The sequence below is a fragment of the Sphingobacterium sp. UBA5639 genome, from assembly GCF_002421245.1.
GTDB lineage: Bacteria > Bacteroidota > Bacteroidia > Sphingobacteriales > Sphingobacteriaceae > Sphingobacterium > Sphingobacterium multivorum.
In genome coordinates this window covers 1-230,686 of record NZ_DIJR01000019.1, presented here as the reverse complement: position 1 = coordinate 230,686, position 230,686 = coordinate 1, and the positions used below count along the sequence as shown (strand labels likewise).

The 230,686-nt window shown below is 40.1% G+C and carries 200 protein-coding genes and 2 pseudogenes (1 of these 202 cut by a window edge); 59 read left to right on the top strand and 143 right to left on the bottom strand.

Annotated features, from left to right (window positions below; all coding sequences use genetic code 11):
- Positions 1–294: the 3' portion of a HipA N-terminal domain-containing protein gene (locus tag B4Z90_RS12005; protein ID WP_286736611.1), read on the top strand. The gene continues 42 nt to the left of window position 1, outside the view; 294 of the gene's 336 nt are visible here — the last part of the coding sequence; its start codon lies beyond the left edge, outside the window; the stop codon is at positions 292–294.
- Positions 287–1,213 (top strand): HipA domain-containing protein, encoded by a 927-nt coding sequence (locus tag B4Z90_RS12000; RefSeq protein ID WP_286802305.1) that lies wholly within the window; start codon positions 287–289, stop codon positions 1,211–1,213. The genes B4Z90_RS12005 and B4Z90_RS12000 overlap by 8 nt, the downstream gene beginning before the upstream one ends.
- Positions 1,214–1,319: 106 nt before the next feature.
- On the opposite strand, the gene B4Z90_RS11995 is transcribed toward B4Z90_RS12000, so the two are convergent.
- Complete coding sequence (locus B4Z90_RS11995; RefSeq protein WP_286802302.1) at positions 1,320–1,847, bottom strand: hypothetical protein; 528 nt, start codon at positions 1,845–1,847, stop codon at positions 1,320–1,322.
- Between the two features lie 36 nt (positions 1,848–1,883).
- On the bottom strand, positions 1,884–2,426 hold the full coding sequence (locus B4Z90_RS11990) for a hypothetical protein (RefSeq protein ID WP_201639568.1): 543 nt from the start codon (positions 2,424–2,426) through the stop codon (positions 1,884–1,886).
- Positions 2,427–2,794: 368 nt separating this feature from the next.
- On the opposite strand from B4Z90_RS11990, the gene B4Z90_RS11985 reads away from it, so the two are divergent.
- Positions 2,795–3,511: a hypothetical protein gene (locus tag B4Z90_RS11985; protein ID WP_286802298.1), complete on the top strand. Its 717-nt coding sequence runs from the start codon at positions 2,795–2,797 to the stop codon at positions 3,509–3,511.
- Positions 3,512–3,571: 60 nt separating this feature from the next.
- Positions 3,572–4,195 carry an outer membrane beta-barrel protein gene (locus B4Z90_RS11980; protein ID WP_286802296.1) on the top strand — a complete coding sequence of 208 codons (624 nt, stop codon included), beginning with the start codon at positions 3,572–3,574 and terminating at the stop codon, positions 4,193–4,195.
- Here the strand turns inward: B4Z90_RS11980 and B4Z90_RS11975 are convergent.
- Positions 4,177–4,485 (bottom strand): hypothetical protein, encoded by a 309-nt coding sequence (locus B4Z90_RS11975; RefSeq protein WP_201639571.1) that lies wholly within the window; start codon positions 4,483–4,485, stop codon positions 4,177–4,179. The two genes, B4Z90_RS11980 and B4Z90_RS11975, sit on opposite strands and share 19 nt — an antisense overlap.
- A gap of 10 nt (positions 4,486–4,495) precedes the next feature.
- Complete coding sequence (locus B4Z90_RS11970; protein WP_286802294.1) at positions 4,496–5,551, bottom strand: hypothetical protein; 1,056 nt, start codon at positions 5,549–5,551, stop codon at positions 4,496–4,498.
- Positions 5,552–5,916: 365 nt separating this feature from the next.
- Here B4Z90_RS11970 and B4Z90_RS11965 point away from each other — a divergent pair, with 365 nt between their 5' ends.
- From B4Z90_RS11965 to B4Z90_RS11950, 4 genes are all read left to right on the top strand, one after another.
- On the top strand, positions 5,917–6,612 hold the full coding sequence (locus B4Z90_RS11965; RefSeq protein WP_201639573.1) for a hypothetical protein: 696 nt from the start codon (positions 5,917–5,919) through the stop codon (positions 6,610–6,612).
- The gene (locus tag B4Z90_RS11960) at positions 6,609–7,694 is read left to right on the top strand and encodes a hypothetical protein (protein WP_286802292.1); all 1,086 of its coding nucleotides are present in this window, start codon (positions 6,609–6,611) and stop codon (positions 7,692–7,694) included. The genes B4Z90_RS11965 and B4Z90_RS11960 overlap by 4 nt, the downstream gene beginning before the upstream one ends.
- A 385-nt stretch (positions 7,695–8,079) precedes the next feature.
- Positions 8,080–8,823 carry a MauE/DoxX family redox-associated membrane protein gene (locus B4Z90_RS11955; protein ID WP_286802291.1) on the top strand — a complete coding sequence of 248 codons (744 nt, stop codon included), beginning with the start codon at positions 8,080–8,082 and terminating at the stop codon, positions 8,821–8,823.
- A 26-nt stretch (positions 8,824–8,849) separates the two neighbouring features.
- Complete coding sequence (locus tag B4Z90_RS11950; RefSeq protein WP_286778416.1) at positions 8,850–9,194, top strand: hypothetical protein; 345 nt, start codon at positions 8,850–8,852, stop codon at positions 9,192–9,194.
- A gap of 146 nt (positions 9,195–9,340) precedes the next feature.
- On the opposite strand, the gene B4Z90_RS11945 is transcribed toward B4Z90_RS11950, so the two are convergent.
- The 4 genes from B4Z90_RS11945 to B4Z90_RS11930 all read right to left on the bottom strand — a co-directional run bounded on the left by B4Z90_RS11945 (position 9,341) and on the right by B4Z90_RS11930 (position 16,625).
- The gene (locus B4Z90_RS11945) at positions 9,341–10,717 is read right to left on the bottom strand and encodes a RagB/SusD family nutrient uptake outer membrane protein (RefSeq protein WP_286802288.1); all 1,377 of its coding nucleotides are present in this window, start codon (positions 10,715–10,717) and stop codon (positions 9,341–9,343) included.
- A gap of 18 nt (positions 10,718–10,735) precedes the next feature.
- Positions 10,736–13,921, bottom strand: coding sequence for a SusC/RagA family TonB-linked outer membrane protein (locus B4Z90_RS11940; protein WP_286802286.1), 3,186 nt, complete (start codon positions 13,919–13,921; stop codon positions 10,736–10,738).
- A 47-nt stretch (positions 13,922–13,968) separates the two neighbouring features.
- Complete coding sequence (locus B4Z90_RS11935; RefSeq protein ID WP_286802284.1) at positions 13,969–16,095, bottom strand: TlpA family protein disulfide reductase; 2,127 nt, start codon at positions 16,093–16,095, stop codon at positions 13,969–13,971.
- A 146-nt stretch (positions 16,096–16,241) separates the two neighbouring features.
- Positions 16,242–16,625: a hypothetical protein gene (locus B4Z90_RS11930; RefSeq protein WP_286802282.1), complete on the bottom strand. Its 384-nt coding sequence runs from the start codon at positions 16,623–16,625 to the stop codon at positions 16,242–16,244.
- Positions 16,626–17,584: 959 nt separating this feature from the next.
- Here B4Z90_RS11930 and B4Z90_RS11925 point away from each other — a divergent pair.
- Complete coding sequence (locus tag B4Z90_RS11925; protein ID WP_286802280.1) at positions 17,585–18,100, top strand: hypothetical protein; 516 nt, start codon at positions 17,585–17,587, stop codon at positions 18,098–18,100.
- An 82-nt stretch (positions 18,101–18,182) separates the two neighbouring features.
- Here B4Z90_RS11925 and B4Z90_RS11920 read toward each other — a convergent pair whose 3' ends face one another.
- The 3 genes from B4Z90_RS11920 to B4Z90_RS11910 form a co-directional block, all read right to left on the bottom strand.
- Complete coding sequence (locus B4Z90_RS11920) at positions 18,183–18,989, bottom strand: TIGR02391 family protein (RefSeq protein WP_286802279.1); 807 nt, start codon at positions 18,987–18,989, stop codon at positions 18,183–18,185.
- A gap of 210 nt (positions 18,990–19,199) precedes the next feature.
- Positions 19,200–21,542 (bottom strand): AAA family ATPase, encoded by a 2,343-nt coding sequence (locus tag B4Z90_RS11915; RefSeq protein ID WP_286802277.1) that lies wholly within the window; start codon positions 21,540–21,542, stop codon positions 19,200–19,202.
- A complete protein-coding gene (locus B4Z90_RS11910; RefSeq protein ID WP_286802276.1) occupies positions 21,517–21,714 on the bottom strand; it encodes a hypothetical protein in 198 nt (65 codons plus the stop codon). The genes B4Z90_RS11915 and B4Z90_RS11910 overlap by 26 nt, the downstream gene beginning before the upstream one ends.
- 302 nt (positions 21,715–22,016) lie before the next feature.
- Between B4Z90_RS11910 and B4Z90_RS11905 the strand changes: the two genes are divergently transcribed.
- Positions 22,017–22,454, top strand: a complete 438-nt coding sequence (locus tag B4Z90_RS11905; protein WP_286802274.1) for a hypothetical protein — start codon at positions 22,017–22,019, stop codon at positions 22,452–22,454.
- Positions 22,455–22,574: 120 nt separating this feature from the next.
- Here B4Z90_RS11905 and B4Z90_RS11900 read toward each other — a convergent pair whose 3' ends face one another.
- The 21 genes from B4Z90_RS11900 to B4Z90_RS11800 all read right to left on the bottom strand — a co-directional run bounded on the left by B4Z90_RS11900 (position 22,575) and on the right by B4Z90_RS11800 (position 46,989).
- Entirely contained in the window at positions 22,575–23,435 is an 861-nt protein-coding gene (locus tag B4Z90_RS11900; protein ID WP_286802272.1) for an AbiJ-NTD4 domain-containing protein, read from the bottom strand.
- A gap of 125 nt (positions 23,436–23,560) precedes the next feature.
- Positions 23,561–26,575, bottom strand: a complete 3,015-nt coding sequence (locus tag B4Z90_RS11895; RefSeq protein WP_286802269.1) for a type I restriction endonuclease subunit R — start codon at positions 26,573–26,575, stop codon at positions 23,561–23,563.
- A 236-nt stretch (positions 26,576–26,811) separates the two neighbouring features.
- Complete coding sequence (locus B4Z90_RS11890) at positions 26,812–28,437, bottom strand: DUF262 domain-containing protein (RefSeq protein ID WP_286802266.1); 1,626 nt, start codon at positions 28,435–28,437, stop codon at positions 26,812–26,814.
- 30 nt (positions 28,438–28,467) lie between these two features.
- Complete coding sequence (locus tag B4Z90_RS11885) at positions 28,468–28,929, bottom strand: hypothetical protein (protein WP_286802264.1); 462 nt, start codon at positions 28,927–28,929, stop codon at positions 28,468–28,470.
- Between the two features lie 30 nt (positions 28,930–28,959).
- A complete protein-coding gene (locus B4Z90_RS11880; protein WP_286802262.1) occupies positions 28,960–30,258 on the bottom strand; it encodes a restriction endonuclease subunit S in 1,299 nt (432 codons plus the stop codon).
- Position 30,259: 1 nt separating this feature from the next.
- On the bottom strand, positions 30,260–31,258 hold the full coding sequence (locus tag B4Z90_RS11875) for a virulence RhuM family protein (protein WP_286802261.1): 999 nt from the start codon (positions 31,256–31,258) through the stop codon (positions 30,260–30,262).
- A gap of 3 nt (positions 31,259–31,261) precedes the next feature.
- The gene (locus B4Z90_RS11870; RefSeq protein WP_286802260.1) at positions 31,262–33,601 is read right to left on the bottom strand and encodes an N-6 DNA methylase; all 2,340 of its coding nucleotides are present in this window, start codon (positions 33,599–33,601) and stop codon (positions 31,262–31,264) included.
- Positions 33,602–33,932: 331 nt separating this feature from the next.
- Positions 33,933–34,802: a hypothetical protein gene (locus B4Z90_RS11865; protein ID WP_112373494.1), complete on the bottom strand. Its 870-nt coding sequence runs from the start codon at positions 34,800–34,802 to the stop codon at positions 33,933–33,935.
- Positions 34,803–35,234: 432 nt separating this feature from the next.
- Positions 35,235–35,420, bottom strand: a complete 186-nt coding sequence (locus tag B4Z90_RS11860; RefSeq protein WP_286802259.1) for a hypothetical protein — start codon at positions 35,418–35,420, stop codon at positions 35,235–35,237.
- Between the two features lie 1,209 nt (positions 35,421–36,629).
- Positions 36,630–37,076 (bottom strand): nuclear transport factor 2 family protein, encoded by a 447-nt coding sequence (locus B4Z90_RS11855; protein WP_112373496.1) that lies wholly within the window; start codon positions 37,074–37,076, stop codon positions 36,630–36,632.
- Positions 37,077–37,227: 151 nt separating this feature from the next.
- Positions 37,228–37,557 (bottom strand): metal-sulfur cluster assembly factor, encoded by a 330-nt coding sequence (locus tag B4Z90_RS11850; protein WP_070565732.1) that lies wholly within the window; start codon positions 37,555–37,557, stop codon positions 37,228–37,230.
- Positions 37,558–37,594: 37 nt separating this feature from the next.
- Positions 37,595–38,857, bottom strand: a complete 1,263-nt coding sequence (locus B4Z90_RS11845) for a hypothetical protein (protein ID WP_286802258.1) — start codon at positions 38,855–38,857, stop codon at positions 37,595–37,597.
- A 1-nt stretch (position 38,858) separates the two neighbouring features.
- Positions 38,859–39,686: a DUF2249 domain-containing protein gene (locus B4Z90_RS11840; RefSeq protein WP_075991506.1), complete on the bottom strand. Its 828-nt coding sequence runs from the start codon at positions 39,684–39,686 to the stop codon at positions 38,859–38,861.
- 14 nt (positions 39,687–39,700) lie between these two features.
- The gene (gene ric, locus B4Z90_RS11835) at positions 39,701–40,627 is read right to left on the bottom strand and encodes an iron-sulfur cluster repair di-iron protein (RefSeq protein ID WP_070565738.1); all 927 of its coding nucleotides are present in this window, start codon (positions 40,625–40,627) and stop codon (positions 39,701–39,703) included.
- Between the two features lie 29 nt (positions 40,628–40,656).
- The gene (locus B4Z90_RS11830; RefSeq protein ID WP_070565740.1) at positions 40,657–41,424 is read right to left on the bottom strand and encodes an ABC transporter permease subunit; all 768 of its coding nucleotides are present in this window, start codon (positions 41,422–41,424) and stop codon (positions 40,657–40,659) included.
- A 7-nt stretch (positions 41,425–41,431) separates the two neighbouring features.
- Positions 41,432–42,145 carry an ABC transporter ATP-binding protein gene (locus tag B4Z90_RS11825; protein ID WP_070565742.1) on the bottom strand — a complete coding sequence of 238 codons (714 nt, stop codon included), beginning with the start codon at positions 42,143–42,145 and terminating at the stop codon, positions 41,432–41,434.
- Complete coding sequence (locus B4Z90_RS11820; RefSeq protein ID WP_070565743.1) at positions 42,142–43,392, bottom strand: nitrous oxide reductase family maturation protein NosD; 1,251 nt, start codon at positions 43,390–43,392, stop codon at positions 42,142–42,144. The genes B4Z90_RS11825 and B4Z90_RS11820 overlap by 4 nt, the downstream gene beginning before the upstream one ends.
- A gap of 10 nt (positions 43,393–43,402) precedes the next feature.
- Positions 43,403–43,852, bottom strand: coding sequence for a nitrous oxide reductase accessory protein NosL (locus tag B4Z90_RS11815; RefSeq protein ID WP_083295915.1), 450 nt, complete (start codon positions 43,850–43,852; stop codon positions 43,403–43,405).
- The gene (locus B4Z90_RS11810) at positions 43,839–44,453 is read right to left on the bottom strand and encodes a hypothetical protein (RefSeq protein ID WP_198386050.1); all 615 of its coding nucleotides are present in this window, start codon (positions 44,451–44,453) and stop codon (positions 43,839–43,841) included. Before B4Z90_RS11810 ends, B4Z90_RS11815 begins: the two co-directional genes overlap by 14 nt.
- Positions 44,454–44,464: 11 nt before the next feature.
- Positions 44,465–46,453 (bottom strand): Sec-dependent nitrous-oxide reductase, encoded by a 1,989-nt coding sequence (gene nosZ, locus B4Z90_RS11805; protein WP_083295916.1) that lies wholly within the window; start codon positions 46,451–46,453, stop codon positions 44,465–44,467.
- A 59-nt stretch (positions 46,454–46,512) separates the two neighbouring features.
- The gene (locus tag B4Z90_RS11800; RefSeq protein WP_070565751.1) at positions 46,513–46,989 is read right to left on the bottom strand and encodes a c-type cytochrome; all 477 of its coding nucleotides are present in this window, start codon (positions 46,987–46,989) and stop codon (positions 46,513–46,515) included.
- A gap of 262 nt (positions 46,990–47,251) precedes the next feature.
- Between B4Z90_RS11800 and B4Z90_RS11795 the strand changes: the two genes are divergently transcribed.
- Entirely contained in the window at positions 47,252–47,866 is a 615-nt protein-coding gene (locus B4Z90_RS11795; protein ID WP_070565754.1) for a Crp/Fnr family transcriptional regulator, read from the top strand.
- Positions 47,867–47,910: 44 nt separating this feature from the next.
- The gene (locus B4Z90_RS11790; RefSeq protein ID WP_286710173.1) at positions 47,911–49,146 is read left to right on the top strand and encodes a hypothetical protein; all 1,236 of its coding nucleotides are present in this window, start codon (positions 47,911–47,913) and stop codon (positions 49,144–49,146) included.
- A gap of 108 nt (positions 49,147–49,254) precedes the next feature.
- Here the strand turns inward: B4Z90_RS11790 and B4Z90_RS11785 are convergent, their stop codons facing one another.
- Positions 49,255–49,701, bottom strand: coding sequence for a nuclear transport factor 2 family protein (locus B4Z90_RS11785; RefSeq protein WP_083295917.1), 447 nt, complete (start codon positions 49,699–49,701; stop codon positions 49,255–49,257).
- Between the two features lie 1,046 nt (positions 49,702–50,747).
- Between B4Z90_RS11785 and B4Z90_RS11780 the strand changes: the two genes are divergently transcribed.
- Positions 50,748–50,975: a hypothetical protein gene (locus B4Z90_RS11780; protein WP_139144978.1), complete on the top strand. Its 228-nt coding sequence runs from the start codon at positions 50,748–50,750 to the stop codon at positions 50,973–50,975.
- Positions 50,976–51,071: 96 nt separating this feature from the next.
- Here the strand turns inward: B4Z90_RS11780 and B4Z90_RS11775 are convergent, their stop codons facing one another.
- From B4Z90_RS11775 to B4Z90_RS11760, 4 genes are all read right to left on the bottom strand, one after another.
- Positions 51,072–51,911, bottom strand: coding sequence for a hypothetical protein (locus tag B4Z90_RS11775; protein WP_070565761.1), 840 nt, complete (start codon positions 51,909–51,911; stop codon positions 51,072–51,074).
- Complete coding sequence (locus tag B4Z90_RS11770) at positions 51,912–52,733, bottom strand: HipA family kinase (RefSeq protein WP_070565763.1); 822 nt, start codon at positions 52,731–52,733, stop codon at positions 51,912–51,914. It lies immediately after the preceding gene.
- Positions 52,734–52,799: 66 nt separating this feature from the next.
- Positions 52,800–52,949 (bottom strand): hypothetical protein, encoded by a 150-nt coding sequence (locus tag B4Z90_RS11765; RefSeq protein ID WP_175441986.1) that lies wholly within the window; start codon positions 52,947–52,949, stop codon positions 52,800–52,802.
- Positions 52,950–53,361: 412 nt separating this feature from the next.
- Positions 53,362–53,805 (bottom strand): nuclear transport factor 2 family protein, encoded by a 444-nt coding sequence (locus B4Z90_RS11760; RefSeq protein ID WP_286710172.1) that lies wholly within the window; start codon positions 53,803–53,805, stop codon positions 53,362–53,364.
- A gap of 285 nt (positions 53,806–54,090) precedes the next feature.
- Here B4Z90_RS11760 and B4Z90_RS11755 point away from each other — a divergent pair, with 285 nt between their 5' ends.
- On the top strand, positions 54,091–54,486 hold the full coding sequence (locus tag B4Z90_RS11755) for a hypothetical protein (RefSeq protein ID WP_286710171.1): 396 nt from the start codon (positions 54,091–54,093) through the stop codon (positions 54,484–54,486).
- Between the two features lie 29 nt (positions 54,487–54,515).
- Positions 54,516–54,749 (top strand): hypothetical protein, encoded by a 234-nt coding sequence (locus B4Z90_RS11750; RefSeq protein ID WP_217493531.1) that lies wholly within the window; start codon positions 54,516–54,518, stop codon positions 54,747–54,749.
- Between the two features lie 136 nt (positions 54,750–54,885).
- Here B4Z90_RS11750 and B4Z90_RS11745 read toward each other — a convergent pair whose 3' ends face one another.
- From B4Z90_RS11745 to B4Z90_RS11690, 12 genes are all read right to left on the bottom strand, one after another.
- Positions 54,886–56,367 (bottom strand): calcineurin-like phosphoesterase C-terminal domain-containing protein, encoded by a 1,482-nt coding sequence (locus B4Z90_RS11745; RefSeq protein ID WP_175441987.1) that lies wholly within the window; start codon positions 56,365–56,367, stop codon positions 54,886–54,888.
- 68 nt (positions 56,368–56,435) lie between these two features.
- On the bottom strand, positions 56,436–58,208 hold the full coding sequence (locus B4Z90_RS11740; RefSeq protein ID WP_070565775.1) for a hypothetical protein: 1,773 nt from the start codon (positions 58,206–58,208) through the stop codon (positions 56,436–56,438).
- 84 nt (positions 58,209–58,292) lie between these two features.
- On the bottom strand, positions 58,293–61,100 hold the full coding sequence (locus B4Z90_RS11735; RefSeq protein WP_070565767.1) for a M16 family metallopeptidase: 2,808 nt from the start codon (positions 61,098–61,100) through the stop codon (positions 58,293–58,295).
- A 5-nt stretch (positions 61,101–61,105) separates the two neighbouring features.
- Positions 61,106–61,561 carry a hypothetical protein gene (locus tag B4Z90_RS11730; protein ID WP_070565769.1) on the bottom strand — a complete coding sequence of 152 codons (456 nt, stop codon included), beginning with the start codon at positions 61,559–61,561 and terminating at the stop codon, positions 61,106–61,108.
- 2 nt (positions 61,562–61,563) lie between these two features.
- Complete coding sequence (locus tag B4Z90_RS11725; protein WP_070565771.1) at positions 61,564–63,018, bottom strand: RagB/SusD family nutrient uptake outer membrane protein; 1,455 nt, start codon at positions 63,016–63,018, stop codon at positions 61,564–61,566.
- 12 nt (positions 63,019–63,030) lie between these two features.
- Positions 63,031–66,354 (bottom strand): SusC/RagA family TonB-linked outer membrane protein, encoded by a 3,324-nt coding sequence (locus tag B4Z90_RS11720; protein ID WP_070565773.1) that lies wholly within the window; start codon positions 66,352–66,354, stop codon positions 63,031–63,033.
- Between the two features lie 10 nt (positions 66,355–66,364).
- Positions 66,365–67,423 (bottom strand): FecR family protein, encoded by a 1,059-nt coding sequence (locus tag B4Z90_RS11715; RefSeq protein WP_286710169.1) that lies wholly within the window; start codon positions 67,421–67,423, stop codon positions 66,365–66,367.
- Between the two features lie 62 nt (positions 67,424–67,485).
- Complete coding sequence (locus tag B4Z90_RS11710) at positions 67,486–68,058, bottom strand: RNA polymerase sigma factor (RefSeq protein WP_070570504.1); 573 nt, start codon at positions 68,056–68,058, stop codon at positions 67,486–67,488.
- A 372-nt stretch (positions 68,059–68,430) separates the two neighbouring features.
- Complete coding sequence (locus B4Z90_RS11705) at positions 68,431–69,186, bottom strand: nucleotidyl transferase AbiEii/AbiGii toxin family protein (RefSeq protein WP_254667774.1); 756 nt, start codon at positions 69,184–69,186, stop codon at positions 68,431–68,433.
- 23 nt (positions 69,187–69,209) lie between these two features.
- Entirely contained in the window at positions 69,210–69,353 is a 144-nt protein-coding gene (locus B4Z90_RS11700; protein WP_217493582.1) for a nucleotidyl transferase AbiEii/AbiGii toxin family protein, read from the bottom strand.
- Positions 69,346–70,140 (bottom strand): type IV toxin-antitoxin system AbiEi family antitoxin, encoded by a 795-nt coding sequence (locus tag B4Z90_RS11695; protein ID WP_070570506.1) that lies wholly within the window; start codon positions 70,138–70,140, stop codon positions 69,346–69,348. Before B4Z90_RS11695 ends, B4Z90_RS11700 begins: the two co-directional genes overlap by 8 nt.
- Positions 70,141–70,337: 197 nt before the next feature.
- On the bottom strand, positions 70,338–70,688 hold the full coding sequence (locus tag B4Z90_RS11690) for a hypothetical protein (RefSeq protein WP_070570508.1): 351 nt from the start codon (positions 70,686–70,688) through the stop codon (positions 70,338–70,340).
- A 154-nt stretch (positions 70,689–70,842) separates the two neighbouring features.
- On the opposite strand from B4Z90_RS11690, the gene B4Z90_RS11685 reads away from it, so the two are divergent.
- Together B4Z90_RS11685 and yidD are read left to right on the top strand one after the other, a co-directional pair.
- A complete protein-coding gene (locus B4Z90_RS11685) occupies positions 70,843–71,070 on the top strand; it encodes a hypothetical protein (RefSeq protein WP_070570510.1) in 228 nt (75 codons plus the stop codon).
- Positions 71,067–71,345: a membrane protein insertion efficiency factor YidD gene (yidD, locus tag B4Z90_RS11680; protein ID WP_070570512.1), complete on the top strand. Its 279-nt coding sequence runs from the start codon at positions 71,067–71,069 to the stop codon at positions 71,343–71,345. The genes B4Z90_RS11685 and yidD overlap by 4 nt, the downstream gene beginning before the upstream one ends.
- Before the next feature lie 93 nt (positions 71,346–71,438).
- On the opposite strand, the gene B4Z90_RS11675 is transcribed toward yidD, so the two are convergent.
- From B4Z90_RS11675 to B4Z90_RS11620, 13 genes are all read right to left on the bottom strand, one after another.
- Positions 71,439–71,909 (bottom strand): GIY-YIG nuclease family protein, encoded by a 471-nt coding sequence (locus B4Z90_RS11675; RefSeq protein WP_286710094.1) that lies wholly within the window; start codon positions 71,907–71,909, stop codon positions 71,439–71,441.
- Positions 71,910–71,919: 10 nt separating this feature from the next.
- Complete coding sequence (locus B4Z90_RS11670) at positions 71,920–72,249, bottom strand: nucleotide pyrophosphohydrolase (protein ID WP_286710095.1); 330 nt, start codon at positions 72,247–72,249, stop codon at positions 71,920–71,922.
- A gap of 124 nt (positions 72,250–72,373) precedes the next feature.
- Positions 72,374–72,820, bottom strand: coding sequence for a nuclear transport factor 2 family protein (locus B4Z90_RS11665; protein WP_286710096.1), 447 nt, complete (start codon positions 72,818–72,820; stop codon positions 72,374–72,376).
- 61 nt (positions 72,821–72,881) lie between these two features.
- The gene (locus B4Z90_RS11660; protein WP_083295920.1) at positions 72,882–73,478 is read right to left on the bottom strand and encodes an IS3 family transposase; all 597 of its coding nucleotides are present in this window, start codon (positions 73,476–73,478) and stop codon (positions 72,882–72,884) included.
- Positions 73,457–73,714: an IS3 family transposase gene (locus B4Z90_RS25195; protein WP_083295921.1), complete on the bottom strand. Its 258-nt coding sequence runs from the start codon at positions 73,712–73,714 to the stop codon at positions 73,457–73,459. Before B4Z90_RS25195 ends, B4Z90_RS11660 begins: the two co-directional genes overlap by 22 nt.
- A 50-nt stretch (positions 73,715–73,764) precedes the next feature.
- Positions 73,765–74,046, bottom strand: a complete 282-nt coding sequence (locus B4Z90_RS11655; protein WP_070565777.1) for a transposase — start codon at positions 74,044–74,046, stop codon at positions 73,765–73,767.
- Between the two features lie 25 nt (positions 74,047–74,071).
- Positions 74,072–75,271 (bottom strand): IS21 family transposase, encoded by a 1,200-nt coding sequence (gene istA / locus B4Z90_RS11650; RefSeq protein ID WP_286710097.1) that lies wholly within the window; start codon positions 75,269–75,271, stop codon positions 74,072–74,074.
- Positions 75,272–75,317: 46 nt separating this feature from the next.
- Entirely contained in the window at positions 75,318–75,611 is a 294-nt protein-coding gene (locus tag B4Z90_RS11645; RefSeq protein WP_286710098.1) for an RNA polymerase sigma factor, read from the bottom strand.
- 1,054 nt (positions 75,612–76,665) lie between these two features.
- On the bottom strand, positions 76,666–77,052 hold the full coding sequence (locus B4Z90_RS11640) for a nuclear transport factor 2 family protein (protein ID WP_286710099.1): 387 nt from the start codon (positions 77,050–77,052) through the stop codon (positions 76,666–76,668).
- 474 nt (positions 77,053–77,526) lie between these two features.
- Entirely contained in the window at positions 77,527–78,054 is a 528-nt protein-coding gene (locus tag B4Z90_RS11635) for a hypothetical protein (RefSeq protein WP_070562058.1), read from the bottom strand.
- A gap of 120 nt (positions 78,055–78,174) precedes the next feature.
- On the bottom strand, positions 78,175–79,179 hold the full coding sequence (locus B4Z90_RS11630) for a nucleotidyl transferase AbiEii/AbiGii toxin family protein (RefSeq protein ID WP_070562056.1): 1,005 nt from the start codon (positions 79,177–79,179) through the stop codon (positions 78,175–78,177).
- A 4-nt stretch (positions 79,180–79,183) separates the two neighbouring features.
- Positions 79,184–79,786 (bottom strand): DUF6088 family protein, encoded by a 603-nt coding sequence (locus B4Z90_RS11625; protein ID WP_070562054.1) that lies wholly within the window; start codon positions 79,784–79,786, stop codon positions 79,184–79,186.
- A gap of 786 nt (positions 79,787–80,572) precedes the next feature.
- On the bottom strand, positions 80,573–81,019 hold the full coding sequence (locus B4Z90_RS11620; RefSeq protein ID WP_286727978.1) for a hypothetical protein: 447 nt from the start codon (positions 81,017–81,019) through the stop codon (positions 80,573–80,575).
- 359 nt (positions 81,020–81,378) lie between these two features.
- Between B4Z90_RS11620 and B4Z90_RS11615 the strand changes: the two genes are divergently transcribed.
- Both B4Z90_RS11615 and B4Z90_RS11610 read left to right on the top strand, forming a co-directional pair.
- Positions 81,379–82,239, top strand: coding sequence for a hypothetical protein (locus B4Z90_RS11615; RefSeq protein WP_286710166.1), 861 nt, complete (start codon positions 81,379–81,381; stop codon positions 82,237–82,239).
- Between the two features lie 103 nt (positions 82,240–82,342).
- Positions 82,343–83,293 (top strand): hypothetical protein, encoded by a 951-nt coding sequence (locus tag B4Z90_RS11610; protein WP_286710165.1) that lies wholly within the window; start codon positions 82,343–82,345, stop codon positions 83,291–83,293.
- A 142-nt stretch (positions 83,294–83,435) separates the two neighbouring features.
- Here the strand turns inward: B4Z90_RS11610 and B4Z90_RS11605 are convergent, their stop codons facing one another.
- Entirely contained in the window at positions 83,436–83,882 is a 447-nt protein-coding gene (locus tag B4Z90_RS11605) for a nuclear transport factor 2 family protein (protein WP_139144870.1), read from the bottom strand.
- A 199-nt stretch (positions 83,883–84,081) separates the two neighbouring features.
- Here B4Z90_RS11605 and B4Z90_RS11600 point away from each other — a divergent pair, with 199 nt between their 5' ends.
- On the top strand, positions 84,082–84,528 hold the full coding sequence (locus tag B4Z90_RS11600) for a hypothetical protein (protein ID WP_286727980.1): 447 nt from the start codon (positions 84,082–84,084) through the stop codon (positions 84,526–84,528).
- Between the two features lie 18 nt (positions 84,529–84,546).
- Here B4Z90_RS11600 and B4Z90_RS11595 read toward each other — a convergent pair whose 3' ends face one another.
- Positions 84,547–84,891 (bottom strand): winged helix-turn-helix transcriptional regulator, encoded by a 345-nt coding sequence (locus B4Z90_RS11595; protein ID WP_217493502.1) that lies wholly within the window; start codon positions 84,889–84,891, stop codon positions 84,547–84,549.
- 205 nt (positions 84,892–85,096) lie between these two features.
- On the opposite strand from B4Z90_RS11595, the gene B4Z90_RS11590 reads away from it, so the two are divergent.
- The 5 genes from B4Z90_RS11590 (at position 85,097) to B4Z90_RS11570 (ending at position 88,778) form a co-directional block, all read left to right on the top strand.
- On the top strand, positions 85,097–85,957 hold the full coding sequence (locus B4Z90_RS11590; protein WP_070561049.1) for an SDR family oxidoreductase: 861 nt from the start codon (positions 85,097–85,099) through the stop codon (positions 85,955–85,957).
- A 177-nt stretch (positions 85,958–86,134) separates the two neighbouring features.
- Positions 86,135–86,701, top strand: a complete 567-nt coding sequence (locus tag B4Z90_RS11585) for a hypothetical protein (RefSeq protein ID WP_070561050.1) — start codon at positions 86,135–86,137, stop codon at positions 86,699–86,701.
- A 21-nt stretch (positions 86,702–86,722) separates the two neighbouring features.
- On the top strand, positions 86,723–87,583 hold the full coding sequence (locus tag B4Z90_RS11580; RefSeq protein ID WP_070561051.1) for a helix-turn-helix domain-containing protein: 861 nt from the start codon (positions 86,723–86,725) through the stop codon (positions 87,581–87,583).
- A 100-nt stretch (positions 87,584–87,683) separates the two neighbouring features.
- On the top strand, positions 87,684–87,977 hold the full coding sequence (locus B4Z90_RS11575; protein ID WP_047096321.1) for a putative quinol monooxygenase: 294 nt from the start codon (positions 87,684–87,686) through the stop codon (positions 87,975–87,977).
- Positions 87,978–88,166: 189 nt separating this feature from the next.
- Positions 88,167–88,778, top strand: a complete 612-nt coding sequence (locus B4Z90_RS11570) for a hypothetical protein (protein WP_333802797.1) — start codon at positions 88,167–88,169, stop codon at positions 88,776–88,778.
- Positions 88,779–88,893: 115 nt separating this feature from the next.
- Here B4Z90_RS11570 and B4Z90_RS25190 read toward each other — a convergent pair whose 3' ends face one another.
- The 6 genes from B4Z90_RS25190 to B4Z90_RS11545 are packed head-to-tail and all read right to left on the bottom strand — an operon-like array spanning position 88,894 to position 93,682.
- The gene (locus tag B4Z90_RS25190) at positions 88,894–88,965 is read right to left on the bottom strand and encodes an AraC family transcriptional regulator (RefSeq protein ID WP_376746119.1); all 72 of its coding nucleotides are present in this window, start codon (positions 88,963–88,965) and stop codon (positions 88,894–88,896) included.
- A gap of 49 nt (positions 88,966–89,014) precedes the next feature.
- Positions 89,015–89,356 carry an AraC family transcriptional regulator gene (locus B4Z90_RS11565; RefSeq protein WP_070561053.1) on the bottom strand — a complete coding sequence of 114 codons (342 nt, stop codon included), beginning with the start codon at positions 89,354–89,356 and terminating at the stop codon, positions 89,015–89,017.
- Complete coding sequence (locus tag B4Z90_RS11560) at positions 89,344–89,796, bottom strand: AraC family transcriptional regulator N-terminal domain-containing protein (RefSeq protein ID WP_070561054.1); 453 nt, start codon at positions 89,794–89,796, stop codon at positions 89,344–89,346. The genes B4Z90_RS11565 and B4Z90_RS11560 overlap by 13 nt, the downstream gene beginning before the upstream one ends.
- Positions 89,797–89,835: 39 nt before the next feature.
- Positions 89,836–90,165 carry a SemiSWEET transporter gene (locus tag B4Z90_RS11555; protein ID WP_070561055.1) on the bottom strand — a complete coding sequence of 110 codons (330 nt, stop codon included), beginning with the start codon at positions 90,163–90,165 and terminating at the stop codon, positions 89,836–89,838.
- 53 nt (positions 90,166–90,218) lie between these two features.
- Complete coding sequence (uvrA, locus tag B4Z90_RS11550) at positions 90,219–92,783, bottom strand: excinuclease ABC subunit UvrA (protein ID WP_070561056.1); 2,565 nt, start codon at positions 92,781–92,783, stop codon at positions 90,219–90,221.
- A 17-nt stretch (positions 92,784–92,800) separates the two neighbouring features.
- On the bottom strand, positions 92,801–93,682 hold the full coding sequence (locus tag B4Z90_RS11545; protein ID WP_070561057.1) for a bestrophin family protein: 882 nt from the start codon (positions 93,680–93,682) through the stop codon (positions 92,801–92,803).
- 129 nt (positions 93,683–93,811) lie between these two features.
- Here B4Z90_RS11545 and B4Z90_RS11540 point away from each other — a divergent pair, with 129 nt between their 5' ends.
- Positions 93,812–94,375 carry a DUF4372 domain-containing protein gene (locus B4Z90_RS11540; RefSeq protein ID WP_286802256.1) on the top strand — a complete coding sequence of 188 codons (564 nt, stop codon included), beginning with the start codon at positions 93,812–93,814 and terminating at the stop codon, positions 94,373–94,375.
- Between the two features lie 201 nt (positions 94,376–94,576).
- On the opposite strand, the gene B4Z90_RS11535 is transcribed toward B4Z90_RS11540, so the two are convergent.
- From B4Z90_RS11535 to hxlB, 8 genes and pseudogenes are all read right to left on the bottom strand, one after another.
- Positions 94,577–95,728, bottom strand: a complete 1,152-nt coding sequence (locus tag B4Z90_RS11535) for an iron-containing alcohol dehydrogenase (protein ID WP_070564616.1) — start codon at positions 95,726–95,728, stop codon at positions 94,577–94,579.
- Between the two features lie 290 nt (positions 95,729–96,018).
- Positions 96,019–97,664, bottom strand: a pseudogene (gene pgi / locus B4Z90_RS11530) (glucose-6-phosphate isomerase).
- A 63-nt stretch (positions 97,665–97,727) separates the two neighbouring features.
- Positions 97,728–98,603 (bottom strand): AraC family transcriptional regulator, encoded by an 876-nt coding sequence (locus B4Z90_RS11525; protein ID WP_034722848.1) that lies wholly within the window; start codon positions 98,601–98,603, stop codon positions 97,728–97,730.
- Positions 98,604–98,617: 14 nt separating this feature from the next.
- Complete coding sequence (gene pgl / locus B4Z90_RS11520; protein ID WP_286709538.1) at positions 98,618–99,346, bottom strand: 6-phosphogluconolactonase; 729 nt, start codon at positions 99,344–99,346, stop codon at positions 98,618–98,620.
- Positions 99,339–100,859 carry a glucose-6-phosphate dehydrogenase gene (gene zwf / locus B4Z90_RS11515; RefSeq protein WP_070564624.1) on the bottom strand — a complete coding sequence of 507 codons (1,521 nt, stop codon included), beginning with the start codon at positions 100,857–100,859 and terminating at the stop codon, positions 99,339–99,341. Before zwf ends, pgl begins: the two co-directional genes overlap by 8 nt.
- Before the next feature lie 11 nt (positions 100,860–100,870).
- The gene (gndA, locus tag B4Z90_RS11510; protein WP_286709536.1) at positions 100,871–102,268 is read right to left on the bottom strand and encodes an NADP-dependent phosphogluconate dehydrogenase; all 1,398 of its coding nucleotides are present in this window, start codon (positions 102,266–102,268) and stop codon (positions 100,871–100,873) included.
- A gap of 131 nt (positions 102,269–102,399) precedes the next feature.
- Entirely contained in the window at positions 102,400–103,029 is a 630-nt protein-coding gene (hxlA, locus tag B4Z90_RS11505; protein WP_027374807.1) for a 3-hexulose-6-phosphate synthase, read from the bottom strand.
- 38 nt (positions 103,030–103,067) lie between these two features.
- Positions 103,068–103,631 (bottom strand): 6-phospho-3-hexuloisomerase, encoded by a 564-nt coding sequence (gene hxlB, locus B4Z90_RS11500; protein ID WP_070564632.1) that lies wholly within the window; start codon positions 103,629–103,631, stop codon positions 103,068–103,070.
- 426 nt (positions 103,632–104,057) lie between these two features.
- On the opposite strand from hxlB, the pseudogene B4Z90_RS11495 reads away from it, so the two are divergent.
- Together B4Z90_RS11495 and B4Z90_RS11490 are read left to right on the top strand one after the other, a co-directional pair.
- A pseudogene (locus B4Z90_RS11495) lies at positions 104,058–104,471 on the top strand (DEAD/DEAH box helicase family protein); the annotation flags it as partial.
- 206 nt (positions 104,472–104,677) lie between these two features.
- On the top strand, positions 104,678–105,166 hold the full coding sequence (locus tag B4Z90_RS11490; RefSeq protein ID WP_070564638.1) for a tetratricopeptide repeat protein: 489 nt from the start codon (positions 104,678–104,680) through the stop codon (positions 105,164–105,166).
- A gap of 252 nt (positions 105,167–105,418) precedes the next feature.
- Here the strand turns inward: B4Z90_RS11490 and B4Z90_RS11485 are convergent, their stop codons facing one another.
- The 3 genes from B4Z90_RS11485 to B4Z90_RS11475 all read right to left on the bottom strand — a co-directional run bounded on the left by B4Z90_RS11485 (position 105,419) and on the right by B4Z90_RS11475 (position 108,050).
- Positions 105,419–106,084, bottom strand: a complete 666-nt coding sequence (locus B4Z90_RS11485; RefSeq protein WP_070564641.1) for a response regulator — start codon at positions 106,082–106,084, stop codon at positions 105,419–105,421.
- Positions 106,085–106,098: 14 nt separating this feature from the next.
- Positions 106,099–107,781, bottom strand: coding sequence for a tetratricopeptide repeat-containing sensor histidine kinase (locus tag B4Z90_RS11480; RefSeq protein ID WP_083295881.1), 1,683 nt, complete (start codon positions 107,779–107,781; stop codon positions 106,099–106,101).
- A 101-nt stretch (positions 107,782–107,882) separates the two neighbouring features.
- Complete coding sequence (locus B4Z90_RS11475; RefSeq protein ID WP_175441972.1) at positions 107,883–108,050, bottom strand: hypothetical protein; 168 nt, start codon at positions 108,048–108,050, stop codon at positions 107,883–107,885.
- Between the two features lie 28 nt (positions 108,051–108,078).
- Here B4Z90_RS11475 and B4Z90_RS11470 point away from each other — a divergent pair, with 28 nt between their 5' ends.
- Together B4Z90_RS11470 and B4Z90_RS11465 are read left to right on the top strand one after the other, a co-directional pair.
- Entirely contained in the window at positions 108,079–108,228 is a 150-nt protein-coding gene (locus tag B4Z90_RS11470) for a hypothetical protein (protein WP_159332799.1), read from the top strand.
- A gap of 215 nt (positions 108,229–108,443) precedes the next feature.
- Positions 108,444–109,508, top strand: coding sequence for a hypothetical protein (locus tag B4Z90_RS11465; protein WP_070564644.1), 1,065 nt, complete (start codon positions 108,444–108,446; stop codon positions 109,506–109,508).
- Between the two features lie 134 nt (positions 109,509–109,642).
- On the opposite strand, the gene B4Z90_RS11460 is transcribed toward B4Z90_RS11465, so the two are convergent.
- Complete coding sequence (locus B4Z90_RS11460) at positions 109,643–110,089, bottom strand: nuclear transport factor 2 family protein (protein WP_201639618.1); 447 nt, start codon at positions 110,087–110,089, stop codon at positions 109,643–109,645.
- Between the two features lie 217 nt (positions 110,090–110,306).
- On the opposite strand from B4Z90_RS11460, the gene B4Z90_RS11455 reads away from it, so the two are divergent.
- Entirely contained in the window at positions 110,307–110,642 is a 336-nt protein-coding gene (locus B4Z90_RS11455; protein ID WP_070564650.1) for a hypothetical protein, read from the top strand.
- Between the two features lie 129 nt (positions 110,643–110,771).
- Here the strand turns inward: B4Z90_RS11455 and B4Z90_RS11450 are convergent, their stop codons facing one another.
- Positions 110,772–110,957, bottom strand: a complete 186-nt coding sequence (locus B4Z90_RS11450) for a hypothetical protein (RefSeq protein ID WP_286802255.1) — start codon at positions 110,955–110,957, stop codon at positions 110,772–110,774.
- 547 nt (positions 110,958–111,504) lie between these two features.
- Here B4Z90_RS11450 and B4Z90_RS11445 point away from each other — a divergent pair.
- Both B4Z90_RS11445 and B4Z90_RS11440 read left to right on the top strand, forming a co-directional pair.
- Positions 111,505–111,963 (top strand): hypothetical protein, encoded by a 459-nt coding sequence (locus B4Z90_RS11445; protein ID WP_070566342.1) that lies wholly within the window; start codon positions 111,505–111,507, stop codon positions 111,961–111,963.
- Positions 111,964–113,654: 1,691 nt separating this feature from the next.
- A complete protein-coding gene (locus tag B4Z90_RS11440) occupies positions 113,655–114,413 on the top strand; it encodes a type 1 glutamine amidotransferase domain-containing protein (protein WP_286709359.1) in 759 nt (252 codons plus the stop codon).
- Between the two features lie 232 nt (positions 114,414–114,645).
- Here B4Z90_RS11440 and B4Z90_RS11435 read toward each other — a convergent pair whose 3' ends face one another.
- From B4Z90_RS11435 to B4Z90_RS11395, 9 genes are all read right to left on the bottom strand, one after another.
- The gene (locus B4Z90_RS11435; RefSeq protein WP_070566347.1) at positions 114,646–115,725 is read right to left on the bottom strand and encodes an SGNH/GDSL hydrolase family protein; all 1,080 of its coding nucleotides are present in this window, start codon (positions 115,723–115,725) and stop codon (positions 114,646–114,648) included.
- Positions 115,726–115,821: 96 nt separating this feature from the next.
- The gene (locus tag B4Z90_RS11430) at positions 115,822–116,694 is read right to left on the bottom strand and encodes a phosphodiester glycosidase family protein (protein WP_070566350.1); all 873 of its coding nucleotides are present in this window, start codon (positions 116,692–116,694) and stop codon (positions 115,822–115,824) included.
- A gap of 5 nt (positions 116,695–116,699) precedes the next feature.
- Positions 116,700–117,848, bottom strand: a complete 1,149-nt coding sequence (locus B4Z90_RS11425) for a YdcF family protein (RefSeq protein ID WP_070566352.1) — start codon at positions 117,846–117,848, stop codon at positions 116,700–116,702.
- 1 nt (position 117,849) lies between these two features.
- Entirely contained in the window at positions 117,850–119,547 is a 1,698-nt protein-coding gene (locus B4Z90_RS11420; protein WP_070566355.1) for a right-handed parallel beta-helix repeat-containing protein, read from the bottom strand.
- Between the two features lie 25 nt (positions 119,548–119,572).
- Positions 119,573–120,499 (bottom strand): sugar phosphate isomerase/epimerase family protein, encoded by a 927-nt coding sequence (locus B4Z90_RS11415; RefSeq protein WP_070566357.1) that lies wholly within the window; start codon positions 120,497–120,499, stop codon positions 119,573–119,575.
- A gap of 1 nt (position 120,500) precedes the next feature.
- Entirely contained in the window at positions 120,501–122,282 is a 1,782-nt protein-coding gene (locus B4Z90_RS11410; protein ID WP_070566359.1) for a RagB/SusD family nutrient uptake outer membrane protein, read from the bottom strand.
- Positions 122,283–122,302: 20 nt separating this feature from the next.
- Entirely contained in the window at positions 122,303–125,845 is a 3,543-nt protein-coding gene (locus B4Z90_RS11405) for a TonB-dependent receptor (protein ID WP_139144995.1), read from the bottom strand.
- 190 nt (positions 125,846–126,035) lie between these two features.
- Entirely contained in the window at positions 126,036–127,247 is a 1,212-nt protein-coding gene (locus B4Z90_RS11400; RefSeq protein WP_070566361.1) for a FecR family protein, read from the bottom strand.
- Positions 127,248–127,400: 153 nt separating this feature from the next.
- The gene (locus B4Z90_RS11395; protein WP_070566363.1) at positions 127,401–127,976 is read right to left on the bottom strand and encodes an RNA polymerase sigma factor; all 576 of its coding nucleotides are present in this window, start codon (positions 127,974–127,976) and stop codon (positions 127,401–127,403) included.
- 349 nt (positions 127,977–128,325) lie between these two features.
- Here B4Z90_RS11395 and B4Z90_RS11390 point away from each other — a divergent pair, with 349 nt between their 5' ends.
- Positions 128,326–128,667, top strand: a complete 342-nt coding sequence (locus B4Z90_RS11390) for a hypothetical protein (protein ID WP_070566365.1) — start codon at positions 128,326–128,328, stop codon at positions 128,665–128,667.
- 227 nt (positions 128,668–128,894) lie between these two features.
- Here the strand turns inward: B4Z90_RS11390 and B4Z90_RS11385 are convergent, their stop codons facing one another.
- From B4Z90_RS11385 to B4Z90_RS11335, 11 genes are all read right to left on the bottom strand, one after another.
- Positions 128,895–130,457, bottom strand: a complete 1,563-nt coding sequence (locus tag B4Z90_RS11385; RefSeq protein ID WP_254667712.1) for a DUF4832 domain-containing protein — start codon at positions 130,455–130,457, stop codon at positions 128,895–128,897.
- Between the two features lie 44 nt (positions 130,458–130,501).
- A complete protein-coding gene (locus B4Z90_RS11380; protein WP_070566367.1) occupies positions 130,502–131,716 on the bottom strand; it encodes a SusE domain-containing protein in 1,215 nt (404 codons plus the stop codon).
- 122 nt (positions 131,717–131,838) lie between these two features.
- A complete protein-coding gene (locus tag B4Z90_RS11375; protein WP_286802253.1) occupies positions 131,839–133,479 on the bottom strand; it encodes a RagB/SusD family nutrient uptake outer membrane protein in 1,641 nt (546 codons plus the stop codon).
- Between the two features lie 17 nt (positions 133,480–133,496).
- Positions 133,497–136,493 carry a SusC/RagA family TonB-linked outer membrane protein gene (locus tag B4Z90_RS11370; protein WP_070566370.1) on the bottom strand — a complete coding sequence of 999 codons (2,997 nt, stop codon included), beginning with the start codon at positions 136,491–136,493 and terminating at the stop codon, positions 133,497–133,499.
- 283 nt (positions 136,494–136,776) lie between these two features.
- The gene (locus B4Z90_RS11365; protein ID WP_070566372.1) at positions 136,777–137,943 is read right to left on the bottom strand and encodes a glycosyl hydrolase family 28 protein; all 1,167 of its coding nucleotides are present in this window, start codon (positions 137,941–137,943) and stop codon (positions 136,777–136,779) included.
- 141 nt (positions 137,944–138,084) lie between these two features.
- Positions 138,085–142,149: a hybrid sensor histidine kinase/response regulator transcription factor gene (locus B4Z90_RS11360; RefSeq protein ID WP_286709357.1), complete on the bottom strand. Its 4,065-nt coding sequence runs from the start codon at positions 142,147–142,149 to the stop codon at positions 138,085–138,087.
- Between the two features lie 199 nt (positions 142,150–142,348).
- Positions 142,349–143,119: a hypothetical protein gene (locus B4Z90_RS11355; RefSeq protein ID WP_115049816.1), complete on the bottom strand. Its 771-nt coding sequence runs from the start codon at positions 143,117–143,119 to the stop codon at positions 142,349–142,351.
- A 13-nt stretch (positions 143,120–143,132) separates the two neighbouring features.
- Positions 143,133–145,868: a sugar-binding domain-containing protein gene (locus B4Z90_RS11350; protein ID WP_286802252.1), complete on the bottom strand. Its 2,736-nt coding sequence runs from the start codon at positions 145,866–145,868 to the stop codon at positions 143,133–143,135.
- A gap of 128 nt (positions 145,869–145,996) precedes the next feature.
- Entirely contained in the window at positions 145,997–147,784 is a 1,788-nt protein-coding gene (locus tag B4Z90_RS11345; protein ID WP_070566383.1) for a glycoside hydrolase family 2 protein, read from the bottom strand.
- 28 nt (positions 147,785–147,812) lie between these two features.
- Positions 147,813–149,201, bottom strand: coding sequence for a DUF4832 domain-containing protein (locus tag B4Z90_RS11340; protein WP_201639625.1), 1,389 nt, complete (start codon positions 149,199–149,201; stop codon positions 147,813–147,815).
- Between the two features lie 873 nt (positions 149,202–150,074).
- Entirely contained in the window at positions 150,075–150,521 is a 447-nt protein-coding gene (locus B4Z90_RS11335; protein WP_201639626.1) for a hypothetical protein, read from the bottom strand.
- Positions 150,522–150,687: 166 nt separating this feature from the next.
- Here B4Z90_RS11335 and B4Z90_RS11330 point away from each other — a divergent pair, with 166 nt between their 5' ends.
- The 3 genes from B4Z90_RS11330 (at position 150,688) to B4Z90_RS11320 (ending at position 152,531) form a co-directional block, all read left to right on the top strand.
- Positions 150,688–151,248 (top strand): hypothetical protein, encoded by a 561-nt coding sequence (locus B4Z90_RS11330; RefSeq protein WP_286802249.1) that lies wholly within the window; start codon positions 150,688–150,690, stop codon positions 151,246–151,248.
- 181 nt (positions 151,249–151,429) lie between these two features.
- Complete coding sequence (locus tag B4Z90_RS11325) at positions 151,430–151,993, top strand: hypothetical protein (protein ID WP_286802247.1); 564 nt, start codon at positions 151,430–151,432, stop codon at positions 151,991–151,993.
- A 4-nt stretch (positions 151,994–151,997) separates the two neighbouring features.
- Complete coding sequence (locus B4Z90_RS11320; RefSeq protein ID WP_286802246.1) at positions 151,998–152,531, top strand: STM3941 family protein; 534 nt, start codon at positions 151,998–152,000, stop codon at positions 152,529–152,531.
- A gap of 120 nt (positions 152,532–152,651) precedes the next feature.
- Here the strand turns inward: B4Z90_RS11320 and B4Z90_RS11315 are convergent, their stop codons facing one another.
- The 13 genes from B4Z90_RS11315 to B4Z90_RS11255 all read right to left on the bottom strand — a co-directional run bounded on the left by B4Z90_RS11315 (position 152,652) and on the right by B4Z90_RS11255 (position 163,254).
- On the bottom strand, positions 152,652–152,894 hold the full coding sequence (locus tag B4Z90_RS11315; RefSeq protein ID WP_286802244.1) for a DUF7683 domain-containing protein: 243 nt from the start codon (positions 152,892–152,894) through the stop codon (positions 152,652–152,654).
- A gap of 160 nt (positions 152,895–153,054) precedes the next feature.
- The gene (locus B4Z90_RS11310) at positions 153,055–153,465 is read right to left on the bottom strand and encodes a hypothetical protein (protein WP_286802242.1); all 411 of its coding nucleotides are present in this window, start codon (positions 153,463–153,465) and stop codon (positions 153,055–153,057) included.
- A gap of 188 nt (positions 153,466–153,653) precedes the next feature.
- Entirely contained in the window at positions 153,654–153,923 is a 270-nt protein-coding gene (locus B4Z90_RS11305; protein ID WP_286802239.1) for a hypothetical protein, read from the bottom strand.
- Positions 153,924–154,335: 412 nt separating this feature from the next.
- The gene (locus B4Z90_RS11300) at positions 154,336–155,094 is read right to left on the bottom strand and encodes an NADAR family protein (protein WP_286802238.1); all 759 of its coding nucleotides are present in this window, start codon (positions 155,092–155,094) and stop codon (positions 154,336–154,338) included.
- Positions 155,095–155,712: 618 nt separating this feature from the next.
- Positions 155,713–156,186: a hypothetical protein gene (locus B4Z90_RS11295; protein WP_236586113.1), complete on the bottom strand. Its 474-nt coding sequence runs from the start codon at positions 156,184–156,186 to the stop codon at positions 155,713–155,715.
- A 43-nt stretch (positions 156,187–156,229) separates the two neighbouring features.
- Positions 156,230–156,640 carry a Dabb family protein gene (locus tag B4Z90_RS11290; RefSeq protein WP_070565284.1) on the bottom strand — a complete coding sequence of 137 codons (411 nt, stop codon included), beginning with the start codon at positions 156,638–156,640 and terminating at the stop codon, positions 156,230–156,232.
- 11 nt (positions 156,641–156,651) lie between these two features.
- On the bottom strand, positions 156,652–157,977 hold the full coding sequence (locus B4Z90_RS11285; RefSeq protein ID WP_286802236.1) for a hypothetical protein: 1,326 nt from the start codon (positions 157,975–157,977) through the stop codon (positions 156,652–156,654).
- 87 nt (positions 157,978–158,064) lie between these two features.
- A complete protein-coding gene (locus B4Z90_RS11280; protein WP_201639632.1) occupies positions 158,065–159,444 on the bottom strand; it encodes a sensor histidine kinase in 1,380 nt (459 codons plus the stop codon).
- On the bottom strand, positions 159,441–160,130 hold the full coding sequence (locus tag B4Z90_RS11275; RefSeq protein ID WP_286802235.1) for a response regulator transcription factor: 690 nt from the start codon (positions 160,128–160,130) through the stop codon (positions 159,441–159,443). The genes B4Z90_RS11280 and B4Z90_RS11275 overlap by 4 nt, the downstream gene beginning before the upstream one ends.
- Before the next feature lie 199 nt (positions 160,131–160,329).
- Positions 160,330–161,040, bottom strand: coding sequence for a hypothetical protein (locus tag B4Z90_RS11270; RefSeq protein ID WP_070565276.1), 711 nt, complete (start codon positions 161,038–161,040; stop codon positions 160,330–160,332).
- A gap of 352 nt (positions 161,041–161,392) precedes the next feature.
- Positions 161,393–161,815, bottom strand: coding sequence for a hypothetical protein (locus B4Z90_RS11265; RefSeq protein WP_070565274.1), 423 nt, complete (start codon positions 161,813–161,815; stop codon positions 161,393–161,395).
- Between the two features lie 62 nt (positions 161,816–161,877).
- Positions 161,878–162,441, bottom strand: coding sequence for a suppressor of fused domain protein (locus B4Z90_RS11260; RefSeq protein WP_286752570.1), 564 nt, complete (start codon positions 162,439–162,441; stop codon positions 161,878–161,880).
- Between the two features lie 519 nt (positions 162,442–162,960).
- The gene (locus B4Z90_RS11255) at positions 162,961–163,254 is read right to left on the bottom strand and encodes a hypothetical protein (RefSeq protein ID WP_286802234.1); all 294 of its coding nucleotides are present in this window, start codon (positions 163,252–163,254) and stop codon (positions 162,961–162,963) included.
- 341 nt (positions 163,255–163,595) lie between these two features.
- On the opposite strand from B4Z90_RS11255, the gene B4Z90_RS11250 reads away from it, so the two are divergent.
- On the top strand, positions 163,596–163,937 hold the full coding sequence (locus B4Z90_RS11250) for a hypothetical protein (protein ID WP_286709354.1): 342 nt from the start codon (positions 163,596–163,598) through the stop codon (positions 163,935–163,937).
- 628 nt (positions 163,938–164,565) lie between these two features.
- On the top strand, positions 164,566–165,147 hold the full coding sequence (locus B4Z90_RS11245; protein ID WP_139144965.1) for a hypothetical protein: 582 nt from the start codon (positions 164,566–164,568) through the stop codon (positions 165,145–165,147).
- An 80-nt stretch (positions 165,148–165,227) separates the two neighbouring features.
- Here the strand turns inward: B4Z90_RS11245 and B4Z90_RS11240 are convergent, their stop codons facing one another.
- The 3 genes from B4Z90_RS11240 to B4Z90_RS11230 form a co-directional block, all read right to left on the bottom strand.
- Positions 165,228–165,674, bottom strand: a complete 447-nt coding sequence (locus tag B4Z90_RS11240) for a nuclear transport factor 2 family protein (protein WP_139144964.1) — start codon at positions 165,672–165,674, stop codon at positions 165,228–165,230.
- Between the two features lie 534 nt (positions 165,675–166,208).
- Positions 166,209–168,755: a tetratricopeptide repeat protein gene (locus B4Z90_RS11235; RefSeq protein WP_286802233.1), complete on the bottom strand. Its 2,547-nt coding sequence runs from the start codon at positions 168,753–168,755 to the stop codon at positions 166,209–166,211.
- 665 nt (positions 168,756–169,420) lie between these two features.
- Positions 169,421–169,867, bottom strand: a complete 447-nt coding sequence (locus B4Z90_RS11230) for a nuclear transport factor 2 family protein (protein WP_286752552.1) — start codon at positions 169,865–169,867, stop codon at positions 169,421–169,423.
- A gap of 422 nt (positions 169,868–170,289) precedes the next feature.
- On the opposite strand from B4Z90_RS11230, the gene B4Z90_RS11225 reads away from it, so the two are divergent.
- Positions 170,290–170,643 carry an ABC transporter permease gene (locus B4Z90_RS11225; protein WP_312208612.1) on the top strand — a complete coding sequence of 118 codons (354 nt, stop codon included), beginning with the start codon at positions 170,290–170,292 and terminating at the stop codon, positions 170,641–170,643.
- A gap of 22 nt (positions 170,644–170,665) precedes the next feature.
- Here B4Z90_RS11225 and B4Z90_RS11220 read toward each other — a convergent pair whose 3' ends face one another.
- From B4Z90_RS11220 to B4Z90_RS11210, 3 genes are all read right to left on the bottom strand, one after another.
- Positions 170,666–171,988 (bottom strand): BNR repeat-containing protein, encoded by a 1,323-nt coding sequence (locus tag B4Z90_RS11220; protein ID WP_070565254.1) that lies wholly within the window; start codon positions 171,986–171,988, stop codon positions 170,666–170,668.
- A 69-nt stretch (positions 171,989–172,057) separates the two neighbouring features.
- On the bottom strand, positions 172,058–173,299 hold the full coding sequence (locus tag B4Z90_RS11215) for a DUF2264 domain-containing protein (RefSeq protein WP_286802232.1): 1,242 nt from the start codon (positions 173,297–173,299) through the stop codon (positions 172,058–172,060).
- Between the two features lie 13 nt (positions 173,300–173,312).
- Positions 173,313–174,428 carry a glycoside hydrolase family 88 protein gene (locus B4Z90_RS11210; RefSeq protein WP_286802231.1) on the bottom strand — a complete coding sequence of 372 codons (1,116 nt, stop codon included), beginning with the start codon at positions 174,426–174,428 and terminating at the stop codon, positions 173,313–173,315.
- Between the two features lie 331 nt (positions 174,429–174,759).
- On the opposite strand from B4Z90_RS11210, the gene B4Z90_RS11205 reads away from it, so the two are divergent.
- The gene (locus B4Z90_RS11205; protein WP_286802229.1) at positions 174,760–178,812 is read left to right on the top strand and encodes a hybrid sensor histidine kinase/response regulator transcription factor; all 4,053 of its coding nucleotides are present in this window, start codon (positions 174,760–174,762) and stop codon (positions 178,810–178,812) included.
- 73 nt (positions 178,813–178,885) lie between these two features.
- Here B4Z90_RS11205 and B4Z90_RS11200 read toward each other — a convergent pair whose 3' ends face one another.
- The 6 genes from B4Z90_RS11200 to B4Z90_RS11175 all read right to left on the bottom strand — a co-directional run bounded on the left by B4Z90_RS11200 (position 178,886) and on the right by B4Z90_RS11175 (position 191,792).
- Positions 178,886–182,068 carry a glycoside hydrolase family 2 TIM barrel-domain containing protein gene (locus B4Z90_RS11200; RefSeq protein ID WP_286802227.1) on the bottom strand — a complete coding sequence of 1,061 codons (3,183 nt, stop codon included), beginning with the start codon at positions 182,066–182,068 and terminating at the stop codon, positions 178,886–178,888.
- Positions 182,069–182,155: 87 nt separating this feature from the next.
- On the bottom strand, positions 182,156–183,910 hold the full coding sequence (locus B4Z90_RS11195; protein ID WP_286802225.1) for a family 43 glycosylhydrolase: 1,755 nt from the start codon (positions 183,908–183,910) through the stop codon (positions 182,156–182,158).
- A gap of 156 nt (positions 183,911–184,066) precedes the next feature.
- Positions 184,067–186,064, bottom strand: coding sequence for a RagB/SusD family nutrient uptake outer membrane protein (locus tag B4Z90_RS11190; RefSeq protein WP_070565245.1), 1,998 nt, complete (start codon positions 186,062–186,064; stop codon positions 184,067–184,069).
- Positions 186,065–186,075: 11 nt separating this feature from the next.
- Complete coding sequence (locus B4Z90_RS11185) at positions 186,076–189,276, bottom strand: SusC/RagA family TonB-linked outer membrane protein (protein ID WP_286802223.1); 3,201 nt, start codon at positions 189,274–189,276, stop codon at positions 186,076–186,078.
- Between the two features lie 726 nt (positions 189,277–190,002).
- Positions 190,003–191,217: a hypothetical protein gene (locus B4Z90_RS11180; protein WP_286802221.1), complete on the bottom strand. Its 1,215-nt coding sequence runs from the start codon at positions 191,215–191,217 to the stop codon at positions 190,003–190,005.
- A complete protein-coding gene (locus B4Z90_RS11175) occupies positions 191,214–191,792 on the bottom strand; it encodes an RNA polymerase sigma factor (protein ID WP_286802220.1) in 579 nt (192 codons plus the stop codon). The genes B4Z90_RS11180 and B4Z90_RS11175 overlap by 4 nt, the downstream gene beginning before the upstream one ends.
- 162 nt (positions 191,793–191,954) lie before the next feature.
- Here B4Z90_RS11175 and B4Z90_RS11170 point away from each other — a divergent pair, with 162 nt between their 5' ends.
- The 9 genes from B4Z90_RS11170 to B4Z90_RS11130 all read left to right on the top strand — a co-directional run bounded on the left by B4Z90_RS11170 (position 191,955) and on the right by B4Z90_RS11130 (position 203,570).
- Positions 191,955–192,812 carry a hypothetical protein gene (locus B4Z90_RS11170; RefSeq protein ID WP_286752542.1) on the top strand — a complete coding sequence of 286 codons (858 nt, stop codon included), beginning with the start codon at positions 191,955–191,957 and terminating at the stop codon, positions 192,810–192,812.
- A 23-nt stretch (positions 192,813–192,835) separates the two neighbouring features.
- Positions 192,836–193,243 carry a c-type cytochrome gene (locus B4Z90_RS11165; protein ID WP_286802219.1) on the top strand — a complete coding sequence of 136 codons (408 nt, stop codon included), beginning with the start codon at positions 192,836–192,838 and terminating at the stop codon, positions 193,241–193,243.
- A gap of 132 nt (positions 193,244–193,375) precedes the next feature.
- On the top strand, positions 193,376–193,804 hold the full coding sequence (locus tag B4Z90_RS11160) for a YceI family protein (RefSeq protein ID WP_286802216.1): 429 nt from the start codon (positions 193,376–193,378) through the stop codon (positions 193,802–193,804).
- A 19-nt stretch (positions 193,805–193,823) separates the two neighbouring features.
- Positions 193,824–194,765, top strand: coding sequence for a DUF5777 family beta-barrel protein (locus B4Z90_RS11155; RefSeq protein ID WP_286802214.1), 942 nt, complete (start codon positions 193,824–193,826; stop codon positions 194,763–194,765).
- Positions 194,766–195,132: 367 nt separating this feature from the next.
- Positions 195,133–196,287, top strand: a complete 1,155-nt coding sequence (locus B4Z90_RS11150) for a FecR family protein (RefSeq protein WP_286802212.1) — start codon at positions 195,133–195,135, stop codon at positions 196,285–196,287.
- Between the two features lie 123 nt (positions 196,288–196,410).
- The gene (locus B4Z90_RS11145; RefSeq protein ID WP_286802209.1) at positions 196,411–199,782 is read left to right on the top strand and encodes a SusC/RagA family TonB-linked outer membrane protein; all 3,372 of its coding nucleotides are present in this window, start codon (positions 196,411–196,413) and stop codon (positions 199,780–199,782) included.
- Positions 199,783–199,793: 11 nt separating this feature from the next.
- On the top strand, positions 199,794–201,662 hold the full coding sequence (locus B4Z90_RS11140) for a RagB/SusD family nutrient uptake outer membrane protein (protein ID WP_286802208.1): 1,869 nt from the start codon (positions 199,794–199,796) through the stop codon (positions 201,660–201,662).
- Between the two features lie 125 nt (positions 201,663–201,787).
- Positions 201,788–202,687, top strand: coding sequence for a BT_3987 domain-containing protein (locus B4Z90_RS11135; RefSeq protein ID WP_286802207.1), 900 nt, complete (start codon positions 201,788–201,790; stop codon positions 202,685–202,687).
- 67 nt (positions 202,688–202,754) lie between these two features.
- Positions 202,755–203,570 (top strand): endonuclease/exonuclease/phosphatase family protein, encoded by an 816-nt coding sequence (locus B4Z90_RS11130; protein WP_286802206.1) that lies wholly within the window; start codon positions 202,755–202,757, stop codon positions 203,568–203,570.
- 116 nt (positions 203,571–203,686) lie between these two features.
- On the opposite strand, the gene B4Z90_RS11125 is transcribed toward B4Z90_RS11130, so the two are convergent.
- The 3 genes from B4Z90_RS11125 to B4Z90_RS11115 form a co-directional block, all read right to left on the bottom strand.
- Positions 203,687–204,283, bottom strand: a complete 597-nt coding sequence (locus B4Z90_RS11125) for an RNA polymerase sigma factor (RefSeq protein WP_286802205.1) — start codon at positions 204,281–204,283, stop codon at positions 203,687–203,689.
- Between the two features lie 299 nt (positions 204,284–204,582).
- Positions 204,583–204,768 (bottom strand): CsbD family protein, encoded by a 186-nt coding sequence (locus B4Z90_RS11120; RefSeq protein WP_046672091.1) that lies wholly within the window; start codon positions 204,766–204,768, stop codon positions 204,583–204,585.
- 125 nt (positions 204,769–204,893) lie between these two features.
- Entirely contained in the window at positions 204,894–205,289 is a 396-nt protein-coding gene (locus B4Z90_RS11115) for a hypothetical protein (RefSeq protein WP_286802204.1), read from the bottom strand.
- 326 nt (positions 205,290–205,615) lie between these two features.
- On the opposite strand from B4Z90_RS11115, the gene B4Z90_RS11110 reads away from it, so the two are divergent.
- The 5 genes from B4Z90_RS11110 to B4Z90_RS11090 all read left to right on the top strand — a co-directional run bounded on the left by B4Z90_RS11110 (position 205,616) and on the right by B4Z90_RS11090 (position 212,551).
- Complete coding sequence (locus B4Z90_RS11110) at positions 205,616–205,981, top strand: hypothetical protein (RefSeq protein WP_286752539.1); 366 nt, start codon at positions 205,616–205,618, stop codon at positions 205,979–205,981.
- Between the two features lie 79 nt (positions 205,982–206,060).
- Positions 206,061–206,591, top strand: coding sequence for a sigma-70 family RNA polymerase sigma factor (locus B4Z90_RS11105; protein WP_286802203.1), 531 nt, complete (start codon positions 206,061–206,063; stop codon positions 206,589–206,591).
- Between the two features lie 42 nt (positions 206,592–206,633).
- On the top strand, positions 206,634–207,659 hold the full coding sequence (locus B4Z90_RS11100) for a FecR family protein (RefSeq protein ID WP_286802202.1): 1,026 nt from the start codon (positions 206,634–206,636) through the stop codon (positions 207,657–207,659).
- 25 nt (positions 207,660–207,684) lie between these two features.
- Positions 207,685–211,041, top strand: coding sequence for a SusC/RagA family TonB-linked outer membrane protein (locus B4Z90_RS11095; RefSeq protein WP_286802201.1), 3,357 nt, complete (start codon positions 207,685–207,687; stop codon positions 211,039–211,041).
- Positions 211,042–211,051: 10 nt separating this feature from the next.
- Positions 211,052–212,551, top strand: a complete 1,500-nt coding sequence (locus B4Z90_RS11090) for a SusD/RagB family nutrient-binding outer membrane lipoprotein (RefSeq protein ID WP_286802200.1) — start codon at positions 211,052–211,054, stop codon at positions 212,549–212,551.
- A 225-nt stretch (positions 212,552–212,776) separates the two neighbouring features.
- On the opposite strand, the gene B4Z90_RS11085 is transcribed toward B4Z90_RS11090, so the two are convergent.
- Together B4Z90_RS11085 and B4Z90_RS11080 are read right to left on the bottom strand one after the other, a co-directional pair.
- Entirely contained in the window at positions 212,777–213,667 is an 891-nt protein-coding gene (locus B4Z90_RS11085; RefSeq protein ID WP_286802199.1) for a DUF6694 family lipoprotein, read from the bottom strand.
- Positions 213,668–213,756: 89 nt separating this feature from the next.
- Positions 213,757–214,311: a hypothetical protein gene (locus B4Z90_RS11080; protein WP_286752533.1), complete on the bottom strand. Its 555-nt coding sequence runs from the start codon at positions 214,309–214,311 to the stop codon at positions 213,757–213,759.
- A 302-nt stretch (positions 214,312–214,613) separates the two neighbouring features.
- Between B4Z90_RS11080 and B4Z90_RS11075 the strand changes: the two genes are divergently transcribed.
- Complete coding sequence (locus B4Z90_RS11075) at positions 214,614–216,380, top strand: hypothetical protein (RefSeq protein WP_286802198.1); 1,767 nt, start codon at positions 214,614–214,616, stop codon at positions 216,378–216,380.
- Positions 216,381–216,503: 123 nt separating this feature from the next.
- Here the strand turns inward: B4Z90_RS11075 and B4Z90_RS11070 are convergent, their stop codons facing one another.
- Positions 216,504–217,439 carry a hypothetical protein gene (locus B4Z90_RS11070; RefSeq protein ID WP_286802197.1) on the bottom strand — a complete coding sequence of 312 codons (936 nt, stop codon included), beginning with the start codon at positions 217,437–217,439 and terminating at the stop codon, positions 216,504–216,506.
- A 249-nt stretch (positions 217,440–217,688) separates the two neighbouring features.
- Here B4Z90_RS11070 and B4Z90_RS11065 point away from each other — a divergent pair, with 249 nt between their 5' ends.
- The 3 genes from B4Z90_RS11065 (at position 217,689) to B4Z90_RS11055 (ending at position 220,134) form a co-directional block, all read left to right on the top strand.
- On the top strand, positions 217,689–218,285 hold the full coding sequence (locus tag B4Z90_RS11065; protein ID WP_286802196.1) for a porin family protein: 597 nt from the start codon (positions 217,689–217,691) through the stop codon (positions 218,283–218,285).
- 72 nt (positions 218,286–218,357) lie between these two features.
- Entirely contained in the window at positions 218,358–219,320 is a 963-nt protein-coding gene (locus tag B4Z90_RS11060; RefSeq protein WP_286802194.1) for a sensor histidine kinase, read from the top strand.
- A gap of 85 nt (positions 219,321–219,405) precedes the next feature.
- Positions 219,406–220,134, top strand: a complete 729-nt coding sequence (locus B4Z90_RS11055; RefSeq protein WP_286768442.1) for a LytR/AlgR family response regulator transcription factor — start codon at positions 219,406–219,408, stop codon at positions 220,132–220,134.
- Here the strand turns inward: B4Z90_RS11055 and B4Z90_RS11050 are convergent, their stop codons facing one another.
- The 9 genes from B4Z90_RS11050 to B4Z90_RS11010 form a co-directional block, all read right to left on the bottom strand.
- On the bottom strand, positions 220,135–221,043 hold the full coding sequence (locus B4Z90_RS11050; RefSeq protein ID WP_286802192.1) for a DUF6268 family outer membrane beta-barrel protein: 909 nt from the start codon (positions 221,041–221,043) through the stop codon (positions 220,135–220,137).
- A 138-nt stretch (positions 221,044–221,181) separates the two neighbouring features.
- A complete protein-coding gene (locus B4Z90_RS11045; protein ID WP_286802191.1) occupies positions 221,182–221,943 on the bottom strand; it encodes an SDR family NAD(P)-dependent oxidoreductase in 762 nt (253 codons plus the stop codon).
- Between the two features lie 36 nt (positions 221,944–221,979).
- Positions 221,980–222,828, bottom strand: a complete 849-nt coding sequence (locus B4Z90_RS11040) for a TraB/GumN family protein (protein WP_286752518.1) — start codon at positions 222,826–222,828, stop codon at positions 221,980–221,982.
- A gap of 876 nt (positions 222,829–223,704) precedes the next feature.
- Positions 223,705–224,148, bottom strand: a complete 444-nt coding sequence (locus B4Z90_RS11035; RefSeq protein WP_286752517.1) for an SRPBCC family protein — start codon at positions 224,146–224,148, stop codon at positions 223,705–223,707.
- Between the two features lie 277 nt (positions 224,149–224,425).
- The gene (locus B4Z90_RS11030; RefSeq protein WP_070565230.1) at positions 224,426–225,331 is read right to left on the bottom strand and encodes an AraC family transcriptional regulator; all 906 of its coding nucleotides are present in this window, start codon (positions 225,329–225,331) and stop codon (positions 224,426–224,428) included.
- A 201-nt stretch (positions 225,332–225,532) separates the two neighbouring features.
- Entirely contained in the window at positions 225,533–226,522 is a 990-nt protein-coding gene (locus B4Z90_RS11025) for a DUF5007 domain-containing protein (RefSeq protein WP_286802190.1), read from the bottom strand.
- An 8-nt stretch (positions 226,523–226,530) separates the two neighbouring features.
- Positions 226,531–227,214 (bottom strand): hypothetical protein, encoded by a 684-nt coding sequence (locus B4Z90_RS11020; protein ID WP_070565225.1) that lies wholly within the window; start codon positions 227,212–227,214, stop codon positions 226,531–226,533.
- A gap of 17 nt (positions 227,215–227,231) precedes the next feature.
- Positions 227,232–228,845 (bottom strand): RagB/SusD family nutrient uptake outer membrane protein, encoded by a 1,614-nt coding sequence (locus B4Z90_RS11015; RefSeq protein ID WP_286802188.1) that lies wholly within the window; start codon positions 228,843–228,845, stop codon positions 227,232–227,234.
- A gap of 4 nt (positions 228,846–228,849) precedes the next feature.
- Positions 228,850–230,686, bottom strand: a 1,837-nt coding sequence (locus B4Z90_RS11010; protein ID WP_286802186.1) for a SusC/RagA family TonB-linked outer membrane protein, incomplete at its 5' end; no start/stop codon positions are given.

Below are 230,686 nucleotides of genomic sequence, written 5' to 3'. Positions count from 1 at the left end.
GGATTTCTAATTGAGACAGATCATGGTTATTCATTTAGTTATGATAAGAATTATCTAAAAAAAACTGATCCACAACCTATCAGTCTAACTTTACCGATTTCCGAAAACACGTATTATAGCAATATATTATTTCCGTTCTTTGATGGATTAATTCCTGAAGGATGGTTATTGGAAATCGGTGAAAAGCATTGGAAACTCAATCCCAGAGATCGTTTTGCGCTGTTGATAAACCTATGTCGAGACACTATAGGAGCAGTTTCTGTTTATCCGATGGAGGCGGAAAACGATGGCTAATTGTTTGTTTTGCTATAAACCAGTTGAAACAGGAGGCTATCATACAGCATGTTCAAGAGTGTTTTTTGGAACAACTCAAGTTCCCTATTTGGAGTTGGACCAGGAAAAATTGAAAAAATTAGGCGAAGTTACTGTAGCTGAGCGATTGGCAATAACTGGCGTACAGCCAAAAATATCACTCAGTCTAAATGGAGAAAAGGGCAGTAAGCGACTTACCTTAGTTGGTCTTTGGGGAGATTATATCCTGAAACCTCAATCAAAAGAATATCTACTCATGCCAGAAGTAGAAGATCTAACGATGCACCTCGCAGCGTTATTTAAGATAGAAACAGCAAAACACGCATTAATACGAACTTCCACAGGAGAACTGGCCTACATTACAAAACGATTTGACCGTAAGAAGGGCAAAAAAATCCACGTTGAAGATTTATGTCAATTATCGCAGCTTATGACCGAGCAAAAATACAATAGCTCTTATGAACGCGTAGGAAAAATCATCAAGCAATTTGCTTCCAACACCGGATTAGATGCAATCAAATATTTTAGGCTCGTACTGTTTAGCTTTTTAACTGGAAATAACGACATGCATCTCAAGAATTTTTCACTCATGCATACGAATCATGGTGTTTTATTATCACCAGCATATGATCTCATCAATGTTAACTTAATCTATCCAAAAGATAAGGAAGATATGGCTCTCACATTGGGTGGTCGTAAACGAAAAATAAAACGGTCAGATTTTAACCAGCTTGCGCAAAGCTTGGGAATTCCTGAACTGGTCAGAGACAATATATATAAAGACTTCAGGAGAAATGCTGATAGAGTTAAAGAAATAATTGATCACAGCTTTCTAACAGATGATTTCAAAGAAAAATATGTTCAAATTGTCCACACTAAATTAAAACAGATCGAACTATAGAAAAGAATTTAGTGATCATGAGTGAACTACTATTTACCATCCTCTTTATTATGGCTTCTACTTTAGGTGTTTCACAATCCTTGACTAAGGAAGCCACTGCTAGCTGTTAGCCAGCCCCGAGCTCTTCAGCCAGCGTTTGTAAGCCTTGATTAGCTTCTTCAAATCGTTTGAGTTCGACCGCATAAGATTCAGTAACGGTTTCGAGCAAGACACTTCCCGCGGTAAAGTCAACATAAGCCATCACCGTATCACCCCCCCACATCCAATCAAAAATCAGGGCATAACCCTCCAAAACAAAGCGTTCCAATTGTTTTAAAAGAGCCAGTATCGGCAATATTTCAAGATAGTTTTCACTGAAGTTCAGTACGGCGAATGTCCAGTGTTGCTTTTCCTCATCGTAATACTCCTTCGCGCCATAAAATTGATCCTTGAGCAGATTATCGAAGACTTCACGAATGCGCGCCTGTGAATAACTTGGAATAATTTCCAACGTTGTTTTGCTGTACATCTGCCGACTCTCCCACCACTGCGACCAATTATCATCTTTGTTCGGGGAAATCGGTTTAGAAGAAAAATACTCGTTTAATCTCGATTTTTCTATTTTAATACTTATGTAAAGGCTATCCAGTTCCATACGATTATTCTAAGCTATTCTTAACTTTTTTAAACGTTACCAGCTCGACAGTTTGATTTTACCATCGCTATCAAAATCCGTATTGTCCGTCACTCTTTTTAGATTCAACTGCTTTAATGATAAACCTTCCTTCAAGATCAAATCTGATGCTCTCATCCGAAATAAGGGATATGATAGTGGCTTCTCGCTCCATTCCAACACAAAATGATAGCCATCTACGATCTTTTGCTGGTCGTCGGTTTTGATGATCAAGATATTGTGAAAGGTTTGCTCCGGCTTGGCCGGATCACCATCTGGAGAGATACCCCTTGCTTTATAGGTGGAGACAAACTTATAATAATGGTATTTGCCATTTATGGGATTGAATACTAATTCGCGGCTGTTGTTTTCTTTGATCAAAGCTGAAAAAGACTGCTCAAAATCATCCAGTAACTTGTAATTAAAATCGGTATTGATCTTATTGGCGACCAATATATAGGTCTTTTCATCTTTACCGGCACTATTTCCCTTCGCCTGATTTTGTGCAGCGACCGAATAACAAGTGAACCAGCCTAACAATAGGACTATTAAATATCTCATCCAACTAATTTATTAAAATTCAAAGAATATTCCTTAGCTGGCCAGCAATCATTTCATTTTTCGATTTTTAGGTGACACAAGCGGAAAACTTTTACACTACTCCAATAAATTTTCCAATAGCCTATCATGTATTGGTCAATCGGGAGCCATTATTCTCGCAAATGCCCAATCATTTGTGATCAAAATGCAGCTTTTAGTATCCGGGGTTAGCTATTAACTTATATTTATTAAATTTGTAGCATTACGCATATTATTTCCGTTTGCAATAGTATAGTATCAAAATAAATTATGAAAAGACCTATTTTAACGAAATGCGCAGTTTTATTGATTTTCCTTTAATACTTCTTACTGACCTATTCTATATTATTATGCTGAACATATTTGAAAAAGTAAATAAAGGGCAATGGTTGCTCTTTATCCTACCATTATTTCTATTTGGTTGCGAAAAAGATGAGCGCGATGGCACAACCTGTGCGCAGAATTGTATTGTACTATCGGGCGTTGTTGTGGATACTCCTGCGAACAAATTATTATCTGATGTAGAACTAGGAATTTCTTTCCAATATTACAGTTCGTTCCTTAAACCATCTATAAGTTTGGGGAAAACAAAGACAGATACCAAAGGCAAATATAGTTTTCGATTTGATGCCAGCAAATACCTATCCGAAGATGGCTTTTTTATAGTTAGCGTCAAAAAGAATGGTTATTATCTTAATGCATACCATCCAGATTCCTATCAAAGCGTAGCTTCTTATGACTTGGACGAGCTCAAGTATGATACGCCAACCGATGAACAAATAATGCTTTTTAAAAGGGGTGAAATGGAGTTGCATCTCAAAAATGTCAAGAAGCTCGATTTGAAGATGCTTTCGGTTAGCTATGGTCCAAAGAAATCCAATACTGGTTTTTCTATCGCTCCTGTCCCTCATGATTTGGATACCATCGTTAGGATAACGATTCCTGCCGATATGGAATCTGTATTAAAATGGCAAGGCTATAATGGACCGAACCCCTTACAATTCGACAAGGCCGCCACTGTTAATTCAGAAAAAGGAAGCTTTACACGTTATCAGTTAGATTTCTAGTGAGAATTAGCGCCAATTAAAAAGAGAAAACAATTATAAAATCTATCATCATACATTCATATGCTTAAAAAATTACTTTCCAGGATATTTCTTTCCGTTTTAACTTTATCAGCAACCGCCCTCTATGCGCAGCAAAACAATAGTGGCAGTTATGACATCGAACTTTCTATTACTCCCCTAGCTGAGAGTACTATTGGACCTCGGAAAAGCCTTATGGGAGCCGGTAGCGACGACAGTAAGAATTATATCGCTGGATTGCTCCGCGTAAGCTATCTCTATAATGAAACATGGTCGTTTGGTGCAGGTGTGGGCTATTCCCACCAGAACATCACGACAACATCGGCAATAGTCGATCCATCGGTGGAGCAGATGCAATATTCCTCGGAACTTTCTATTTGGGAATTCCCTTTAGATGCCAGGGTAAAATTTTTGAAATATCTCTACGCAAATGCGGGACCGATGTTACACTTCCAGCAGAACGCAAATAGTTATGTAGACAAACAGCATGGCTTAGGTTTCCATGTTGGACTAGGCGCAAAGGTTCCATTATCCCAACAGTTTGCTGTTACGCTGTCCCCACACTACAAAATGTACTCGCTCATTCCTTTCCATTCCGAGAGAAACTATGATCGTGTGCAGGTTTTAGGAATTGGTATTGGCGTGAATTATAGGATTGTCAAATAATAATCGCTTATGCTGGACGAAACATGCCAGGTCATGACCGTTTTTTTATAACGCTCAAAATCATCCCTTTTCCATTTGGTGATATGGTACCCTTCACAGAGCCTGCAATAGTAGGCTCTGCAGCAAGCCGGTTTACCCATGCGGTGTTTGATGCGTTTACCATTGGTGACATTTTTGACACGCGAGCGTAATTTGAACCGGAACATCGCATATTGGGCATCGAACCGGGATGGAAATGCTACCTTTCCTGTGGCCCGGCATTTCCAAGTGTTGCTTTTCATGCTTTCCATAATCAATCTATTAAAGGTTATTATTTATTGTATTCTCTTTTTCAATAGGTACCTGCAGCATGACCCAATCTTTTATCCTGCGGGAAATAGTCGACGAAACCACAAAACTGTCGATATCTCCAAAAGGTACATGCAAAATGATGCGAAGCCGCCCGCCCTTCATTTGATAGCAGGCCTTGATCATGTCCAATGGAATCGCGTGATGCCGGTCTATTTTCTGCACAAAGCCGTGGGTATCGCGCACAATTTCGTTCAGGCTACGCTGCTCGCAGCCTTTACTATCTTCCATATCTTCTTTTAGATATAGCTTAACGATAGGCGTATTATTGGTCTTCTCAAATAGAAATATACCCAGCTCCGTGTACATAATCTTTTTTGTAAGGTATTTGTTGTTGATCACAAACTCCTCCTCTGCCGGATTTATCGATTTGAGCAGCGTCAGATCAATTTCCTCCACAGCATCCGTTTCCTTAACGGTCTCATCGGGCGCTGCCGGATCTATAGTATCATACAAATCAAAAGATTGTGCGTCAATTTGCGCATCCGCGTTGACTGCTACGTTGTTCTGCCTTTCTAAAGTCCGTTCCAGCTTGATGACGTACAATTCCCTTTTCTGATTAAAACTCCAATAAAAAAAAGTGGCATAAATCATGTTAAAAAGCAGGATACAGAGAAATATGACCAATAAAGGCAGCCATATCCATTCACTTTTTGGAGGAAAGACAGGTTTGATAATACCAAAAAGAAATACGGTCGGTAGTAGTACACAGAAAAAGAACTGCGTTCCGATACGATCGCTCATATGCATTCGCCAGCTTTTCTTTTTATCCAACAGCTTAATCCCCCATCTTATATAAAAGAGTGTCAATGCAGCGATAACTACATTAAATAGATAACTTATGATCAGTGGCTTGCTATCAAACCAGCCTGACAGCGCTGTTACCGCTCCAATATACCAACAGATGCCGCCAAAAAGAAACGAAGCGATCCACACCCAGATGAAATCTGGATAATGTACGTGCATCTCCGTATCGTTAGCATACTTGACCTTTTGGTTACTTTCCATAATGTACTGTTAATTTCAACGATTAACCTTGAACTGATCGATAGATAAATGCAGGCGAGGCTAATGCTTTCCAAAAATCTCCTATTAAAAAAATTTCTGTATACTAAATTTAGCCATTATTTCTTTTAAACAGTACCATCAGATCGGTAAACCACCCTTTTGTGTCCTTTCAAATGCGCAGAAACACACCTTATTAGCTTATAAACAACTTCTTTATTGTATAAAATGGATGCTTCGTTACAGAAAAAGGGAGTTCGATGCGAAAAACATACGCTTATTGAAATAAAGATATTATTCATATCAAATAGCATGCGTTATAGGTAATTTTAACTTGATATCAAATCAATGATTTAACAGCCCTGCGTATGAGACCTCCCATGCATCTTTTCAGACGGATCAGTCGAAATCACATCCTGATTTTTATCGCGATCGTAGTGACTGTATATGGATCCTTTTTAGCGTCGGCATTTTACCTAAAGGTTTATAGTATCGGTGTCCTAGTCCTGCTGATCCCTTTTTTGGAAATCCGCAGCCACCATGTGGTGCTCCAGCTTTTTGCTCTATTTTTTATTTGCATTCAGATCTGCAGCATAGCGGTGTATGACCGCTTACCCTATGAACTGCTGCTCAGTTCGCAGCCGTTAAAGCCAGCATTTAAACACGCCTTACCTATTGCTCTTGGCAGCTGTGCGGTAGCCCATTTAATTTTCTTGAAACGTGCCAACCTGATTACGCTGTACGCCATTCAATTTCCACTGATGCTCCTAGCCTGTACCTGGTATATCCGCATGAACCTCATTATGAATAATTGCCAAAAGGTCGATAGCCCCAAAGCTATCTATATCCAAGCTAAAGTCATCCAGAAATGCCCAGTCTGCTGCGATATACATGAATTATTGGTGTCATTTACGTATGAAGATGAGAAATACCAATTTCCGGTCGAGGTACATCCAAAGACTTTTGAGCAGGCCAAAGAGGGCGGTAAGCTGAACATGACGCTGCATCCGGGTGTGTATGGCTGGCCATGGTATCACAAAGAAATGAAAAGGAGGTACAAATGATCACAAGTTTATATCCCCTGATGCTTTTAATAGAGACTTTTTCCCATATTAGCCCTTCCAGCCGCACCAAACAACTGGAAGCGATAGCTTCTGCCTGTACCGAACATTTGAACGATGCCCTGGCTATCCATCGGCAATATACCCATGCCGATCAGGCGATCCGAGGCGTACAGCTCTACCATACGCAGTTGCTTCGCCTGCATGAAGTGTTATACACCTGCTGCGATCTGTCCATTTCCGAGGAACTTAATGCGCTCCATCGTCTGGAGGAAATACTGGAAAGTGTAGAATTTTTATTTAAGAAAGATATCAATCCCCTGACACCGCTACCGCAGCATCATGAAAAACGTATCAGGCACTATCTAGATCTTCACCTCGAAGACAGTTTAGAGAGGTTAAGGCTTAAACAGATTCCTCAAGCCTATCTGGATGAAGTGCATTCCGCCATTGAAAGCCTTTTCCAGCGGGGCAAAATACCCTACCTGCAATATCATCATCAGCAATACCTTGTTCAGCTGATTGAAGCACTCAGGCAACTGGCCCAGGATGAACGTCAGCATAAAAACTGGCCTTCCCGCTTTTTGATCTTGATGATCAATTTTAATTTTAACCATATCGGCTTTTTAAATCGCTGGAAGGAGTTCTACGAAGCTGACCCGGCCGCTACCGACAATCTATTGCGTTATCCGCAGCATTTCTCCGCCATCCCGGGCTTTGCCTATGATCCCAACCGCAGCACACTGCTCATGCTGATGTGCCAGTATATTGAAACGGAATCGGCAGATGATAAGTCATCCAGTGCTGTTCCCTATCGGTTTATCCATAGCAATCTGAATGGCAAGGAGCTCAAACTCTGGCTACATTTATGTGTGAAGGCCAAAGTCATGCGCTCGTCCGAGAAAAAGGAAGCTGCGGAAGAATTTTCAAAACTTGTTAAAACCAAGGAAGGCATACTGCTTTCGATACACAGCCTCACAAAGATGGACAGAGGCAGCGAATTTCCCGCTGCTGTACACCTACGCAAAGTATTGAAGACGATGCTGAATGAATTGCACGAAAAGTTCCCCGAATTAAATGGGTAAAAATCCATCCAAATTTTAAAAAGCAGGGGTATTCCCCCGTTACCCCTGCGCAAATAGGATTGACCAGGATTTAAATCTTGTTTGAAATCATTTCTGTAGGTATTTTGCTACGCCATGCCCATAGCGACCGTTTCGTTTCCAATACCCCTTCCCCTTCTATATAGCTATTTTAAACAGCATCCGTGGGCTCCACAAGCCCTACCTGCTGCCCCTACGGTCGGCTGTTATCCGATCTATCTTTGTTTTGAAGCGTACGAAAGGTAGAAGTTGACGCTGAATCAGGCCGCTGTACCCGAGCAGGGCGCACAGGTATGGCGCCCTGTTTTTGAAACGAAAAAAACAGCGGAGAAAAATAATAAGTACCACTGTACAAATAATTAAAGCTATGGAAGCGAACAAAACCAATACAACAATTTACAAAATCCTCCGGGCGGCGATGATCCTCTTTTGGGTTTATGTGGGTATTGAAAAACTCTGGCAGCTCAGTGCATTTCATATTGCACTACAGCAACAACCGGTCATTAGCATCCTTGCGCCAATACTTTTTTGGCTGCTTCCGCTGCTGGAAATTAGCATCGGAGCTTTGCTTGGGTTGCCTGCACGCCGTTTACAGCATTGGGGCTGGATAGCATCGACTATCATGATCACCTTATTTTCGATTTATATTGCCCTTGGCGTCCTCGATGTGTATGACAAGAAACCGTGTATGTGTACCAGCTTTCTCAGTCATATCTCCTGGACAGCGCATCTGATCTTTAATCTCGTTATTCTTGGTCTATCGCTAGCAGGATTAGTACTCAACCGTAAGGTCTTGCTACACGAGCAAAGCAACTTAAGTAACAAGAACGCTGTCGCCCTATTTCTAGTGGGTTTTCTAGCAACAGGAATTCTAAGCTATCAAAAAGCAGCAATTAAACCAACACATGAAATCTGGTTTATGCCAGACAGCATAGACCATGCTCCAGTATATGACACCGTCAGTAGGCCTATAGTAGGCAGCCTGGCATACAGATACGATCGGTACACAGAACCGTACCGACAACAATTATTTACCAAAAGTTTGCAGGCCAAAAACTTTACTCTTCAATTATTGGCTTGCAGTACAGAAAGGAGGGTAGCATTATGCTAACCAAATTTTTAAACAATTATGGCTACATGATATTAGGCGGAGCCATGATTATCGGATTCTCAGCATTTAAAGGTGCTGAAGTTTATACAGGAAAAAGTTTAGCTCCTGTAACTGTTTATTTCAAGGGAAACCCGCTATTGAGCGGAGAAGTTTCAAACGAGTCGAATTGGACAACGACACCAAATGGTCAATCCTGTTCAGGCGACAATAAAGCCTGTTCTATGCAAGTGGAGACCTCAGACCTAAATTCGGCAGGGGAACTAGATCCCGGTCAAATTGAGTTAGCGGAAATCTCTACTGGTTCGGGTTTTATCCCTGAACGAAGTGGTGGAGATAGTGAAACTGAAATTAACATTCACAACAGAAGCTAATTTTTAGTACTCGCCAAAGATTTGTTTGAAGATTTTCGTTTCCAATTAATCTATTGGCTGTCCTGTAACAAGAGACCAGTTTCAAATAATGCTGGTCTCTCGTTTAAGGTATATAATTCAAAAAAAGACTATTATAAAGATTTTTCTTAAATAGGATTTTGAAGCATTCCAGTCGCCATAATCACATCTTCAGGCAATGGTAGTGCATATTTATTATCTCTGGGTTTGAGCATATATTCTTTCCCGTTCACGTTTCTTTTGAGCTGAATTTCCCGTCCCTCTTCGTTTAAACGTTTCAGGTCCATCCACCTCAAACCTCTAAAGAGCAGCTCTTTCCGTCTTTCCTGAAGAACAAAATCAAGTGCTTCATCCTGAACCTCAAAATAAGCCGGTATATAACTTCCTATTTTATAACGCCGGGATAATAGATAATCCATATCATCCATTCCTTCCCGAATGCTTCCTTTTCTTACAGCGCATTCCGCACGGATTAAAAACATTTCATCAACAGCAGGCCCACCAAATAGATTTGCACTGCCCGCGTAACTGCCTTTAAACGAAACATAACCATCTGCATTCATTTTAAAAAAGGCCTGCTTTCTTAGGTCATTAACATGATAAGACTGGTATAGAGTTGAATCAATATTAGCGTTATTAACTCCTATTTGTGCATTAATGGTCACAAGTTCAAAATATCCGAGTGTTTCCTTGTTAAATCTTGTAAAAGGATATGAAGCTAAAATTTTTACTTCAGCCGCGTTGTTATAATCCATCAGCTCTTTATTTACCGATAAGACCTTGTCCGCATAATAGTAAGCTGAATCGTATTTCGCCATCGAGTGGTAAGCTCTCGCCAATCCCGCATATGCTGCTATTTTTGATGGTCTCATGACGTGAATTGCTTTATCAGGCAGTATGTCGGCAGCAGCTAAAAGATCATCCACTATAACACGATAAGTCTTTAAAACAGTTGCTCTTTCAGACTTTACATTAAAATCTGAGGTACTGCGCAGTACAATACCCAAATCCTTCGCAGATGTATCGTCTTGATATGCTTTACTATAGGTCCACACCAAACTAAGATATTGGCTGGCACGATAGTAAAGGGCACTGCCCTTTACATTATCCCAATCATTTTTATTTGCCTCCGCTCTCTTAATTTCTTTCATTTTATCTAACACTAAATTGCAGTTATAGACAGTGATATAGGCTTTTGCCCAATCATTATTAAAATTATAAACGGGGTTTTCCCAGGTATAAAATTTTCTACCCACTTCATTCAGGCCATCAAATACCTTTTGCTTCAAAAAGTAATTGTCAGCCGAAACCTCACCTATGGAACAAAAATTAAAATTAATGTTTTGCGAACCATCCAGTATCTGCTGAAGATCTGTCAGATCCTCTGGTACTACCTGATTTTTGTTTGATTGTATATCCAAATACTTGTTGCAGGATGTATGGAATGTTACGAATAATGCGAGATAGATCGTAAGAAAGCAAAAGTGTTTTTTCGTCTTTTTCATTTCAAGATTCATTTATGATCAATAATTTAACTGGCATCCAAAAGATAAGGTCGTTGGGGGCGAAATCCGATAAGGAAATTCAGGATCAATATTTTGTTTATTCGCAGTCCATAGTAAGCCCAGATTGCTTACATTTCCATAAAATTTCACACGTAAATCGCGCTGTTGAAGCCTCAGGGTTTTATCCCATGAAATGTTTATATACTCTAACCTCAAATGATCAGCTTTCAATACATTTACTTCAGATTGCACATATAGCGCGTCCCTAAAATCTTCCAATGGATATTGCACCGAAGGCACTGAAGTCTTCAATTCATCCCCTGCTTGCTGCCAGCGCATCTCAAAATCTGGAAAAGCAGTCCCTCGGTTGAAAAGGTTATAATAGGAAGTTGCAGGTTTTCTAAAATAATAGTCTCCTTTATAGCTCACATTTAGCGAAAGCGTCCAAGATTTCCATCCGAAAGTATTTATAAGTGATCCATAAACCTGCGGCTTGGCAGAACCATAAAAAACGATGCTGCCGCCTTCCAGTCCGTCGTTAAATGCAGCGTTGTTGATACCGATATAATCTTTACTGACTTCACCACGGAGGATACCCTGTGGATTTCCCTCACTATCGAGCCCCATCCATTTAAAGGCTGAGAGTGCATTCAATGGCATCCCCGGTATTGGCGTGATGGTATTTCCATCGCCCAAAAAAGATGACACGCCACCGTTCAAAGCCCTATAATATGCCGTAGTCCTGTTCTTATTCAAATTCAAAAGCAGCCTGGAATTCCATTTCACCGCTTTATCCAGATTATTCGTTGAAAGTGTGATATCCCAGCCTTTTCCTCTCATGGATGCAACATTTTTGGTTACTGTATTGGATTTACCCCAAGCGGTATAATCAAAATCAGTGAGCCCATACAGATCTTTTCCTGTTTTAATGTAATGATCCACCGTACCAGATAGACGACCTTTAAACAGAGAGAAATCCAGTCCCAGGTTGAATGTGGACACTTTCTCCCATCTCAAAGATGGATCATTCAATTTTGAGATCGTCAGTGCAGGTAATCTTGTATAAGTACCTGCAGTTACACTGGCGATAGGCTGCGGCGTTTTACGCAGGTCAACATTCCCGCTATAACCATAGGTAGCCCTTAACTTTAATCGATCTACATCCTTAAGGGCAATAAACGATTCCTTCCCGATATCCCAAGAAAGACCTGTAGACCATAGCGGAGACCATTTATCGTTGGTTTTTGCTCCGAATATATTGCCTCCATCTTTTCGAAAGCTTCCCGACCAGGCATATCGATCCTTAAAAATATAACTCCAATTTGAATAGAGTGATACAAACCTGTTCACGCGATCAGTGAAAGATGGACTTCCCGTAATACCCATTGGCACCATTGAAGGCGCTATAGTGAAATATGTCGTAAAGTCTACCGGAACTGCCTGTAAGGGCTTCTCTTTATAACCATATACCCAATAATTTTCACCCTTGCTTGCTGTTTCGCGAATTTCTCCACCAGCCATGCCGATCAACCGGTGCAGGCCCCATGACTTATTCATATTTAACTGCGTTCTTGCGGTGTAAGACCGTCCTGAGGAGAAGTCTTTGCTCTTGATCCCACCTCTGGGAATATGATACGTAATGCTACTTCCCCCATTTGAAACCTCCATAAATTGATTGATGTTCTTTCGGGCATAATAGCTTTCTTCATTATATAGTCCTTGCAGATCGGTTTGTTGAATCTGATATTGGAACCCGACACTTACATCTAGAAAAGGTAAAATTTTATATTTTCCACTTATGGTTGAATACCACTCATTCAATCTTGTCGTTGAAACAGCCTGCTTATAATCAGTCAATGGATAATACCCCCAGTCTAAGTAAGGTGTGCCATAATTTTCGGTCATATAAATACCCCTAAATTCTGGATAAAAGGCGCGTTGAGAGCCATCATTATTGTAAAAATCCATGTAAGGCACCTGCTTACCGTTGTAATGAAGTGATTCAAACTTCGGCTTTCCTGATTCAGAAATACTGTTTGTAAACAAAAGGTTGATCGCAATGTCCAGTTTTTCTGTAGGCTGGAAGCTATTTGTAAGCTGTAAATTCAACTTTCGGAACCGTCCTGCATACTCGTCTATTTCTCGGGTATAGCCTCCGGAAAAACCATAATTATACTGTCTGCTACCGCCCGAAAGATTTAAGGAATACTGTTGCGAAAAGGGCGATTCGAGAAACAGGTCACGGTATGATTTTCTCCCATCTTTTGTCATAAGCTCATTGATCAGATCTGCTGAATCTGCAGGAGTCAGCAATCCACGTTTTGTCCTGTCAAATATGTCTATAGCCGGCGTGACCGAGATATACTGAAAACCATTCGCAAGCCAATCGTAAAATCCTTTATTGAACAACATGGACTCTGCATCGATAAAATCCTTATTGGACAATTGATACACCTGATCAAGGTTGGGCTTCGCTTTTGTAATCAATGTGCTGCTAAATGTGGTATTCATTATTTTGCCAGCACCCTGACCTCCTTTTTTAGAAGTGATGACCACAACCCCGTTTCCTGCCCTTGCACCCCATATCGAACTTGCCGCCGCATCTTTCAAAACGGTAACAGATTCGATGCTATTCGGATCTATATTAGCCACATTGCCCTCATAAATAAAACCATCCAATACTATTAATGGATCAAGATTACCATCTATGGTACTGAGACCCCGAACAGAAAAATTCAGCTTTTGTCTATCACTGACAGTACTGGGCTGATTTTCAAATCTCAGCCCAGAGGCCACATTATTGAGCCTGTTTAAAATGTTTGTACCAGTTTGCTGGTTCAGCATATCATTGGAAATCACACTGGCAGAACCTGTTGTTTCATTCGGTTTCAAAATCTGATAGCCCGTATTGATCTGCACCTCTTCCAAGTAATTATCCTTTACAGCCATCAAAACCCTACCTTTAGCCAACACATCCTTTACCAATACCCTTAATTCCTGATAACCCATAGCCGAAAACCGAAGTGTATCGCGCAAATCTCCCCTTATTCCGAAACTTCCATCGGCTTCACTTTTTAAACGCATATTTGTAACCATATTTTGCACAGTGACGCCCTGCATTGGGCGCAAGTCTTCGCTTGATACAATTACTCCCCGAACTATGTTTCTTTCTTTTACCTGACTATAGGACGTAAGCCAACACATCCAAACACTTAGGATGCATAACATTCTCATATACATACCCTACCCTCCTATCTATCTGTTAATGAAAATGATGCACAGGCAATGGTCTCCTGCGCAGAATTAAGCTCTAAACCCATTGCCCGGAGAAATGCCTTTCGCGTATCCTCTTCCCAGCCTTCAAAATCTTTAGGAATGGTCATGTCTACAAGTACCTCTTTGGAAGCTCCAATTACCAATGGACGATGAAAATATAGGCTGAGGTTATCCACCAACAATTCTAATGGAATATTGCGGAATTTCATTTCCGTCTCCGAATCTCCTAGGAAAACTTCTGGGATACCACCTTTGCTCCTGATCTTTTCGGCAGCTGAATTGAAACTGACGCGCCATACATCCGTTGGCTTGTTTTCTACTGATAGTTTTATCCCAAAGAACTTTTTAAAATCTTCCGTAAAAAATTGTTTCGCTCTGCTCTTAGGCAAAGAATCCAGCACCACCATTTCATAACAGAAGCTATTTTCATAACGATTTGGGGTCAGGAGCCGCTGTTTAGGGTTTACTCCGCTGCTTGTAGCAAACTGCCAATGTCTCCAGGGTATTCCTTTCAATTCTTTTTGAAATGCTAAGGCCACGAGCTGAGAGAATCTGAGGTTCAATAGCTGATACCTGGTCCGTTTTCCGTCGAACGCATAATTTCCAGAACTAGCATCTAACCCTTCTTGATAAGTCTGGAAAACAGAACCCGCATAAAATCCGTTATTCAGCATTTCATTGGTTATCAAAGCCACTTCTTTATTGGTCCTCATTTTTTTTTGATGGAAATCTGCATTTCCAGTATGAAGCACTGCTGTTATATTTTCTTTTGACAATGCATTGGGATAAGTATTGGCAACCAGAATACCATCTTTATTTATCCAAACGACATGTGGAACCGCGTTATGAGGAAATAATTGCTGGAAAATGGTGTCGCCAAATAGATAAGGAAGGGAAGTCTGAAAGCCATATGCCGCTTGATATTTTTTCTTTAGATCTTGTACACGTTTTTGTGTATCCTTTGTCTGTGTGCTATTGACAAGCAGCACGGCAATCTCATTTTTATTAATCGCCAACACATCTTCTAGATGTGGAAATCCCTCAATACACGAGGGGCACCAAGTCGCCCAAAAATCCAACAGGATCAGTTTCCCTTTCAAATCAGCGAACTTGATTGTTTTCTTTTTCCCATTAAAATAGTTCAGTTCGAGCGGCTGGTCCCATACCGCATCCGGGATCTTATCGCCTGGTTTTAGCGCAACGAGACTGGATAGCCCATCGGCCCCGCTGTCCTTGCGGGGCGTCTGAGCTGGTAAACTAAACATAGAAACTAAACATAAAAACAAGCATGTCAAAATCATGCGATAGGCACGCTTATAATCTGCGACGAATAAAAAGCATTTTAAAGCCCGCTGAACAACTGGACCTAGTAATCCAAGCAAAGTATTGACTCGAAACACAAAAGCCTTAGAGATCGACTTAAAGAACCTTAAAACAGATCGTTCAGATTTTACTCCATACGTCAATTTAAAATCTCCCACCTTTTGGAAAGCTCGCTTTTGTTGTGTGGGCCTTGTGCAATCGTTTAGTTGTCCTTGTGTATAACAAGGGCTTAGCAAGGGTGAACCTAGGGTCGCGCTATAGTCAAGCTTGTGTGTTTCTTGTGCCAAGCTATAGTCGACCATTACCAGATTAATTCCTGCCGAATTTTTACATTTCATCGGATTTTCATCGAGTCTGCATCGGGTTTTGATCGGTGTGGCCCGATGAAATCCCGATGAAAACTCAAGTCCTACTGCATGAAAGGCAGAAGCTGGAGCGAAGTTGGTCAGGCAAAAGTCCGAAGAAGGTGATGCCTTTCCCCCTCGTCGACTGGCCTTCGGCTCTGCTTCGAGACTTCTTCGGGACATGGTCGAGACAGGCTCGGGAGCGTTTCGACTCGGCTTCGGCAGGGCTTCGAGTACGCTTCGACTCGTACCCGAAGCGCAGTCGAACAACAGTCGAAGCCTTCCCGAAGAAGAGGCGACGCTGGTACGACGCAGTGTCGAACGATCCTCAAACAAAACCCGAAGGCTGCCCGAAGAATTTACATTTTTTATTAGGTTCTGAGCGCTAATCTTACAGCGCTTTTTTAACAGGATCGAAGTATCTTTAAAGTACATTTTTCCTTGTCTAATTTTCTTACGCAAATTTTGCGTAATTAGTACTATATCTGTGCTTAAGTAGTGCTTCACAGGTACTTGAAATATATAGGTTATATAACCCTTTAATAAGGCTAAAAATTTCAGGATATTCATAATTTAGTTTGTTAGTGGTTTTGAGAAAGCTGATAAAAAAAATCGTAGATTTCCTTGCTACTTTCGAGTTCACAAGCGATGAATCTGTTGCTTCGAAGAAATGAAATTTCTACCTCTGACAGATTAATCTTTTTGTAGTGAATCAGAAAGTAGGCCATTAGCATCCGGAATAATGCGACGGAGAAGTTTTGTACGTCCGCCGTACTGATAGTAGGACTAACTCCCCTTTCTCGATCGAAATAAATCGTAAGCAATTCTACTAGATGATTGCGACAACTGTCCATATCGTATCTAGTCCAAAAATCTTTAATACATGCTACTGGATCATACTCCAGATGATGGATCTCGTACATCGCCAGGTCAAAGGCGACCAGTTTCTTTAAAAGCTCTTTCATTTTTTTGGCTTTTGAGGGCGTGTGAATGTATAAGGCCATTTGAAAAAAGGATCAAAAAAATCTCTTATCGAGTCAAAAGACCCAATACATCACACTGTTAAAAAATTTATTAACTAAACCTCAGAATGCCGTTTTACTCTTTTTGTTACTGGTTATATATATGTTCGTCACGGACATCCACAATGATAGGAAGAACCGACCCTTTGTTGTGTTACGACAATAATTTGGATAGAAAGTTGCCAGCATTAAAAAGTTTGCCTAAATTTATGGTACGAACAATTATTTAGTACAAGCCATCTTCATTGCCTTTCAGTCTCTATTATATATTGATGTAAGGGTCGGTGGCAGATACGCTTAAGGGGAATTTGGCTATTCGTGTGAATAAGCCATACTAAGCTATTTTTATTGACCCCTCTCCTTTTGCGTACTGTGTATTATAATTGTGTCTAATCCGGCGCTCGGATTAAATTTTTGAAATACTGTTTGGCGGAACACCGACTGAGTCGATCCTTGATCTGGCACTGGTGAGCTAGAATTTTAACTGGTGTCGTTCTCATAATTCTTATTTAGTTATGATGAACGATGAACTTAAGCTAAGAGATAAGTTACCTCGCTACCTTAATCGGTAAGCAAGGAACGGCCCCACACTTTGAACCCCAGGAGAGCTAATCCTGTCGTCTTCTTACAATCTACAAGAGATTTTCAGAAGACTACCAAAGTTGACGTGAAGCCGCTCACATGCCACCTCATATGTCAAAAGTATAAAACTTTTATCGCATATCAGTGCACGGAGCGATCAACACGGTTCTCTCGGTAAAAATTTAGCTCTTTTTTGGGTTCGAGAAGAACATCGTTAGTCAAGGCAAAATGCCATGATTTTCAAATCGCTAAACAAATATAAGAACATAATTCCATTTAACAAAATGATTTTAAATGGAAATATAAAATATATATTATATATGGAGGAAAATGAATTACTAGCAATTGAAGTAGATAATTTTGGAGATTACGTTTTATCGAGAAAAATCATTCTAGGTTTATCAAATGAAGCTTTTGCTAAATTAACCGACGTATCAGGGGGCGATATCAGCAAGATAATTAATAAAAAAAAGAAAAGTGTTTCCCTCCACTCTTTCTATAAAATTGCTGTACTATCAGGTGACACGGTAGAAAATGTCCGTGACACCGTTTATACAAAAAGAAACCTTGAATTAGTAACCGATTATAAGCTCGAAGAAAGAACCAACTTTGGCACATTCATGCGAGACGAAGTTGAAGGTGATTATACCTTTGATATTATTATGTGCAAAACAGGCATAGAAAAACAAAGGCTAATCGACCTATATTACAATACCAGTGCACCTGAACCATATGAATTTTTACTCATTGAAAAAGCTACAGGGAAACAACCAGGTGAGTTAATGAAAAAATATATAGCTAAGTATCCAATTAAGAAGAAGGGGGAATTGATTTAGTAAAAAATACAATATTAGATTTATAATGTGACACATTACTCCCCAACCTATTTAAAACAAACACTAATTGAAATTTCTTGTACTATTTATATCCTGTTACATACGAAGCATCAAGTTTACGATGAATAATACTAGAAATAACCAAGACTTCCATCATCTCTGAAAGTTGGATTTCTTCATTGATTTTGGGATTATGGGTTTTAGGATTTCGATACATAGAGAAAAAACCCTTCATTAAATTAGCGAATCCTTTATGTTCACTTTCTTCGCTGGGGGTATTTAGCAAATTAAAAGCCAACATGGGTTTCTTTTCCTTTCCGAGAGCAAAGCATTCATCTACCAAATCACTGCCATCACTCACATAATTAGTTTTTTGTCTCATCTTGTCAGCAACGCTTTTTGTTATTTCGAGAATTGCATGAAAATAATTTTCTTGCAAATATTCCACTTCGCAGAATTTTAATGCGTCAGGATGAACCCCAATACCATGTATCTTTTGTTTTATTTTCTGTGATCGTTCCCTTGCTTCAGTAATAGTCCTTGCTTTGTCAACAGTTGCAAATTCACCGTATTTATTCATCTCTATTCCTTCAAATAGGAGTTTTGAATTAAGGTTACATCGGTGCTGTTCAAATTCTATTTCGTTATTGATATACCTTCGAGGATCTATAACTTTTTTTACAAAGGCTAGGATGTTGTTTCCACAGGCGTCTTGCTGCTGACGATCCTTCATTGCGTAAAATAACCTATCCTTCTTATTTGTTCCCTGATTAGATTCCTTAATTCCTGCAAGTTGTAATTCTTGAGTTATTTCAGTATGAGAAAGTATAACAGATACTACTTCTGCTATATTTTTTAGGGTTGTGTGATCAAAACTTTTAACTGCCATCTATAATTTAAAGTATGATTAATCTAAGGTTCCTAATAGTAGGACTGTGTACTCATCGGTTCTTTTTAACAGCTAGTATTAATTTGTTCCACTGTTAGTCCCATAACAAAATCTGACTTTATTCGGCATATTTCGCGTTTTGGTACTTGTCTATTTTCCAGTTCTGTTGAGTTCATAGTGTTTGCTGTATTATTAATATTTTCCTTTTTATTATTGTGGTTGAGTAAAAGGTAGCATTCTAATTCTACCGGACCTTGTAGCGTGATACATTCCAGATGTTGATTTTATTGGAAATCCACCTTCCATGGGACAAGTTAGTAACTCTCCAAATTCGAGTGTAAGTTCTGCAAACTGACAAACCTCGGCATCAGAAATATTGAACCCATCAGGATTAAAATGTGCTCCAACCCAATTTCTGATAATCGCCAAGCCTTTAAGATTTTGAATTATCGGTTGGAGTTGCGTTTCTTTTTCTATTTGATTATCAATTATTTTTCCAGTTTCATCCACGGCAATTTGTTGTACGACCAATGCTTTTTGCAACTTCGAGTCGAGACAGTCTGTTAGTTCACGAAGAACGTATTCGTTCTTGGGTTTACGTGCCATCTTGCATTGGTATTTCACGGCAAGGAAATCAAAAATGCTTTCAAGGATCACACCGGAAAGACTACAGAGCTTTTGTCTATCTATTTGTTCTGAATTTAGATGCTGCCTAAGTTCTTCCAGGTTAACTTTACCATTGTAAAACCTAATTCCACGTTCTATAGTCCACGGCATCAATTCAACAAATTGTATTCTGCTGGCCGGAGCGCGACCGTGACGATATAGTTCTCTCCATGGGCGATAGTGTGTCGTTATAAATATATGCGCAAACTCACCTAAATCCTCGTGAAGCACTTCGATTACCCTTTCCAGGTGACTATGATCCACAGACATCATGACGTCATCCAATATTAAAATTGTATTTGGTTCATGATATTTTTTTGCTAAAGCCAGAAATATGCAGAGTCCCAGCGTATCAAGGTGGGATTCACTGTATAGAGATTGTGGTGTAATTTTATCCAAATCCTGAAAACGTGCGTGTATATCAATAGAATGTTTGAAATTGAGGTTCAATGACATTTCGACTCTACCGATTGATTCAGCCGGGTGAATCTTCATATAGAGAGCTTCTACTGTACCGGATATCGAATTCAACTCTTCATTAATAAATTCCTTTCTTGTTGATTCAATAAGAGCAAGAGCCTTTTGTGTAGTTTCTAATTTTGTTTGGATTATTTCTACCGAATTTCTTGCTTTTATAAGACTATTGTACTGCGTTGAAATGCTGTTATGTTGCTTAACCTGCCCATCAATTTCTTTTTGATCAATACCCAAAGTGGTGTTCGTAACCTGAAACGCGGGCAAATGCTCTTTAAGATAAGCCGTCTGATCCATTTGGTCTGTTAGTGGAATAAAACCTGAAAACAACTCTGTGGATTCAGGAATATATTTTTTTACTGTTTCCAGTTGTCCTATACAGAAAGTATTGAAAAGACCAAAGCACATAATCTCGGCCTCATTCAGATTTGTTTTGGCTGATTGATGAATGTGTCGAGCATTGATTAACGCTTGATTGAGTTCATTCAACCGCTTCATGTTTTTCACTTGCTCATCAATCCGCTGAACCAATTCTTCTCTGACGGCATCTTTTCCACAAACAGGACAATGCTTAAGATCCAGGACAGGCTTAATATATTTCTGTGCTTCAGTAAGTAGCTGCATCAGGGAAATATTATTGTCAGGGTTATCGTTAACAAATTTTTCTAAGTTTTCCTGAGCCGTGATGAGTGATTTAGATGTGGCTCGCTCTCTTGATATGGCAGCCCTATACATCTCTATGCCGTTGTAAGCACTCCTCCAATTTTCAAGAAACCCGTTAAGAGCTGTCAGTTTCAGATTTAGTTCATTAATATCCCTTGACGTTTCTTTCTCAGACCATTGCTCCCAACCTACCCCAGGTTTACTTTCTTTCTCCCAAACTGTAGACAGCACTCTTTCAGATTCATTTGCTACAGCACTCTGGCTTTTAAGAGTGCCCTTTAATTCTTTTTCAAGTGCCCGAAGTGCCGTTTCACATTTTAGAATTTCGCCAACATCAATATATTCTTGCAACTCTGTGTATCTTTCGCTTGGTTCAGCATCCAGCAGTTTAGTTACCTGCTTGCGTCTCATTTGTCTTACTTGGGGCAATCCATCAGCAGGAGTTTTTGTAAATGTTGTTCCGTTTTGATTAAGCTGTGCTGTGAAGTTGCCAGTGGTCGTTTGTAAGGAAATTGAAACGTCTTCCGTTGCACTGTTCAATGCACGTAGAAATTTCTTGTCTACAGAAGATTTATCTGCTAATGAACCAATGGAATCAGTACAAAGGCATATCAATGCGTCAGAAATACTGCTTTTCCCATTTCCATTCTCTCCAAAAACCATTGTAATAGGCTTCTGACTATCGAACTCAATAGTCAAGGGTTTTGTTGCACCCCGAAAAGCATTAATCTGTAGCGTCTGCAGTTTCATTGGAATTTTGTTTGTCAGGTGCTACCAAAGAATTATCCCAGTCTTTTAACTGGATTTTACCAGTTTTAAGTAAAGTCGTGAAAGTCGCTTCTTCTATATCAGAAGATAATAAACCTCCCTCGGAAAGCTTATCAAATATTTTCTTTGCAAGAATGCTATTCGGATCTGCCATGGCTAAAATAAATAAGTCCTACCAAGATACATAAAATTTATGTTGATCTGAATTAAGAATAACTTTGCGACTATTAGTTTATAAGCAGCAGAGAAGTTTGGACAAAAATCACTAAATTCAAAAATAAATTTTGAATTACGCTCATTTACAGGGACACATTTATTACATGGAGTGAGCACTATATGTAAAGTACGATCACCAATTACGATTTACAAATAATGAATGACGAAAAAAACCAACAATTTTTAAGCGATTCAAACTTCCGATATCTTTGAAAAGGATTAACGCTAGACATTAAGGATATGGAGGTCATTGACCAACTGCTAATAAAGTTAAATGACCAAAATAACCTAATCAACTCTATCGTAAACCAGAACCAACATGAAGGCTTTGAATCCACTTTGAAAACATTTGGGCCTCAAATCATTGTTAGTTTTGACAAATATGATGTGTCTGGAAACCCCTTAACAACTGCTGCTGTTATGAAGTCCAGAGACAACGATAATCTGCCACCGGCATTGCATATTAATTTGCATTCCCCTACGTTAAACATTCCACAAAGAATTGAAATTCCTTTAAGATATGTACTGAAAGGCGCCGCGACATTACAAGGCACTTATATGGTTTATCTTCATGCTCTGCAAATCAATTATGATAAAACATTTGTCTATTATGGAATAACAAAGAGGGGGTGGATGAAGCGGTTCAATGAACTCTTAATACCTGCATCAGAAAAATGATCAATACATACATTTTTATCAGGTCCGGAATTGAGCCCATAACTATAAAGCTCTTCCTCGTATTCCATTATCCCGCTCATGATAACTATTTATTAAATTTTACAAATACCAATTAGGCCGTTAGTTTTTAATCGTTAAATTCTTTAGATAATTAACAAAAGCACAACAAACAACCAACATAAATTTTGCTTCTTCAAAAGAAATTTCTTTTGCTTGGTCTATTAGGGCATGACGGATACCTGAAGCATCGCTTGTATAGCCATACAATGTGCTAAATGAAGATTTTAATGAAACATGTAATGAATATTGTTTTTCGATTTTTGCTAATGCTTTTCCTACTGTTGCTTTATCATCCCCGGTAATTTTTTGACAGATAGATTCAACCGCAGAAATCGACTCCTTTATAGAATTTCTATAATCTGGTTTATCTCTATTTGATAGATATTCAAGTGCTGTCGTTAAATGAACATTTATAGGATCATTCTCGTTACCAAGAGCGCTTTCTATTTCCGAAATTTCAATCTCAGAAGTTATTTCGACAATACTATTATCAACAACTCGATAAGCAGACATCTCGTTTTCCAAGGCAATATTTATTTTCTCTCCCAATCCAGAACACTGAATTGCTTGTTCTAATATAAATTCAATAAAATCGAATTTCTCATACCATTCACAATTAAAGAACCAAACTTCTACGTAATCATATACTGGCTTAAAATAAAACTTTCCCTCTTCAAATATGTGAATTTTTGTTCCTCCGTAATTTGTTACTCTGTCAACACGTTGGTGAAAAAAATCAGTCCAGATTAACTGAGAAAAATAAGTTCTAGCGGAACCCAAATTAGCATTTGAATACGGTGACAAGCTATTGTAGTATTGCGTCAAAATATTCCATAACTTATTCGTCAATATTTCGTCTATTGCCTCAATTTGAATAGCACTTCTTACCTTTGTTTTGCCTATCTTTTGTGAAAATTTCATATTTTTAATAGTTAAAACACTCTAAATCTATCGTTTAATAGAAGATATATTCCTAATAAACCACTGACAACTTTATTTTTAATATTTATTAAAGATGATAGAATTAAACATTCATTAAAAGGAAATTACCTCTCCAAATAACGTTGTGTACTATTTCTAAACTCCTGTTTAAACTGATCATCCATTAGACGTTTAGCAAATTCCATTTGAAACTTACGCATAGACAAAGCTACATCATCAAATATCTTCTTGTAGGCAAGTTCTCGCGTATAAGGATCAAGATTATCGACATACTTCTGTTGATAATCTGGGTGGTCTGCAATACGTTGCGTAAATGTCTCATATACCTGACGCTTATCCTCTGGCGTTGCTTCCCAATCAGCAAACCAGCGATCATTGAAATCTCGAATTATTTTATCCAACGCATCAGTCTCATCATCGCCATGCGCACCTCGCGGATTAGCATTAGCAGGATCTAACGTGCTTTCATCCTTGTCAAGTAGTAGCGATTCATTGAGGCGTACACGCTCAATACCATATGTTGACAAATCTACTGCATCCAATAACTCATCCAACAGTTCATCTTCTTTGCGCTTTACAATCATCTTAGGAATAAGGAATTTTAGGAACCAGAATAGCTTTTCCCAAAACATATTTTCAAAACTGATCACCGCAGCCACTTGCCCATACACTTTGACAAAATGCTTAGCCTTGATTTTGAGATCCGCCTTTTGCTCTTCATTTAAATCCAGAGTATTATTAAATCGTAATGCAGCTTGGTCAATAATAGGGCTCAATTGATCTGCTGGTACGCTTTGAAAAAATTTAGTATTAAAAACCTCAACTTCGTGCCACTCGTATATACCGGAATCATCAAGGCTATCTTTAAGATCATGCAATACATTTACATCGGTAGCACCACTTAGGGATGTAGCGGTATAAAATGGATCAAATGCGGCTTTGATGTCAGCGCTCTCATTGAAAAAATCTAATACAAAAAGATTTTCTGTTTTCTTTCCGTATTTATTGGCCGAACGATTAAGTCTGGACAGAGCTTGCACACATAATACTCCTTGCAATTTCTTATCCACATACATTGTGGTCAGCTTAGGCTGATCAAATCCCGTCAGGTATTTATTGGCGACCACAAGGATACGATTTTCATCTAAATCAAATTGGTCTTTGGTCTCCGAATCTGGAAATCCATTCAAAGATGCTTCGGTATATTCAATACCATCCACAAGCTTTTTACCTGAAAATGCAATAACAATTTTAAAGGGATTGTCGTATTCAGTTAGTATAAGCTTTAATGCCTGATAGTAGCGTATAGCCGATTCGATACTCTGCGTGACCACCATTGCTTTGGCTTTTCCTTTGAGCAACTTTTTATAATAAACCTGCTGCAAAAAATGCTGTAGCATAATGCGTGCTTTGGCCTGTATGGTACGAGGATCACGCTCTACAAAAGCTTTCAAGCGTTTCTGCGCCTTGCTGGTATTGAATTCAGGATTTTCCTCAACAGATTTTTGTAATTGGTAGTAGCTACGAAAAGTAGTATAGTTCGTCAATACATCTAAAATAAACCCTTCCTCGATCGCCTGCTTCATTGAATACAGATGAAACGGTTTAAAAGATCCGTCGGCTTGCTTGGTACCAAAACGCTCTAGCGTAGCATTCTTTGGTGTTGCAGTAAAAGCAAAATAAGAAGCATTTTGACGCATCTTACGAGCTTCCATTGCACGCAAGATTAAATCCTGTGCATCGACCTCTCCCTCTTCGTTCGTATCCAGCTTACCCAACACCTGGTTCATCTTGTCCGCTGCTGAGCCACCTTGGCTACTATGCGCTTCATCGATGATAATGGCAAAGCGTTTATCGCTCATGTCATCGATGTCCTCTAGGATATGTGGGAATTTTTGAATGGTGGTAATGACGATACGCTTTGCGCTTTCGAGAGCTAATCTTAGATCACTGGAAGAAAATGCTGCACCAATAATATTTTTCACCTCGGAGAAGCTCTTAATGTTATCACGCAATTGCCTATCCAGTACTCGCCGATCGGTAACAACAATAACAGAATCAAAAAGTGGCATTCCATGCTCATCTTCTACTTCGATAAGCTGAAAAGCTGTCCAGGTAATGGAATTAGATTTACCCGACCCCGCAGAATGTTGCACCAAATAGGTACTTCCAACTCCTTGCTTACGTACTTCAGCTATAAGTCGCTGCACCACATCCAATTGATGGTACCTTGGTAAGATGTAAAACTTCTTATTAAGCGGATCACCATCTTTACCTTCTAACAGCATAAAATGCTGGATAATACTAGCCCAACTTTCTTTGCTAAATGTTTCTTCCCAAAGATAGGCTGTACGGTGTCCATTAGGATTGACAGGATTTCCCTTGCCCATATTATCCCCTTTGTTGAATGGTAGGAAGAAGGTATCTTTTCCTTGGAGTTTAGTGGTCATATACACCTCGTCCGTATCAACAGCAAAATGTACGAGACAACGTCCAAATTGCAATAAGGGTTGGTTACTATCACGTGTATGTTTATACTGATGTATTCCTTGTACCGCAGCAGTCTGGCCCGTCCAAGTATTTTTTAGCTCAATCGTACAGAATGGTATGCCGTTGACTGTAATGACCATGTCTATCTCCTCTCCCGGATTGAGATTAGAGTAACGTACTTGTCTGGTTACCGCAAATTGATTATGCTCAAAATTATCCCACACAGTCTGTGCACCGCTGGCACTAGGGGCTTCATAAAAAAGAGTAAAATGTGCATTATCCACATCCAGTCCTTTCTTGAGCACACGCAATACGCCATACTTCTTGACCATCCGATCATAACGTTCCAAGATCTTTAGTTTCCAATCCCCATAAACTTGCAGCTTGGCAAGTTCTTTTGCTTGCGTAGCCTGAAGAAAATTCCAGAAACGGTGTGTATCCAAAGCGTAGGTCTTGTCAAAATCAAGTGCATCGCCTAGATAGTACCCTTTTCCGGAGAGATATTGCCCATATTTATCATTGGCATCGGCAATGGTTGCCCCCTGCTCTTTCAGATCTTCCAAGGATGATCCTGTAAGCGCCATTTCAATAAGGGACTCTAAAGCTTGTTCATTATATTTTGAGGTCATTCGGTAAGTTTTTAGATTTCTTTAGCAATAAAAAGGTTTCAAATGTTAAATCAGTGAATCAATATTTTTCCCATTTAACTTCCAAGTTTCAAAAACTAAACTTAAAAAGATATTTTGTCTCTTTTCAATGCTCTCCTTGTCCCAGTTTGTAAATCCAAAATTATAGTCTGCTTTAAAACGGTTTAAGGCTGTATGAAGACCAATTGTGAAGGAATCATCAAGAAGTTTAGTCGATATTAAGTCCGAATTTTATATTCAATTTTTTTCTTTTCAAACCAGTCACCTTGTAAATCATTATAGTTATTTACAGCTTGATTAATCATTCCCTCAAGTAATGTGGTATTACCCAATCTATATACATAATTGTTGTAATCATGTATATCAACAAATTCTATCGGAAAAATTTGATTTTTAGGTGTCTGTGGCAATATATGCTCTATCTGTAATCCGTTAATATAATTGTAACCTTGTAAGGGCAAATTACATTTTCTTCTTACAGTATTTTCTATTCTTCCCAATATGTAACGCTCCCTATATAATGGTCCATAATGATAATGAGGAATAGTTTTAAATCTATTTTTAAATTCAGCTACCTTTTCTTTTATATATGGAATCAAATCTGACTCAATAATTTCGGACACTTGATTTATGTCTTTTTTACCACGTAATTTTACAGCCCATTTAGTGAAAAGCCCTTCGTTATTTTTTGCTTGAATACCTAAAGTATTGGAATAGAAAAAAAAGCTTTCCAATTGCTCGGCTAAATACTCTATCACTTGTGAGTCAGCCTGTAAATCTAAGGCCAATAAAAGGATTAAATGTTGTCTGGATTTATACTTATTGATATAGCCAATGCTGGTTACTTTCGGATATTGCCCTCCATCTTTAACGAGTTCAGTTGCGATTACTAAATCGGAATATCGCTTTGACATCGCTTTCAGTTCGGTAGCTAACCGTAGTGGATCTATTTCGTAACCAAGAGCTTCAACTCCTTCTTTTGAAATAAACCATCTATAAAGATCGTCTTCTCTTATGACACCATTGTGATATCTAGATATAATGAAATAACGTAAAAAACGTAGAGGTGAGGAATCTTCCTTACAAATTTGGAGATTCAGCATAATCTCCTTCCATATGCCTTTAATTTTCTGGAAGTCTGCCTCTTTTGCTTTAGCGAATAAAAGATTCTTTACCAAGTCCATCGCATTCAACCCAGCACCACGTTGATTAATTGTTTCAAAAATCTTTAAAGCACTGCTAAGATTTTCAGATTCAATGATAACAAGCTCAACTTTTGTTAAAAAATATTTCAAAAAATCTAAAAGGCTATCTTTGTTTTCCGCCAAAAGCAGTTCAAAACTTGTTTTTAACTTTTGGTAAGCTTCTTCCATACGTACTACAGATGATGTTTTAATATCTGTATATGGTTTTTTATGGATCAGCTTTTCTAAATATCCGCTACTTTCCTCATATTGGAGTTCGAGACGCATATGATCGACATCAGACTCAATATCAAAGTCTGTCAATAGTTCCTCAACGGTTTTAAGATATTTTGATTGTTTGCTATCCAACTCTTGTTCTTGCAAAATGTCCCGAAAAGCACATAACGACAACATAATCGTCGTCAATCTCTGTTGTCCGTCAATCACATCATATTTAAGTTTATTCTCGACAACAATAATAGATCCTATGAAATAGCTCTTGGGGCTAGATGAGAAGGCCTCATATTCATTCTGTATATCAAGCAAAAATTGTTCAACTTGATTATCAGATTTCCACACATATTCACGTTGATAATCAGGTACAATAAAAAAATAATCTTTTAGTTTAGTAATACTTTTTACTTCGGCTTTAACTTCCATTATAGTTATTTTTTATATTGGCGTGGGTAGTTAAATAATGATACAGTCTCTCAAAATGTCTTTTAATTTAGACTCTCGTAATAATTCTTCCTTAGTTCTAATGCTAGATATAATTATAGAACCTTTGAATATGAAGTTATCTAAAAAATATTGAACTTTTCGAGGTTTATTCGAATCAGGCGAACTACATATAGCTCCTGATAATACATCAATATATTCTATTCTACCGTTTAAAATTTCATCCTCAAAAATGATGAGGTCTTTATTATGTCGTTGTAAAAACTCGAATAACGCTTTCGGCGAATCTGGCTTGGGAGCAACAACAAGATTTCCTAATTTCGCTTTAAAACGTTCATATAACATGAATTTCTCCTCTTGAAGAAAAGATGAAATAATATAAGATGTATACCGGCGCCTTGGTGAAAGTATATTTTCATACATCGAATCAAAGCGATCTTGTAATGTAATATCTAGCTGTATTTTACCCCTCATAATTTATGATTTATAATTGGCCTATAAAATCTAAGCGATAATTTTTATTTTCCCCGTTACTGCTTCGTTAATTAGACTTTGCTTGTATTCTTTGAGTTTAACAATCTGTTCTTGCCTTTGACCAATCGCTTTATCTATTTTTGAGGTTTGCTCTTCTAGATAAGATATTATTTCTTCTTGTTCACTTACTGGAGGAACTGGCATATACAACTCTGAGTATTTGGCTGCACCAATATTTTCTATTGTCGCTTTATTAAAAATTGAATCTTTCCAATTCATAAATGCTCCTGATTGTGTGTACAAATAAAGAAAATCACTTAAAACCTGTTTAATATTGGGCTCCGCTTTGATTAGATAACCTGCAAAACAATAATGTTTATCATCACTTAATCCCAATTTGAATTGATAAGCTTTACCTACTGTAGCCCCACTTCTAGCAAAAAGAAGATCTCCATCTTTTAAATAATAATCTGCCGCAACATTAACCGGTAGTGAGAGCTTTTTAGATTCACGTAAATTTCCTCCGTAATCAAAATCTGAAATTCTGATATATCTTGGTAAATTCTTGTCATACTCAATCCCGCTTTCATTTGCCCCATATTTCAATTTATTATTTAAAACGTTTTTCAATCTTTTCACCTCCCAATGTTTTGGTATCTCTCCAATCCAATCTATTCCAGAATATTTCGTCGGCACAATCTCTCCTTTAAAATGTGAAATCCCTTTGGTGACAGCGTCATGAATAATTATTTGCCTTAATTCCTTCAGCTTTTCGATTTGTAGTTCTTTCAGGTTGATTGCTGCATCAATTTTCTCACATTTCTCATTTAGGAAATTGGCTATAACTTCTTGTTCATCCAAATTTGGATAGGGTAGTTCACTATTGGCAATATTATTAAAACTGATAGTCTGTCGAACTCCCGATCCCAATAATTTCATATATGAAACATCATATTGATGCAAAAGCCATTTATAATAATTCTTATTTAATTGGATTACATCTTGTATCACAATATAACCGGAACTCACAACCACATCAATAGCTGACAAGGCAATTCTTAAACTTATTAAATCATAATTTAGATTTAATGGATTGATGAGATAATCTCCTTTCAAAACTTCCTGATACGTTGCTTTAGTAGATTCAGGAATCTTTTCGTCGTCCTTGAAAACAACCTCTCCAAAACTTATTGAACCTGCTGGTAGGGAAAAATTTAATACTTTCTTTTTTTCTTTAAAAAGATGTTTAAGTCTACTTAACTCCCAGTGCTCCGGAATCTCACCCAACCATTCTATCCCACTATCTTTATATTTTTCGTATCGCTGCATGTTACTTCTTCTTTTTACGTTCTAGACTTTTGGCGGTTGTATCAATAAAGGCGACAAAATCCTTTTCTACTTTGGATAGTTCGTTCTTAGTCTTCTCCTCGTACTTGGCATATTCAAGCTCCGCCTTTTTCACTGCTTGATCATGACTTACTGCTCCGGCATGCTGCAGAACTTCATTTCCTACCATGCGTAGAAAATCATCTAGTCGTGTTATCCAGTCCTGCATATACATCGGCTTACGATTGAGTGCCTGCAATTCGGCTAACTCCAAATAGGCTGTTACCGTACGATTGAGAATATTAAGTTCCTCCTCTGTCAAATAATTTTTAGCAACCTGTATTTCTTGTTTGCTTGGTTGTTCGCCTTTGAAGTTCGTTAGTCCAAGATTCGGTTTATCGGCATCAATGCGTTTGTAAATAATCTCAGCGGCTGTATTTCCATGCGTAGCAAAATGCATCTTGTTCTGTACAGTTTTGAAAAAGTGCTGTGAGACCTCCGTCTTAGGGTCGTAATCAATACTCGTCGCATAGATATCCAACACTTTGCGCCAAAAGATTTTTTCGGATGAGCGTATATCACGGATACGAACCAATAACTCGTCAAAGTAATTGCCCCCTCCAGCTTGCTTCAGCAACTCATCATTCATCGTAAAGCCTTTGACGATATACTCCCGTAAGCGTGCCGTTGCCCACTGACGGAACTTGGTGCCCTGATGACTCTTGACACGGTAACCTACGGAGATAATGACATCGAGATTGTAATAATTAGTAGGCTTGGTAGAAAAATCGGAAATTCCGATTTTCCTCTTTACCTCATCCTCAAACAGTTCCTCTTCCTTGAAGATATTAAGCACGTGCTCATTGATTGTGGACTTAGATTTTTGGAACAGCTCGCTCATCTGTTCCAATGTCAACCATACCGTTTCGCCCTCTAATCGTGTCTCGATACGTGTAACGCCATCTTCACTCTGATAAATAAGTAGATTACTTTGTGGCTCCATAACCTAAAAATTTAAAATATCTTGCAACAAACCATCTGCCTGCTCTTCTAAAGCCAAGAGGTCTGCCTTGACTTCTTCGATAGAGCGTAATGGTGTATGCTTATAAAAATATTTATTGAAAGAGATCTCATAACCGATTTTGACAGAATCCAGATTGATCCAAGCCTCCTCAACATGCGGAAGGACCTCACGCTCAAAATAGCTGATGATGGTTTCATCCAATGGAATCTGCTCACTGTCGCGCAAATCACTCTCCGTCTCGTATACGGTAAACTCTCCAGCTTTAGCTGTTGGATAATACCCAAACAATGGCAACTGCTCCTCGGAGCAACCTAAGTGATTAAGCAATTGCGCTTTTTTATCGCCCGTGATCTTCTCGATCTTTTTGATTACTTTCTCTGCTTTGGCATCATAAATGCTTATCGCCGATAAGATTGCTTTCTTCTCTGTAGCAGCAAGAGTAATCTTATGCTTTTTGCAGGTATCTTCCACCAAAGTTGAAAAAGCATTGAAATCCTTAAACTCATCATCGCCAATATGCGACCACAGCCCAAGCGCGGCGTCATATAGCGCTTTTGGTTTATTCCATGTAGCTGATTCGATCAGCTTAGCTAACTGCTTTTTGTTGAGTCCCCAGTCTTCTTTCTCAGCACGATGGTTAATCTCTTCGCTTTTGCTAGTAAGGTCTGTATAGACAAGGTCGCCATAAGTTTCGTACAAGGCCTGCATCGGAACTTTGAGGGCTTTATCAAATCGTAATTCGTTCAAAGCAATTGCTGTAAACTGCGACTTGAGTCTTTTTGGACGTTCGATATTGACTTTGTAGTAGCCGAAGTCTGCATTCTTAAAGCGTTTGACTTGCAGCAGATCATTCTCCACGCTGTCGGATTGGTTCTCAAGGTAATTTTTAACGATCTCACCTATCTGTGCTGGAGAAAATTCGGAGTTCTTACTCCCAAGGTTTTTACGTAATTTTTGAAACAGCTTATTTGCATCAAGCAATTGTACATGACCTTTTCGTGCAGCTGGCTTATTATTGTTCAATAACCATATATAAGTGGTTATACCAGTGTTATAGAACAAGTTATTAGGCATTTGAACAATCGCATCCAATAGATCGTTCTCGATAATATACCGACGGATGTTGCTTTCACCAGAACCTGCATCACCTGTAAAAAGTGATGAGCCATTGTGCACAGATGCAATACGGCTACCTATCTTATTGGAAGTAGGTGCTTTCATCTTGTCCACCATTTCCATCAGGAACAGGAGCTGTCCATCGGAACTACGTGGCGTGGCATCTACCGTTTCCCAGTTGCCCCAATAGTCTTTAAGTTTGATCTGAAAACGGGTATCGATAACATCCTTACCATCTTTGATGTACTTCTGCTCTGAAGCCCAAGATTTACCATAAGGTGGATTGGACAACATGAAGTCGAACTTCATATCTGAAAACTCATTGGTCGATAATGTAGAACCGACACGAATATTCTCTGGATCCTTGCCCTTAATCATCATATCGGACTTACAGATGGCATAAGTCTCATCATTAATCTCCTTACCATACAAGTAGACATCCCCTTTGTATTTAAAGGCGTCATCTTCGACAAGATAGTTTTCACTTTCGGTAAGCATCCCCCCACTTCCACAGGCAGGGTCATAGATGGTAATAATATTGGGTAGATGATCTTTTAAAGGTTCGAAGACCAAGTGGGTCATTAACTGAATGACTTCACGTGGTGTAAAGTGCTCTCCGGCCTCTTCGTTATTCTCTTCGTTGAATTTGCGGATCAGCTCTTCGAATACATAACCCATTCCCAGGTTGGACAACGCCGGCAACAGACGTCCCTCGGGATCGTTCTTTGTTAGCGGTGTCAGGTTGATATAAGGAGAAGTAAACTTTTCCAGGACATCCAACAATACATCTTTGGCTGCCATATGACGTATTTGCGCACGAAGATTAAACTTCTCGATAATCTCTTGCACATTGGCAGAAAAACCAAGCAGATACTCTTCAAAATTAGCCACCAATTTTTGTTGCGAATTGGTCGCTGTGCCTTTGAGTTTCTCCATTGTCCACGGTGATGTGTTATAAAACACATACTTGGATGCATGTCTAAGACCATCGGGATCGAGTTCGATCTGGCCTGCATCCTCGCGCTGATACCGTACTTCTTCAAGTACCGCATCTTTTGTCGTTTCGAGCAAAGAATCGATACGACGTAATACGACAAAAGGCAAAATAATATCACGATACTTACCCCGGACATATACGTCGCGAAGACAGTCATCGGCAATGGACCAAATAAAACTAACTAATTTATTATGAGCAGTATGAGTCATCTATCTATTTATCTAAAATCTCTATGGCTTAACCTACAAATTAACATTTTTTTTAACTGATTAGCAATAAATGTTATTAACATTGTAAAATAGCATTCTTTTTAAGCTGTCACAAGGATAAAATGGTAAGATCAAGGTCAAGGCTGTTCAGTTTATTAATGCTTGATCTTTCTGCTAATGTGCGCTGATGGATATTCTTAAACACCAAAATCAAGCTCCTGCGAAAGACTGATCGTGAAACGAACAACTGTAATCTTTTTTGAACAGTTAAATATCAAACAGGTCCAAAACCAAACAGTACCACAAACTTTCTGCGGACGTACTATTGGACTTAGTTACCAGTCCAGTTTCTAAGCACTGTCGGAGTTTTTATTGTTATTTGTCCATTTTGGCTTCTTTTAACATAAATTTTTAAAATTGAATTCAAAGGCCTACTGACATTACCCCGAATCGCAGCTTTCCATTTTGAGGTACCGTCGCCAAAATAGTTCGTATTTTTTTCAGACAATTTCTTTTGAAGCGCTTTAGAATACGAAGATTTATTACCATATACTGGCTCTACTTCCTCTAAGTCGCCTTCTTTTGATATTTTTACTTTAAATAGAAAAACACTATCTACATCATTTTTTGACAGCTCAGGACGACTAATTGAACTTAGATTTTTTTCAAGTTCTTTCGTTCCTCCAACATACCTGGCAGCAAACGCCCATACGTTTTCTGTAAGATAATCTCTTGTACCCGAAGAAATGGTAGCACTAAATAATGATAGATGAAGTTTTTTTCTTTCTATAGTAATGGATTTTATCCTCTGAATCTTTTCTATTCTTAAACTGGCATTGCTATTAAACTCGTCCGATTGTAAATCCAATACTTCAATCGAAGGGTATGCTTTTTTTAGAAGCCATAAATCTCCTTCAAATGTCAGGTCAAAGTGCTCAGTCTTGGTGCCTAACGAATCATTCTTAAAATTTAATAAAATGTAATAAGGTTTTAAATCCTTATATCCTATAACAATTGAATTTATTGAATCATAGGATTTAAAAAATGTCTGGTTGGTGGCAATATCAAACTGTATATCATCAGTCCAAAAGGCTGGATCATTGTTACGACTAGTTTGAGCTATACTCGTGGAAGTACAATAGAAACATATTATAATTCCTAATAAGAATGAAGAGAATATTCGTGATGTTTCTTTTATCATAACTGATTATTTAAAATATTTAATTGAATAGCCTGGTCCCTAATAATAGGGATCTTCATACAGTTTAAATAAGCCAAGCCAATTTATAAAAAAAAATCACTCCGATAAAACTATTTCAAATTGGCTATTGTTCTAACAATACAAAACGGCTACAAGCTGCCTTTCGAAAGAAAGGTTCAACATAAAAATTGGCGTCGCACAGTGAAAATCCAATAGTCTTTAAAAACATTGGATGACGAAACAAAAAAGAGGAAACGATAGGAAACATAAAAATTGCTGTACAAATAAACGCTAAGAGAAAGGGTCTGATGAGAATCAGGCCCTTTTGACGTAAAAAGCCACATCTCACGATATGGCTTCTAAACTAAACTTAAACATATGATTCACTAGTGGTTTGTCTTTTATTACTGACAAACCACTAGTTATTGGATATTACTTATACGAATTGATCGATTTGGATACTTTCCAGTCATTGCCCACACGCTCCAAGGTAACGAGGTCAGTCTTGATGAAGTTTTCAAATTTCAAAGTCACTTTAGCGACCATATAGTCTGTCGATTCCTCGATGATATCTGTGCTTAATGTACAGTTTAGCCTCTCTCCTTTTTGTTTTTTCAAGGATTTAACCACTTCGCTACCGCTGTTAGATAACGCATTGGTAGTTTGGATCTTTTGATTGAAATCAGCTGAGAATAACTGCTCTACTCCTGCTGATTCTCCCTCTGTCGTTACCGCAACGTAGTGCTCTAAAGCAAAGTCTGCTGTGGAAAGGTTAACGTTAGCTTTTGTTGCTTTTGCTCCTGGTCCTTCAGCTGCAATAGCGAATGTTGATATGGCGATTAAGGCTGCTGCTGCAAATGTTTTTATTAGCGTTTTTTATCGAAATTATTTGTTTTTTATTTGATGATAAAGCTATCATGAGTGTCCTTTGAATACACTCATGATGGTTCATAATATCTTTATTTTATAATGTTAGTTCTGTTGTTCTTATTTGTTGACTCAAAACTACAACACATTAGGCCCCTAGCCTACGGGCTTTAGACCAACGATCGGGAAAACTCGGTGAGTGGCGGGAAGAGGGAGGTAAGTCTGCCTCATATCACATTCGTACCACGTTCGGATCATCAATAGATATTGTACAGACACCCAGCAGACCTTGTCCAGTCTCTGTACAGGGAAAAACTGGTCAGATACTGGTCAACAATCGAACCCTAGATGTCCTGATCCGAAGGCTATACGAAGCAGGTACGAACACAACCCCTATTGAAGTTATTTAAACTTATCCCTAATTAGCAGTTTTTAGCAAATAATGCCTAGTGCAGCGACGAAATCCGTGGGTTTGTGTTGGACGATCACCGAGATACCACGTTTTTGGTCATAACCATGCAGGTTATGGTAAGAGGAAAACTAAGGCTATCCAGTTTATCAACGCTTCGTTGTATGAGCTGTTGTAGGGAAAGGTGTGATTAAACTACACGATCAACTCAAGTGCATTCAAGATCTATAAACGAGGCGATACTACTATCTTTCTACTAATTCTTCTACTTTCTTTCTACTTCTTCTTCTCCTAATCTTTCCCTAAAATATTTACATTTTTCCTTCTGAAATAGCTCACAGCCCATTGTACGAGCGTTATAACAACTCTATTCCTTTAATCTCTTCTCCTAATTCTTCTCCTAGATTCATCTATTCTTTCTACTTAATTATTCTAATTGAGCTCCACTAGCTGGCTATCCCCGAGGCAACTCGCTATTTTAAATAGATCATGAAAAAGCCACATCTCCCGACATGGCTCTACAACATATATATATTTATTTGAGATGGCTCTTATTTATACGAATTGATTGATTTAGATACTTTCCAATCATTACCTACACGCTCCAAGGTAACCAGGTCAGTCTTGGTGAAGTTTTCAAATTTCAACGTTACTTTAGCCACCATATAGTCTGCCGATTCCTCGATGATATCTGTGCTTACTGTACAGTTCAGCTTTTCGCCCTTTTGTTTTTTCAAGGATTTAACCACTTCGCTACGGCTGTTAGACTGCGCATTGGAAGCTTGAATCTTTTGATTAAAATCAGCTGCAAATAACTGCTCTACGCCTGCTGATTCTCCCTCCGTAGTGACCGCAACATAGTGCTCTAAAGCGAAGTCAGCTGTGGAAAGGTTAACGTTTTCTTTTGTTGCTTTTGCTCCAGGTCCTTCAGCTGCCATAGCAAATGTAGATACGGCGATTAAAGCTGCTGCTGCGAATGTTTTTACTAGCGTTTTCATAATGTTTTTTTTTATTGTGTTAGTACTTTTGTTCTTATTTGTTGACTCAAAACTACAACACAATAGGCCCTTAGCCTAAAGGCTTTAGACTAACGATCGGGAAAACTCGGCGAATAGCGGAAATAGGGAGGTGAATTTATTCTTCAAGAAATCATTCTCGTTCCAATAGGCTCTTTCCCTCTTCGCTGATCCGATCGGGAGTCCAAATAGGATCCCAAACGAGCTCGATAATTATTGCCCGCTGTGGAAATTGCTGTTGCAATGTTTTTTCAACGCCATGAACGATAGAGTCGCCCATCGGGCAATAGGATGAAGATAACGTCATGGTAACAACAATACGACTGGGATCGGTTAAATTAATATCATAAATTAAGCCCATATCTACGATGTTGATCCCCAATTCGGGATCCATCACAAGCATCAATACCTGAACAGCTTTTAACTGATCGGAAGCCTCCGGTTTTGTTAGATCAATTTTCATGGTATCTTTCATTAAATATATAGGCGAGGTGCGTAGTTTATTTACTTTTTCTTTGATGAAAAACTACTTTTCCGACATTGACAACATAAACAGCAGCAAGTGCTGCCCAAAGCCAGGCTGCACAGTATAATGCCCACCTGAATTGACCGGCTACAGCAACCGCCATGACGACAAGCGCCACTAGGTAAAGATAATATTGTATAGAAAGTAATCGCTGACTATAAAGTTCCTTGGGCAAAGGTATTTTTTTGATGCCATTGAGATCTTTATAGCGCCAATTCCAGATCATAAGAGGCAGGGTCTTATAGGTCATCCCTAAAATAATACCCGTTATCCATCCAAAAAACACCCATACGGCATATAAATTCACCCAATTACCAGACTCCTGCCGGACAACCATAGGTAAGGTGAGAAACGCGAACAATAAACTCAAAAAGGAAATGAAACTATGTTTCATCGGAATATCCAGTACCTTACGAGCCCGGTGCACAAAACAATCCACGACAAAAACGGCCCAGCAAACTACTCCCAATAGCACTATTGCTCCAAAGGTAAGAGATCTTAATCCCACAGGATGGCTGTATCCGTCCAATAAAAAAAGTACCAATCCAAGGTTTATCAAAATGACCGAAACATAAAGCCACTTTGTTTTGGTGGATTGTCCCAAGAGAAACATCGGCAGCATCTTCGCTCCCGCTCCCAGGATCAACTGCAAAAACCAACCAACAATACCGACGTGGGCGTGTAGCTTTAGGATATCGAGGTGACTTTTTGTTAGAAAACCATGGGCTAAATTAATGGCAAGCAAAAGGCCTAAGGTGGTTGTAAAACAAAGCCAGAAGGCCGAGAACGTAAAATAAAGGCGTAGTTCAAATAGATGCTCCACATCTTTAGTCGTCATCCACAGCAAGTAGAAGTACAGGTAGGAGCTGAGCGTAATCAATAGCCCTCCAACGCACATGAGTAAACCGATCTTGAAATACCAGAAACTATAAATCAACACACAGGTTCCCGATGTCAATAGGATATAACTGAAAAATGCCAATTTGGAAGAGCGAAGTGAACGTTCAAAAATAACCGGCACCAGCTGATACGCCGCTCCATAAATCACCATCGTGCCCCAACCTAGTGCTAGGCTATGGACGATTGCCAGCACTTTTGGTTGAAAATGGTGCCCAAAGAGCTGCCCCCCGCTAAAAACCAAGAGGAAGCTGAACAGTAGAAAAAAAATGCCCGCAGTGATAAAAAACGGCAATACAGCATACGCTCCTGGGCTCTTATGAATAGCAATATGTGCCATTTTATTTAACGGGGTAAATTAACAGATGGACATCTCCAGGATGTTGTTCATGGATGAAAATCCGATAAGAAAAATGATCCAGTTCTTCTAGTAAATGGAGCGGAACCTTCCGATGTTTTACATAGACAACCTCATCGGCTTTCAGTTGAGCAAGGGCCTCAAGAATTGATTCCATGGGCTGCGGCATAGGCAATGTCCTGACATCCAATGTAACAAGTTGAAGCGCGGAAAGTCGCGCTAATTTCTGCTCAAAAAGTCGTTTCGGCACAAATGAAATATGATCGCCCTCAGCAGGCTGAACGGACAGCACTGTATCTTTTTTATAAAAGTAACTTCTGAATTCGCCCTCCGCCCATTCGTGGCTATAGCTTGGCACTCCACGCTCCTCCATACGCCTAATTAATGGAATGGGGACAAATGAATTGCTGATGCAAAGAATCCCTCCTGCGACGAGTGAGCGATACAACTGAAAAATATCTTTTAATGGATCTTGCCCCATTTCCAATAGGGGTCTCACATCGAATACAACCGTCACTGCTGCATCATCCATCCAACTTGGCCGCTCTGCTGCATCGAATGGATCATTGACTTTCTCAGCTCCATCTGACATCCAAATAAAGCCGAGCGGTACCAGCGCAGCACGAAAATCTGCAACCGAACATCCGCCAATTTTTGCTGCTTCGCCTATGGAGACCCGAGGGGCCAGTATCCGACGCAACACCGGGATCCGGATCTTACGCAAGGGTTTGGCAATAGCTGCAATGGCTTCAATGCTTAAGTCATTATAGCTGATCAGTTCTGAAATCTTGGTATGCTGGTTTATCCGCATGACTTTTCTAGTTTTTAATTCATTTGAACACCGTAGCTCGCGAGCAACTTTGGAAATAAAATATTATTCTCCAGGTGGATATGCTGCAAAAGATCGGATTCGAAAGATTCGATCTGTGAAAATAATGACGTGTAGGAATTGCAGGCATTGGCTGGCAATGTGTAATTTTGGGTAATTTTGCGCAACTGCTGAAGTTCCTTTCCTGAATCTTCGTGTTCGGAAATCAAAAATTGAATGAGCTGATCTACCTGTTTGCTGGTCAATTCTTGTTCATTCTTGGTTGCCGGAAAGAGCTGCTTCTCCTCTTTATCCAAATGATGGTAAAGGTCATCAAGAAAGGCATCGAGTTCTTGGGACAAGTTGACCAGCTCGGGATGCTGCTGTGCATGCACATCGGCCACTTTATGTGCAAGTTCCTGAATAATCGGTCCTTTTTCCCGGACATACCGATGATGAACATTCTTAATATAATCACTTAAAAAATCGATATCCCAATCTTTAAAATTTAGCGGTGGGCCGGCTATAGGAAGCTCTTCGGATTGGTTTAACCGTCTGCGCAATTCAATTTCATCGAGACCAACACTATGAGCGGCCTCCTTAAGCGTCTGCTTACCACCGCAACAAAAATCTACCCCAAGCTGTTTTAAAACTTCGGCCTTGCGGATATCCTTGGCAGCAATATGGCCAACGGTTTCCAGTGTTTCGCTTTCGAGCGGTTTGCCAAGGCGAACCTGCCAGTATTCGGGCCCCGATTCAAGATAATTCCAAATGAGATCCTTTCCACGTTCACCCAGCAACTGATAATAGAGCGGTTTAGGATCATGATCGTTTTTGATAATAAATGACTCGCCCGAATCCAGGGCATCGAAGTGATCAAATATGGTCGGGTGTTTAAGTCGAGGTTCTATATTGAAAACCTCCAATAACGGTGATTTAATCATGATAATAGTATTAAATGGTCAATAAATTATTATAAATCCTTTTTCTTAAAATAGCGAATAGATAGCCCTAGAGGAATGAGGCACCAGAGCAACATGACCAACAGGGTGATCGCAATGCCGAATGTATTACCGAAGAAATCCCGAAATATCGCCCCTGTATAGCCCATCATCGCGGATAGATCGACCTGTAATAAAATAAGGATGCGACAGATATCGATGGGATTGAGCATGGACAGTGCAACCATTCCATGTTCGATGGGATAATCCGCAAACTGAAATAGGATGAAAAGCACCAGTGCGTCAAAAAGCAGCGTGAAATAAAGCCAAAGCAAAATTGCCAATCCTATCCCCTTCGACTTATCTCTGATCAATACAGATGTCCACATCGCGATCGAAACGAAAATCAAAGAAAGTAACAGTCCGCAACCGACCAAAGTAATTCCCGAAGAGCTAAATGCATAGATAAAAGTTGGTATGCCAACGCCAATAAAAAAAGCTAAACTAAGTGCACCTGCCAGACCCACATACAGGCTGCCCCAAATGCTTTGCCGTTGCAAAGGCTGACTGACAAGGCAATTGATAAACTCGGAACTCTGGTAGATATAGATGCCTGAAAAAATGATACTCATCAGCGGAACTACAAACAACACAATATTCAGTAGACTGAGTAATCCCTTTTCATAGTTGTCCTCCATGCTATAGACCGTCATGGAAAGTACAAAGAGTAATATGGTGTAGCATAAAATGGTCTTGTTGCGCAAGAGATCCACAAAAACGTAGCGTATAATTTTATTCATCTTTTCTCTAATTAGACAGGTCGCGGTTCTGCATCAAATAAGCGATTGCTTTAGATAGCTTTTCAGTACATGTATCTTCTTTCAATTGCTGCAAACTCTTATGAAACTTCAGCTCTCCTTCCTGCAGAAAGACAATCTGCGATACAAATTCATCGAGATCACTAAGCACATGGGAACTGATGATGATCAGTTTACCGCGTCCGATTTCTTTTTTGATTTTATCCTTGAGAATTTCGGTAGACAGAGGATCCAGTCCTGCTGTAGGTTCATCCAGGATGAGTACTTTGGGGTCAAACATAAATGCGATACAGGCACTTACTTTTTGTCTTGTGCCACCGGAAAGCGTTGCCATCCGTTTTTCCAACAGCTTGTCCACGCCAAAAGCCTGATAAAGATCCGAATCCGTCTGGGGCTGTTTACGGATATCTTTGATCATATCCAGGACCTGTTTGATGGACATATTCTCAGGATATTGACCGATCTGCGGCATATAGCCGATATGGTTCCGATAAGCCCATTGCTGTCCAATGTCCTGTCCTTCAAAAGTGATCCGTCCGGCACTCGGCATGACCATACCTAGGACAGACTTGATCAAAGTAGTCTTACCACTGCCATTGGGGCCAATTAAGGCAACGCATTCGCCGCCATTCAAGGTCAGATCAATGCCCTTTAATGCATTGAATTTTCCAAAGCTTTTCGTTAACTGCTGGATACTAATCATACTTTTATTGATTTCATGCGAGGCTTATCGTCTTTAAGCCCCTCGGGTGTCAGACTTGGTAATAGCTTTTCAGTCCGGTCGAACAACATGGCCATAAAACTTCGAAAAAGTAACATCGCCGAAGGATAGCGCTCAACCATCATCGAGAATAGGCTTACGGGACGAAAAGGGATATCCCCAAATCCGTCTTTGTCCAGATCGTATCCCTCGTATTTGTCCCAATAGTTATGCACAAAGCTGTTGAGTGTAAGGGTACCATTGGTGGCAACATCAAAGGTATTCTGAAGAAAATTATTGTCTTTAAGCACATTGTCCATACAGCTCGACTGAATCTTGAGCCCCCATCCGTTGCTCTTAAAATTGTTATGTTCAATATGGATACGATTCGATCCTTCCATAAAAATACCCGTGGTATTGCGGCTAAACTGATTGTTGATGATCTGACTATCGGAAATATCTTTGAGCAACAATCCATAGGCGGCATCGCCCCAATTCTCTTCGAAATTATTGTTTTCCATATGGACATGCTTGGTATACATAACAGCTACACCTGCACCATTGCTGCGAAAGGTGTTTGAGATGTAACTGTTCTCATGGGAAAACATAAAATGGAGACCATAGCGCAGATTTTTTTCAGAAAGATTGCCCTGTACTCGAGTATGGGTCACAAACTCAAGATAAATACCGTCCCTATGTCCAGACACTTCATTATTTTCAACACTTAAACTATCTGATTTCCAAGCATGAATACCATTACCAATCAGCTGCTCCGCTGTACCAAAAGCTTTGAGGATATTGCCCCGTATTTCAACGTTTGTAGCATTCTGCGCATAAATCCCGAAAAAATTGTCCACGAGCTCATTGTCAAAAATTTTGATATGCGCTGTATTGTAAATTTTAATACCGGCAATATCATTCATGGAAGAATGTCCCGAATGCTGTATTAAAAAGCCTTGAACAGTAACCTGCGGTGATTTGATCGAGAGCGGTTCATATTTTTTCTCGCCGTCCAGCACAGGTTTTCCCAGGCCTTTCAGGAAAATTGCCTTATCAATAACAATATTCCCCTCCTTATACACACCCGCCGCTACTAAAACGGTATCACCTGATTTCGCTTGTGCTAAGCCAGCCTTTATTGTTCTGACCGACTGCCCCTTTCCTACCTGGATGGTTGTCGCCGATACAGGCACGTTTACGAGCCAAAGACAAGCCATTGCACAGTACAACGCTAAAGCTAGATTCTTCATTGTTATTCATTTATTTCCACAGATCATTCCAGGTCATCACCGTGCCACCGATCTCTGCTTTGACCTTATCCAGTTCCACCCGTTTTTCAAATACAGCAACATTGCCTCGCATTGGGCTTTTCAAGGCTTCACTTTTGAGATAATATGCACCTTCAGCCGGTACGAGCTTATGGCTAACATAATCCGGCAGGTAATAAACGGCAATCTCTTCTTTTTTGACCGAGTTCCCTTTGACAAAGGCGATCATACATTGTACGTCATCAAAATTAAAGACCCGTCCCTTTTTTGTCTGCAGCTGCGTACCAAAACGCGCGTCCGTTATTGTCATCTTACAGTGGGCACATTGCTCGCTACCGTATTTAATAGGCTTGGGTTTATTGTTGCCCTGACAGGCCTGCAAACTACATAGAACCAGCAATATACTACTACAGATCAACGCAAATAATTTATAGTTTCTCATATGATTTTAGTTTTAGGGTTTTATTATTTTGCCACTCCCGCACTGTACAAAAGGCCAAGATAATTCCACAGAGTATAAAGATCCATCCCCCGATATCAGGTATAGAATAGGCGCCAAAATTTAAAAGCTGTTTGTATCCGATCAGTGGTGGCTGATAAGACATTCCGGGAACTTTTATCGGTGCAGATGGATCGAGCTGATGCCCATAGTTGTATTCCCAGATATAAAAGTCAACCAGGGCTGCGACTCCAAAAAGCAGAAAACAAAAGAATAAGCCATATAGCAGTTTTCTATTCTGCACGAAACCGGTAAGCAAAAAAGCAAGCGCAAAAAATAAGATGATATAGGGCAAGACCTTAAATTCTATGAAATCTTCCGCATGTAGCGTTTTCATCCCGATATAGTGGTTCAGTCCATTGATAATATCAACTTGTCCGGCCAACTTGTTGCTATAGATCTGTAGTTCTAGCCCTTCTGGGTATTGTGCTGCGTCGAGCTCAATACGCCAGATGGGTAGGAAGATGACCGCTACCAGGGCCAGGCCACTCAGGATCAAAAGAATCCGATGTACTGCTGACAGGTGACTTGTAGTTTTCATCATTGTAGGTTATATTAATTGGTCTTCTCTTGCGGTTGATTGGTTCCCAGACTATAAATCAACGGAACATTGTTTCCTTTTTTTGAGATACGGATATACCCCTGCATCTCTTGGTGTAACGCGCTACAAAAATCCGTACAGTAGAACGGGAATACACCTACTCTATCTGGAACCCATTTCAATGTCTGTGTCTCTCCCGGCATAATGAGCAATTCTCCATTCTTTGCGCCTTTGACAGCAAAGCCATGCGGCATATCCCAGTCCTGCTCAATATTGGTCACATGGAAATAGACTTCATCGCCTAGTTGTACACCCTCGATATTGTCCGGAGTGAAGTGTGAACGGATGGATGTCAGGTATACATGTACCTGGTTACCTTTACGTTCAACGCGTGCATCTTTGTCTCCTTTGGCAACAAATGGGCTGGTATTTTCTTCAATTTTAAAAATCTTCACACTTTTGTCTTTCACTTTCTCCGCTTTGATAGCTTGCGCATAATGTGGTTCACCAATGGTCGGAAAGTCTAACAACAATTGCATTTTGTCTCCCGAGATATCAAACAATTGGGCACTCTGAGCCAACTCCGGTCCTGTAGGGAGAAAGCGGTCTTTCGTAATCTTATTATAGGCGATGACATATTTGCCTTCTGGATTTTTGGTATCTCCACCAGGTATCATTAAATGGCCTGTTGAGTAAAATGTTGGTGTACGGTCGAGCACCTTTAAATCCTTAATATTCCATTTCACCAATTCGGAAGACACAAAGAATGACGTGATTGCATTTCCTCTGCCATCAAATTCTGTATGCAGTGGGCCCAAGCCAGGTTTTTGGACTTCGCCGTACAGCGCAGATTCGTATTTGATAATTGGGATACCACCGAATTTTCCTTCGAATTGTTTTTCCTGGATTGCTTTCTGCATCTTAGCGAACGAGAATACAGGTATGACCGCAGCCAGTTTACCCGACCCTACAATATATTCGCCTGTAGGATCAACGTCGACACCGTGCGGAGATTTTGGGCAAGGGATATAGTAGCATAGCCCCTCCAGCTCCTCTGCCTTCAATACGATCGTTTCTGTATTAAAAGATGTTTTTGCGGTATGTGATTTCTCGTCGTAAGTGTTATGGGCATACTTCAACCCGGTAACCTTTTTCCCTTTTCCGGCTTTCAAATACTCTTCGGCTTTTTTCCAGTTGACGGCCAATATAAAGTCTTTGTCATTTTTGGATGCATTGACCTCCAGCAATGTATTTGCCTGTTCGGTATTGTAGGTGGAGAAGAAGAACCAACCATGAGAAGTCCCTTTACCGGCTCGGCTCAGGTCATAGTTTACACCGGGTGTCTCAATCTGAAAAGCTAATTCCATGTTGCCATTATCCTTATTGACGCTGACAAAGCTCAATGTTCCGCGAAAATTCTTTTTAAAGGTATTGATAGGTACATCGCCCGACTCACCGTCCAGCGGAACCGAAAATCGCGTTCCTGCAACAACATATTCGGTATTTTCAGTAATGTACGGCGAAGAGTGGTTTCCACCGCTGTTGGGGAGTTCGAGTACTTCAGCCGTACGAAAAGTTGTCAGATCCACCCGGGCAATACGGGGGGTATTGTTGGCATTGACAAATACCCAGCGGCCGTCGTAGTTTCCATCGGTTTTCGAAAGCTGCACGTGGTGTAAATCATCCCAAGGTACATTGCCATGGGACGTTTCGAGCATCGGTTTAGTTTCTTCACTAAAACCCCAGCCCTTTTCGGGATCTAGTGAAAAAACGGGTATTACACGCAATAATCTGCCGGATGGAAGTCCATAAACGGAGAGCTGCCCACTAAATCCCCCGGATACGAAATTGTAGAATTCATCGTATTTCCCTGGGGCAACATATACCTTCTCAGCGGCATCACCACTCACGGCGGCTCCCGCTCCTTTGGGTTTACAGGCATGGAAAGTCGATAACATCGCGCTCGCCATTAGGCTCGTCAATATGTATTTTGTTAAAGTCATTCTATTCTTATTTTAAGGTTAATACCTATGCAGCTTTGTTGATTCTTATTCAGCTTTTATTATTTTACACCATCATTTTGTCGCATAAACTCCAATACCTTTCGGGCTTCCTCGTCCGTTAGATTTTGGTTAGGCATCCGGACCATGCATAGTTCAAGTTGCGCCTGTAATTCCGGATCCTTATCGATCATCGGATCAGGATTAGTGATAAAATTCATGATCCACTGTGGTTTTCTCCGTTGTGTCACACCTTTCCATCCTGGCCCGACTAGTTTCTCGTCGGTTAGCTTGTGGCAGGAAGCACATTTCAGGTCAACAATCAATTTTCCGGCTGCGGCCATTGGTGCATCCAAATGGTCAGCGATTTCCACTTTGTCAAATTTTCCCTCACCGCGGTGAGGATCATATCCACTGGCGTCATTTGCCGAAGCCCCAGATTCATTAACACTGTTGGCAACGGTCTTTTTCTCGCCATTGTTTGAGGAACAGGAATAGATAAATAATCCCATCAAACAACATACAATTAGCTTTCTCATCTTATTTTGGTTTTGTGTTCAAACTTGATTGTGTTTTACTTAATCCAAAGGTATTATCGAAGCGTGTAGCCATTTTATGAGGCAAATCATAAAATGATTCCGGTGAGAACAAACCATCAATCAAAAACAATAAAACACTATATATAAGCACATTAACACCATATTGATTTTCATCACTCATTCCCGTGATCAACATCAAGATCTATTTTGTGACACTACTATATCTTTACGCTGTGTAGTAAAAACTAACTTATATAGAACGATGATTCCAACCGCAATACTTCTCGAAAAGGGAGCGAGCAGCCTACATGCCGATATTGGCGAAATACTTTTTCATGAGGATAGCATGGCCACATTTTATTATCAGTTGTTAAGTGGGCGAGTTCGTCTTTCTAATTTCTTATCAGACGGTAGGGAGGTCCTCCACAATGTTATCTGTGCCAATGAGGGCTTTGGAGAAGTAGCGATATTGGACAATGGCGTTTATACAGTGACGGCAATTACCGACAGTTCATGTACATTACTGAAGATCAGTTCGAAAAAATTCATCGAAATCATACATGAATATGGCAACCTACATCGTTTGGTATCACAAAAGATGGCGCGCGAACTACACTTTAAACTCTTTATGATCAAATTAATTTACAATCGTTCACCGGAGGAGATCCTCTCCAATCTGATCCAAAAGTTAAATGAAAGCAAGAGACTCGTTTGTCAGGAATGCAACCGACTTATGCTTACGCGCCAACAATTGGCTAATATGACCGGGTTAAGAGTAGAAACAATCATCCGGACAATGAAGCAAATGGACAAGGAAGATAAATTGAACATTATCCGCGGAAAAGTTTTTGTTCCGGCCGATGGTATTATTGATTGAAGCTTGAAACAACGATGTTTCAGCTATCGGAAAGAAATCAATGTATGAATAAAATCAGTAGCTATTTAAGTATCAGGAAATGGATCGTCATCACCCTATTCAATTTACTTATTGTAGGTATTTTCGGGTTGATTATGCGCTTAAAATTTTTATTTCCCATTCCTTGGATCGACCAGAAAAACCTCATGCATGCGCATTCGCATTTTGCTTTTTCCGCCTGGGTATCCCAAGCTCTTATGATTTTTCTCATAATGACCGTTCTGGGAATAAAAACCAATCAGATTTTGTGCAGGAAATATCAGCATATCCTATGGGCTAATTGGACGGTTTCGATAGGCATGCTTATTTCCTTTTCAGTTGCTGGCTATAGCCTATGTTCGATTATATTATCCTTTTTATCGATACTTGTCTCTTATTGGTTCTGCTTTCAATTAGTGCGGGATCTTAAATCATCGACGCTTCCTCCGGCCATTTCGATCTTAATTAAGTCGGCACTATTTTTCAATATATTTAGTTCACTAGGGACCTATTTTCTGGCATATCTCAAAGTGAGCCACCAACTGGATCCATTAAAACAGCTTGCATCAGTCTATTTTTATCTTCATTTTCAGTATAATGGCTGGTTTTTCTTTGGCTGTATTGCTCTGTTTGCCAGTTGGCTGTATAAACGTACTGGTAAAATACCAATAAGTCCGCGTTTTTCGCTCGTGTATGTCATGACTGTTATACCAACCTATTTCTTATCTGTTCTATGGTGGAAGGGTTTACCCCTGTGGCTATATATTATTATAGTCATTACAGTCGGATTTCAATTTGTCCTGTGGGGAACATTAGCACAACGAGTCGTCCGACTGGTCCGAAGCAATATTTCACTCCGCTTAAGCCCCGATACATCTAAAATTTGGTTATGTGTCCTGTTTGCCATTTTTCTCAAACTGATATTGCAAGGCATATCGGTCATACCTGCTCTGAGCCAACAAGCTTATGGATTTCGACCAATTGTTATTGCTTATCTTCACCTCGTCCTTTTGGTGGTAATATCACTCTTTTTAATTGGGTATGCTTTTCAGATTTGTATGTTAAAAATCGAAAAAGGCATTCACTATGGCGTTTATGGCTTACTTGTTGGAATCTTTTTGAATGAATTTGTGTTAATGTTGCAGGGGCTCGGTGGATTTATACATTATTCTATCAGGGGAACACATCATGTGCTGACGGTCGCTGCAGCTATTATTGTTGTCAGCCTCTACAGGATAACGCAAACCCAATTACGCAAATGATGCTATTAGCATAAGCCATGAGAGATGATCGATCATGAAATAGCTAGAAAATAAGCCACATCTCTCGACATGGCTCTACAACATTTATATATTTATTTGAGATGGCTCTTATTTATACGAATTGATCGATTTAGATACTTTCCAGTCATTACCTTCACGTACAAGAGTCACTAGGTCTGTTTTGGTAAAGTTTTCAAACGTCAACGTCACTTTGGCTACCATATAATCCGCCGACTCCTCAAGGATTTCGGTGCTTACCGTACAGTTTAGCTTTTCACCTTTTTGTTTTTTCAAGGATTTAACAATAGCGTTACGGCTGTGATTCTGTGCATTGGAAGCTTGGATTTTTTGGTTAAAATCTTCGGCGAACAATTGCTCTACACCTGCTGATTCTCCCTCTGTCATTACCGCCACATAGTGATCGAGTGCCAAGTCTGCTGTGGAAAGATTAACGTTTGCTTTTGCTGCTTTTGCGCCAGGTCCTTCAGCTGCCATAGCAAATGTTGATACGGCGATTAAAGCTGCTGCTGTGAATGTTTTTACTAGAGTTCTCATAATTTCTTTATTTTATTGTGTTAGTTTTTTTATCTGTTCTTATTTGTTGACTCAAAACTACAACACAATACGCCCCTAGCCTACGGGCTTTAGACTAACGCTCTGGAAAACTCGGTGAATGGCAGGAATAGGGAGGTAAGTCTCCTTCGTATCAGATTCGTACCACGTTCGGATCATCAATAGATATTGTACAGACACCCAACAGACCTTGTCCAGTCTCTGTACAGGGAAAAACTGTTCAGATACTGGTCAACAATCGAACCCTACATGTCCTGATTCGAAGGCTATACGAAGCAGGTACGAACACAACCCCTGTAAAAGTTATTTAAACTCATCCCTAATTAGCAGTTTTTAGCAAATAATGCCTAGTGCAGCGACGAAATCCGTGAGTTCGTGTTGGAGCGACCACCGAGATAACATGTCTTTGGTCATAACCATGCAGGCTATGGTAAGAGGAAAACTAAGGCGATCCAGTTTATCAACGCTTCGTTGTATGAGCTGTTGTAGGGAAAGGTGTGATTGAACTAAACGATCAACTCAAGTGCATTCAAGATCTATAAACAAGGCGATACTACTATCTTTCTACTAATTTTTCTACTTTCTTTCTACTTCTTCTTCTCCAATCTTTCCCTAGTTCTTTCCCTAAAATATTTACATTTTTCCTTGTAAAACATCTCACAGCCTATTGTACGAGCATTATAGCAACTCTATTCCTTTAATCTCTTCTCCTAATTCTTCTCCTAAAATTGCATAAACTTTCTACTTATATGCTCTGATGGATATTATTAAAGTTAAAGGCACTGTTCAGCGAAACACTATGCGTAAAATAGAGAACCAAAACCAAACATAAAAATCTAAAATACAAAATATTATACCTTTAAAAAACAGCTACAATTGTCACAAATTTTGTAAATATTTGTGACAAGGATCAGATAAATTATCACCAAAAAACTCCTCTTTTTAATGAACTTATTACCATTCTTTCTACTTATCTTACTCCTAACATTTCGATTAAAAATGACGTTAACGTATTTAAAAAAGCGTTCATGCTTGATCTTTCTCCTAATTCTTCTCCTAAATTCATCTATTCTTTCTACTTAATTATTCTAATTGAGCTCCACTCACTACGTTATCCTCCACTTCGTAAAGAAGTTCTTTCTCTTCGTGCTGACGGAAGGCCTAGCGTCCTAAAGTTCAAAGAAATTGGCGATCGGATCTTAAATAAGATTGTTGGCTTTGTGGATACTTTCGCTAATGGGATAACGGGATCCTAAATAATTAAAAGTTGTAAATCTTATGATTTCAATATTTCTCGAAATTGAAAACGAGCTCCTGAAATCATAAGATTTAAATAAACAGAAATTCGAATATTATTTTTTAAAATAGGGGCGCACATCATGCGACTCCATGTATTCTTCGACAATACCGGTTTCATCTGCATCAACAAATTCCAAAATATCGGAATCACGAATCTGTTCCCATAGCTGATGGTTTTTCACATCACTATTTTCAGGTTCGCGGCCTAGAATATAAAACTGTCCTCTTTTGTTTTCTGCTAACTCAATCACCTTAGTCAATGCAACAAATCGAGTAACGTCATTTTCAAGAAAATAATGCTTCTTGGAGAAGTCTATAGTCTGCCCCGCTACTGGCATACCATTTATACCAAGAAAATTCACTTCAATAGGTGCAAACAAATTTTCAAAATTACTCGAGTCCAACGTGATATCTAAATTAACGCGAGTATTTATTTTTGGATAAAGATTCTCCTTCACTTGTTCAACTATCATTTGAGATGTAGAATACTCAGCATCTTGTGCATAAGTGAAAATATACTTTTCAAATAGTCGTTTAAAGTTATTTTGTGTAAATTCTATATCGATAATTTTAGGCTCTGAAAATTGGACTAGATTGCTCGCATAATTTGACAAGTAACTAAGATAACCAAACTGAGTCCATTCAACATTCTTTTGAGAAATAGTGTTTATCTTCTCCAGACTAATATGGTGAATATCGTTCTCTAAGGATTTCAAATAGTTTTTAACCAAATTATACTTCTCAGAACTAAGCAAACTCTTAATGGCCAATAATTTTTCAGAAGAAAACTTAAACATACTTTCTGTACCATTAGACATTAACGTACCGATACTTATCCTTTCTTCCAAGGCCGTATTCAGTGTAATGGATAATATTGAATATATTGTTTTCATTTAATTGACGATAAAAGATTGAATAAACATTCTAAAATAATTGACGCAAGTTTCGTTCCAATCCTCTGTAAATACATTCTTACGAATCCTCTTTCTTAGGTCTTCCGTATTTAAATTCCAAGAATCCGGCACTAAAGCTATTATCTCATCCAACCTCTCTTTACATTCTGAGGTACAAAGGTAAAAATTTTGCACAAGATTTTCTACGATCGCTGGTAACTTGCGTTTTCCTCCAAAAAGAATTTTAGCCAACTCGGTCTTTATGATGGAATCATCCTCTGTTAATTCAGCTATTCCATAATCGAGAAAACTACTATTAAAAATATTGACATGGTCAATGGCGTACAGAAAGTTAAGTTTTTCAGATGACGCATGCAACAATAAATTAAAATTATTATGATTTCTATCCTCATTGGCTAGCCAAATATCGAATAATGCTATTTTTAAAAAATCTTCTTTATTGCCAAGTTTATCCATAAAACCTTTTTGTTTAAAGAGCGAGACTGTAGTAAGGTCAATCTCTTTGGAATCTTCTAGATATAATGAACCAAAACATTCCTTATTAAAAAAGTCATATTGTAATTGAGGAAATTTTTGAAGTGGGACATGATCTTGTTTCACTTGAATAAAGCATACTTCGGGGGTCATTAATTCCCAAATTTGGGCAAACTTTGCTGCTATAAGTTCATTGAAAAGATTAAGTGGTGACCTGTCATATTTACATACCCAATCACGAAAATCATCGCAGGTCACTAAAGCCGGACTGCTCCCCATAGTAGGAAATAATCTATGAATTTCTTCAATTGTTTGCAATGTTACCATGTTCTTTATTGATAGACCTATTTGAGATAAAGTTTTATATTATTTTAGGTTATCACACTTAATTAATCAATCTTTCAGATCAACATTAAAGTAATAATTGGCTCCCATAAATAGTGCCGCAAGATAACGTTTTAACTTTAACTTACCAAGATTCAACGTATTTTTCATTAACGGTTGGAAAAACTCTGTGAATAGCGAAAATATATGATCTTCCATAAGATATAGCCCTAAACAGACATACTTTTAATTGTTAGGCAGGCAATACCGTTTCCCCCTCTAATCTTATTGATCATACAATAACAATCAATTTGCACTATTACACCACCAATGTAACAGTGCAAGTTGATTGTTAATAAATTAAACGCTAACAGCAAATGTAGTGTTACTAAAGTATGGAATGTTGCAAAAGAAGTAAAACGATACTATCGTGGTGCTATAAAAAAAGATAGGAGAAAATAGTTCTTTACAGAGCTTATCTTCCAAAAAAAACTGGATAATTGCATCAAAATTGGCGAAGAACCATTCTGATTTACCGATTACACCTGGCCTTTAAACTAAACTTAAACATATGATTCACTAGTGGTTTGTAGTCTGCCTGAACTGACAAACCACTAGTTATTAGATACTATTAATACGAATTGATTGATTTGGATACTTTCCAGTCATTGCCCACACGCTCCAAGGTAACTAAATCTGTTTTTGTGAAGGTCTCAAATTTCAAAGTCACTTTAGCGACCATATAGTCTGCCGATTCCTCGATGATGTCTGTGCTTACTGCACAGTTTAGCTTTTCGCCTTTTTGTTTTTTCAATAGTTTAACCACTTCGCTACGGCTGTTAGACTGCGCATTTGTAGCTTGGATCTTTTGATTAAAATCATCAGCGAATAACTGCTCTACGCCTGCTGATTCGCCTGCAGTCATTACCGCAACATAGTGCTCTAAAGCGAAGTCTGCTGTAGAAAGGTTAATGTTAGCTTTTGTTGCTTTTGCTCCAGATCCTTCAGCTGCCATAGCGAAAGTAGATACTGCGATTAAAGCTGCTGCTGCGAATGTTTTTACTAGCGTTTTCATAATGTCTTTTTTTTATTGTGTTAGTTCTGTTGTTCTTATTTGTTGACTCAAAACTACAACACATTAGGCCCCCAGCCTATTGACTTTAGACCAACAATCGGGAAAACTCGGTGAATGGCGGGAATAGGGAGGTCAAAATCAAGAAATTTGTTCCAACAAGAAGAAAATCAAATCGATATGAAAGCAAAACGACTCTTTAGGCAAATAGGAATATTTTCCGCTTTATTAATCCTAATAGTAACGCATTGCTATGCAACAAACCAAAAACCAAAAATTCTATTTGTAGTGACTAGTCACGATACAAAAGGCAATACAGGCGAAAAAACAGGTTATTATCTCGGGGAAGTCTCGCATCCATGGGAGGTTTTAACAGCTGCCGGATATGAGATTGATTTCGTTAGCCCACAGGGTGAAAATCCACCTGTGGTTGGATTTGACCTAAATGATCCCGTTAACAAAAAATTCTGGGAGGATAAATACTATCACAGTAAAATCACCCATTCACTCAAACCTTCTCAGGTAAAACCTGAAGAATATAAAGCTATCTTTTATGCCGGAGGAAATGGTGCGATGTGGGATCTTCCTTTCGATTCATCAATCGCAAAGATTGCCAGCAAGATATACAGATATACGAGGCAAATGGGCTTGTCGCAGCTGTATGTCATGGACCTGCAGGCTTAACCAACATCAAACTGAGCACCGGCGAATATTTGATAAAAGGGAAAAAAGTCAATGGCTTTAGCAATGAGGAGGAAGAGCTTGTAAAGCTCAGCAATGTCGTCCCCTTTTTACTAGAGGATAAGCTAAAGGCAATAGGTGGGATTTATGAAAAATCCGAACCATGGCAGTCGCATGTTACTATTGACGGCAGATTGATCACCGGCCAGAAACCTCAATCAGCCAAGGCCGTGGGCGTGGCTATCGTCAAGGCATTAGGTAAATAAGCTATCCAAAAAAAGCCACATCTCACGACGTGGCTTCTAAACTAAACTTAAAACATATGAAAACTATAGTGTCTTCTACGGTCAAACCTACCCTTTTAGATAAGCTATGGACATATAGCAAGAATAATTTGTATAACTACTGCGAAAAAAACTCGGTAAATTCATTTTGAACTAAAAAGCCATAGTTATCCTCCGCTTTAATCCGGATCACTTTTATGCTATCACCATTTACGTTTTGCAACGGAAATTCCCAAAGATGACCAGAGGCCCGCTTTCGTAAAGGATTCGCCGTGCTACCTAAAGTGGGATAGATTTTTTGATTATTTTTTTCGATGATATCGGATACAAAGGGATCTACACTTTTACTTTTCCGCATCCTGACCCATTCTCCATCATTTATCTGTACCATGACATTCGTACTGTCTGCCGCTCCAAAAACATTTGCTAGCAATACGCCCGCTCTAACAGCAATATGCATTTGTTTTTTAGCATCCTGATCTACGGCTTTGAACTGAAACGAATAGCTATTGTTTTTAATATTGATCACAAAATACCCCCTTGGGCTACCGCACAGCATCCTGGCATCCGGAACTCCTTTGGCATCCTTCTCACCACGCCACCAGTTACCACAGGTTGCACCAGCACCCAATTCCTGTATCGCTTTATTTTTAAAGAAATAACGATCCACCTGATGGGTATGTCCAGACAAAATCAATACATTTTTATAATCAGCCAACAGTTGAAGTACCTCCGTCCTATTTCGTGTAAAAGCCATAGGAATATGCTGACTAAGCACTACTAAAGCATCTTTTGGAATATAGGAAAGATCATTTTTCAAAAATGTCAACTGCTCATCAGCTAATCTTCCTTCATAAGAATTTTTGCCTGTAGCAAACACATTGTTTAACACGATAAAATGTACATTACCATAATTGAAAGCATAATTATCAGCTCCAAAAACAGCATTGAAACGGTCGTTCATATAATCCGGATTGACAACGTTCCGATCATGGTTGCCGACCATTGTGTAGGATGACATCGGCAGCGCATCGATCATTTTCCCCACCTCAGGCAAAATCTCCATATTATTGTTGACTAAATCTCCCAGAACAAGATTAAAATCAATATCCTTCCTTTCTATAAGTTCGGAAAATATACTTTTGGCCGCAAATTCCAATTCCTCCTGATCGCTCACCTGCACATCTCCAATGGCGGCAATATTGAATTCGAGAGGGATATTTTTCCTCTTTCTTAATGGTATATCAAACACCAAAGTATCGGGAATAGTATGATTAGGATTGAGGTAATATGCATTTGCATTTCCTATTTTATTTTCCTTTGCCCATACATATTCAGATGGAGTGATAGAAAAAATGGATTGACCAATCTTAGCTTCAAAGCTATATGCTCCGGTTTTATCGGTGCTTATCACATCAATACCATTTGATACCCGAATTTTAGAAAGCCTTTTCTCTCCTTTATCCAAAAGGCCATTGTTATTTTTGTCTTCAAAAGCATGTCCTTCAATCAAGACTTTCTTAGCTACTGCTACTTGGGCTGTGACCTTTATTACAAAAAGTAATCCCAAGATCCAGATAATGCTTATTTTTTTAATCATATTGTTCATTGCTGATAGCTAAGTCACGGTCAGATAATTTTATACATCCGACCGTGACCTGAACTATGTTATAATCCGGGAATATCGTATTTGAAAAGGGCAGCTTTGCTGTTTATCACTGTGATCAAATAAGGTATTCCTTGATCACTTATCTGCATCACAAATTTATTTCCATTTTCTGGTGAAACCTGCACTGCAGTATTCCAGTTTCCTGTAGCTTCATTGTAGGTGCAGACCTTTATTCCATTGATTGCGTCTCCGTATGCCAAGAAAATCCGACCGTCGGGGTGTATACGGATCGCCACATTGTCGCGGTTTGCGGAGCTACTGGTCGTTTGGCTGATACCGTCACCCAACTGTTTCCAACTGCTCCCATTCCAATGCATAACAAATGTTTTATAAGCCGGTGAATTGGACTGGTAAACCATATAAATTTGACCGTCTTCTTTTACGTCAAGATCAATATTGATACCTCCTGAATTTGACTCTGCAGGTCCTACATTAACATTCCCGACCAAATTCCATGCACCATTTTCAAACCTATATACAGAAGGTTTACGGCTTGCTGTACCGTTTGTTAAATCCATGACGGCATAATACAATTTATTATCCCGTCCTTTAAACATTTTTGAAAACCAGCCTGTAGTTGACTGTGCAAAGGACTGCCCCGTCCACTTTCCATTACGTAACGATTCAACATATGTACCACGGCTAGGGTAAGGAGAAGACGCACGTGAGAACACATATCCTAGATAAGGCACATTATTGTCATCCAACTTTAACGTTAAATAATTCACCCTGTTGAAAGATCCCTGCTGCTCGCCTACAAATGACCAGGTATTATTCTCATACTTCATTAATGATGCATATTGTGCATTAGCTCCTGCCGTATAATCTCTAAATGCAACATATGGAATCCCTTGTTTCGAAAAATCTAACGAAATGTAATCGGCTCTTGTTGGCGTAAAGCCAGATTCATTCCCTAAAGTCTCCCACTGTTTGCTTTCACTATTGAACGCGGTAATAAGCCCTTTTCGTAAATCATCTGTACTGCCGGAAAATTGAACGGATACATACGGCTGATTATTTATTGGATTAATTTCAAGCCCTGCCTCCGCAACATTGTTGATTTGTAAAAAGTCTGGAAGCTGCATCGCTGTCCACACAGGTGCTGTCAGCCTGCCTACCTGAACAACAAAATTTTCAGATGTCCCGCTTTCCAAATCCTGCAATGTCAGGGTTTGGGGATTGGAATAATCTAAAATGGTTTCCTTGCTTTTGAAATCTGCACCATTGGACTTCAGTACTGTGCCTTCGTTGACAGTATATCGGGCAACCAACTTGGTGATATTGGCATCTACAGGTAGATCTACTTTGATATCAAGTTTGCTTATTGTAGCGGGATAATCGCGAAACAAATAATCTGGATTATCAGCTGCATAGAAACCAAAGGAAAGAATAGATCCCGACTTTTGTGCCGAAACGCTATATTCCGACATTCCGTTTGGTGTCACAAAACGGTAGACCGTTGCTTTGGAAAGATCGACGGCCGTAACCCCAGATTCTTGAATATTTTTCCCAACGTATGCAACCATTTTCTCCGACGTACCTTTAAAGGAAGGTACTGCTTTTGTAATATCGACAGAGTTGGGCACACGAATAGAAATATGCTGTCCTTCGATGGTACCATATACTGCATCTTTAAGGCCCGGATTGCTTGCTGGGTCAAAAGAAAAGGATTGCAACTGTACATTATCTGCAAGTAATGCATCCTGTTTGCATCCGAGAAGAAACTGACTAAAGATCATTGTGATCAATATTAAACAATAGTGTTTTTTCATCCCTATATTTTTATGATGATGAAGCTTAGGTCTTATCTTTATCAGACTTGTCTGATATGTCGCTGACCATTTCATCTGTATGAATTATTTCTTTAAATTTTCGGGTAATAATACCGCTTTTACTTTGTAGGCTTTATTGAGCTTCTGTTTAGCATAATCTGCAATGTCTGCAGCTTTTATCTGATCAAGCATTTGCTTATAACTGGTAAAAAATGACCAGGTTCCAAAGCCATAATAAATATGGTTGCGCAGTTCTGCACTCCAAAATGTATCTTTTCCAAATTGTTTGTCGTATACCTGGTGCATTTGCACTTTAGCATTATTGAGTTCTTCAACAAAGTAAGACGGATCTTTTATGATTTTATCAAGCTCAATCTGAACTTGTCCGATCAAAAACTCTGCTCTTGAAGGTTCGCAGGTAAAATTAATACGTGTACGCATCAAATCGGTCGGTTCAGAAGTTGCACTGACACTAACGCCTACGCCATATACGCCTGACTGCTCTTCTCTCAAATTCTTTCGGAGTTTAACCTTGAGCACATTTTCCAAAAGTTCATTTTTTAGTATCTCAGGGTAATCATAATGTGTAGAAGTGGTCTGATAGAACAAGTTAACCGTGGCCTTTTCGGCCTGACCTGCATATTGGACAATTTCTTGATCTTGGCGTTGTTTATAAGCTGGGATCCGCTGCTCACTGCGGTAATATCCTGTGGGAAGTGCCGCTATATACTGTTCTACAAAAGCTTGAATACTATCTATATCAAAATCACCGACTAGCACAAAATCAAAATCTTTAGCTGAATGGAAACGTTCTTTGAATACTGGTACAATACGATCGATCTGTAGATCCTTTTCAATGCGTTCGACCGAAAGTGTATTTTCATCCAAATCGTCCGCCCCTATAGCTTTATTGATCGCTTGATTATAGGCATCCATCACATTGAATTTTTTATTCCTGGCGGCATCTAACCCTTGCTTTTTGATGCTTCCAAAAATTTTCTCATCGACACGAGGCTGAGTCCATTTGAGGTAAATCAGCTCAAACATAGACTTGATATCCTTTTGATTAGCTGAAGCCGACAGTCCCTCTCGATTTGGCGCTATCATAAACGTGGCCGACGCTGAGTTTCCATTTAAAAATTTTGTTAATGCCGCCCGCGTAAATGCCCCCGCACCACTGGCTCCAATTATATTTTTGGCATACACAGCGTTGACATAATCGGAGCTGTCCATAGCAATAAAACCGCCTTTTCTAAAGGCTGTTAGTTGAATATGATTTTTTCTACTATCATTTTTCTTCAGAAAAAATCTGGCGCCATTGGAAAGTTGCCATTCGGTCACACCGACCTCGTTGATCAGTTTCTTTTGTATCACTTTACCGGATATAGGCAGATCGCTCAACAATTGCTGGGGTATTTCAATATGATCTGTCCATTTCTTCAAATCTGCCTGGGCGGACTCTGCGAACAACTGGCGCAAAACACTTTCGTTGGGCACCTCTGCCATGAGGCGTTCAGGAGCGGTTAGCATCACAGCTGTATTTCCTGGCTTAAAATAACCTTGGAGATGATGCAGGAGATTTAAAGAATCGAGTCGATCTAGATCACGTAATATCTGCCCATTACGGGCTTCCTTATCCATTAATATTTGGCCAGTAAAAAAGACATCTTTTAATTGGCTCAACATCATATTGGCATTCAGTTCTTTGTTCTCTGGCGCGCGTTGAAGCTGTCTTTTGTATTGCTCTCTATAATCAGACAGTTCCGAAGAGGTAAATCCGTAGCGCAAAATACGTTCGCGTTCTTTCAAATATTTAGAAATTCCAGATTTGATCTGCCCCTCGTACAAGGTAGCTCCACCAACAGAAAGTCCATTGTTCAATAAAAGATCAGAGACCGACATGGAAGCACTTTTGTAACTGTCGTCTAACTGGGCAATTCGATCAAATCTTTTCTTTAAAAGTGCATTTACTGTACTACGTTTTAAATTTTCAAAAAAATCGGCTTCGGTCTTAACAGCTTTGCTGGCTGGCAAAATCCCAATATAACTAAAGTCAATACTATTGGCCTCTTTATCGGTATAGATATTAAAAAGTGTATCTGTATGATTTGCGAGGCTGTATGAAATGCGCTTTGCCTCTGGTTTTCTATTTTTAGCTTTTCCAAAAAGCTTTTTGATCATCTTTTCAACTGCTTTTGGATCTTGGTTTGTTACGACAGCCAACCCCATTAAGTTTGGCCTATACCATTTTTGATAAAAATCTACCAGTGTCGGTCGACGAAAATTACGCAAAATATCCAGCGTACCAATCGGTTTACGGATGCCGTAACGGGAATGAGAAAAAATCAAAGGTAGGGTCTGATCGCTTAGGCGGGCAGAAAGGCCTTCCTTGGTCCGCCATTCTTCTATAATGATGCCGCGTTCCTTTTCGATTTCCAAAGAATCGAAACTAAGATTGAATGCCCAGTCACTAACGATATCAAGAGCTTTCTCTAAGTTTTCCTTCGACTTGCTATCGATCGTAATTTTATAAACCGTTTCATCATAGGAGGTGTGTGCATTTAAATCAGCTCCGAATTTTACGCCCAAAGACTCCAAGTAGGTGATCACTTCATTTTTGGGGTAGTGCTTGCTGCCATTAAAAGCCATGTGTTCTACAAAATGCGCTAATCCCAACTGGTCGTCCTCCTCCTGTAGACTGCCGGCATTGACAAAAAGCTGTATAGCAGTCTGCTGATTATTCGTATTATTAGGATAAATAAAATACTGAAAACCGTTTTTTAATTTTCCGCGCACCAGTTTTGGATCCTGTTTAAGGTCCTGAGCTTTCAGCTGTATGAATGATACAAGAAGAACACTAAATATCCCTATTGTTTTTTTCAGAATATCCATATGTTCTATATTTTAGTAATTTTCAGACTAGATTGTTTATGATCAGGGCCGGGTAGCCCAAGTGTAATATTCTTATCACTTCTGAGCAGACGAATAGTCAACGTATTGTCTTTACCTTCTTCTATCGGATGATTAATCCAGCGTATTTTTATAGGCATTTCTACGACACCTGGCTTAAACAGAAGCGACGAACCTGTATTAACAACTTCGAAATCTACGCCAGCTTTAAGCCCTTCGCCTGCTACCACTTCATAATCCAATTCTATGGCTTCAAACTGTGTTTTTGTACTGAAATAAACTTTATAGTCAACCGACTCATTTCTGTTGGCCTGCACCGTTATTTCCGAAACGTTATTTTGGTGGATATAGAAAAAAGGATGATCATATGGAGTTTCCAATTCTTTATTACAAGCTAAAAATAGCAGGGAGATGAAACTCATTAAAAATAGGATATTTTTCATTTTTATTTATTTACAGTGGGATTGGGAGTAATGGATTTATTGGCATCTAATTCTGATTTGGGAATAGGAAGAATAAACAAATCATTTGGATATTTTATCAAACAGTTTGCCGAGTTACATCCAGCCCCACGATCCAATGATTCTCTATAACGCATGATATCGTAGATACGTTGGCCTTCAAAAGCCAATTCCTTGCGTCTTTCCAATTTTATTAATTCCAATAATTCATTCGGAGTACTATATTCGACAATAATGTCTGCAGTATTTTTACCTAGCGCCCTCGCTCTAATGGTTTTTAAGTCTTCAATAGCTAAATTGTATTGTTGGGTATGAAAATATGCTTCCGCTCTATTTAAATAGAGTTCGGCAGAACGGATCACTTTAAAGTTGACCGGCCAATTCAGATCACTTGTTGTTGAATACTTCCCATTCTTAAGAGACATATACCTCTCTGGGCTTGACTGTAGTTCAAACATTGATTTACGGATGTCATCTGTGGCTAATAAATCTAAAAAATTATCCGAAGGATAGGCTAAAAACGCAACTCTATCGGAATAGAAACTTGACATAAAATTTGAAGATCTAATATTCAGATTTAGTTGCCAGATCACTTCAGATTTAATACTGTTAAAATCTGAAAACTGACTATCCGAAATGAACATATTTTTATAATCTTCGGCATTCACCAATTTGTACTTTCCATCGTTCAGGATTAACGATGAGTACTTAATCACATCTTCATAACGTCCCATGTATAGATATATCCTGGACAAAAGAGCCCTTGAGGCATCTGCTGAAGCATATATCTTAGTCTTTGCTGTGGAATTTTCCAAAAAGGTAATTCCTTGTTCTAAATCAGCTATGATTTGCGCATAGGTATCTTTCATACTTGCCCTAGGCACGCGCTCACTCGGTAATGGTGTTACTGTAGGAATAGGAATTCCCGGATGACTTCCATCCGCTGTATACGTATAATGCTGTGCATAAACATTTGCCAACGCAAAAAATAGTAGTCCGCGCAAAACATGGCTCTGCCCCATATAGCTATTAAAATCGTCAGACCTGCCATTTAGTGACTTACGTACCGTTTCAGCAGAGTTAATAATATTATTGATATTATTAATCGCCTCATAGCCTGTTGACCAAATGGCTAAAGTCCCACCAGTTCCATCTTCTTCATCAAAAGTATAGTTATAGTCCGTTAACATATAATTTTGCGTACCATTTGTGATGCGCTGTACATCATCGCCTCTTAAATCGCCATATATCCCATATTGTGACTGAAAAAAACGTGAGGTCAGGTTATAACTACCGACAAGTGCATCCCGCATACCATTCAGATCAGAAAATAGTTGCTCTTTGCCGAGTTGCCCTATGGGTTCAACCTCCAAAAATGATTTACCGCAACTCGCAAGCGTCAATGATAATGCAATTACTGTATATTTAAATAATTTCATATTAAATTCTGATTAAAAACCAATATTGATACCCAATGAATAATTAAGCACGCGACTAGATTCTGAAAGCATATTTGCATAGGTATTGTCAACTACGCTTCCACTTGTTACGCCAAACTGTTTAGCTAAGGATTCATAATTTTTTATTGATCCTTTTTTAGATGAATATGGAGTCCACATCGCAATATTACTTGCCATAGCGGTAACTGAAATATGATCTAATTTTAATTTGCGAATTAGACCGCTATTAAAAGTATATCCCAAACTGATATTATCTAACTTAAGATATGTTTTGTCCAATAAAAAACGGGTGGAGTTCATAATAGATGAGGTTGTTGTATTTGAAAGTCGTGGAGAAGTAGCCAGTTGGCCCGGAAAATACCAAGAATTCAGCATATCAATGGATTGATTGCCACTCAAAATATTAAGACCATCCAATCCATTATTTCTAGTTGCCTGATCAAAATAATAGCCCCCTTTTGAATATTTGAAGAAAATTGAAAAATTCCAGTTTTTGTAATTAATATAATTCGTTAGTCCTCCATAATATTGCGGTGTTGAATTCCCAACAAGTACACGATTTTCTGTATTATACACTTTAGTCACATTGCCGTCCAAATCATACCACATCGGGTCTCCTGTAGAAGGATCCACACCTGCCCAACGCACAAGATAGTAAGAGCGGGAATTATATCCTTTTCTCATGATCGTATTGCCCGAAACACGGTCAATATCTTCATTTAACTGCAACACTTTATTTCTATTTGACGATAAAATAAAAGTGGCATTCCAGTTAAAGTTTTCCTTTTGTAGTATTGCTCCATTAACACTCAGCTCTAAACCTGTATTTTGCATTTTGCCGACGTTCTGATAAGTACGTCTAAATCCAGTAACCATAGATACGTAGGCATCATCAATCATATCGTGGGTAACATTTCGATAGTATTCGGCAGCCACATTAAACCGACCAAACAATCTAAAATCTATCCCTGTATTGAGCATTTTTGTTGTTTCCCATTTCAGTCCATCATTCACACCTCTCGACATCGTCGTTCCAGAATTCCCTCCATAGCTATAATTGGAATCGTATTTATAAATGCCACTAGCATAAGCTGAATTAAATCGAGAGTTACCATTATTCCCATAGGACACCTTAAATTTCAAGAAATCTAAGATCTTATTTTTGGGCCAAAAATCTTCATTACTAACAGTCCAGGCCGCACCGACAGAACTAAAGGTTCCCCATTTTACATCTTTACCAAAATTGGAACTGCCATCTTTTCGATAGGTATAGTTTATTGCATAACGTTTATCATATACGTAGCCGGCACGCCCAAAATAGGAAAGTAACGTTTGTTTATCGCGACTCGTTGTCCCAAGACGATTATCTGTGGATACAAAGCCGACTTCTCGGATATAATCATTTGGAAAATTAGTTCCCGTGGCAGAAACAGATCTACGTTCTTCTTTTCGTGCTTCGGTTCCCAGTACAACATCAAAGTCACCTTTAAAAATAGTACGTTTAAATGCTAGGGTATTTGTACTGATTAAGTTTAAAACCTGTGATTGTCCTCGGTAGGCCTCACCGTTGCTGGAAGAGCCCGTATAATTATACATCGAAAAGTACTGATCTTCATTGGCGCTGGTAAAATCTGCACCATTGAGGTTTGTAAAGACTAATCCATCCCATAATTGATAAGTAAATCCTAAGGTTCCCAAAACATGTGCGGTTGCTTGTTTTTGTTCATTTTGATCGATCAAACCCGGCATACCCTGCAAAAGCCCGCCATTTGGATCGCGCTCAATATACTCACCATTTGGACCAAATGGGCTAATCAATGGGCTGTACTGAAAATAAGCATTGCCCGGATTGAACATATCATCTTTAGAATAAGAAGCAGCAAGTGTGCTGTTCAAAACCAAGCGTTTGCCGACATTCCCGCTTACGTTTGAACGCACATCATAACGTTTTGTAGAATTACCGATAATCGTCTGTTTTTCATCATAGATATTGGCTGAGAGGAAATAATGAACAGCATCTGTTGAACCCGACAGTCCTAAGCTGTGGAGATTAGTAAAACCAGTACGATTATAAACATCTGCCCAACGCGTATCCTGTGTGGTATCAATTTTCCCCAACTGATCAACCATACCCATGTCTTTCACCAAGTTTAAATATTGGCGACCATTCAGTTGGTTGAGATGACTTGACGGCCGTCTATTTATCCCTGTCCGAAATGAATAAGAAAGTTTTGGGGCTCCTTTTCCTCGTTTGGTTGTTATCAGGATAACACCATTGGATCCATTTGCGCCATAAATTGTCGTTGCACTGGCATCCTTAAGTACGGTGACACTTTCAATATCATTCGGATTTATATATGTCAATGGACTGATCGAATTTTGCATCCCAGGAATTGAATTAGTCGTTCCGCCAGTATACAAAGGCACACCATCCACGACCCATAACGGCTCATTTGATGTTATACCGCCAACGGTAGATGCTTCGCCACGTATTCTAGTGCTATAGCGTGATCTTGCAGAACTATTTGTACCCCCATCTTGTGAATTAAATTCGACCCCAGGAACGACACCTTCCAGTAAAGCATCTAATCGGAGCGCAGGCCTATTATCCAGGTCCTTTCTTGTAATTGTAAAAGCCGATCCTGTTTGGTTCTCTCTCGCTTCTTTGGTACCATATGCTGTTACAATTACTTCATCTAGATAATCCATACTTTTTTGGAGCACGATAGCTAGGTTTTTTCTGATATCTTTAGCAGGAATTTCTCTGGATTTATAACCGATGTAACTGACCACAATAGTCGCCTCCATAGGTACTTCCAAACTAAATTCGCCGATATTATTAGTACTGGTAACTTTATTAGTTCCTTTGATCGCGACACTGACACCAGCTTGATATGAAGGAGATTTACCATCCTGATCATCGATGGACACACGTCCTTTCAACAAGATTGTTCCCTCCTTTTCTTTGATCCGAGTTAACGTAATAGTTTTATTAACAATCTTATATTCAACATTAAGCTCTTTGGATAATTTCGACAATGCAGCTTGAATTCCGTCTTCATCAAGTGAAATCTGAATCATAGCAGTATTTTCTACAATACCTGCGTCATAAACAAAAGAATAACCTGACTGCTCTTCTATCTGCTTTAGCACTGTTTTAAGTGGCTTTTTAGTTGTATCAATATGAATTCGCTGTGCGAAACTTTGCTGTATGCTACAAGACAATAGCCCAATTGTCATTAAGGTGGTTAGTTTAACCGAAAGCAATTCCGGATTTAAAAAAGCCGGGCTTCGTTTAAATAATTTTTCATTCATTGTATTAAGGTTAATTATTTGCGAAATTCACATAGAGGACCTTACCTTTCATCTGAAAATTCCCATTCGTTAAGTTTTTCATAATCTCAAGCACATCTGAGGTTTTTGTGCCATTTATTATTTTACCAGAGATATACTGATTAGGAACAGAAGACTGATAAGAGAGCTCAAAACCATACCACTGGCTAAGTTGATGAAGTACAGTCTTAATGGATTCATTATCAAATTCAAAATCTAGTTTACGCCATGCCTCTTTCTCTAGCTTCGCCATCCGTTGAAGAGACAAAGCTCCATCTTTGTTGACAGCTATATTATTGGGTTGCAATATGACATTTTGGTTCCCATTGCTTAGCTCAATTTTCCCCTCGTGTAGTGTGGTAATTGTTTTATCAAAACTAGGATAAGCTCTGACATTGAATTTTGTACCGAGAACTCTGATCTGCTGATCTGCTGTTTTTACGACAAAACTGCGTCCAGGTATTGTTACTACTTCAAAGTAAGCCTCCCCTTCCAATGAAATTGTCCTTTGCGCCGCCTTGCCATAATCTGGGGACAAGACGATCTTCGATCCGGCATTCAAAGACACTTTAGTGCCATCGGGGAGAATAACTTTGGTAAACTCTCCTGCAGCTGTTGCCAAGGTTCTTAAATTATGATGTTCTTTGAGATCTACATATCTTGTCGAATCTAAAAAATCATGTAAACTGCTATTAATTTCTTCAGTTTGGCCTGAAGTATCTGTGATCCATGCCGCCGATCTAAAAACTTCATTATTATTTTCCTTTTGCTGAATTGACCAGATCCAGACTGCAGCTGCAGAGAGCAGCAGTAGTGCAGCTGCAACTCGCCATACCCATTGCAACCTGGATATTTTGGCGGGAGCAATACGTCGGTTAATCTCTGCCCAGTTTTTATCTTTAAATTCGACAGTCGAGAGATTACTATCGAGTATTGTTTCACTATCGTCAAAACTATTGTACCAAAGCTGGAATTGTAGAATATCTTCCTCAGAGGCTATTCCCTGGTTAATACGGGAAATGATTTCTTTAATTTCTTGTTGCGTCTTCATATGATTAACACTTGTGGTCTATATAGAAGTACCATAAGTGCTGAGCAACGCACGCTAAAAAATTAAAAAAATAACAAAGATTTTAAATTATTTATAAAAATCCTTAAATGTTTTAGGCTTTTGCTGATTTGATTTTCAACAGTTCGATGGGAGATATTTAGTTTTTCAGCGATTTCTCTACTGTCCAAATTATCTATACGGGAATAATTAAAGATAATCTTTGTTTTCTCCGGCAGGCGCTCTACCTCTTGGAAAATAAGTTGCTGAAGTTCTTTGGTGTATAATGCATCGTCCAGGCCAAGCTCTCCCACACGATCCAATAATCCATAGGAATTAGGATCAACAAAATCGATTCTTGAAGATCTATTTAGATATTTAATTATAGAAAACTTGGCTGCCTGAAATAAATAAGCTTCAAGATTTTGAACCTCTTCGAGTTTGGGATTATTCCAAAGTGAAATAAAAATATCCTGTAAAAGATCTTCCGCAATATCTTTCTGTGGGAGCCGGTTATTACAAATCACAAATATTTTGTCCCAATACCTTTCATAGATTATCCTAAATGCTTCTTGATCTCCAGCCCGTATTAACTTTTGTAAAGTTAAATTTTCGAGTGAACTATAGTTGTTTTTCATTTTTCGCCTCGTTTTATCTCATTACGGCAAAACAGTTCGATGTGAGACACCAAAACTACAACAATAATTAAAAGAAAACAAGATAGTTAGCAAGACAAAACAGGTCAATCTTATAAAACTATTTCAAATGGAGTATTGTTCTTACCATACAAAACGGCTACAAGCTGCCTTTCGAAAGAAAGGTTCAACATAAAAATTGGCGTCGTACGGTGAAATCCAATTGTCTTTAAAAACATTGGATGACGAAACAAAAAAGAGGAAACGATAGGAAACATAAAAATTACTGTACAAGTAAACGCTAAGAGAAAGGGTCTGATGAGAATCAGGCCCTTTTGACGTAAAAAAGCCATATCTCTCCTATTCAGCTTGACTTTAAGGATATAGGACAGCTTTTAGATTTTTGTAAGCGGTCACGTGTTTATTCTCTGACATTTTATTTAAATTGATTAATCTCCATTTCACTGAAGGAAGTTCCGAGACTAAAGCTGCGTCCAATCCTAAGAGTGCCCAATCAGGTGTCTTATTTTTGACAGAGAGTAAAAATTTACGTTCACTATCAGTCATCTCCTTGTTGATATCTGCAATCAGTTTCTTCCGTACAGAAAGTAGCTCCTGTAAAGAAACTTCAATTTCTGCCATTTGCGCAAACTCCATTTCATATATACCTGAGATATCTTTTCGGTTTGGATTAAGCAGTTCTGCCATCGGTCGAAAATGACTTATTAAAAATACAAGAAATGTTTTTCGTAATTCTTCCGTTAATCCTTCATTTTCGTATAACTGTTTTACATCAAACAAATCACGGGGATGTTGACGATCTAGGGCAGCGCAAAGTTTACCAGCATACAGATCTGGGTGTGATGCAACTAGCATTTCAGCATAACCAAATTCTTTTTCAACCTGCGGTCGCACTTCCATTCTGACAGCTGGGAAAAGGCTTCCACGTATAACAGGAGATAGTTCTATTTTAACACGAACATCATTAAGTGAAACTATTATTCGTAAAGAATTATCCTGTTGTAGTGTTGTATTTTGAACTTGGGCACCTGCAATCGATTTCTTTATGGAATCTGTTATTCTCGCTAATGCAGGTCTGATATTTTCAAGAGAGGCGTCGCGATCCTCCATTGGCAGATACAACAAATCGATGTCTACGGAAAGCCTTGGCAAATCTCTATATAAAACAAATTAATAGCCGTACCGCCTTTAAGTGCAAAACAGTCTTCTTTATCGATTATAGGTAACAATCGGATCAATAAACGGACCTGCTCGGCATATTCTTCTTTCTTACTCATAAAAATCAGGAACAGTTATTTTATATTTCTTATTTAGTTTCCCACCTGTGACGATCACACGATTACCAGATCCAAAATCTATTTTCTCAGATTGAAGTTTTGTAAACCAGGTATGATTTTGACGCTCGGCAAGGTAAAAGAAAAGCCTGCGAACTTTGATATTTGTGCACAGTTCCAATAATCTTTGGAGTGTCCTAGGAGAAAGCGTATTTAATCCTTGCATTAATTCATCCGCATGTTCAAATGATATATTTTGGGGAACTTGATTCATCACTTCCAAAATAGCTCTTTCAGGAATGGATATACGTAAGCCTTCCTTTGTATTTTTCCAACTGAAAGCTCTAGTAAACTCAAGTAATGCTAGCGGCCTTTCATCTTCAAAACTATTACCAAATAAATAGCCAGAACTATGCTTAAGAAATTTGATCCCTGTTGTAAGGTTATTTATCCATATGGGAAGATTATCCCGGCCATATAAATGAATCAAGCGTTGATTAGACATCGGGAGATAATGGGTCAGTTTCTGAAGTTCTAAAGCCGATAGGCCTCCAATGGTTAGATCTGTATCTAGCTGTTTCTGCAGGAAATAGACAATATCCCCCCATTCCACTTCTGCCCCTTCACGTTTATATACTCCATTTTTCACAGTTTCCAATAGTCGACTCTTCAATAAATTATCGATCGCATGGCCTGTGAGATCATTCTGCTGTAGCCAAGATCTGGTAACCAAAGCTCCCTCCGGCACTAATTTTAACACATCTTTCCTTCTCTGAGAATACATCTTCATGTTTAAACTATTTAAATTTATCGGCGAAAAACGCCGATANNTATCGGCGTTTTTCGCCGATAATAAAGAAATATATAAACAAGTATGCCTTTTCGAAAAACAAGCATAATACCGTTATTCCTGATTTTAGAGAAATGGATGTAAAAAACTCATATTGATATCATGTTATCTGAATTGACTCGCCGAGATCCTCCGCTCTACAAAAAATACACCGATTGTTGCCAGTCACCTAAGACAACCGGAGCATCGCCAATGGCCAAAATCGATCTTTTGGTGCCATCGATCTCTTGCTTATTCAATTTGTTTTTCAGCCTTTGCAAGCGGACCTGATTTCGCCCGCTGGGCTTAATCAGCACCAGATCGGACACATCAAACTGCAAAGTGCCTTTGATAGGATCGTAAAACTGCTCATTGGCAAAACTCAGTGTATTAAAAATACTGATCTTGGTTCGTAAAAGCCAGTCTCCAGAGGTCAGATAAAATGCAAAAGCATTCCTTATCTTGACATGTTCTTTAATACAGTAGCTAGCCACCTGGTGCACAGGCATAACTTTTACGGGAAGCCGTAATAATCTGTAATTTTTTATTCTTAAAATTGACAATATTGTAAAATGGATTGCAATAAAACTCAAAACACATTGATTTTCAATATTTTATTACATAGCTTTAATTAAATCATTAACCCAATCAAATACTGATATTATGGAATACAAAGTAGTACCTTTTGTAGCATCGATAGACCCAAGGACAGGCACATCGGATCAAGTAGCAGAACAATTAGAAAACCTGATTAATCAGGGTGCATCAGGAGGATGGAACTATGTAAGACTAGAAAGCGTCACAACTTATGTACATGCCGAAAATGGTTGCTTTAATAATAAACCTGGATATACGACGGCAAGACAGATGGTGGTATTTTCAAGGCCATGAAGTCTCTCCTATTGACCGCGATCCGGTTGTATTGGTTGATCATCCCACCAGAAAGAAGACGTAAGTGTATATTTAGGCATAGCTGCTCTAAATATGTATTTGACGTAACTAAACATAAAGGCTTTAGGGCAGGTAGGAAAGCATTGCTTTCACGCATGAGAACCTGTAATGGTCACTTTGACATAATCACGGATTATAAAAGTGGTGAGCGGATGATGTACCTGAAAGGCGGTGTAGTGGTTGGCGAGGCGGAGATCGCGGAGAGGTTGTTGTAAATAGTTTAGGGATGGAGCTGGAAATTTTGTCACGGAAGTTACATATAATATCAAGCCTGGTATTTTCTCTTCGGAACTTAAGTTTCAGATTTTTTAACAAGATTGAAGAAAAACGTGATTGAAGGCTGTCGATGATAGCAGACTGGTAGACGTACGCGCTATTTTAAGTTCTTCAAGTTGTTTCCAGATCTGTGGAAACAATACCTCATATTCTTTCTTCTGGTGATAGTAGTGTCCGTTATTGCCAAGGTTGATCAGTTTCAGACCTTTTTCTGCTGAGAAAAGGTTGATCAGGAATGCTTCTAGATGCAGGGTAACGGATTTGTTGAACAAATGCGAATAGATCGCATGTCGGATTAATAGATCTTTCTTGCTGTCGTGTCTATTATGGCTCGAAAAGCGGTTCTTGATATCGATAGATTCACCGATATAGATTGACCTTTTATCGTTGAGCAGATAAACAAGTGCGCTGTTATAAAAATCTAGTTTGCTATCTGTATCCTTAACCTCTTCTGTGCTACCGACGGGAACAATATGAACTTCTTTAATATCCAATTCTGACATGCGTTATTAATTACAGTTCATTATACTTTTTAGCAGTTCCCTTGGCTTTTTCTACAGGATATTTTTCATTGTTGAGTTTCATCTTGTCCTCCACGATCTCCTTAACATCAAGTCCGTGCTTATCGGCAAGTAATAGCGCATACATTAGTACATCGGCAAGCTCATATTTCAACTTGTCAGGATTGGCATCTTCATTTCCTTTCCACAGAAAAAGCTCCAGAAGCTCAGACGCTTCAATGCTCAACGCAACTGCGAGATCCTTAGAATTGTGAAACTGTTCCCAATCTCTCGCATCTCTGAATGCTCTGATCTGTCCTATTAACTGCTGAATATCCGACATGATAAAATCCTTTAACTAAAAACTGGCCTTTGTCCAAATATCCGAAATGTTGTTTAGGAATGAAAGGAAAAAGCCACATCTCTCGATGTGGCTCTACAACATATATATTTATTTGAGATGGCTCTTATTTATAAGAATTGATCGATTTGGATACGTTCCAATCATTGGCCACACGCTCCAAGGTAACTAAATCTGTTTTGGTGAAGTTTTCAAATTTCAACGTTACTTTAGCCACCATATAGTCTGCCGATTCCTCGATAATATCGGTGCTCACTGTGCAGTTTAACTTTTCGCCTTTTTGTTTTTTCAAGGATTTAACCACTTCGCTACGGCTGTTAGACTGCGCACTGGCAGCTTGGAGCTTTTGGTTGAAATCTTCTGCGAATAACTGCTCTACTCCTGCTGATTCTCCCTCCGTAGTTACCGCAACATAGTGCTCTAAAGCGAAATCTGCTGTAGAAAGGTTAATGTTAGTTTTTGTTGCTTTTGCTCCAGGTCCTTCAGCTGCCATAGCGAAAGTTGATACTGCGATTAAAGCTGCTGCTGTGAATGTTTTTACTAAAGTTTTCATAATGTCTTTATTTTATTGTGTTAGTTCTGTTGTGGAATTGCAACTTAAAAGTGGAGACTTTTTATGCTGCTAATTTCTGTTTTGATCGGTAGAACATTTCCATTTCATTTGGCGTTCTATATCCAATTGCAGAATGTATCCTTTTGGCGTGGTAAAATCCTTCAATGTACCTGAAGACCTCTAGCTTTGCAAGCTCCCTATTAGGAAATTTATGCTGGTATATGCATTCTGTTTTCAGTGTTTTGAAAAAGCTTTCAGCTACAGCGTTATCCCAGCAGTTACCTTTACGGCTCATGCTCTGTTTTATACCGTTTTTATTTAGCATAAGCTTAAACTCATCACATGCATATTGAATCCCCCTGTCGGAATGAAATATCAGTCCCGGTTTTATCCCTCTGTTTTTTATAGCCATTGCCAGTGCCTTAACAGTGGTATTCCCCGCAGTCATGTCATTACTAAATGACCATCCGACAACTTTCCGATCGGCCAGATCAATAACCGTAGTAAGGTAAGTCCACCCGGAAGCAGTCTTTATATAGGTAATATCACCAACCCATTTTTGGGATAATGCACCCGCTGAAAAATCTCTACCGAGGAGATTTTCAGCTATAGCATAACTATGGCTGGAATCGGTGGTCACCTTATATTTCCTTCGTATTTTTTACTTCTTAAATTCAATTTCTTCATTAAGCGAGCTACATATGATCTGGATACCAGCTTGTTCTTTTTCTTCAGTTCATGGGTAATGCGGGGGCTTCCGTATATCTGACGGCTGTTCTCATATTCCTGTTGTATCAGAGCAGATAATTCTGCTGTCTTTTTTTCTCTGTTACTTTGTGGCCTGATAAGCCACTTATAAAATCCGCTGCTGCTAACTTTAATTGTATTGCACATCTTTTCAACTGGAAAGGTGTTTATATGTCCACCTATGAACTCGTATTTTCTCAGTCTCCCTTGGAAAAGATGGCCACCGCCTTTTTTAAGATAGCGTTCTCTAATTCTGCATCCCGTAATCTCCTCTTTAGTTCCCTGATTTCTTGCTCTTCAGGACTCAATTTGTCGTTTTTAGGCAATACGGTACCACCATTATATCTGGGATCCATGCGCCATTTACTTAATCTACTGGCATCCATGTCCAGTTCTTTTGCTGCTTCTAATACCGACCCTTTGCTGTAAGAAAGCTCTACTGCCATTTTCTTAAAGGAATCGTCAAATACTCTTTTCATCTGTTAACAAATTTAAATCTATTTTTCAAATCTGTCTCCACTCAAAGGTAGCAACTCCAGAAGGTCCGATACTTCCCATCAGCCGCTTATATTCTTCTCTGCTGATATTCTTTTTATAATCCGGACGGTGTTCCTCCAGAGAAACGTACATGCCCATCTGTGCGCTTACCTGATGGAGTGCTATGCGTGTGCTGCCGTCAAATATTTTTAGGCAGGTACCGTTGCTTTCGAGCCTGACGGTCCTGCCCGCATAGGCAGCGGGCACCGAATAGTAATTATGGCGGTAGCTCACGTGTGCCAGCCGGGTGACTTTTCTGGATCCGACCTCCAGGATCTCATATCGCACCGGGGGCAATGCAAGCAGTGCATGCTTTTCATACTGCTCAAATACGGCAAGCGGGATACGGCGCGTGGTTCCGTGTACGCGCTTATTGCATGTCTCTTCGTTCCAGACCTTAAGACCGCACAGCAGATCTTCATAGCTATTGCCATCGAAGCCCTTTAAAAAATTGTTTTTTACATATTTGATAGATGATTCAACTTTGCCCTTATCCTGTGGACGGCGTGGCCTGCACGCAATTCCTGCACAGCTGTAGTAGGAAAGAAATTCAGCATACCTGCGCTGGAGCTCCGGTTCGTAAAGATCCGGAGTGATCACCCCAGATTTCAGGTTGTCAAGTTTGACAGTACGCGGAACACCCCCAAAATACTCGAAAGCTTTGATATGGCAGTCCAGAAATTCGTCCACCCGCTGGCTGGTCACCAGTTTATAAAAGCTGTAGCGGCTATGGGAGAGAACCATGGAAAACACCCATACTTTAACAGGGCGGCCATTCCTGCGGAAAGTACCCATATATCCGAAATCTACCTGTGCTTCTTCTCCCGGATCGCTGTGCAGCGGCACAAAAACCTCCTGCTTCTTTAATCGCTCGATACTTCTGGCAACACTGGGGTAAGATACATCTAAACCGTGCTGCTCATGCAGGCGCTGGCGGATAAGTATCGCGCTCAGCCCCATTTCCTTATATACCTGAATGTCATCGAGATGATCATCCAGCAGCTTTGGTCTTACCTGGGGCAAAGGTTCCTCTAAGCCACGCTCAAGGGCTTTCTGTATCCGGGAAACGGTCTTGCGGCACATCCCAAGTTCTGAGGCTATCTCCCGTATGGATTTCCCGTGGGACAGCAGTGTTTTTATCGTATTATACATTGCCACTTTATACATAATGTCGGACTTTAATACTCCGACAAGTTAAACCTTAATTAAAAACTTAAGGTGGGGGCATTTTAGTGAGAATATATGGGGGTATTTTAGTGAGAATTAACAGCGTATACCTATTGCCTCGTTTGATATATGTGATCGCCGTATTCAATCCGACTCGATATAGCCATGTCTGAAACTTGGCATCCCCCCTGAAGCTTTTGAATGATTTCCATGCCTGTAATACGATTTCTTGAAATAAATCTTCCCTATCGGCTTTATTGTCTAGGTACATACAGCAGATGCGGTGTATGATAGCCTGATTAGAAGTCGCTAAAGTAATAAAGTCTTTTTCGATACTCATATCCTACGAGGATGTCTTATTTGTTATTGCTTTACTTGTTAGTCTCCAAAAAGACAAAAACATTACAACTTATATAAAAAAAGTGATATAGCGTTCATGACAAAAACCGTTAACTCTTTTCTCCAATTACCTGCTTTCCAATGCTGCCTATACTTGCATATAATTAAATTTTTGATTATTTTTATTAATAAAACTTTAAAAAATGAAATATTTCTTAATAACACTTGCTTTATTGTGGTTTATCAGTTACATAGTAGCGGTCGTTCAAATAGCTAAATCAAAAGAGAGAATATCTTTTTTGAGTATTATACTAATGTTTCTGTTTCCTTTTTTATGGGTGTTTTTTGCAACACAACTTTATCATATAGAAGAAATATCGAAGACCAAGAAAAAGAAATATATTTAAGCGTTCGTTATAACTTCTACTGTAAGTGTCCAAAAAAATCCAACAGCTTAAAACTGGGACATAAATGTTTAGATTTAAGTAATAAGATGAAATATTTATAGGAAAAAGTTGCCAATTCAAAAGATCATGGAATCAATCTTATGAAAATCAATGTACTGTCTGATGCTTTGAATTGTATATTTTTAATGATATTAAAGTCTTTATTAAATGCTCGAACCACTACAGAAGGATAAAGCACAAGATTGAAAGCCTGAAAAATTATATACACCCTCGATTGTCGACACATCATTAACACTCAAGTCTTGAGCATCAAAACTTTTCAAATCTAATTTATTCATTTTTTTTAAACTTTGAATTTACTCCAATAAAACTATTTAGAAATGACTATTGTTCTTACAATACAACGGCTACAAGCTACCTTTTGAAAGAAAGGTTCAACATAAAAATTAGCGTCGTACAGTGAAAATCCAATAGTCTTTAAAAACATTGGATGACGAAACAAAAAAGAGGAAACGATAGGAAACATAAAAATTACTGTACAAATAAACGCTAAGAGAAAGGGTCTGATGAGAATCAGGCCCTTTTGACGTAAAAAAGCCACATCTCACGACATGGCTTCACAACATATATATTTGTAAGGGATGGCTCCTATTTATAAGAATTGATCGATTTGGATACTTTCCAGTCATTGCCCACACGCTCCAAGGTAACTAAGTCTGTTTTGGTGAAGTTTTCAAATTTCAAAGTCACTTTAGCAACCATATAGTCTGCCGATTCCTCGATGATATCAGTGCTTACTGTACAGTTCAGCTTTTCGCCTTTTTGCTTTTTCAATAGTTTGACTACAGAACTACGGCTATTAGACTGCGCATTGGTAGCTTGGATCTTTTGATTGAAATCAGCTGCGAACAACTGCTCTACTCCTGCTGATTCGCCCTCCGTAGTGACCGCAACATAGTGATCAAGTGCCAAGTCTGCTGTGGAAAGGTTAACGTTTGCTTTTGTTGCTTTTGCTCCAGGTCCATCAGCTGCCATAGCGAATGTTGATACGGCGATTAAAGCTGCTGCTGCGAATGTTTTTACTAGCGTTTTTTATCGAAATTATTTGTTTTTTATTTGATTATAAAGCTATCATGAGTGCTTTTTGAATACACTCATGATGGTTCATAATGTCTTTATTTTATTGTGTTAGTTCTGTTGTTCTTATTTGTTGACTCAAAACTACGACACAATAGGCCTCTAGCCTACCAGCTTTAGACTAACGATCGGGAAAACTCGGTGAATGGCGGGAATGTGGAGGTGAAAGTTATCGTTCGAAATATCGCTTCAATTGATGCTGTGCAAAATAAATATCCTTTCTTATTGGAACAACTTTATGAAAACTATTGATCAGGGTTAATCAAGGGCATTAGTGGTTAAATTGAAAACAATCGTACCGTGGAAAAATTCGCTATTGTCAGATAGGATCTAACACCATGAATAGGTGTTTTAAATGGACTATAATTAGTCTTATACACCTAACATCATTTTGTAAAAATCATAATATAGTTTACCTCCTGCAATGTCCCCCAATTCTTCAGCCATTTGAATGTTCAATTCTATATTCACATACAAATCTTCTTCAACCGCCCTTCTTTCAAGATAAAGAGCGACATTAAAGATGGAAGATAAAAAGGATTTATCATTTTGAGCGCACTTAAAAAGTAGATTGTCATATCCAGATTCCAATACAACAATGGCCCCAGTAGTAGTATCAATTGCTAAATCATGACCATAAGCCTTTCCAAAGTATATAAAATTGCTAATTTCTTCTGTTTTTTCCTCAAAGGTGACCATTCCAATTTCTAAATGCGAACAGTCATAGTTTTCTACCAATTCAATAATTGAATATTGAGATACAATTGTTCGCTCTTTTGGCATAACGATATACGCTCTTTTTATATGCTCAATATACTCGTCTGACAAGCCTTGTTTTTTTAGTAGACTAGCATCGATATAAATATTTCTCAAACTTTCAACAAATTCGACTGCTTCCATTTGTTTATTTATCTTAAAATAGTTCTTGCAATGAAAAATAGCCCATCTTCAAGAATTACTATGCTTATGGACTTTGACTCTATTATTATTCAAAGAAGGTATATTTCAAATTAAATCGCTTTATTTCTTCATGTGATTGTTCATGCTATCTTCAATTCCTTTGATGCTTTTAAGAAGATCCGCCCATGTTAGACTTTCTCCTACTATCATATTTTCACGCATGATTTTATAATCCGCCTCCCACTCTTTTATTATCTCTTCAGGCGGAAGGATACTTAAACTCCCTTTTCGATGGTTGGAATAGTCAATCCCCCGAAGTGATGTGACTGTTTTTCGATGCAGGACTATTGTGTTAAATAATTCTTCGTCTTTAATGGCTTCTGTTCCAAAATCAGTATTCATAATCTTATCTATATCATAGAAATGCCTAGTTAGCCTATCTGTCCTGATTTTGTCAATCGGTTTAGAGAACTCTTCATGTAATAAGAGAACCTTTTCTATAAAAGTCCGTGTAGGGATTACAACTTTAACATTAAAAGCTGCTTGAGCAAACCCGGAATCTTTATAATTATCATCTATAAAAGATAGGACCGGTTGTGTCTCGAACGGTTCAGTTAGCGATCTGGCCCCCATTTCCAAGAGTACTCTTTGCTTGATATATGCGTGACCGACTGGCGCTATCGGTTGGTAATAAATTTCCAGCGTATTAGGATCGCTAGTATCGTCAACATAAGTATTATAACGAATTTCATAGAAATCCTTAGGAACTCCCAATTTTTCCAATTGAAGAATCAATTCCTCTCTAAACTCATTGATAATAAAACCTCCGGAGGCCTTTCTCAGTTTTTTAATCTGGGTTTTTGAATCTAATTCGTCGAAACCCAGTAGGTGTCGGTCGATTATTAAATCGATATCTTCTGAAAAACGGTCTATCAACTGATACGCTTTGCTTAAAGACGTACCGCCTTTAAAAATAATAGACTCTGCATATCTTGTTGCAAAAACAGCCTTCAGAACAATACACACCCACCAATCTTTTTCAATAACAAAAGCTGGCAATCCCATTATATTGCTCAATTGATCCAATACAAGCCTCTTTTGTTCTGTCTTAAGATTTAACCACATAATTTTAGGATTGGTAAAGCTTAGTTATTTCTTTCTGGATCCATACTGGAGCATATTTCAACTGAGAATCAAGAATTTGTTTTTCTATCTTTTTGACTGAATGTTTGATCATGCTTAAGAATTCTTCAGAAAGTCCCTCTTGACCTTGTTCTTTAAAAGCTGAAACAACCAACTGTAATAAATCATCTTTTATCGCAAAGCTTTTGGGTACAGTACGTTTAAATTTGATTGTACGCTTACCTATTTTAATATCCCGCTGTGAACCATCTGTTAGATAAACGGCTTTTAGCGGCACCTGCGTAGTCAGCCCTAATAAATACAACGCTAATACACCTGTCGGAGCAATACGAGCTTTGTCTCGCCTTGCAATTTCTTTTGCAATTTCTTCAACACTAGGATATATTGTACCCAATAAAGGGTCCTTTTTAGGTTTAATATAAATACCATGAGCCAATCTTTCAATAAGTCCATCATTCTCCAGGCGGAAAAGTGTCAACCTGATATTCTCTGGTGTCCCATAATTCTTAAAATCATCTGCGAAAAAAAATTCGCCGCGAGAAGACTTAAAAATCTTTGTTTCTATCTTATTTCTAGATGTTTCTGACATTAAAAACCATTTAATCTGTAACAAATTTAGTAAATATTTGTTACAACAAAACAATCTATCGTATAGTATTTACCTTCGATTGCGCCAAATTAAGTGGTATGTCAGAAATTCCGAGCAAGCACTTACAACTATTTCTTTCCCTAATCTTTTTCCTAACTTGAAGTTCCTGTCATTTACAGTCAGATCTTCGGGCATATACAGAAACTAGGTAATATAGGAGGCTTTAATAAATCCGCTGGATTATTGTCCAGCTGAGATTCGTTACGCAGTGCGTAACGGATTGGAGATTCTCTACGCGTTGCGTAGAGAATCGGTCCAAGTCGGGAAAGGTCTGGTAAAAATACCACATATTCCGTAAGTTGGATTCGGAAAAACTGACCTCTCCCCAAAAAACTGGAGCATTTAAAAGTAGAGAATTCAGTCTTGAATTACTAATTTTAAATTTCACATCACGAGTCTCGTTTTAGCGAGAATTGAACAGTGCGGAGTGGATGTTCGGAAATTCCGAACAACTGGAAACGTCTTTGAACTCCCCCTACTCAAAAAAAACACCTAAAACACTCACTATCAACAGACTAACACTTTTAAAACTATCGGCTTATTCTTCATCTCATACCAATCATCTAACATACTTTTTTGAACTAAAACCTTAATCGGCAATCAACGAGTAACGCACATTGCATGACAAAATAAAAAAGCCACATCTCCCGACGTGGCCTTAATAAACATATGATTCACTAGTTGTCTGCTACCGATCTGTCCGAGCAGACAACTAGTTATTAAATACTATTTATACGAATTGATCGATTTGGATACTTTCCAGTCATTCCCCACATGCTCCAAGGTAACTAAATCTGTTTTGGTGAAGTTTTCAAACTTTAGAGTCACTTTCGCTACCATATAATCAGCTGATTCTTCTAAGATGTCGGTGCTTACTGTACAGTTTAGCTTTTCGCCTTTTTGTTTTTTCAAGGATTTAACCACTTCGCTACGGCTGTTACTTTGTGCATTGGAAGCTTGGATCTTTTGATTGAAATCTTCAGCGAATAGCTGCTCTACTCCTGCTGTTTCTCCCGCTGTAGTTACCGCTACATAGTGTTCTAAAGCGAAGTCTGCTGTGGAAAGGTTAACGTTTGCTTTTGTTGCTTTTGCTCCTGGTCCTTCAGCTGCCATAGCGAAAGTTGATACGGCGATTAGGGCTGCTGCTGCGAATGTTTTTACTAATGCTTTCATAATGTCTTTATTTTATTGTGTTAGTTTTTTATCTGTTGTTATTTGTTGACTCAAAACTACGACACAATACGCTCCTAGCCTATCGGCTTTAGACCAACGATCGGGAAAACTCGGTGAATGGCGGGAATGGAACGGCGAGGAAAGTGAAATTATTTTTATTATCTTTTAACAACAATTAAAAAACGCGATTCGCCAAGGCCGATGGTGTCAATGATTTTAGCGGAGCTGAGAAGAATACTGTTATTAACATAGAGAAGGAAAAGATGGAACAACATGTAATTAAACTGTTCAGATTATTACTTTTATTGTCATTTATATTTGTCAATGTTAGTTTATTTAGCCGACCAAAATATTTTGTTATGCCGGATAAGCCGGAGAACTATTCAATTGATCAGTACAAATTATCAACAGAAAAACTATACGGTATAGAAAAGAATGTAGAGTTATTTACACTCACATTCCATAATGGACCGGACTCAATAAGTAAAGATAAAATTAATGCCAACACGCAGCTCAATATAATACTTATTGCTGTCCTCCCCGATTTGTTAGGGAGCACAGATTGGAAAGAAATTAATCTCGATACTATTAAAGACGACATTATTACTACTTCGGTATTAAATAGATTATTCCGAATAAATACTCTTTCAGGTTTAGATGACCCTTATGGTCCAAAAACTAAATATTTTGACGAATATCAAATTATCCGGAAAATTGGCAACAAATACTTTGCGTCTAAACATTGTTTAATTCAATTTTTTGCCGTCAGAAATAGGCCTTCCATTTTTCAGCATGTGTTTGGGACAATAAATATTGAGCAAGAACCGCTCAAGATTACAGAAATGGAAACTATTTTTAAAAAGAGATACCCCGGCACTAACTTTCCACCATATACGATCGGCGACACACCTTATTCCTACAGTAGCGCTATTGATTATTTAAGAGATCGGAAAGAATATTTGTCAAAAACCATCAAGTTCCAAAATAACGAAATTGGTTACCAGTTTTGGACCTATACCAACTGGCATACGCATGATCATGAGTTGGAGGTAGATAGAGGAATAGACAGATTTGTATACGTGCCTGGAAAAGGGATCGTGGGCGGTTCATTTGACTTCTATTTTTATTTTCATCGTAAGAAATTGCCCATAAAGTATAGCGACTTTCTGAATAATGTGAAAGAGGAAAAAGTGATGATTGCGCCAGAATTTAAAGTTTAATGATCGCTCATCACATTAAAAATGCTATTCACCAAAGTCGGTTCATTAAATGATTTTAGCGAAGCGGAGAAAAATAGAGTTATTAACCATAGCGAAAGAAAAGATGAAACAACATATAATTAAACGGTTCAGATTATGGCTTTTGATGCCATTATTAATTGTTTCGCTCAGTTTATCAGCCAACGTCAAATATATCTTATTACCTGATCAGCCACAGGGCTGTATCTTAGATAATTACAAATTATCTACAGATAACTTGTATGGTATCAAGAAGAGCGTTGAGCTATTTTCACTGACGTTCATCGATGGTATAGCTATAGATCGAAATAAATTGGACCAGCAAAAAGACCTTAATCTAATTCTTATTGCCGTTCTTCCAGATTTGGAAGGGAACCGTGATTGGACTGAAATTCATCTGGATAGTATCAAAAATGATACGATACCCCACCAATACCTTAAAAGGCTATTAAGAGCCAATACATACGCTGATTTTGATAAAACATACGGTGCAAAAACTAAATATTTCGACGAATATCAAATTATCCGGAAAATTGGCAACAAATACTATTCGTCCAAACATTGTCTTATACAATTTTTTGCCGTCAGAAATAGGCCTTCCATTTTTCAGAATATATTTGGGACAATAAATATTGAGCAAGAGCCTATTAAAATTACTGAAATGGAAGCTATTTTTAAAAAGAGATTTCCGCATGAAGAATTTCCTGCTTACACTATCGGCAATACCCCTTACGACTATCCTACTTTCGATTATCTAAGAGACCGAAGAGAATATTTATCTAAGATCGTCAAGTTTAAAAATGGTAAAATGGGTTATCAATTTTGGACTTATACAGACTGGCATACGCATGACCATGAGCTGGAAGTAGATAGAGGTATTGACAGATTTATATACGTACCAGGAAATGGGATCGTGGGCGGTTCATTTGACTTCTATTTTTATTTTCATCGTAAAAAATTACCTATAAAATACAGCGATTTCCTCAATAACGTAAAAGAGGAAAAAGTGATGATTGCGCCAGAATTTAAAGTTTGATGATCGGCAATCAACGAGTAACGCACATTGCATGACAAAACAAAAAAGCCAGATCTCACGACCTAGCTTCTAAACTAAATTTAAACATTTGATTCACTAGTGGTTTGTCATTTATTTGCAGCAAACCACCAGTTGTAAAATTCTATTTATAAGAATTGATTGATTTGGATACTTTCCAATCATTGCCCACACGCTCCAAAGTAACTAGATCTGTCTTGGTGAAATCCTCAAATTTCAAAGTCACTTTAGCCACCGTATAGTCTGCCGATTCCTCAATGATGTCTGTGCTTACTGTGCAGTTCAGCTTTTCCCCTTTTTGCTTTTTCAAGGATTTAACCACTTCGCTACGGCTGTTACTTTGTGCATTGGTAACTTGGATCTTTTGATTAAAATCAGCTGCAAATAACTGCTCTACACCTGCTGATTCCCCATCCGTAGTGACCGCAACATAGTGCGCTAAAGCGAAATCTGCGGTGGAAAGGTTAACGTTTGCTTTTGTTGCTTTTGCTACAGGTCCTTCAGCTGCCATAGTGAAAGTTGATACAGCGATTAAAGCTGCTGCTACGAATGTTTTTACTAGAGTTTTCATAATGTCTTTTTTTATTGTGTTAGTTCTGTTGTTCTTATTTGTTGACTCAAAACTACCACATAATAGGCTTCTAGCCCATGGGCTTTAGACTAACGATCGGGAAAATTCGGTGAATGGCGGGAATAGGGAGATAAGTCTGCTTCGTATCAGATTCGTACCACGTTCGGATCATCAATAGATATTGTACAGACACCCAACAGTGCGGAAAGTGGGCGTACGTGTATTGGAAGATGAAATGACCACGTTTGGTGAGCTACAGATTATAGGACTGAATTTTATGCCTGCCAACCGTGAAAAAGCAGACCGGAATACCTTATCGGCTACTTCTACTGTTCAGGAAATGCTTATCAAGCTGAAACCGGATGCTTCCAGACCAACCGTCGTATTGCATCACGGTCCCAGCGGTATCCGATATGCCGACGAGCATGGTGTGGATCTGTATCTGGCAGGACATCCCCACGGCGGACAATTGTTCCCCATGACCTGGGTAGCCCAAATGGATTTTGAATACAACAAAGGACTGCACCGATACGGAAACACGAACGTTTTTGTGTCGCAGGGCATCGGTATGTACGGCCCGCCGATGCGTGTAGGCACAAAGAGCGAGATCGTGGTGCTGAATTTGAAACCCCAGAATAGAAAGTAACCGGTTTTAAAAAACAGTTTACCCGGATATAATGACTTCATCATCCTTTCTTTCCTCCATCCCATTAAGCGTAATCTCCCGATGTTGCAAGCCCCATTCCACCATTTTTTGGATGACCTCATAAAGCTGCTCACCTGAAGGTGTCAATTCATACTCGATCAAAACCGGTGTGGAGTTAATCACATTTCTCCTGACCACGCCGTTGACTTCAAGCTCTTTCAGCTCCTTGGAAACCATTCGGGGCGTAATATCCGTAATTGCCCTTTGTATATCCGTAAAACGTTTTTTACCACTGAGCAAGGTGCATACCACCGCCAGTTTCCATTTGCCGCTCACCACATTCAGCGTGTCTGTCAGTGCCATGATTAAACCCCTGTCACACTTCATACTATCTGAATACCTGCTATCTATCATTCCAATTATTTTGTTCGTAAAATTCCTGTCAACAACTACTTTTATTTATATGAACTATACATCTATATAGCACTATACAATAGTATAGTCATATAAAATATATAGCAAATATAGGTAACTTTGTCACATTAGAAAAAGTAAACAAATAGAAAAAATGATTTTAGTAACAGGAGCCACAGGGCATTTGGGAACAGCGGTAATAGACCAGTTGTTAAAACATACCTCAACAGAGAACTTTGTTGCATTGGCGAGAAGCGAGGAAAAAGCAAAGGCATTGAAAGATAAGGGTGTACAGGTACGCATTGGCGATTTTGACGATCCAGCATCGCTGGAAAAAGCCTTTGCAGAAATAGACAAACTTTTACTGATTTCAACGGTAGCTCAAAACAGGGGCGAACAGCAAAAAGCCGTAGTAGAAGTTGCCAAAAAAGCGGGTGTACAACATATTATTTACACTGGTGTTTCGCTGAAAGATCTGAGCACATCCGCTATCAAATGGTTGATGGCAAGCCATTTCGAAACAGAAGATGCCATCAAGGAAAGCGGCCTTGTCTATACGTTTCTCCGCAATGCGTTGTACACCGATGTGATACCGATGTATGTGGGAGAGCACGTTTTTGAAGCCGGAATTTACCTACCTGCCGGTGATGGTAAAGCACCGTTTGCCCTCCGCAGGGAAATGGGAGAAGCTGTTGCCAATGTTTTGTTGCAGGACGGACACGAAAATAAAACCTATGAAATTACAGGCAGCGAACTGTATTCGTACACCGATGTAGCTCAGGCTCTTTCGGAATTATCAGGCAAATCGGTTTCTTACACCAATGCCGACCCAACAGAGTTTACCGAAAAACTAAAGCAGTTTAACGTTCCCGAATTTGCCATTTTACTAACCGCCGGTTTTGCCGAAGATCAGAAAAACCACCAGTTTGAAGAGGTAACAAACGATTTGGAAAACCTTTTGGGAAGAAAACCTTTGGCATTGAAAGAAGCATTAAAAGAAATCTATAAGTTGTAACAGCCCATACGACTTCATTAATGGTAAAATCTTACACCACCACACTCAGCATTTGCCGAGTGTGGTGGTGTATTTTAGACTGTTTTTTTATTTTGTTAGTTTTGCATATATAATTCATCTGACGGATTGATTAAGAATATCCAATATTTCTTCCCAGGTCAAATGCACATAAAAACGATGCAAGATTTTGAGTACATAAAAATTGTTCCAGACGAACGGCTCTCCGGTTTTGTGGAGAGTTTCCTGCTATGTGCCAATCATACCGATGAAGATAAAGAAGTCATTATTTTTCCCGATGGAAGAGTGGACATTATGTTTAGTTGTACAGATCAGGAACCATTGGTAGCCGAATTATTTAATCTGGATAAAAAAGCAAGCCGGTATATTTTCAAAACGCAAACAAAGCTTTTTATGGTATGTCTTACCTTGCTCGGTGCCGAATACCTGCTCGGATACAAAGGGACAGATTTTGGAAAAGATGAGATTCGGCTTCCCGCAGATCTTTGGGATATTTCTAAAGAAGACCTTACAAGCTTAGATAGCTTTGCAGAAAAGGTTTCGGAAAAACTTTTGGAAATATTCCCGAAAAAGATGGATGAAAGAAAGCAACAGCTTTTTGAGCTTATCTATTCGTCAGGTAGTAAGGCGTTATCAAGTACCCTCCTTACAGCAAGAAAAACTCAAATGGCTAAAATCGCTTTTGGAACGAATTTCTTAATGACACAACCAAAGAACACTCCGTAAAAAATCAATTTAATTTTGACGATGGACATTACAAACCTTCCCGAAGATCTATGGGAACATAACGAAACTCATACTTCGGATTTGCAAATTTTCAATTACGAAGTGTATAAGAACGGTTCTAGAAACAAGATTGGCCTGGATAAAAATGTATTCAGTTTCTTATTGGATGGTCAAAAAAACATTCACTTTTCTAATGATATCATTTCAATCAATGAAACACAATCGCTACTTATCACATCTAATAATGTTTTGGTTACCGAACTGGTAGGTGTAAGTTCATACCGTTGTTTACTCTTCTTCTTTTCTCACAAAAACATCACCGATTTTTTATTGAAACATTCCCATTCTTTCAGTCAGAATGCCTCAGATAAAAAGATAACGGATATACCTTATTTCCTTTTAGAGAAAGACAATTTTATCATCCATTATATTCATTCGCTCCAACAAATTTTTGGTTTGCAACAATCTATCTCTCAAAAGATTTTGGAACTGAAATTTGAAGAAATAATGCTTTATCTGGCGGATAAATATGGGACGGTATTTTTAGATTACTTACATTATTTACTAATCAATGAAAGAGAATTATCATTTAAAATGGTAATTGAAAAGAACCTTTATACGAACTTGAATATTGACGAAATAGCCTTTCTGTGCAATATGAGTGCCTCTACTTTTAAGAGAAAATTTATAAGTATATACCAGGAATCTCCAGGGAAATGGTTTCGGCAAAAACGGCTTAACAAGGCCAAAGAATTGTTACATAATAATCAAGTCACACCTTCCGAAATTTTTATGGACTTTGGCTATGGCAGCTTGTCAAATTTTAGTGCAGCCTTTAAAAATGAATTTGGGTATAGCCCCAACCACATCCACTCAAATTGACCTCTTTTCATAACTTATTGAACCAAACCAATAAACGAAGCAGCGCTGGTTTTTCTAATTTGGTCTGATGAAAGAATTGTTTAACTAAAAAATAAAAAAAATGAAAAAATTAGGATTGTTAGTTCGGTTGGAAGCAAAGGCCGGCCAAGAAAAAAACGTTGAAGATTTTATTACAGGAGCATTACCGCTTGCTCTTGAAGAAGCCGGTACCGTTACGTGGTATGCATTCCGTATTGATGCTTCTACCTTCGGTATTTACGATACTTTTTCAAACGAAGAAGGTAGAGAGGCACACCTTGGCGGTAAGATCGCAAAAGCATTAATGGAAAATGCACCAGACCTATTGGCAACACCTCCGTCTATTGAAAAATTGGACATTTTAGCTGCCAAATAGCCTAAGATAATACCATTATATTTAAGGGAGGATTTTGCAAAAACTCAGCAAAATCCTCCCTTAATTGTTCAGAAAAAATCTTCTCTTCCTCAATTTTTTAGATATCTAAAAAATCAACCCAAAAAAGCTTACGTCACGCTGCTGGTGTGACAACAGGATCAACCGTTTATTATTGCTGGTGCTGGACCTGTGGGACGCTGCGCCGCAGAATCAGCAAAGCTTCTTGGAGCTTCCTGCGTTATTGTAGGAGATATGAACAAGGAGCGGTTGGAACTTGTCAAACAGGCGGGAATGGAAACTGTTGATCTTACCCTTGATGCCAGTGTAGCAGAACAGATCGAACAGATTCTCGGAGTACCAGAAGTGGATGCCGGTGTGGATGCCGTAGGTTATGAGGCACATGGACATGGTGATGAAGACTACAAAATAGAAAATCCCAACGCAGTTATCAATGATCTTTTCGATGTTGTTCGCGTAAGCGGAGGTATAGGGACTCCAGGTATCTATACTCCTTCTGACCCAGGAGGACGTGATGAGAATGCTAAGCACGGTAAACTGACTGTCGACTGGGGAAAAGGTTGGCTTAAGTCATTTCATATTCAAACGGGAATGGCTCCAATTGGACGTTACAATTATCAAATTATGCAGGCCATTCTAAGGGGCCGTATCTCCATGAAAACGATCATGAACCCGCAGGTTATCAGCCTTGACGAAGCACCACAAGCCTATAAAGACTTTTCGGATGGTTCAAGCAAAAAGTTAATTATCGATCCACATGGCATGATAAAAAACCGTTCGTAAACTCACGTAGAGCGAAAATAAAAAGTAAAGGTGGGACATCGAATAAATGTCCCACCTTTTTTAAATTTCTCAGCTTAACCAATTACATACCTATTTAACGCGCACTTTGCGTTAATCAGTGTCTATATTGGCCCGGAGAAAGCCCCTCAAGCCTTTTAAAAATTTTAATGAAATGATTCACATTAATAAACCTGATGCGTAACAGGCTTCAGTCACAGTAACGGAACTGTCAGCCATTATTTTTTTGCATGGTCTATGCGCGTACGCAGAACACATTCCAAAGGAGTTATGTCCAGTATATTTTTAAAATATTGATAAAAAGATGATTGGCTCAAACAGCATTCTCTTGCCAATTTTTCAACAGTTATTTTTTCCGTAAGGTGCTTATGCACGTAATTGATCGCCGGTTGAATTCTATTGTCATGCATTGGTTGATTGCTGTTCACTGACAAACGGTTCTGGGTCTGAAGAAGCCTTAATAGAAGTACTTTAAGAGAGAGGTCCGCAATTGCCTCTTTTGCAAAACCTTCCTCCATACTAAGGTTAACAAGTTTATTGAGACTTGTTACAAGCTCCATGCTATTTTCGAATGCTGATGCGAAAAATCAAGTTTCCATTCAAAAGGTGCCTGACGATTTGAATATCTCTCATTTAGATAGTCAAGATTTTTGTGAACAGTATCCCAGTCCAATGTAAGAGTGATACATTGAACGGGACGATTTTCATCTGCGTCTGGAAAACCTACATTCATGGTTAGTCCGTCAGGAAGGATCACACTTTGACCGGGCAGAAAGTCAAATGCCTCCTGCCCATCCTCGGACATCACTTTTTCTCCTCTCATCATACTTGAAACTACCAATCCACCACTATATGAAAGTATTACATTGTCACTTTTATGAAATGTTTCAAATATGTTGAGCTCACAATTCGGAAGATTAAAAGTCCTCCGGTGCTCCAGTCTGGAATCCAATTTAGAACCGTCGCTTAAATTTACGTGATTTATCCGATAAGATTTCATACTTAAGTCTTTTTATATTTACTATTGACCAAATAAAATTTACTTAATCCCAATTTTCGCAGCCGCCAGATTTGATAGCAGGATGCCATACATTTCGGATCTGCACCTGTTAAATCCCTTTCTGGAAATAATACAGTAAGCCAGGAGGGATAAATTGACCAGAACGGCAAAGGAATTCGATAGGATGATCTGCCAACCCTCTTTCATGATTCCATACCAGACCCAGAGGGAAAGACCTGAAAGTAAAACAATAAGTATTAAGATTGAAATGTCATCCGCATTTCTGGATCTTATTACCTTTATCAATTGGGGCATCATTGCAAATGAAGTTAAGACACCTGCAATGAGTCCAATTAAGTCTGTATTCATACGACATATTTATTTTGTTAATAGCGGACATCGCGTCCTTTAATTTTCATTTTTTAAACATAGGCAGCCAAATATTTAGCTGTTTTGCTTTGCTTATTCTTAGCTACTTCCGCGGGAGCTCCTTCAGCAATTATCTTTCCGCCATCTTTACCCGCACCGGGTCCCAGATCTATCACCCAGTCACTGGAGGCCACAACATGCATATCATGTTCAACCGTAATCACGGTATTTCCGGCATCAACCAAAAAATTCAGCTGACCTATCAACTTTTCCACATCAGACGGATGCAGTCCTGTCGTCGGTTCGTCCAAAACGTATAAAGTTTTCCCTTTTTGCGTACGCTGCAGTTCCGATGCCAATTTGATACGCTGTGCTTCTCCCCCAGATAATTCTGTGGCCGGCTGTCCAAGACGTATATAACCCAAACCGACCTGTCTGAGGACTTCAAGACTTTGCCTTAAAGACCTGTCGCTGCTGAAAAAATCCCAGGCCTGATCCACAGTCATGTCCAAAACTTCGGCAATATTTTTATCGTCATACTTTACTTCCAGTGTTTTGTCATTATATCGGGTTCCCTTACAGGTCGGACATGGTGTATAAACACTGGGAAGGAATAACAGTTCTACCATAACAAACCCTTCTCCTTTGCAGTGTGCACATCGTCCCTTGGCTACATTAAAAGAAAAACGTCCCACATCATATTTCCTTTTTTTAGCTAGCTCAGTTTCAGCAAATAATTGCCTTACCCTGTCAAACAGCCCCGTATAGGTTGCCAGATTTGAACGTGGTGTTCTGCCGATTGGCTTTTGGTCAACTCTTACCAGCCGCTTGATGTGTTCCATGCCGTTTGTGATAACACCTGAAGTCTGAATATTGGTTTCCTGTGATAGTTCAGGCTGTTCATCGCTGCTTTCCTCCATATCCTGTCCCAAATAATCCGATATCAAGTCTACCAGCGCCTGACTTACCAGACTGCTTTTACCTGACCCTGAAGTACCTGTAATACTGGTGAGAACGCCCAAGGGAATTGACACATCCAGGTTTTGGATATTATTTCTGGTGATATTACTGGCTCGCAGCCAGTGCTCAGCTGTCCTGACAACCTCTTTGGTAACAGGAACCGGATCAATATAATGACGGGTTACTGACCGTTCTACAGATTGTAGTCCTTCCAGAGGACCGCTATATAATATTTCCCCGCCATTGGCTCCCGCCTGTGGCCCAACATCCACAACCCAGTCACAATGTCGGATAATATCAACCTCATGCTCTACGATAAACATTGAATTACCCGCATCTTTCAATTTTATCAAAACAGCCAACAAGGCTTCTGTATCTGCAGGATGAAGACCCGCTGACGGTTCATCCAGAACGTAAATTACGCCAAACAGATTAGAATGTACCTGTGTCGCCAGCCTTAACCGCTGTAATTCGCCGGGAGAAATACTTGGCGTGCTCCGCTCCAGCGAAAGATAGCCCAGACCGAGATCAATCATGATTTTTAGCCGTGCAACAAGATCTACCGCAATATTTTGGGCAACGATCGCTTTCTCAGGATGTTTATCTTTATCATTAGATAAAAATCTACCCTCCGCATATGGGGTAAAAATGGCCATCAGCTGAGATAACGACTGATTGGAAAGATCAGCGATGTCGAATCCCTCAAATTTTACAGCCAAAGATTCTTTTTTTAATCTCTTTCCGTGACATTCCGAACATTCCGTATTCAGCATATACTGTGATACCCGCCTCTTCATCATCGGACTGTTGGTATTTGCAAATGTTTGCAGAACATAGCGTTTGGCACCGGTAAAAGTTCCCATATAGCTTGGCGGCAATTTCATTTTCACTGCGCGGTTTACCTCCGCTGCAGACAGCCCTGAATACACGGGTACTGTAGGTGTTTCATCGGTAAATAGTATCCAGTCCCGGTCCTTTTTCGGCAGATCCTTCCACGGCTTATCGACATCAAATCCTAAAGTCATCAAAATTTCCCGGAGATTTTGCCCTTGCCAAGCCGATGGCCAGGCAGCTACTGCCCGTTCACGTATTGTCAGGGAATCATCCGGTACCATCGATTTTTCTGTGACATCGTAAATGCGTCCGATACCATGGCATACAGGACATGCTCCTTCGGGCGTATTGGGAGAAAATCCTTCTGCATAGATGATAGACTGTTTGGGCGGATAATCCCCTGCCCGGGAATATAACATCCTCAATAAATTGGAAATAGTCGTTACACTTCCCACTGTAGAGCGGACGGTAGTACCTCCCCTGCTCTGTTGCAGGGCAACAGCCGGGGGCAGTCCATGAATGGCACTGACCTCAGGAACATTCATTTGATTAAATAAACGTCTTGCATAGGGTGACACTGACTCCAGATATCTTCGCTGTGCTTCCGCATAGATCGTACCGAATGCAAGAGAAGATTTACCCGAACCCGATATCCCCGTAAATACGACAAGCTTATTTCTGGGAATATCGACATCAACATCTTTGAGATTGTGTTCCTTGGCTCCCCTGACACGTACAAAACCTTCGGAATTCTGTTCGCTTGGACTTTGATCTGAAAGGTCTCTCTTTTTAGAGCCTTCTGTATTTTTACCAAAAATTTTCATAAAACAATGCTTTAAGGTTACATAAGATAAAATCCCTGCGGCTCAATTGGATCTGGGATTTCCTTCTCATTGAATAGTTGACGGATATTGATCTCTATCGTTCGTGAAAGTGCGGTCATAAGCGTATCCGTAGGGCTGTTGCTGAAAGGATCCTGAAGCCTATGCGCTAGCATTTCCAAGAAAAAAAACATCATCGAAACCGAAATAAGAATGACAACCTGCAGCACAATGTTTAAGTGGAACGAGGATGACAGACTTAGAAAAACCGCAAACAAATAGATGGCGGCATGCAATATCTGACCAAATGTCGGTGAAAAAACGGTATTTTTAATCCGCTCTGCTCTTCCCATCGATGCTACAAGATCATTTAATGTTTTTTCAATCTGAAGCAGAGCAAATTCATTCAGCAGGTTTTCATCATAAAGTTTTTTCAAGCATCCATTCTGTAATTGACTGATCGCAAAGGGGACATTTGAATGTTCTCGGAGCTTTTTCATTTCCTCTCCGCTGAGCAAATCTTCTAGAACAGGCCAAATATCCTGCCGCCTCAATGCTCTTTCTAAAGCTCTACACCAGCCAATCTGATAATGGGAAATTTTAGCCACATCTACGTTTTCAGTTTTCACATAAAGCTGGAGCTGCAGGATCAGAGAACGGCTGTCATTTACGATTGCTCCCCAGATGGTATGGGCTTCCCACCACCGGTTATAGAACTGGTTGATTTTATACGATAACAGAATCGAGATCGCAATACCCAATGTTGTCGCTATGTGAATGGAAATATCCGGCGCATAATATGGTAATAGACCAAAAGTAACCCCCAGAAGGGCAACTGTAAACAATTGTACCTTAATTCCATTTAATAGAAATTTAAATGGAACTCTGCGGTTTATTATCATGGGACTTTCTATTTAACATTATTATTACTATACAATTCAAAACACTTGCGTCCAAAACGTTTAAAAAGTGGCGGTGTTTGGATATAGCAAAGTTGCTATATTTAAATCGCAAAATTATAACACACCGCCATGATAAATTTAAATGTTTTTAGTCAGATTTTATCTCTTATCGACCGCGAATTATTCAAAGATTTGGTTTCAAAGCACAAAAGTGACAAACATCAGGAAGGGATCAACAGCTGGACGCATCTAGTCAGTATGCTTTTCTGTCATTTTTCCTCGGCAGATTCGGTTCGTGATATTAGTAACGGTCTACGCAGCACCACTGGCAATGAGTACCACTTTTTGACCAATAATACGAAGTGGAAGGCTTCTTTGCTTGCAAACATCTACAAACAACGCTGGCATATCGAAGTCTTCTTCAAGCATCTAAAGCAGCGCTTAAAAGTATCGACATTCATAGGGACTTCTGAAAATGCAGTGATGATCCAGATCTGGACTTCACTCATTGGCATATTACTGTTAAAATACTTACAAAAAAAGGCCAAATATGACTGGAACCTGTCCAATCTGGTCGCATTCATCAGAATGAATATCTTCGTGAAAATAAACATCTGGCAATGGATAGATGATCCCTTTATCAGGCCGCCTATAAAAGGAAAAAAGGGACAGCTAAAGATCTTCGCAGATTGAAAAATAGGGGTCAATATCGAAATGATGAAAAAAGCTATGCTTGTACCACAGAAATCGAATCCTAAAATTTATTTAGGACACATATGAATTCAAAATAAGAATTTCCGATTCCAATTTAATAAATATAGTTCCAAAATACCAAACGGAGGAAAGTGATCCACCCTAAATTAAAGGGTAAACCACTTTCTTCATCAAACTGGTCTAATTCTGATAGATATTGCCTTCAAAAGAAGCATTGTAAAGATCTTTTAGGTCCTGTAAAGTCGGTTTACGCGGATTGAAACCTGTACATGGATCTTCTAAAGCATTTTTGCTGATGAAATCCAGATTTTTCTCCCAGTCTTCACGGGAAATACCGAATGCTTTAAGTGAACCTATGTTGTTGACGGACGCTCTAAGTTTCTCAATTTCCTGAGCCAGCTCCTCTGCTGATGTCCTGCCAACAATTTTGGCCAGATCAGGGTATCTGTTTGTTGCTGTCTGATTGTAACGGATCACATTTGGAAGGAATATCGCGTTGGCTGCACCATGGGGAATACCATAAAGGGCACCAACTTGATGCGATAATGAGTGTACAATACCCAACCATGCATTATTAAAAGCTAAACCTCCCATAAATGAAGCATCGTGCATGTTTTGACGAGCCTTGATATTGCCCGGATTATTCACCGCTTCTTCCAGATTCTGAAAAACAATTTCCAGACCTCCTTTTGCCAGTACATCTGCATAGTTGTCTTCAATATTCGACACATAGGCTTCCACACAATGTGTCAAAGCATCCAGCCCCGTATTTGATGTGATGTGAGCCGGCATTGAAGCACATATTTCTCCATCTACAATTGCAATATCCGGAGTTAGCTCGTAAGAAACGATCGGATACTTCACCCCTTTTTCTCTATCAGTGATAACCGCCAGACCTGTTGTTTCTGTTCCGGTACCACTTGTAGAAGGGATCGCTACAAATTTAGCCTTCTGGCGTAATGTCGGAACAGTGAAAGGTTTTGTCATTGCCTCAAAATCGGCATCGGGATATTCATAGAAGACCCACATCATTTTTGCCGCATCGATTGCAGAACAGCCCCCAAGACCAACAATCCAGTCCGGTTCAAAATCACGCATCACTGCAGCTCCCTTAAGACTTGTTTCCGAAGACGGATCTTCTTCAACACCGTCAAAAACAGCAGTTTCAAGTCCTGCTTCGTTTAAATAGGAAAGTGCTCTATCTAAGGTCCCACTTCTTTTCATTGATTGTCCACCAGTTACAATGATCGCTTTCTTTCCTGAAAGGTTCTTTAATTCTGATAAACTTCCAGCTCCGTGAAATACTTCGCTGGCAACAAATAATTTGCTCATATTTTATTTTAAATTTCTTATACAAAAGTACTGCAATGACAGACGCTGATGTTATACATTGAATATTATATGATATACATTTGCTCCCTTATGAATAAACAACTGAAATTAAAACAAAAAGGCAGAAAACAACCGTTATTCTATTCAAAATCAAATACTTTACACTGAGCACAACATTCATTTTTATACATTTAATCACTGACATACAGCATATAGCGTACTGTATCAAGTATAAAAAGCAGAAGTTTATTACTTCTGCTTTTTATACTCGGAGTAAAACCTATCCTGAATCAGCGCCAGGACTTATATTGATTGATCAACCCATTGGTAGATGAGTCGTGGCCCTGAACCTGGTGATCCTCCTGAAGTTCAGGTAAGATAGCATTAGCTAATTGTTTACCAAGTTCAACACCCCATTGATCAAAGCTGAAAATGTTCCAGATGACCCCTTGCACAAAAATTTTATGTTCATAAAGAGCGATCAGTTTACCCAATGATTTTGGCGTTATCTTTTTCAGCAAAAATGAATTTGTCGGACGGTTTCCCTGAAATACTTGTATTTACGCTGCTGCTCGATTTCATCAGCCGATTTTCCTGATCCCTGCAATTCGGTTATCACTTCCTCCGCTGACTTTCCGTTCATCAGTGCTTCGGTCTGCGCAAAAAAATTGGACAATAGTATTTTATGATGTTCTCCCAGCGGATTTAAACTCTGAGCAGGCGCGATGAAATCCGAAGGTATCAGCTTAGTCCCCTGATGAAGTAACTGATAAAACGCATGTTGTCCATTGGTACCAGGTTCGCCCCAGACTATAGGTCCTGTCTGATAATCAACTACATGACCGTTACGGTCGATATATTTACCATTGCTCTCCATATCCCCCTGTTGAAAATAGGCCGCAAAACGGTGCAGGTATTGATCATACGCAAAAATACCCAAGGTCTCAGCACCATAAAAATTGATATACCAGATCCCCAAAAGAGCCATGATTACCGGAATGTTCTTTTCAAAGGGAACATGCTGAAAATGCTCGTCGGCCTCATGGGCACCCTCCAATAACGCCTGGAAATTATCATATCCTATTCCAAGACTGATGGATAGTCCTATTGAGGACCATAATGAATATCTGCCCCCTACCCAGTCCCAGAACACAAACATATTACGCGTATTGATTCCGAACTTTTCCACCTCAGCTTCATTCGTACTCAGCGCAACAAAATGTTTTTCGATATCTTTTATTTCAGCCCCCGCCTCAAGCAGCCAAGAACGCGCACTATGGGCATTGGCCATCGTTTCCTGGGTGGTAAATGTTTTGGAAGCAATAAGAAAAAGTGTAGTTTCAGGATTAACATGCTTAAAGACCTCAGAAATGTGCGTACCATCGACATTCGATACAAAATGCAGATTCAGAGGCGTTTTATATGCTTTTAAAGCCTCCGTTACCATGACGGGGCCGAGATCTGACCCACCGATCCCGATATTGACAACATCAGTTATCGCCTTTCCCGTATATCCGGTCCAGCTTCCCGAAAGTACATCCTGTGTGAAATTTTTCATCTGGTCCAGTACTTCATGAACCTGGGGTATGATATTCACTCCATCAACAGTAATTACCGCATTTTTTGGCTGGCGCAGTGCTGTATGCAGAACAGGCCTGCCCTCCGTTGCATTGATCTTGTCTCCAGCGAACATTTTATCAATCGCCTGGTCTAGTTTCACCTCTTTTGCCAGCTCCAGCAAAAGGTTCAGCGTCTCTCCAGTAATTCTGTTTTTTGAATAATCAAACAGTACATCGCCCCATTGCACTGAAAACGTGGAGAAGCGATGGGGATCTTCTATAAACAAATTGCGGATCTGCACATCTTTTATCATCTGGAAATGTGCCGTAAGCTTCTGAAAAGCCGCTGTATCTTTTAAATTAACCGTTGGTAACATATGTTTAAGATTTATGTTACAAACCTCGTTCAATTCTCCGGCGGTCACGCAACCAACTTATACCTATGTCTTATACATTTGCGCCAATTGCTGCTGCAGGTCCGTGGGTGTTTCATCAAGCTTAGCCTTAACAAACTTATTAAGTGCAGCGGGTGAGTTGAAGCCAAGTTCGAAAGCAATTTCTTTATGGGAATAGCTGGAGAGCAGCAACAGCTGCTTGATCTCATTCATGATCCTTGCGTGGATGGTTTCGATCGAGGTCAGCCCCGCGGTTTTCTTGGTGATCTCATTTAATTTTTTGGGTGAAATCAGCAATTTTTCCGCATACCAGCTTACTGTACGTTCTGTCTTGTAATACCGCTCCAGTAATTCTAAAAATTTCCCATAGAGTTTTGTATTTTCATTGGTCAGTTTATTCTTGTCCCACTTCGTGTGGACAAACTCGACCAGCTTAAGTAACGTTATCTTGATGTAAAACCGTGCCTGTTCTTTCTTTACCGATGTTAGGTCATGGTATAGTTTTTCTATCTGATCCAACAGCAACTCTACTTCCTTGGTCTCCGCTACGGGCAGTTCAATATGATTGAGTTTGACAGAAATGTTGTGATTGTAAATACTCAGCTCATTTTTAAGGATATCCGAACAGAACAGCACTTCATCAAACAGGATCATCTTGCCCTCAAAGTTGCTGCTGATCTGTTCTTTTGATGATAGCTGTCCAGGAAATATAACACAGATGTTATTTTCCGTCACATCGTACCGACGGTCCTCTACCTGCATTTTCATTTTGCCTTTTTTAACAAATAATAGACAAAAATGGTCTTTTGTATGCGGTTCCCTATATTCCTCCAGCGCATTCCTGTCCAATTCAAAAATATGAAAGGGCGTGATTGCCCTTTCAGAATTATGCTGAATATCTTTCAGATGATGTGTGATCATATTTATTTTTTATATTAAATAGTGCCGTGCAAATATTTTGCTGCTTTTTTGTCTACCAAAAATAATAATTCTCCCTGAGATGGCGCAAGCAATTGTGCCGGGTATATTCTGGGGTTATAAGGTCCCTCGATAACCTCTTTGAGAGCTTCCGCCTTCGTTTCTCCAAAAGAGATCACGAGTAGTTTTCGTGCCCTGTTAAGAAAAGGGGCCGTCAGTGTAATCCTGTACATCTGCTGCTGTTCCAGATAATACGCAGTGACCCAATTTTCTGTTTCATCCAACGCCTCGGTTCCCGGAAACAACGAGGCAGTATGCCCATCTTGTCCCATTCCAAGAAGGATGAGATCCATTCTGCCATCACTTCCCAGCATTTCTTTTAATAATACATTATATACAGCAGCAAAATCCTCTGCTGTTATACCGTCCCGGTACATGGGAAAGACATTGACCGGCCGAACAGGCACTCTGTCCAAGAGCTGCTCATAGGACATCCTGGCATTGCTCAGGTCATTGTCAAGTGGCACCCACCTTTCATCTCCCCAGAAGATCAGTACTTTGGTCCAGTCGATCTGGTTTTTATACTGATCTTCCGATAATAACCTATACAGGCCTTCCGGTGAAGATCCGCCCGTCAGTGCAACAGCAAAATATCCTTTCTGCCTAATCGCTTCATTTGCAGAACTGATAAAAACCGCTGCAGCTTCTTTGAAAATTTCTTCTGTGGTCGCAAATATATTAAGCATCTTGTTCCTTTTTAAATTTTTCGGCAGAAGTAGATAACCAGTGATGCCCCTGTCTCTTCAATAAATCATCTGCAGCTGCAGGCCCCGCACTTCCAGCAGCATACGTGTCCATCTTTGGCGAATTTCCGCTTTCCCAGGCGGCCTGAATATTAGAGATAACATCCCAGGCCTCCTCCACCTGATCCGAACGCATAAAAAGAGTAGAATCCCCGTCAAGAGCATCCAAGAGTAAGGTTTCATAAGCTTCAGGAGTTTCCGATGAACATTCAAAATAGTCGAATACCATTTCAGCCGGTTTCAGCTTCATGTCCAGACCTGGTTTTTTGGTCATGAACGACAGCCTGACGTCCATTTCTGGCTGGATATTGATCACCAGTTTATTGGGGAACAGAATATTCAGATCATCTCGAAATGTCGTGCACGGGACGTCTTTGAAACTGATCACGATGGAAGATTTTTTTTCCTGCATGCGCTTGCCCGTCCGCATATAGAACGGTACCCCGCGCCAGCGTTCATTGTCAATGTAAAACTTCATCGCAACATATGTTTCGGTATTTGAGTTTGGATTCACTCCGGGTTCTTCCAAATAGCCAGGTTTCTTTTTACCGTCAATCTCTCCCTCGATATACTGTGCTCTTACCGTATAATGTCCGATATCCTCAAGATTCATCCTTCTGACACTTTTGAGCACATCTACTTTACGGTCCCTGATCTCTGACGATTCAAATGCAGCGGGAGCTTCCATGGCAATCATGCAGAGAATCTGCATCAAATGGTTCTGGATCATATCACGGAGAGCACCCGACCCATCATAGTATCCGCCCCGGTCTTCAACGCCGACAGTCTCCGCAACGGTAATCTGTACAGAATCGATATAATTATTATTCCACAATGGTTCAAAAATGGTATTTCCAAAACGGAAAGCCAGGATATTCTGTACATTCTCCTTTCCAAGGTAATGATCGATTCGGTAGATCTGCACTTCCTTAAAAGTCTGCGAAAGGAGCTTATTGAGTGCTACGGCCGAAGCCTTATCATAGCCAAAAGGTTTTTCAATGATCATCCTGTCCTGATCAACATTCTCGGTAAGACCTGCATTTTTTAAGCTATTCGATACCGTTTCAATAAAACTGGGTGCTACCGAAAGGTAAAACAGACGGTTGGATCTGATCCCCAAGTTTACATCAATGGTATCAAGTTCATTTTTCAACCGGATAAAAGATTCCTCCTGTGTTATATCAAATCTGATAAATTTAATTTTCTCACTGAAATTATTCCATTGTTCCTGGGAGAATTTTTGGATTCTTGAAAATGTCCTGATATTTTCAAGGATATAATTCCTGAATTCTTCCTGTGTCTGTTCCGTTCTTCCCAGTGAAAGAACTTCAAATTCCTCGGGAAACCAACCCTCCAGGAACAGATTGAAAAATGCAGGAAATAATTTTCTTTTCGCCAAATCTCCTGTTGCCCCAAAAACTACGATAGAGGTTGGCTTTTTATCATTATTTTTCATTTTATTTAATTTTAAGATTCCCAACGGGTATGGTATACGCCTTCCTTATCAGTTCTTTCATAAGTATGCGCTCCAAAAAAATCCCGTTGTGCCTGAATAAGGTTCGTAGGCAAATTTTCTGCACGGTAAGCATCGAAATATGACAGTGCATTCATCCATGCCGAAACAGGTGTACCATTCTGAATGGCATCCCGAATGATGGACCGGATACCTGCCTGTGATGCATTTAACTTGGCAGCAATCTCCCTGTCAAGCAGAATATTTGCAAGATCCGGCTGTAAAGCGAACGCCTTTCGGAAGTCTTCCAGAAGTGTCGCACGGATGATACATCCCCCGCGCCAGATTTTACACACGGTCTCCAGATTCAGTCCATAACCATAGGTATCAGATGCCATCCTAAGCTGGGCAAGCCCCTGTGCGTATGTGCTAATAATGGCGAAATAAAGACCGGCCTTCAGATGTTCTAGATCAACAGGATCAACTTTTGACGCATTTTGCCAGGTCAGCAGTTTCGATGCCTTAATCCTTTCCAATTTATATTTGGACATGTCCCGCATATTGACAGCAGCGTCGATCACAGGCACGGGTACCTGAAGATCCATTGCATTTTGAGATGTCCATTTACCTGTCCCTTTGGATTTAGCCCAGTCTGAAATCAGATCCACCAGGAAAGTATTCTCTTCTTTTCGCTTTAGAATAGCTCCGGTAATTTCAATGAGAAAGGAATTCAGTTCTTCCCTATTCCACTGTTCAAATGATTCCTGTATCACTTCATGCTCCAGATGATAGACATTCTTCATTATATCATAGGTCTCTGCAATAAGCTGCATAATTCCATATTCTATACCGTTATGAACCATCTTCACATAGTTGCCCGCTGAGCCGTTACCCAAAAATTCAACGCATGGTGCATCATCAACTTTTGCAGCAATTGCTTCAAAAATGGGGCGTAATCGCTCATAAGCTACCTTATCACCTCCGGGCATCATACTCGGCCCCCTTCTGGCCCCGCTCTCACCACCTGAGATTCCCATACCAAAAAAGTGGATTCCCTTTGACGAAAGCTCCTGATACCTCCTGTCGGTATCAGAAAAATAGGTATTGCCCCCATCGATTATTATATCGCCCTCATCCAGCAAGGGAAGTAAAGTTCCTATTGCCCCGTCAACAGCAGAACCCGCAGGAACAAGGAGCATTATTGCTCTCGGGCTTTCCAGAGATTTAACAAAGGATTCCGGATCAACGGTTGCAAAAATCTGATGGTCTTTCTGTGCTTCATTCTGCAATGAACCGGCCTTCTCCTGATCCATATCCAGCCCGGCCACAGCAAATCCATGATCCGCCATATTGAGCAATAAATTTCGGCCCATCACACCCAGGCCTACTATACCAAAATTATATGTCTTCATTTTCTAAATCTTTAAATATTCTATTTATATCATTCTTCACTACAGTTAAAAATTGAGCAGATTAGATTTGCAGTATAAAGTCTTCCCTGTTAGTACAGAGAAGACTTCGAAGGATAGTCCGACTTTCTGATTTATGCTGTGATGGCTTCTTTCAGGGCTTTAGCTGCTGCAGCTGGATCCTGGGCACCATAGATGGCTCCTCCGGCAACAGCTACTGCTGCACCAGCAGCCACGACATCTTTAATCGTGTCAAGATTTACACCACCGGCAATCGAAAAAGGAACCTGTGCCTCACGGCCCTCACCGATAAGTTTTTGCACGTTATAACCCGGCTGAGCCTGTTCATCAAGGCCGGCATGCAACTCAACAAATGCCACACCAAAGGCTGTAACTTCTTTGGCACGTTGTACACGGTCTTTTACGCCGATCGTATCAACTACTACTTGTTTACCGGCTTTTTTTGCAGCTTCTACTGCACCTTTGATCGTGGAATCATCAACAGCACCCATTACGGTTACCAGATCCGCACCTGCATTGAATGCCATTTCTGCTTCTAATGCACCTGTATCAGCTGTTTTCAGATCCGCAAAGACCAATTTATCAGGATGCGCGGATTTCATTGCGGTGATCACTTTTAGACCTTCAGCTTTGATTAAAGGTGTTCCCAGCTCGATGATATCCACATAAGGTGATACTTTTGCAGCCAAATCAAGGGCTGCTTCTGTAGTCAATAAGTCAATCGCTACTTGTAACTTAGTCATAATATAAAATTTTAATATTTATTTAATTGTATTTCTCGTTATTCAAGATTGGCATGTTTCGGCCAGAGCTCCTCTTTTGTCAGGCCTGAATCTCTCCACAGTGTCATAAATACAGCATCAAGGACCCAAAGGACAGACTGTTCAAAGAGACTTCCAGCATACTGACGGGACGCTGATTCTCCAAAGTCCGTCTTCACCGCCGCATTAACAAGCACCACATGGTCTGAAAGGCTAGCAATTTTGCTATTCGAATCCGCTGTAATGCCTATTACAGTTGCATGTTGTTTTTTTGCCTTTTCAGCGGCGATTACAAGTGTCGGCGTGCTTCCAGAACCGGAGCCTACCAGCAGAAGATCGTTCTCTAAGATTGCGGGCGTAGTTGTTTCACCCACAACATATACATTTAAGCCTAGATGCATAAATCTCATGGCAGCCATCTTCAGTGCTAAGCCTGTACGTCCGGCACCTGCAAAAAATATACGGTCCGCTTTCTTTAAATTGTCCTCCAGTGTCTGTAGCGATACCGGATTCAGCACTGATGAAATCGCTTTAATTTCATCCAGGATTATATTTAAATTATTTATTGAACTATTCTCTTCCATTTTCTGTAGTAAGGATATTTTATCATCAGATCTTCTGATTTGATAATACAAAGGTATGTTGCCTGAGACGCATGATATTATACATATAACATTATATAATATACATTTGCGACCTTCTTGACCACTGTAAAAGAGCGGGTTATATTTTAATAATACTGTATTGTATAGGGAGTGGTGTCGCTGAACTCAGAAAAAAGATAACTGTGCCTGATCAATAACAGTCCGACGCACATTATGGTCTTACCAAACTATTTTATGTCTAGTAGTCAAACATTAAATTCCAGAGCTTTAGTTTACGGATCAATGAAACATTGATTTTCCCGGAACACCGGCAAACTGTGAATCAGTTTTTTAATTATATTTGTGTTACAACCAACTAACAGGAAACTTATGTCAAAAGGCCTTTTTATATTACACTCATAGTATATTCCCGCAGGAGACCAGCCGGATGCTATCGCAAGACTTGTTTCGGGAATTGAATCTGGAGCTACCCACCAGACACTCAAAGGTATCACAGGTTCAGGAAAGACCTTTACAATGGCAAACATTATCCACCAGCTAAAGCGTCCGACCTTGATTCTTGCACTTAACAAGACCTTGACTGCTCAGCTATATGATGAAATGAAGCAATTTTTTCCAGAGAATGCTGTTGAGTTTTTCGTCTCATATTATGATTATTTTCAGCCTGAGATGTATCTGCCCGGCAGTGACCGTTTCGTTGAAAAAGATTCTTCCATTAACGAACATTTGGAAATACTCCGCCTTTCCACCACAAAATCCCTTATTGAACGCAGGGATACTATTGTTGTCGCATCGGTTTCGTCCATTTATGGATTTGGAGCATCATAATCAAGTCCCTTCCCCAGTTCATTGACAAAGGTAATTTCGCCGCCGAGACTTTCAATACGGGAAACCGTATTTGCCAGACCTTTTCGATACGATAAATACCGCTTTAAAACTTAACGTCATCGACATACTGAAAGAGGATTTTTTAAGAAATTTTGATACCTTTTAGAAAAATTACAACCAGCAATTTATTAATCTATATGAGTGCAAATGTTCCTATTGTAAGGTCAGTGTCCTGGCCAGCTGTTTTAATCCTTATTGTGTTCTGGATGGTCCTGATGGTAGCTTCCTTATTCTTATTCCAACTTGAGGGCATGATCGTCGCCTCAGTTCTTTTTTTCATTTTAATAACAGCATTGCAACAGCTCATTCCAAAGAGCCACAAAAAGGGAATGAAAGCAGTCAAACAAAATGAGTTTAACGGTGCGATTGAATATTTTAAACAGAGTGTCGATTTCTTTACAAAAAAGAAATGGTTAGATAAATATCGGGCAGTTACCATGTTTAGCGCTTCAAAAATGAGCTATCGGGAAATGGCGCTCTGTAATATTGCATTCTGTTATTCGCAGACCGGGCAAGCCGAAAAAGCAAAAGCGCTATACGAAGAAATTTTGGAAGAATATCCGGATAATGGAATCGCTTACTATTCGTTAAACACAATCAATACGTTTTCCAATCAGGCTGATTAAATGATCGAGCATTTAGCTGGATCTCTTATAAGTCGGCTGTTATATATGATCATAAAAACAAATAAGGGCTATCGGTGGATAGCCCTTTCTCATCATCTTATTGGTTAAAATATGGCACTAAATATCTTGAATGCATCAGATATCGTATTTTCGGCAAGTAACCCAACCTCGTTATTTACCTTGCTTTCACAAAAGTAGCACGATACCCCCAAGATTCTTTACGGAAAACCGTAATCCGATATCAAAGATTATTTATATAAAACCTAATTCCTTGCAGTGTGCAACAAGCTGTTCATTTTTGATAAAACCTAGTACATCTTTCATGAGGTTGAGCCTTTTCTCGATACTACTCAGACTCGACGGGCGGATATCACGCTGCTGGAGATATTCGGGCATTTCTTTTTGGGACACGCCTTCATACAGGAGTTTAATGATATGCAGGTCAAACTGCGTAAACTCGTGCGAGTTCTGCTCCTGAATAAATTTTTTACTGTCGGGTGATTGGTACGTGCGGTTCTGATCAACAGCTTGCAATGCCTCGCGCAGATGTTGGCCATCGCGGCGCGCTTTGCGAACAAGGCCATCAATCTCGTTATTCTTGAACATATCATTGATCAGGGACGAACGGTCCTTGGCCGTCAGGACAATAACCTTAATGTCTGGTTGTACAATCTTGACAGCTTTGATCAGTGAAAGGCCATCCTTTATCTCCTGCGGACTATCATCATCTTCGAATTCGATATCCGTAATGAGTAGGTCATATGGTTCGCCATCGCGGATCGCATTTTTAATCCAGGTCAACGCATGGTCACAGTAATAAACGTATTTGGTATTGTGAATACCGAGGTCGTGCAGGGTTTTCTGCACAGAAATGTTGGCTATCTCGTGGTCTTCGGCAATCAGTACTTTCTTAAACATACATTATTGTCTTTTTATAATGGGATAGTGGTCGTGATATTGAGCCCTTTTCCCGGTTCATTCACAAAGGTAATTTCACCACCGAAGCTTTCAATACGGGAAACCGTATTCGATAACCCTTTTCCTTTCGGTTTTTCTTGTGGGATTCCTATACCATTATCCTTATAGAATATGTTAAGCTGTTGGTCTGTTATGTCAAAACGTATGACGACCTGTTCGGCCTGACTATGTTTCTTCATATTGACCATCAGCTCCTGAAGCACATGCTTCACTTCATCTTTAATACGTTTGCTAATATCGTCCCACTGTTCGGCATCATTACCGGCGATTAATATCTTCCGATGGTCAGCAGCAAAGGATTTGAGTAAGCTGGCCAGTTGCTCGTTATAAGGTATCTCTGTGATCGTTTCCTGTTCGACATCGTGCGAGATATCGCGCGACTGGTGGTACATATTTTCCAGTTTATCGAGTACGTCATCGCGATTCACTTCATCGCCATGTTCGATTTCCGACATCACCCGGTAGATGCCATTGGCCACGACATCGTGGATCTTTTTAGAAAGATGCAACTGCGTCTCTTTGACGCGGTTCTGTGCTTCGAGTTCTAGACGTTGCTTGCGTCGTTTGTACCAAAGCGTTCCTCCACCAACAGCTAATAGGAGTAAAAAAATACTTGCACCTGTAATCGCGCGTTGTCGTATAAGACGGTTCTGCTTTTCGGCATTTTCTTTTTCCAGCCGCAGGTTATCGGCTTTATTTTTTTCAACTTCGTAGCGGATTAGGGCGAACTGGTTTTTGGCGGCGGCGCGGGCTTGCTGGATGCTGTCGCTTATTGTCTCAAATTGATTAAAATAAAAGGTAATTGAGTCTGACGAGCCTACCTTTATCATTCGTGAGAGGCCTTTCATCTGATCATCTCCACTCTTAAGTCGTCTCGCCATGGCTAGCTGTTTTCGAGCATAGAATAAGGAAGAGTCTGGATTAATCCTTTCATAATAGTCTGCTAAATGAGCTAGACTTGCATTCAGGCCCCATAAATCTTTTTTTTCCTCTCTAATCTTCAGGGCTGTTAAAAGACCTGAAACTGCTGAATAATTTGAATTTCTACGCCATCGGACGTAGCTTATATTCGACAAAGATCTTGCATACTCAGTTGGCAAAGCATGCACTTCATTTAATACACTATCTAAAATATCAATTGCTTTATCATATTCTTTAACATTCATATAGCTCATTGCTAAATTATTTTTATAAACTGATGTTGTCAATGAGTCGTCTGAAAAGTGAATAGCTTTTTTATAGAATAGAATTGCTTTCCTATAGTCACCAAGTTTATTAGTGCTGGCTCCCAAATTATTATAATCGGAACTTAAATATATACGATGTTTGGGGTTTTCGAAATTCAAAAAATTCAAGGCCTGTAAGGCGGTCTCCTGTGCTCCAAAATAATCTCCTAGATCCTTTTGCAAAATTGCCATGATAATTAAACAATTGCCTGTATTTATACTGTCTTTAGATTCAAGGAAAATATCTTTAGCCCGACTAAAATTTAAAAACGCACTATCGGAAACACCTTGTTCGAGATAATTGTATGCAATATCATAAAATGGATTTTCCGCTGAAGGTTGTTTATCTATTTCTTTCTTGTAACAAGAGGAAAAAAATAACAGGGAGAGGAATATATAAAGAGGCTTCAAGATGGTTCATTTTTCTCGAAAATAATTAAAATTAGCCATCAAAGCAATATATAAATTTAAAACGGGAGGTAACTAGATGCTACCTCCCGTTTGTGTATTTGTTATGGTTTTGGTGGCCGAGGTGGAATTGGCGTGCTCGTTTCCCCCCCGTTATCCCCCGGATCCACAGGAGGTGCATCTGCCGTTTGTACTGTTGACGTTCCTGCGCCAGGTTGTGAATTAGACGGTTGACCGATTCCAAATAGAAAATATAATATTAAACTCCACATGATTCAAAAAATTTAAAAAGTTGAAAAAATGAGTAGTCCCCGTGCACCATGCACGGGATTGCTACAAATGTTTTCAGAAGGCCTTCTGAATTTTTTGGGAAGTAAGAGTGTCAATCGCGGGAGGCAGAAGCTGCTTCCCAAACCGGCTAAAGACTACCGCGAGATCTTCTCATTGTGAAATCAGATTAGTATCTTTGTTTATATTTTAATCGATCCATCATCTGACTTCGAGAACAAAGTTATAGCCGTTAAAACCCTTTTTATCAAATGATTCCGATAGGTCCGAAAGGTCCGATAAAATGCTAAAGATTCTATGAATTCCGATGTATAAAGAATGTATTGACTTACGGGATTCCGTAAATTCCGGTGTAGAATTAGCTTAATTTTGATGCCATGCCAACGACATTTGCCAAATTTAAAGAAGAGGTTCTTGCCCTATATGAGGCAAAGAAAAACAACCATGAGCTGGATGATTTATTAGTTAATCCTTCGCCCGCCAAGCTAAGAGATTATTGCTTAGTTAGATTATCCGAAGGTTTGCCTCCCGAGGATATCGAAATTTTACAAAAGTTCTTTGATCCATATAAAAAAGAAAAGAGCTTGGAAGAAGCAATAGCGAAATACAATACTGGGTCATTAAAGGCATTGCAGAAATTTGCACTTAACATTACGCAAGATCCTGAAGACCGAGTAGTGAAGCTACTCGCAATACTCGTGGACTATCAACCGAGGCCATTTCGATACAGCTATGATACCTCAACATCAGATGGGGTGAAGGATCCATCACCAATAGATGAAAGAAAAAGCTCATCACTGACTGATAAACTAGATACCCCTTTAATCCCTACCGACGATAAAGAGCCAACATCGGAGGGTTCACCAATGATTTCCACATTGACGGGTGAAAACAAAGAACTTAAGGATAAACCGGAAGAAGAAAAAGCTGAAGAATTAATTGACGATCTGAACATTCAAAATGACTCAAATGAGCGGAGGCAAAACAAGGATGATATTGACAGATTTAAATATCCGCAACCATTTTTCAAAAAAAACAAACTTGTATTGAGGTTTTCAGGTGTAGCACTTTTGGTATTGGCAATATTGACTACCGTACATTTTCTGACGCCTGAAGAGTGCATGTGCTGGAATGGAGAAAAATATATTGAGGTAGATTGTCAGAGTAAGACACAGCCTTATCAAGTGATAGGCTTAGATAAAAACAAACTCGAGGGATTTGTGAAAATAACGAGACCAGATACCCTGGGTCCCAAGGATGTAGGAAGAGTATGGTATTCAAAAATCAATCATGAGGTGGAATTTTTTACTGGACCAGGTTATCATCCCACGGAATTCGGACGTTCCCTAAAAGCGGCCACCATGCGGATTTTAGATAGCTACGCAGGAACAAACGCCAAAGATGATCAAAACAAGAAATATGGTATTATGCAAAAACAATAATCTTTTGTTGCTCAAATGCAAATTTCCAAACTAAAAAAGCCACATCTTCCGACGTGGCTTATTAAACTAAACTTAAACATATGATTCACTAGTGGTTTGTCATTTATTTGCCGCAAACCACCAGTTGTAAAATTCTATTTATACGAATTGATTGATTTGGATACTTTCCAATTATTGCCCACACGCTCCAAGGTAACTAGGTCAGTCTTGGTGAAGTTCTCAAATTTCAACCTCACTTTGGCTACCATATAGTCAGCTGATTCTTCTAAGATGTCGGTGCTTACTATACAGTTAAGCTTTTCTCCTTTTTGTTTTTTCAAGGAATTAATCACTTCACTACGGCTATTAGATTGCGCATTGGTAGCTTGGATCTTTTGATTGAAATCTTCTGCGAATAACTGCTCTACGCCTGCTGATTCGCCCTCCGTAGTTATCGCAACATAGTGAGCAAGTGCCAAGTCTGCTGTAGAAAGGTTAACGTTTGCTTTTGTTGCTTTTGCTCCAGGTCCTTCAGCTGCCATAGCGAAAGTTGATACTGCGATTAGGGCTGCTGCTGCGAATGTTTTTACTAATGCTTTCATAATGTCTTTACTTTATATTGTTAGTTTTTTGTTCTTATTTGTTGACTCAAAACTACAACACAATAGGCCCCTAGCCTATGGACTTTAGACCAGCGCTCAGGAAAACTCGGTGAATGGCTGGAATGGGGAGGTGAAAGTTATCATTCGAATTAACGATTCAATGAAGCTATATATTCGGGGAGAGATAATTTATTTCAAAATTTCATTATCTTAGTGCATGTGGCCACCGATATCAATTGACAAAATAGAACTTCTTATTTCGCAAGCAGAACTGACAATGGATTATAAAGCTTTAAACCTTTGGAATCTCATCAAAGTAACTCCTCATAAGTGGCAAGAAAAATCGTTTGGAGATGAGAGTGGGGGCTTTTGGGTGGTTGCCTTATTTGGAAATCAAATAATTTACTATAATGACATTGAAGAAGGCTTTAATATATCATCGTTTGAAATCTACGGCGTTATTGATCAATACGATTGTAACCAATCTGAATTGACCGCCCCCATTAATTATTTAGTTTCACAGTTGAGTCAAATCCCTGACGAGATTATTTAGGATAATAAACCGAACTAAAAAAATAGATAAATCATAAAAAAGCCACATCTCTCGACGTGGCCATAAATAAACATATGATTCACTAGTGGTTTGTCTTTTATTACTGGCAAACCACTAATTATTTAAATTCTATTTATACGAATTGATCGATCTGGATACTTTCCAGTCATTGCCCACACGTTCCAAGGTAACCAGATCAGTCTTGATGAAGTTTTCAAATTTCAAGGTCACTTTAGCCACCATATAGTCTGCCGATTCCTCAATGATGTCTGTGCTTACTGTGCAGTTCAGCTTTTCCCCTTTTTGCTTTTTCAAGGATTTAACCACTTNNCTGCTGATTCTCCCTCCGTAGTGACCGCAACATAGTGATCAAGTGCCAAGTCTGCTGTAGAAAGGTTAACGTTTGCTTTTGTTGCTTTTGCTCCAGGTCCCTCAGCTGCCATAGCGAAAGTTGATACTGCGATTAGAGCTGCTGCTGCGAATGTTTTTACTAGCGTGTTCATAATGTCTTTATTTATAGTGTTAGTTTTTAGTTCTTATTTGTTGACTCAAAACTACAACACAATAGACCCCTAGCCTATGGCCTTTAGACCAACGATCAGGAAAACTCGGTGAATGGCGGTAATGGGGAGAGGAAAGGGTTTAGAATAAAGCATTGAATTTTCGATAATCAGACTATAACAGCTATCTTTAATAGCAAAAGCTTCCACAAGTTAACCCCAGTCAAACATATTTCGCACAGATTCAGCAGCACGCCCAGGAATTTCTAAATACAAATGGTCAGAATTTAAAAGAATGGCTGGCCTTAAGATTAAATATTCAACTCGAAAATGGACTGTTTTTATTTCCCACAGGAGGTATAATGATAGAAGATAGTGAGGAATTGCCAGAAGAACCTAAAAGAATCCACCTAGCGGGAGTTGACACTAAAATAATTGAGGATTTTATTATCGAAAATCCTACAACAGCCTTTGTAGAATATCCTTGGGAAGCAATATCAATTGAGAAAAAATTAGCTTTCGAAGATATGCTGTATAAAGAAATCGATTCATCAGGATCTATAGTCGATTATTTACGGAGCCATTCTACGAACACTATTTTAAAAGGAGCCACAGTTTCAGCCTTTTGCATAAATGTTAATTCATCTCAGGTTTTATTTGAAATACAAAGTAAAAAGATCGATCAACGCTTTGCATTAATAGCATTCAAGCAATCCGATCGAGATGGAACTCGTTTGTTAAAAGGTATTAAATTATTTAATGATTTTGACGAATTCAAAGATCTCAAGATGTATCCAGACAGAAACGAATGGGAGAAATAAATTGAAATGAAAAAGGAAGGCAAGATCTTCATACAGTATAAATAAGCCAATACAAGTTATCAAAAAAATTTACTCCGATAAAACTATTTGGAAATGGCAATTGTTCTTATAATACAAAGCGGCTCCAAGCTATCTTTCGAAGGAAAGGTTCAACATAAAATTGGCGTCGTACAGTGAAAATCCAATTGTCTTAAAAAACATTGGATGACGAAACAAAAAAGAGGAAACGATAGGAAACATAAAAATTGCTGTACAAGTAAACGCTAAGAGAAAGGGTCTGATGAGAATCAGACCCTTTTGACGTAAAAAGCCAGATTTCAGGATCTGGCTTCTAAACTAAACTGAAAAAGTACTGCCCCCTAGTTTTCGGGATCCTTTATTTGCTCCAATAAGCATATCATCCGCTAATAATCAGCCTTTGTTATAAGCATCCATCTCATTATATTGAAAATGAAAAATAATGCAAGCCAAGCAAAAGAAAACATATCCGGGTATTGTAGGACAGCATGTAGGCTATAAAGACCTGCTATCCCTATAACTATCGAAAATATCCTATCTAATGTAGTTCCCAGTCTTCTTTTTATGATATATAACGAATGCAGTAAAACTGTTGTACAGATTATAATATAAATAACCGCCAGTAGAGCTTGAACAACTAAGTCCCACATATTGATGAAATCAACATAATTCAGGCAAGTAAAAAATTGAAATAGAGCAAGAAATAACACCATAAAAAAAAGGAGCGTAAACTTTTCACCCGGTAGAGGTAAAAGCAACAAAAGCAATATTGTAATGATATTAATAAACGCTTTATATCTTACTAGTCTTTCCATTAAGAAACTATGCTTTTTCATAATTGATTTATTTAATATCCCAAAGCTACCCTTCTTTTAAGATCAAAAATTTGATAAAAGGCAAAAAAAAGACATATCTCTTTACCATGGATGTTGTCTATACGCCAAAACAAAAAAGCCACATCTTCCGATATGGCTCTACAACATATATATTTATTTGAGATGGCTTCTACTTATACGAATTGATTGATTTGGAAACTTTCCAGTCATTGCCTACACGCTCCAAGGTAACTAGATCAGTCTTGGTGAAGTTTTCAAATTTTAAGGTTACTTTAGCAACCATGTAGTCTGCAGATTCCTCGATGATATCAGTGCTTACTGTACAGTTCAGCTTTTCGCCTTTTTGTTTTTTCAAGGATTTAATCACTTCGCTACGGCTGTTAGACTGCGCATTGGTAGCTTGAATCTTTTGATTGAAATCAGCTGCAAACAACTGCTCTACTCCTGCTGATTCTCCCTCNNCTGTCGTTACCGCAACGTAGTGATCTAAAGCCAAGTCCGCTGTGGAAAGGTTAACGTTTGCTTTTGCCGATTTTGTTCCCGGTCCTTCAGCTGCCATAGCGAAAGTTGATACTGTGATTAAGGCTGCCGCTGCGAATGTTTTTACTAATGAGTTCATAATGTCTTTATTTTATATTGTTAGTTTATCTGTTCTTATTTGTTGACTCAAAACTACAACACAATAGGCCCCAAGCCTATGATCTTTAGACCAACGCTCAGAAAAACTCGGTGAATGGCAGGAATGGGGAGGTGAATTTTAATTTTGTGATGTAGGTCACGGTAAATTACCATACAAAATCAAGAAATTTGTTCCAACAGGAAGAAAATCAAAGCAATATGAAAGCAAAACAACTCTTTAGGCAAATAGGAATATTTTCGGCTTTATTAATCTTAATAGTAACGCATTGCTATGCAACAAACCGAAAACCAAAAATTCTATTTGTAGTAACTAGTCACGATACAAAAGGTAATACAGGCGAGAAAACAGGTTATTATCTCGGGGAAGTCTCACATCCCTGGGAGGTTTTAACAGCGGCTGGATATGAGATTGATTTCCTTAGTCCACAGGGAGGGAATCCACCTGTGGATGGATTTGACCTGACTGATCCTGTTAACAAAAAATTCTGGGAGGATAAATACTACCACAATAAAATCACCCATTCACTCAAACCTTCTCAGGTAAAACCGGAAGATTACAAAGCCATCTTTTACGCCGGAGGACATGGTGCGATGTGGGATCTGCCTTTCGACCCATCAATCGCAAAGATTGCCACCAAGATATATGAGGCAAATGGGGTCATTGCAGCTGTATGTCATGGACCTGCAGGCTTAACCAACATCAAACTGAGCACCGGCGAATATTTGATAAAAGGGAAAAAAGTTAATGGCTTTAGCAACGAAGAAGAAGAGCTTGTCAAGCTCAGCAATGTTGTTCCCTTTTTACTAGAAGATAGACTAAAAGCAATAGGTGGGATTTATGAAAAATCCGAACCTTGGCAGTCCCATGTCACTATTGACGGCAGATTGATCACTGGGCAAAACCCGCAATCAGCCAAAGCTGTAGGCATAGCCATCGTCAAAGCATTAGCTGAATAAGGTACACCCCAAAAATAAAAACATTGCCTTTTGAAAACCATAGGGTCTGTCCAATATTTACTGTACAATTAAACGCTAACAGAAAGGGTCTGATGAGAATCAGGCCCTTTTTTTGGCTTCTAAGGGGTTTACAAATACGTCCCTGCTTCTGCAAACTGACACGATTAGATGTCTGCGTATTTCTGAAAGTCAGCGATCACTCCCGGAGTAGTAGTGGAAAGCTGGTGAAGATTTACGGACTATTTTCTAGAATCGCCTCTACTTTACGCCCGATTATTTTAAGCATCCTTTCAAATCCCACATCTGTAGGGTGGGTGCCATCCACTGTTCCTTCCGAATCATCACCTATCAAATGGTCTGTAGGTATGTAATACAAATTTTTGTAACCTGCCTGTAGCAGTCTTTCATACTGTAGCTTAAAATTCTTATTCTGCTCGGTCAATTGCGCGCTCCATTTTAAATTATAATTGCCGACCTGACGGGTAATACTCTCTATCAGCAATATGGGTACCTGAGGATGGGATTTACGAATCCGTTTCACAAAATTAAACGTTCGTTCTTTGACTTCTTCGGGACTACTATTTGGCACACAATCCATGATGAGTAGACCCATAGAATCAATATCACATAGCATATCAGCCACGGCAGGCTCCATCCGGGCATTGCCACTCACGCCCATGTTGATCACATTGGCGTTCAACCGCCGCCCTAATTGCGCTGGATAAGCTAATCCCGGGCGGCTTGCGGAAGCTCCATGGACAATGCTGGAACCATAAATCACGACCTTTTTGTTAAAAGACTGTCTGGTACCAACAAAGGTGGCTTTGTCATCAATAATCAGGTCAAAATCCAATAGCTCTTTATACAAGGGAAAGTAAACAAGAAATTCTTTTTCTGTTTTCGCCATATCTTCAACAAGCGTAGCTTTACTTTCCGCCATGTTCAGATCGGGACGAGCTACCCCTGCAAAGCGCCACCCACTGGGCTCTTTTACATATACATCAAAACCCCGTGACATAATCGGCGTGGAATTATTGCCTAGCGCCGCATCCGCCGTCTTCCATCGTAAAGATAATTTGCTCGTATTGCTCTTAAACGTAATAAACATTCCTGCAGCATGGGTATATAATTTCTTTACCGCAGCAGGAAGTTGCCTGTACTTTGCTGTATCTATCCGATGAAATTTTGGTGCGTTTTCAAAAGCTCTTCCCTGCAGCTCAAATTTGGCCGACGAAATAACCTGCTGGGCGTATAAAGATACTGAGCCACAAACAAGAAGGAGGAAAAATAGGATACTTGTCTTTTTTCTCATGATGTTTCAATTAATAGCAATAGAAATGATTCTAATTGAATAGTGGCCATCTCATATTATCCATAAGATGGCCATCTACTTATAAAGGTATCGAATTTATTTCACTGTAAATACCGTAGCTACAGCGCGTTCACCTTCATGGTCAAACTTTCCATTATCTGAAGGATAGTTAACCACGCCTTCGCCCTTCACCCAAGCTGTGGAGGAACCGCCACCATCATAGTTTAACGCGGAAGTGCAGCCCAAGGCAGCCATTAACTCGCCCAGCTGGGGTATCGTCAGTCCCTGTGATTGTGATGAGCGGCCATCAATAACAGCTACAATAAGTTTATTGTCCTTGGTAAGCCCCACTGCTGTACGGGGATGTCTGCTGGTATTGAAATCTACATTCAACTGCTCCAGCACCTGACCATTCTGCATCAATAACGGGCCGCCAGCCAGTGCAGCGGTGGCGCTCAGCGTCCCCCAGCCTCCTGCGGGTTTCGGCACAATCTGATAGCTTTGCCCCGTAAAGGTAAATGCACCATTTTCACGGTAGCTATTAAATCCATTCACAGTCTGATTGATTACCTGGCCATCGTATTTGAAAAATACGGTTGATCCGCCTGTACTGGTATTAAAGTAACTGCCGTTAAATGCCACCAAAGCGCCCTTAGCCGTCGCGGCAGCACTTGTTTTTAGAAATCCGGTCTTCACATAGGGAATTTCCAGCTGCATGCCTTTCTTCAGATCGATCTCAAATACATTGACATATTGTTTGGATTCAAATATCCGTGGAAATTGGTAATATTTCCACAGCACACCGTCAGCAACCGTTTTTGTATTCCAAGCTGCCGTATTGATAATCTCCGCCAAGTTTTCTTCCTGGGGAATACTGTAGTCATAGGGCAGCTGCGTTCCGCCCTCATTTTTCTTGCATGAAATAACAAGAAAAAGCAGCAATAAGCTATATATAAAATTTCTTTTCATCTGTTTTACTTTATTTCGCCGATCCACTTTAATTTTAATGGAACCACTTTTTCAATTGTTTTCTGGTTAATAGTGTATACGGCCGATTCCATATTGCGGTAAAAGACGACCTTGTTTTCTGATGGCAGTAATCTTGCCGCACTTACGTTGCCCGTCCCCCAGCTATAGGGCCAGTTGGCAAAATAGTGTTGCGGCACAGTTTCCCGCTCATACTGAAAGGCCTTTCCTTTTCGCTCAGCCAATAGCACCTTGTCCTTTCCGATCAATACCAATGATTTTCCCTGGATATACCCTGTATTGATTTGGCTCCAGTTCAATGTGTCTGGCAGCGTCAGCCATTTCTGAATCGGTTGTTCATCCAGCACCTTAAAATCTTTTTTTGAAACTTTACGGCAATAGCCATCAAAGAGGATGTACCATACGACCACGTCGTCAATATATATCGGTGGATTAAACTCTGAACTCCCTTTCAGAAAAGGAAACAGCTTCTCCACTGGACTGACACTATAGCTTGTGTTAGCTACATCCGTTGTGTAGACCATATCCTGTGTGAGATAATAGGTGCTGTCTTTTTTTGTCCATACCGCTTCCGGTGTCAGCCAGGTGCCTTTTAACGTAAAAAGATGATTGTCATCGTAAGCGTTAAATATTCCGCCATAATCAAGACGGTCTTCCTTTTTGGGCTGAATAGCACCTTCAATAAAAAATTTCGCTGTCACCCCATCGTATTTTTCCAGGCGTGCAGCAACAGCGATCGCATGCCAGTGGTTGGAAACAACATACACCGTATCTCCAGGCTGGATGATTCGCTCTCCAGCGTTATTTTTGAGGCGTCTGCTGAAAATATAATTCTGCACCGTCGTCTTGGAGTTTTCCTCCTTGAAGATCAATGCCGCAGGTACCCCCTTGCTGACCAATTGCAGCGCCATGGACGAAGCTTCACAAATCTTGGAACCGTGCGCACCACAACCTCCAGACACCACAATAGCATCCATCGGCCGGATATGGTAGAGCTGGGCAGCAACATCTACCCGCTGGGCCAATACCTCAGGATCGGCTGAACCCAATAATAGCAGGATATTCTTGTGCTCAGCAGCTCGGCTGTTGCCTAATAGAAGAAGGGTAAGGATAAATAAACAGCTTAATTGTTTCATCTTATTTCACTTTTGCACCCATCCAAGTAGAAGAGCGCGGGTTATTATTGATATCTTGTTGCATGCGACTATCGTCCAATGCCGGCTTATATTTCTTGGCAAGCTCCAGCAATCCGGATGAGCTTAAACCATAACTCATGGACGGATTTTCGGCACCGATGGGCAGGTAATCCGGATTCAGCATGGTCGCAGGTTCAAAGCTTAGCTTTGGAACAATGCTTCCATCAGCGCCATACACCGCCTTCGTAGCAACAGTGTGCTGGATTAATGGAACAACAGCAATGTTATCAGAATAAGCATCAACATCGCTTGAACTGCCCGCCTGAATATTGCCCGAAACGATTGAATTGATCAAAGTCAAGTTGTTGACATTGCTGCGGCGATAGACACCTCCGCCGGGACCAACAACGGCATTCTTGGTAATGGTTGTACTGATTACGTCTGCCTGACAGTTATCATACAGCATCAGTCCGCCACCGCCGTTGGCTGATGTACTTGAATTTTCAGCCAGCAGGCAATTAACAAATACCCCTTTTGATTTTTCACGCAGATAAACCCCTGCTCCATAGGATGTATTTGAATTGCCAACCACCTCACAATTATAGAGTGTAATAGCTGCATTTGGATAAGCGTGTAAGCCCCCTGCGGTGCCTTTGGCACTATTGTGATTAAACTGGCTATCGTAGGCAATCAGTGACCCATCGGCGATCCATAGTCCGCCACCGTTATTTCCGCTGTTGCTATTATTGTTGATGCGACAATTTTCCAACCTGAGCTGGGCACCTGAAAACGCATAGATGCCGGCAGCAAAACCTGCAGTTCCCTTATCTGCGGTCGCTTTATTATCAATCACCTCCACATTTTTGAGCAGAACCCTGGCCATACCAATTAACATACCGCCACCTTGGCCACGGCTGAATTTTACGTTATCGATCGTTGTACTGGCACTGCGGTCGGTGGCATTTCCCCCTTTGATGCTGATATTTTCCAGCATAACCTGATTTTCAGGATCCGGGGTTGCCGTCACTGTGACTGTGTGAAACACCGATTTTCCACTGGAAAGCTTCCCCTGAAAGATGGTTTTATACAAGGCCGGATTGGGCTGATCTCCAGGTTTGACATTGGCCGCGTATCCGCCTATTAGGCTGACATTTTTTGCGATCTCTATGGTTTTATCGGATTCCTCATTCACATCACCATTGCGAATGGTTCTAGTTGGAATATAGGTTCCCTCGGCCAAGAATAGGGTACTGCCTGTCGTTGCTTTTTCGAGTGCCTGATCGAGATCTGTAGCACTACTCCACGAACTGCCATCTCCCTTACCTGCGGGAGTCACATAAAAAACGGGCACTTTTCCGGATTCCTGCAAAATCAAGATCTCCTGCGATACATTATCGTTCAGCCTGAGCAGCAAAGTCGCCGAACGTTCATCCTCCGAATTTTTCGAAACAGAAAACCGGATCTTATTTTTCCCTTTGGGATACACCGTACTATCCAGTTTGATCCAGTCTTTGTCGCTACTGACGGTAATCGTTGCATTCGCTAAGATGTCCAACTGATAGGTATCGGCCCTACTGCCGACCTCCATATAATCCCGATCGACCAGGAGCCGCTGCTCACTTTCGATTTTATCTTTTTTACAGCTCTGTATGCCTAAGGCAGACAAAAGAACCATAAAAATATATAACGATTTTTTCATTATAATCAATGTTTTTTGAACCTACTTATTGTTTTGTGTTGCTATAAATCTGCTGCAGCTGACGGTAACATTCAATCAGCTGGGCTGTGGTTTCATAATGACACTCAAACATGAATACACCTTTATATTTAATTTTTTCCAGTGCGGCCAATATGGTATTCCAGTCATTCTGCCCTTTACCATTACAAGGCAGGTAGTGACTTTCCTTTGTTCCATCCCCATCCGCGACATGAAGCGTCTTGACGCGCGGTCCAAAAGCCAAAAGCAGCCGCTCGGGATGTGCAATATGGTTCATATCCACTGCAATGCCAACCTGATCAGGAAAGCGGGCAAAAAGTTCCTGACATTCTTCTACGGTCCGCAGTAGGGGTCGTTCCCGCTCCCCTACCGTCAGCGAAGGCCCGAGCATATTTTCGATGACGAGTTGAAGCCCTGCCCCCGATACCGCCGTGTACAACTCCTTGACAGAACGTACCAGCTGCTCCTTGCGGGCCTCGCGTCTGTTGGGTTCGAGATAATAGGATGGGTGAAACAGAATCACCTGCGGATGAAGACGGTAAAGACCTTCCAGTAGCTGCAAATGCATTCGCATCACCTGCTGCCGCTGCTGTTCGTCCAGCGTAGAGATATCTATTTTGGCGGAAAAGGGCATATGGATAGACCATACCTTCACCGCAGCTTTTTTCAGTACAATGGCCAACGAATCGCATTTAAGCAACCATTCAGCCTGCGGGATTTTTAAACTGAGGTCTGCATTGACGAAGCTTCCGAGACCTGCAATCTCTATATAATCCATACCAGCTTCTTTGTCTGCTTTTAGCTTTTCAAATGCTATCTTCCGGATATCAAGAGAGTAGCCAACGGCATAATCAGGCCGATCCTGTTTTTGACAGTACGTATATCCAGGGATCAAAAGATAACAGAGGATCGAAATAAAAATAAGTTGTTTCATGTTATCTGTATAATTTCTCCCATTCAGGATTTTGTTTCAAATTTGGGTTTAACTTGATATCTTCGATTGGGATCGGTGCATAGTAATCACGTTTTTCATCAAACTTACCCCGTTGATAAAATGGATCAAGTGACCCCTTATTGGCATTCTGTGTATTCGAAACTGGGTCCCAAAGTGTCCGCTGATTGATATTGATCAAGGTGGTCACCGTACCCGGTGCACCCGATGTATTACCTGTATGGACATACACATCCGCCTTGCCATCTCCTGTAAAATCATAAGCTCCGATACCGGGAAAATAAACCCCGACAATAGGCTGATTCAGTTTGGATCCGGCTTTCCATCGCATTAAATCATCCCAGCGCTGCCCTTCGTTGAACAATTCAATCCGTCTTTCGCGCCGTATTTCCAATAGTACTCCCCTGAATGCTCCACCATCGACGTTCGGATACATGGCCAGCAGATAAGGGTCAGGGTTGGCATTCGCTTCCGCTAGAGATAGCATCGGCATCCCCGCGCGGCTACGCAGCTTATTGACGGTCAGGTCAAGGTCGCTTTGGCTGATCGTCCCCAGTTCGGCTTTTGCTTCGGCATTGATCAGCAGTGCTTCTGCATACCGGAATAAGATGACATCGAAATAGGAGGCCGATACGCCCCATTGCAATTTGTCAGGCAAGGCCTTGATCAGGCGATAGCCTGTCGTGGTGATCGTCAAGTTGACAGGCTCATTTGCTGTTTCTCCATTAGCACGGAAGTCAGGTCCCGCTGTTGTCTGTGTAAGCCTTGGATCTCTATTCTGCATTTCCTGATAGAATTCCATGGTCTTGTAACCTGATCTATCCGTAAAACGGCTTCCATCCTTCATCAGATAGCTATTGATCATATCTTTGGCGATACCATAGGCCCCCGAAGTTGCTGAGGTGAAGGAATAGCCAAGGCCATGCACACGCATGCCTAGTTCAAAATCAATGGAGAGAATAGTCTCCACCTGATCCTGATTATTTCGGGCGAACAGATTTCGATAGGCTTGATCTGCTCCGCCCTGGCTGTACAAGGTATAGGCCCCACTATTCATCAATTCGGTCGATGCACTAACAGCCTCATTCAGTAACTTTTCATGTCCTGCGATCTGATGGTATTTTCTAAATGTTCCTTCAAAGAGTGCCACCCTTGCTTTCAGCAGCAGCGCCGTGTATTTAGTGATCAAGTTAAGCTGTTTTTCAGCTGGTATATTTTCGATCGCATAGTCCAGATCGGCCATAATGGAATCCATCACCAGCTGCCGGGTGTCCCTAGCCTTGAAAAGGTCTTCATCTTTGGCACTCAGCACCTTTCCGTACCAGGGCACGTCACCGAAAGTTTTCACCTTATCGTAATAAAAATTCGCTCTAAAAAAACGGGCTATGCCGCCGTATTTCTTTTGTGCTACAGCGTCGGGCACTTTATGGTAGTTGGCCAGAAAATAATTGATCTTGCGCAACTGGCTCCAGGACCAACCGCCCGAACCGCTTCCCACGGGGACAGTTCGATTGCCCTTGATCCGGTCGGCAACCGTAAGGGGTATCATATTATCCGAATTACCATCGTTTGTATACCAGGATTCATTGGGTAAAAAGGTGTAAAAATCATTGGTGGCCACCTCCAGATCCTTTGCTGTATTGAAAAAATAAGGCGCTTCCACCTGGTCCTCCGAGGGACGGTCCAAATAATCTTTCTGACAAGCTGCCAGCGATAGCAAGATCAACAGACCAAGTAGTTTATAGGTGTTTGTTGTAAGTTTCATTATCATTGCGTTGTCAAGTATTAAAGCGTAAGCATTAAACCAAAAGAATAAGTTTTACCCATGGGATAGTCCCGTAGCAGTCCCCGCTCCGAGGAATCCGCAGGATCATTGGCACTTGCAGGCGAATTATAATTGATCATTGCACCTGCTTGTTCGGGATCTATATACTTCGTCAGATGGCCAAAGTTCCAGGTCAACAGATTCTCGCCGCTGAAGTAAAACCGTAATTTTTCAACTTTATAGCGCCTTGTCCATTTCTGCGGTAAGGTGTATCCCAACGTAAAATTTTTCATCCGTAGGAACCCAACATTGGTCAGGTAATAGTCGTTCAATTCGTACAGCGACCTTCCACTCTGCAGCGACGAGTATCCCCGATAGATCTGTGGATACCTGTTCCCTTTATTGTCCGGCGTCCATGCATTATCTACCAAGTCTTTGCGTACAAAGGAAAGATATGGGCGCTGGTAGGAACCCCAGTATAAATCTCCTGTCGGGTACCAATCCTGTTTGGCAACACCAGCAAAGGCTGCCGAGAGATCAAAATTATTCCAGGAAGCACTCATATTGATTCCAAATGGAAATTTCGGCATGGCATTACCAATGGGTTTAATATCACCGTGGTTGGCAAGCGTATTATCGCCTTTGTCGATGCGTCCATCACCATTGAGATCCACGTATTTCACATCGCCGCCGCGCAACATATTCCATTCACTATTTTGCGACACACTCAGAATATCATTATATACTTTGGAGAGGGACAATTGTGGATCCTGGAAACTATTCTGGTAGCTCAATGCCTCCGCATCGGACTGAAACTGTCCGTCGATATGGTATCCCCAGATCTGCCCTAGCACCTGTCCTTCGTAATAGGAGCTCAACAAGCCTTGTGGATTATTATATTTCGTAATGATCCCTTTAAAATTAGTGGTATTTGCGGCGATGTTGAAACGAAAGGGTGAGCCGGCAAGGTCAAATTTATCCTGGTAGCTTACCCCCACTTCAAAACCTTTATTGCGCAAAGCAGCATAGTTTTCACGCGGTTCATTAGCTCCAAATACCGCTGGAAGTGGCTGCCCCGGAAGATACATGCCTTCAACATCCTTCTGATACCAGTCAAAGTTGATATTTAGCTTGTTCTGGATCAGCCCAAGATCAACGCCAAAGTCAATGCTTTTGGTCCGTTCCCAGGTGACGACATTCGGCAACGGTGCCGGTGTACTCGCCCCGATAAGACGGGAGCCTCCATTTAGCCAAGCCAACTGCTGCACCGTCATCAATTCTTTAAAGGTATTGACACCTACAGTCTGGTTGCCGAGCTTGCCATAAGAAGCTCTGAGTTTTAAGGTAGGTATACTGCCTTTGATCGATTCCCAGAAGTGCTCACGATCTAGCTGCCAGCCTAATGAGACGGAGGGAAAAAATCCCCATCGGCTCCCGCTTGGAAAGCGTGACGAACCATCATACCGTGAATTTATTTCCAGCAGGTATTTATTATCGTAGGCATAATTAAAACGGCCAAATACACCCTGAATAGCCCAATTTTCAGCTGTTCCACTCAGGCTATACATGGAAGTCCCCAGCGCCAGGTTGGATAGATCTTCGATCAGCAGGTCGTCCATGGCCCCGGCGATACGGTCCCGGTCAAAGGATTCCTGATTGTAGCCTACCAATAATTTGAACTGATGTTTTTGCGCCACACTTTTTTCGTAGGTCGCAAACAGGTTCATCGCGTTATATTTGTCTTTCCAGCGGTATTCTGTCAGACGGTTGAGCCCTGCTGTCGTATAATTGAGCTTGTTGCCCGAATAGTAACTAAAGGGGTTGAGGCGTGTGCTCCGTGAAAAGTTTTCGATACGGTTGCTATAATCAAAATTTACCTGTAGGCCTTTCATTGGCTTGAGCAGGACACGGAAGGTATTGGTAAACTCTTCACTATTGCGTACCTCCCAGCTTTTTCCGGATTCCAGCCCTGCATTGGCTCCCTGACCGCCAGTACCCACACCGATATCCGTTGGAATACCATCGACAAAATTGGGGTAAAAAGGCATTAGATTATACCAGGTCGTCGTGCTCCAAAGTCCCCCCAGACCATTACTGTACCCCCCATATTCTTTATCCTTTTCGTTGATGAACTGCGTATTGTTTGAAATTTCCAACCAGCTGTTGGGCGTGAATACCAAATTGGATTTTATATTCTGGCGATCCATATTCGCATCGTCATTGATATTGTTGATCGTTTCCCGTTTGAATACACGTCCAGAGAGATAGGCTTTCAACTTTTCACTGCCACCTGAAATGGCGATATTATGGAAGTTGGAGGGCTGATATTTTTTAAATAGGTAATCCCACCAGTTGGTCTTATAGAAAAATTTATAGGTTCCGTCTGTCTGTTTCTCATGAAAGGGCGCAATCTCACCTGCAGCCACCATTTTAATTGCGTCCCAGTCCATTGCATTGTAACGTGTATAGGAACTGCCGTTATAACCATACAGTGCGGCATCTACTGTTTTACCATAGACATAGGGATCGGAGATATAGTCGGTACGGGAGGCGGGTGTAGTCCAGGCAAAATTATTGACATAATCGACCTTAACTGTTCCTGCCTTTCCTTTTTTGGTGGTGACCAAGATGACTCCAAAAGCACCACGGGCTCCATAAATGGCCGCCGAAGCAGCATCTTTCAGGACAGAAACACTTTCAATATCGTTGGGATTAACCCGTGTGATATTCCCTTCGATCCCGTCGATCAATACCAGCGGGCCGCCCTCATTGATGGAATTGAATCCCCGCACATTGATATCGGGTGTTTTGGATGGATCACCGCTGTTGAGCTGTATATTCAAGCCCGGCATAAGTCCCTGGAGTGTACCTGCAATATTTGCACTTGGACGCAGCGCGATATCATCCGCATTGACCTGCGACACAGCTCCCGTCAGATTGGCTCTTTTCTGTACACCGTAGCCCACGACGACAACTTCTTCCATTGCATTGATAGCCGGCTTCATGGTCACATGCAATGTCGACTGCTTTGCCAGCGCTATTTCCAGCGGCTGATAGCCAACCATCGTAAATACAAGTATGGCATCCGGGCTGCTGACCTGGATCTGAAAGCTGCCATCCTCCCGACTGAGTGTTTTCTCCTTTTTGCCTTTTTCACTGATAGTAACATTGTCCAACGGTCGGCCCTGATCGTCTTTGACAAATCCTTTGACCGGGTACAGCTGCGGAGCCTCCGTAACCGATACCTGGCGAACGGGCTGATCCACTTGTTTATTCAAGACAATATTTTTATCCGCTTTGACATAAGATAACTGCAACTGGGCCAATAGATCTTTCAAGGCTTCTTCAAAAGAAATATTGTGGTAGCTCACGCTGATACGGTCGTCTTTTGCGATCAGCGATTCGTTGTAAAAAATATTGTATCCGCTTTGCTTCTGCAGTTCTTTCAAGACAGCACTCACTTTCACATTATTCCGCTTCAGATTGACGGTCTGGCCAAAAGAAAATGCATGCAGCTGCAAATTGGCTGCGAATAAGAGAGGAATTGCTAATGACAATTTCATAGAAATTGGTATTTTCTGGGATCTTACCTGACATAATTGGGTCGGTCCGATCAATTTTTTTTTATTAAATTGCATTCGGTTGAGATAAAATTTAACGGTTTTACTATTCATCCATGTCGAGAAAAAGACAAAACTTTCAGGGGCGTTGGCGCGCTCCTGATTGTTATATATGCTTCCCTTCTCATCAGCGTTAGTTTAGCACATATATCCTCCTTCCTTTACGTTCGAAATGTACGCCACCGGCGAGAGAAATTGTTTTCAACAATTTATCGATATTTTCATAGCGGGAGATTGTCCCGGAGAAGTGCTGTCCCTGCAGCTGATCTTGGTAACTGATCTCGACATCATACCAGCGTGCTACCTCGTCCATGACCGTTTGAATGGATGCATTATCAAAAGCAAAATTTCCATTTTTCCAGGCAAGACTATAGAACGGATCCACTTGTTCCTTTTTCACGCTCTTGCGGCTTTTATCAAAAACGACCTGGTCATTGGGCGCTAGGACCTGTTCTTTCAAGGCAGCATCGCCAAAAGATAGCTTGACTTTTCCTTCTACCAACGTGGTAACGATTTGATCCCCAAAACTCCTGATGTTAAAATGTGTTCCAAGAACCTCGAGTGTCTGTGCTCCACTTTGCACGATAAAAGGTACCCGTTTGCCTTTATTGTCCATTTTAGCCACTTCAAAATAGGCTTCACCTTCGAGCTGCACCGACCGCAACTTCGCATCAAATTTTACAGGATATTTGATCTTACTGCCTGCATTGAGCTGCACAAGACTTCCGTCGGCCATCTTTAATGTATACTCTCCACCTCTAGGGGTTACGACCGTATTGTAGACGATGTTATTTGTTGGTGACAACATGTCTTTGAGCTTATAACTGATTTGACCTTTATTATCTTTGGTGATCAAATATTCGCCTTGGTCAAGGACTGTATCCGCATGGAGCAAACTGAGGTCGATCTGTTTTCCATCTTCAAGAATGATTATGGCTTTATCAGAACCCGGTACGATCGACACCGTAGACAGCTGCTCTTTTGGCTGCATATCCACGGTATAAAAGTTGTAGTAGCCCCATAGCACGGCTACGCAGAACGCAAGAAAGATTGCCGCCACCTGCCACCATCTACTCCTGAAATTAAAATGTCCATCTGTAGTTCTTTGGTACGTAGATGCAGGTGTTGCTAATCTCGGATCGGCTAATATATTTTCCATCATCCGATGTGGATCGGGGTATGTTGCGGGCTTTGCAGGGTACGAGTTCTCTCGCCAGACTTTCTCCCAAGCCTGCAGAAATGCAGGATCATCCATTAATCCTACAAGCAGTTCCTGTTCTTCTTTGCTGGCTTGATCAGCAAGATATTTACGTATTAATTGGCTGTATTGTTCAATTTGGTTCATTCCTTTGGATCGATTTCAACTACATAATCGCACGAAGCCGGAAAAAGTACCAATAGAAAAAATTTTTTTTTACGGATTTTAGGCGACCTAACTTTTTAGCCCCCTGAGATGGCTAATTACAACTACAGGAAAAGAGGTGGCAACCCGAGTTGCTTAGAAAAAAAAGATGGACAGGATTTTATCCAGCTTGAACCGGACAAATTTTGAGGCGAGACTGAGGTGATTACGCACGGTATTTTTGGAGAGCCCTTCTTCATCGGCAATTTCCTGATAAGATTGATCTTCAAACTTGCTCCGCCGGTAAACTGCCTGCTGCTGTGGAGGCAATTGTGCAATAATAGATTCTAAGATGACCTGTAGCTCTTTGCCATCCAATTCTTCCTGGAGCGAAAAAGAACTTTCAGGCCAACTGTGCTGAAGCGACTGCAGATAGTTGGATCGGACCAGCGATTTACGGAAATTGGATATGGCCATTCTCTTTGAAATAGCAAATAGAAAGGGAAAAATGGCTTCCGGACCGGAGAGCTGCATTCTTTTTAAATAAAATTCAATAAAAACTTCCTGTGTGACCTCCTCCGCATCACTGTCACTTTTGCAGAGTTGTCTGACTTTAAAATAAATAATCGGCTGATAATAATTGAACACAATACCAAAAATAGACTGATCTCCAGCTTGTAATAAGAGAAAATCGTCCATTGATATGGAAATATGTTTCAGTCCAACGATCATGAATTCGGTATATTTAATTGATGCAAATTAACCTAACAGATGTTAATTTCATATAAAATTAACATTAATATCCATAATTACGAGCTCAGTCGCCTTATAAAAAAACAGAGCTGTCCAAGTAGATTGGATCGCTATTATTACATGAAGTAAGGCTATTGAAGTTACTTGACCAACTAGCTCTCGATTTTACCGGATAAACTAATATCGAATAAGTCAGCGCGAATAATAGATAAACCCTCGCGAATACCAATCGTTTACGTCAGTCAATTTCCATGTCCTTATTTTTATTAATAGATAATTACAACATGCTCAAAAGGCATATATGGTTTAACAAAAAAACTTAAAAACAATGAAAAAGTTATTGATGAGTCTGATAGCCGTAGCTGCGCTATCGACAGCGGCTTTTGCAGGCACGGAGACAAAAGCACCAAAAGAAAATGCAGAAGTAAAAACAAGTACTTCCGCAGCAACTGAAAACACAAACAAAGTTGAAGTTGCCGAATTAACAAAGGAAAACAATGCAAAGTTTTTAACAAAGTGTGTTTATACGCTAACTGTCTACAATAGTAGTGGCCAAGTGATTGACACTTTCACTTCGCAAACCTATGTCGAAAATTCCTGTTCAGGATTCTTCGACAACTGCAGAACAATTTACAGACATATGCTTGCCCATGGTGAATTAGGAATATAGTCTGCAAATTATATTTCATTCGAATTATAATTGCTAAAACATAGCGGGGCTTAGGCCTCGCTATGTAGTCATGCGTTGATGTCGGCCTATTCCAAAAGATTTATCAATGCTTACCTTCTTTGACATGTGTGCAATTTCAGCTGCTTACATGCAATTCAAAAATCCTTAATGGAAAACAGCTACCAATCAATCATTTGATAGCTGTTTCTAACAATCTCTGCTTAATTTTATTGTACCTGCACCTTCAATAGTTTTAACCATCCGGTATTGGTCACATCACCATTTACGGCAAGTTTTATGCCCGGCTGGTTTTCATTTGAGGTATCGATAATAGCAATGGCCCAAGTATAGTTTCCAGCGGGAAGGCCAACCTTGGCTTTTAATTCGTACGCTATTGGATTATTCTTAAGCCAGGTTGAAGGTTCTCCTTTATCATCTACAAAAACTTCTTTCACCTTATTTTCTTCATCCAGCAGTGCAAAAGCTACCTTATATTTATAGTTCCATTGGGGAATATTGTTCGGAAAATACCCCCAGCCCATATTCCGCCAGCGATGGTTAATCGTCGTTTCGGTACCGGTATTGACTTTCTCCGGTAAATAGACCCGATCGGGATATAAACGATAACCACCTTCAGAAATAAAACGTTGGCATAATGTAAAGGACTTGGTGAACCAGCTTTCAATTTCACCGATACGGAAATCCATCATGTTTACAGCGGCTTCCAAAGAGCTGTCAAATTCGCCCTGCCGAACATCTTCGGGATGGTTTTCCCTATATTTACCACTTGAGTCAGTCCAGTAGCGATGGGTACCTGTGGTAATCCAACCGCCTTCCATAATAATCGGACGTTTAAAATTCCAAACCTTAGCAAAATTTTTCTCCCAGCTTTGATAATAATCGGTCATTCCAAAGGCATCCTGACGCAGGCTGTATCCTTTGCTGATCATCTTATTCAACAACTTCTCCGAATTCGGATTTGGAGCTCCATTGCCCGCTGGGTCGCCAACTACGCGATGATAATTGATTAGCAAGGGGACCTTTGTAAAATTCTTTGAATAAACATCCGAAATCCAATCGACGACTTCTTCTTTGATGGCCTCAATATTTTGACCAGAGGGGTTATTGGGATCTTCATATATTACACTGTGCCCCTCGCCCCACAATCCGAGTCCATAGGCATCTACAAAGGATGTTTTATTTAAATCATTAAAATCCTTAGCTAATTCTTCGATCAGCTTGCTATAATATTTCCTAAAAACAGGGTCTTGCAGCACCGGCGTTTTTCTGTCCGGAAAAGATGCATTGGCCACATAATACTTGGCGCCTGCATCAAAAACAAACTGCGGCGTATTTGCTCCTTGATCGCGACCGTCGACCACGATACGAAAGGCGATTGGCAATCCTTTATCTTGTGCCCCTTTGATCATTTTATAGATTGCGGTGCTGGGATCCCTCCAGGCATATACGCCATCTACAGGATTAAAAGTTCGCCAGCTGGTACGGATATAACAGGCAGATGCATAGTCAATTGCTTTGACCGTTTTACCTAAGTCAGGTACATAGAATTGGGTGTCCCAATAAGAGGGATTGCCCGAAGCTGAGGCATACATGACCCAACCATTTAAAGGGTTACGAAACATGGCACTCCTGTTGTAACTGGGCTTCACCAAGGTGCCCGACAGTGCTCTTTCAGTATCGGCGCCTTCTTTCTTACATGACACTGCTAGAAAGCAAAGCATAACAGTAAATGCTTTGAAACAGGCTTTTTTGTAATTTATATTTTTCACTTTCAAAAATGTTAAAGTTAATTTATGCGTTTGGATACGGTTGCTTACCGTTTTAACGCCAGAATCGTCATATTTCTTAAATCAAAAATCAGCACATTGGTCGTCGCCGGGATAGTGAAATAAGAATTGCGATTTGCACTCGAATTGCCCCCGCCCAGTTCAGTTACTTTTCCCAGAGTGAGCGTCAAGGTCTGGGCCACCCCCGCAGACGTGAGCGGAGCACTAAATGCGTAAGCCAGGTTTTTGTTATTACTGTTATCTCCAGTCACGATAAACTTCGTAGTCCCTACTTTACCACCGGTATAAACCAAAACTTGCGGATCGGCCAAACTTACTTGGCAATCCATTTTAACCGGAGTTCCCCAGCCATTGATACTTCCGTGCATCCATAAATCTGTCACCGTTGTCGTATAAGGTTGATCACCTGTCCAGGTCACGGTCTTTGCTGCAAGCATTTTTGTCGGTGAATAGATTGTTGCTGTGGCCTTTTGCATGTTGACCACGACACGGTATTCTCCAGCAGTTTCTATTTTCCAGGAGAACACACGTTCCCTCATCTTAATACCAACAGCATTCCCATCGCTTAATGAGGTGCTTCCATCGGAAGTAACGACGTAATTGGTCTCACCGTTAAATTCTACCGGAATTTCGAGTTCGCCCGGCTGCAAATTCAAGACATAGGCATACTGATCCAAATTTTCCAGTGTTTTTGGCATCTCCACCTTGTTTCCGCCAACGGCACTTCCGCTCAAGAACACTTTATCGGCATCAAAAACAACCGCCTTGATCGGATTTACTGTAATTCTTACGGTACGTACTTCGGGTGCCTCAAAAGTAGCACCGCCCTCCCATTGGGCGACCACTCTAAACTCCAGCGTAAAGCTCTTATTTGCGGGTATGCCCCACTTTTCGTTTGCCCAATTTTGCAATTGCTCGGAAGTAAAGCTTCTGCTGAATACATTATCGTCTTCATAATTGAATATGGCTGTACCAGTCCCAAAATTATTTCCCACCACATCCAACATGGTACTGTAACTGACCAAATGATCATCTAACTGCGCCCTGGCGGGCTTCCAGTTAAATGTGACAATATCTTTGGTCAAATTGACCTCGTCCAACGTAATGTTTTCCGACGAAGGCTGAAGGGCCATCGTTTCATTGACTTTGGGTATATCCTGAATTTCCTGTTTGCAGGATAACTGGCAAAGTACCATGCTTAAGAAAAATAAGGTTTTGTATAAATAATTGATGATTTTCATTGATTTATATTTTTGCTAACGTTTGGATAGAATCATGCGCCTGACTGGCGTCGCTGCTGTTTGTTATCGGGTTGGGAAGCTGCCGAAAATTCAAATGCTATTCGTACAGCTTCCCGCTACCATTAATTATAACCTGGGTTCTGCGGGAACGGCGCCCCTGTATTGGCATCCCTGATCACCTGTGGAATAGGCCATAAGATATTGTTGTCCGTAATTTTATCCCTTATCGCGTTATTATACTTTTTAACACGCTCTACCAAGGTATTAGTGCGCACCAAGGTAAACCTTCTGCTTTCTTCGCCAACTAATTCGCGGATACGCTCATCGAGCAGGAAATCCATATTCATCTGTGCGCCCGTGATTTCGGATGCTCCGGCTCTTTTCCGCACCTCGTTGACGGCTTGCGCGGCTTTATCTGGCATATTTTGTCCCAAATAGGCTTCAGCAAGCAACAGATAGGTTTCAGCCAAACGGAATTTCATACGATCTTTATAACTACCGGTCAAACTTAAATTTTCAGTACGTCCGTAAAAGAATTTTGTAATCGCTGGAAATAAGCTTTTTGTCGTAAACCAGGTCTGCTCGGTAATATTGGCTTTTTTACCGTATAGCGAGGTCTCATTCGCGTTGTTGTAGTACCAGTTGCGTTTAATGTTATAACCTGAATTACGGATATCATTTGCTTCGAAAATACCAGCGACATTGCCTGTAGCATTGGTACCTGTAGTACCTACCCACCACTTCATAGGCACTAATTGTGCGATACCACGACCGCCCAAGGTGTCAGCCAAAACAAATCCCGTAATGGTCGAGTAATTGGGTATCCAAGCCCGGCGGGTCCAGTCATCTGAATTGGTACCACCGCCGATCGTGTTAAACTGGAACTGCAATACCCAGATACTTTCTTTATTGCCGCTTTTTCTATTTTGATTATTTTCCAGAAATAAATCGCTGAATACATCGCCTGGTTTGCTGCTATTCACGCCGTATCTGTTTTTCATCAGGTTATAATAACCGCTATTGATGACCGCCAATGCGGCTTTTTCGGCTTCGGCATGATTGCCCTGCAGCAGATAGATCTCGCTCAGTAAGTGGCTCGCTGCCCATTTGGTCAGCTTTCCTTCTTTGACGCCGTCTGGATTGGTAGGCAGGTTATCCACGGCAAACTTCAGGTCGTCTACCATATGTCCAATAACTTCAGCTTTTGGTGTGCGTGTAAAATTAAGCTGAAAATCATACAAAATGGTTTCTACATAAGGTACATCGCCGTAGAGATAAAACAAGGTGCGGTAAGCATAAGCCCGAAAGAAGCGGGCTTCAGCCTGGAAGCGTGCTTTATCTTCCGGCGTATCCCAATTGGTATTTTTTTCGGAATAAACCAGCATCAGGTTTGCCGATGAAATGAGGTTGTAAGCCCAGTTCCAGTAAGTACCCACAAAACGCTCGGAAGCAGTAAGTGTAAGGTTTGCAAAAGCCGTCAAAGAGCCATCGCTATTAATGGCATCGGCGATATCTGTAGAGACCTGTAAGGCTTCGTATGGACAGGCACCATTGTGAATAAAAGCACCACCTTCGCCATAGGTATTGTATTCTGAACGGGTGAGCGTATATAGACCAGCGCTCCCCACCTCGAAACCGTAGGTGCTGGTATAGGTATTGGAGGGGGCCAGTTCAGTTTTCAGTTCTTCCTCCAGAAACTTCTTACAGCCTCCTAAGGTGAACAATACGATAAGTCCCAAACTTGTTGTGATAATATTTTTCATTTTCATGTCCTATTCGATTAGAAGTTTACATTTAAGCCAAACATGTACGATCGTGCTGTTGGATAAGAGGCCATCCAGCTGTTGTCGTAATTGAGTACCTCCCTGATATTAGAAATCGTATGGAGATTGTTGACGCTGACATTTACATCAATACCATTTACACCTACCTTTTTAGCAATTTTGTGTGGCAACTTATAGCCAAAGGTGATGTTCTTCACCTGTACGTAGCTCACCTTTTTATAATAGCCGTGTCCCAATGGATTGAGATAGCCCGGCGAAACGATCGTCGCATTAGGATTCTCCGGCGTCCAATAATTGGCATCGTGTACATAGTTGGTAATTCCAAAAGTCCAAGCACCTAGATTGGCCATGTGATCATCGCGCCATACATCAAAAACACCGGTCACTAAAGCTGATGCATAAAAATTTTTGTAAGCAAACCGGTTGGCTAAAGAAGCAGTGTAGCGTGGGTTTTTAGACCCGATGACTACCCGATCACTGGCTTCTATTTTTCCATTGCCATCGCGATCGTACAATTTAGCGGCTCCGGGAGCTGCCCCATCAACAGTAATGGCTTCACCATTCTGCCATACACCGATCATTTTATAATCGTAGAACACTCTCAATGGCTGACCAATAAACCAGTTATTGGCAATATCATCGATACCATCCCCTCTTAACTCGACAATTTTATCGCGGTTTAAGGAAAACACGGCGGTCGTATTCCATTGAAAATTTTCTCCTTTAACGTTCGTCGAGTTTAAGGTGACCTCAATACCTTTATTTTGGGTAGCGCCGATATTGTCCCAAATTCGGTTATAGCCATTCATGATAGGTACAGTACGGGTCATCAGTAAATCTTTCGTTTTAGAGAGATAAGCATCAATAGTACCGCCCAATCTATTATTAAACAACTGAAAGTCAAGCCCCAGGTTGGTCGAATAGGTGGTTTCCCATTTCAGATTAGGGTTCCCCACACCATCACCGGCCAAATAGGCTGTCGTAACGGCAGTACCATCATCGCCCCAGATATATTTTACATTGGAATATAGGCGGTCTAAGGTGCGGTAGGGTGTAATCGCCTGGTTACCGTTGGCACCGTAAGAAAGACGGATTTTCAGCATGTCCAGCCATTTGACGTTATCTTTCAGAAAACGCTCTTCTCCAATTTGCCATGCTGCCGCTGCCACAGGGAAGAATGCGTATTTATTGTTGATACCAAATACCGAGGCTCCGTCTGTACGTCCTGTCAAGGTTAATAGATATTTACCTTTGTAGGCATAATTTATCCTGCCCATATACGACAGCATAGCTGATTCTGACAACGAAGCACTATTGGAAACTAGACGGCTGGCCGAACCGATCATAAAGTATTCGGTGTCATCGGTTACAAAACCAGCTCCGCTCTGGGCTGTTGACCAGCTTTTCGTTTTTTGCATACTGAATAAACCCGTCACATCAAAACGATGATCGCCAATCTGCCGCTCGTATTTGAGCAGATTTTCCCAGGTATAATCGTTATAGTTGGAATTGTTAATGGAAGCACTACCTCCGGCTTGCGTACCTTGATCCCGGCCTTCAAAGGTGTTGCGCCCGTAATAGGTTCCTGTAAATCCGTTCCGATAATTATAACCAAAATTTGATCGTAAGGAAAGCCCCTCCACCGGCAGCAAAATATTAGCATAGCCCGAAAGAAAGAAGTTGTTATTATACCTATCCTGAATCGCATTGACGTTGCGCATCGGATTGACGATCAATGAATACTCCATGGGCTCGGGCACATACTTCCCCGATTCGTCTTTATAGCTTCCATAAGGACTTTGTTTTATGGCATGTTCCAAATTTGGCGTAATACCACCGTCGCTTTTTCGGGTATATTGCAGGCCAACGCCAGTGGTTAACCATTTATTAAAAGTCTGGTCCACATTGGTGGTTATATTTAAACGGGACAACTTAGAATTGTATACCACACCCTCTTGATCCAAAGCTGCAAGGGCAGCCATATATTTTGTATTCTCTGTACCACCTGAAATGCTCAGCTGATGATCCATGGTCATGGCTTTTCGAAAGACGTAATCCTGCCAATTGTTCGTAATGCCTTTCGCATAATTACCGCGTTCTGTTACGCTAATAATATCCCCGGCGATAGGATCCAATAGCGCTCCAGTATAGCCTTGCCTAATTCGGGCAATATCTTGTTGAAAGCGGATATATTCATTTGGCCCCATGACATTGATGCGTTGCATAGGCTCGGCCATGCCGATCAAACCTTTATAGTTTACCTGAGCTCTACCCAACGCCCCCCGTTTTGTTTGTATCAGAATAACCCCATTGGCCGCACGCGAACCGTAGATAGCCGAAGCGGAGGCATCTTTTAAGATCGAAAGGTTTTCGACGTTGTTAGGATCGATATCTGCCAGGGATCCGCTGTAGGGAATACCATCTAAAATAATCAATGGACTATTGTTGGCCGATATCGAATTTTCACCCCGTATCAACAGGGTCTGTGACGCTCCGGGTGCAGCTTCTCCGGTCGTAATGGAGAAACCGGCCACCTGCCCCACCAAGCGATCCATCAGATTTGAGGTAGATACCATGCTTAACTGCTCTTTTCCGACCACGGCCAAACCTCCCGTTAAATCTTTCTTCTTGGCTGTACCGTACCCTACGACCACAACCTGATCCAGGACATTATTTCCTGACATCTTCACATTGATGATTCCTGATGGATTGACCTCTAATTCCTGGCTATTGAAACCGATGTAGGTAAAAAGTAGCGTAGCCCTGCGTGGCGCCAGAATGGTATAACGGCCATTTGCATCTGTCTGAACACCGGTTTTCGCCCCTTTAATCATGACCGAAACACCTTTAAGGCCTTCTCCTGCATCATTGGTGACCTGACCTTTGACATTTATTTGATCTGTTGCTTGCGAATAAGCATAATTAGTCGCCACCACCGATAGGGTAGCACTCATTATCCAGCTCCTGAGCCAGATATGTATCTTTTGTATCATTGATTTATAATGGTTAGTTTAAAATTTACTTGCGTTCTTTACTTTCCCTTTCTCGTAAAGAATATGAGTTTAAAATAGGTCAGTTCGGATTACCCTGCGTGAGCCTAATCACGTGGTCGGGAGGAATTTTCATACACATATTTTGCTTTTTTAAAATTGGTTAAGACAAAACTATTATCATCACCAATTCGTAGGGTTCGTTTTTGTACGAAAATGGTTTGATTTTGTACAAAAGGCAAAAACATGTGTTTTTCGCTGTAAAATGGAGGTTAGAAGCGCTTTATTATTCGTTTTTTATACACATTAGATGATCTAGGATAACGGTATCGCTTGGTTGCACATCGATAGCTTCACCCTGACCTTTATATATGATATCGCGGAAACTGGCCTGCGAGATACCTTTGGCTTTTATCGGTTGATGACTGATTAAATTTCGTACAAATAAGCCCTGCACATGCTCGCCATACTCGACCACCAAACCTTGTTGTGCTAGCGGACTGATGACCATATTCTCGATAAAAACATGACTTATACGGAGCTTACCCACAGGCATAATCCGTATGGATCGGTGTGAAATTGAATAGAAGTCCTGCCAGTTCTGGAGATAAATAGTTGAAATGTTGTCGATTTCGCCCCGATATATCGAACCACTGACTACATTGACATTTTCTTCGCCTGCTCCCACCCCGGTGTCTGTTAATCCTATATTAATAAAGTCGTCACCACTTTTACCTTTGCAATTTGCAATAAGAATATTTTTACAGCCAAAACGTACGCCCATGCCGTCTTGATTCAAAATCTGTTTGTCTACTCCATCAACAGTGACGGCCTGCCTTACGTTAAAAGTAATATCGCTTACCTTACCGTTTGTACAGCGTTCCAATACCAGTCCATGCCCATGATAATCCTTTAATGTAATGCCGCTAACCTCAAATACATCAGTGTGAGCCAATATAATGGCGTGGTTCCGCCATCCACCTTTTTGGTTCTCTTCGGGCTTACCTGCATCTGTACCATAAGATTGTCCAAATCCGCTGGGATTTAAGGACAAGATTTTATTATGGTCACCGGTAGCTCTGGGATGATCAGCTCCTTCTAAAAGAACATTTCCTTTTCCGATAATCTTGATATTCTTTGTGGGTGCTATATCTTTAATTGCCAACCCTGCATTTGCCGAACGAATAAAATTATCCCGGCATTTATCCGATAGCTTCATGGTACAGTTATTCAATTCAAGTTCAAAATCGCCCGGAAGCAAAATGGCCTGATCGATGAGCCAGACACTTTTTTTCGTTACCGCATCGTATTTAGGGATCACTACTTTCCTAGTCGACTTTTTTGCTTCATTTATGGCTTTTTGTATACGTTCTGACTGGGAACCACTTTTGTATTTATTGGGGCTGATCGAAGTCTCATCTACCTTTTGGGCGACAGCCGCTGTCAGATACATTACGTTAAACAAGCAAAAGCAATATGTAAGCAGAAGCGTTTTTCTAAAAATTGTCATTTTCATGATCGTTAGGATTTCAAAAATATAGAATTGCCTTCCTCCTATCTGAAAGGGTAAATCGGTAAACTATTGGCTGTATTTTTATTTCTTTCCACTGGAAACCTTTTTCTTAAACTCTGAAGGGCTCAGTTCAAACTGTTTTTTGAAACAGACGCTAAAGTATTTGGCATTGTTAAACCCGGTTTGGTAAGCAACTTCAGCTATCGTCAAATCCGATTTTTCTAACAGATAAGCACTTCTTTTCAGTCGCATATTCAAAATAAATTCTTTGATAGACATTCCCACAATATCATGTATTTTTTGATAGAGAATGGTTCTGCCTACGTTCATATCAGCCACAAAATCTTCTACGGAATAACTGGCATTGTCAATATTTTCTTCAATGACCTGAATGGCCTTAATCAGCAGTTCCTCGTCCATGGAGGTAACGGTTACATTGGAGGGATCTACCTGAACGTGTTTGCTGTATTTTTCTTTTAGTTCCCGCTGATTTCTTAGAATGGTTTCCGTCTGTTGCAACAGATAGTCGACATGAAACGGTTTATCAATAAACACATTGGCGCCATATTCCAATGCTTTTATTTTATGCTGGTTGTCATCTCCCGTACCCGAAATCATAATAATAGGAATATGGCTAGTCTTAAAATTTTGTCTAAGGCTACGGCATACTTCCAAGCCATTGCGATTTGGCATGATCAAATCGGTAATAATAAGTTGCGGATAAATTTTTTCGGCTTTAATTAAGCCTTCTTCCCCATCACTCGCCGTGTACACATTATATTTTTCGGCCAGACGCTGCTCCAGGTAAACACGCAGCTGTTGGTCATCTTCAATGAGCAGGATATTATCTGTCTTTTTTATAGGGATCGATCTTGTTTCTGGGGCTGCAGTATCCTGCATGATAATATCGTCGATTTCAGAAACGGTATAATCATAAACGTTAGGCTGCATATCGCCTGCCCCGGCCTGTTTTCTTAACGGTAGTGAAATGGTAAATGAAATTTTATCGGTCTTATTGACCATCCATATTTTACCCTCCAGCACATCTACCAGTTCTTTCACAATGGCAAGTCCAAGTCCTGAACTTTCTTCAAAAGTTGGCCGATGAGAAGATAAGCGGTTGAAAGAAGTGTAAAGCATCGCGATCTGTTCTTCAGAAAAACAATCACCGGTATTTATAACTTCAATGGAGATGTATTCGATTTCCGTCGGATTTAACGAAGGAAACCGTTCTTTTTCTTCTGCTGTTGCGCTATAGATACGTACGCCCACATACCCATTATCTGGTGTATATTTTAGGGCATTGGAAAACAGATTAGTCAATATTTTTTCGATAACATCGTAATCAAAGGCAACATATAAATTGTCCTTGTACGCGGAAATATTGGTTTCAACACCTTTTTTATTGGCATAGAGCTCAAATAAGCTAAATAGATCCCTTACAAAATTGATAAAATCACCAACCTGCGGATTGAGTGTAATTTTTTGGCTTTCTATTTCGCGAAAGCGCAGCAATTGGCTAATCATCCGCTGTATTCTGGATACATTTTTCTCTATTAAATCCATGTATACCAAAGCGGTATCATTGGCCACAATAGTGTCTTTGAGTTGTTTAAGCGGCTGTAAAACCAAGGTTAGCGGTGTTTTTAAATCGTGTGAGATATTGGTAAAGAAGTCGGTACGCGCCTGGTTCAGCTCTTGCATATTCTGTTCTTTTAAACGCTCGAGTGCTAATCGCTCTTTAAACACTCTTTTATTGCTGTAATATCTCATTATGAAAAAGAGCAGAGCAGAAACAAGTGCTGCATAGCAGCAATAAGCCCACCACGACAAGAAAAATGGTGGATCGACATGAATATATAATCGTGAAATTTGATCGCCCCATAGCCCATCATTGTTGGAAGCCTTGATTTCAAAGGTATAATCTCCGCCTGGAAGATTGAGAAACTGTACAGATTTCTGATTGGCATGACTGATTTGCCAGTCTTCACCAAGCCCCAACATCCGGTAAGCGAACTGGTTTTTCTCTGCGGATAGATAACTATTTGCCGAAAACTTAATTTCTACATTAGACTGGCTACTGGAGAGTCTTATCTTGTCTTCTTTTCGATTGGAAAGACTACCAATGTCTTTCGTTAAAACTGATGAGCCATCCGCTGGTTTCACGAGTTTATTGTTGACCAGAAATCCTGTAAAAAACACTTTCGGTTTTTGAAGATTTTTATTGAGGTACGCCGGATCGAAAAGTAGAAATCCATTGGTACCACCAAACAGCATTTCACCCCTGGAAGTTTTGTAAGCGGCATGAATATAAAATGAACCAATGTTATTTTCCTGATAAAATCTCGCTTTCTCAAATTTACTGGACTTCCAGTTGAAACAAAAAAGACCATCACTGGTACTTAACCAGATATTTTTCGTGGCAACATCTTCTAGTATGCCAAATACCATTTTCGCCGGAAATCCGTTATTTACACTATAGTTGACATATGTCCCATCTCTTCTGAGTACATTTACGCCTTTACCCAATGTTCCCAACCACACTTCGCCATTTGAAGTCGCTGTATAACTACACAGGTAATTTGCTGAATAGGAAGCATCTTTGAGCACGTAGTGCTTCAATACCTTTAAGGTATGGGGATTTACAACAAAAAATCCTTGATGGCTAATTAAACAGAGCTGATCTTGGTTATTCACATATAATGCTTCGACTTCGAGTTCCATTTTTTTGCCCTGCGCATTAAGGACGCTCACCATCTCTATAGAACCCTGAGGCTTTCTTCGATATAAAAATGATTTATCGGGATCTGTCATCCACCAGGTGCCTTCCTTATCGTTTACAAAATCATAAACGGTGAGTGGTTGCTGGCTCTCCGGAGAGCGGAAATTGAAACTGCTGAAATGCTGATTGTCTACATCATAACTGCCAATACCGCCGTTATAGGCTGAAATCAACAGTTTTTTGCTCATTCGGTCAAATTTCAGGCGTTTAATCATATGGGGACTTAACGAACTACCCTGCGATTTTTCTAGGGGGGTAAACTGATCCTTTTTTCTATTCCAGTAATTCAAGCTTCCCCCCTCGGTACCGATCCATATGTTTCCCAGATGATCTTCCTGAAAACTACTGACTATGGGGTGATTGAGTCCCCCTGGGCTGGGCTTGAAGTAACGAACTCGGGAATCGTAAAGCGAGCAATAAGCTATTTTACCACCGTAAGTACCTATCCAGGCCCCTTGGTCCGGGTCTGGATAAATCGTCCATATCGAGTTATTAGGTAATGAATAGGCATCGTTCAGGTTCATCCGTAAGGCACTGCTACTTTCAGTCGCGGGATCATAAAAAAATAATCCGGCCTGTGTAGCCACCCAGATTATGCCGGTTTGGTCCAGATAAAGTTTTTTGGTTAAAACAGATGAATTTCCCGCTACGCTTACCGGGATCTTCTGTTTTAAGGTACCTGTCAAATCCGTTACATGGATTCCCCCTCGCTGTGTTAAAAAGTAATATAAGCCCCGATACGCAACCGCATCGTTCACCTGATTTGTCGTACTACCAAAATCCGCAAACTGGATTAAGCGTTTTTTCGTCATTTCAACTTGATACACAACAGCGCCTTGGCTTAGAAACACGTGATCTTTAGCACTCAATATATTTTGGAAAGACTTGTTTTTGGGCAATAAAAAGCTTTCTGTCAGTTTATTTTGCGGATTATAGCGTAGTATGCTATTGTCTGACAGCATGTAAACCTGACCATCGCTATGTACACAAAGCGAACGGATCATTCCGGGAACCACGACATGAAAAGAAAACCGTTCGTAATCGAATTTTAATAAGCCTTGCCCAGAAGCTAGAAACAGATTTCCCTTTTTATCCCGAATTAAAGAACCATAACCCCATTTTTGTGCTGGTTTGATCGCAGAGGCGATATCATTTAACTGATAAAAACTGTTGCCATCGTACATGAAGAGCGCATCGGGTCCCGTGTACCAAATACGCCCTAAACTATCTTTTGCGATGCTCTGTATACCGCCATAATAAGAAGTTTCGGGCATCAAATGAAATCTATACCTCGAAAGATCGATACCGAGAACACATTGCCCCCAAAAAATGAGGAAACAAATTATCAGACTGTATTTATTCATTTACCGATGCTATTAAAGCTGTTTAAATTTCAATCCAAGATTTACGCGTGCCAGTTACAAACAAAATACCTGAAGCTAATTGTTGATCAGTGGTTCTATAAACTTCGATTATCATACTATTAGGCAAAGAGCTTCGTCGAAATTCTGGCCTTAGCTCTTTTTCAGCTGTTCAGCTCCATGCGAAGCCAACAGTACCAATTTACTTAAAAACAGGCGTTGGGGACAAACTTATCTTCTTTTGCTGATTATTTTTGAGTTCGAAGATTACAAGTTCATTTTTTCCGGGTATTAAATCCGCCGAAGGAATTAATATCGACTGCTGTTTTTCCTCCTCCCAGTAAGATCCCAAATATTTTTTATTTAACCAGACCTCGCCCATTCCCCATCCTGTCATATTAAGATACTTGTTTCCGGACAGATTGTGTTCGAACTGACCTTTGTAAAAACCGGGGCTGTCATTAGCTGGTCTTTGTTCAAAAACCAAATCCTTGAGTGGATAATTACGCACCGTTAAGGGAATCATTTTCCAGTCTTGAAGGTCGTTTCCATCTAAAGTAATGGTGCCAAATAGCCCTTTTGAATTATCTGTAATTTCTGGTCCGTAAGTGATCCGACCAATATTCTCGACATAAAGTTGAAGCAAGTGTTTGCCTGGATTTGCTTTGATGGCTAGTTTTTTACTCTTATCTGTCAGGCTACCCTGCACCTTACCGTCGACATAGACCACGGCATAATCGCGTACGTTTTCCAATTCCAGCTCTTCGCTTTCGGCATCAGTGTTTATCTCGGTCTGATAAAGTACATAGCCCGATTCGATGTCCAAATCATTAAAAGATAATGCATTTCCTGCCTCGACAGTCTTATTATAGACCTGGTTTACGGATGCTTTCTCTTCTAACATAATTTCCTGTGCTATGAGGATCTGACCCCAAAGAAAAGTCATCATAGACAATATCATTGTTCTTATCATCGTTTAATCCTTTTTATTTCTCTAAAAATGACTGAATAAAGGTCTCTTCTACGGCCACTTGCGGCGAGAATTTCTCACTTTTTACATAATTATCGATACTGTACAACAATTGTTGGGTAGCGGGACGGTTATCCATATCATTTTTGGTATCCAATGCCAATACTAGCAGTTTCCCGCCGTTCATTTTGGCTTCGAAACCAATACCCAATTTCTGGTTGTTGTCGTAACTGTCGATGACCTGTATAAAGGGACGCAGTTGTTGTGGTGCATGTTGCATTTCGATTACTTTTGCATGGTTTAGGATATCCCACCATTGCCAATCGGTATGGTATGAAGTAAGAAAATCCTTAAACATGGCCTGTTTATGATGGACCAGGTTGCCGATGGTCATCGGTGCCCATGCAAACATAATGGGATTCCAAAAATGATTGTGAAACATTGATTTTCGACCCTTTACCTGGTCTGGCGAAGGATAAAAAACCACGGTTTTGCCCTGGGCCAACTGCCTTTTTGCAACATCATCGTAGACATCGGTGTACAACACATTTGCTGTAGATTGCATCAGATGTTGATGCTTTGGATATACCCAAATGTCCCAGCTATTCTTAATGCTATCGTTCACCGCAAGATGAACCGTAAATTTTTGGGTGCCGATGTTTTTCAGGGAAATCTCAAATTCGCCTACCGGCGATACATTTTCGTTGGCAATGGTTTGCTTTTTCAGCGTTCCCTTTTTCAATATGTTACCAGCGGTATCAGTCAACCACCATTTAATTTTCGCATTTTCAAGTGCAGAATTGCTAAAGTTATATACCTCGGCTTTACCCTTAAATGTTTCTGTGTTGAAAAAACTGCTTTTGTTATAGCGTAGTAGAGCGACTGTTGGCGCGCAAAACTCCCTGAATTTTTCTGCCGTAACCAATCCTTTCGAATCCCAAAAAGGATCGAATATCCCCACGGGTGCGTAACCTTGTCCCGGAAAGTCGTTCATCGACAAAAGCTGAAATCCGGCAGATTTACCCGATCGTAACAGGGCTTCAATCACGGCTTTGTACTCCAGCACGGTCAGCGCACCAGATGCTCTGAAGAAATCCTTTGCCTGGTCCAGCATGCCATTTTTTTGCAATAAATCGCTAAATACTTCAAAATTACGGGCCTCTACGGGGCTGTTGGCATATTTCTTTATTTCATCAAAATTTGGATAGATACAACGTTGTCCCGACTCATGTGAAATGACGGGCACATCTACATCAGACTCCGCATTCTTGTCCCAATCAGCACCCGGTTGACCTTCGTAAACCTTTACAGCCCCTTTGTTGGTTTGCTGGGACACGTAATATTGATCTGATTTAACTCTTGTCCGTGCAGTAGAACCGCTATAAAGATGACGAGGATCAGCTTTTCTGCCTTCGGCGGTAAGTTCCTCAATAAAGTCGAAGTTCCCTGTAATTTCATTGCCGTTGCAGTACAGAACAAACGAAGGATGGTTGCCGTATTCTTTCAAAATAGCTTTAATTTCACGGCGGAAGAAGTTATATCTGGCCTCATCGGGTTCGGCGTCTTTCCCCCACATAGGCATTTCCACTTCAAAATATATCCCATGTTTGTCTGCCATGCGAAAGGCCGCCGCCGGGGGGCACCAAGAATGGAAACGTAAATGGTTCATGCCGTAGTCCTTCATCAGTATCATAATGCGTTCCCAAGAGGCATCATCGAGCGGAGCATGCCCTGTTTTTGGGAACACTGCATTTTCAACATTGCCTCTTAAATGGATCGGATGATTATTGAGCAGGACATGGTTTTTTCCTTGTTTTACTTCACGCATACCAAAGGTGGTCGCTTTTTCATGCTGGTAACTATTTTTACCGTCGGAAGTATTCAGCTGGCAGTTAATCCGATAAATATTTGGGTTAAACTCATCCCACAGTTTAATCTGTTTACCTAAGGGAATTTTTGTCTCTATATACGTGACCGAATCGGTACTTAACAAAGCAATTTCATTTTTAAGACTGTAGTTTGTTCCGTCGATAGCAAAGGAAACCTTTCCCTTTACCTTTTTTTTTGTTACATTATTGATCCGTAATTTTACTTTTATGGACTGATCGTTGATATTTGGGTATACCTGAAGGTCTTCCACATAAACCGGATCTATGGCCAGCAGTTTCATTTCTCCCAAGATACCGTTCCAGTTAATCTGCGTAAATTCAGTATGTGCATGGTTCCATTTATGTGTATTGTACTGAAATCGGTTATCGATACAAATGGTAATACGATGCTTTTTTCCGGGTTTTAAGGAAGTACTCAGATCGTGATTGTGAGGCACACTCACATAATCGATGCTGCTAACTTCCTTGGTATCTACGAAAATTGAACTTAACCAGTGGGTGCGCTCAAAATATAGGAATATTTTTTTTCCCTTCCAGTCAGCAGGAATATCGATATCGCGTTGGTACCATGCCGGCCCCATGTATTCGTATTTTCGGGTCAGACGGTCAATATATTTATAAGGATTTTGATATCCTATCTGATAATCGTCGGTAATACCCGGAAGTTTAATTGTTCCTTGTAAACCGTGATTATAGCGGGGAGACAGGGAGCCCCTTCGAAAATCCATCACGTCAGTTTGGAAGCCCCAAGTACCCGATAAATCGATGACATCTTGCGCCTTTAAAAAGGTTGCTTGCACTAGAAACCCCAGTAGGCATATTATTTTAACGTATTTGTATATACTTATCTTGTATTCGTCCATTTTATATTTCGATTATTTATGTACTTTCATTCTCTTCACCAACCTATTCTGTGCGCGCCAGGCCGAATAGCCTTTGTCAGTGTGAAATTGTCTTTAAGGGCTGTTTTCGAAGCGCTAAGATTGAAGTTCTATTTATTCTCATAATAATTCTTCATTAGATACCAGGCTTTTTTGCGATAGCCTTGATCCGACACCAGTCCTTTTCGGTTCCAGCCATCTTGATTGGTCGGATGAAAACGGAAAGGCGAACGGAAATCAAATAGCACCCAGGGTGAAGTTCCGCGCAGGTTTGGGATATGCTTAAACATTTCGAGGTTGTTTTTGTATAAAGTCTCTTGGTAATCTTCACTCCATGAACTGACGACATCCTTTTCGCCCGTTTTGCCATACAACGCCTCGCCTCCAAATTCAGAAATAATTAAAGGCTGGCCTTTTGCCACATCCCATACTGCTTTATTAGGAGAAACTGGCCAGGAATGGTACCAGCCTAAATATTTGTTGACAGCTACGACGTCCAATTCTTTCGTAAAAGGATCATCCATAACAAAGGTTTCCTTCTCCTTATTGAAACGAACAAGATCAAAAGCAGCGGTTATAAGCCTGGTCGTGTCAACGGCTCTGCATGTAGCAATCAAATGCCTGATAAAAGCATTTCTAGGCTCGGACGGTTGGGTTTCATTGGCTACCCCCCAAAAAGCGAGTGCGCAACGATTTTTGTCTCGAGCAACCATTTCCCGCATCATTTTACCGGCTTTATCTTTGGTCGATTCATTTTCAAAATCGATGCCCTGCCATATGGGAATTTCTTCCCACAACAAGAAACCCATTTTTTCGGCCGTTCTCACGATGTATTCATTTTGTGGATAATGCGCCAAACGAATCATATTACAGCCCAAAGCTTTCGCTTCTGAAAGCAGCATCACTGCATCTGCCTGTGAAAAAGCACGACCTTTGCGCTGAGGTATTTCCTCATGAAATGAAATGGACTTGAGAAAAATAGCTTCGTCATTCAGGAAGATATCTTCCCCTTTTACCCAAATATTGCGAAAACCTATTTCCTCTTCTATTTGATCATCGCGCGTTGAAATCTTCACGTTATACAGTTTAGGTGCAGTAGGCGACCAACGTTTGATTTCTCTCGATAGGAATGAAGTTTTCACTTCTCCCTGAGCATCTGTTTTAAGCGTTTGTTTTAGTTGTAGTTCCGGTATTTCGATAGTTACCGAGGAATTGGCTATCTTTTCCGAAAGTTTGACCTTCGCAGTGATTTTATCGGCTTTGGTTTTGTCCAATTGAACAAAATAATCATCGATAAAAACTTTTGGCGTGCTTACCAAAAAGACATCTCGGGTGATACCGCCATAGTTCCACCAATCAAAGGCCATTGCCGGAATGGCATCAACCTGCCGGCTATTATTTACCTCAACTGCCAAAAAATTATCGTTTTCTTTAGCTGCATCCGTTATTTCAATCTGAAAGGGAGTAAAACCACCTTCATGTTGTGCAATCTCTTGTCCATTGAGATAGATGCGACAACGGTAATTTACAGCAGCAAAATATAAGAACAGCCTTTCGTTACTTTCTTTCAATACATCGAACTTGCGGCCATACCAGATGGTACCTTCGTAATATTTAAGTTCAGGCATTTGACTGTTCCAATCCGAAGGTACATTTAAACGGAGACCATTCTCGAAAGCGTATTCATAAAAATCAGTCTTATTTTCGGCCTTTTTATTCAGATAGATTTGGTTTTTTCTTCCCTGGTCGTATAAGTCTACAATAGCGTCCCACTTTCCATTTAATGATTGAGTTCGCCTACCATACACATTGGCCATATTCTGCTGAGCAACAAGGTTGGAGGTTATCAGGCTAAAAAAAAGGGACAATATCAAAGATAGATTGATCAGCTTTATCATAATAGGTGTTAATTGTTTATAAAATTTTCTATTTTACCTGCAATGCCGAAAGCTTTGTCCAACCCTGAGCCGTCAAATCTCCATCAAGGGCAAGTTGAATTGCCGGCTTATTTTCCTTGGTTGTATCAACAATGGCGACTGCCCAGCTATATATTCCTGCAGGTAGATCTACTTTTGCATTTATTTTATAACTTGCAGCAGCACCTTTCAACCAAGCAGACGGTTCACTCTGAAGATCTACAAAAATCTTTCTAACATTCCCTTTGGCATCTAACAGTGCAAAAGCAACTTTATATTTGTAGTTCCATTGTGGAATATTATTAGGAAAATAGCCCCAGCCCATATTCTGCCAACGATGGGAGATTTGCGCTATCTTTCCCGACTTGATATCTTGAGGGAGATTGATTTGGTCTGGATATACACGGTACCCCCCTTCTGTAATAAACCGTTGAACCAGATCAAAGGACTTAAACCAGGATTCAGTTTCTCCCCCCGCTCTAAAGTCCATCATATTGACATGGGCTTCGGCCGACAGGTCGAACTCTCCTTTTCTAACATCCTCATCATGACCTTCTCTATATTTTCCACTCGGGTCTATCCAATAACGGTGCTTACCTGGAGCAATAATCCAGCCCCCTTCCATAATGATAGGACGCTTAAAATTCCATTTCCTGGCAAAATCCTTTTCCCAATTCTGGTAATAGCCAGTCATGCCAAAAGCATCTTGGCGCAAGCTATAACCTTTATCAATAGCTTTATCCAACAAGCGTTCACTGTTCGGGTTGACTGCTCCCCAACTTTCGGGATGACCTACAAGACGATGGTAGTTGATAACCAAAGGAACTTTTGTGAATGTGTTGGCATATAAACTGGTCACCCAGTCCAAGGTTTCTTCCTTTATTTTTTCAGTACTTTCGGGCGTTGCCATTTTGGGATCTTCATAGACAACATAATGTGCTTCACCCCATTTTCCTAAGCCATAGGCATCAATAAAAGAGGTCTTTTCAGGATCATTAAATTCCTTGGCCAAAGCTGTGATAAATTTGGTGTAGTATTTTCTAAATACCGTATCCTGAGGATAAGGGGTTTGTCTATCGGGATGATTTTTATTTTCCAAATAATATTTGGCTCCAAGGTCGAACACAAATTTGGGTGTATTTTGCCCCTGGTCGCGGCCATCTACCACTATACGGAGCGCTATGGGCAACCCTCTCTTTTGCGCGCCTTTTAAGAGCTTTCCTATTCTGGAATTTGGATCATCCCAGGCATAAACGCCTTCACTGGGATTCAGAGAAGACCAGCTCGTGCGTACATAGCATGCCGAAGCATAATCGATGACCTTTACCTTTTTACCCAATGCTGGCACAAAATATTCGATATCCCAATACGAATCGTCGGCATTACGGGGAGCATACATTACCCAACCATTTAAAGGGTTGCGCAAGACTGAATGTCCATCGTATTTTGGCTTTAATAAGATATACCCCGAGTTGCCGGCACCGCCTTGGGCTTTATTTTTTTGAGAGAAGCCAAGCGACGCGCAAGTACAAAATAAGAGGATAAAAACACTTTTGATTATCCTATTTGATATTATCTGTCTGTTTATTATTTCGTATCTGAACATATTTTTTAAGTCTATTGCTTGTTAGTTTTTGGATTTCCGTTTTATCAGCCCCCTTCTTATAGTTTATAATTTATTGGTGTGTTCAAATCAAATTGATTTATTGGGATGCATTACAAAAATAGCTATGTCAGGCTACCGCTATGGTATTGGTTTGTTCAGAAATGGTTCGTTTTTGTACAAAAATTGGATGTCGATGTCTTTCTTCATTTGTGATAGAGCTTTCCTGAGCGCTTCAATTTTTGCACAGGATAATATCTACTTTCTGCTTAATTTCAAACTATAGCACAATCTGCCTTACCGCTGAAGCTTTTCCAAAAAAAATCCAATCCAAAAAATAAAACTATTTTCAAATAGCCGTTGTTCTTACTGTACAAAACGTCTACAAGCTGCCTTTCGAAAGAAAGGTTCAACATAAAAATTGGCGTCGTACAGTGAAAATCCAATAGTCTTTAAAAACATTGGATGACGAAACAAAAAAGAGGAAACGATAGGAAACATAAAAAATTACTGTACAACTAAACGCTAAGAGAAAGGGTCTGATAAGAATCAGACCCTTTTGACGTAAAAAAGCCAAATCTTGCGACGTGGCTTCGAACTAAATTTAAACATATGATTCACTAGTGCTTTACTTGTAACTTAGTTTCGCAACGCACTAGTTGTTAGATATTATTTGTACGAATTGATCGATTTGGATACTTTCCAGTCATTGCCTACACGTTCCAAGGCAACTAAATCTGTCTTGGTGAAATCCTCAAATTTCAAGGTTAATTTAGCGACCATATAGTCTGCCGATTCTTCTAAGATGTCTGTGCTTACTGTACAGTTTAGTTTCTCGCCTTTTTGCTTTTTCAAGGATTTAACGACTTCGCTACGGCTGTTAGACTGCGCATTGGAAGCTTGGATCTTTTGATTGAAATCAGCTGCGAACAACTGCTCTACTCCTGCTGATTCGCCCTCCGTAGTGACCGCAACATAGTGATCAAGTGCCAAGTCTGCTGCGGAAAGGTTAACGTTTGCTTTTGTTGCTTTTGCTCCAGGTCCATCAGCTGCTATAGCGAAAGTTGATACTGCGATTAAAGCTGCTGCTGCGAATGTTTTTACTAGCGTTCTCATAATGTCTTTATTTTATTATGTTAGTTTTTTGTTCTTATTTGTTGACTCAAAATTACAACACAATAGGCCCCTAGCCTACCGGCTTTAGACCAACGATCAGGAAAACTCGGTGAATGGGGGAAATGGGGAGGTAAATATTTTCTTATCTTTAAGAAAATATGCTAATATGGTTGACTTAACACGTAGAGAGGTACTTGCGTATCATTTAAGACATTTAGCTGTCGGACTTATCAGCAATGATGACTTTGAGGAAGAGATAATAGACAATGTATCCTTTGGTTGTCTTCCTGAATATTATTATTCTTCAAAACAAGCCAAATTTGATGATCCTATCATAAGACCAATGCTCGAATTAAGCTGGTGTTTATATAGCGATTTAGAAAATCATAAATTTACTGGTAAAAACCAGCTTTCTGATAAAGAGCTGAAAGACATTGCTCGGTTTATTTTATTCCTACATTCGGATTTTGAGTACGAGTGGCCTTACTTTGATCGTATAAATCCGCTATTTAGGTTTTCATTTAAAGACTTGTTATTTACTGCTCTCACTTTGGGACAACATTATGGCGTAAAACTAAATGAGCAGAAACAGCAGTTTGAAGAATTTATGCATACAGGAGATCATGAGCTATGGCCTTTTATCAGCAAAGAACAGTATGAACAGCAATTGAGAAAGCAACCATTTTTAAGAGGCATAAATTCAATAAAATCCAACTCAGGGTGCTGATAGAAATACGTCGAATAATGACACTTCCACCAAAAAAATCAAATAATTGAATTTATCGTATTGTTTTAAATAGCGTAGTTCATTATTTTTAGGGAAATACAAAATTTAACAAAGACCATATAAACGAGATATCAAAACACGGGTATCAGAAAAACACTTTAACCTTTAAATTATAATAACTATGGGAATGACCCAAATCGACCTACGTGTATCTGAATTAATCCACATGAAAAAACTAATATTTACTATCCTTTTCGTACCATTATTTTCACTAGGTTATGCCCAGACTACAGTTCAGATCTCAACGACATCAAAAGGAGCACCTATTATGTTTGTTGATAGTGTCCAGATAAGCCAAGCAGACCTGCAAAAATTGAATCCTAACGACATAGCTTCAGTCAAAGTATATAAAGATAGTCAAGCATTTAAACACATTGACAGTAATGCAAATGGAGCCCTCTACGTTGAAACAAAGCAATTCTGCAGAAAACGCTTTCTTAACTACTTCAAATCTAAATCATCAGCGTTCAAGCATCTATTGGAGTCCAAGGGCAGCGATGACGGCTTTCACTACATCCTTCATGGAAAATTACTTAATAAAGGCTATGAGGAAAAGCTCGCTGCTATTAATGACAAGTTTTTTAAATCCATAACAATCATTGAAAAAAAGGAACTTGTGGACAGATATGGTGCTACGGACAAGAATTTCGGAATATTAATTGTTTCGGATGAGCCAGAAATTTAAAATAATGGAAAATAAAACCGAGCATATAATTCGCTTGTATAGCAGCAAAAAGAAAACAGTGTTAATGCTAATTGGCTCGCTACTGTTTGTCGCAGGTGGTATTTTCTTTGTAATGCATCCGGAGAGTTTTGACGGTGAACCTCTAATAACGAGGATGATCGGTATCCTATGTATTTTATTTTTTGGTTTCGCCGCCATCGTATTCGTCCGATATTTGATTTCAAACTTGCTACTTCTTGAGATTACGGATCAGGGGCTACATATCGGCGATATACACAAAACTTTTATCGAATGGCAAGATATCAGTGGGTTTAAGGAAATAGCAATCTATTCAACCCCTATTATCATTATCCTAATTAAAAATAGTAAGGCAGTGATAGACGACGAGCCCAATATGATCAAAAAGAAAATGATGCAGTTTAATATGAATTATGGTTCGCCATACAACCTTAGCAGCGGCAATATGGCTATAAGGCATAAGGAGCTATTCAGACTCTTGAATGAAAAACTCATAAAATATTCGAATAACAACGAGTAACAAAACCGGATATTTCTCCGCTAAGGCAAAAAGCAAAGCCATTTCAAAAACTGTCAATTTGTTAATTACAATCCTTTTTTACTAAAAGCTGATATTTCTATTTGTAAAGTCTCATAATTATCAAGCCTGAAAACAATCAATTTGATATATATATTTATCAAATTCGAATTCAATGTCTACATATTTTTTTAGAATCTCAGATTCCGCTATATTAATATCATACGGATTGTACATTAAAGGATCTTCAATTGGAGGTCTAAAAGTCTCCTTCAAAATAGCTAAAGGTATAAAGTCTATATTAAATTCACCAATAAGCCTCTCATCTCTTCTATCAAACCAACTAATAATACGCTCTATTTTCATAAAAAATCATCTTTATCATATTGCGCATAAGTTTGGTTATAAACGCTGAATACTTTTAAAATGGTTCGTGGAAAATATCTGTTCATTGCTTCAAAAGAGTCAACAAAAACACCTACTTGCTTAAATACAGTAATCATAGATCCTGGATGTTTTATACACATCATTCACAAACTCGATTGTCTAAACTATGAACATTTCCTACACTATCCGTATAAAATTTTAGTGAAACACGGCTAGCATCAAAAACTGTTCTATTAGTGAAAATATATGTACTTCTGGGTTTCAATGAAAAAGAATTCATTTTACCAAACCGAAATGACTCATCTACCCTGTTTTTATTATAAATATCTTTTAAATCTACAGTCTTTTGATGTCTTACATTACCCTTCAATAAAAAGTAATACGAAGTATCGTTTTCTTCTATTTCAAAACGTACAATGTCTCCTTCTTTTGATACTATTTTTTTTTCATTCAGATTAATGCAAATATTATTTCCAGCACAACCTACCATTGAATAAGCTATCATCACTAAATATAGAAAGAACACATCATTATTTATTTTCATCATCATTTTTATTAACTCCAATGCTCATTTGGCAACAATCCCCTAGATTACTTACAATATCAAAAAGAATCTTTACAATAGAAATTATAACCTATACTTCCCTTGGTTAATATCCTTTTCAAAAATTTCCAAATTTGATTTTGCACGAGTTGATCCAAGTTCAGCCCCTCTTTTATATAATTCGTAACTCATCTTTAAATCTTGCCGAATCCCTTCGCCTCTTTCATAAAATCCGCCAGGTTATTATAAGCCTCTGCATAGCCACCAGTAGCGGACTTTGTATACCAATAGATACATTTCTTTGGATTGTATAATGGGTTATTAACACCTAAAAAACTAATTGAATCAAACTGTTGCGCATAATCATATTGACCTTCCGGATTACCGCTATAAGCGCTTTTTTTTAGGTGATCAAATGCCAGCCAATATAATTTGTGCTTTTCAAAGTTCTTGTCCTTTCTCAAAATCTATGGTTTATTTCTTATTTCCCAATAAGGGATTTCTATTTTAAGCCAACACAATTTATAAAAAAAATCACGCTGATAAAACTATTTCAAATTGGCTATTGTTCTTACAATACAAAAACGGCTACAAGCTACCTTTCGAAAGAAAGGTTCAACATAAAAATTGGCGTCGTACAGTGAAAATCCAATAGTCTTTAAAAACATTGGATGACGAAACAAAAAAGAGGAAACGATAGGAAACATAAAGATTACTGTACAACTAAACGCTAAGAGAAAGGGTCTGATGAGAATCAGGCCCTTTCGACGTAAAAAAGCCACATCTCCGGCGTGGCTTTAATAAATAGATGATTCACTAGTGGTTTGTCTTTCATTACTGCCAAACCACCAGTTGTAAAATTCTATTTATACGAAGTTAATAAAAATCCGTCCAAGAATATGGACGAGGATAGGTCAGTTGATATATGGTTTGTTCTCTTTTAGACAGATTATCATAATAAGCACCGAATTCACTCAAATATTCCTCACCCAATCCCATTCTCCAAAACATATCCCTACTGTCCTTATCGGAAAACTTCGACCAAGGTGCTTGCATAGCGTTTTGAAGTGCTTGAAATTGCCCAAATTGATCTAGAAAATCTCGTACTTCCATCAATGCAAAGCCCAATAAATTTTGACCACGCCAACAATAGATGTTTTCAATATCGACGTCATCTTGTGCAAGTCCAATACCCCAGATGGCATCAACGGGGCTTGCCTCAACAAGAACTCTATTTTCTGTTTTTAACAGATATTCGGCCAGCGCCCAATGTTGATTAAACTTATGGATGTTTCCGTTCTTAACGATCTCAAATTTGCGTTCATTCCAAATCTGATCATCATAGCCTACAACTTGCCTTCCCAACTCTTTGGCCTCACCCGGTTTAATACAGTTGATGATTTTCTCAAAATTCTTCTTATCATCAAAAAGCAATGCTTTTTGGGCCATCATCCAATGTTCCGCAGTCCTATAGGTAATATTATCTACTGTAAACGGACTCTCATACCATTGACTGAAAACAAATTTTCCAACTTCCTGATTTTGCTTAGCTGTATGCCCCCAAAAGAAGAGAAATTTGAAGCTATCTCCATTTTCAAATCTATCTGTTAGCCACTTGATATTATATTTTATCATATGCTCAATTCAAAATTGATCGTCTATTATCCATAGACATACAATGATACGCAAAAAATTGAAGCCACATCTCTCGATGTGACTTCACAAGATAAATTGACCATTAGGCTGCTCGATTTTTTATTACTGCTCACAGAATCTATAGTTTTTTTGATCAGAGAGCCTTTTTAGATATAATCTTCTTTCGCCATAATAGGTATCAATCCGATTAATTACAGCGATTGGGGAATCAATAGCCATCCTCCGATAGACAGTATCATTCCGCACAAAATTATGCGTATCGTTAAAAACAAGAATATCTTGTAACCCGCTATTATCTCCACAATTTTTTCCAAATGGAATTTATTAAACTGTTGTTTTTGCAAGAATAAGGAAAAAGGCTTAAGCCCAAAATAACAAGGAGAGATTTTAGTTTCATCGTAAAACTAATTTGAATACTATGGCAATAGTAAGTAATTTTGCTAAACTATTCCAATCTCCGATTTACAGAAAAGTTTTCTGAAAATGGGTTATAAAGCTTTAAACCTTTGGAATCTCATCAGAATAAGTCCTCATAAGTAACAAGAAAAATTACGGTCAATGTTGAGCCACAGGTCAGACTGCGGCACAACATACATATTAGTTATTTTTTGTCACGAAAAGATCATCAGCTCCCTCATTGATAGGGATATACAATCTTTCCCAGCTTTTTGAATGAACCATTTCCCAGCTATGCCCAGTACCTTTCAAATCTTCAGCCAAAAGAATCGTCCCAGGTTCGATTAAAAAAGTTGAACCATCGCTGACTTTAAATCTGATTTTACCTTTCAGCGTAACCACGTATTGTCTTCTTGGAGCTGGATGAGCATTTTTCTCCCATTCTTCTGTTTTATTACTTGTCCAAAATGTACTCGTATTGGCGTGTTTCAATGTTGGAATAAAGCCTTTTTGAAACGAGCAGGTTCCATCCGGGTTGTTAATCAAACGTACTGCAGGCATTTTACCTTCGGCTTCCACGTTGACCTCCTTAATTTTTCCATGACCTTCTTGCGCTTTCACAGCGTTTAAGCTTGATGCTGCCAGTACGCAAGCAATAGCTAGTTTGGATATCATTTTCATTTTGTAATGTTGAAATTATTATTTTGTTGTTTTAATTTTAGAATTCATAAACCGTGTCGTGCACCATCATCCGTTCAAAATAAGGTTTGTATTTAGCGACAAGGGCGAGGTGTCCCGGCAGTTTACCATAAGCCTCTAGTTCCTCCAATGTCGCAAATTCCATGGATGCATTGTAGGTAAACGAGTTGTCCAATACCGCTCTTGGAGAAGAAGCAGCTGGCTTGCCATAACGTACATTTTTGACATAGGGAAGCTTTTTAAGACCTTCAAAAAACTGTTTAAATTCTTCTACCTGTTCAGCAGACAAGTCAGGTTTTAGCCAAAAAAGCAAATAGTGGAAATACACTTTTTTAGTTTTCGCTTTTTTCTCTTTTGCCATCAGTGAGGTAGCCGCAAAGCTCATAACACCAGCAGTACCTAGTGTAAGGATAAAATCTTTTCTTTTCATGTTATTGCTATTTAATTAAAATCAATTCTATATTTAAGCACAAATGCCCACTTGTGATCTGTTACCACAGCTTGATCCGCAGCATTTAAATTATAGATTGGACGATTTTGCGCATCAAAAGTCAGCCGGCTGCTATTACCGTGCATCAGTAGCGAGATACCTGCATCATAAATTAAACTTTTGTCTTTCAATGCCTTGTAGTCCCCTACTTGTACAGAAACCGCTGGCTGCAGCTGTAAATTATGTTTGGATGGATTGAAATAAGGGAGTGTACCGCCGACCTGTGCGTAAAATGTATTTCCCGTGCCAGCATTTGGCAAGCTATTTCCCGCACCATTCAGGCTTGCATTGGCCGCATCGATACCTGTCGCGGGGTTGTTTGTCCCTGCAAAGCGGAGATAGTTAGGACCATAATCGCTGTGCATGGCCATACCATAGGCACTAATCGAAGTTCCATTCTCTTTATCGATTGGCGCATCATAGATGATATCCGCTGCAAAATTGCGCATATCGTCATTTTTGGTCATCTGCTGTTCATCCAGATGCCAAAGTGCATTGTGCATATACTCAAATCCAGCCCCTATGCTGAGCACATCTTTTTTACCGAGATATGTACCCGAATTGAATGGCGTTTCGTTACTTTCTTTATCGTGGAATGCGTAGCGGAAGTACCCTGACACATCTTTACGTGCTTCGTTTTTGCTAAAGGTGGCTTTATTTAATTTAGGATCAGCGCTGGCGGCGGAATATGGATCGGCAAGTACCACCCGATAGTCAAATTTTCCAAGCTGCCCTTTTGCATAGAAGCTCATTTCACGCACGACCATATCAGTCGCCCCAGTATTGGATGTCGCATACAAAGGCAAGTCGTAAAGAAGCGTATTAAGTGGTCCTGTTGTAAATCGGGAAAGACCGCGCCAAGTCGAACGGCCGCCACCGATCGCAAGTTTGGTGCTGAAACTATATTCCGCATAGGCATCCAAGAGATCCATATACGTATTAGTCTTGCTGTTGACGTTTACGTTAGTAGGACCCATCTGTAATACAAACAGTAAATTTTCGGTAGGCTTGTAGGTCATCTTTGCCCTAATACGCCGCAAAGAAAGATCAGATACATTCGAAACGGACTCGTTGTTTACCAAGCTTCCCGGATTAATCTGGCTATATCTCGCCCACAGCTCAGCGTATCCGCTGAAGCTGATATAACGTGTATGCTCCTTATTTAAGAAATGAGTAAGTTTTGGATTTCCAAAATCATTGGTTTGCGCCTCGGCGAGCTCTGCGCTACCTAGTCCCAAACTGAGGAACAATGCCAAGGTAAGCTGTTTTCTATTCATGATTCAACCTAATTTTGTTTTTTTGATAAGTCAAAATTAGGCTGAATATGGAGGTGATATTATTAGAAAACCATTAGAATTTTTAGCTTAGTCAAGCCCCTTTGGATAGGCCAGTTTAAGTTCGACTGAAAACACAGTCCCTACATGGAGAGTTGAATTAACCGCTACATTACCCTGATGCATCTCAATAATTCGCTGAACAATTGAGAGACCGATGCCATGTCCCTCTTTTGAAGGCGTACCGGCCACACGGTAAAACAAATCAAAGATATGCGGGATATCCTTGCTGTCTATTCCGATACCATGATCTATTACCTGCACCTGCGCTATGGTTTTATTTCTGGAGAGCAGTACCTGGGCATGCCGATCAGCACTATATTTACAAGCATTCTCGATCAGATTAGCAAAGGCCACTTTCAAGAGGTAGGCATTTGCAGATACCAAGATTTCCTCTTCGTCGATTGCAGCATTAGCATCAAAAGAGATGCTTACCCGATAGTCTTTATTTTTCTCTAAGACCACTAACTTTGCTTCAAGCAGTATTTCATCCAGTCTGATTTCTTCAAAATTTACCTGCGAACTATCGTAGTTTGCCCGGGCAAAATCCAGCAAGGCTGTCGAAAGTACAGTAGCCTCCTTCGCATCGAGCAATGCCCTATCAATAGAGTTAAAATACTCATCCACATTGGTATTCAGCTGCTGCGCCAATTCCAGTTCGGCGATCATAGCTGCCAAAGGTGTTCTAAACTCGTGTGAAATAATGGATACAAAATGGCGCTGGTTATTGAAAGATTTTTCCAACCGATTGAATGTATTGTTGAATGTTTCGATAAGTTCTGAGAGTTCGTCTTTTGCATTACTATAGGAGACACGTGTGCTCAAGTTATGTTCGGACACATCCTTTATCTGATGTATAATGTAATTGATTGGCTTAAGAATATAACGTGCAAATAGAAATGAAGAGAAAAAAATAAAAAATAGGGCAACGATATAAATCGTTATCAAAATATTTTTCAGCCGTTCCATATGTGCAAAACCCGTTACATCGTACGCATGTCCGATCAAGAAAAAAGGCTTACCCTCAAATTGATAGTTTAAGCCCATATACAGTTCTTTGCCTTGCTCCCATGTAAAAAAATTAGACGTTTTGACAGATTCCAATTTAACATCGGGATACGTCGGTTCGCCTATATCGGAAAAAACAACCCTATTCTGCTGATCGAAAACAGTAATCTGGGCTTCGTTGATCAACTTTTTATTTTGTTCATGAATTCTTCTTATCTGATGTTCCTGCACCTGTGCATCAAAAATAAATTCTGCGCGCCAGATGATCTTATAGCGCAACCGATCAACAAATTCTTCCTGCCGATTTAATTCCGAGAAGAAATAAACCGCATAGGCGAATAGAAACAAGATGATAGCCGAAGAGAGCGTAAATACCCAGGAAGTTCTATTGACAATCTTCATTCTTTATTGGATAAAATAAATCCATGTCCGGATTTCGTATGAATCAATTTAGGTGAAAAATCCCGGTCTATTTTTTTACGCAAATAATTGATATATACATCAATATAGTTTGTTCCGGTATCAAAGTTTTTGCTCCATACATTACGTGCTATTTCATCCTTGCTGAGCATGGTCTCCCTATGTTTCAAAAAGAAGTGGAGGAGATCAAACTCTTTGGGAGTCAACTTAATAGGTTGTCCCTGACTATGAACCTGCTTACTCCGGAGATCAACACTGATACGATCATAGGTCAGCATCCCCTGAATCTCTTCTTCACTGATTTCCCTGTGCCGCTTGAGCAAGACAGCGATACGTGCAAAAAGTTCGCGTATTTCAAAAGGTTTCACCATATAATCATCGGCTCCCGCATCAAAACCAGATATTTTTTCATCGATACTGCCCAATGCTGTGAGCATGATGATTGGGATCCTGGGGTAAGCCGCACGCATCTGTTTACTGAGCTCAATCCCATTCATTCTTGGTAACATGATGTCTATGAGAAGTAAATCATAGTCAACAGATTTGGCTTCTTTGATCGCTGATTCCGCATCACCAAAAACATTGACCAGGTAGCCCTGACTTGCTAATCCTTTTTTCACACTCGAAGCAACGCGTTCATTGTCTTCTACGACCATTATTTTCACCATTCTAGCATGCTTGTATGTATCTACTAATACTGCAGGACAAAGTTAGTTATTTTTCAAAAAGGCTGGAGAGTTCGGTTTCAACTTATTAAATGTAACAGCAGTATAATCAAAATTCTATGCCCTCCTCATAGTAGCGCAGCCTCCATGAACTTTAGACAACGGTCAGGAAAACTCGGTAAATTTACCGTTATTGCTATTGCTAAAATGGCATTGTTACCACTCGTGCATTATATTTACCTTTTTTAATCTCAAATAAAACTGCATACCCACCAGCCCCATCGCCGTTAACAGTACTGATGTATAAAATATCATTTGAGTCATCATAGTAGCATGTTGCAAACTCGTTGTTTACATTAAATAGGTTTTCAATTTCCTTTGCCGGGATCTGGATAAATCTCCCCTTTATAGTAGCTTGAATAGAGGTGTAATGGCTTGTAGGGATTTCGCCATCTGTTCCCCAGACCTGCTGCCCTCTAAATTTGTCTACAACGGTATAACCATCATATTGAGTCGATGAAAAATCACCTTTATTTTTTTCATAATCGAAACTATCGGAATTTATTTGCACGGTTATATCTTTTGCAATAAATTTTACGGTGCCTTCATCAGAAAGTACAGTAGGGATCTGCTTGTAGGATTCTATATATTTAATTCTTGAATTGTGTACATACCCAGTAATGCTCTTATTTCTTTTGTCTGTATAATCAACAATTACCCAATCGCCAAACTTTTCATCAGGAAATGCATAAACAATTTCATCAGCAGCAATTTTTGAAACAACCACGCTATTCACTGTAGCTTGTTTTCTCACATTTACATAGCCGTCTTTGTCAATGATTTTTGCAAATTGGGCCGAGGCCAACTGGCATACAGTGAGAAAAAGTAGTACTAAAAGATATCTTTGATTCATTTGGTATAAAGTTATTACTGATAATATTTTGACCCCGACTAATAAGATCTTGGACCATACGATCTTCCTTACGATGATTCATATTTACGAATATGGGTGAAAGATAATAATTTCCCTACCTTTATATCATTTGTTGATTAAAAATCTTTTAAAATAGACGCTCGGACTAGCTTTTTATGAATTTATATAATGAAAATCCTTTTACCCGTTTTCTACTGAAAACTCGCTAGCGTTAATGACTTTTTGTAGATAAATTTCATCACTAAACAATTCTAAATGCTCTTGCAACAATCATTATGTCGTTAGAAGTGGAAGCGGTTTTAATAACAGAACAGTATAACTTATTATTAACTCATTCCATAAGATTTGAAATCATATTCCTCCTCCTTAATGGATTATTTATGATTTCCTGAATGAATAATCCCCAATCCTGTTCCAAATCATTTAGATCGTCAAATGGCGCTGGATAGTTGAATTTAGGAGCAAATGGAAAAGAAAATCTAACAATTAGGTCTTCTTTATGATAAATCAGAAGCTCCATTGTATTCTCCGCTAGTGGTATCAAATTTACTTTACAATGATCTCCCACATGGAACGTTGTTGTACCAAATAAAAAATAAAGTTCATTTTTCTCTACGTACAAAGCTGTCAAAACATCTTCAATCTGTCTGTACCATCCATAAATATTGGTGACTGGCTCCAAATTTTTAAACTCTTCGCCAGATTCTAGATCAAACAGTATATCGTGTAATTCAAAATTTCGTAGTAGTTTCATAGCTATTTATTTTTTAGAAAAGTTGGTATTTTTAACTACTAAATCCCCGGAGATTATTTCATTCAAACCAACGTGTCCCTGAATGGATCTAAATAATTTAATCCTCGTTCTTCAAATATTTCCTCAAGCTTTTCGGCACCATTTTCCTTTTTAAAAGCTACCTCCTCCTCCGTAATCGGCAGCAACCAATAGAAATGGACTGACTTATTGTTATCGAGGGTAAGAATTTCGAGTTTGGGTCCGTCGAGATAAGGTAGCGAAATAAGGCCATAAGAGCAAGAAGAATCCAAGCGCCATCCTCTTCCCCAGTTAATGGTATGCCAATGGCCCAGACTCGCGCCAAATTTATGATAATGTGCTACGACTATTAATGATTCAACTAATGTTTCATCTTGCTCACTAGAAAACATATGCAGTTCGAGGGCAAATTCATCATGCAAGCCAGACATACCTATAGTCGCATAAGCCCACATGTTCCGTTCGGTTGTTGGGGGAAATTCCAGCACCCTAAAATGATCGCCTAGATCCTTATAGGGACCTTTTGGCCAAGTCAAAACGTTATATTCCTTTCCCCAATTACAGGTATAGTGTTCTAAAAGTTTCTGATAGTATAAGGCTGTATCCATTTTTTAATTTATTAAAAATAATCTACTCCTATAAAACTATTTCCATATAACTTTTGTTCTTACTATACAGAACGACAACAAGCTTCATTTCGGCAAGAACATTTAACATAAAAATTGGCGTCGTACAGTGAAAATCCAATAGTCTATAAAAACATTGGATGACGAAACAAAAAAGAGGAAACGATAGGAAACATAAAAATTACTGTACAAATAAACGCTAAGAGAAAGGGTCTGATGAGAATCAGGCCCTTTTGACGTAAAAAAGCCACATCTCCCGACGTGGCTTCGAACTAAATTTAAGCATATGATACACTAGTGCTTTACTTGTAACTTCGTTTCGCAACGCACTAGTTTTTAGATACTATTTATAAGAATTGATCGATTTGGATACTTTCCAGTCATTGCCCACACGCTCCAAAGTAATTAGATCAGTCTTGGTGAAGTTTTCAAATTTTAGAGTCACTTTAGCTACCATATAGTCTGCTGACTCTTCAAGGATATCGGTGCTTACAGTACAGTTCAGTTCAGCTTTTCGCCTTTTTGTTTTTTCAAGGATTTAACCACTTCGCTCCTACTGTGATTTTGCGTATTGGATGATTGGATCTTTTGATTGAAATCTTCGGCAAACAATTGTTCTACACCTGCTGATTCCCCCTCAGTAGTTACCGCAACATAGTGTTCTAAGGCAAAATCTGCTGTGGAAAGGTTAACGTTTGCTTTTGCTGATTTTGAACCCGGTCCTTCAGCTGCCATAGCGAAAGTAGATACTGCGATTAAAGCTGCTGCTACGAATGTTTTTACTAATGCTTTCATAATGTCTTTTTTATAGTGTTAGTATTGTTGTTCTTATTTGTTGACTCAAAACTACAACACAAGAGGTCCCTAGCCTACGGGCTTTAGACCAACATCAAAAAAAACTCGGTGAATGGTGGAAATTGGGAGGTGAAAATATGTACGGATACCAAGTCTAATTTCTGAGCGGCTTTTAGTTTCCTGGATAAACTAAATATCAACTAAGTAAGGGCGAATATTAGACCAACTCTCACGAATACGAATCGCTCATCCTAGCCAAATATCTTGTGATTACTTTTAGTATTAGATAATTAAAACATGCCCAAAAGGCATACATTATTTACAAATAAAACTTAAAAACAATGAAAAAGTTATTGATGAGTTTGCTAGCGGTAGCTGCGCTATCGACAGCAGCTTTTGCAGGCACGGACACAAAAGCTGCCAAAGAAAATGCAGAAGTAAAGACAGGTACTTCGGCAGCTGCCGAAAACACCAACAAAGTTGAAGTTGCCGAATCAACAAAAGAAAACAAAGCAACGTTTCTAAGAAAGTGTGTTTACACGCTAACGGTCTACAATACTAGTGGCCAAGTGATTGACACCTTCACTTCGCAAACCTATGTTGAAAATTCCTGTTCAGGATTCTTCGACAACTGCAGAACGATTTACAGACATATGCTTGCCCATGGTGAATTAGGAATATAGTCTGCAACTTATATTTCATTCGAATTATAAGTACTGAAACATAAGCGGGGCCTGGGCCCCGTTTTGTATTGATGTAAAGGCCGAAGGTCAGAAATAAAACATAATCAAAATCAAAAAAAAACTCCTATCGAAAGATCGATATCGCAATTATTTTTAGACTATAAATCCGAATATAAAATAGTATTATTGGATATACATTAAAATTTAAGCCATAGGGGAAGAAGCCTTTTTTTTACTGTTTTTTGCCACTGTACTGTTAACAATCCATGTCAGTTGTTCCGGTCAGCCGAGTCAACAGGACACTGCTAGTGACTCACTTAGAATTATAGCAAAGAATGCTGATAAATCCCAGGTATTCCCTAAAAGAATAACGCTTGGAAGTCCTGTTTCCAAGGAAATAGGATTATTAAAAAAAGTAGTTCTTGAGAATAAGAATGTAGATACGAAAGAAGAGTATGAAAACAGCTCATTTTCAGAGGTAAAATATTTTTTCGACCCTAAAAACTATATCATTTTAAAGGTCAACACAGACTATCCAGCAATTTTATTCGAAAAATACAATTATAATGCTAATCTTGACTTGACAAAAAACTATCATGAGTTCTATCAGCATCCAATGGTTGGTTTTATGCAAAACCATCAATTTTATGTAGGCGTAAATGCAAATACGGCTTATGAAAACCCCAGCTTATTTCCCATCAAATTTAACAGGCATAGTCATAGTCTCGTTGAAAAAATCGATGACAGACAAGTCAATAACTATCAATTATTAGATAAAGCTGCTGTTGATAGCTTGGAATTAAAATACGGTTCCAATAGAGTATATTTTCGTAACTATTGGAACTTATTAAAAGAACCCAATCCAAAAAATGAATTTTATGAAAAGGTAGTACGCTTAAAAAATTCACTTAAAGCTGCTGCTCAAAAAAAGGATATTAATCCCGAAGATATTGATTTATCCATCTCAATGGTAATCGATAAGGATGGAAAAGTTAATCAACTGGACGCTTATTTGGAATACTCAATTCCGGAGAAACAATCTATTCGCATAGAAGATGTGGTATTAAAATCCTTTTTACAATCTTTAAAGATCGATCTTATCAACAATTATTCATTTTTTATTCCAGCTCAGAATAAAGATAAAAATCAAGTGAGCGCATACTTTTTAACCCGATTAAATATTGGATTACCTTATCGAAATTTTAAATAACGAAACAAAAGGGCATAAATCCGAAAAAGCCACATCGCTCGACGTGGCTTCACAACATATATATTTATAGGGAATAAGCATTATTGGTAGGAATGAATTGACCTGGACACCTTCCAATCGCCGTTCTCGTAAACCAAAGTCACGAGGTCTGTCATGCTAAAGCTGTCAAATTTCATTGCAATTTTTGCAATCATATAATCTACTGATTTTTCTACGATCTTGATATTTACTTTGCAATTTAGCTTTTCTCCGTGTTGATTTTTCAACGATTTAATCACAGCGCTACGACCATAGGTCAATATGCTGTTAGCCTGTATCTTTTGGTTGAAATCGTCCGTAAACAACTGCTCCACGCCTACCGATTCCCCCTTGGTGGTGACTGCAAGATAGTGATCCACTGCTAAGCCTGCCGTGGAAAGGTTAATGTTTGTCTTTTCTGATTTGTCTCCCCATCTTTCAGCTGCCATGGTGAATGTGGACAAGGCGATTAAAGCTATTGCAGTGCAATTTCTTACGAATGATTTCATGATATCTTTATTTTATTGTGTTAGTTATCGTGTTTCTACTTGTGGGTCCAAAACTTCTGTTTAATATGCATTTACCCCATGGTCTTTAGACCAGTGATCGAAGAAACTCGGTGATTGTCATTTACCTACAAGAGATTTCGATCCGGAAGCATGCCGAAGAAATTTAGGACACATTTCGACAACCACATGCCAAACATTATACCAGTTGGACCAAAGCGTACACTTATGCTTTCTGGGCCTTAAAATGGCCTTTTATTAATCTTCTTTTAAAAAGCAAATGTGCGCTTGCGAACAGTTTAGAAACGTATTGTCCGCATCCGTACAATGGATAAAGCGTTAAATAGAGACCGTATCAATTACGCAAACACGGCATTTACAGAAGCAAAAAAGGAATGAGAAGGAAGGGATAACGAACATAAAAAAGCCCGAGAACAATCGGGCTTTTCCAAACGGCAAGTGCTACAATGCCATTGCTATTCGGTATAAATGGACAAACATCCTCAAATCTGTCTTACGGACAAATTCTACAACGTGTTACTTCAGTTTCTGTAAGCGCTCTTTCGCCGCGGGCACAATATCATCGTTTTTATCATAATTGTCAATCACACTTTTCAAGGTACTCTTCGCCTGGAAGGTATTGCCTTTGCGCGCATAGGCATCAGCAAGCAATAGGAAGCTCTTGGCAACCCAGTATTCCTGTGCTTCCCGATTGTTGATCACATCAAAGGCTGTTTCCAGCGCTTTATCATATTCTTTGTTATCATACTGCATTAGTGCCACGCGATAGCGCGCCTCTGCTCCGACTGCCGACTGGCTCTTCAACGCGGCCAGGTTAAATTCTTTCATGGCAGCCGCTACATTCTTTTCTTTTAGCAAGGCTTTTCCACTGTATAGGTGCGCTTTCGCAATTTCTTCCTCGGTTGCACCGTTGTAATTCTTGATCAGGCTCACGTACTTGGCCATTTGCTCCATATCGCCGAGTTCGAAGTAACACACCATCAGGTTCGTTACTGCGTAGCCATAGTTCTTTTTATATTCTTCGTTGAGCTCCAATTTTTTGAGGTGTACAATGGCCTCGTTGTATTCCTTGAGATCCAGGTACAGCGCAGCCACTGTCAATAGCGTATTCTCTGAATACTTGCTGGTCCAGTCGTTCAGAATGATATTCAGATCATGCAGTGCTTCCTGTGGATGCCCAGTACGGTACGAACTCACCCCACGGATGTAACGGGCGAATTTTTCTTGCTTGGGTTTTGGAAATTTATCAAAATAAGCATTGATCGCTTCTACAGCGGCTCCGTATTCTCCCCTGGCGAATAGAGACTGTGCGGCCTGAAAAGCCATATTATCCAGTTCCGCAGGACTCAGATTACTGACATTGGTACCTACGGCATAACGGATATAGCTTGAAGCATCCCCCTGATCGAGGTAGATGTTTTCAATGAAACGCATGGCCTGCTCTGCCTCAGCAGTTCGGGTATACTTCTCCACCACCTTCTCGAAAGTCGCTTTCGCCGCTTCGGGCTCATCGTTATTGTACTGCACGAGCCCTATGGTCATTAAGGCACGGGGAATATAACTGCTACGGGGGTACTTTTCGACAATTGCTTGCAGCCCTTCGATAGCGCGGCCATAATCACCCATCGTGAAATAAGTGTAGGGAATTTCAAAGGCCGCATCATCTGCATAGTTCGAAGATGGAAATTGTTTCAGTACGGACCGCAGCGTACTGAGCTTGGTTTCATTGTCGCCTTGTAGACCAAATAAAATACCACGCTGGAAGAAGGCATAATCCTGGTTTGGCGCTTTGCTATTAATCAGCTGGTCGTAGTACTTGTTTGCCCGACCATAATCGCGCAGACACAAATACGAATCACCTAGACGTGCAATAACATCATACCGTATATTTTGATCCACGGTATTTCCTCCGGCAGTCAGAAAGCGTTCAAAATATTTGGCCGTCAACTCAAAACGGTTGTTTCGGTATGCCGCGTACGCCAGCCCGTAATTTGCATAATTATAGACATCAGTATTCCGAGCGACGGGCAGGCTTAGAAACTCGGAGAAGTTTTCTACAGCTTCACCAAATTTGCGCACTTCATACATGGCTTCTGCTTTCCAATAGGTCGCAAGAGCCGCCATTTCAGCATTGACCGGAAACTTTTCAGATCGCATAAACATAGATATGCTATTTTCGAAAGCACGCTCATTATAAAACTCCAATCCGCGGTAGTAGGTTACCTTTTGATAGATCGCATTGACTTCCCGACCGCGCTCTTTTAACGATTCCAGCATACTGACACCAGCATGGAAATTGGTCGTCCCCCGTAGAATTTCAGCGGATAGTGTTTCCGCACTTTCCTTTCTTTTTGAACCCGGATCGACAGGTTTCACTTCCTGGGCGATATATTTCTCGAGGACTTTTTGCGCAGCCTGGGTGGAGTCCATTGCAAACAAGATTTTAGCATAGTTAAATAGCGCATCGGCCTTCACTTGCCGGTCCAAATCCAGCTTTGTAGCTTTGACAAAAGCATTTCGTGCAGCTTGCTTGTCGCCCGTCTCCAATGCGATATGACCTAAGGTCATGATGGCCCCTTGATAAAAGGCATCCGAAGGTTTTATGGCCTCCAACATACCGCTCGCTCTTTTGTATTCGCCGGCTCCGTAAGCCAGGTAGCTGATGCGATAATTATCGATATTGCTTTGTGAAGCGTCTGGATGCCGTTGCATCAATTCGTGGTAATAGGCCTGTTTATATTTTTGCTGTGCTAAATAGGTGGCAGTGGCAATCTGGCGCAATTCGGTCTCAATAGCATCGCGGTTGATAAGCGTCATATCCGGGCTGCGGCGCACCTTAACGGCATCAGCCAGCATGGGCCGGTAGTCACGTACGACGTCAATGGAATCCATGGTTTGAACTTCACCAGCGCCACTTTGCACACTATGCTGTTGTGGTTTCTCTTTCTTATCTTTCTGCTGTTTCCCCACTTCCTGCGCATAGCCTGTAAGCAGTAAAGCCGAAAGCGTTCCTGTAAAAAGGTATTTAAGATAGTTGTAGCTCATTCTTTCTTTCAATATCATTGTTCGTCCGTATTTCTGAGTTTTTCCAAACGTTCTTACGCCAAGGAGGCTGTAGTGCAATATTTATCTAAACAAATAGCCAAAACTAAAGAATTCTAGCCACATTCAGTAAATTATCAGCCTGAAAACAGCCGCATTAGCTAATTTTTACCTTACCGTTGTTTGATTTTTACGATTTAGAATAACATAAGCTATTCCCGATGCGTCCTCGGCAACCGACTTGATTACAATAATGAAGCCACTTTCTATAAATCCAAGAGATAATCGCATGGGCGACCTCAACGGCCAATACTGCCCGCATCTTGGCCTAGATATACATTTTTTATACTTTAAAAAAAATAGTTCTTTGATCGGAATAAAAATCTGAGGCAGGGGAAAAATTGAGAACATTGATGAGGTAGATGCACGAAGAAAAGAAACTTCAAGGGTTTGCACTTGGGATATGCCATTTTACATCACGATGAAACACCTCACTAAGATCTCCGACATTATTATTGGCATAAGCTTCAAAAAACGACGCCTTGGCAAAACAGCAAGGCGGTTCGATTCCTGATTCATAAAAAAAGCCACATCGTAGGATGTGGCTTCTAAACTAAATTTATAAACATGTGATTCACTAGAGCTCGGCTTTTGCTAGGACTGAGCTGGCCTCAAAGTATGAGCTACTATTTATACGAATTGATCGATTTGGACACTTTCCAGTCATTTCCTTCACGGACAAAGGTTACTAGATCGGTCTTGGTGAAATCTTCAAATTTCAAGGTCATCCTGGCCACCATATAATCGGCTGATGTTTCAAGGATCTCCGTACTAACCCTGCAGTTTAATTTCTCACCTTTTTGTTTTTTCAATGATTTTACCACTTCACTACGGCTATTTGACTTCAAGTTTGCTGTTTGAACCTTTTGATTAAAATCTTCAGCAAACAATTGTTCTACACCAGCCGATTCTCCTTCAGCCATGACAGCAACATAGTGCTCTAAAGCAAAGTCTGCGGTTGACAAGTTAACAGTTGTTTTTGCTGTTTTTGATCCTGGGCCCTCAGCTGCCATTGCACATGTTGAAATTGCGATTAAGGCTGCTGCTGCGATTGTTTTTACTAGCGTTTTCATAATATCTTTATTTTATCGTGTAAGTTTTTCTGTTTTTATTTGTTGATCCAAAACTACTACTCTACATGCTTCCTGCTCACAGACTTTAGATCAACAACCGGCAAAACTCGGTGAATGACTGAAATCAAAAGGTGAACGTCAAAATACATTAAGAACATAAGATCCATTTATTAACTCCGTGCCAAATACTATACCAGCTGTCCCTGTGCGTTCAATAACGGCCCCATGACCTATTAAAGCACATTTCGCATCTTTTTCAAAAAAAGTAGATGTACGGATGCGAACAGTTTATAACAATATCGTTCATATGCGTACACTATATTAAATGCCGTCCAAAAAATGAACTAAAGCCATAAGAGGTAGATAAAAGCTACCAGTATCAATACAATAAAGCAAGTCCAAATTCTGCTAATTTTCGCACTATTGTCCATCTTTATTGCCTGTTTGGGCTGTTCGGAGTGATTACATTGGCTATTCAATTACGGATAAAAGAAATTGTTATACGCAAAACTTTAGGGGCAACGCTCAGCAATTTGGTATATCTGCTGTGCGCAGATATGGCTAAGCTGGTCGGAATAGCCCTGTTGATTGCACTTCCTGCCGGATGGCTGTTCATGAATCAATGGCAGCAAGAATTCGCTCATCGCATTTCGGTTAGCTGGTCGATTCTTGCTCTCGCAGGGATTATCGCACTGGTAATTGCTATGCTAACTCTATGTACGAGAGCAATAGCAGCTGCGAAAGCTAATCCCGTCGACAGCTTAGAAGCGGAGTAAGAATTTGAAAACAACCTCATTCTCAATCACGCCATTCTACTACCCGTATGGCTGTCGCGGGAGCATCAGCGAGTCCCTCAGCATCCTTTTGCACTGTAGGCTGCACAAATAAAGCAATTTTACGTTTCTTTTGCCACAACTGGGTATCATATGTAGGTTCCCAGGCTCCTACAGACTGATCACAAAGATCAATAATATTATTAGCCTCTTGCTGCATCCCATTCAACCTCAGTATCGAAGGTCGGTAACCGCGCTCTTGATCCCGAAAGACCAGCGTCAACATTGTTTTATGATCTTTTCCGCGAACCAATAGCTGGGGCCTGGCGATTGGAATATCCTTTGTTCCACCACCACTCAGCGTAAAGGGTGTTTTTCTAAAATCAAAAGACCGGATCTTCCATTCACCCTCTTGTAAATAGATGACCTTGTATTGTGGGATCTCTGATCCTGCGTCACGCCAGTAACTGGCGATAAAAGGATTCCCTTTTTCATCCGCAGCGATAGAAGTTTGATTAATCAGTTCGTGCTGTTGTGGGATACGGGCTGCATATTCAGCGGTAGATTCTTTTATAGGCAAATCGTACCCCATTCCATTACTCTTTTGCCAGGTTAATCCGCCATCGTTTGAACATGCATAAGCCATATCATGATTGCTTTCCACATTGGTACTTTCCCGCCACACCCAAGAAAGATGTATCGTTCCCCGACGATCCACATAACTTTGCCAATAGGCATTTCTCCGCCCCTCGCCATCAATCAGATTGCTATGCATCCGCTCCCATTTCTGTTGTTTACTGTCGTACCTATTAACCACAAGATTACCATGACCGGATCCGCCATCACGATATAAAAACAGCAACTCACCACTGGGCAACTTTAAGAATTCAGGATAGGTCACCTTTGATTCATTTTGTCCCAGCATGGCTTGCTCATAACCTAGCACAAGACTATTGGGGTGAAGGGTACGTGCATATCTCAACTTGCTGTCATGCTGATCCCAGCAAACGTGGAGATATCCTGCCTTATCCACCATAATACTGATCACATTATGGGCATCCTTCACATGCCCAGTATAACCCGAACGTCGCAACTTCCAGACCTTGCCAGAAAGTAACCGCTGACCTAGAACTACATATCCAGCTTCGTCATAATAAGCGATATATTGGTATTTACCATTGCTGGTTAATGAATTTTTACGAAATACGGTTGTGTTGACCGTGTTCTTTGCCCAACCATTTCCGACAAGCGTATTCTTAATTTTCTGCCCTTGTGCATTGTAAATAAACAAGAGGCACGCGCAAGCGAGCATCCCTACTCTTATTAGTTGATTTAGATATTGCTTCATTGAATTTTTTATACATTTGCTGATTCCGCCAAGTCCTTTTGAAAGGAGTCTTATCACCGGAATTTGGGGTTATTGAATGGCTTTGCTCTGATCTTTATGCCAGTCCTGTCCTGACCAGATACGCCGTGCACTCCAGTCGCTCGCTTCACTTGTCCAAAAAGAATCTCCGTCGGGTAATCCCAAAGGCAAAAAAATTACTGAACATAAATAGGGGCTCCCCTGATTATTGTACGGATCGCCCAAGCCCGGCTGGTTACCATACATACCCAATGTTAACCAGGCCTTTTCATACGTATTGGGGTTTTCGGTCGATTTTCTCAGTACCGCAGACAGTGCAGCCTTCACCTGTCCTTCGCTAAGCTCCACAGGGAGCCGTTTCTTGAAAGCCATATCGGCGAGATGATGGAAAGCTGCCGCACGATAGATTACAGACCTTCCCGTCGGTGGGAAGCTGCCATCGGCATTGATCATCCGCTCCTGAATTAGGGCATAGCGCGCATTGCGGAGCTTGATTTTTGCAAACATCCCATCATAGTTTTTAGTTTTCAGCTGTATGAAATCCATAATTCCGGCCAGGAAGGGATGGATAACATAACTATTATAGTAATCAAACGCATAATGCGGACCATCCATGTACATTCCATCGCCAACATACCACTGTTCCAATTGCTGCAGCGCATAATCAACGCGCATCACGTCCCAATCATCCGAATACTTCGCTAAAAAAACTTCATTCATCGCTGAAAAGAGCAACCAGTTTGAATAAGCCGGCCGAAATTGGCGGGTAATTTTTATGGATGCTACCAAATTCTTTTTTGTCTGTTTGTCGATATGATCCCACAGCCAAGGACTTCGCATAAATCCCAAAGCGATAAATGAGGCATCATCAAGTTGTTGACCACCGAGATCAAAACGCATAAAATCCCGCGCATTGCTGTCCAAAGCATTTTTATGTGCTTGAACAGTCCATGCTCTATACTGATCGCGTAACTTTATCTCTTCAGCCGAACCGCCATCCAAAGAAAGCCAGGGCGCTATGCCTGACAATACCCTTCCCAAGACTTCAACATATTGTACTTTGATGCGCTGTTCCTTATTATCCACGTGTATAGAAGTCATTTGTGGCATAGTTAACCGTAGGCTATCATGGGCCAGACTGCGGAGGACAGGACGCAGCATCTGATCCATTTCTTTAAGCCAAAAAGCTCTATCCGTCTCCTTTGCTGATACAGGTTTCTCCTTCAAGCCCTGTCCAAGGGCAGTATGGCCTGTCAGAAAAATGACCAAGAACAATAAAATCTTATTTTTCATTTTCAAATCCAATCTATTTTTGAGCTAAATAACGATACATTTCCGAGCCGGCTAATAAAAACGCACCTACACCAAAAGGAGCTGTAGAGTTGGTACCCACCACCTGTCCGGGGATAGCTTTTTCACCGATCGGTTGTACATACCCAACTCTGCCATCGGGTTGTAAAGCGATTTCACTAAGATATTTCCAGCCTTTAACCGCAGCATCTTTAAATTTAAAATCGCTTAGCAATCCATTATTTATTCCCCAGAGCAGTCCATAAGTAAAAAAAGCGGTTCCGCTTGTTTCCCTGCCGGGTGCATGTTCGGAATCTAACATGCTTCGAGTCCAGAATCCCTCCTGCTGTTGACAACTCATGATAGCGGCTGCCATTTCCTTAAAACGCTCCTGATAGTAGGTATAATGTTTATCCTCCTCAGGTAGATCTTGAAGAACCTTCGCAAATGCCGCGAAAACCCAGCCATCGCCCCGGGCCCAAAAATCCTTTTTGCCGTGTAAGCTCTGGTGTTTGGGGAAAACATATTTTGCATCACGGTAATACAATTTCGCTTCCTGATCAAACATGATACTATCGGCATATTGCAAATAAGTATACATCTTATCCAGATAAAGTGAATTCCCTGTCAATTTATACATTTTAGTCATCACCGGTATCACCATATACAAACCATCGGCCCACCACCAATAGTCCTGTTTATTGGAGTGGATCTGATATTCCATGACTTCTTGAGCACGTGCAATCTTTTCAGGGCTTGGCGATAAATGATAGAGATCGATATAGGTTTGGAAGCAGATTTGCCAATCACCAAAAAGAACGTGTTCGTCTGTTTCCCCATAGTTGTATTTCCACAGTTGCGTATCGGTAGACTTGGCTCCTTTCCAATCATTGTATATCGCCCAATCCGTAGAATATTTTAAGTCTCCTGCTGATTTTGAAATCTTATAGAATTCCATATTTCCGGTATGATAAGCTGCCTGATCCCAAAACGCCCAAACTTCGGGCTTATGATGAGACTGCCAGTATTGGTTTGCCTTACTTAGCTGAGCTAGTACGGTCTTTTTGTTCAATTGCTGTCCAAATGAAAAATGTCCTACAAACAATAGACATAAGATTAAATTGATCCGCATATATTTAGATGTATCGTATTTTTTGATAAACTAGCACATAAGCTGCTTAAATTGGTTTGTACACTATTTTAATAGAGACACTTATTACTTTCATCCCGTCCTCTTTTTGCTTTATGAAGCAAAATCTTACTCGTAAAAACTGTTCGCCTTAAATAAACGTACAATATACACTTATTTTAAAAAACAATCGTATCTTTAACCATATAATCTTCAAATTGACTTTTTCTGATCACAAAAGTTGTTTTCAAGATAATAACCTATGATAAGGAAGAATCGATAAATTATCTGATATCGGAAATACCATACTAACATCGCTGCTAACATGCCTAGTTTGAACAGACTCCTACATTCACGTCAGGCCTTGATCCTGATATTCGTTCTCATCCTTGTTCACACAAGCACGCTGACCCACGCGCAATTCCCCAAGGAGATGAATAAAGATTTATCCAATAGTTCGGTGAAATCTATATTTCAGGATAGTCAGGGCTTCATGTGGTTTGGTACCTACGACGGGCTAAACAGATTCGACGGTTATGATATAAAAACCTACAGAAATCAGCTAAATAACGAAAATAGCATTCCGCATAATTATATCTATTGTATAGCAGAAGACCATAATAAAAAATTATGGATAGGAACTGGTCAAGGAATTGGAGTCTACGACCGAAATTTTGATACTTTCACGCGTTTAAATTATATAGACCAAAAATCAAAACGGTCATATCATCTCAATGCCGATACGAAATCCATTCAAATCGATAGTGATAATAATATTTATATCGGCACAAACGGCTGGGGGCTATTTTACAAAAGTCATCAAGAAGCATATGCCATACAAATTGCTTTTAAAGATTATAAATCGAAACTATCCACCTTATACTACCACGTATCGGCCACGCATATTGACGCGACCGGCATGGTATGGGTTTTTATAGAGGGACGCGGTTTATACGCTTTCGACAAAAAAACTCAGCAGTTGAATCTTGTATCGAAGGCTATTACGAGTGCAACCTGTATGGCTAGCACAAACAGCGGTGAACTCTTTATTGGTAATTACGAGGGGCTATTTGTTTGGAAAATCAAAGACCATATGCTTTCGTCCTTGTATCCACAGGAGCTTAAATCGAGCCAGATCAACATGCTGACGCTGGAGGGGCAAAACAAACTTTGGTTAGCCACCCAAAACAATGGCATTTTTATACTTAACCTATCTCATGGAAAAGCAGCAAATAAAAATGTTCTACAGCCCGTACAATTTTCACTGAATAGCAAAACCATTTATACGGTTTACATAGACTCCCAGCGTAAAATATGGATTGGCACCGGAAAGGGCGGCATTGAGACCATTGATAACAATGGCTATAAATTTAATTATTTACAGCAGAAACATTATGCGGGATTTAACTTAGCGCACAAATTTGTACGTTCTTTCGTTGAGTATGATAACAAGATCTGGATTGGTACCGAAGGTGATGGCCTTTATGTATGGGATAACAAGACCAATCAGGTTCAATCTTTTCAAAAAGGGCCACAGCAATTGCCAGACAATACGATAAACCATCTTTTGACCGGAACTAACGGAGATCTATGGATCGCAACCGAAAGGGGCATTGCGCGTTATGCAAAAGGTTCGGGTTTAAAATATTATGTTTGCAGGACGCCAAATGGGGTCGTAAATAACAGTGTACAATTACTTTTTAAGGATCAGGATGAGAAGATCTGGGCAGCGACATTTTCTGAGGGAAGAGTGTATACCTATAATCCGACAAGCGACCAATTTGAAGTCTTCAGCGAAGACATCTATGATATCAATTGCATGATTGACGATAAACAAGGCAATATCTGGATGGGGAATTACAATGAGATCATACAGCTAAACAAGAAGACACGAAAAAGCGCCAGGTATTTAATCGGAAAACCTGTTCGTGCCATTCGGCTCGGAAAAAATAACAGACTTTGGTTAGGAACAGAAGGTAAAGGGCTCTTGGCATTTGATAGCAAATCAAAAAAGATTGTCGAAAATTATTCCACAAATGAAGGTTTGAGTAACAATGCCGTACTTAATATTTTGGAAGATAAAACCGGGAAACTATGGTTAAGTACCTTTAATGGCCTCTCGAAGTTCGATCCTTCCACTAAAAAAATTGTACGATACGAAGAAACGGATGGGCTTCAAAGCAACGAGTTTTCTTATGGAGCAGCATTTAAGCTCAAAGATGGCCATCTTCTTTTCGGGGGAAACAACGGTTTTAACATCTTTGATGCAGATAGTATCAAACTGAAAATTTATGAACCTGCCTTAGCAATCACAAGTCTTAAAATTAACAATAAAAAGATTGCCGAACTGAGCGACCGGGTCGATATTGGAAAAGATAATACTATTCACAAATTGACCCTTCCCTACAATCAATCTACTTTTTCGCTGGAGTTTGCCGCCTTGGAGTTTGATTCGCCACAAAAGATAAAATATAGATACCGCTTGGAAGGTTTAGACAAGCAATGGAACGATGCCGGGTCTACCCGATCTATCAATTACAACGGCCTGCATGAAGGAAATTATACCCTGCTTATTCAATCGACCGACTCGGAAGGCAATTGGACAAATAAGCAGATTAAGCTCGAGATTCAAATTCTCCCGCCTTGGTATAGAAGCTGGTGGGCTTACCTGCTTTACACGCTGGCTATGATCTATACGGGGCTATGGTATCTGCGCTATCGGAGGAGGCAAATCGCTTTAAATTATGAAATACAGCTTTCAAAATTCACCATCCAAAAGGAAAGAGAACTCAATGAAAAGAGGCACGCATTTTTTACCAATATATCGCATGAATTTAGAACACCGCTGACCCTAATTATTAATCCGATTAAAGATCTGCTGAAGACCAATAAAGAGTCTGAAGACAGGGCTTCCCTTCAGGTAGTACACAGGAACGCCAAAAGGCTTTTGAGCTTGGTGGACCAGCTGCTTGTATTTAGAAAAACAGAGGACGGTGCCGAACAGCTCAAAACCAGCATTTTCGACTGTCAAAGCTTTATGAAAGAAATATTTCTATATTTCGCTGCCCAGGCAAAATTACAAAAGATAAATTATCAGTTCCAGGAAAATTCCGATCCGGTCTTTGTCAATGCCGACAAAGAAAAAATTGAGATCATCTTATGCAATCTCATATCAAATGCCTTTAAATTTACGCCTTCCGATGGCGCTATTCATATTGCTCTATCGCAACAGGGTAGGGAATTAACCATTCAGATCAAGGATTCGGGAAAAGGTATCCCCGAACATCTTGGCGATAGAATATTCGACAAATATTTTTCGGATCCACTGACTGGCCCCAAAAAACAAACGGGATTCGGGATCGGCATGTATCTGGTCAAAACTTTTGTTGAAATGCACGCCGGAAAAATAAGTTATACGAGTTCAGCAACAGCGGGAACAACATTCGACCTCGTTTTGCCTATCGTGGCACAACAAATGCCGGCCGAAGAACCATTGGCAGATGTAGCGCACCGCAACGAGTCGGGGATTCAAATGCTATACGATGCACAAGTGGTGACAGAAACAGCTCCCACATTTCCAATGGCCATATCAAGCAAAAAATTCAGTATCTTATTGGTTGACGACGACGATGCGATCCGCAGCTATCTTACCGACATTTTTAAGGTAGAATATACGGTCTATGGTGCCCGTAATGGCGTTCAGGCATTAGCTATGATCAACGAAAAACAACCTGATCTGGTCATAAGTGATATTATCATGGAAGAGATGGATGGATTGTCACTCTGCAAAGCCGTAAAATCTAATGCTACGCTCAACCATATTCAAATCATCCTGCTTACTTCAAGTACTTCCGACGGCACGAAGTTAGCCGGAATTCAATATGGTGCCGATGATTATATCCACAAGCCATTTGATTCGGAAATATTGTTGCTTCGGGTCAAGACATTACTGCAGAACAAAAAGAACCTTCAGGACTTTTTCCTTAACGCTATCACATTACAGTCGAATGAGCTAAAGATATCGATCACAGACAAGCTATTCATAGAACGGTGCATTGAGATTATTGAAGAGAACCTACTGGAAGAATTGACTGTAATAAGCCTTGCCGAAAAAACGGGGATGAGTCATTCGTCACTTTATAAAAAAATTAAAACAATTTCAGGCAAATCGATCAATGAATTTATCAGGTCGGTACGACTCAAAAAAGCAGCAGAAATGCTTATTTTGACAGATTCGAAAATTAATGAAGTAGCTAACTTAACAGGTTTTTACGATCAGCGCTACTTTAGACAACAATTCAACAAATTGTTTGGCGATACACCATCCGACTATGTCAAAAAGTACCGAAAAGCATTTCAGAATGAATTCCATGTAGACCGGCCTTAGTCTGAATTGTTAAAAAGTAAAATAAGTCCTGTACAACAATCACGAGCTCTTTCTGCTGTACAGGACGCTATAATTATTCGACTGGTTTTATAACGAAGGAGAATGAATAATCTTTGTACGGCAATGTATATTCGTGAAGCGGCCATGCTCCCCAGCTATTGATTCCGCCTACGCCCATTTGTCTGAGGTCAATATTAACTTGCGTTTGTTTCCTTTTGACAAGGTCAGCGGCATGGCGTTGTTGTCGCTTGGGACCGTCGTCCAAATCCTTATCAAAATAATGCAAGGCACTCATACTGAAAGTAGAATCTGCCGTAAAAAACAATCCCTCACCTTGCTTATTTCTTATTTCCATCCACCTGACATCGGTCTTATTACCTGTCTCCTGTGGCATTACATAAGGAAAATACTGTTGATCGACGGTCTGTTTATAAATTCCGACATGCGATGCAAAATTACGGTCGATGTAGTTCTCCTGTGGTCCCCTACCGTAGTAATTAATGGCCTCAAAGCCAGCAGGCATGATCCATTGCATGCCGAAACGTGGCAGAACAGCAACCTTTTTTGTGGTGTCAGCCGTGAATGATTGAGAAACGCGCATTTCACCCCGTTGATTAATGCAGTATTTCATTGCTAACTGTCCATATACCTGAGGCATTTTGTAGGCCGCATAGACATAGACCAGGCTATCGATTAATTCGGATCTAATTTCAAGTAATTCAATAGAATCCGTAACCTGTTTCCAAGATTTCAGTTTTTCAGGTGTATTTGCACCGAAATCGTTATCATTCGGTGCACGCCAATAATTAGTCTTAAATAAAGCATGCTCATCCATTAAATCCCGTCCTTTGTAATGATATCTGGTCAGCCATCCTGATTTAAGGTCAAACTCCATCTGCAGCTGTTTTGCCGAGATAATCAGATTTCCATCTTTTCGCTCAGTCTTGATTTTCCCCTGTGCCACAATGGTTGTCTTAGGTTGAAAAACACCACCTAAAGACAACTGTTCGGTTGCAATAATATGCCCCATAGGAAGTAAGGGTTCGGCTTTTTTCAATCGATAAGTCAGATTCAGAAATTTCTCCCCACGTGCATCTGTTTGATAAGGGATAAACAGCACACCAGATTGTTGCGGCAACACATTCAAGTGACTGATTAAACCAGATTGGGCTTTCTTTCCATCAACAATAAGCTCCCATTGAAGTTCAACATTGTCAAGTCCGGTAAAAAAACGTTCATTGTAAACCTGTATCTTTTTCTCCTTCATTAGGCTGCTATGGATATCTTGATATACTTTCTTCATTTCCCAGGCATGCGGATAGGGTGTCCTATTAGCATAAAAAATGCCTTTGGAAGCATAATTCCAGTCCGTTATGGCTTCCTTAGGCTCATAGTCTCCACCATAGGTATAAACCGTATCGCCTTTAGCGTTGATTTTAATAAAACATTGGTCCACAAAATCCCAGATATATCCGCCTTGGAATATTCCTTTATTTGCCCGAATGATGTCCCAATAATCCTTAAAATTTCCTAATGAATTTCCCATGGCATGGGCATACTCACATTGAATAAAGGGCCTTTGGGGCTTAGGGTTGCGCGCTGCATAATTTTTCATCGCCGATGGGCTTGCATACATGGGAACAATCAGATCGGTATTCCAATCAAATCGTAATTCGCCATAATTATTCACAGCCCTTTCGTATTGTACAGGGCGACTTTTATCGAGCTCTTTCATCCGGAGGTAGGCCCGATAGAAATTGTAGCCATTTCCAGCTTCGTTGCCCATGCTCCAAATAATTACGCTGGGATGATTCCGGTCGCGCTGAATAAGACGTTCAACACGGGCAACATGTGCCTTTTCCCAGGTCGGCCTATTGGCCATCGTATAAGGCAGATCATAGCCCATGCCATGAGATTCGATATTAGCCTCATCAATCACATACAATCCATATTGATCACAGAGTTGCAACCAATATTCGGCATTGGGATAGTGGCTGGTACGGACAGCATTGATATTGAACTTTTTCATGAGCTGTACATCACGCAACATATTTTCTTTGGAGATCACATGCCCTGTTACAGGATCTGTTTCGTGCCTGTTTATTCCCTTGATAAGTATAGGCTGTCCATTCACGTGCAACTGACCTTCTTTGATCTCAACCCGACGGAAGCCCACTTGCTGGGGAACGACCTCGCTGGGTTTACCCTCGTGGTCTATTAGCTTAACAGTCACCTGGTATAAATTTGGCATTTCGGCCGACCATAGTGCAGGACGCTCTATGGTCTGTGCAATATCCATCTCTTGTCCCGAGACTTTAACAGTTTTAACTGACACAAGACGACCATTTCTATGTAATGAAACCTCTGCTCTTAACTCATCTTGACTGCTCTGGTTAAAAATCAGCTTAGTATTTAGCTGTCCTTCATCAAAAGAATCGTTGAGGGTCGGTGCCAACTGAATATCACGTAGATATATCGGTTGCCGTGCCAACAGATAACAGTCTCGTGTGATTCCACTGAGGCGCCACATGTCCTGATCCTCCAAATAATTTGCAACTCCCCAACGCATGACGCGCATTGTGATTAGATTTTTTCCTTTTCTCAAATATCTTGTTACATCAAACTCGGAAGGTAATTTGCTATCCTCCCCATACCCCACATATTGACCATTTACCCAAACAGATAGATTTGATTTGGCAGCCCCAATATGGAGGATAATAGGTTTGCCCTGCCAATCCTCAGGAATGACTACCTCTCGGCGGTACACCGCCGTGGGGTTGAAATCCATCGGCACAATTGGTGGATTTGGTTTTCCGATCAAATAAGTGAATTCAAAACCGGAGGTCGTATACATCGGGAAACCGTATCCATTGAGTTCCCAGTTTGCAGGCACCTGAAAATTAGCCCAAAGATGATCATCATAAGTCAACGATTCAAAATTGGCCGGTAATTTTGACGGACTATCTGCCCATTTAAATTTCCAGGGACCATTCAAACTTAAATAAGCGGAAGATTCACGCCAATCGCTATTGACGATCTGAGACGTATTCGGAAAGGTCACAAAATCGGTATGCATGGGCAGCCGGTTTTCTTCGGTTATCGTTTCATCCAACCAAGGGATTCCTTTTCGGACAAGAGTATCTAGCTGTTGCATTTTACGCGGTCCATGTGTCAAGGTAACACTGGACTGCGCATGTCCAAAATTGAATATCAAACTATAGAGTAGAATAAGCACCAATTTATTCACAAACTGCATGTTTTATTATTTAGCGATTAAGAAATCAATTCAAAAAAGAGTGGTTTGTTTCACAGAATGTAGGTTAAATACGGCCATACGGCAGGCCTAGTGAAATACACTTAAATCCCATTGATCCTTCCAATTTATCTGTACTTTTTCATTCTGGAGACCTACCGGTAGCCAGATATATCTGCTATCCATAAGATCTTTGGGGTTCCAGCGGTCGGCCATAAAGATAAAGGCATCTGTTTTTCCTGCGACAGGAAGAATAAATGTGGATTGACCGCCATAAGTCAAAGCCGAATTTGGCCCTTGCATTGGATCCCCTAGGGATTTCCAGGGGCCAAAAAGACTCTTAGCGACATGGAGCTCTGCACGATTTGGAGCCCAGCCGGTGCATCCGCTGGTGATCAGATAATACTGATCTTTATGCTTGAATAAAGCTGGGGCTTCCCGATGATTCCGGAAGAGTAAGGAATCTTTTGCTGTCACATGCAGGTAATCATCGGTTAATTGAACCAGGCGTAAGGCATAGTTTTCGTCCGATGAATAGATTTGGTAAGCCCTGCCATCGATGTCTACAAATAAACCCATATCACGTGACATATTGTTATTTGGCCGGAAGCTGTGGACAAACTGAAACGGCCCAAGCGGAGAGTCACTGGTAGCAACGGCGGCCCTGGCTGCTGCATAGCCTTGCCCTTTCAACTCAAGATGGAACCACATCACATATTTCTTCAGCTGCTCATGATAGATAACCTTTGGCCGTTCCATAATACAGCCCCAGGCAATATCGCTTGTAGAATCTGCGCTAGGTGTGAGAGCCAATCCTTCAAACTTCCAGTTATACAAATCATTGGATGAGTACACATTGACGCCCTGGGATGTCGTTCCGCCACGTTTCTCACCATACCAATAATATTTTCCATTTTGATGAAGTACGCCGCCGCCATGGGCATTGATCACATCACCGGATTGGTCTTTCCATATTTCCCCTGGCGTAAAGCTATTCATTTCAGCACGTTTTACTTTTTGATAGACCCGGATATAATCAATTTCATATTTAGCGGGAAGTAATTTATCAGCTATCGTGCCACCGTTTATTCCACCAAGGGCCAAATTTAACAGGAGATAATGTGGTTGGGTAAATGGATTGAATCCTTTACCGTCCCGATTGACCAATTGATCCATAGGGACGTGAAGCATTTCCATATCATCCACATAAAGCGTAATGGCATCTTCATCCCAAACCATGCGCCAGATATGAAATTGATCTGCCCAAGCCTTTCCGCCAAGATCTTTGACTGCTTTTGTCTTACCGAACCAATGTGCTTTCCACCGTTGGTCAGTGCCAGTTGCGATATTGGCTAATATATTGCCGCGATAATATTCCATGATATCTATTTCACCATTGGATGGCCATTCCTTGCTCGTGCCTAAAGTCCAGAATGCGGGCCAAAGGCCCTCTCCAACAGGGATACGCGCGCGGATTTCAAAAATTCCGTATTTCCAGTGCTGCTTTCCTAAAGTATTTATCGAAGCCGAAGTATAGGTTATCTTTTTACGGCTGGCAATCCAATCAGAGCTGCCCTGAATAAAACCCGGATGATTACGTTGTTCTTTTTTTGCTTCAATAACCAACAGGCCATTACGACAGAAAGCGTTTTCCTTTTGATACCACTGCTCTTCCCGGTTGCGTTTGAAACCTTCTTCGTAACTCCATTTAGTCGTGTCGGGTGCACCATTATAATCAAATTCATCCGACCAGACCAATTTATACTGCGGTAGGATGGGCTGTTGACTATAGGCGATAAAACAATTTGACAGCAAACTAAGACAGACAGATAAAAGTTTTTTCATGATTTAGTTTAAGTTTCTTTGAGTTAACTGCTCGTGATGATCAGTAAACAAAAATATCCCCCTTTTCCTACGTAGTCAAGGGGGATATTGAGTCAAAAAGAGGGATATATTCGTATTTGTGTAATAATGAGATGACACATATCCCTTTTTATATTTCTACAAGCCGGTTGGGGCAGTTCCACTGATCAGTGACCATCCTGGATTCTGATAAATAACGGAATTTTCTGCTGTTCCATCATCCGAAGCCAACTGGAAATGCTCGACGGCAATAGGTGCAAGATAATGCGCCATGGCAAATTTCACACCAGTATAAGACAGGGCATTGCTTCGGACCTCCAATGGTCTGAGGTATTCACTCCGTGCAGGATCTGAAACGACAGATTTATCATTGGTAGCGCCATAAATCAGCTGTTCGGGTTTGTACCAATCTTTCATCGGCCCCCAGAGTTTAAAGCCTTCAAAATGGTCTGCTGTTGTAATCAGCTGGTCCATCGCACGCCAGCGCTTGAGATCCATCCAACGTAGACCTTCCGCCATGAGTTCGCTTCTGCGTTCGCGACGTATATTGTACAATGTAGGTGACACAAACTGTCCTGCAGAATACGCGCCCCAATCTTTCTTCTCTTTCTCCATTTGTGTTGCAGCAATGGTTGCATTGAAATCTTGGTCGACCTTAGCACGTGTACGCAATGAGCGCCAATAGGCCTGCGCCTTCGTATCTAAATTTTGATTCTTTTCGAAACAGGCCTCCATATAATTGAGGTAAGCTTCGGTAGCTCGGAAGGTAATACTACCCGTAAATCCCTGTCCGTTTAGCGTTTGTAAACCGTCGTATGAAATACCTTTACGTATAGTATACCCCGTTGTATAACGTCTTTCCCAATCGGTATCGTAAACAGTCGGTGTGGGTTCAATAAGGGTATAGTGCGTACCTTGTCCAATATTGACCAATACATTCTTTTGGCCGGGCTCTTTTAAAAACAATTGTAAACGACCATCGCGATTTTTGCGAACATCTGCGATGTAATCATCGCCCGCATAACCACTGCCGGAAGCGTAAATAGGCAGTCCATTGGACATCAGGAAGCTTTCAACAAGGCCGCGTGTCAAACCAACCGCATAATTGCCACGCTGTGCATATACCGGTACATTGTGTGTCACCAAACTCTGGTTGTATTGTCGCCACAAAAGTACTTCGCCATAGCTGGACATATCCACGGCACCAAACATACTGAAGTAAGGATTCTCATTGTTGGCAGATTCTATTATTCCAGTGTTGCTCACCAGCGGCACATTGTCAGCAACCGCAGCTGCCGATTCCATGGCCTGCGTTAAAAAGTAGTCGATCTCTCCGGCAATACTTCCCGTCGGAAATGCATAATTGCTATTGTATGATTTTGCCGCACCAGGCCATCCTGGTCCTTTAGGGACGAATGCGGTTCCGCTAAAGTATTTGAGCCAGGTACCTTCGTACAAAGCTACTCGGGACTTGAACAGCTGGGCTACATTTTTTGAGATCCGCTGTTTCTTGCCATCGGGAGAACTTTGGTTCAGCAAGGTAATGGCCGAATCCAAGTCTGAAAGTATAAAACGCGCGACTTCATTTCTTGGTGAACGCTTGCTCGCTTCCACTAAAATACTCTTATCCTTATCCGACATCACATTGCGAATAATCGGAAAATCGCCCAAGGCCTGCAATTTCCCAAAGTAAACATAAGCCCGTAAAAAATAGGCTTCACCGATATAATGTGCTATGTTACTGGAATTTCCGAGAATACGATTTTCCTTCCATTTGGGAACCACCGTATTGATAAAATAATTCATCTGATAAATACTTGAAAAATCCCAGTCACCGCCGTTCGATCCAACGCGCCATTGGCCTGGAATAAACTTATTATCGAGTGTTGGAGTAGCCATATTGTCTGTATTTCCGTCGATGCCGAACGTGCCAAAGGACCAGTTGCCATGCGAAGGAAACAGTCCAGCATATTGATTTACGGTATAAGCAGCAAGTTGTGATTCCTCATCCAGATACGCTTCAGGTATGATGGACGAAGGGGGTGCAATATCCAAATATTTATTGCAGGAAGCTAGGCCTACCAAAGCGACAAGGCCCAATTGCATCAATCTAAAAATAGTACTATTGAATTTCATAATGAATCGACTTAAAATGTAACACTTAAACCTGCAGACCATACTTTTGTCAATGGATAAACCGTTCCGTTGCTTCCGCCATCAATAGTTTCGGGATCAAACATTCCCGCTACACTTGAGCCGGTCCAGATATTTTCTCCGGAAACGTATACGCGTAGACGCTCCACACCAAAACGTTTGGTTGTTTCTTTCGGTAAGGTATAGCCTAGCTGAATATTTTTTATGCGGATATAGGCTGCATTTTGCAAAAAGCGCGTCTGCGTCTGTTGATTTTTGGAGGTTCCAAAAACAGGACGTGCGTAATACGCATCAAGATTTTCGCCCAATGGATTGTCTGCGGTACGGAAATAATCAAGATGATCGACCAAGCCCGTTGACCACCATTTTGAAGTTGCTCCCCAAAAATAATAGCCACCTTGCCAATAGTCGCGTTTCATGACACCTTGCATGAAAACACTAAAATCAAAATTTTTGTAATCCGCATTCAGATTCAATCCAAAGGAGTAACGCGGCGTGCTGTTTCCAATCACACGACGATCACCAGGATCGGCCTCTGTATTGCTTCCACCATCTATTTTTCCGTCGCCATTCAAATCCGCATACATGATATCGCCTGCCCCCCATTGTGTTCCTAATGCATTTTGTCCACCATTGGGCAAGCTCGCCAGATGTTGACTCATCTGTTCCTCTGTCTTTGCGATACCAAGGGTTTGATATCCCCATATTTCACCTAATTTTTGGCCTTCCCGATAGTTTGATAATGACCCTATTGCGTTTGGATAGCGTGTTACTGTTGTGGTATAATCCGACAGGAGAAACTTTGCTCCATATGCGAAACCACTGGCTGTACGGTCATTCCAGCCCAGTGTAGCTTCAAACCCTCTTGTTTTTAAGTCGGTATTATTTGTTTGAGGAACCTGGGTTCCTAATGTATTAGGCAACTGTGGAGCTGGGCCGACCATATTAAATGTTTTCCGTTCGAAGACCTCAAAAGACCCAGAAAGACGGCTATTTAAAAAAGCAAAATCGACGCCTAAGTTTTTGGTATTGATGGATTCCCAGGTCAATAAGGCACTTACCAAGCCTGGAGCCGACGCAGAATTTGGTCGAGCATTATTAATTAGCCAAGCGCCATTGGCTGTACCCGTTGGTTGCGTGACATAAGTCGGATACCAGACATCGGTATTTTGATTACCCAGTTCTCCGTAGGAAGCTCTTAATTTCAGCATATTAATAAATGGTGCCGACTCTGCAATAAAGTTTTCTTTGGCGATGTTCCATCCTGCAGAAACTGAAGGAAACCAGCCCCAGCGGCTATCGCTGCGGAAGCGTGATGAACCGTCATAACGCAAATTAGCTTCCAATAGGTATTTTTCTGCATAATTGTAATTCAATCGGCCGAAGAAACCCGCTGTTGCCCATTTTTGATATTCGCCAGATACAGAAGGCACTACTGCTTTTCCATTGATGTCTGTGCCGGAGGTCAGATTCAATACCGGTTGATCCGGGATAATGATTCCGTCGCGTTGCACACCGAGATTGCGATAGGCCGTGTGTTCAATCTGACCACCGACCATAACTTTAACATGATGGTCGCCCCAGCTCTTATCGTAATCAGAAAAGATATTAATGTTATAGTAGTTTTCCTTTAAACCAAATTCGTACACATTGGATGAGTTTTTATACAGATACGGATCACCATTCACGTCATGGTTGTAAAGACGCTGCGAGTCCCAATGACGAAATTGAGTTGTGGTTCTATAGTTAAAATTACCAGTTGTACGCCATCCTTTAATAGGTTCGAGGATGAGTTGTAACTGTTGGTAAATGTAATCCTTACTTGATTTATCCTGTCCGCCTTCTTTCATGGCAAGTGCAGGTGAGGGAGAACTGAACAAGTATCCATTTGGATCATACAGAGGCAGCGTTGGCCAGCCCTGTCTGCCTAAATCATCATAAAAACTATTGGTCAATGCAGCCGGACGGTCGTAGTCTTCACGCACCAATCGCGCGTTGTAATTTACCTGAAAGATGTCAGATACTTTAGAATTGATTTTAGCAGCAACAGCGTAACGGTCGTAATGATCCGTATTGAAGGCCATCAGCCCTTGTTGTTTCATAATATTACCTGAAAGGTAATAAGTTGTTTTTTCGGTTCCACCATTGAGGCTTAGGTTGTGCTCCTGAGCAAAAGCCTGATCCCGATACATGACATCGAACCAATCGTTGTTGTCGTTACCATAGGCATATCCTTCAGCCCAATACAATTTATTGTTTGGATCGACTATCGTCGAATTTTTCAGGCTTCCGTTTTGATAATCCAGGATGCGCTGCAGATGCTCCGCGGAGAAATGTGGTGAACCACCTGCGTTGACTTCGGCCTGATTAAAGTATTGCGCAAATATATAAGAATCCATCATCTTCGGCATTAATGTTGGGGCATTCATACGAAAGCTATTATTATAATTTACCGATGTACGTCCAGCCTTTCCAGATTTTGTAGTAACTAAAATAACCCCAAAGGCAGCTCTAGAGCCGTAAATTGAAGCCGCTCCAGCATCTTTTAATACAGATACGCTTTCAATATCCTGTGGATTTAGTGCCGCCAAAGACCCTTCAGAACCATCGATTAAAATCAGTGGTGCCGAAGAAGAGGTTCCGATGGTGCCCGTCCCCCGGATATTAATGGATGGATTGGTTTCCATCGTTCCCGAGTTTTGGGAAATATTTAGTCCTGGTGCCAGTCCTTGCAGTGCCTGGATCGCATTTCTTACCGGCCTATTTTCTAGTTGCTTGGCATCCACCACCGCAACCGAACCGGTCAGGTTTGTTTTTTTCTGCGAACCGAAACCGACCACCACCACTTCATCCAAAACATCTCCTTCGGAAGCATCAAGTTGCACGTTAAGCTCGTAGTTCCCTTGGCTGATCTGTTTGAGCTGACTGAATTCAAAGCGCTGTTTCGCATAACCTAGAAAGGTAAATTCTAATGCCGTGACTGTGGCAGCACTGATCGTATATTTTCCCTGTGTATCTGTTTGTGCTTGCACTGTGGAACCGATATTTTTGACGGTCACTCCGGCCAGTGGCCTATTATTTTCGGTAACCTGGCCCCGTACAGTTATTGACTGCGCATAAGTCTGCTGTAAGCTTAAAAGTAAAAAGCAGATACAACAAAGCCAGCACGGTGTGAATACTATTTTTCTTTTCATAAGTAAAACTGTTTAGTAATTAAAATATTTTGATGAAGCGTAGTACGGCAATATGAGGTAGCATTATTGCGTTTCATTGGGAATTCAAGGATCAAACAATCCACTTTTGATTGGTAAATTCATCATAATTAAACTTGGTTATTTAGCTGTTTTTGAGTTTTAGCCAGCTTACTTTTCCTACACCTATTTTTTATATGATTTGGAGCGGGTATTCAGCTAATCAGGCAAACACTCTTGGTTATTTAATATTGCCAACACCATAAAATGTCGTATTGACACTTGCAATATTATCAAAAACGTTACAACGGAAGGGGGGTAAAATCTTCTTATTTTAAGGGGCAAATTCGTCAAATCAGGCTTTTTGCCCTCAAAAAAAGCCGCATCTCCCGACGCGGCTAAACAACCTATATATTTATTTATAGTGAATGACTAAAATGAAAATTGAACTTCAAAATGCATAAAGAACATAAGATCAATTTTGTTAGCTCCGTGCCAAATACCATACCATAGGGTCCTCTAGTTCATTTATACCTTCTGAAGCGCATTATAGCCTAATTTAGGATCTGCTTCAAAAAATGAAATGTACGTATGCGAACAGTTATTATTCGAATTGTTCACATACGAACAGCACATTAGAAATGAAATAGAAGATTAGTACGCCCAGAGGCGCTCCCTGATGCGAAGCTGTACCGAACATGCCCCAAACGAAAGCCGAGAGATTCCGCATTACAAACTCATTCCCAAGGTAAACGCAACGCCTTTAGATTCCAGATCTACATTTCCGTAACCTATCCCTGTCAAAGGCATTTTAACAAAAGGTTTTACGCCAATATTAATTTTATCGTTAATTTTCTTCTCAATGGAGATCGAGAAATCGGCAACACCGAAGATATGCTGGTTCTCTCCGCTCACTTCATAGACGGCACTTTTCTGAGATCCACCGTAGCTACCTCCGTTTTCATAATCAAAAGTGTATTTTTCCTTTAGCATAAAATAACTCGAAAGTCCTGCGCTAACATTGAACTTCACTTTTTTACCTTTCAAAACCGTATAACTCGCTGTGAGTGGTACATCAAGAACATCACATACAGCGCTCACATTGCTCGGCAATTGCGCCATTTCCGGTGGATTTGATGGCGCATAAAATTTATACGCTGACGTATAATTCTTTTTAGCGTAGGTAGCACCCACAGACACACGCAGTGCTTTTGTGAGAGGATAGGAATAGGCCAAACCGATATTTTCACTAAGGGAGGATTTACCTGCCCCCCGCACGCTTGTCAGATCTGGCCCGGCCAAGAAACTAACAACCGACCGCTCTCTTTCCTGCGCATTGGATCCCATACTTTCTTTAGGCTGATAAATGGCTGCCAGACGCTCCCCTGTCCCTTCAACCGGTTCTTCTCTTAAGTTGAAATGAGGCAATCTTTGATTGTTATATTCCATGCTTGGAATTGTGAATACAGTATTTAGTTTTCTTTCTTGCCCGATTATCGGATTTGAATCGGCTATCTTCCCCAAGCGGATATCTTGCAGTACGATGGTTTCATTTGAAATCTGGAACACATTATTCGCACGTTTGTTCGGCTGAAATGCAATCCAATCTTGATCCCGTTTGGTTTCGTCTGGCGAATACTCCTTAGGTTGAACAGTTTTGTTCTCCGGTACCTCCTTTTCAGGCGAAATACCGGCTGTATTTATTTCACCTGGTAAATTATTGGTTTTAAATAACGCGCTATTCCAAACAAAAAAGATCGTTAAAACTGCTGCAAGTGTAGCTGCCAAGCTCGTTAAGACGACGATCTTTCGTCTCTTTACACGCCTTTCATTGTCCAATCGCGATTCTATATCTTGCCAATGTGATTCATCAAAGTCAAAGTTAGCATCACTTAAGCCCGACTTAAATAGCTCATCAATCTTATTCTTATCCTTTTCCATCATCTTTTCTCCTCCGTTTTACCAAATTTTACCCCTTGAACTTCCACCATTTCCGCCAGTCTACCACGTGCTTTATGCAGATTAGATTTTGATGTTCCAATGGCAATTCCCAGCATGCCACTAATTTCTTCGTGTCCATAACCATCGATCGCATAGAGATTGAACACTGTCCTGTAGGCAGGTGGAAGCTTCTGTACCATCGCCAATAAATCTTCATAGTTTAACTTTTGACTGATGCTATCATCCTCAATAATGGTATGCTCATACATGGATACATCTACCAAGATGCCCTGTTTAATCTTTGCCCGATAAAAATCAATTGCAGTATTTGTCATGATTTTTTTGATCCATATGGAAAAAGGCTTCTGAAAATCATATTTGTTGATGTTTTTAAAAACCTTGAAAAAGCCTTCATTTAAAATAATGATAGCATCTTCCCTGTTATTAGCGTAGCGCAGACATATCCCTAAAGACATAGCGTAGTAGATGGTGTAAAGATCTTTCTGGGCCCTGCGGTCCTCATCAATACATCCTTTAATAATATGGATAGATTTTTCGTCAACTTCTGTTATCGCCACTCGATATTGCTTCTTTCTTTTGATAAATATAGTATTAAGTCTTATACGAGAGGATAATCGAAAAGGTTGCCTCCAAAAAATATTTTTTTTCGACTCAATTTCCAAGCAACCTTTTCGCTGACCTGATCGTAATATCAAGACATTATTTTAAAACATACCATTATGAAATCAAACCAAAAACAAGTCAAATTAACTTTTATAGGTGGTCTATTGACCTTAACATTGTTTTCTGCATGTTCAAAAAGCGATGGTGAACCTGGCAATGTCGAAAATAAAAACAAGGGCGTGCAAATGTCTGCCAATACCCAATTTGGTAATATTCTGACCGATGCCGACGGTAAAACACTCTATTTCTTTTCGAATGATACAAAAGGAGCTTCGACCTGCAGCGGTAATTGTTTGGCCACTTGGCCGGTTTATTACAGCAGTGAAACAAGCACAGACCTAAAAATTGACAAAAGCCTGATCGGTGAAATAACACGTGAAGATGGCTCGAAACAAAACACATTTAAGGGCTGGCCGCTTTACTATTATGCAGGCGATAGTCAATCCGGTCAGGTGAAAGGAGATGCTGTCAATAAAATATGGTACGTGGCCAAACCTGATTATTTACTCATGGTTGCGAATGCGCAACTTATCGGACACGATACTAAAAACTATTTAGGCGACTATACCGAAGGAACCGGAAAAACAATTTACCTGACCGATGATAAGGGCAGAACGTTGTATGCCTTTAAACCCGACAAATTCAACAAAAACAATTATACTGCTGCAGATTTCAGTAATGATGCGATCTGGCCTATCTTTCAAAAAGAGACTGGAGCTCTGCCTTCGCTTGTTCGTACGGCTGACATCGCTGTCATTACCGTCTATGGAAAGAAACAATTAACGTTCAAAGGATGGCCCTTATATTACTTCGGCCAGGATACACAGCGTGGAGATAATAAAGGGATAAGTTTCCCACGCGTTGGCGTTTGGCCAATCGTAAACGACAACTCTGCCGTTGCCCCTGCTAACTAAGCCAAAACTAACTATTCAAACTTATGGCACAAAATCTAAAAACGGCAAATATTTGCCTCAACGCACATCGTTACATTGTTATGTCGCTCTTTACCTTAATGGTTCTCTCGTTCTCGGCCTGTACCAAAAAGCAAGCGCAAGAACTTACGAGCAATCCTGATAACGGCACTGAAACTGTGACGGTACTAAATGTGTCCTACACGAATTTTTCTAAAGCACTCTTTGAAACGAAATGTAGTTCATGCCACGCGACAGGACGTTCGGCAAGTGGACGATGGACGTTCAGTGGTTATATCTCCGTCAAAGACAATATTGCAAAGATTAATAATGCGGTACTGGTGACCAAATCCATGCCACTAGGCAGCTCACTCTCCGCAAAAGAAATAGAACTGCTGGATGCATGGATCAAAAGGAATTCACCTGAAAACTAATGATTAGCATATGAAAAAAATCAACATGTACATAGCGCTCTTCATGATGCTCATCGCTATGACGACCTTTGCGCAACAAAGACTTCTTTTGTTTCAAAAGAAACCAGCATCACCTTTTTTAGCAATGCGCCATTGGAAGACATCGAAGCCAAAAGTATCTTAGGCGCTTCAGCGATGAACCTTCAAACCGGAGATATCATCTTTCGGGTAAAAAATACATCTTTCCAATTTGACAAAAAGCTCATGCAGGAGCATTTCAATGAAAATTACATGGAAAGTGATCAATACCCCCTATCAGAATTTAAAGGCAAAGTCGACAACGCGGACAAATTAACCAAAGATGGCAGCTATACGCTGAACGTAACGGGCACACTTCTGATCCATGGGGTTACTAAATCTTACAGCACGAAGGCAACATTTACTGTTACAGATGGCACGATAAAGGCGGCAGCAAATTTTCAGGTCAGACTTGCGGATCATAAAATTTCTATTCCTTCAATCGTTGGAAAAAAAATTGCTGAAGTAGTCAAAATCACCGTTAATGCGACCTATAAACCATAATAATACGAATTCATTGCAAATGAGAAAAATACTATTTATACTCCTGTTCTTTCCTTTCGCAAAGTCATTTGCGCAGGAAGATCTCGATAAATTAATCCATATCGATGCACCGAAAAATGAAAAAGTCACGGCGACTTTTAAATCCGGCAATTTGATCAATCTCAAGACTACAGAAACAATTCATCGTAATGAGATGGACTTTAGGGTAGATCACCGTTTTGGCGATATAGCAGGCAGTGCTGGTGGAGGTAAAAATTTCTTTGGCCTCGATAATTCGACCGACATCCGAATAGGTTTTGATTATGGTTTATTCGATAACCTGAACATTGGAATCGCCCGCGCGAAGGGTGCAACAGCGGTTAGGCAGCTATTTGAGGGTAATGTAAAATACCGATTTATCGACCAAACCGTTGACAATAGCATACCTGTTTCCGTAGCTTTTTTTGGAAGCACTACCCTATCCGCGATGGAAGCTAGTACGGATAAGTCTTCAGCAGCAAGCTTTGAGAACTTCAATGACCGATTGAGTTATGTAACGCAGCTCATCATTGCCCGTAAATTTAGTTCAAATCTATCACTCGTTGTGGTCCCCACTTATCTTCACCGGAACTATACAGCCTTTAATGATCAGAATGATATATTTGCCCTTGGTATCGGTGGGCGGGCCAAGGTCAGCAATAGGATCGCATTAGTTGCAGACTATACATTACCTTTCCGAAAGTCATCGAACAAAAAATATCGTGAAGATGTAAGCGGAGAGCATTATTACAATGCATTAGGTGTGGGTTTGGAAATGGATACAGGGGGCCATATCTTCCATCTCAATTTTACGAATGCCACCGCAATACAAGAATCTCAATTTATTAGTGAAACCGATAGCTCCTGGGGTAAGGGACAATTCCGTTGGGGGTTTAGCATTGCGCGACGATTCAATTTTAACAAAAAGAAACATATTGGATAAAAACCTATTCTAAGCAAAAAAATAGAACGCTTCAGCTTACTAGCTTCTAAACTTATAAACTATAATTCACTAGTGATCTGGAGCCAGAACACTAGTGAATCACTGTTGTTTCCTATTGTAGGCTGATTTGTAGAGAAAATCAATTCCCACAGTGCGATTCAATCCCCTTTTTTTCAAAAGATTTAGCAAGTCCATTACGACTATTAGATTCCAAATTAGGAGCTTCGGTTATGATCCAGATCTGCGGTAAACACCTACCCTATACCTTTTTTGTTTATCTTCCGCTTGCGACACAGTGTATTAATACCAGAAAAAAATATTTTTTTATCGAACCCTACCAAATCTAAATTCAGCTCTATTATAGGGTATGATAGAAGATGATTTTTTAATACTGATTCAAAAGTTAAACGATAATTCGATCAAAAAAGACGAACTGCTCCGACTGGAGTCTATACTTCATGATCGGAAAAACGCGCACAATCTATTATTGAAGACGCGTAAACTATTCGATGAACTTTCAACCGAGGGTAATGATCTAGCTGACAATCCCCATAAAGATAAAATTAAAGATCGATTGTTTTCTTCCCTTGCTCTGGAAACAAATACGCAATCCAAACGAGCGAAATGGGCACAACCAGCTATTAAGTTAGCAGCAGTCTGTCTTTTTCTTCTTTTTATGGGGCTATATGTTTATATATCTCCTAAGAAAAATAATACTGAAGTCCAATGGACAACCATACATACCAATTACGGAGAGCGTAAAAAACTGATATTAAGCGATTCAACCACCGTCCTTCTAAACGGTAACAGTACACTGACCTACCCTGTCCAACAGATAAGCAATATGAGAATCGTGCGGCTCAAAGGTGAAGCTTTCTTTGAAGTGAGCTCCAATCCTACTAAACCATTTCTTGTCATAGCAAAAAACTTCACAACACAGGTAGTCGGTACTGCCTTTAATATTGATAGCGATATTGAACGTCTGGTGGAAGTTAATTCGGGAAAGGTAAATGTATACCGTGTTGATGAAAAAGACCTTATCCATATATTGAACAATCCAGCTAATGAGCCACATTCCGGCGTAGAGCAATTTTTCGAAAAATTTAAATCCACACTTTCCCTTTCCTCCGGAGACAAGGGACAACTCGACAATAACGATTGGCATAAGTCTCCAATTATTGAAAAACTAGTCACCGTTAAAACCAAGATTACGCTGATAAAAGGAGAACGTGCCAGACTGAATTCGATCAACGAATGGTATAAAGCAACGCATAATAATATGATGTGGTTTAACAACGAAACTGTTCATATCAATGAACCACTTAGCCAAATTGCCCAAAAAGTTTATCGGATTTACGGCGATTCCATAGCTATAGATCCATCCCTTGCTGACACTAAAATTTCAATAACATTCAAAAATAAAGATAAAACCCAAGTTATAAAAACATTGGCAGAGTTGAGCAATGCTAACCTGACATTCGATAAGAATAAAAATATATGGAATATTAAAGCGACCAATTAGAAAAACTAAGCCAGAACTGCAAGGCAATTCTGGCAAATGATCTAGATGCTATCAGATGGCCTGAGAAACTATTGATATCATCTCATCCTTAACAAAGTACTAACCTTATTAATTATTGCAAAGATGCAAAAAAAAAGACATTGTTGTCAAAATCATAACCTTAAACAGTTTATGCGTATCTCTACTGTATTATCAGGATTTTTAATGACATCAGCTATTGTTTGTGCAAGCACAAAAAGCTATGGTCAAAAAGAATTGAATAATGCTGTTTCAGTAAATTTCAAGAACATCAGTCTTCAGGAGGCGCTCGAGCAACTTCAGACCAAATACCACATTCCTTTAGCCTATAACAACCAGGACAGCTTTTTAAAGGTCAAGATAAATTATAGGGGAGCAAAACTCGCAAAGGAAGTATTAAAGGAAATGCTCGAACCTTATCACCTTACCTATGAAGTAAGACACGACTTTGTGAGAATTTTGAAAACAACGAATTCAGTTCACGCAAATACACAAGTTCAGAAAGATGTTACCGGTACTGTAACAAATACCAAAGGTGAGACACTTGCGGGTGTCTCCATAACGTTGAAGGATAAGCCCAATGTTGGAACCACCACAGATATACATGGTAAATTTATCATCACAGCGCCCTCCGGCAGTTTATTGGTATTCCAAAGCATAGGCTATAAAAAAATTGAAATTGCGGCCAATAGTCAGACACCACTCGAAGTGAGACTCGAGCCTACAGAAGCTGGGCTCGATGAAGTGGTCGTAGTTGGGTTTGGAACACAGAAAAAAATATCAGTCGTTGGTGCTCAGTCTACTGTGACAGCAAAAGACCTTCAGGTTCCTGTAGCCAACCTCACTAACGCGTTGGCAGGTAGGATTGCGGGTGTTGTATCTGTGCAAAGAACCGGAGAACCAGGCTTCGACGACTCGAGTATCTGGATTCGAGGTATCTCGACTTTCAGCCAAGGATTGAGTGAGCCATTAGTGCTCGTAGATGGTACCCCCCGAAAGATGTCTAATGTGGATCCCGAAGATATCGAGAGCTTCACCGTATTAAAAGACGCTGCTGCAACAGCCGTATATGGTGTACGTGGTGCAAATGGTGTTGTGATCATAAAAACAAAGTCAGGAACACCTGGAAAACCGAAGTTCAATATTCGTTATTATGAAGGTCTCACCCAAATGACCAAACTACCTGAATTTGCAGATGGTATTACCTATATGAAGATGTCGAATGAAGCCTTGACGAACCGAGGTGCGGCACCCATTTACAGCGATGAAAAAATTCAAAAAACCGCCAGTGGTGAAGACCCTTATCTATACCCTAACGTAGACTGGATGGGCGCACTATTTAATAAATTTGGTCGCCAACGCCGTGGGAATATGAATATAAATGGGGGTTCCGATATGTCTAATTATTACGTAGGCGTCAGTTATTTTGATGAAGTAGGACTGTATAAACAAGACAAATCTGTCAACTACAATCAACAAGTAGGTTATAAAAGGTATAACCTCACTTCCAACTTAACCGTAAGACCATCAACACTTACCAAAATTGAACTTGGAGTACAAGGCTATCTTGCAAACGCAAACTATCCAGCTTCAAGCCAAGGGACGATATTCGAAAATGCCTGGTTAATGACACCTGTCATTCATCCAATAATGTTTGAGAATGGAACAGTTCCGGACCAACGCGCGGGCTCATTAATGAATCCCTACGCTCATCTTACCCAAACAGGATATGCAAACCAATGGCGTAATCAGCTATTTTCAAATTTGCGTGCTACACAAGAGCTCCCTTTTGTAACTAAAGGATTGTCGGCTACGGCCATGTTCTCTTTTGACGTCTACAACTATACAAGTATGCGTAGAACTAAACGTCCGGATTCGTTCTTAGCAACAGGTCGGGATGAAAATGGTGTCATGCAATACGACCAAACCTATGTTGGCGAACGTTTTCTAAGTTTTTCAAGAAACAGTGAAGGAGAAAGAACAATATACCTTGAAGGGGCTCTAAACTACAAGCGTGATTTTGGGAAGCATTCGACTTCGGGAATGTTACTTTATAATAAAAGCGACAGGTTAAATTCACAGGCAAGTACACTCATCACCTCCCTTCCTTATCGTTTTTTAGGGGTATCAGGACGGGCAACATATAGCTATGATAGCCGCTATTTTATGGAAGCCAATTTTGGGTACAACGGTTCGGAAAACTTTGCTCCCACGAATCGATTTGGATTCTTTCCTTCCTTTGGACTTGCTTGGGTACTAAGTAAAGAGAAGTTTTTCTCGGGGTTGAAAGATAAAATTTCCCTCGCTAAAATAAGGTTTTCCCATGGTAAGGTTGGTAACAGTAAAATCTTAATCTCCAATGACGAACTCCGGTTTGCCTATATCTCTACCATTAAAGATGATGCCGGTGGCTATAATTTTGGAAAAAATAGTCAGACAAAATTTGACAAGGGAGTCAATATCGGTGAGTACGGTGTCAATGTGACTTGGGAGACCTCCATCAAAAGCAACTTAGGAATAGATCTTCAAACCAAAAACAACGCAGTAAACTTCCAGCTCGATTTTTTCAGCGAACGTAGAAGTGGCATATTCCTTAGACGCGGCAACGTACCCAGTTATGTGGGATTGCAATCTGCACCTTCAGGAAATCTAGGAATAATCGACAACAAGGGAATAGATGGATCATTGACATGGAATAAAAAGTTTGATGACTTTAGTTTTCAGCTACTGGGCAATATTACATATAACAGAAATAAGGTCATTGAAAATGATCAGCCCAATCCGTTGTATCCCTGGCAAGATGATCGTGGTAGAAAACTAGGGTTGAGAAAGGGATATATTGCACTTGGCTTGTTTGATTCAGAAGATGATATCAATAATGGACCTTTACATCCGGGGCTTGTAAAACCTGGGGATATTAAATTTCAGGATGTCAATGGGGATGGGAAAATTGATGATTTTGACAAAGTTCCTATTGGCTATGGAACGATTCCGGAACTTGTTTATGGCCTTGGCTTTTCTTTCACCTATAAAAACTGGTCCTTATCAACTTTATTTCAAGGTGTTGGCAATGTGGATGTCATGATGACCGGAGAAGGTTTAAATCCATTCTCCGTATCGATGAGCCGTGGAAATTTATTAAGCAACATCGAAGACCGCTGGACCATAGAAAATCCACGACAAGATGCCTTTTATCCACGCCTGTCAGACGGAAGTCCCAACAGCAATTTCGTACAAAGTACCTGGTGGCTCAAAAATGGTCGATATGTACGTTTGAAAGATGTACAACTCAGCTATCAACTTCCCAAGCACGTCGTCAAACACGCGAAACTTGATGCTGCAAGTATCTTCTTTTCCGGATACAACTTACTGACCTGGAGCCCCTTCAAATTCTGGGATGTGGAACTCGGCGATGGAAAAGGCTCTAGATACCCAAATATCAAAACCTATTCTTTGGGCTTAAATATCAACTTCTAATTCAACAAAAAATGAAAACAGTATTTAAAAATATTATATATAGCACCCTGATAACTGCTCTGTTTACATTCCATATATCGTGTAGTAAAGATTATCTAGACCAAGTACCCGATGATAGACTTTCACTTGAGGAGGTTTTTAACAGAAGGGATCTTTCAGAAAAATGGCTGGCAAACACCTATAGTTATATCCGCGATGAGGCCCACCGTACCAACGACACGCCATGGGATGTACTTTCTGATGACAACGATGTATCGCAACGGAATAATCCTTTCCGCGTAAACCTTGGAAACTGGAATGCTTCCTCAAATTATTGGAATTTCTGGGAACACTACTACAAGGGAATTCGAACAGCCACGACTTTTATCAATAACATCGAAGGTAACAAACAAATCCTTGAGGACCGCGAAGGTCAGAATTTCATCAAGAGAAGAAAAGCAGAAGCCCGGTTTCTGCGTGCATTTTTCTACGCAGAACTGCTCAAGCAATACGGGCCCGTTATTTTACTTGGCGATCAGGAAATAGATCCGGACCTCCCGCTTACCGATCCAGCGATGCAAATACCGAGGAGTTCATACGACGAATGTGTAGACTATATCGTATCTGAATTGAATCAGGCTGAAACCGATCTTGATATAGAACATTACTATTCCGGGGACAATGTGCTTGAAAATGATATGGGTCGGGCAAGCAAGGTGCTTTGCCGAGCGATCAAGAGCAAACTGCTCCTATATGCAGCAAGTCCACTTTTCAATGGTAATCCAGATTTTAACGGTGTGTTAAACAAAGATGGGAAAGCGCTATTTAACCCGACATCTGACCATAGCAAATGGAAAAAAGCGGCCGAGGCGGCGAAAGTAATTATAGATTACGCTGAATCTTCGGGAAAGCTTGGATTATATAAGAAAACAAAAGGTGATGGTTCCGTAGACGGTTTTCTCTCCTACAGGGATGTATTCCTCGATTCTTGGAATATCGAATGGATACTCGCTCGAAATTCAAACAATCTCGGTAGTTACCAAAGGTCCTGTACACCACGTTTAGCTAGCGGATATGCCTCTATGGGCCCCACACAACAGCTGGTCGATACCTACAGAATGGCCAACGGAGAATCTCCGATCACTGGGTATGCAAGTGATGGAAGCCCTAAAATAAATACAACAAGCGGATATACAGAATCTGGTTTCAGTACTTTCACGCCTCCGGGAGCCACAAGGTCAAAATCTACTTTCAATATGTACATTAATAGGGAGCCACGCTTTTATGCAGCCATAACTTATAGTGGTAGCGACTGGATAAATACAACTTCAAGTCTTGGTGTACGTGAAGTACAGTTATATTACTCTGGTGAATCAGGAAAAGGTGGATCACACGATTACTCAGAAACTGGTTATTTGTTTCGGAAAAATATATCACCAACCTACCACCCTACCCAAAACAACGTAGCACGTTCACTGGTAATGATGCGTTACGCGGAAATCCTACTTAACTATGTCGAGGCTTTAAATGAATATAATCCGGGACATGCTGATATCTTAAAATATTTAAATCAGATTCGTTTAAGAGGTGGTATTCCTCCACTCAGCACAGGACTTAACCAAGCTGAAATGAGGCAACAGATCAGAATAGAGAGGCGGATAGAGCTTACAATGGAACATTTGCGTTATTTCGATACCCGTCGTTGGAAAATTGCCGAACAAACAGATGGGGGACCATTTTATGGAATGAACGTCGAGGCAGGAACTTCCAATACGGATATGGCATTTTTTAAGAGAACAAAATTCGAAACTCGTGTTTTCCGTAAAAGCTTCTATTTATTTCCAATACCACAGACCGAAATCCAACGTAACATCAATTTAGTTCAAAATCCAGGCTGGTAAAATTAATTCCCGTAGTCACCATGAAAAAAATCAATATAATACAACATATAAATCGCTGTAGATACCGCAGCGTTATTTTATGCTTATCGATATTATCCTTATTACAGGCATGTAAAGAGCCCGAGTTGAACATCGAAAATTCAAAGCAATATGGAAATGTCTATCTACAATCGGCAACTAATGGCGCTATCCTCCAATCATACAATATAAAAGATGAATGGGTTGAGACTGCTATTGGTGCAGGATATGGTGGATTAGACAAACTCTCACAGAAGATCAGCATAGAACTGGCGGTTGACGCAAGTAAAGTGGCCGAATACAATAATCAAAATAACAGCAATTACGAATTACCACCTGCCGGAAGTTATGACCTCGAAAATCCCACAGTAGAAATTGACCGAAACTTTGGCGGTAGCAATTCGGCTAAGCTCAGGGTCAATGCCATAAAACTAGGTGGTACAAAATCGTATATTATTCCTATAAGTATAAAGAACGTATCACCAGAACTCCCAGTTACAAAAGGATTACAGACGACCTATTACATTGTAAATGGTGTATACGAGAACAATCCTTTCCCTCCCATACCATTGACAGGATGGAAAATAATCGACTTCTCGGACGATGATTATGATGCCATTGGTGGAAGGGCACCTTATTGTATCGATGGCGATAAAACAACATGCTGGCTCTCTACCTATAGAAGGGTGAACGGTTGGCGTCCAACACACCCACATCATGTAACCATTGCCATGGCAAACGAACAAATCCTCCATGGTCTAAAGTTATATGGAAGAACGGGAACTAGCAATGCCTATCTATTTCCTAAGACCGTACAAATAGAAACAAGTACAGATGGTCAAACCTGGAAGAGTGCTGGTATTTTTATCATCGCAGCATCCTCCGATGAAACGGCGGCTACCATGTATTTTGAGAAAAGCACAAATGCAAAGTATTTTAAAGTCACGGTACTTAACAGTGCGGGGAATGGCGATACAACTGCCATAGCTGAACTTGAAGCATTTTAATGAACCATTAAAGGCTGCTCCAGTAAATTTTGGAGCAGCTTTAACAACATACACACAGCAAAATAACATGAGACACTATATCGTAGCCTGTTTGGCAATACTCCATTTTTCCTGTAGCAAAAGTTCATCCGATTCACCTTCCCTTGAACCGGAAAAAAAGGAAACAACGGTAAAAGTAATGACCTATAATATCTATGGAGCCCGAACTGGCGGGATACCTGATCTTAAAGTAATCGCAGAGGTTATAAAGCGTGCCGACCCCGACCTACTGGCACTGCAAGAAGTGGATAAATTTACCGATCGAAACAAAAACAATGGCGATATTGCAAAAGAACTTGCCTTGTTAACAGGTATGAATTATTTCTTTGCCAAAGCTATAAACACACAAAACGGTGAATATGGCGACGCTGTACTTAGTAAGCTCCCCATAAAAGAACAAGTTGCTTATAATTTGGAAGTAGATCCCACATTAGGTGGTGAACGCAGGTCGGTGGCCAGAATTTTAATAGAAAAAAACAACAAAGCATTTTACTTTATCAGCACACATTTTGATCATTTAAGTGACGAGAGAAATCGGATCAAACAAGCGAATGACTTTGTCACATTGGCAAAGTCTTTTGATAAACCTGTTATCATAGGAGCTGACTTGAATTGTCTCCCGACCTCTAATCCGATGGATATTTTACGTAAATACTTTTCCTTGGGCTGCCTAAATGGAAACTGCGATCAATTCACATTTCCAACGACGGGTGCAAATCGAACAATAGACTACCTCTTATATGCTCCCATTAATGCAATTAGTCCAAAAGCATATTCGGTGTATACCTGGGCAAATAAAGAATCTGACCATTTTCCCGTACTTGCTACATTTAAAATCAACTAATCTCCTCTCCTATTAAAAAGTTTTTCAGTTCGATTAAAATACAGGATTCCATATAAATCGTTCCGGCCAATTAAAATTTAATTGATCAAAGCGCTCAGAAAACAGGTCATTGGAGATCAGCGACCTAAAGTATACAGAAAAAGAAGCGCATAGATAATGCCATGATCCTTGGCAATATATTCACGAATAGTTTTCATTGCCAAGGACATATGCTCTTTTACCGTGTTGGGCGAAATTTTTAAATGGTCTGCAATTTCCTTATAGCTCAAGCCCTCTTCTCTAGACATCAAAAAAATACGCTTGCGCTGCGGCGGCAATTGACCGATGGCCAATTCATAAATTTTATCATACTCACTACTTTCAAGTGAATAATCAGCAGATGGCGAATTATCAAAAGACTGATTGTCACTTGAAGTCTCCAGGATTGCTTCAGCAGACCTTATTTTTTCTTTCAGATGTTTGAATATAATATTCCTCGAAATTCGATAAAGATAAGCTTGTAGCGATAGGTTATTTTTGATATTTGATCTATATTTCCAAAGGTTGAGAAATGCATCGTGGATAATATCATCAATTGTATCTGTATCTTGAATAAACTTTTTTATAAAGTGATATATTCCTCTATTATACTTCTCATAAACTTCCATAAAAGCGTTATGATCCCCTTCTTTGAGCCGTACATTCAGTAAAAATATTTCTTTAGTATCACTCATGGTTTTTCCTAGTCAGTCGCAAAAATATTCAACTTATATTAAACAGGCATTAAGCACATTTTAAAGAATTAAAAATTTTATCGGTTCATAAATTGATTACCCAAATATAAATTAAAGTGACGACTAAATCAAATAGAGAATATTCCTAAAAAATGCTACATCACTCCGTATAGTATATACACTTTATTCCAATGACCAGGAAAACTTGTCGGAAAGACGAAAATAGCTGCATAAAACTTATCTACAAAAAAAGCGGATAACAATACTGTTATCCGCTTTCTTATCACACAAAATTAAACCTACAAATCATTTAACCACTTATTTACCTCATCTTGTGTTTTACCGGTCTTCTTTTGAAGTTTACCAACCAACTCGTCTTCTTTACCCTCGGCATACAATAAATCATCATCAGTAAGATCTGCATATTGTTGTTTTACCTTACCTTTGATTTCGTTCCAACGGCCTTTCCATGTTAATTCGCTCATAATTATTTTCCTTTTATTGTTTATTAATAGAACAGTATCGTACAGCTAATCGTTTAAAAAATAATGTTATAAAATGTTAATTTCACAACATTCACTTAGTAAACAGGCGCTTTCTATTCTTTGTATTATTTCCGGTTACAATTGGCCGTCCATACCTTGCTGTCTTTTGTATAACCAATTGTCAATTTACCGGCATCAATACGGATAACTCCTGTACCTGCCGAACCAATGTTGACCAAGACGTTATCCTTTTTTTCAAAGTCTACGCCGTTGAGATTTGGAATGCCGTTACCAAAAGCGAAATTATAGGTATCGCCAACTTTTGTTACGGTAACTGTCCCTTCTGCAGCGGCAACATCATTGTCATTGTTATTTATATCATCATACGAGATCGTGCCTTCATATTTACCAACAAAAAGATCGTTGTCGGCCGGATCATCATCTTTGCTACATGATGTAAAACCTACTAATACCGTTAAAATAAGCATACTTAGTCCCAGTGTTTGAATTAATTTTTTCATACGTCGATGTGTTAATGTGAATAATTTATGTATTACAGCAGGGTAAAATTCAAACTTTGTGCCAGTCCAAATACAAGATTCGAAACATACGTATCAAAACGCCCAAGAAGAGGTATAAATACCGAACTAGCGAATAAATACACAACGATCGTATACAGATATCCGAAATACTCCATTTCTATTAATAAGTCATTATGATTTTTTTGTATTTTTAAGACCTTAACTGGTTTTTCCCACCACATTGGAGTTAGATTACTCCAATGTAGTAGGAAAAACCTCCGGTATGATGCATGATTAAATCCTATATAAAAAAAATAGCCTTATTTATGAAATTATTTTCCGTCTTTCTATTTTTTATTGCCCTCCAGTCTTGCACCTTTCAGCGGATAGAAAAAAAAGAAAAAGGCTCTTTGTATATCAATACATCAATCCCCGCACATAGTTCCTTAGCCATCTCAGCCGAAGATGCCAGTCCATTTTCCATTGCGGCTAAAAAAATGTCGATTGGTCGGATAAAAATTTTGAATGAATCAGGGGAGATTGAGATGGAGAAGAACAAAACATACACACTGAATGTCAACCAGAAAGGGAACATCGTATTCCTAAATCAATCCAATCAAGGAACTAATATCCAATTGAGAGTCTATAACCATACATCGAAGATCATTCAGAAAACAAATCTCATCCACTAAGAAAAGAGGCAAAATATTTTTTAAAAAACTTGGAGCGAAAGCGCATTATCGCTAAATTCATTTATTCCAAGCCTACACTATGGAAATCAATTATGCGTCTATTGTCCGAAGATTTGAGGAATACTTTGACCTATGGAGTTCCAAAGTATACCAATATGCGCTCAACAAAACCAAATCTTCTTATCTAGCCGAAGAAACTATGCAGCGTGTATTTATCAAACTCTGGAAAAATATGCGTGACAAAAATATTGATTCCAGCATAGAATCCCAGATATTCTGTATCACCCGAACAGTAGTGATTGATTTGGTCAAAGCAGAGTATAATCGAAAGAAACTTTTGGATCACGATCAGACAGTTGTCTTGCGGCATAGTCCTCATGATGATTTTTATGCCAAACAACTTTCATCCACACTCCATGAAATTGTCGATAAATTACCAAAGAAACGCAGGGAGATCTTTATGCTAAGCCGGTTTTCCAATCTTTCGCATCAAGAAATTGCTAAAAAGCTAGCCATATCGACGAAAACCGTAGAAAACCAACTAACGCTAGCACTAAAAACCATTCGCAAGGCTTTATTGTTCAGTATACTGGTGCAAATTATTTTTTAATTTCATTGGGGGCTACCTCATTTTCGATCGTAATCTTATTAGATGAAGATTACAAAAGAATTGATCGACAATTACCTAAGCGGTAAAGCCAATGCGGAAGAAATTGCGGCCATAGAAAACGCGCTAGCTAATAACGAGTTTTATTGGGAGGATCTTATGCCAGATGCGGAATGGCAAGAATATGAGGTGGATTCGGATTTTAAAAACCAAAAAGAAATAAAAGCGCATATTTTCAAACAAATAGGGCAAAAAAACAAGGATCGATTTAACTGGTTAAAATATGCTGCCATTATTATCTTCATTGGAATCGGAGCTTGGCTGGGGTTAACCCAAATCGATTCTCCTAAACATACCACCGCATACCGTAGCGCGAAGAAAGTCCAGCCCACATCGCAGGAGCAACCAAGTAATTTATATTATATCAATTCAGGTAATACCATTCAACAAATTGCAGTTCCAGACGGATCTACGATCGAACTATACCCCAATTCTGAAGTAAAATTCTGTTCAGATTTCACACGGATTAGCTCGCGAGAAATTCTATTAAAAGGCAAAGCCAAATTTACTGTGGCAAAGGATAAGACCAAGCCCTTCCGAGTTCATTCGGCAGGTTTGACAACAACGGCACTTGGCACCGTTTTCAGCGTCGACGAAGAGGGTACCGCGATTACGAAGATAAAACTATATGAAGGTCGTATTGAAGTCAAAAGCGATACAGGTTACCGAAATGAACAATCCTTAAATCTGCAGTTTCTACCCAATGAGGAAATCAGCATTGACCGGAAACAGCAACAGATTATTGCTGAGACCCGAATCAATGCTTCTCAATCCAGTAAACGGGGATCTTATCTAAAAACATCGGAACAATTGATCTTTAAAAACCTCCCCTTACAAGATGTGCTTCATATCATCAGCCATAATTATGCAGTGCGGCTGAGTTTTGATCCCAAAGATATTCAAGATAAATATTATAGTGGAACGTATAAAAATACAGCATCAGCCTACATCAGCGTGTTGACTGATATCCAAGCACTTCATAGCATAACCATCCATGTACAAACCGAATAAAATTCACTTAATTAACCCACAAATTATGCACAATTATTTACCTTCCAAGCATAGTATCCTGACTATGCTATTGTTGAGATCCAACATTCGAGCCGACGTAAGCTGGGCACTGCGTCTTGGCCTCATGGGGCTTTTGTCAACAAGCTATCTTCTTGCTAATGCCCAACAAAATGCTTCTATTAATGGAGTAATCAAAGATGAAACTGGGAAGCCCATTCCTTCGGCGACGGTTACCATACGTAATGCGACGAGCGGAATGAAAAAAACAACAACCAGCAGGCCTGACGGAACTTTTTCACTCGACCAGATTCCCGCTGGACAGGGCTACCAGATCAGCGTATCGTCTATCGGTTTTAAAAGCAGAGAACTTTTGGATTACACCATTACAGAAAGAGACAAGCTAGCGATCAATATCAGTTTGGAATCGAGTGCGCAAAACCTACAGGAGGTTGTCGTTACAGCGCTTGGTATCAAACGCGAAAAAAAAGCGCTCGGTTATACGGTCGCTGAACTCAAAGGCGACGAGCTGACGCAGGGCAAGGAAACCAATGTGGCGAATGCTCTATCGGGTAAAGTTGCCGGCGTGCAGGTGAGCCGCGCGGCATCCGGTGCCGGAGGTTCATCCAAGGTCGTGATACGTGGTAACAACTCACTTATCGGTAATAGCCAGCCGCTCTATGTTGTTGATGGAGTACCGATTGATAATCAAAACATTTCATCTCCAAACCAATCTGGGGGAACCGATTATGGTGACGGAATCGGAAACATCAATCCCGAAGACATCGAAACCATGTCGGTATTGAAAGGCCCAAACGCTGCAGCCCTCTATGGTCAGCGAGGAAGTAACGGCGTTATCTTGATCACAACTAAATCTGGGAAAGCTGGTAAAACCCGCTTTAGTTATGGTACAGATTTTTCATTGGGCAATGGCTTGGTATTACCTGATTTTCAGAATGTCTATGGCCAAGGCTTGAATGGTACATTTACACACTTCAGAAAAGATGACGGCACAATTGTCTCCATGAGTGAGGCCCTGAAAAATGGCTACAGTGGTATGCCTAAAATGAGTGCTGGACGTGACCGTACAACACGGGCTAGCTGGGGTGCAAAAATGGAAGGTCAGACTTATGAAGACGCTTATGGCAACATCTTACAGTTAACACCAAAGCCAGATACCTACTCGTCATTTTTTCAAACAGAGAAACAGTTTGTCAACAACCTTAGTATCGATGGCGGAACCGACAAAGTAAACTACCGTTTTTCATTTGCCAATACAGATGTAAAGGGGTATATCCCCACCAATACGTTAAAGAGAAACAATTTCGGTTTACGTACCCAAGCCAAAATAACCGATAAATTTCATATCGACATCAAGGCCAACTATATCGCCCAAAAGGGACAGAACCGGCCTACATTGGCCGATGCTGCAGACAACCCGGCTTACCTATTCATCAGCCAGCCGCGAAGCTTGGGCAACGACATCATGGCCCAGTATAAATGGACCGCACAGGAGATTAGTAGACAGCTCGGATTTTCTGGATTGACGGAAGGATTGGAGAAAACATATGCCACCAATAGTTCTACTGCCAACCCCTTTTGGACCATTCATGAAAACCACAACGAAGACCGGCGGGACCGTATTATAGGCTTGCTCCGTCTAAGTTACGACTTCGCTCCTTGGCTTAAGGTTACAGCGACTGGAGGGACCGACTTCTATACCGATCAACGGTTCCGCTACCGCCCCATTAATACCTACCAGAGTCTAAACCGAAAAGGCGACATCCGAGAAGAGGTCATCAGAGCCCGCGAAGACAATTTTGATGTTTTGGCCAGTTCTAACTTTAAATTGACCGACGATATTAAACTCAGTGCCAACTTAGGGGCCAGCCATCAAAGTAGGTATTTGCGTATGACCGGCAACTCGGGCAATCAATTTATTGTTCCCAATCTCTTTGTAATCAATAACACCACGACAAATAGTTACATATTTGACCTGATCGAGTCCAAGATTAATTCGGCTTATCTATCGGGTCAATTCAGTTACAAAGACTATTGGTTTGTTGATTTCTCCGCCCGTAACGACTGGTCTTCGACTCTTTCAAAGGAAAATAATTCGTTCTTTTATCCTTCGGTAAGCTCCAGTTTGGTCTTATCGGATGCTTTCAAATGGCAGTCTGAAGCCCTGTCTTTTGCTAAAATCAGGGCCTCTTGGGCACAAGCAGGGAGTTCAGGAAACCCTTATCAGCTGACAGGAGCCTATAGTCTCAACCAGTACACCCACGGTGGTGTACCGATGGCTTCGTATACAGAAATTATTCCTGATCCGAATTTGAAAAACGAATTGACCACGTCGATCGAAGCTGGGGCAGATCTGCGATTTCTGAAAAACAGACTTTCGTTCTCTTTTACCTACTATCAGGCCAAGACAAAGAATCAGATTCTGGACGTACCAATCGCCCCTTCCAGTCTCTATGTAAAAAACAGGATCAACGCTGGAGAAATTAGCAACAGAGGTATTGAATTTGTCTTGGGAGCAACACCAATCAAAAGCGAATCGGGTTTTGAATGGAATACCACCTTCAATTACAACCGCAACCGAAATAAAGTAGAATCACTCTATCCCGGTGTAGAAAGCTTTTTACTCGCTACAGACCGCGGGATAAATGTGGTTGCGGAGGTCGGAAAACCATTTGGCCAGCTCATTGGGACACAGTTTGCATGGATCAAAGATGAGCAGGGAAATAGATTGATCGATCCTACGACTGGGCTGCCTTTGCGCACAGCTGGGCGTGTAGAAACTGATCTTGGCAATGCGCAACCCGACTGGCTGGGAGGTTTTGCCAATACCTTTAAATATAAAGGTTTCAATCTATATGCGCTTGTCGACATCCGCCAGGGCGGTGTGATCTTCTCCCAATCGAACCGTGAGCAGATTATTTATGGTACTTCTAAAAAGACCTTAGAAGGACGTGATGGCAGCTACATTGCCGAGGGGATCGTGGGACAAAAAGATGGATCAGGCAATTGGACAAGCACAGGAACAAAAAATAGTAAGCAGGTCGCCGCACAAGATTATTGGAACATGGTTGCGAGTGACAAAGAGGTCATGGTATCCGAAGAAATGATCAATGATATGAGCTATATTGCCATGCGCGAAATCAGTCTTTCGTATTCTTTCCCGAAGAAACTGATGCCGCATAAACTCGTCAGCTCGCTAAAATTGGGCGTGTATGGACGTAACCTCTTTTACTTTCAACGGAAAACGGATGGATTTTCACCAGAAGCTTCTGCTTTCAACGTAAACAATAGCTCCATCGGTATAGAATCAACGTCCCTTCCAATGATGCGCACATTCGGTATTAACCTCACTGTTGGCCTGTAAACCTATTATCATGAAAAAGAAACTATTTAAAAATACATTCATCGTCGGACTTTTTTCTGTGGCTGGACTAGGTTCCTGTACCAAAGATTTCGAACGAATCAACACGCCCCCAACATCTGTCACCACTGTAGATCCTTCCTTACTGATAGCCCGCGTTCTACGTGATGGTACTTTTCAGGAGTCTGGAGAACTACCCAACAACAAGTTCGGCTCTTGGATCCAACATTGGGCGGGGGGGCCGGTAGTACCTGTATCTCGATATTTTGAAGGACCCGAAAATCTTATTTGGTCACAGCATTACACCTTGCTCCGCAATATCGTTCAGATTAAACAAGAATTGAGCGGCAAGGAAGACAATGCAGAAGGCAGGAGTAAACTGGCTATTGCCGAACTTTATGAAGCCTACCTCTATCAACGCCTTACAGACTTGTTTGGGGATATCCCCTACTCCGAGATTACAAAATCCACTAAGGAAATTAACCGTACACCCAAATTTGACAAGCAAGAAGATATCTATCCGGCACTCATTCAAAAAGTCGATGCTGCTATTGCGAGGCTGACCAGCGGAGACCTGTCTTACGGCTCCTCAGATTTCTTTTACAAAGGCAGCATTGACAAATGGAAAAAATTTGGCAATTCACTCAAACTAAAGCTCGGCATACGCTTGCGGTACGCCAATCCTTCTTTGGCGCAGAAAACGGTTACCGAAGCGATGACCTCCACAGTAGGTCTATTCAGTAGCAACAGTGACAACGCGGCTGTGCCGACTTACAACGATGCTCAAGCTGAAAACCAAAACCCTATCCTGCGTCAAATGACAACAGGAAGTGCCGATCTACGTTATCTTGCCAATACATTAGTCGATAAACTAAAAGAATACAACGACCCTAGGCTTCCACTACTTGCCGAACCAGTCAATGTCAATGGTACGGCAACCTATCAGGGCATTGGGGTCTCGCTGACCGATAATCAACTATCCCAATTGATTCGAGCCAATTATTCAACAGCGAATAAATCAACTTGGTTTAGTCTTAGCTTTGCTCCAATTCCGAGTTATGCTTTTACTTATTCGGATATCTGTTTCTACAAAGCCGAAGCGGCTCTATTAGGCTGGGGAGCTACAAGTGCCAATGCCCAAACATTCTTTACAGAAGGGGTGAAAGCTGCGTTGGCGCTTCCGCCCTACAATATGGCGGCAATTCCAACTTCCTACGAACCTATATTAAGTTTAAACAGTCTGACTGACGAACAGAAGATGGAGAAAATAGCGACACAAAAGTGGATTCACCTATTTGGCAGAGATATGGAAGCATTTGCTGAGTGGCGACGTACGGGATATCCTCGATTAACCCCCGGTCCTAACCCAGGTTCCACCAACGGACAAATACCACGTCGGGCGATTTATTCCAGTGAAGAGGCTGAGCTGAACGCGTCGAATCTCAAGGAAGCTGCGGCACGAATGACAAATGGCGACTCCTTCCTATCGAAAGTTTGGTGGGACAAGAAATAAACGTACACCTGTAATCGGAATTATAAACAAAAGGAGCTGTTTACGATTATTCCGAGAATTACGAATACATAGAGAGCTGATGTTACTATCGGCTCCCTATTTGTTTCGTCTAATCTAAAATTCGTCAGGTTGTCAACGTTGACCGAATAACCTATAAATTAAAGGTGCTATCGGATCCTTTTAAATAATTTTCACAGCACAGAATAGGCGAATGGATGATAAAAACTAGGTCAATTGCAGATCGTCAAGGCTAATATTCTCCTTCTTTAATGCGGTGATTTCATCTTCCAATTTCTTTAAATTTTCATTGATCAGCGTTACACTACTTTTTGGAAGAACCGTCTCCCGATCATTGGATTTGATGGATTGTGTTGTCACAATCAATTCCAAATCGTAGTCTGCCAGGTTGATTCCTTTGACGGGATAGTTAGCGAAGTTCCAAAGTTTAGGATACTCTTTTTTTTGCTGATTAAAAACGATCGTGTTGACCCGGGATTCACCTGGCTGGAGTACACTGTCAGATTCGCCAAAAATAGATTGCTCGTCGCTGATAATAGCTTGTGAAGACCGTTTTTTCAGTACATACGAAAAACCTTGACTTCCTGTTAGCGGCTGTTTGCCTATATACTTCATACTTACAATGATTCTTGGGACAGACTCGCCAAAAAAATCTTCGAGATCCAATTCAATAGGTTCCAATTGAAAGACGGCCAGGTCTTTTTTTACCCGTTCAAATTCAGATTTCTGCTTTTGCAAACTATCTATTTCTTGTTGAAGATGCACTATTTTCCGTTCCTGCTGCTTTTGAAGGATATCATCGGCCAGGTCCAATACAGCACCGTAAGATTTGCCATCGATCAGACCTAACGATATATGGTTTATTGATTCTTCATGATACTTTTCAGGTTCATTCATTTTGAGCCACATCGCTTCGGATAATGCCACTCGCAAGGCCTTTTCCAAGTTCGCTTTTTCTTTATCATTCAGCTTTGCTTCTACTTTTTTACGAGAACTATCAAAGGACGATTGATCCTTTCCACTTAGTTTCTCGCTACAAGAGCTTAAAGACAATGTCAAGAATAGTCCTATAAATACGATTTTTATTACTTGTTTCATTTTAAACATATGTTATTTTCGGATGAATTTTTACTACCTTATTTTCTTTCACCATCTCAGGATGGTTTCGCTTATTTATTGATGAAATTTTACTTTTTCTTGAGTAAAAGATACAATTTATCGTAATCTTCCCAATCACCGAAACCTGCGAAATTTGGTTTTTCGCTCCATGAAACCATAGCTTTACAATCAAAACAGATCTTAGCGATCCCCATGCATTGCTTATTTTTATAGAACACAAGGATATCTCGAAATTCATAAATACAAGAGGTGTCGACATGATCGGTTCTTGTTTTTAAGAAAAATAGTGAGTCGACAGTACTATAGAGAGATTGATCCAGTGAGCCTCTAACATATCCTATATTCTTCAAATGAGATAAAAGGGAAAGATCCAACTTATCATCTTCCAATATTGATAACAAAAGACGCTCTTTCTCAGATTTATTCTTTTTGTCCTCCAATTCACCTATTTTAAATAAATCAATATCCATAAAATAATACTCCAGTGAATCAAAATTAGATGATATCGGGACCGAGGACTCTTTTTCCCGCTGTTCTAGGGTACTTCCACTATTTATGCAACCTTGCAGATAAATGGCACTGAAAAGTAGAGATCCAACGGTAAAACATATTATTCTTTTCATAACTAACAATTTACAGGCTTTTGAGTGGTTTAGCTATTTCCAAAATTATCAATTTCATTTTATAATCTAGTCGAAGAGAAAACCACATTTCTTAAGTACCCCATTACACAGCTGAAAGGGAGCTGTTGCGAGCGTTACAGATGCTAAACCTAGTTGAACATGCTATGGAAAAATTTATGTTCATTAGAAGTTTACACGGCATAAAATGTAGTAGTAAAACAACTACAGCTTTATAAAAATTAACCGCAACAAAACTTAACTACAAGATTTTTGGTTTACTTTTGTGATAGATATATAATATTATGAAACAGAAATTTTACCTGCCACTTTTAGCATTGACCTTGACCGCAATTATTAGCTGTAACAAAAACAATGATAACATTGATGACCCTAAAAATAATCAGTCTGTTGTTATCGACAATAATGCGAGCCAACTGAATGCACGTTTAGATCATCAAAATGCTGGTTTATTGCCGTTATCTAATCTTTTAGCATCCGGTAAGCGAGCAGCCAATGGTTCGACAGTCACTGCCACTCAAAACCCAGACTTCTCATTAGCATTGGTCGCACAAGTCGCTCCTCCGGATTATGAAGGCAATAAGCTTCGGGCAACCCATGTTGCTGTTTCGGGCAACTACGCTTATGTAAGTTACAATACCGAAGGCGATCGCTATCTTGGTGGTGTCGATGTCATCGACATTTCAGATATTAATAACCCACGTCTTATTGTAAATACTAAATTGCCGAATATCGACATTAGCTCCTTGGCAGTTGATGGCAATAGTCTACTCTTAGCTGGAGCAGCAGATGAAGGTGTATTGGCAAAAATGACCTCCCCTGCAGTTCTTATTGTTTTACCGCTTCAGAATGGCTTACCTACCGATGCTTATCGTTATACAGGTCTGCCAAGCTATGTGGCAACAGATGTTACTTTTAACAACGAAAGCCAGTATGCTGTTTCAGGTAATGCGGGTGCTATTTCTAAAATCAATAAATCTTCGGGCGCTATCGAAAAATCGGTAACTATTGCGGATCTTCTATCTGTAAGAACATACCAGAATCAAGTGTATGTGCTTTCAGGAACACAGGGGATAAAAGTTGTATCCAATAATCTTGATCCGGTTAAAACAATCAATGTGGGTCAAAATCCAAGTTCAGCAAAACGTACTATCGATTTTTACAGCAGTTATCTTTTAGCTTCTGAAGGCGCTCAGGGCTTGGGTATTTATAATATAAATACAGGAGCTCTGGATAAACGCATTAGTATTCCAGTAAGTCCTGATGACAGCAACATGGATCCGGAAGATATTGTGACCAATGCTGTTTCCGCAAACGACAAACGTGTATTTGTTGCCAACGGTGGTGCTGGTATCGCAGCCTATCAATTTGATACACAAAACAACTTTAACTATATCGGTAGTGCAAGCTTCAATGCCATTGACAACAGTTCAAGTAATTTTGTGATCAGTAGAGATAACTATGTTTTTGTGGCAACGGGAAAAGGTGGCTTAAAAATTCTTAAACTCATCGATCTGAAACCAACAACTCCAAGCTGTAATGGTACTTATCCAGCTTTCACAGGTAATACACAAGCAGACCTGAATGTCAATAATGAAGCGAGCTACTCGGATACAAAAACATTTGCTTCAAACGTTAATATCAACCGGAATTTTAACTGGTGTGGCACACTCAATATCAATGGAAATTCCGTTAACATCAACAGCGGTGTATTCAACATGTATGGTTCAATCGCTTTGAAGCAAAACATTAACGTCAATTCAACAATGAATTTGGTAGGCTCGGGTGTTATTGGTGGAACTTTTACCGTAAACGGAAGCGGTATCTTGAGTATAACTGGCTCACTTTCTCAAGGAACTGTAGGATCAAAATCCACTTCATTTATCAATGGTAAGATGGTTATTGACGGTGAAGTTGTCGTATACGGTAACTTGACTATTAATGGTAGCGGAAAGGTAGAATTTGCCAACAGTAAGTCTAAATTAATTGTTTATGGAAGTCTTACAAATTGGGGAAGCGTTACTAACGGAACAATTACACAAGTCAAATAAGACTTTGTATAGCTATTAAGCAGATCATAAAAAAGCCACATCATCTGATGTGGCTTTTTTATTTACTGAGAATTACAAAAAGGTCATTATATTGTTGTTATGCTTAAAACCTCATAAACAATCTTATTCCAAAATAGTCCGTGGGGTCAGCGGAACCTTTTGCTTCCAGATACCCTTCACTTGGAATTCGTGCCCAGATGTTTTATTCTTGATCGTGAAGATATAATTGCAAATTCTTTCGAGGTATTTGAATTCACCTCTCGCAGTTATCTGGGCATTGGGTTTGAGCAGCAATTCTTGTTTATCTCCAGATTTAATATAATTTTCAAAAGTTTTGCCTTTACTGTAAGGAACTTTACCTTGCCAGCGAACTCCACCATTTACCATTAATTCATCCATGAAGATCGTAGAGTCTGTTTTATTGAGCCAGTCAAAAGCGCCGTAGCTGTCACTTATGAATTCGGAACTATACTTTACGTCCTTAAAAATGGCAGTGATATCGACTTTTCGCTCCCGATTTGAGCTATTTACCAGATTCATCGCAGTACACCCTTCGGTACTGACATAGATTTTCCGGCTTTCTTTCACTTCTTCGATTTCTTTTTTGACCAACTCATATCCATCAGCCCTAGTTTGAATAAAATTCACTTCATCCATTTTATCCGCTGATAATATGCCAATAGCAAAATTCCTAGGCTGATCACTAAAATTTTCCAATAAGGTCAATTTAAGCTCGTTATTAATTGTTTTTTCCAACTGTAGCCACCCGCCGTCAACCCCAATCGAGCCCGTACGCTCCAACTTGAGCTTTTTCCCAGTGGAATCTTTCAATATTTCTCCTGTAAGGGCATCTTTGACATAGGATACATACCATAAATCCGCTTTGATCGGAATTACATTTTCCTTGATTCCGGTTTGTAAGTTGACAGCTTTAAAACCGGGATCTATTAGACCTCCTTGTGAATTAAGTCCCTCTTTAGAACAGGATGTTAGTATAAGCAGACAAAACGGCCATACCAGATAGGAAAAGGAAAACGTTCGCTTCAACGGATTTTTCATGAAATCGATTATTTGTACAACACAATTGACCAAACAAAATCTATCTTGTAAGTTAAAAAAAACAATAGACCTTTTCCCATCTATCCTGAAAAAAGACGCTTAAGCCAGAAATCTTGACAAACAAATAGAAATCTTGACAGACTAATCATCCCTATAATAACCTTCGTCACTCCAAAAATGCCGTTCGTCAAACTCTTTTTGCCAAGGAATTGATCCTTTGTTCTTTTGGACAAATTAAAACAATATAAAATGAATAAAAACGCAATTTTATCATGCATCGTATTATTTGCCATGATGTTTAGCAAAAAACTGTTTGCTCAGGAGCAACCTTTCATTCAATTGGGTATTAAAGGGGGAAGTAGTCTCAACAAACTCAATACCGAATTAGCAGACTTAGATGACAAATATGCCATAGGATTACACGTAGGGGGTATGGCAAGAGTTAATCTTGGAAGAGCTTATATCCAGGGTGAAGCTCTTTTCAATAAACGCAAAGCAGCCCTTAAACCGCAAGGGCAAACCGAAAGCAAACTCAAATGGAATGCGATTGATATCCCCGTCGTTGCAGGCTACAAAATCTACCAAAATCAGGACATCAATTTCCGAGTATTAGCTGGTGCAATTTACAGCTATACGCTAAACGACAATTTGCCGCCTCTCAAAGCAATACAACAGGGAATCAAACATTTTGACAAATCGAACTTACAAGTTACCGGCGGTTTGGGAGTCGATATTCAGCGATTTACACTTGATGTTAGCTATGAACGCGGTTTTTCTGACCTCAACAAATCTTTTAAATCCAAACCACAGGCATTTTCTATTGGATTGGGTTACTTTATCTTCTAAAACAATGAATAAGTTTTACCTTTGGAGCTACCTAGGAATCAGGCTCCAAGGGTATTTTTTTTAAATCGTGATATGTTCAAAAAAGACTATTTAAATAAACATCTTTTCCTTAGCCTCTTTTGGCTTGTACTTGGATTTGCAGTATGGATTCAAATAAAAGATGAATTCAATGCGTTACAGGCCCTATTCCATACATCACTAATTATGGTTTCGTCCATTGTTGTATCACAATGGCTGAGTGACCGGGTTTTGCCTGAAGCGATCAAGACTCGACAAATGAAACCTTTTGTGCTGAAAGCGATCGCTTTTGTGATCATTTTAGCTATTTTAATTGGTGGCATAGATTACTACTTCATTCTCACCAAAGAAGGAATATCTAACCATGAACGGACAGATCTAATACTCACTCATTTCTATCAAGGTATTCCATCTTCCCTACTGATCAATGGTACGGCCTGCGGGATTAGATTTTATCAGGAACATGCTGATATTCAACGCATACACAGTCAATTGCAGCAGAATTTCCTTGAAAGTCAGGTGAAATTTTTACAGGATCAGGTCAATCCTCATTTTATGTTTAATGTCTTGAACCATATTCATATCCTCATGAAAAAGAATGTGGAAATGGCCGATTATTTGCTTCTGAAATTTTCGGACATTCTGAGGTACCAGCTCTATGAGTGCAACCAACCCCTCGTACTTTTAACACGCGAACTGCAATATTTACAGGATTTTATAGCCATAGAAAAAATGCGATGGGGCGACGAACTGGATGTAAGCTGTTCATGGAATCAATCTTCAAAGGATTTATATATTGCACCATTGATGCTCATCTGTTTTGTCGAAAACGCATTTAAACACGTAAACCGTCTTCCAAATCAAAAAGGAGGCATAGCGTTATCCTGTGTTGAGGAAGAAGGAAAACTTCAATTCAACATCAGTAATAGTTATCAGGACTATCCGCAATTAGCTTCGACTGGGCACTCGGGGATAGGGCTGGAAAATGTAAAAAAAAAGACTGGAACTGCAATATGAAAACAACTATTCGTTAACAATCCATAAACTTGACAACAGTTTTACTATACAACTGACCATCGATCTTAACAGCTAACTATTGACAATGGAAGAAATTAAAATGAAATGTATCATCGTAGACGATGAACCTATGCTGCGCCAACATATTGCCGAAATGACCGAGCAGATCGATTTTTTGGATTTAGTGGAAACATTTCCTTCAGCACTAGCTGCAACTTCGAGGTTACAGCAGGGCGATATAGATCTTATTTTTTTAGATATTAATATGCCCTATCTCAATGGTATAGACTTTTTAGACTCCCTTGAAAACCCGCCTTTATGTATCTTCATCACAGCTTATTCAGAATATGCTTTGGAAGGATTCAGACTTCAAGCTGTTGATTACCTCCTCAAACCTATAATTTTCCAGCGTTTCTATCAGGCCAGCACCAAAGCTTATCAGCTTTTTCTACAGCGGAACAAACCCTTACAGGAAAGTAGTCCGAATGACAATATGTTATTTGTAAGACAGGGGGATGCTTTTGTTAAAATCTCCTGGACAGATATTCTGTACGCGGAAAGTATGCAAAATTATACAAAACTTCACTTTAAAGAGCGTACAATTACAATCCATCAAACCATGTTAGCTTTGGAAGAGGCATTACCCGGCAACCATTTTTTTCGTATTCACAAATCCTACCTAGTCAATGTAAACCACATTGACATCATTACTGGAGGGAGAGTATATATACAGGACCAAGAATTGCCAATCTCGCGCACAAAAAGGGAGGAGCTTCTCCAAAATATTGTTTTTAAGAAGCTCCTTAGCCGATGATTAAGGCATATTCCATTTAAATGCTACGGAAGTATAGAAAGTCGGTGAAAATCGGGGATCTTCCTGCGTTTTATTCTTGAATAAACTCTTTAAGGATCGATCATTTTCTACATACAATCTGGCAAGTGTGCTTCCGCCGGTCAGCTGGAGCTTCAGGCTCTTGCCCAAATTGAACTGAGGCTGAAGCCCAGCTGTCAATAACATAAAACCGGCCAAAGTAGATTTCCCATTCTTTTCTCGCTCTGCAGTCATACCATCTAGATTAACGACAGCACGAAGATCAACCAATTCATTGAGGTGATAGGATGCGGATAGACCTTGCGGGAAATTCACATTGAACTTCACTTTTCCATTTGTTTTCCAATCAAAATACAAACCTGGCAGGATCATTGGCACGCCAAAACTATTGCTCAATACAGGTCCAAATCCAAACGCTAAATTCGGTCTAAATTTTTTAATAAAAAGCACACCTCCCTGCCCCAGTATATCCTTACCATTTACTTTAACGAGGTCTGAATAAATCCCAACGGAGGCGAAAGTCAATAGAGACCAATTTTTCCTTAATGAGGTCAGGTATTGAAGTCCCATTTCCGCATTGAGCATTTCAGTCGGGAATAAGGGTTCTTCATACCCTCTATTTTCCATCTTTGCATAAGCTGCCCCTATCTTCAAGGACCAGCGTTTTATATTGCCAGAAGAGTCTATTTTGGTGGATAGTGGAACTTCCAGGTTAAACTGTATTCTCCTAAAATCGCTCTTTGAACCTGTCTTAACACTATCTTCAGGGCGAATATAATTTGATAGTGGGACATAATCCACAGCAACCTGTCCCGATACTGCATTTTGAGCATGTGCAGTCAGCGTAGTAAAACCGCTGAGTATAACTGCACATAATACTTGTTTCCTCATGTTTTTTCAACAAAGGAAGCTTTTGGACGGCTCAAGCACCAATCTTTTTGATATAGTGCATGTATACGTTGACCAAATGCAAATTTATCGCGATGTCAAAAAATTTATAACGGCAAGAAGTGCGGATCAAAAGCAATGTTATAGATTAAAATCACACATTGCCGGCATATTAATTTCCTTTACACAGCTTGCCGCCGAAGTAGAGATAATAAATCGTAATGCTTGGATTACATCTTGCAGGGGAATAAGATTACCTTGTGTTTGTACAATAACGTTTTCTATTGTTTCATTATGATCAAATTCTGTCGCTAAATAGCCCAAATTTAATATGGAAACACCTATTTTATCTTTTCTAAGGTTTTCCCGTAAGGAATGGACAACACCACGTAATGCAAACTTTGTCGCAGAGAATGCAACTTCTTTTCCACTGTGGTTATCTAACCCCCAAGTAGAACCAATCAATATAATCTTAGCGTTGGACGATTGTCTTAAATTATCTATTACCGACTGTACATTTAAAATGCAAGACGTAATATTCGTATTGATTAAGTTTATTATTTCGGAGGCGCTGTTATCTGCAAAATTATACGCTTCCGTAAATGCGTCTTTTTCCCATATCCCAACATTATAGATAAAATAATCAATCCGTTGATTTCCTATTACCGCCTTTATCGTCTCCGAAGATTCTTTCCGTTGGGATAGATCGGTAGCAATCCATCGGATGTCTGAATTGGCACTTAAATAATTTGGTTCATTCCTGGAAATACCAAATATTAGATCATTCTCATTTGGCAAATTCAACGCTATAACTCTGCCTAATCCCCTACTTATACCAAAAATCAAATATGTCTTGCCACCTGTTTTCAATATCTCTACTGTTTCGTTGTGCTCGGATGCCATTTTTTTCTTAGTTTTAAATATCCACTAAGATAAGATTTATTTTACGGCCTCTACTTTGAATCCTTTTTCTCGGAGTAAGGTAATCAGCCCCTGATCACCGGTCAAATGCCCTGCGCCAACGGCAATAAAACAGGATTCTTCATTGATCATAGGGGGTATCAGGTTACTCCAATTCAAATTTCTCCCAATTAACAATTTTTCTTTTTGTTCTTTCGTCATCCAGGCTGGATCTTGGAGCAATTTTGTCAACTCTTCCAAATTCTCTGATTTATAAGCTTGAACCATCTTGACTGTCAATGCAGGGTATTCGTCCAACTGAAAAACAGATTCCATGAACAATTTGGGTGTAATAAGATCCTTCAGCAAATTAAATTGAAAATCAGGTGTCTCCAACTCTCCTATTACCTTTCCTTGGCTGGTCGCAAGTGCTGACAGCTCGACCTCATAAGACTTCATCTTTGTCGGATCCGGGCAATTAAATCCTTTCATCGAGAACAAGGATATAACAGCAACAGGTGATACATAATCCAACAATTTGATTGAAAGCTGCTGTGCGATCAACACGCTGTCCATCTTTTTGATATCGTCTTCAGAAAATGACTTTATAAAACTCGGATCCGAAACAGTAAATGCCTGTAGAGATTTTGCATTTTCTGGTTTGGAAAGATCAACTTCAAAAACTACCTTTTTACTAGCATTTAGTGCATCTAAATTCTTCTGTTTGATGACAAAGTCGTCTGGACACAACATATGGATCGTACCGAACAAATAAGAATCTTGTTTTAGACCATTACCGGAAATTTTCCATAACATCGAACTTTCTTGGGCAAAGCTATTAATGGTCATACAAATCAGCAGCGCCAATAGAAGTAATGTCTTTTTCATAAGATCGTATAAATTGATTTTTTATATAAAAAAATATAATTTTTGGCTTTTCACCAAAATATTATCTACTGTTTATGGTATTAAATGCTAGTCCTCAAAAATTCTCGCTGCTGTTTTTCGCTTTTAATATCTTCAATGTTTTTTTCAGTCAACCAGGCTCTAAAATGCTCCGGATCTTGTGGTGTAAAATGGATTACTTTACCACATTTTAAAAGTAGGGAAAAGATTCCGCTAGCGGCAGCGAATTTTATGATTTCGTTCGAATGGTATCCAAGTTGGGAAAAATACTCCATTGTTCTTATTCAATTCTAGAAATAAATGCTTTCCACACCAATGTAGATCCATATGGCCATTGATCTTTCAGAAAGCATATTAATTTTTATTTCTTCACAGTTTTATAATTCATTCAAATATCGTAAATTATTTCAATTATTTCATCAAACAGATTATTAATTTAATTGTTATTTTCATAAATTAATCAAACAATTAACAAAGCTTCTACCAGAAATTATAGCTATCCTAGTTTCAATGAATTCAGATCCAATCAATTCTTTCCACAGTGGGGAGGTTTTATTTCGACCACATCAATCTACATAACATCAGGAGTAAATCTGAAGATGAGCTGGGATCTAATGGATATATGATAGACAGCTTAGAATCAAGCCTATGGTACTTTTGGGGGGAAAGAAAAATTATAGAGGCACTGTTTTAGGGATTATTAATCTCGGAGGAGAGACAGATACTGGAGCCCCCCAAGGGCAGGCTCACAGTTATATATTATTATGATAAAAAATCCATTCCGGAAGCTTGGTTGTCACATCCAACCCACTATGAAGATAGTAATACCTTAACAGAAGCTATATTTGCTAGCAAGGATCAATTCGAAAAAGGCTGTCCTTTACCTGTTTCAATATATGCTTCTAAACTTTTCACAAATTGTCGCCATCCATCTGTACAAATATCATAGCATTCGATTTCAGGGGATAAGCCAATATGTTCAAGTTGCAACACAATCCCGTTTTCTTTTTCTGTGATGTCCCAAACGATCGTTGTGCCAATCCATTCTTTTTGATTATTCAATCCGGGAAGGGCTATCAATGAATCTTCGACATGCCAAACAACTTTTGCATTTTCATGTAAGTCTTCCACTTGCATTACTTTGTAAATAAGATCTCCAAAGCGAATTGTAAATCTATCGTCCTTCTTATTGGAAGAGCCCTCAAACATGATTGTCCACCAAAATGGTATTTCATCGGTTAGTGCTTTAAAGACCCGATCCTTTGTTACACCCAACTGGATAGTTTGACTATAATTTTCCATTGCCAATTTTTTTTTATTAAATACGGCCTCGATTTTCCGTTATTATTAACGAATTTATAGATAGATTTTCCAATCGATCTTAGCATAAGACAAGTTTTTCTTTAGTTTTAGGTAGTAGCGGATAATAGCTATATTACTTTTATACTCCAAACAACACGTTACTAATCAAATATAAAACCATCTATGAAGACTATGCTTCAAAAATTAGGAATATTAGGATTTCTGATCGTACTAAATCTCTCCACATAAAAGCCACGTCTCACGACGTGGCCTTAAACTAAACATATGAAACAATTGTATTTTCTGTATAGCGCTGATCATAGCGCAAAATATACTCTTTCGGTGTGCAGCCGATAATCTGTTTAAATACGCGGTTAAAATTTGTAATGCTATTGAAGCCGCAGTTGTAAGCAATAAATGAGATATTTTCCAAATGTAAATGATCTTTTCCCAATTGACTACAAACCTCATTAATTCGTATCCGGTTTAGATAACCAACTAAAGTGATTCCACAGTGTTTTTTGAAATAACGGCAGAATGCCTGTGGCGACAGGTGTGCCCTTTCTGCAACACTTTCTAAAGTAAGCCCATGTTTAAAATGTGTATTGATATAATGACAAACCTTCTCTATGCGGTTATTTTTTCCAGTGGAACCGACTACAGTCTCCATCGGTTCGGGACAGAGCGCATCTGTTCTCTTTGAAATTTGGGCTAGTGTCCGGAGCAAATAGAAGAAATGCATCATTTTATCGATCTTTTCCGATTGTTTTAATAACAGCATACGCTTAGATACCATGTCGAAATCCACCTCCGGAATCTTAAATCCCCTGGAATCCTGACTTAAAAATTGCTCCAAGGATTCAAATTCACCCAACATAAAAAGTTGTTTCAACCTCCCTTCCGGATCAAAAAAGATCGAAATGGATCTAGCGGCATCACCAGCCTTATCCTCGGATACAGATTTAAATACATGTGCTTGGTGAGCAGCGATGAAAAATATATCGTTTTCCTTAAAGGGATGGAGGGTTTCATCCACAAGCAATACACCTTTTCCTTTCGTAATCCACATTAACTGGGCTTCTTGATGACGATGCAAATGTGGATAGAACGATTCCGAGATATCCTCCTGGACAGTGATGCTTTGTCCTTTAATTACAGGAATATTAAATTGTAACGTTTTCATAGCATGTTAGTATTAGGTTACTCAACATTGGTTTTACTAAATATAGACAACAAGCGTAACATATTGAGAAATGTCAATCGCACATCTAATAAAATGTCAAAATTTGCTCATAATTGGTTAATTTTCGCACTGTGGGCATCTAAGTTTAATATAGATCTGGGTTTAATAAAGTGTGGGGAACTTACTATGCTCCCCTAATCTTTATTGTGTAATACGCGTTACCGTTGGCAGTTTTACCTGAACCTCATAAGTACCTTCCATCAATAGCTGGAATCCAAAAACAGGGTTGACATTATTAGCACTTAAGCCGTCGATTTGGGCATACTTCATGGGGATGCGATAGTAATTGAGAAAACCCCAATCTGTTCCATCTTTTCCAATTAATTTAGCAAGCGGAAAAGGTGCAACCTCAAAATCACAGATCAACGAATTATCTGTCACTTGGACTGGATTAAACTTCACATGAGATTCAAACATCGGTCGATCCCCCCGTTTGGTCACTTCTCCATTTTTAGGATTGAATGCATTTCCATTTTTATCGACGATCTTTAGGATAACACGAGCGCCATCGTTTGAAATTTTTGTACAAGTCACTTTTGGGGCTGTAATTCCGGTAAAAACTTCTGCAGCGCTCGATCCACTTGCCGCTTGATAGGTTACTTTAAACATATCATCAATCGTAGGTTCTACAATCTCGATGGTGGCCAATTTAGGGAATACACGCTCTCCTCTAGGGTTGGTCATTTTGACATCAAAATTAAAACGCCCTAAAGGTAGATTGGCAGAAGCTCGATTAAAAACCAGCTGTCCACTGACTGTATTAAATTCCATCGGGGCTTTCTTTACTGTTTCTCTCTTTTTATTGAGTAGTTCGACCGTGGTATCTGTCTCGGCATTGAACACTAAACCAGGCTTAAAGGTTAGAATGTCAAATTCTTTAAAAAAGACATCCGGTGCGGGCTGACCTGTTGCTTCATCGTTTAAGTTTAACAATTCGAATGTATAGGGGGGCGTAGAACCATCTGTATTAATACGGTCAGACATCGTTAGGGACATTCCACGTTTGCAAAAAATGGTATTATCTTTATATCGTATACCTTCGCTCAAAAAGCCGTTTTCAATTTTCTTGCAGCCAGAAGTTAGCGCAAAAGCAAACAGCAAGCTATATAAAATTTTTAAATTCGTTTTCATATCAGTTTCTAATCAGCCATTTTTCCGGCGTTAAAAAATAAACGATGTGTGTTTTGCAATACATGCAATACACCTGTCGTCGTCCTAATTCCCGAGGTTTGACAATCATAGGATTTATCAAGTTGATCTTTTGGAATCGCATTATAATCGGGTTCCTCAGCATCAAGAGTACCGATCACCTTTGTGAAATTGAGATAATCTACATAATCCAGATAATCGCTGTAGTCACGTGTTCTGCGCAATTTGATATTGAACCTGACATTGGGAATTGCACCAAGCTTGCTTACAAAATATTTGTTGTCAGGGCTGAGATTTTCTCGTGTGATCTTTCCATCGAATAGGTAGATCATCATCGAATCACGTAATTCTTTGACTGGGATGTTATTGATCCCGAACTGAATATTTTCGTTTCCCACCTCAATGATCCTTTGTTGTTTTTTGGCGGCTACATAATCCCGTACGCCATAATCGCTCGTTGCAAAGAACGTGACATCTGAATTCACAATATCTTTAATACCGGCACGGTCTATAATCTTAACCAACGAATCAAAGCTACCATGCTGCTTCAAAAAATCATAAGTTGTCTGGTTCACGTTGGCATCGCTCTTTCCACCATCGACTTTATAATTATCCTTCTTACATGCGAAAAGAAAAATTAATATTGACGCAAACAATCCTGTTATCTTTTTCATAATTCTTTTTTTAGTGCTTACACCTTTCCTCTCCAGTATGAGGTCTGTGTCAACTTGTTATTATTTTTGAATAGGGCTGGATTAATTGGCCAATAGAATCCTTCCTGACGGAAGCGGGACTCCGAGAGCCATGGAACAAAATTGCTGTATTGCCTTGTTCGCAATAGATCATAAAAAATATGCCCTTCGAGATAAAGTTCTTTTCCTCTTTCAATAATATATTCGTACATGACATCGTCTTTACTCGATGTATTATCCACGAAGGCAGATTCATCGGCGCCATTCCTTTTTCTAAATTCATTGATGATGTCTATTGCTTTGGAAACTTGATTTCTATAAAGTGCAATTTCGGCTTTCAACAAGCGCATATCCGCTAACCTAAAGACAATCAGATTATTGCTAACATAAGCATCTTGCTTTTGTGAGGGATTACGGTAGACAACACTTTGATATTTTACGCAAGTAGGTTTATCACTGTTTAGATCGGTAAAATTACGTCTACAACGAATATCACTATCGTCGAAGACCTGTGAAGGCATCGCCTTCCACTCCCACTGCTGCAAACTTGTATTCCAATACCAGTCCCAAACCTGGTCTATTTTATAAAAATGATTTGTCAGATAATCTGCATTGACATAACACCTCGAATTTGTTCCAGAAGTTGCCAGCTGCGCAGTTCTCAAAAACATATTGGCAATATGTTGATTGGTTCCTTCGCGTGTATTTTCACTCATTGCAATTTCAAAAATACCTTCACTCGAAAGTCCTTCGAAAGTCTTATAATAATTAGATGTGTCGGTCAATGAATACATACCATTATTTAAGATTTCATCGATGGCTTTATCTGCTTTGTCTACCGTTTCGAGATCAGGTTGGTTTGAATTGACATCACTCATTGTTGCCTTCCAAAGGTAGAAATGAGCTAACAATGCATTCACCGCGCCTTTATTGGCTGTGACTTTGGCGTTCCCAACAAGTGAATATTGCCAAGGCAACAATTCATGTGCCTGCAGTGCATCCTTCTCGATCTGCGCCATAACCTCTTTTTTGGTACTCCGTGCTAATTCTGGAGCAGAAATAGGGTCGTCGTATTCTTCCGTTACCACGGGCACGTCTCCCCACACGCGTAGCATCATAAAATAAGTGAACGCCCGTAAAAAATAAGCCTCTCCAAGCATCTCATTTTTGAACTTCGTTGGATTGGTCACATCGGTCAGTAAATCGTCCGCCACCTTAGGAACTCGATTAATAATGATATTGCTCATCGTAATCGCTTTATAGTACTTGGTCCAATCTCCAAAATTCTCTACATTGTATTGAAATGTAAAATCTCCATTTTGGATCCCTTCGAGTCCATCACCATTATATTGGATTGTAAAATAATTCTTGGCAATTGCATCGCCATACATAAAGTATCGTGGACTCGGATTCCAGTTACCCGAATTCATCACATCCCGTACCAAAGCATAGTTACCTGCCATAGCACTCCGTAAATCCCCTGAGCTTTTCCAATATGCGCCCGCGAAAGTCGAATTGACGGGTTCTTCCACCAAAAACTTTTTACATGACCCTAGCAAGAAAACCAGCATCAATAGCACCGCTAGTCTATAGTTAAAAAAAAATCTTTTCATCGTCTTAAAAAGTTAGTTCAAATCCTAATGTATATTTTCTTGGAATCGGATAACCACCACCGTTATACTCTCCATATGGGTTTACAGCCTCGGCATCCGGCAATTTTTTTGATTTTTGCCAACGGGCAACATTATCCACTATACCAAAGAATCTCACTTTGGAAATACTCCATTTCTTGCTGATCCGTTCAGGGAGGTTGTAAGAAAAAATCAGGTTCTTAAATCGCATATAGGAACCATTTTCTAAAAAGAAAGTCTGCGCAGAGGTGTAATAGTAACGATAGGTGCCGATATCATATTTTGCGTATTCGGCCTTGTCGCCGGGCTGTTTCCAGATATTGAGTTTGTCCAGATCCCGTATCGAATAGTAAGCAAAATTTGAAGTCGCATCGCCCGAAGTGGAGTTACTGAATTGATCTGATTCAAAAAGATTCAGTACATCCCTCCCAAAACCGTAGGTAAAAAACAAAGTAAGCGAAAAGTCTTTATAACTAAAGACGTTATTCCAGCCTCCGGTCCACTTAAAATTAGGATCTCCAATCGCCCTTTTATCTGGATTAATACCACTATTAAATACGTCTACAAAATAATCGCCATCTATATCTTCAAAATAAAAATCTCCGGGATTGAATGTTCCATTGGAATTTCGATAGCGTTCGCCTGTATATGGATTGACCGGAATATCGTCCAGGGTCGAGAAAACCCCCAGAGTTTTATAGAGATAAAATGCATTGATCGGGCTGCCCACCGAGAGGATATGAGATTTATCAAATCGATCGCCATCCATGACCATATCGCGGCCGCCATTTGGCAGATTCATGATCCGATTCTTGACATAGGAAATATTTAAATTGGACCGCCAGCTCAATGTGGAGCTACGTGGGAACATATCAGCAGACAATTGAATATCGACACCTGAATTGCGGATTCCTACCGAATTTGTTTTGGCGTAATCGTATCCGGACGTGACGGGAAGCATGACGTCAAATAGCCCATCATAGTTTTCCTTATTAAATACATCTACCATAGCTGTAAAACGTCCCTTGTACAATTCCATATCGACACCTAAATTCCATTGCCTATTGCGCTCCCAGCTGAGATTTTTTTGGGCAACGCCATTATTAAAGTTTGGTGTAATAGCCACTTGGCCATTATAGGAAGTTGCTCCGGAATTACCCTGATACCCCCCATTATTGACATTATAGAGATTATACTGCAAATAGTTACTTTTAGGGAGAGATCCGGTCAATCCATAACTTCCTCTAATTTTAAGTAAGGTGAATATAGGATTGTTTTTCAGAAAATCTTCTTCAGTTAAAATCCAGCCGACAGATGCGGACGGAAAATATCCCCATTTGTTGTTTTCTCCAAATCGGGACGATCCATCCGCACGGACAGCCCCTGAAAACAGGTATTTACTATCAAAATCATAGGAAAAGCGACCGAGATAGGACAGCTGTGACCACTTTTGCAAATCGGAGTTGGCACCGATGTTATTTTGCAGAAATCCTGTAACCACTTGGATCTGATCCGATACCCCCTGACTACCCCATGCGGATACATTTTGCATTTTATTTTTTTCCGCTTCCTGACCCAGTAGTACATTTAAAGAGTGTTTTCCAAACTGTTTGATATAAGTTAAAAAGTTCGATATCCTGACTTGGCTATTCTCATAAGAATAAGCTGACGAATAATTACCGGCACCGCTCATCAAAGCTGATGGCCTATTATAAGCCCTATTGGCCATATCTTTGATATAGGCGGATTGGGAAGTAAAAGTTAATCCTGGTGCAATATTGAAAATCAGATTTAGATTGGTATGTCTATAACGGAGGTCAATG

Coding starts and splice junctions, on each gene's coding strand:
- B4Z90_RS12000 (WP_286802305.1), top strand. CDS start 287: ATGGCTAATTGTTTGTTTTGCTATAAACCAGTTGAAACAGGAGGCTAT.
- B4Z90_RS11995 (WP_286802302.1), bottom strand. CDS start 1,847: ATGGAACTGGATAGCCTTTACATAAGTATTAAAATAGAAAAATCGAGA.
- B4Z90_RS11990 (WP_201639568.1), bottom strand. CDS start 2,426: ATGAGATATTTAATAGTCCTATTGTTAGGCTGGTTCACTTGTTATTCG.
- B4Z90_RS11985 (WP_286802298.1), top strand. CDS start 2,795: ATGCTGAACATATTTGAAAAAGTAAATAAAGGGCAATGGTTGCTCTTT.
- B4Z90_RS11980 (WP_286802296.1), top strand. CDS start 3,572: ATGCTTAAAAAATTACTTTCCAGGATATTTCTTTCCGTTTTAACTTTA.
- B4Z90_RS11975 (WP_201639571.1), bottom strand. CDS start 4,485: ATGGAAAGCATGAAAAGCAACACTTGGAAATGCCGGGCCACAGGAAAG.
- B4Z90_RS11970 (WP_286802294.1), bottom strand. CDS start 5,551: ATGGAAAGTAACCAAAAGGTCAAGTATGCTAACGATACGGAGATGCAC.
- B4Z90_RS11965 (WP_201639573.1), top strand. CDS start 5,917: ATGAGACCTCCCATGCATCTTTTCAGACGGATCAGTCGAAATCACATC.
- B4Z90_RS11960 (WP_286802292.1), top strand. CDS start 6,609: ATGATCACAAGTTTATATCCCCTGATGCTTTTAATAGAGACTTTTTCC.
- B4Z90_RS11955 (WP_286802291.1), top strand. CDS start 8,080: ATGGAAGCGAACAAAACCAATACAACAATTTACAAAATCCTCCGGGCG.
- B4Z90_RS11950 (WP_286778416.1), top strand. CDS start 8,850: ATGATATTAGGCGGAGCCATGATTATCGGATTCTCAGCATTTAAAGGT.
- B4Z90_RS11945 (WP_286802288.1), bottom strand. CDS start 10,717: ATGAAAAAGACGAAAAAACACTTTTGCTTTCTTACGATCTATCTCGCA.
- B4Z90_RS11940 (WP_286802286.1), bottom strand. CDS start 13,921: ATGTGTTGGCTTACGTCCTATAGTCAGGTAAAAGAAAGAAACATAGTT.
- B4Z90_RS11935 (WP_286802284.1), bottom strand. CDS start 16,095: ATGTACTTTAAAGATACTTCGATCCTGTTAAAAAAGCGCTGTAAGATT.
- B4Z90_RS11930 (WP_286802282.1), bottom strand. CDS start 16,625: ATGAAAGAGCTTTTAAAGAAACTGGTCGCCTTTGACCTGGCGATGTAC.
- B4Z90_RS11925 (WP_286802280.1), top strand. CDS start 17,585: ATGGAGGAAAATGAATTACTAGCAATTGAAGTAGATAATTTTGGAGAT.
- B4Z90_RS11920 (WP_286802279.1), bottom strand. CDS start 18,989: ATGGCAGTTAAAAGTTTTGATCACACAACCCTAAAAAATATAGCAGAA.
- B4Z90_RS11915 (WP_286802277.1), bottom strand. CDS start 21,542: ATGAAACTGCAGACGCTACAGATTAATGCTTTTCGGGGTGCAACAAAA.
- B4Z90_RS11910 (WP_286802276.1), bottom strand. CDS start 21,714: ATGGCAGATCCGAATAGCATTCTTGCAAAGAAAATATTTGATAAGCTT.
- B4Z90_RS11905 (WP_286802274.1), top strand. CDS start 22,017: ATGGAGGTCATTGACCAACTGCTAATAAAGTTAAATGACCAAAATAAC.
- B4Z90_RS11900 (WP_286802272.1), bottom strand. CDS start 23,435: ATGAAATTTTCACAAAAGATAGGCAAAACAAAGGTAAGAAGTGCTATT.
- B4Z90_RS11895 (WP_286802269.1), bottom strand. CDS start 26,575: ATGACCTCAAAATATAATGAACAAGCTTTAGAGTCCCTTATTGAAATG.
- B4Z90_RS11890 (WP_286802266.1), bottom strand. CDS start 28,437: ATGGAAGTTAAAGCCGAAGTAAAAAGTATTACTAAACTAAAAGATTAT.
- B4Z90_RS11885 (WP_286802264.1), bottom strand. CDS start 28,929: ATGAGGGGTAAAATACAGCTAGATATTACATTACAAGATCGCTTTGAT.
- B4Z90_RS11880 (WP_286802262.1), bottom strand. CDS start 30,258: ATGCAGCGATACGAAAAATATAAAGATAGTGGGATAGAATGGTTGGGT.
- B4Z90_RS11875 (WP_286802261.1), bottom strand. CDS start 31,258: ATGGAGCCACAAAGTAATCTACTTATTTATCAGAGTGAAGATGGCGTT.
- B4Z90_RS11870 (WP_286802260.1), bottom strand. CDS start 33,601: ATGACTCATACTGCTCATAATAAATTAGTTAGTTTTATTTGGTCCATT.
- B4Z90_RS11865 (WP_112373494.1), bottom strand. CDS start 34,802: ATGATAAAAGAAACATCACGAATATTCTCTTCATTCTTATTAGGAATT.
- B4Z90_RS11855 (WP_112373496.1), bottom strand. CDS start 37,076: ATGAAAACGCTAGTAAAAACATTCGCAGCAGCAGCTTTAATCGCCGTA.
- B4Z90_RS11850 (WP_070565732.1), bottom strand. CDS start 37,557: ATGAAAATTGATCTAACAAAACCGGAGGCTTCCGATCAGTTAAAAGCT.
- B4Z90_RS11845 (WP_286802258.1), bottom strand. CDS start 38,857: ATGGCACATATTGCTATTCATAAGAGCCCAGGAGCGTATGCTGTATTG.
- B4Z90_RS11840 (WP_075991506.1), bottom strand. CDS start 39,686: ATGCGGATAAACCAGCATACCAAGATTTCAGAACTGATCAGCTATAAT.
- ric (WP_070565738.1), bottom strand. CDS start 40,627: ATGATTAAATCACCGTTATTGGAGGTTTTCAATATAGAACCTCGACTT.
- B4Z90_RS11830 (WP_070565740.1), bottom strand. CDS start 41,424: ATGAATAAAATTATACGCTACGTTTTTGTGGATCTCTTGCGCAACAAG.
- B4Z90_RS11825 (WP_070565742.1), bottom strand. CDS start 42,145: ATGATTAGTATCCAGCAGTTAACGAAAAGCTTTGGAAAATTCAATGCA.
- B4Z90_RS11820 (WP_070565743.1), bottom strand. CDS start 43,392: ATGAAGAATCTAGCTTTAGCGTTGTACTGTGCAATGGCTTGTCTTTGG.
- B4Z90_RS11815 (WP_083295915.1), bottom strand. CDS start 43,852: ATGAGAAACTATAAATTATTTGCGTTGATCTGTAGTAGTATATTGCTG.
- B4Z90_RS11810 (WP_198386050.1), bottom strand. CDS start 44,453: ATGATGAAAACTACAAGTCACCTGTCAGCAGTACATCGGATTCTTTTG.
- nosZ (WP_083295916.1), bottom strand. CDS start 46,453: ATGACTTTAACAAAATACATATTGACGAGCCTAATGGCGAGCGCGATG.
- B4Z90_RS11800 (WP_070565751.1), bottom strand. CDS start 46,989: ATGAGAAAGCTAATTGTATGTTGTTTGATGGGATTATTTATCTATTCC.
- B4Z90_RS11795 (WP_070565754.1), top strand. CDS start 47,252: ATGATTCCAACCGCAATACTTCTCGAAAAGGGAGCGAGCAGCCTACAT.
- B4Z90_RS11790 (WP_286710173.1), top strand. CDS start 47,911: ATGAATAAAATCAGTAGCTATTTAAGTATCAGGAAATGGATCGTCATC.
- B4Z90_RS11785 (WP_083295917.1), bottom strand. CDS start 49,701: ATGAGAACTCTAGTAAAAACATTCACAGCAGCAGCTTTAATCGCCGTA.
- B4Z90_RS11780 (WP_139144978.1), top strand. CDS start 50,748: ATGCTTGATCTTTCTCCTAATTCTTCTCCTAAATTCATCTATTCTTTC.
- B4Z90_RS11775 (WP_070565761.1), bottom strand. CDS start 51,911: ATGAAAACAATATATTCAATATTATCCATTACACTGAATACGGCCTTG.
- B4Z90_RS11770 (WP_070565763.1), bottom strand. CDS start 52,733: ATGGTAACATTGCAAACAATTGAAGAAATTCATAGATTATTTCCTACT.
- B4Z90_RS11765 (WP_175441986.1), bottom strand. CDS start 52,949: ATGGAAGATCATATATTTTCGCTATTCACAGAGTTTTTCCAACCGTTA.
- B4Z90_RS11760 (WP_286710172.1), bottom strand. CDS start 53,805: ATGAAAACGCTAGTAAAAACATTCGCAGCAGCAGCTTTAATCGCAGTA.
- B4Z90_RS11745 (WP_175441987.1), bottom strand. CDS start 56,367: ATGATTAAAAAAATAAGCATTATCTGGATCTTGGGATTACTTTTTGTA.
- B4Z90_RS11740 (WP_070565775.1), bottom strand. CDS start 58,208: ATGAAAAAACACTATTGTTTAATATTGATCACAATGATCTTTAGTCAG.
- B4Z90_RS11735 (WP_070565767.1), bottom strand. CDS start 61,100: ATGGATATTCTGAAAAAAACAATAGGGATATTTAGTGTTCTTCTTGTA.
- B4Z90_RS11730 (WP_070565769.1), bottom strand. CDS start 61,561: ATGAAAAATATCCTATTTTTAATGAGTTTCATCTCCCTGCTATTTTTA.
- B4Z90_RS11725 (WP_070565771.1), bottom strand. CDS start 63,018: ATGAAATTATTTAAATATACAGTAATTGCATTATCATTGACGCTTGCG.
- B4Z90_RS11720 (WP_070565773.1), bottom strand. CDS start 66,354: ATGAATGAAAAATTATTTAAACGAAGCCCGGCTTTTTTAAATCCGGAA.
- B4Z90_RS11715 (WP_286710169.1), bottom strand. CDS start 67,423: ATGAAGACGCAACAAGAAATTAAAGAAATCATTTCCCGTATTAACCAG.
- B4Z90_RS11710 (WP_070570504.1), bottom strand. CDS start 68,058: ATGAAAAACAACTATAGTTCACTCGAAAATTTAACTTTACAAAAGTTA.
- B4Z90_RS11705 (WP_254667774.1), bottom strand. CDS start 69,186: ATGGAGGATCGCGACGCCTCTCTTGAAAATATCAGACCTGCATTAGCG.
- B4Z90_RS11700 (WP_217493582.1), bottom strand. CDS start 69,353: ATGAGTAAGAAAGAAGAATATGCCGAGCAGGTCCGTTTATTGATCCGA.
- B4Z90_RS11695 (WP_070570506.1), bottom strand. CDS start 70,140: ATGAAGATGTATTCTCAGAGAAGGAAAGATGTGTTAAAATTAGTGCCG.
- B4Z90_RS11690 (WP_070570508.1), bottom strand. CDS start 70,688: ATGCCTGTGCACCAGGTGGCTAGCTACTGTATTAAAGAACATGTCAAG.
- B4Z90_RS11685 (WP_070570510.1), top strand. CDS start 70,843: ATGGAATACAAAGTAGTACCTTTTGTAGCATCGATAGACCCAAGGACA.
- yidD (WP_070570512.1), top strand. CDS start 71,067: ATGAAGTCTCTCCTATTGACCGCGATCCGGTTGTATTGGTTGATCATC.
- B4Z90_RS11675 (WP_286710094.1), bottom strand. CDS start 71,909: ATGTCAGAATTGGATATTAAAGAAGTTCATATTGTTCCCGTCGGTAGC.
- B4Z90_RS11670 (WP_286710095.1), bottom strand. CDS start 72,249: ATGTCGGATATTCAGCAGTTAATAGGACAGATCAGAGCATTCAGAGAT.
- B4Z90_RS11665 (WP_286710096.1), bottom strand. CDS start 72,820: ATGAAAACTTTAGTAAAAACATTCACAGCAGCAGCTTTAATCGCAGTA.
- B4Z90_RS25195 (WP_083295921.1), bottom strand. CDS start 73,714: ATGTGCAATACAATTAAAGTTAGCAGCAGCGGATTTTATAAGTGGCTT.
- B4Z90_RS11655 (WP_070565777.1), bottom strand. CDS start 74,046: ATGAAAAGAGTATTTGACGATTCCTTTAAGAAAATGGCAGTAGAGCTT.
- istA (WP_286710097.1), bottom strand. CDS start 75,271: ATGTATAAAGTGGCAATGTATAATACGATAAAAACACTGCTGTCCCAC.
- B4Z90_RS11645 (WP_286710098.1), bottom strand. CDS start 75,611: ATGAGTATCGAAAAAGACTTTATTACTTTAGCGACTTCTAATCAGGCT.
- B4Z90_RS11640 (WP_286710099.1), bottom strand. CDS start 77,052: ATGGCAGCTGATGGACCTGGAGCAAAAGCAACAAAAGCAAACGTTAAC.
- B4Z90_RS11635 (WP_070562058.1), bottom strand. CDS start 78,054: ATGGAAGCAGTCGAATTTGTTGAAAGTTTGAGAAATATTTATATCGAT.
- B4Z90_RS11630 (WP_070562056.1), bottom strand. CDS start 79,179: ATGTGGTTAAATCTTAAGACAGAACAAAAGAGGCTTGTATTGGATCAA.
- B4Z90_RS11625 (WP_070562054.1), bottom strand. CDS start 79,786: ATGTCAGAAACATCTAGAAATAAGATAGAAACAAAGATTTTTAAGTCT.
- B4Z90_RS11620 (WP_286727978.1), bottom strand. CDS start 81,019: ATGAAAGCATTAGTAAAAACATTCGCAGCAGCAGCCCTAATCGCCGTA.
- B4Z90_RS11615 (WP_286710166.1), top strand. CDS start 81,379: ATGCCGGATAAGCCGGAGAACTATTCAATTGATCAGTACAAATTATCA.
- B4Z90_RS11610 (WP_286710165.1), top strand. CDS start 82,343: ATGAAACAACATATAATTAAACGGTTCAGATTATGGCTTTTGATGCCA.
- B4Z90_RS11605 (WP_139144870.1), bottom strand. CDS start 83,882: ATGAAAACTCTAGTAAAAACATTCGTAGCAGCAGCTTTAATCGCTGTA.
- B4Z90_RS11595 (WP_217493502.1), bottom strand. CDS start 84,891: ATGGCACTGACAGACACGCTGAATGTGGTGAGCGGCAAATGGAAACTG.
- B4Z90_RS11590 (WP_070561049.1), top strand. CDS start 85,097: ATGATTTTAGTAACAGGAGCCACAGGGCATTTGGGAACAGCGGTAATA.
- B4Z90_RS11585 (WP_070561050.1), top strand. CDS start 86,135: ATGCAAGATTTTGAGTACATAAAAATTGTTCCAGACGAACGGCTCTCC.
- B4Z90_RS11580 (WP_070561051.1), top strand. CDS start 86,723: ATGGACATTACAAACCTTCCCGAAGATCTATGGGAACATAACGAAACT.
- B4Z90_RS11575 (WP_047096321.1), top strand. CDS start 87,684: ATGAAAAAATTAGGATTGTTAGTTCGGTTGGAAGCAAAGGCCGGCCAA.
- B4Z90_RS11565 (WP_070561053.1), bottom strand. CDS start 89,356: ATGGAGCTTGTAACAAGTCTCAATAAACTTGTTAACCTTAGTATGGAG.
- B4Z90_RS11560 (WP_070561054.1), bottom strand. CDS start 89,796: ATGAAATCTTATCGGATAAATCACGTAAATTTAAGCGACGGTTCTAAA.
- B4Z90_RS11555 (WP_070561055.1), bottom strand. CDS start 90,165: ATGAATACAGACTTAATTGGACTCATTGCAGGTGTCTTAACTTCATTT.
- uvrA (WP_070561056.1), bottom strand. CDS start 92,783: ATGAAAATTTTTGGTAAAAATACAGAAGGCTCTAAAAAGAGAGACCTT.
- B4Z90_RS11545 (WP_070561057.1), bottom strand. CDS start 93,682: ATGATAATAAACCGCAGAGTTCCATTTAAATTTCTATTAAATGGAATT.
- B4Z90_RS11540 (WP_286802256.1), top strand. CDS start 93,812: ATGATAAATTTAAATGTTTTTAGTCAGATTTTATCTCTTATCGACCGC.
- B4Z90_RS11535 (WP_070564616.1), bottom strand. CDS start 95,728: ATGAGCAAATTATTTGTTGCCAGCGAAGTATTTCACGGAGCTGGAAGT.
- B4Z90_RS11525 (WP_034722848.1), bottom strand. CDS start 98,603: ATGATCACACATCATCTGAAAGATATTCAGCATAATTCTGAAAGGGCA.
- pgl (WP_286709538.1), bottom strand. CDS start 99,346: ATGCTTAATATATTTGCGACCACAGAAGAAATTTTCAAAGAAGCTGCA.
- zwf (WP_070564624.1), bottom strand. CDS start 100,859: ATGAAAAATAATGATAAAAAGCCAACCTCTATCGTAGTTTTTGGGGCA.
- gndA (WP_286709536.1), bottom strand. CDS start 102,268: ATGAAGACATATAATTTTGGTATAGTAGGCCTGGGTGTGATGGGCCGA.
- hxlA (WP_027374807.1), bottom strand. CDS start 103,029: ATGACTAAGTTACAAGTAGCGATTGACTTATTGACTACAGAAGCAGCC.
- hxlB (WP_070564632.1), bottom strand. CDS start 103,631: ATGGAAGAGAATAGTTCAATAAATAATTTAAATATAATCCTGGATGAA.
- B4Z90_RS11490 (WP_070564638.1), top strand. CDS start 104,678: ATGAGTGCAAATGTTCCTATTGTAAGGTCAGTGTCCTGGCCAGCTGTT.
- B4Z90_RS11485 (WP_070564641.1), bottom strand. CDS start 106,084: ATGTTTAAGAAAGTACTGATTGCCGAAGACCACGAGATAGCCAACATT.
- B4Z90_RS11475 (WP_175441972.1), bottom strand. CDS start 108,050: ATGTGGAGTTTAATATTATATTTTCTATTTGGAATCGGTCAACCGTCT.
- B4Z90_RS11470 (WP_159332799.1), top strand. CDS start 108,079: ATGAGTAGTCCCCGTGCACCATGCACGGGATTGCTACAAATGTTTTCA.
- B4Z90_RS11465 (WP_070564644.1), top strand. CDS start 108,444: ATGCCAACGACATTTGCCAAATTTAAAGAAGAGGTTCTTGCCCTATAT.
- B4Z90_RS11460 (WP_201639618.1), bottom strand. CDS start 110,089: ATGAAAGCATTAGTAAAAACATTCGCAGCAGCAGCCCTAATCGCAGTA.
- B4Z90_RS11455 (WP_070564650.1), top strand. CDS start 110,307: ATGTGGCCACCGATATCAATTGACAAAATAGAACTTCTTATTTCGCAA.
- B4Z90_RS11445 (WP_070566342.1), top strand. CDS start 111,505: ATGATAGAAGATAGTGAGGAATTGCCAGAAGAACCTAAAAGAATCCAC.
- B4Z90_RS11440 (WP_286709359.1), top strand. CDS start 113,655: ATGAAAGCAAAACAACTCTTTAGGCAAATAGGAATATTTTCGGCTTTA.
- B4Z90_RS11435 (WP_070566347.1), bottom strand. CDS start 115,725: ATGAGAAAAAAGACAAGTATCCTATTTTTCCTCCTTCTTGTTTGTGGC.
- B4Z90_RS11430 (WP_070566350.1), bottom strand. CDS start 116,694: ATGAAAAGAAATTTTATATATAGCTTATTGCTGCTTTTTCTTGTTATT.
- B4Z90_RS11425 (WP_070566352.1), bottom strand. CDS start 117,848: ATGAAACAATTAAGCTGTTTATTTATCCTTACCCTTCTTCTATTAGGC.
- B4Z90_RS11420 (WP_070566355.1), bottom strand. CDS start 119,547: ATGAAAAAATCGTTATATATTTTTATGGTTCTTTTGTCTGCCTTAGGC.
- B4Z90_RS11415 (WP_070566357.1), bottom strand. CDS start 120,499: ATGAAACAACTTATTTTTATTTCGATCCTCTGTTATCTTTTGATCCCT.
- B4Z90_RS11410 (WP_070566359.1), bottom strand. CDS start 122,282: ATGAAACTTACAACAAACACCTATAAACTACTTGGTCTGTTGATCTTG.
- B4Z90_RS11405 (WP_139144995.1), bottom strand. CDS start 125,845: ATGAAATTGTCATTAGCAATTCCTCTCTTATTCGCAGCCAATTTGCAG.
- B4Z90_RS11400 (WP_070566361.1), bottom strand. CDS start 127,247: ATGAACCAAATTGAACAATACAGCCAATTAATACGTAAATATCTTGCT.
- B4Z90_RS11395 (WP_070566363.1), bottom strand. CDS start 127,976: ATGATCGTTGGACTGAAACATATTTCCATATCAATGGACGATTTTCTC.
- B4Z90_RS11390 (WP_070566365.1), top strand. CDS start 128,326: ATGAAAAAGTTATTGATGAGTCTGATAGCCGTAGCTGCGCTATCGACA.
- B4Z90_RS11380 (WP_070566367.1), bottom strand. CDS start 131,716: ATGAAAATCATCAATTATTTATACAAAACCTTATTTTTCTTAAGCATG.
- B4Z90_RS11375 (WP_286802253.1), bottom strand. CDS start 133,479: ATGAAAAATATTATCACAACAAGTTTGGGACTTATCGTATTGTTCACC.
- B4Z90_RS11370 (WP_070566370.1), bottom strand. CDS start 136,493: ATGATACAAAAGATACATATCTGGCTCAGGAGCTGGATAATGAGTGCT.
- B4Z90_RS11365 (WP_070566372.1), bottom strand. CDS start 137,943: ATGTATCTGACAGCGGCTGTCGCCCAAAAGGTAGATGAGACTTCGATC.
- B4Z90_RS11360 (WP_286709357.1), bottom strand. CDS start 142,149: ATGAATAAATACAGTCTGATAATTTGTTTCCTCATTTTTTGGGGGCAA.
- B4Z90_RS11355 (WP_115049816.1), bottom strand. CDS start 143,119: ATGATAAGAACAATGATATTGTCTATGATGACTTTTCTTTGGGGTCAG.
- B4Z90_RS11350 (WP_286802252.1), bottom strand. CDS start 145,868: ATGGACGAATACAAGATAAGTATATACAAATACGTTAAAATAATATGC.
- B4Z90_RS11345 (WP_070566383.1), bottom strand. CDS start 147,784: ATGATAAAGCTGATCAATCTATCTTTGATATTGTCCCTTTTTTTTAGC.
- B4Z90_RS11340 (WP_201639625.1), bottom strand. CDS start 149,201: ATGTATGCTCCCCGTAATGCCGACGATTCGTATTGGGATATCGAATAT.
- B4Z90_RS11335 (WP_201639626.1), bottom strand. CDS start 150,521: ATGAGAACGCTAGTAAAAACATTCGCAGCAGCAGCTTTAATCGCAGTA.
- B4Z90_RS11330 (WP_286802249.1), top strand. CDS start 150,688: ATGGTTGACTTAACACGTAGAGAGGTACTTGCGTATCATTTAAGACAT.
- B4Z90_RS11325 (WP_286802247.1), top strand. CDS start 151,430: ATGGGAATGACCCAAATCGACCTACGTGTATCTGAATTAATCCACATG.
- B4Z90_RS11320 (WP_286802246.1), top strand. CDS start 151,998: ATGGAAAATAAAACCGAGCATATAATTCGCTTGTATAGCAGCAAAAAG.
- B4Z90_RS11315 (WP_286802244.1), bottom strand. CDS start 152,894: ATGAAAATAGAGCGTATTATTAGTTGGTTTGATAGAAGAGATGAGAGG.
- B4Z90_RS11310 (WP_286802242.1), bottom strand. CDS start 153,465: ATGATGATGAAAATAAATAATGATGTGTTCTTTCTATATTTAGTGATG.
- B4Z90_RS11300 (WP_286802238.1), bottom strand. CDS start 155,094: ATGATAAAATATAATATCAAGTGGCTAACAGATAGATTTGAAAATGGA.
- B4Z90_RS11295 (WP_236586113.1), bottom strand. CDS start 156,186: ATGATATCCAAACTAGCTATTGCTTGCGTACTGGCAGCATCAAGCTTA.
- B4Z90_RS11290 (WP_070565284.1), bottom strand. CDS start 156,640: ATGAAAAGAAAAGATTTTATCCTTACACTAGGTACTGCTGGTGTTATG.
- B4Z90_RS11285 (WP_286802236.1), bottom strand. CDS start 157,977: ATGAATAGAAAACAGCTTACCTTGGCATTGTTCCTCAGTTTGGGACTA.
- B4Z90_RS11280 (WP_201639632.1), bottom strand. CDS start 159,444: ATGAAGATTGTCAATAGAACTTCCTGGGTATTTACGCTCTCTTCGGCT.
- B4Z90_RS11275 (WP_286802235.1), bottom strand. CDS start 160,130: ATGGTGAAAATAATGGTCGTAGAAGACAATGAACGCGTTGCTTCGAGT.
- B4Z90_RS11270 (WP_070565276.1), bottom strand. CDS start 161,040: ATGAATCAAAGATATCTTTTAGTACTACTTTTTCTCACTGTATGCCAG.
- B4Z90_RS11265 (WP_070565274.1), bottom strand. CDS start 161,815: ATGAAACTACTACGAAATTTTGAATTACACGATATACTGTTTGATCTA.
- B4Z90_RS11260 (WP_286752570.1), bottom strand. CDS start 162,441: ATGGATACAGCCTTATACTATCAGAAACTTTTAGAACACTATACCTGT.
- B4Z90_RS11255 (WP_286802234.1), bottom strand. CDS start 163,254: ATGAAAGCATTAGTAAAAACATTCGTAGCAGCAGCTTTAATCGCAGTA.
- B4Z90_RS11250 (WP_286709354.1), top strand. CDS start 163,596: ATGAAAAAGTTATTGATGAGTTTGCTAGCGGTAGCTGCGCTATCGACA.
- B4Z90_RS11245 (WP_139144965.1), top strand. CDS start 164,566: ATGCAAAACCATCAATTTTATGTAGGCGTAAATGCAAATACGGCTTAT.
- B4Z90_RS11240 (WP_139144964.1), bottom strand. CDS start 165,674: ATGAAATCATTCGTAAGAAATTGCACTGCAATAGCTTTAATCGCCTTG.
- B4Z90_RS11235 (WP_286802233.1), bottom strand. CDS start 168,755: ATGATATTGAAAGAAAGAATGAGCTACAACTATCTTAAATACCTTTTT.
- B4Z90_RS11230 (WP_286752552.1), bottom strand. CDS start 169,867: ATGAAAACGCTAGTAAAAACAATCGCAGCAGCAGCCTTAATCGCAATT.
- B4Z90_RS11220 (WP_070565254.1), bottom strand. CDS start 171,988: ATGAAGCAATATCTAAATCAACTAATAAGAGTAGGGATGCTCGCTTGC.
- B4Z90_RS11215 (WP_286802232.1), bottom strand. CDS start 173,299: ATGAAAAATAAGATTTTATTGTTCTTGGTCATTTTTCTGACAGGCCAT.
- B4Z90_RS11210 (WP_286802231.1), bottom strand. CDS start 174,428: ATGCGGATCAATTTAATCTTATGTCTATTGTTTGTAGGACATTTTTCA.
- B4Z90_RS11200 (WP_286802227.1), bottom strand. CDS start 182,068: ATGCAGTTTGTGAATAAATTGGTGCTTATTCTACTCTATAGTTTGATA.
- B4Z90_RS11195 (WP_286802225.1), bottom strand. CDS start 183,910: ATGAAAAAACTTTTATCTGTCTGTCTTAGTTTGCTGTCAAATTGTTTT.
- B4Z90_RS11190 (WP_070565245.1), bottom strand. CDS start 186,064: ATGAAATTCAATAGTACTATTTTTAGATTGATGCAATTGGGCCTTGTC.
- B4Z90_RS11185 (WP_286802223.1), bottom strand. CDS start 189,276: ATGAAAAGAAAAATAGTATTCACACCGTGCTGGCTTTGTTGTATCTGC.
- B4Z90_RS11180 (WP_286802221.1), bottom strand. CDS start 191,217: ATGATGGAAAAGGATAAGAATAAGATTGATGAGCTATTTAAGTCGGGC.
- B4Z90_RS11170 (WP_286752542.1), top strand. CDS start 191,955: ATGAAATCAAACCAAAAACAAGTCAAATTAACTTTTATAGGTGGTCTA.
- B4Z90_RS11165 (WP_286802219.1), top strand. CDS start 192,836: ATGGCACAAAATCTAAAAACGGCAAATATTTGCCTCAACGCACATCGT.
- B4Z90_RS11155 (WP_286802214.1), top strand. CDS start 193,824: ATGAGAAAAATACTATTTATACTCCTGTTCTTTCCTTTCGCAAAGTCA.
- B4Z90_RS11150 (WP_286802212.1), top strand. CDS start 195,133: ATGATAGAAGATGATTTTTTAATACTGATTCAAAAGTTAAACGATAAT.
- B4Z90_RS11145 (WP_286802209.1), top strand. CDS start 196,411: ATGCAAAAAAAAAGACATTGTTGTCAAAATCATAACCTTAAACAGTTT.
- B4Z90_RS11140 (WP_286802208.1), top strand. CDS start 199,794: ATGAAAACAGTATTTAAAAATATTATATATAGCACCCTGATAACTGCT.
- B4Z90_RS11130 (WP_286802206.1), top strand. CDS start 202,755: ATGAGACACTATATCGTAGCCTGTTTGGCAATACTCCATTTTTCCTGT.
- B4Z90_RS11125 (WP_286802205.1), bottom strand. CDS start 204,283: ATGAGTGATACTAAAGAAATATTTTTACTGAATGTACGGCTCAAAGAA.
- B4Z90_RS11120 (WP_046672091.1), bottom strand. CDS start 204,768: ATGAGCGAATTAACATGGAAAGGCCGTTGGAACGAAATCAAAGGTAAG.
- B4Z90_RS11115 (WP_286802204.1), bottom strand. CDS start 205,289: ATGAAAAAATTAATTCAAACACTGGGACTAAGTATGCTTATTTTAACG.
- B4Z90_RS11110 (WP_286752539.1), top strand. CDS start 205,616: ATGAAATTATTTTCCGTCTTTCTATTTTTTATTGCCCTCCAGTCTTGC.
- B4Z90_RS11105 (WP_286802203.1), top strand. CDS start 206,061: ATGGAAATCAATTATGCGTCTATTGTCCGAAGATTTGAGGAATACTTT.
- B4Z90_RS11100 (WP_286802202.1), top strand. CDS start 206,634: ATGAAGATTACAAAAGAATTGATCGACAATTACCTAAGCGGTAAAGCC.
- B4Z90_RS11095 (WP_286802201.1), top strand. CDS start 207,685: ATGCACAATTATTTACCTTCCAAGCATAGTATCCTGACTATGCTATTG.
- B4Z90_RS11090 (WP_286802200.1), top strand. CDS start 211,052: ATGAAAAAGAAACTATTTAAAAATACATTCATCGTCGGACTTTTTTCT.
- B4Z90_RS11085 (WP_286802199.1), bottom strand. CDS start 213,667: ATGAAACAAGTAATAAAAATCGTATTTATAGGACTATTCTTGACATTG.
- B4Z90_RS11080 (WP_286752533.1), bottom strand. CDS start 214,311: ATGAAAAGAATAATATGTTTTACCGTTGGATCTCTACTTTTCAGTGCC.
- B4Z90_RS11075 (WP_286802198.1), top strand. CDS start 214,614: ATGAAACAGAAATTTTACCTGCCACTTTTAGCATTGACCTTGACCGCA.
- B4Z90_RS11070 (WP_286802197.1), bottom strand. CDS start 217,439: ATGAAAAATCCGTTGAAGCGAACGTTTTCCTTTTCCTATCTGGTATGG.
- B4Z90_RS11065 (WP_286802196.1), top strand. CDS start 217,689: ATGAATAAAAACGCAATTTTATCATGCATCGTATTATTTGCCATGATG.
- B4Z90_RS11060 (WP_286802194.1), top strand. CDS start 218,358: ATGTTCAAAAAAGACTATTTAAATAAACATCTTTTCCTTAGCCTCTTT.
- B4Z90_RS11055 (WP_286768442.1), top strand. CDS start 219,406: ATGGAAGAAATTAAAATGAAATGTATCATCGTAGACGATGAACCTATG.
- B4Z90_RS11050 (WP_286802192.1), bottom strand. CDS start 221,043: ATGAGGAAACAAGTATTATGTGCAGTTATACTCAGCGGTTTTACTACG.
- B4Z90_RS11045 (WP_286802191.1), bottom strand. CDS start 221,943: ATGGCATCCGAGCACAACGAAACAGTAGAGATATTGAAAACAGGTGGC.
- B4Z90_RS11040 (WP_286752518.1), bottom strand. CDS start 222,828: ATGAAAAAGACATTACTTCTATTGGCGCTGCTGATTTGTATGACCATT.
- B4Z90_RS11035 (WP_286752517.1), bottom strand. CDS start 224,148: ATGGAAAATTATAGTCAAACTATCCAGTTGGGTGTAACAAAGGATCGG.
- B4Z90_RS11030 (WP_070565230.1), bottom strand. CDS start 225,331: ATGAAAACGTTACAATTTAATATTCCTGTAATTAAAGGACAAAGCATC.
- B4Z90_RS11025 (WP_286802190.1), bottom strand. CDS start 226,522: ATGAAAACGAATTTAAAAATTTTATATAGCTTGCTGTTTGCTTTTGCG.
- B4Z90_RS11020 (WP_070565225.1), bottom strand. CDS start 227,214: ATGAAAAAGATAACAGGATTGTTTGCGTCAATATTAATTTTTCTTTTC.
- B4Z90_RS11015 (WP_286802188.1), bottom strand. CDS start 228,845: ATGAAAAGATTTTTTTTTAACTATAGACTAGCGGTGCTATTGATGCTG.